Genomic DNA, 225,306 nt, shown 5'->3' on the forward strand with positions numbered 1-225,306 from the left:
ATCAACTCAAGGTGATGCTCATTGAAGCCAGTCCGCGCATCTTGCCAGCACTGCCTGATCGTATTGCGCAATCTGCCCGCGAAGAGTTACAGCGCTTGGGCGTTGAGCTGCGCGAGAACACCCGCATCACCGAAGCCACCGCACAAGGGTTTATGACCGCTGACGAGGAAGCGATCAATGCGGACCTAACGGTTTGGGCGGCTGGCGTGAAAGCGCCGCCTTTTATTCAAGCCTGTGGTGCATTTGAAACAAACCGAGCGGGGCAAATTCTCGTAGAACCTACACTACAAAGCGTTGATGATGCGGCGATCTACGTGATCGGCGACTGCTGCGGTTGCCAACAAGCGGATGGTAGTTGGGTGCCGCCAAGAGCGCAGTCTGCCCACCAGATGGCGACGTTGGTATATCGCAACATTCTGGCGCAGGAGAACAACAAGCCGTTGCAGGATTATGTCTACTCCGATTACGGATCGCTTGTTAACCTAAGCAAATACAGCACCGTGGGGAGCCTGATGGGTAACCTCACCAAAGGCTCGATGTTTGTTGAAGGTCGAGTTGCCCGCTTTGTTTATATCTCTCTTTACCGTATGCACCAGATTGCGATTCATGGCTGGTGGCGCGGTACGCTAAGCATGATTGCACGCAAGATTGGCAGTACAATCAAGCCCAAACTTAAATTGCACTAGATAAGGAATGTAGATGTTCGCGTTTTTTGAACGCTTGGTTGCTCCGTTTCCCGACCGGGAGGCAGAGCAGCCCCCCAAAGGCCTCATCGCTTTTTGCCGCCACTACACGCAAGGCTGTGAGCGTTACTTGATTATCATGTCGCTGCTCTCTGCCGCGATCGCAATAGCCGAGGTTACTCTGTTCGGCTTTCTGGGTGATTTGGTGGATTGGTTGGTCAATCAATCACCTGAAACCCTGTTTTCTGATGAATGGCCCACATTGCTGGCGATGTCGCTGGTGGTGTTGGTATTGCTACCGGGTCTTGTCTTGTTGCACGGCTTGATCGTCCATCAAACGTTGCTTGGCAACTACCCCATGGCGATCCGCTGGCTTAGCCATAAGTACCTGCTCAAACAGAGCGTGTCGTTCTACAGCGATGATTTTGCTGGGCGTATTGCCACCAAAATGATGCAGACCTCCCTCTCCATTCGTGAAGCGGTGATGAAGCTGCTTGATGTATTGGTGTTTGTTACGGTCTATTTCTTGGCGATAATCTTTGTAGTGGCACAGGCTGACTGGCGTTTGATGATTCCGATGCTGGTATGGTTTGGCGCTTATATCGGCATCCAGCTTTATTTTATTCCCAAACTAAAGCGTATCAGTACCGAGCAGGCAGATGCTCGCAGTGTGATGACGGGGCGGATTGTAGACAGCTATACCAATATCCAAACCGTTAAGCTGTTTGCGCACACTGAACGCGAGGCTGACTATGCCGAAGAGAGCATGACCGGCTTTTTAGATACCGTTTATCGCCAAATGCGCTTAGTAACCGGTTTAAACTTCTCGGTCCAGTTTATCAACTATGCATTGGCGTTCTCTGTGGCAGCACTGTCCCTTTGGTTATGGACAGAAAACGCCATCAGTGTGGGTGTTATCGCCGTAGCGGTCAGTTTGGCCTTGCGGGTAAACGGCATGGCGCAGTGGATTATGTGGGAGATCGGTTCGCTGTTTGAGCATATCGGCACGATTGTGGATGGTGTCTCGACACTATCGAAACCGCAATCAGTGGTTGACCAACCCGATGCCCGTGCGCTTGAAGTGCCACAAGGTGAAGTTGACTTCCGCAGCGTGACATTCCACTACGGTAAAGGCTCGGGCGTTATGGAAGGGCTTGATCTTGCCATTAAACCCGGTGAGAAGATCGGTGTAGTAGGCCGCTCAGGGGCAGGTAAATCGACCCTCGTGAACCTGCTGCTGCGCTTTTACGATGTTGAGTCGGGCCGTATTTTGATCGATGGGCAGGATATCAGCACCGTATCCCAAGAGAGCTTGCGTAAGCAGATTGGTATGGTGACACAAGATACCTCGCTGCTGCACCGCTCGGTGCGTGAAAACATCCTCTATGGTCGTCCTGATGCCAGCGAAGCTGAGCTATTAAGCGCAGTCACGCGGGCGCAAGCGCTAGACTTTATCAATGATCTCACCGACCCCAACGGCAATACCGGCTTTGAAGCGCAAGTGGGTGAGCGAGGTGTAAAACTCTCTGGCGGGCAGCGTCAGCGTATTGCCATTGCGCGTGTGCTGTTAAAAGATGCGCCCATTTTGATTTTGGATGAGGCCACATCGGCGCTGGATTCTGAAGTCGAAGCAGCGATTCAAGAGAGCTTGTATCAGTTGATGGAGGGCAAAACGGTTATCGCGATTGCGCACCGGCTCTCGACTATTGCGGCGATGGATCGCCTGATCGTGATGGATGGCGGCGAGATTGTCGAGCAGGGTTCCCACCAAGAGCTGGTGGCCAAAGGTGGCATCTACGCCAAGCTTTGGGCCCACCAGACTGGCGGCTTCCTTGGTTTAGATACAGAAGACTAAACCAGTGTGTAATCGGAGTGAGCGGCTTCATGCGCGAGCAGCCACTCCTTTCTTGATAACCCGCCAGCATAGCCAGTGAGCTTGCCGCTGCTGCCGATCACTCGGTGGCATGGCACCACAATGCTGAGTGGGTTTTTACCATTTGCCATGCCCACCGCACGTACGCTCTTCGGGTTGTCGATTTGGTGCGCGATATCCGCGTAGCTGCAGGTCTCGCCGTAGGGTATCGTGGTGAGTGCTCCCCACACTGACCGCTGAAACTCGGTACCTTCGCCTCCAAGCGGCAGGTCAAACTGCATCAGTTCACCCGCAAAGTATGCTGTTAATTGTGCACATGCCGCGTCCAGAATAGGCGAAGCGTCAGCAACCGCTTCTGGTGCTTCGACAAACAGAATTTCGCGCAATGCGCTATCGTCTGCGCGTAGTACTAGCGTGCCAATCGGTGAGTCTAAGTAGCGAGTAAGGTACGCCATAAGTTACTCCTGTTCCGTGTCTGGAGGTTGATGCCAAAGGTGTTGAGTTAAGTAGCTGCGCCAAGGCGCCGCGCTATCTGGCGAGATCTCTCTATCTAGCGCTTTAATGCGATTCTTTACCCCAAGATCGCCGCCAAGATAGATATCTGGATCGCTGAGTCCGCGCATCTTCGCATAATCTATCGTCCAGGGGCCAATCCCTTTAATGCTCTGCCAATGATCCGGTGACTGCATTGTTGAAGCATCTGTCGCGAATGCTTGGGCAAAAGCCCGTAGGGTTTCCCGTCTCGCATTCGGCATCTTTAAAAATGCAAGGTCGCTATTGGCTAGTGCGGTGGGGGTGGGGAATAGCTTTAATGGCTCTAACTGGTTCAGCGCCGCGCTGTTCAGTGGCTCGCCAAGTTCCGCCACGAGCTGCTCAACAAGCTTTTTAGCGGCAACCACCGAGACCTGCTGGCCTAATATCGCCCGCACGCCTGCTTCAAATAGGCTCCATGTGCCGGGCAAACGTATTCCAGCTGCGATGGGCATAAGAGCGCTAAAGTGCTGCGTGAGGTGTGCATCAATGGTGTGGCTGTCTGCGTCTAGATCAAACAGCCTACGGATATTGCTGCAAACGCTGCGCAGCTTGCTTAAATCATCTAATGCAAGCTCAAGTTTGAAGCGATGCTTTTTAGGTTCAGCACTTAAGCGAAATACACCTTTCGCACCTGCCCACTCGAAGCTGCGTGCATAGCTATTGGCTTCTACGACCTCCAGTTGTGCGATGGCACGCCGTGCTAAGAAACCTTGCAGATGTGCCCAGTTGAAGGGCGGGCGATAGCTCATATGGAGGGCTATGGCGCTGCCTTCGCTGCTGTTCTTTTCGCGGCGCATTTCGCTAGGAGACAGTTTCATAAAGCTACGGAAGCAGTCGTTGAAGCGGCGCACACTCTGAAAGCCACTTGCCAAGGCGATATCTGTAATCGGTAGCGTGGTGGTGTGCAGTAGCTGTTTGGCCATCAAGCACTGCTGGTACTGGGCATAACGCTTTGGAGCAACGCCAAGATGCTGCTGAAACAGCTGCCGTAGGTAGCGGTCTGTAATGCCTAAGCGGCTTGCCAGCTCAGGCATGCTGGTATCGGAAAGTTCACCCGCATTGATGAGGTTTAATGCACGATCCAGCGTTGTATTCACGCCACGCCACGGGTTGGATCCCGGCGCAGCATCGGGGCGACAACGTAGGCAGGGCCGGTAGCCATCCTCAGCTGCTGCAATGGCGGCTGTGTAATAGCGTACGTTCTCTTCGCGGGGCAGCTGTACAGGGCAGATGGGGCGGCAATAGATACCGGTTGTCTTCACTGCGATAAAAAATTGGCCATCAAAACGAGCATCTCTTGAGAGCCTAGCCTGTCTAAAAATTTCCTGATCCATAGTGTGCTCCAAACTTGAGTTATCAGGTTAAAGCGGCTGCCCGAAAAGCACTAGCCATTTTCGGAACTGTAGGTAATTTGATTCACATATAAACTTTGATCGAGCTTTAATAAATCATTATAATTTATTGAAATTAATAGATTTGATGTGTCAGTAAAGGATGATTGCGCATCTCGTGTTGTAAGAGATTTTCTGTGCGTCATCGTTTTATATCTTCTGTTTTCTGCGTGTCAGCATCGCTGGCACTCGCTGCTCCCAGTTTTGCTGGTGCCTCTTTTAGCCAATCCAAACGTACGCTGAGTGAGATCTATGCAGATCAAGCCACCAGCTTCTACTGCGGATGTGAATTCGTAAAAGAGGGCAAAAAATTAGTGCCCTTGCATGAGTCTTGCGGCTATGTACCCCGCAAAAATGCCAATCGTGCAAGCCGTATCGAGTGGGAGCATGTTATGCCCGCGTGGGCTTTTGGTCATCAATTGCAATGCTGGCAAGAGGGTGGACGCAAGAACTGCCGTAAAGATGAACGCTTTCGTACCATGGAAGCCGACATGCATAATCTGGTGCCCGCCATTGGTGAGGTAAACGGCGATCGCTCAAATTATAGTTTTGCGATGCTCTCAGGTGAGCCGCGTAGCTACGGTGCCTGCGATATGGAGGTGCATTTTAAGTCCCGTAAGGTCGAGCCGCCTGAGCACCGCCGTGGCGATATTGCCCGTAGCTATTTCTACATGCGTGATCAGTACGGCGTGCGCTTGAGCAAGCAGCAAACCCAGTTGTTTGAAGCTTGGGATAAACAAGATCCAGTAGATCGTTGGGAGCGCCAGCGCAACCAAGAGATCGCCCGCTTGCAGGGTAATGAGAACCCTTATATCAGCGGCGCGCATTCAACAGGTAGCAACGTGGCAGAGCAGCCTGCAGAATCTTCTTGGCTTAACCAAGTACTCGCGTTGCTTGCTGTGATCTATCAGGCACTGAACAGCTAGCAAGCGTATGGCAGCCTCTGATTGGCTGCCGTTTGCCGGTTAGTGTGCAACGGCCAGTTGGTGTGCGGCTTGTTTGCTGAGATCAACCATGGATGAGCCGATCTGCATATTGGCCGCTGAGCCATGAATCGCTTTCTCTGCATCGCTCAGTACCTTGTCGAACTCACTCGAAATACGCTGAAAGTTATCCAGCTCGTTGGCGGTACGCGCGTTGATCTCTTTGATGCTCACAAACAGCGCCTCGATCCGTTGTTGTGCATCACCGGTTAGGTTGGCCATGCCGCTTTCGGCGTCACCTGATACGGAGTTCATGGCGCTTTGCACATTACTATCGATACGCTCTAGTTGGCTTTTAAGCGATTCCTCGTGATGTTTTAGGCTCTCAAGGCTGTGATCGATGCTTTGCGCGTTGTTGCGTGAGTTCTGCGCCAATGCTTTTACCTCGTCTGCCACGACGGCGAATCCGCGGCCCGCTTCGCCTGCGCGAGCCGCTTCAATTGCTGCGTTGAGCGCTAGCAGGTTTGTCTGATCAGACGTGCTCGAAATGGCCGAAGCGAGGCGCGATATTCCCTCAAATGCGTTGAGAAACTGAGTGATCTCAACCTTTAAAGCACTGGATGTGTCGGAGAAATCACAAATCTCTTGGCTGAGTGAGCTCGTTTGGTTACAAAGCTGACCAAAGTTGGCTTGGATCTGCTGCAGATCATCTTGACTGTTCTGAAGTGTCTGCCCGATCGCCTGTAGTTCGGCCATAGAGCTGTGAATGCTGGCGGAAAGGTCTTCGAAAAAGGCTAATCTATCACGCGATGCACGGTTCACGTTGGTCGCGTTGGTTAGTACTTGTTGCGACAGCCCGCCAAGCTCCTCAATATGAGGAATCGCGGGTAATGGCCGGTGCAGATCTTCATGTGTCTGTGTGGCCGCCGCACAGGGGCGTGGGCTTAGCCAGCTACTTAGCAGCGATGCAGCAAACACTATACCATAACCGGTTAGGGCGGTGCCCCATGCCAGAGGCTGTTCGCCGATCAGCGCCCCAGTTTGGTTGATGAGATTAAGCAGTGTGCCTGCCACCAAGGTAATCACGACTGCGCGCAATAGCGCAGGCCCCAGCCAAGATTGTTCAACCATCCATATCACCCTTATGCTAGTTGAGCGAGTGTCTCCGTGACACCGTTTGTCTAATCATAGTGCAAACTTTGCCGTACACCCCAACCATGGTGTGTCTTGCTTGGGTGAAGTCTGCTTTTATTCGATAGTTGTACCTTGTGATCGGTTGATCATGATTTCCGGTTTTCTTGGTCTGCAACGCGGCGCAGCACGTAATCCAGCGCACATGAGGGTAGCAAGCGGCGCAGATAAGCAAACAAGTAGGTGGGCAGGGTAACGTAGTAGCGGTTGCGTGGTCGTTTGGCTTCTAAGGCGTGTATCAGTTTATCGATCACCGCTTCTGGGCCTAGTGTGAGAAAGTCCGTCTCTTGTGCGCTGTCTTGTTTGGCTAAACGGCTTTCGACCGCCTCATACGTGGTTTTATGAGCGCTGTTTGAGGTGTCGATATTGGCGCGGAACTTAGCGAAGGCGTTGTCACGAAACTTACTGGTGATGGGGCCCGGTTCAATCAGGCTCACATAAACACCTGAGCCATGCAGCTCTTGGCGTAGTGTATCGCTAAGGCCTTCAAGTGCGAATTTACTTGCGTTGTATGCACCGCGATATTTTAGGGTAATTAACCCGAGTACCGAGCTATTCTGGATGATGCGGCCATAGCCTTGCTGGCGCATCACAGGTAAAAGTTTATTGGTTAGCTCAAGCCAGCCAAAAAGGTTGGTTTCGAACTGTTGGCGCAACACGTCACGGGATAGGTCTTCAACTGCGCCGGGCTGGCCGTAAGCACCGTTATTGAAAAGGGCGTATAGCTCGCCGCCGGTCTCTGCAAGTACCCAGTTAACAGCGCGTTCAATCGATTGGCTATCGTCTAAATCGAGCAGGTGAGCTTGAAAGCCCTGTGATTGCAGTTGGGCAACATCTTGTTCTTGGCGCGCAGTGGCAAAAACGTGGTATCCACGCGATTTAAGTTGCTGTGCGGCAGCTAAGCCGATACCTGAAGAGCAGCCAGTGATAAGAATTGTACGGCGCTGTACCATGGTATATTCCCTTGTATATTGGTGCGCTGACGTTACCATATCGTCCTGAGATAACAAACGCTTTGCCGCAGCTTAAAGATGGCTTTGGCAGGCGTAACCTGAAACCTAATATAGTGGTTGTTTGATGCAGATACGCTCCCTAGTGCTGGCCTCGCTGTGCGGAATTTCTTTGGGCTTTAGCTCATCGGTGGTGGCAGAACGCAGTTTCGCTGGTCCCGACGATATTCCGGTGTTTCATCCGCTTTGTTTGCAGCCGCTAAAACAGCATGAGGCCGATGGTGGCGCGTTTGATATGGATGCGTGTTCTGCGGCGTTAGAGGATATCCCGGTGAAGCTCACGCCCGGTGGCTACTACGCGAAGCGGCCTGCTAATAACGCAGGCGAGCCGCAAGGGTTTGCTGTCTATCAGCCAGTGGGCGTGCTTGATGATGCGATGGAGCTGCTGCTTGTGCATGATAAGCAGGGCAGTGAGCCGTTAGTGTCAGAGATCTTTGTGGTGGGGCGTATTTCGGATATTTCACCGGGTACGCGGGATTATCTCACCAGTATTGAGGAGGCGGGGCAGCGCTGTAATGGCGGTATCAAATCTGCCAAGCTGATCTCGGAGAAGGAGTTGCTGGTTGAGCTGAACGTAAACCCCGATGCGCTCATGCGTCTGGCAGGTGATGCTTCCTACAGCCAAGAGATTTCAGATGATAGCGAAACCGCTGCACTGAGTCTGATACCGCCGGGTAAGCTTGATAATAGACCCACCACCTGCATAGGGACTGTGGTTAAGTACTACAACTTGCTTGATGATCAAGAGGGCTTGAGTGCGGTCCATCTTAACCGTGTGATGGCGGGTGGTGCAGATGATCCTTACCAAGCTTGCTTTGATAAGTTGGTTGAGAAACGTTTTGGTAAGCAGGCAGAGCTCACGCCAGAGGCGTTTGAAGCGTTCTCGCGTGAGTTTCTGCTGGAATGCAGTGCTGGTTAGTGTTAGCTAGCACGGCGCATCGCGAGGGCGGTATCTAACATCCGGTTAGAGAAACCCCACTCGTTATCGTACCAAGCGAACACTTTTACAAGCCCTTCCTCGACGCGGGTCAGCTGCGTATCGAAAATGCATGACGCTGGGTGATGATTAAAGTCTATAGAGACAAGCGGCAGGCTGTTGCACTCCAATATGCCTTTAAGCTGTGTCTCACTGGCTGCCAGCATCGCTGCGTTTATCTCCTCCACTGTTGGCGTGGTAACGGGTGTAAAGCTCAAATCCACTAAGGATACGTTGGCAGTGGGCACCCGTACTGCTAGCCCTGAGAGCTTGCCATCAAGCTCGGGGAGCACTAACCCAACGGCCTCGGCTGCACCTGTTCGGGTGGGGATCATTGATAAGGTGGCAGAGCGCGCGCGATAGATGTCGTCGGTATAAAGGTCAGTTAAGTGCTGGTCATTGGTGTAGGCATGGATAGTCGTCATGATGCCTGATTTTATCCCGACCGTATCGTGTAACACTTTGGCCAGTGGCGCTAAGCAGTTGGTTGTGCACGAAGCGTTGGAAACAATTTGATCGGACGCTTTCAACTGATGGTGGTTTACCCCGTAGACGATGGTTGCATCAACGCCCTTGGCAGGTGCAGATATTAGTACCTGCTTTGCGCCTTGGGCTAGATGAACAGACGCAGCCTCCCGTGAAGTAAAACGGCCTGTGCATTCAAACACGATATCGATATCTAGGGCGTCCCAATTGAGATGCTCTGGGTCTTTTTCGGTGAAGGTCAGGATCTCATCGGTATCAATAAAAATGCGGTCGCTTTCGGCGCGTACCTGATGAGGAAAGCGGCCATGCACAGAATCGTATTGGGTAAGATGGGCGTTGGCCTCGCTGTTACCTAAATCGTTAATAGCGATGACCTCTATATCGTGGCGGTGCTGTCCTTCATATAGCGCTCTTAGAATGTTGCGCCCTATGCGGCCGTATCCATTAATCGCGATGCGTATAGCCATAGTGTGCTCCTTTGTAGATTACAGCAGATTAAGACAGTGCTTTTTGCTGTGACCACAAAATTGCATAAAACGCTCGGTCGATACATAATTAATCGTATCAAATAATACATATTACATATTATTAGTATGAATAATCGATCATCCACACGCGAAAAAGTCTATCAGGTAGCCGATGAGCTGTTGGCTCAAGGCATTCGGCCAACCCAGCAAAATGTGCGCGATCAGCTCGGGAGTGGCAGTCTTACGACGATCAACAGCGCGCTAAATGGCTGGTGGCAATCGTTATCGGAGCGGCTAACGCGGCGCAACTCTCACCCTGAATTACCGGATGCGGTATTGGGTGCAGCAAATAAGCTTTGGGATGAGGCGCTCGCGAATGCTGAGTTTCGTTATCAACAGCGATTGAATGAGGCCAGTGATGTGGTTGCGGCCCAGCGCCAAGCGGACGCCGACGAGATTAAGCAGCTAAAGCAGCAGCTGTCAGTGCAGCAAAACCAGCATCATGAGCTGATGCAGCGGTATGATCAAGCGATAGAAGAGGGCGCTCAATATCAGCGCCAATTGCTACAAACCGAAACGGCTCTGGTAAAAGCAGATGCTAAGTGCGCAGATCTGAGCCGCCAGCTAAAGCAAGAGCAGTGGGTTCAGGCCAATCAGCAAATGCCCACATCTGACACAGATACCATGTTTGATCTTAAAGTGGATATTCAGGTTAAAGGTAATAAAATCAAATATCTAGAAGATCTTCTTGATAAAAAGTCTAAAGAAAATAGTGAGCTTGTTGCAGCGCTGAAAAGTGCTGAGCTGGATGCCATCAAGCAGCAGCACCGCCTAGAGCTGGTGATCGCGCAGCAAGATGCACGCTATGAGGATGCGCAAGCTGCGTTAGCGGATTGCAAAAAAGCCCTTTCTCTGGCAAAAAGTAAGGCTTAGAAATCATGTTCTTATCTAGCCCCCAGAGGATGCCATGGAGATAGATCTACCTGCCGACCCCAGTGCCGGAGTGATTCTAGAGGCGTTGCGCTCATGTTCCGTTGGCGATGCCCTATGTTTGCACTCAGAAACTGCATTCCAGAAGGCGAAGATTCTGGTGGTGAAGGAGCAACTCACGGGTGTTTCTATCCAACTGCTTGATGAGGATGGCTACATCAAGCGCCAAGTGGTGGGCAAGCATCGTAACGAAATAGAGGAAGGTGATTTTAACGATCGCCAAATGGCGGTGATTCGAGCGCTCGAGAAAGTGCTCTCACATTGCAAGCGCGAAGGTGTGCGGCTGGTGGGCTATAGCGATGAGCTAGTAGCTTATCCCGCAAGTTTTTCCGATCTGAGTCAGGCCTCTGTTTATGCGTTCGATATTGACACGGATGGTGTCTACACCGGCGCCGATTCCGAGCTGAAATTGGTGGATAATTGATGTCGGCTCCTTCATAATTCCGGCGTATATAAGCTCGAGTTGTTATACTGATAAATATGAGTTCTATTAAAGTTCTGCTTGTCGATGATCATGAAGTGGTGCGTGCGGGTTTCCAGCAGTTGTTGGATCGTCACCCCGAGATCGAAGTCGTCGCTGAAGCGAATAACAGCCAAGAGGCGTTTGATGTATTTAAACGCTGCGCGCCGGATGTTGTGATTATGGATCTCAATATGCCGGTCAGTGCTGAAAGCGATGAATCTGCCAGCGCGCAAGGTGGCATTGAAGCGGTGCGCCGTATTCTTAGCTTTGACGCGACTGCTAAGGTGATTGTGCTTACGGTTTGGGGCGCTGCGCCATACCCCACGAATCTGGTTAAATCGGGTGTCAAAGGCTACCTGACAAAGAACTGTGCGCCCGACGAGCTAGTTCAGGCGCTGCTTAGCGTCGCGAAAGGTGGGGAATACTTCTCTGAAAGTATCCGTCAGGTTTTGAATGATGATGGTAGTGACAGCCCACTTAAACAGTTAACTAGTCGCGAGCTGCAGATCTTCACGCTCTTGGCTGAGGGCAAAAGCGTCTCCGAGATCGCAAACGAGAAGTGCCTTAGTCCAAAAACAGTTCATGCACACCGCTCAAATATCATGCGTAAGCTAGGTGTTAAACGTAATGCCGAACTTACTCAGTTGGCCATTCGCTATGGTTTACTGGCGGGGAATGAGTCGTGATCGCTGAAGTTGAGAATCTGCTGGTGGATTCTGAATTCATCTGGCTGACTCTCAAAGAAGGCGACAAAATCTCTATTGAAGTTAATTTTGTTCAAGATGGTGTGGTGCAGCTGCTGGCGGATAAGCCGTATGAAGTTGTCGCAAAGACCGAAGCTCAGACGGGTAATCTCAGCTTCGTTGTGGAGTCAGATATTACTGGCGAACTTGTTAACGTTCACCCCTTTCTAGTTAGCGACTATATCACCATGAGTAACCCTTATCGGGTTAACTAGTTATCGTCGGCAAACCCCTTCCTTGCACTGGCGACGCGCGCGCCAGGCTGCAAACTTCTGATAGCCATACTCCAAAATAGGGGTAACCCCCGTTGTACTGATCAACTTGCCTAGCCAGCGATAGCGGGGCAGTCGGTGCCAGATTTCCACAAAGCTATAAGCACCTTTAATGATGTTGCCGTGGCTGTCGAGGATATGCAGCTCGCGCATCGCTTGTTCAAACGTAAATGGTAGTTCGCTGAATTCGGTATCAGGTGCACTGATATCCACCCATGTGATGGGTGTGTTGGGCTTTGCAATACGCTGATAGTGGTCGATCTCTTTTTTACATAAAGGACAGCTTCCATCGAAGAAGACCGTGATGTGGGTGTCAGTTGTTGCGGCTGTCATTGCATTGTCTCTTACGTTGGCTACTCTGAATATGATCTCTCTTTCTTTCAGATACGTAACAGGCACCATGAATAGATTTAATAATTTCTCATCGCAGATGAACGTGGTGGTGGTTGGTGCCACGGGAGGAATCGGTAATGCGCTTATTGAGGCATTACTCGATGAACCTCGTGTTGCTCAAATATTCGCGTTCTCACGTTGTACCGGTAATGCTCATGCCGCCCTTTGTAGTGAGCGAGTCATTCATGGCTTTGTGGACTTGGAAAAGGAAGCGAGTATCGAGCAGGTCGGTAAAACGTTACGCGATACACCGATTGACTTAGTCGTGGTGGCAAGCGGGCTGCTGCATGATGGCAACTTGCGGCCTGAAAAGGCACTCAAGCAGCTCTCGCAAGACAGTTTGCAGCGCGTTTTCCAGATTAACGCTATTGCGCCTATGCTGCTAGCGAAGGCGATTTTGCCGCATATGCGCAGCGACACGCGTTCCGTGTTTGGAGTGCTTTCTGCGCGTGTTGGTAGTATTTCTGATAACCGCTTAGGCGGGTGGCACAGTTACCGCAGCAGCAAAAGTGCGCTGAATATGTTTTTGAAAACGGCGGCTATTGGCAGCAAAATGTTGCAACCTAACTGTGTTATTGTTGGGTTGCATCCAGGTACGGTTGATACTCAGCTATCCGCGCCGTTTCAACGCAATGTAAAACCAGAAAAGTTATTTTCGCCGCAGCAGTCTGCTAACTACTTGCTAGATGTGATCTCTGATTTAATCGCGGAGGATAGTGGCAAAGTGTTTGCCTGGGATGGGGAAGAGATAGCGCCGTAGGCGCTATCAGTGAACTTCAGGTACGACTTGTTTCCACGGTAGTGCGGTTTCGAACGTGTCTTTAAAGTCTGTAGATTGTTGCCCGACCATCTCGTCATAAGTGCTGTTATCACGACGCAATACGTAACTTTCTACCTTTAGTGTTTCCATCAACTCTTTGATTTGTATCATGTTGTGAAATCTGAGGGGCTTTTCATCTTCGTACAGTAGGCGCTCTTTACCTTCTATCTCGACCGTTACTTGGTAGATCATCCAATCGATCGAATGGATGACAACACGTTTAATCGGTTGCAGGTTCGCAAGATCTGATAGCTGTAATTTCATCGTTAATCCCTAACCTAAGAATTCAGCGCGTGTACGCTCGTTAGTTTTGAACGAGCCGCCCAATGCAGTGGTTTCTGTTTTCGAGTTCACATCCATCACACCACGCGCTTTAACGCAGTAGTGGGTGGCACGGATAGAGACCGCGACGTTATCGGTTTCGAGCAGCGTTTGCAGTGCAATGAGCACCTGCTTCGTTAACCGCTCTTGCACCTGAGGGCGCTGGGCAAAGAAGCGAACCAATCGGTTGATTTTCGATAGGCCGATAATTTTCTTATTGGGAATATAAGCGACGCGTGCGGTGCCGTCGATGGTGACAAAGTGGTGCTCACACGAACTAACTAGGCTGATTTTGTCCACCTTGACCATCTCATCAACGTCCATTTTATTTTCGATCATGGCGATGGCAGGGAAGTTACTGTAATCCAGCCCTGCGAACAGCTCATGAACGTACATCTTAGCGATGCGGTGGGGTGTTTCCTGAAGGCTGTCGTCAGAAAGATCGAGGCCTAATGTCTTCATAACACCCGTCATCAGCTCTTTGATGTGCGCGTATTTCTCGTCCTGAGAAAGGTCTGTCGGAATCGTTGGTGTTTCAAGCCCACATTCGATAAGACGTGTTTTTACAGCGTTCGCTTCGGCGGAAATCATAGCCAGATCCTTTCGTAGTATTGGATGTTTTCCATATTACGAAACTGCAATGAAAACGGATGAGGCTCGCTAAGTATTTCGTTGAGTAGCCGCCTCATCCGGTTTGTGCTAGCGGGCTGCTTGTCACTGCACAAGCGTGCCGTTGCGCATATCTTGCAACGCTTGATCTATCTCTTGGGGCGTATTCATTACGAAGGGGCCCCAGTGTGAGATCGGCTCGTTAATGGGTTCTCCAGCGAGCAGTAAAAGCTTGCCGCCCGCGTTACTGCTCAGTGTTAACGTATCGCCTGCGGTTGTGGTAGCGATCTGCTGTGCCATGATGCCCTTTGTTCCATCGACCAGCGCCTCTCCCTCATACACGTAGATAAGCAGTTTTTTCTGCATCGCGACGCTGAGGGTAACCGCCGTGCCTTCTGTCAGGTGGATATCGAAAAAATCCGGTGCTGTCGATATACCTTGCACTGGGCCTGTGGCACTAATGCTTGGCTGGCCGTTTTCTAACAGTTGCAGTTGGCCTGCGATCACTTTAGCGGTTACGCCTGCCGTCGTAACGGTGGGGATCTCTTCGGGTTGAAATTCGCGGTAAGCCGGCTCGCAGAGCTTCTCTGTTGCGGGCAGGTTCACCCATAGCTGGAATCCATGTAACCGTCCCGATTCTTGCAGTGGCATCTCTGAATGGAGCACGCCTCGGCCTGCGGTCATCCACTGTACGCTGCCGCTTACCAGTTCGCCGGTATTGCCCATATGGTCGCGGTGCTGCATACGGCCCTCGAGCATGTAGGTGACGGTTTCAAAACCACGGTGGGGGTGCTCAGGGAAGCCGCCGATGTAATCGTTAGCGTCGTCAGAGACCATCTCATCTAGCAGCAAGAACGGGTCGAAGGTGTGCATATCTTTGGAGTTGGCATTGCGATTGATACGCACGCCATCGCCATCGGTGACAGCCCTTGCTGGCCAGGTTTTATCAATATGACGTGGAGTGCTCATGGTTATCTCCTAAGCGCCAAACAGCTGAGCGCGGTTATGGGCGCGGTTGTAATCCAGCTCTGGCCCGGTTGGCACGATGCGGGTTGGATTGATCATGTCATGGCTGTAGTAGTAATGGGTTTTGATATGCTCAAAGTCTACTGTTGCAGCAACGCCGGGTTGTTGGTAAAGGTCGCGCAGGTAGTGGGGCAGGTGTGTGAACTCCTCAATGCGTTTGAGGTTGCATTTGAAGTGGCCAACATACACCGCATCAAAGCGGATCAGGGTGGTAAATAAACGCCAATCGGCTTCGGTAATCTGATCACCCACTAAGTAGCGCTGCTCACCGAGCTGCTTATCTAAGGTTTCTAGTACCTCAAACAAGCGGGTCACGTGCTTTTCGTATACGTGCTGATCCGTTGCAAAACCTGCTTTGTAAACGCCGTTGTTGATGGCATCGTAGATGATGGTGTTTTGCGCATCGATCTCAGCCTGCAGTGCAACGGGATAGTAATCTGTTTTGACCTCCGTAAAGGTATCGAATGCGCTGTTCAGCATTCGGATGATCTCGGCAGACTCGTTGTTAACAATGGTTGCGGTTTTCTTATCCCAAAGCACTGGCACTGTAACGCGGCCCGAGTAGTCTGGTTTGGCTTTGCGGTAGATGTCGGCGAGCACGGCGGCATCTTCTAAGGGCCCTGCGTTGTCCGCGGGTAACTCCCAACCTTTATCGAGCATCTCAGGTTTGACCACCGTGACACCAATCACCGCTTCAAGCTGCTTTGCTGCACGGATAATCAGCGTGCGGTGTGCCCACGGGCACGCTAAAGAGACATAGAGGTGGTAACGGTCCGCTTCGGCTGGGTAGTCGCCACCTGGCCCTATCCAATTGCGAAACTGAGCATCTTGGCGGATAAACTCGCCGCCGGAAGTAGCTGTGTCATACCAGTCTGTATGCCATTCGCCGTTGATTAACAATCCCATAATACCGTCTCCGCTTATCGTATTTTGTTGGCAATGATATGCTCAGCTGCGAACTTGCCGCCGCCGTTGATCGCAAGCGCGATGCTTGCCGCCAGCAGGGTTAATGCAAACTCGTAACCATTATTGGCAATGAACAACCCGTTACCTAGGTGAACCGTCATGGCCATGAGCATGGTAAACGCGACAACAACTGCGGCTGGGCGGGTAAGTAGCCCAAGGATGAGCGCTAGCCCGCCGAAGAACTCGGCACTACCAGCAAGAAATGCCATCAAGGCGCCGGGCGCAAAACCAACCGACTCCATCCATTGGCCGGTGCCTTCGATCCCATAACCGCCAAACCAACCAAAGAGCTTTTGGGCACCATGGGCCGCTAACACAATACCCACAGGTACGCGCAGCAGTAAGTTTCCGATGCTTTGATCGCTGGTGAGTATGCGTTTTACAAAGTGATAAGAGGGTGTTTTCGTTGTTGTCAGAGTGGTCATGTTGTTCACCTTTTATTCGCTAAATTTGAAGAGTTAAAGCGCATTAAACCGGCTGCTTTATCGATGTTGTTTATTCTATGCCGCTAGTTTTTTTAAAAAATCGAAATAAAATGACTAAAATATTCAAACTATTTGAATGAAAGGTTAGCTATGCCAACACGACTCACACTGGAAGCGCTTGAAGTGCTGGATGCCATCGAGCGTAAAGGTAGCTTCGCTGCCGCAGCAGCAGCCCTCTACAAAGTGCCATCTGCCCTGACGTACAGCGTGCAAAAGATGGAAGAAGATCTAGGTATTACCTTGTTTGTGCGGGAAGGGCGCCGTTCGGTGCTAACGCCAGCGGGGCGCCTATTGGTTGAGCAAGGTCGGCAGCTGTTAGAAGCCGCAGACCGGCTGGTGGAGCAGAGCCGCCAAGTAGATAGCGGTTGGGAGTCGCGTGTGAATATCGCGGTAGACTCTGTGTATGGCGTAGAGAAGCTCTTCCCGCTGGTGGCGGGTCTCATGCTTGAGTGCCCAACCATAGAGATCAATCTGTATGAAGAGGTGCTAGGGGGGACATGGGAAGCGGTGGCAGAGGGGCGTGCGGATATCGCCTTTGGCTCCACAGCGCCGACACTCCCTTATCGGCAGCTCGAGCTTGCAGAAGTGGCGACGATCGAATGGGCATTTATGGTCGCGCCCTCTCATCCGTTAGTGCGGTGTTCGCAGCCACTTAGCGAAGAGGATATCAAGCAGCATCGTGCTGTTGTCGTGCGTGATTCATCGCAACACTTACCACCTCAGACCCGCAATTTGCTGGATCAGCAGCCGGTTTTATCCGTTGCGACCGTGCAGCAAAAAATAGCCGCACAGATAGCAGGATTGGGGTGTGGTTATTTGCCCTGTGGTTTAGTTGAAGGCGCGTTATCTAAGGGCGAATTAGTCGAGCTTGCAACAGTGGCTGGTAACCAACAGCATGCTCTTTACGCAATATGGAAGCGGGATGCTACAGGCCGCGCTGTACGGTGGCTAGCGTCGCAGTTAGGGTGTCTAGATAGTTAAGTTTTGGTTCATATAAAGCCACTAGAAATAATCGTTTTATTGACTAAACTTGGCGTTACGAGCTTGGCTTGTACTATTTTCGACGCAAAGGAGTGCCGTTGTGCAGTTTTCATCTTCTACCTACCGTGCGCAAGCAGGTTTTACCATCATTGAATTGGTTGTCGTTATTGCGCTTCTCGGTGTGTTGTCGGCGGTGGCATTACCGCGCTTTATCGATGTGACGGATGATGCACGCAAGAGTGTATTAATCGCGATGGCAGGGACGCTTAGCACAACCGCTACGCTGGTGCATGCGCAGCTTGTGATTGAGCAAAAAGCACACCTTGCCGCTTCTAACGTCATCATTGATGGTAGTAACGTTGATACCGTTTACGGCTACCCCAATGCCTTCTCGAGCATCCGCACTGCCGTCAACGCGGATATCCAGCCGTATGGACGCAACAGCAACAACAGCGAACATGACTGGGTATATCAGCTGATCCGCATTAGTGGCCGTTCTGGTATTGATGTGACTCATGGCAGCGTTGTGGGTGATGCTCCCGCACCAACGCCGCAATCCACTAACTGCTATGTCCGTTATTTTCAAGCGACAGCAACTACCCCTTACGCAGTGGAACTTGAAACCTCAGGTTGTTGATGGGTGGCTTTTTTGCACGGGCCGGTAATTCACGCGATTCAATGCGGTATGGTCCTATAGAGGGCTTCACCATGGTCGTGAAGCCCGTGCGGCTTAAACGGTCGTTTCTTAAACGATATGATCCTCTTTAGCCGTGCTCACGGTGGCTTGGCGCCACGCTGCCGGTTGTTTCCACATGCGCAGCCACTCGGCTATATCGGCCGCAGGCATTGGGCGGGCAATGGCGTAACCTTGAGCAAGCTGGCAGCCCAACTCTAGCAGAGCCGTGCCGTGCTCAACGCTCTCGATGCCCTCGGCAATCAATTTCATTTGGAAGGCATTGGCTAAACTAATCACACCGTCAAGAATCGCTCTATCATCAGCATCCACAAGAATATCTTTGACGAATCCACGGTCGATTTTAAGGTACGCAGCAGGCAGTTTTTTGAGATGGCTTAACGATGAGTACGCGGTACCAAAATCGTCTAAGGCGAACTCCAAGCCCATTTGCTGACATTCGTTCATCGTCGCCGATACGAAGCTAGTATTTTCTAACGCGCCGGTCTCTAGGATCTCTAACTGCAGTAGGTTATTGGGTAGGTTGGTATAGTAGCCAAGTTGAGTGCGTAGCTTCTCTACAAACCGGCCATGCTCAAGCTGCATATTACTGACGTTAACGCTAACACTCAGCTCCAGCCCCTGTTTGTACCAGTGATCCAGTTGCTCCAATGCTTGCGCGATCACCCAATCGCCCAGCTCTATAGACAGTGAGTGCCCCTCGATGAGTGGCAGGAAGTCTCCGGGAGGCAGTAAACCATGTTCGGGATGCAGCCAACGTACTAGCGCTTCTAAACCGATCACTTCCCCTGTCGCCATATTCACTTTCGGCTGATAGTACAGAACGAGCTCACCGGCGCGAATCGCTTTTTGGATGCGGTCTAGTCGCTGCTCACGCTGGATAATGTGCTTCTCGATCTGGGAGTCAAAGCAATGATAACGATTTTTGCCCTTAGTCTTAGCGGCATACATCGCTTGGTCAGCCTGACGCAGGAGCTGATCTGCGTCTAGGGGCTCCTCTTGCGGGTAGATGGTAATGCCGATACTTGCTGAGATCTTGAGTAGCTTTTCGCTGATGTAAAACGGTGTTGCCATGAGCTTGATAAGGCGTTTGGCAATCTCGATAGCACGTGCTTGTTCTTGAATGTCCACTAGAACAGCAACAAACTCATCACCCCCTAAACGGGCGAAGGTATCTTGCTCTCGTAATATGTGGTGGCCCGTTAGAGCGATCTCCTTGAGTAGTAGATCGCCGGTTTCATGGCCGTAGCGGTCGTTAATATCTTTAAAGCCATCAAGGTCGATATAGATAACGGCCAGCACTTCATTATTGCGATGGCACTGCAAAATGGCTTGTTGTAGCCGGTCGGAAAACAGCAGACGGTTTGGCAGCTTAGTCAACTGGTCATAATGGGCCATAAACTTGAGCTGCTCTTCATATTGCTTCTGCTCCGTAACATCGACTGATATCCCACACAGTGCAAAAACATGCCCTTGTTCGTTTTTCAAAGGGAGCTTTGTGGTGCGATAGGTGCGGGTTAAGCCGCCATCTTTGGAGGTGTTTACCTCCTCAACGCGCAGGGTTTGGCCACTCTCCAATACGGTTTTATCGTTTTGGGTAATCTCTTTGGCGGTTAGCGGCGAGAAAAAGGCGTAATCATCGCACCCCACAACATGCTCAAGTGGGACTTGAAAAACCTCCCGCACCGCTGCGTTGGCAAACACATAATGGCCATTCATATCTTTTAGGTACACGCACGCATCGAGATTATCTAAGATCGACCTTAGCGTATGTTCCTGCTCGGCTAAGGTACGCGTCAATTTGGCGCGTAGCTGATTTTGGCGGATCAGATAAGCGATGAGTATCGCCATAAGTAAGAAGATTAAGCCGACAATCGAAAGCTCTACTGCGTAGCGCTCAAACAGAGAGGAGCGCTTAAAACGAATCTGCGCTGATTCGGGCAGTGCGGCGTAATTCAGCCCAAAGCGCTGCATGGCTCGATCATCAACCACGGTGATGTTAGGGCTTTCGGTAACCACTGGAATCGTCGCAGGTGAAGTGCCAGATAAGATATAACGCGCAGCTTGAGCGGCTTTTTTACCCTGCTCAAAGTGGCTGATAATGAGCCCGCCTAAGATACCGTCGCCGAGACCGTGCTCCCACAGGTGAAAGATCGGAACGGGGGCCTTAGCCAGGATTAGTTTTAACGCATCGTCAAACGAGAGCTGTTTTTGCGTGTTATCACGATAGGCCGATAGTAATAGAATCGCATCCTGTGTGTTGATGTAGGGCAGCGCATTACTAAGCTCAGCCCAACTCATTTCAGCCAGCGACAGTACGTTAATTGTTTTATCAGGGAATTGAGAAGCGAGCTCTAACAGTGTTTGTAGATCGGCTTGGCCACTTGGTGTGCCATCGACAATAACGTGTAGATGCTCCATTTCTGGCTGTAAGGCGCCGGCCAAGTGAATGGTGCCTGCGATTGAAGCGGCTTCAACAACGCCGGTAACGTTGGGTTCGTTGTTCGCCATCAACGCGCTTTTGCGGTTATTGACCCCTAGAAACACGATGGGAACATCTGCAAACAGCTCATCCTTTACCGAGCGCACCAAATTAAACGCATTATCATCAACGGCCATCACTAGGTCATATGGTGCTCGTTGGCTGAGCTTGTAGGTTAGGCTGGCCAAAAAAAGCTTCTGGTACTCGTCGTCTACATGGCGTTTGCTATCCATAAACTCAATATCGATGCGTGGATGGTTATCTTTTGGAAAACCCGCAAGCACACCTTCGTACACACGCCGCGCGGTCGGAAAAGTAGGGTGGTAGGAATAGATCAACAGAATTCGTTGATCTTTAAATTGTGTGGTGCCTGATGTGTTGGCCGAGAGCAGCGTAGAGACAACCACCGAAAAAACTGCGATAACCGAGACGAATAAATCCATCCAGCGACGCGATACAACGCGATGCATAAGACTCTCCAAAATCCATCATGAAGAGGCTACAGCGAGAACGACCTCAGTAATACTTGTATAGCTTATATCATAGTTTACTTTTTAAGGCCTTTGCGTTTCACATAAACTAAACGCCGTAGCAAGCTGTATACATTGCAGATAGTGGTTACAGTGCAACGTTAGGGACATGCTATAAGGGATGTCGTTTAAGGCTTAATTGATTGTTTTTTAAACAACGCGAGACAGTAAGTTAGCAGCTAAGACGCTGCCAGCAGTGTGGTGATGTGGTGTTGTACCAGCAGGGGATTTAAACAAAACGCTTGAGAGCGCTGTTGCACATAAACATGGCTCTAATTGAGAGGTTTTGTTCGCCATAGAAACGTTGGATGCGGTAGTGCTGCACAGAGCTAAGTAAGATTTGTTGATTGGCAAACTGAACTGTTACCCGCTGATGATGGAAAATCGGACGTAAACTAGACGAAATGGGTAAATAATTTCGCTTAGGCTTGCTTGAAAAGTGGTTAGTAAAAACTATATTTATCAGATAATTACATAAAAAACGTAGCCTTTTATATCTTATAAGCATGATAAATATGCCACTCAAACCCAGCCAACAAAGGACTGACCATGACACAGCTCCCAGATAACAAGAAGATTACCGTTATTTTCCGCATTGAAGCTGGCTGTTTAGGGCCACAGGGAGCTAGCCATGTTGTTGATTTTAGTGGTGTCGCGCAGCAGAAATTGGCAGCGCGGTTTCCTGACTTTATCAAGTGGGATGTGAGCCCGCGCGATGATAAGAACCTTCCCGAGTTAGATTATGGTATCGGTGCACGCCTTCTAACACGGGATCAAGCGCAGCGATACTTGGCAGCACTCGACACACCGATAGACGATCTTGAACAGCAAGTCTTTGATCATCTGCCGCAATTGATCGATCAATATTTCGGCCGCTAGCCTCTTCTAAGCTTCCTCATTTAATGCGTTTCTCTATCTAAGCATTACAGGGCAGAGTGCTTCTCTGTCCTACGCATGCGGCCCTCTTATGGCGCCTGTATGTTTCTTTTTCTTCGCCTTTGCATCTTCAAGACTTACCCCGACACAGTATTTGCCCCAGTTTTGTTCGTTGAATACGCATAAGAGTGTGGCTGTGTTTATGCATGATTGACTGTCAAGTTGAGTGCAATGAAAGGTTTGACATGGATCAATAAAATGCTAAGATTTCAGAAAATACTGAAAATTCATAAATAAAAATCCAAGTGATATAGATCGCTACGCAATGAACAAGCGGCGCAGATCACCGGCTAAAGGGCTAGCTGACGATTAACACTTGGCATAGGAGCATAAACGCGAGTAGGGCGTTGAACGCTTTGCTCACCTCTCACGGAAGAGCCGATTTGAACCAAAACTGAGTAGCTGCGCTGCGAAGTAGACGGTGTAGTTAGCAACTGAGCATAAGAGATGCACGGTTTGCTGGCTCAACAGCGCTTTTTCATGAGTGCTTATGTTATGCAGGCGCTCTAGTTGTTCAGCATTAATCTTGAGGTGGATTATGTTTGAAGAAACTCTAATGCTCTCGCGGATTCAATTTGCCGCGAATGTGAGCTTTCATATCCTATTTCCCACCATAACCATCGCGTTGAGCTGGTTTCTGGTATTTTTCAAAGTGCGCTTTAATCAAACAGGCGATCCGGTGTGGCTACGGGCCTATCGCTTTTGGGTGAAAATCTTTGCGCTGACCTTTGCACTGGGTGTTGTGAGCGGCATTACGATGTCGTTTCAGTTTGGCACCAACTGGCCAGGTTTTATGGAAACGGTGGGTAACATTGCCGGGCCTTTGCTGGGTTATGAGGTATTAACCGCCTTTTTCCTTGAAGCCGGCTTCTTAGGCATCATGCTCTTTGGTATGAACCGCGTATCAAACCGTGTGCATACCGCCGCTACCGTGATTGTTGCGGTGGGTACCGCACTTTCGGCATTTTGGATACTGGCGCTTAACTCGTGGATGCAAACGCCCCAGGGTTTTGAGATGCGCGATGGGGCAGCCCACGCCACAAGCTGGTTTGAGATCGTGTTTAACCCATCGTTTCCCTATCGTCTTACTCATATGGTGATGGCATCGGCCTTGACCGCCGCCTTCTTAATTGCCGGTATTAGCGCTTATCGCTTGCTAAAAGGTGATGACAAACGCGCACCTAAGCTCACCTTGAAAGTTGCGCTTTTTGTTGCGGCCATTTTGGCACCCTTGCAAGCGCTGGTGGGTGACTTCCACGGCCTCAACACATTGGAGCACCAACCACAAAAGATCGCGGCGATGGAGGGCATATGGGAAACCGAAAGCCGTGTTCCGCTGCTGCTATTTGCGATTCCAGACGAGGACGCCCGCGAAAACCACTTTGAAATTGGTATTCCCGGTCTTGCCAGCCTGATTCTGAAACACGATATCGATGGCGAACTACAAGGCTTAAATGACTTTGAGGGTAACCACCCGCCAGTTGCGCCCGTGTTTTACGGCTTCCGTGTCATGGTGGGTATTGGCGTTCTGATGATACTAACCGCGTGGTTGGGCAGTTATCAGCTACTACGGAAAAAACGGGTTAGCCCCAATGTATTAAAGCTGGTGGTCGCCATGAGCTTTTCTGGCTGGGTAGCAACGCTTGCCGGTTGGTACGTCACTGAAATTGGCCGTCAGCCTTGGTTGGTAAGCGGCGTGTTAACAACACAGCAAGCCGCTACCGACATTGCGCCCGGCAATGTGGCGATCTCTCTGGCGATGTACTGCTCCCTGTATGTGGTGCTGTTAGGTGCCTATCTACATACGCTATTTGTGATGGCACGCCGTGCCGTTGAAATTGAAGAGATCCAACCCGAAGAGGCTGTTGATGCACGGGCTCGTATTGGCAAGGCTATCGTCGAAGAGGTAAAAAGCTATGTTTGATGCACACACACTAGCCATTATCTTTATCGGTTTAATGGGCTTATCGGTCATTTTGTATGCGGTGCTAGATGGTTACGACCTAGGCGTTGGCATCTTGCTACCGCTAGATAACGACGAACACAACGACCGCATGATCGCATCGATTGGCCCGTTTTGGGATGCCAACGAAACATGGCTTGTGCTGGCGGTGGGCTTGTTGCTGATCGCCTTTCCACCGGCGCACAGCTTGATCCTACGCGAGCTCTACATGCCAACCGCTATTCTGTTGATCAGCTTAATTCTGCGGGGTGTTGCATTCGATTTTAGAGCCAAGGCCCCGTTTGGCCACAAACCCACATGGAACCGCGTATTTAAGATCGGATCGCTACTAGCGGCACTGAGCCAAGGCTACATGCTGGGTATGTACGTCATGGGGTTTGAAAAGAGCGGGGCGGCGATCGCATTTAGCATCTTAAGTGCGCTGGGCGTTGCAGCGGCCTACAGCTTTATTGGTGCGTGCTGGCTGGTGATGAAAACCGAAGGCGATCTTCAACAACGCGCTATTAACTGGGCCAAACGCACCATCTGGCTGGGAGTGATCGGCACTATCGCGGTATCGGTGGTAAACCCATGGATCAACCCAACCGTATACGAGCGCTGGTTAAGTTGGCCGAACGTGCTTTACCTAGCGCCGCTACCGATCCTGTGTATGGCATTGTTCGCGTTCAGCTACGCGGTACTCAACAAGCTGCCAAAACCCCAAGACCGTAGCTGCTGGGTGCCCTTTGTATCAGCTGTTGCGATCTTCATGCTGTGCTTCTTTGGTTTAGCGGTCAGTTTCTTCCCATATATCGTCCCCAGCCAATTGACGATTTGGGATGCCGCCGCAGCGCCCGAGTCTCTCACCATCATTCTATGGGGCGCCATTGTGGTTGTTCCAATCATCATCTGCTACACCGCCTTCGCGTATCGTGTCTTCTGGGGCAAAGTGGATGAACTGAAATACTACTAACCCCCTCCACACACAGCGCTCTTGTTAACAGGCCGTTACAAGAGCGCTGTACTCTAACCACCGCACACCTCCCTGACATCCACAAAACCCACCCATACTGCTTGATCCAGCTTAGGTAAACCGCTTCGGCCTCATTGGCTAATTAAGGTATTTCTGATTTACTGTTGGCTTACCAGAGCGTTAACCAGCCGCGCAGCACGATTTTCGGAATTGGATGGCGCGGTGCGCCACTCTGTTTTTATTAAAAGGATGGTGAGGATAGAAAAGTTATTGCGTATCAAAAAGTTAGATGGCGGCTGGCTAGCTGCTCAAAATTAGAATGAAGTCATTTTAATAATTATTATGATGCCGACGTGGCATCATAATCGTACTGTTATTCGGCTAGGAGGGAGTAAGGAGTGAATGACAAATTATTTGCTTGGGGAAATACGACAAAAATCGGGGCTTTTGACCATACTTGGGTTACAACGTACTCAAAAGGTCAAGGTATACCGGATAAGAGTTTAGGTGATTACTGGTATTGTTGGGGAGATCCACACTTCAAAGCTACTCTGTTTGGAGAAAGTGAATCAGGAGGAGATTTTGCACGGATTGTTGCAAAACCTAATGATCCTCAAGAGAGCGTAAACATCAAGTATGGATTTGATGGGGTTTGTCATCAAATGGCCAATAGATTGTTGATGTTTACTAAGAGTAAAGCAACGGGTAAACCTATTGTAGTTTCAGGCGCATCGGGATATCAGCTATCCAAAGCAATGTATGGCGTATATGGTGGTTCTAAAAAAACTGAAGGTGCAAGAGAGCGTTTGGAAGCATGGGAATCAAAAGTTGATTCATACCTTAAAGCTAAGGGAGTAAAAAAATGAGTAGAGAAGAGCGCATTGATGAACTCATTAGCCTACATTCGGGTGTTTCCGCTACAGTTGCAGAGAAAATTTACGATCTAGAGCTACAAATGCAACTGAATAATGATCTGGTAATCGAGTTAGTAGAAAAAAATATTATTTTAGAGTCAGAGGTTACTGAGAAAATTAACCGCTGTTTCCAAGTTTTTTTGCAGGGTGTTGTCAATATATGCGGTGAAAATATTTGCAAGAGCATTTATGATTACCTTCCTGGCGAAAAAATTGGTTTTCTTAATGAATATAAACCTAATGAGATTGATGATGTTCAAACTATTGAATTAGCATCTATCGAGATTGCTAGCGCTATAGATCTGATATCGACTTCAAGGTCAACATTTGATTTGGAAAGTCGTAATAGATTTGCGGCCGTATCAAATCAATTTAGAGCTCTTAGTAGTAGTATCGTAGGAAGAATGAATAGAAGGCGAGCTGTTTTAGCTGAGATTAAAAGTGAATTGGATCGAGAAGCCAGTTTAGTAATAGCCGCTGCAAATAATGTTGGTGTTGTTAGTATTGAAGTCATCAATACTGAGATTGAAGCTATAAACATCGAACTTGAAGAAATCTCGAATCGATTTATCGAGTCAGAAGCCGAATAACAATCTGTTTAAGAGTGATTCGCAACGCTTGGAATTTTTGCTGTGAGTTGCGTTTAGTGTTTAAGGTGGTATGCGGCAGCATTGATATAGCGTTCCTCACACCTTAACAGGGCGTTAGGTGCTACTCAAACAATCACATATGAGTAATATGAAAAAAAATGAAGAAGAAATCATCTCTGTTAAAAGCGTGAAGAGCTCCAAAACAGGGAAAGAAACTAACGCAGAGAAAGACCAGAATGGAACTGTTCTCATATCAACAGTAGGAGGAGCAATTTTAGGTAATATTTTATTGCCTGGTATTGGTGGTGCTCTTCTTGGTGGGTTAATCGGCGGGGCTATAGGTGCCAATAGCGGTAAGGAAGCTGCTGATGACAATGAATGATCCTACTATAATAATTGCAATTTTAAGTGCGGCATTACTTTCAATTTATTTCTCTTGCGTTTTATATGGTGAAAGAACAAAACCAGATTTGCTTGAGGCTCTTAGCTTAATTTTAACAAGTGGTGGTGCTGTATCAGCTATACAGCTTGGCTATATTTGTATTTTCATGCCAAATGTGTTTACAGGTGTTCTTGAGTCTCAAAGAGTACCAATCATGGCAGGTGCATTTGCAATTCTGTGGGTTTCAATATCTGTTACCTATAAGTTGTTTAAAAGTCATATACAGTTACAGCAAACACCTGCAACAGAAAGCACCTAACAAGTGACTGTGGTGTTTAGTCAACTGTTTTAAGCTGTTTTCTGGCACCACAACTCTTCATTTTTACCATTGTGTTTAAGATTACGACCATCTTCCGCATGCAAGCAACGATAGCCACTTTAGGGATTTTCCCAGCAGCCTGAAGACGCTCATAGTAACTTTTGAAAACGGGGTTACATTGAACTGCTGACAGCATCGCCATAAACATCACCGTTCTAACCCGGTGCCTGCCGCCACGTATTCGTCGTTTGCCATTGAAGGAACCAATTTCTTATTCATAGGTGCTACACCGACGAGCGCCGCGATCTCTTTGCGGTTTAAGTTACCTAGCTCTGGTAGCTCACTGAGCAGGGTATAAGCTAAGACTTTACCAATGAGTGCAGTGCTGCTTCTCTATATTCGAACCGAATTAGAAGGCTGGTAAGCAGCTTGATTTGGCGGTTGTGTAGTGTTTTGAGTAAGAAGCAGCTGCACCTACTGCGAAGGTTTTAGCCGGTGCTTGATCTACAAACGTTTGCTGATACTCTAGCTATAATTTTCAGCGTTTATACCTTAAAGATGGATTTTTATGATTAAAGTTGTCGAGTTTAAATCTCGTAATTTTTGGTCGAGTGGGGTGGATGTCACAAAGCTCAATGAAAAGATCAAAGAGTACGAAGCATCCGGCTGGAACATTCAACAAATCAGCCCCTTAACTACGTTCACTGGCAAAGTATCGGCCTATGTTTTGGTGCTGGAGAAAGATTTAGGCTATCACCACCAGCCTGTTCAATAGACCTCCTAAGGGCGTGCAAAAACTATGAAGCTTTCCCTATTTCATCAGTCTGCACTTCAACCGGTAGTTGAGCTGTTCAAAAGCGTATTCTCGGCATCAGAGGGGGAGGCAGAGGGCGATGTCATTGCTGATTTCGTTGCTAACCTAATGGTCACGACTGATCCCCAAGACCTTATTGGTTGTTTGGCAGAAGAGAACGAAAAGATTATTGGGTGTATTTTCTTTAGTCGGTTTATGGTCCCGAGTGGCCAAACTGCATTTATTTTGTCGCCTGTGGCGGTTTCAACCGCAAAGCAGGGGTTGGGTGTGGGCCAGCAGCTCATCCGCTTTGGTTTAGAGTATCTTAAAACACAACAGGTTGATTTAGTCTTCACATATGGTGATCCGAGCTACTACGCGAAAACGGGTTTCACCCCCATTAACGAGACGCTAGTCAAAGCACCTTTCCCCCTGAGTCAGCCAATAGGTTGGCTAGCACAGTCTCTTGATGGTAAAGCAATTCAACCGATGTCTGGGGAGACTCAGTGCGTGCAAGCACTTTGTGATCCTAGCCTCTGGTAAACGAATATTGAGAGCCATAACCACTGTATTTGAGCTGTTAACGGAGTGCTCATTGAGCAAAGCAATAGGGGTTAATTTATGAATACCGAAGATCGCATCAAAGAGATAGACAAGAAAATCCGCATGCAAAGTTTAATGGATGCGCCAGGAAGCGCCATGGTGGGGTTGGGGCTTTACGCTAAGTTTGCGGCTGATGGTGATGCATTCCACCCACTTCTGAACGATGCAACCGTGGTTAACGCCATGTTGTCTGTTGGCGCTGCCATTATGATCTGGGGCGGTTACCGAATCTTTGCCTTACATCGCGAGAAACGGCGAATAGTAAACGAGGTCGGTTTTTAGGGCATTCTGTGTTTGGTTCAATACTGTATTCGCTGACTATTTATAGTCATTTTTCTTAGCCAAGGTCGGGTTATCATTGATGTAACGTGTGCATGCGCTGTTGTTGGTAGGCTTTGGGCAGCAGTAACTACGAGCCAGCGTACTAAATAACGAAGGTCTACCGTTCATGGAAAGAACTTTAGGAGCCGAGCAGAAGCTTGCAATACATAGTGCCGAAAAGAACGTAGTAACGCCAACGCAAGCTGAACTCGTGCGAATCGACTACCTAGATGGTTGGCGCGGTATTGCCATACTTTTCGTGCTTTTAGAGCATTTTTTTGATGTTATCGGTATACACGTTGGCAGAATGGGAGTGGACATATTCTTCGTGCTCTCTGGTATGTTGATGTCCAACATCCTTTTTGTGAAGAAAGTGCCTTTGAGGACGTTCTACAAAAGGCGTATCAGCCGAATATTTCCTGTCTTTTTTCTATTTGTCACTAGCCTTTCACTGTGTAGCTTAATATTTGAGTTATCTCATGAGCATAACAACTACCTTTATAACTTGCTGTTTTTAAGGTCATATTATCCAGAACACCCCAGTTTATGGAACACTGGGCTACCTGTAGGGCACTTTTGGTCGTTGAATGTTGAAGAGCATAGTTATGTTGTATTGAGCGTCATAGCCGTATTGGCTCTTTGGGTTAGCAGGGTTTATTTAATAGTGCTTACGCTCGGTGTGAGCTGCATCATTACCCATTTCATTTACGTTAAAAACCCCGGTTTCGCGCCTGCGAACTTCGAATTCAGAACTGAAGTTGTGGCAAGCTTCCTGCTCATATCTGCAGGGTACTTTTTGGTTAAAAATCGATTCGAGAGGTTTCTGCCTGCTTGGTCGCCGCTTGTTTCTTTCGTGCTAGCTATAGCGTGTTACAGCCCTTATGCTCCGCACTGGAGTTTTGAGTGGTCAGTAGCACCGTTTCTTTTGGCCTTTACAGTGAATCACTTAAACTTACTCCCCAGTTTCGTGAAGAGCGTACTAAGTATCCCTGCGCTCCGGTTACTGGGGATATGGTCTTTCTCCATCTACTTATGGCAGCAGCCGTTTTACTACTACGGTATCAAATTTGGTGAAGCCTTCCCGCTCGCTGGTGTTACGCTGTTTTCTTTAGCTATTTTAACCGGTGCCTTATCGTTTTATTTAATTGAAAACCCAGCAAGAAAATTCCTGAACGAGCGATGGTAAATTGTTCGTTTGTTTATCGGCTCGCGTGTCTGAATTGCTCTGGAGGCTAAGTGCTGTATTGGTCGCAGACATTCGTTAATGTTCTGCCATGCGATCCGTTCACTGTCTAGCTTCCCATCCTATTGATCTAACTTGAACAATATATTGTACGAGATATACTTGTTCGTTATATCGTACATGTTGGAGGTGAGTAATGAGAGTAGTGAACTTCTCTGAAGCGCGGAATAAATTAAAAAGTGTTTTAGATCAGGTCGTTGATGATGCTGACTATACGATTATATCTCGCAGAGATGCTGACGATGCGGTCGTGATGTCGTTGGATCAGTTCAACGGTTTGATGGAAACTGTTCATCTGCTTAAGACGCCAGCCAATGTTGCTCATCTTGAAAAGTCTATCCAGCAGTACAAGGAAGGTAAGGTTGTGCAGCGTGAGCTGAGTGATGATTGATATATTGGCATGGACTCAAGCGGCGTGGGCGGACTACGTTTATTGGCAAGGACAAGATAGAAAAACGCTAAAACGTATCAATCGGCTAATTTCTGATACTAAGCGCTGCCCGTTTGAGGGAATAGGTAAGCCCGAGCCGTTAAAGGAAAACTTGGCGGGCTTTTGGTCGCGCAGAATAGACGAGACAAATAGGCTGGTTTACGCCGTTGATGGCAACCAACTGATCATTATTTCTTGCCGGTATCATTATCAATAACAGGCTGAGCCCTGCGCCAGCGCTCTTTGTTTTGAGCGGTTATGGACGTTACCTACAAACCTGATACCTCTAATACCAAGCTTTGTAGCGTTTCGCAGCATGTCGAAAATCTTCAATACGGCGTTTTAGTTTTTGGTTAGATTCTCTAAAAACATAACGAGGATGTAACTATGGCACTACGCACTAACTATTTTGCACTTGCCCCCAAAGCGATAGAACTGTTGATGGGCCAAGAGGCCTACTTAGCTGAGCAGTTCAACGCCAGCGATACGGTCAACAGCACTACGTGGCACTTGGTCAAACTGAGGGTTTCACAGATCAACCAGTGCGCTTTTTGTGTTGATATGCATGGCCAAGAGTTGCTGAGCCACGGTGAGGCCATTGAACGCGTTGTTGGCCTAAGCGCGTGGCGCGATATACCGTTTTTCTCAGAGCACGAGCGCATCGCGTTAGATTGGGCTGAACGCCTGACTAAAGCACAGCCTATTGATGATGAGTGCTACCAAGTAGCGCTGCAAGCACTGGGCGAACAAGCTGTGGTAGATTTAACCATTGCAGTGAACGCCATAAACAGCTGGAACCGCGTTGCTAAAACGTTCAAGCCGGAGGTAGGTAGCTATAAGCCTTGATACACCATTACAGCGCGGGTTCGAGTTTCTTCTCTCAGAGCCCGACGCGCCGCTGTCTGCGTGGGTACAATCGATATGGTCAGCGTCAGTTTTACAGACTGAGCCGGTTGTAAAACCACTGTACCCTGATGCGGGTAGCGGGATTATCTTCAACTTGCGCGGCGAAGTACGTATCGGCACCGAGGTTTTGCCAGAAGGCATCATCATGCTGCCGGTAAAGCACAAGGCCGCGCATATCGCGTTAGCATCAGGCGCTGAGTTAATGGGGGTTCGCTTTCATCCGGCGATCGGGTTTGGGGTGTTGGGCCGGTTGTACGATAAACCAACGCTGTTGCCGCAAGAGGATTCACAGTACAGCCTCCACGAAACCTACACTGCGCTACAAACAACAACGGGCAGCTCATGCCGAATAGAAGTACTTTACCAGTGGGCGCATTGCCATTTGGCACTGATACTAGCGGTTCCAGATAGCTTAGAAAAAGCGCTGGAATATGTTGAGCAGGGCGATCTATCGGGTGGCCTGAGTGGCTATTCCAACCAAAGCCTGCGGCAGATTGAGCGCCAGTTTAGAACGTGGCTTGGCATAACGCCTAAGCACTATCAGCGCGTTCTGCGCATCAAAAAAACCGTTAGTTACTTGCGCCAAAACCCCGACGCCAAACTTGCCGATGTTGCTTTTCAGTTTGGGTTTAGTGATCAAGCCCACATGACAAGGGAGTTCCGCGCTATCGTTGATATCACGCCTAGGCAAGTACAACGTTAGTAACCTACTTACCGGCGTTGAAGCGCCTTACATATGTTGAAAACTAGGGGCTTGCCACCCCCCGAAAAATAACGGTGCTCAAAAGCTGTCTTTCCCTTACCGCAGAAGCGAGCATACCTCACTTAACTTAGGCGTATGAAAACCTTTGTAGGCGTTCGATATCTATTGGCGGGCAGGTGGGGCTTTTCTGGAGAGAGCAAACGCCTAGCGTATTGACGCAGGGTTTGGCGATACGATAGGCATTTGCGCTAGTTTCAATAGCAAGTCTGCTAATCGAAGATGAAGATATCTTCGATTGTTAATTTAAAGTATTTTGCAATCTTAAAAGCAAGCGGTAGGCTGGGGTCATACTTGCCATTCTCGATCGCGTTAATGGTTTGTCGCGAGACCTCTAAGGCTTTTCCCATCTCTGCTTGCGAAATTGCGTGCTTTTTTCTTAGCTCGCGAAGTCGATTTTTCATTTATAAATACTCACGACAATTGGCGTAGCTAAACCCCATGTTGCAATCATAAAAGGGTATATCCAAACATAGGGTATGTGCGGAAATCCTACCTGCTCCAAAAAGCCATAGGTAAAGGTTGTAAGGCCGACGATAGCGAAGCTAATAGCAAAGCTCATCATCTGAATGTGCTGCTGTAGCTCATCAAGCCGACGAATCGCTCGGATAACAGCAATTGTTGCCAATATGGCAGGTGGTATTGGCAATAATGAAAGCCAGATGCGCCACTCTGTGTTGGGGCTATCGGCCAAGAAAGCTGTGCTGTATACGATAGCGGCAGCATAGAGCGCCATACTGATACCAAACTCGATGTAATACTTCTTGTTGTTTAGCATAATTAAATCTCCTCTTTGTAAAGCAAGCTTTACATTTATGCTAATGAAGAATCGAGCTTTATGTCAAGTATGTTTTACATTTCAGGGTGAGGCATAGCGCATCTAAGGTTTATTAGTTTGTGTGCATCTTGCGTTTACATCATGCTTTATCAGCCAAATCGGTTGGTACAACCAATGAGCCTTGCGGCAAAGTAAGGTGAGCGGTCTCGACGCCGTAAACATCGCGAATGCGTGCCGCGGTGAGCACATCCGTTGGGCTGCCATCAGCGATGAGCTGCCCCTCTTTTAAAACGATAATGCGGTCACACCAATAGCTGGCCAAGGATAGATCATGGAGCGATGTGATCACCGTTTTACCTTGTGCAACAAGCGTTTGAAAGGTTCTCATCAAGCTAATTTGATGCGCCGGATCGAGGCCGTTAATCGGTTCATCCGCAATAATAATGTCTGGCTCTTGAGCTAGCAGCCGTGCGATGAGCAACCTCGCTTGTTCTCCGCCAGAGAGCTGATCAAAAGGGCGCTCAGCAAACGATGCCACCTCCATGGTGCGCATGGCCGCCTTAACCACCTCATGATCATGAGCCGAGGCTTTCCCAAACCCCGACTGGTGCGGCATACGCCCCAGCATGACCACATCGTAGGCGATTAGTGGCCAGTGTACGATCCGCTCTTGCGGCAAAAAAGCGAGTAGCTTGGCAAGCTCATCTGCGCGGTAATCGGTGCTTGGTCTGCCGTTAAATTGCATAGCACCAGAAAAGGGTTGCAAACCGGCGATAGCCCGCATGAGTGTGGATTTTCCCGCTCCGTTAGGCCCAATCAAGCCGATCAGCTCGGGTTTGGTGCAGGCGATCGACACATCATGAAGTACCGTTTGTTTGCCTAAAGCGGCGCTCAGCTGCGATAGCGTTAACGTCATAGTTGGGTCCTTTTCTTAACGTTATGCAACAACCAGAAGAAAAACGGTGCTCCCACCAGCGCAGTAATCACACCCAGCTTGAGGTCTTTATCGGGGAATACAAACCGCACTGCGATATCCGCCAGCAGCAAAAAGGCAGCGCCCCCTAACGCACTTGCAGGCAGCAAATGGCTTGGGCGGTTACCCACCAGCGGGCGTAATAGGTGGGGCACAACTAAACCCACAAAGCCAATCGCACCGCTGACCGCGGTGGCGGCACCCACGCTTAGGGCGGTACCAAAAATAGCCAATAGGTTAGTGCGGTTTAGGTTTACTCCCATAGAACGGGCAACATCCTGTCCAAGGCTTAGGGCATCCAGCGCCCGAGCTGTTGCGAGCAGCAGCACGCTGCCCAGCAAAATAAACGGCAATGCCATCCCCACATGCATCCAGCTGCGATCTGCCAATGACCCGAGCATCCAGAATACAATTTCTAACGCGGCAAAGGGGTTGCTCGACATATTCAGTGTGAGTGATGTTAACGCCGCAGCCAAGGAGGTCAGCGCCACACCCGAAAGAATAATGGTTAAGATGTCAGCGCTTTTGCCTGCTAACGCCCTAAGTAGCACCACCGCGACGAGCGCGCCCAACAGTGCACTGATCGGCAACGCATAAGCAAAGGCCGCGCTTAAGCCGGTATAGATCGCTAACACCGCCCCGAGTGATGCGCTGGCAGAGATACCCAACAGCCCCGGCTCTGCCAACGGATTGCGTAACAAACCTTGCAGTGTGGCGCCGGATAAGCCGAGTGCCGCGCCAATGAGCAAGCCCAGCACCGCACGGGGTAGGCGGATCTCTGTCAAAATAAGGTGATCAGCAGCAGAGATGCTCCCAGCACCAGACCAGAGTGCATCCAATGGATTGAGCCAAACGTGGCCAATCGAGATAGAGATCGAGAACAGTAGCAAAACCAGCGCTACGAGTATCGCCATCAGCCATGAATAGGGGATCTTAATCTGCATGATCTGCGTGTGATTCCATCTGAGTTTTGAGTTGGTTGATCGCCTCGACCGTAAAGGGGGTGCCGCACATCCAATACCGTGAATCCACTGCTACGCGGCGCTCCTCCGCAAACCAGCGATCCAGCGCAGGATGCAAGAGTATCTCGGTGGCTCTGCCAGTATATTGCGACCAGCTTTTCCATGTCATAAGCCGGTCGGGCGAGGCGTAAATGAGCTGCTCAAGCGGCAGTTTGGATGCCCCTTGCAGCGCAAGCTCAGTGCCAAGGTGGCGAAAGCCCGCTGCTTTGACCACCTCGCTCTCTAGAGAAGATTCCCCGGTGGTGTAGCTGTTTGCACCATACGAACCCAGCACCGGTGCCAACGTGTTTGTATGCTGGCTGGGCTCTGCGAGCGCGGTATCCAACTGAGCGATTAAAGCGTTAGCGCGTGCCTCTTGGCCCAATAGTGTGCCAATTTTTGCCAGATGAGCGCGGATATCAGCAAAACGATAGGCGGGCGCAAAGGTCTGCACGTTGACACCAAGACGGCGCAGCAGATTAACAGATGCGCGGGATGTGTATTGCCCAGCGAGGACTAAATCGGGCTGCAAGCGAATAATTTGCTCAGCCAAGCCGCGGTTTGTATGCAACTGCGCCGCTTCTTTCGCCATAAGAGAGGAGGATGCCTCTGCCGCCAGATAAGAAACAGAGATCAGCTGCCCCGGCGCAGCAACTAGCAGCGCCAACTGATCGGTGCACAGGTTCATGGATACAACCCGCTGCGGTGCTTTGAGTTGGTCGGCAATTACCCAACTTGGCAGCATGGCTAAACAGGCGCAGGCTAACAAAATGAAAGATCTAATCACGATTGGTTCTGGCTCATTTTGCGCAATGGGGCTCAGGCAGAGGTTGAGTGTTTTACAACGCAAGTAACACGTTAATGAAGTGGGAATAATTATGGCCTATAACCCTACATCGGTGCCAACCCAAGCGGCCGCAAATTGGTTATGATGGCAGAATTAATCGGTAATGAGGCCAATCAAGGAGAGAGATATGGTGACATTTGGCTATACCATCGCTTATGTGGCAGATGTTGATAAGGCGCTCAGCTTTTTCGAGCAGGCCTTTGGTATGCAGCGTAAATTCATCACCCCCGAGCAGGATTATGGCGAGTTAAGCACCGGCGCAACCACGCTCTCTTTTGCTGCCCATAGCTTGGGGCAGGCAAATCTTAAAGATGGCTACATCAGCGCGACTGACTCGGCCACGCCGCTGGGTATGGAGATTGCGCTAGTCACCACAGATGTTCATGCCACTCACAGCGCCGCAATTGAGCATGGCGCAACCGAGCTAAAAGCGCCCGAGTTAAAACCGTGGGGGCAAACCGTATCTTATGTGCGCTGCCCATCAGGTATTTTAATCGAGCTATGCACCCCTGTTGCTAGTTAAAACCCTTTGTCTGTTTGCAAGGATTAGCCATGGCGGCTCCAACGCTTTATATCTTCTCGGGTCTACCGGGGTCCGGAAAATCAGCACTCGCGAAAGCACTGGTAGGTAAAGTCGGTGCGGTTTATCTGCGCATCGATACCGTCGAGCAAGGCTTAAGAGACCTCTGCGGCATCACCGTAGAGGGCGAGGGGTATCGGCTCTGTTACCGTGTGGCCGCCGATAACCTACAGCTGGGCACCAGTGTTGTTGCCGATTCATGTAACCCCATTCAGCTATCCCGTGATGACTGGCATAGCGTTGCTGAAAAGTTAGCGGTGCGTTTTATTGATATTGAAGTGGTTTGCTCAGATGAAGCGGAGCACCGGTATCGGGTTGAAACGCGAAAGCCAGAAGTTGAAGGGCTGCAACTCCCAACGTGGGAGAAGGTGAAAAAGCGCGAATATCACCCGTGGCGCACTGAGCGTATTGTTGTGGATACTGCGGGATTCGATGTTGCTGAAACCTTACAAAACCTGTTGTCCGAGATAGAAGTGTTTTCGAAACAAAAAAATTAATTTATTTTAATTAAATCAGTAAACTATCGATATAATATAAAGTTAAATATTATTTCATTTTGTGGCTTTTGTTTCTGATTAGGTGCAGCTTTTTTGCGACCAAGCGCAGTACAAACTTAGCGTTACTAACATGACTACACAGCTCACCATCGCGAAATTTTCATTGATCTGATTTTTAAACGCCACGTAAAGGTTGCATAGCAAACAACAACAAAAGGTAACTCGCTATGCCATCCCCTAAAGTGTTTCTCAGCTCCACCAAGCTTGTAATTGGTACCGCCGTATCCGTTGGAATGTTAACCCTTGCTGGCTGCGGTGGAGGAGGCGGAGGCAAGCATGAGCCCGCTCAATCGCAGCTCCGGGTTACCCATGCATCACCCGATGCACCCATGGTGAATGTCTACGTGAATGGCAAGCTCACCCTAGAAAAAGTCGATTACAAGGTAAGCTCTGGCAATCTGATGCTCGCCCCGGGCGATTATGAGGTGGAGGTGCGCGGCATTCTCCCAGATGGTTCGGAAACCGCTGCGGTTATCGGCCCTGTAACGCTCACGACAGCCGATAACGAACGGCTAGACGTGGTCGCTACAAATGACCTTGCCGCAATCGCCCCGGTGCTGATCCGCACCAACATCGAAGAGATTACAGACGTTGCTGTATCGGTGCTGCATGCCGCGCCTGACGTAGCGGGTGTCGATATTTACGTCACTACGCCCGGTGCCGCGCTCATGACGGGCACTAAAATTGATGCAGACTTTGGCGACAGCGCTGGGCCGCTAACACTAGCTGCAGGCACTGATTACCAGATCCGCATTGTCCCGGATGGCGGCGACAGTAGCGCTGTGGTTTACGACTCCGGCACGGTGAACTTCACCAGCGGAACTGAGCTACTCCTGTTAGCAGTTGAAAACACCACCGGCATCGGCGCCAATCCGGTTAACTTGTTGGCGGTGGATAGCAGCAAAGCGAGCGAGCTATTCACGGCGGGCACCAACGCTGAAGTGCGGGCGATCCATATGTCGGCAGATACTCCAGAGGTGGATGTCTTGGTGGGTGCGCCAAGCACGAACTTGATGGCCCCTGATGACGTGGTACTGATGGATGTACCATTCAAAGCTGCCGGCAACTACGACAGCATCGCTGCACCAACCGGCACCTACAATCTAGAGGTTGAAGATGCGGCAACCAACTCGCTAACACCGATCGATGTGGACATCGACCTGATGGCAGGCACCAGTTACACCGCAATCGCCAGTGGTAGCTTAAACGCCATGCCAACCGAATCGATTGAGCCGATCCTGTTTGCCGATAATCGCCGTGCTGTCGCGACCGAAGCTAAACTGCGGGTGGTACATGCATCCTATATCGTTGCGCAGAACATTCCCGTGGATGTTTACCTAACCGCAACGAACGATATCTCAACCGCAATGCCTGCCATTACCAATCTCGCTTATGGTGAATATACCGAACAGCTTCCTGTGGCCGGTGGTGAATACTTTGTGACCGTAACCGCGGCAGGTGATCCAAACACGGTTGTATTTGGCGCACCATTGATGGGTAGCCCAACCATGCTATCGGCGGGCGGTATTTATACCGTTATTGCCAGAGACCCAGCTGCGATGGAAGATTTAGGGACGAACAGCGCAGGGAATAATGCCATCACGCTAGAGGTCTACACTGCGGGCGATTAGCTCAAGCAATAACCGTGAAAAGGGCAGTAGGAGATGACTGCCCTTTTTCGTGTGTTAGCGGACTAAACATGTAATCAAAGCCCTCTAAGTTACGTAACGAGCTAGCGTGGCGGCTTAAAGAATCTCAAAACGTTAACTAATAACGCCTTTAGTATCTATCAGGGTTTTGGGTTGGCAGGGCTAGCTTGAATGCCCGCATTGATAAAATAGAAAGCACTAAGGCTTTCTCTGTACGTGTTGTCATTCAAGCTCAGATACAGAAAGAACCGAGATGATCTTTTGGTGATGCCCACTCCAAACATACCTAAAGTGCTGGCCCTGTAGAGGAATAGTCACCGCTTTAGGCTTAAAGGCTGCCACGCATTCACCGCCATCATGGCGCACACTGCGATAAAGCAGCCCGTTGCTCTGGTTATTTCTAACGGTTTTGGCAAACGCTTGGGAGGCGTCGTAAGAATCTGGGTGATGTAGCTCGTCATACGCGCTGCTGCGCACATCATCAAGTGGCAAAGCGATCTTATTGATGTACTGCCTCATGGTGAGCTCAGTGTCGTGCTCTTGGGTTGCCGAAAGGAAGCGCTCGCGATGGTAGATGGTTTCGGCCAGCGCTGTTTTTAAATCCCGAGCGCCGTAATAAACACCATACTGGCCGTTAGTGAAGCGGCTGGCCACGCCAATGTGTGTAAAAGCCGCCATCACGGGTGTCGAACCTGGCCCAGATACCCGCTCGTCTGCTGGAATCAGAGTAAGATCGCCCACCTCATCTCTTAACCTGTCATTGGTGATTGACTCTATGGCATACACAATGTCCAGATCTTCCGGGTCAGCAACTGTTTCAAATAGGCCAATCGGCGGGAAATGGCTAGGAACCAAGCGGTGAAGCTGCTCCCAATCGGGTAATACTTTGTTCGGCGCAAAATCCATCTTAGCCCCGCATCGCATCCAGATAACGGCGTACATCCGCTAAATTAATCACACTGCCTTTAAGCATCACATTGAGAGCCGATTCCCCGCCAAAATCGCGGTTAGGCTTTTTCGGCCAAGCGTTAGCTTGCGCTTCGGTGGGGAACAGCAAACGTAACGCCTTATAAATCCCCATCACATAAGAGATCCGCTCTAGGGTATCTTTTGGAATGACAGGCCCTTCGCCGTTGCGCCATTTATAGAAGGTTGACCGGGCGGGCCTGCCCAGTAGCGTCATCTCATCCTGAGAAGAAAGCCCCCATGCCTCAGCGATATTGAAAAAGACCTTCAAGGCGGTACTGGATACACGGCTTGGGTCTTTCTGCTTGAGAAAATCTTGTGCTGCCAACATAACAGGGCCCTCATTTAGAACGTGTCATTATTTTAATCCCCATAGAGACAAATATCAAAAATAGTCCACTTGTGGTTGCTGTAAGGCGATTTAAGGTTAATTTCTGCTTTTTAACCGCAGTACGGAGCACCGCGCTAACGCTGCAAATGCTGGTTTAAAGACTACTCTGCAAGCGCTTGCAGGGGGAGGGGCTGGCAGTTGCTAGAGCGCGAATATCTAAGTGGTATTTAGCAAGATGTTCAGCATGGTTGTTAGGAGAAGAGACCAACCTAAACAAGCACCAGAGTAAACAGTTCGCTAGCTAGCGCTATTTAGTTAGTAATATGGCAAGCCAATGAGTGATCTACACCAAAAAGCGCCATCTTAAACGCCTGTGAGCGGTAGCGGTTTTCAATGCCGAGCAACGCCTTAAATGCCCCCTCGTTGATTCTGTAGTACACTGATTTCCAATTAAAAAGAGGCAGTGGACGCTTCATCTGTTACCCGCTGTTTCTGTACCTTTGTATGTAGGAATGTAAGTAAGGAACAGCAGTGTCTGATTTCAAAAAGATTGAAGAGTTAGAAAAGCGCCTGTGGTCTGCGGCAGATAGTTTACGAGCCAACACAGGGCTTACCGCACAAGAGTATTCCCGCCCAATTTTGGGGCTAATTTTCCTACGTTATGCAGAGTTTCGTTTTGAAAAGGCTAAAGCCAAGTTGGAAGGCCAATCCAGCCGTCGCCGTGGCGGTGACATCAAAAGCCGTATTCAGGCGGAAGGGGCGATGTATGTGCCTGAGGAAGCGCTGTATTCCAATCTTCTGAAACTGCCAGAAAGCACAAATATCGGCCTGAATATCAATGAGGCGATGAAGGCACTTGAGGCTGAAAATGAGGCCATCAAAGACGCGCTGCCCAAAACCTATACACGCTTCGATAATACTATCCTGAAAGACCTGCTTAAAAACTTTGCTGCCATCGATTTTGGGCTGGGTTCTGATGTGTTCGGGCGTATCTACGAATACTTCTTGAACGAGTTTGCCAAGTCTGAAGGTCAGGGCGGTGGTGAGTTCTTCACGCCTTCCTGCCTGGTACGTCTGATTACCGAAATTATCGAACCTTTCCACGGCAAAGTCTTCGATCCAGCCTGCGGTTCTGGCGGTATGTTTGTCAGCTGCGCGAACTTCGTGGAAGAGCACTCTTCATCTCAGGAGCAGCGAGATGCTTCTGATCATCTTTCTATCTTCGGTCAGGAGAAAACAGGCGACACGGTTCGCTTAAGTAAGATGAACCTGGCTGTGCATGGCTTGCAAGGTGATGTACGTGAAGGTAACTCCTATTACGAAGATATCCATAACTGTGCGGGTGAATTTGACTTTGTAATGGCCAACCCGCCGTTCAACGTCAATGAGATCCAGAAAGACCGCTTAGTGGATGACAAGGCACGTTTCCCATTCGGTATGCCTCGTACCGATAACGGCAACTATATCTGGATTCAGATGTTCTATGCGGCACTTAACGAGAAAGGCCGTGCGGGTTTTGTTATGGCCAATTCTGCCAGTGATGCCCGCGCATCGGAGCAGGAGATTCGTCAAAAGATAGTTGAAGCCAAAGCTGTGGATGTGATGATCGCTGTATCCAGTAATTTCTTCTACACCGTAACCCTCCCATGCTCACTTTGGTTCTTTGATAAAGCTAAGAAAGGTACAGATCGAGAAGACAAAGTCCTATTTATCGATGCCCGTCATATCTTCCGTCAGGTTACTCGTGCAGTTCGTGATTACACCAGTGAACAACTGAACTTTATCGCCAATATCGTGCGCCTTTATCGTGGTGAAGGTGTCGATAATATTTATCTGAACCAGCACCCTGAAGAAGCTAACAACGGTGATTGGGCTATCGATAAGCATTTCCCCGATGGCCAGTATCAGAATATTGCTGGGCTATGTAAGGTTGCGACAATTGACGAAATCAAAGAACAGGGATGGTCCCTAAACCCAGGGCGTTATGTAGGTGTTGCTGCAGGTGAAGAAGAGCATGATGAGGACTTCGCCGCTAAGCTTGAAGCGCTTCAGGAAGAGTTGGAAGTATTGAATTCTGAAGCTCATGAATTAGAAAAAACAATTGGTGTTAATTCTACTCGAATTCTGGGAGCAATAACGTGATAGGAAAACAGTGGCCAGAATATATAGTTAAAGACGTATGCGAATCTGTGATTGATTGCGTCAATAAAACTGCTCCAGTAGTAGACTATGAAACACCTTATAGGATGATTCGTACCTCCAATGTTAAGAACGGTGTAATAGATACAGAAAATGTGCGATATGTTGAAAAAGATGTTTTTGAAAAGTGGACTAGAAGGGCTGTACCTCAAGTAGGCGATGTGGTTCTTACCCGCGAAGCTCCACTTGGCGATGTTGGCATGCTCACCAAGTTCGGACAAAACATCTTTCTCGGGCAAAGGTTGATGCAATACCGCGCAGACCCAGAAAAACTGGATGGTCATTTCCTGCTTTACGCCTTGCAAGAAAGCTATATGCAAGGGCAACTAAAGGCTGCAGGTTCTGGCTCTACTGTAGAGCATGTTCGAGTTGGTGATGCCGAAAACCTCAAAATTCGCTTACCCGATTTGGATACTCAAAAAGAGCTTTCTTCAATACTTAGAACGTATGACAACCTAATCGAAAATAACAACCGCCGTATCGCTATTCTGGAAGAGATGGCCCAGTCCCTTTACCGTGAGTGGTTTGTTAAATTTCGCTTCCCAGGGCATGGCCAGTGCCAGATGGTTGAATCACCGCTTGGGCTGATTCCTGAGGGATGGGAAGTCAAGACACTTAAAGAGTCTATAGAGCTTGCTTACGGCAAGGCGCTTAAAAAAGCTGATCGGAAAGACGGTGAGGTTGCAGTATATGGAAGCGGTGGTATAGGAGGGTTTCATAATACCGCTTTAGTAAATGGACCATGCATTATCGTTGGTAGGAAGGGCAATGTAGGCAGCATTTTCTGGTGTGAACACGATTGCTGGCCAATCGATACCGTGTTTTACGTTAAGAGTGCGCATTCGAAATACTATCTGTACTTCAACTTACTCCATCAGACATTCCATAACTCAGATGCAGCAGTACCAGGGCTGAATAGAGAATCCGCATATAGTAATAAGCTAATTCTTCCTGAAACAGAAGTTGTAGCAAAATTTGATGAGATTATTGATCCAATGTTCTCTCAACTTAAAAACCTACGGGCAAAAAACAAAAACCTAAGAAAACAACGCAACCTCCTGCTCCCCAAACTTATCAGCGGTCAGATCGACCTAAGCAAGATAGAGCAAGAGTCAGCATGATTATTCACTGTACTCAGAAGCTATCAGCCAAATTAAAAAGCGCTGGCCATACGGTGAGTACAACACCGCTGACTTCTGAACAGTGTTCATACGGCACAGAGAAATCAATTGGCGCATGGCATGCCAATATCACCACCATACAGCGTCGCCAGTGCGTGGTGTTCTGCCATGATCAAACCCGCTTTGCATTGGTGATGATTGGGGCAACAGCCAAAGAGCTGAAAGCAATCGATTACTGGTTTAGCGATCTGTTAATGAACACCTTGCTTAAAGCAGGTGTTGATCCCGCCCTGATCGAAGTGGCCTGCCAACAGCTTCCTGCTCTGCAATTTGATACGGCTTGTGATCGCTCAGTGCAGGGCACGCTGAATCAGTTGATTCAGGAGCTTGAATGGACTGTACAGTATGATGGCATCTCAGTAATGGATCTACCGATCTACAGTACCTGCGTGAGATTAAGCAAGCGCCCCTGTCGTATCAAGGGCATGAAAGAAAGTGAGTGTTTCTGGCCAATAGAGGAGATGGAAACGGTATTGAGGGGAATAACGCATACTTAATCCAACCAGAGCATTAATTGCCTAATGTTTTAAAAAAGGCTACATTTGTAGCTAATTTTGCAACACCTTAGTTTTTCTAAAAAGAGCTTGTGTATGTCAGCTACGCTATCATCCATTCTGTTTAAAGATTACCGTCGTCGGGTACTCAACCTGTTACTGCTGCATCCACAGGAGCAGTTTCATGTACGCGAGGTCGCACGGTTGACCGGTACGGTTGCAGGTACAACAGGGCGTGAGCTTAAAAACCTACACGAAGCGGGCATTCTGAAACAATCCCGGCGGGGAAATCATCTGCTGTATTCGGCAAACCGGGAATGCCCAATTTTTAATGAACTGGCTGCTATTTTACGAAAAACGTCTGGCCTTGCGGATGTACTGGCTGACGCGCTTCTGCCGATTCAGGGCCAGATTAAAGCGGCGTTTGTGTTTGGCTCTATCGCCAGCGGTAAGGCGAGTGCACAGAGTGACGTGGATCTGTGCGTTGTTGGTGATGCTTCGTTTTCTGCCGTGGTAAATTGCTTGTACGATACACAAGACATACTGGGCCGAGAGATCAACCCGAAATGCTTCTCACTGGAAGAGTGGCAGCTGCAGTGTACTGACCCGTCAGTATTTATGGAGGAACTGCTGCACAAGGATGTTATCAATATCATAGGAGACAGGGATGACCTTAGAGAATCTGTTAGGGATTAGGCTGGAAGCGATAACGGCTGACCCAGTAATGATCCAAAAGCTGCTACAAGCGGCGGATTCCAGCCTTAAGGATGCATCAATTGAAGCGTTAAGTAATGAAACGCGCTTTGATGTGGCTTACAAAGCGATCATGCAGTTAGCTAATGCCGCGTTACAAGCAAATGGTTTCCGCACACTCACCAGTGTACCTGGTCATCATCAGACAATGATTCAGTCTTTACCAAAAAGCGTTGGTTTGCCCCGTGAGCGAATGATTGAGCTCGATACTTTGCGTAAACAACGAAACCTTGCTGATTATTCTGGTGCGTTAGTGACCAACAAAGAACGTGATAGCTGCATAATGTTAGCGCAAGAGCTGCATGCCCTCGTCGAACAATGGCTATTGGACAACCAGCCACAGTTATTGAATGAAAAAGCGGAATAATAAGCTGTTGGATTAATATGACTTACACGGAAGATGGATTAATTGAACAACCCGCCATAAACCTGTTCGGCCAGCTGGATTGGGAAACCGTTACCTGCTGGGAAGAAACCTTTGGCGAGAAAGGCCAGGCGGAAGGCCAAGCAATAGGCAGGGAAACGCGCTCGGATGTTATTCTCTATAGTCGTCTGCGTAGTGCTCTAAGTCATCTTAATCCTGATATTCCTGCACGTATCCAACAAGAAGCCATTGATGAGATAGCACGTGACCGTAGTGCGATGAGCCCTATTGCGGCGAATGAAGAGGTCTATACGCTGCTAAAAGATGGTTATGACTACATCAGCAATGCTGAAGACGAAGAGGACTGTACAGTTCGGTTTGTCGATTGGTCAGAGCCTTCAAATAATGACTTTCTTCTTTGTAGCCAGATGACGATCAGCGGTGAAATTGAGAACCGCCGTCCTGACCTTTTAGGCTTTGTGAATGGCTTGCCGTTGCTGTTTATCGAGCTCAAAGCCAGCCATAAAGAACTGATTAACGGCTACAAAGATAACCTTAAAGATTACCGCAATACCATCCCGCAACTCTTTGTATTTAATCAAATAATTATCATATCAAATGGCATCCAATCCCGAGTAGGCACGATCTCTAGCCAATGGGAGCACTTTGCCGAATGGAAGAAGATTGAGTCTGAATCTGAGCCTCGTAAAGTCAGTTTAGAGGTGGTTATTCGAGGTGTGTGTGAGCAGAACCGCCTGCTGGATATTGTCGAGAACTACATTCTTTATGTTCGCTCTAAAGAGACGATCAAGATTGTAGCTAAATATCACCAGTATCTTGGTGTTAACCAAGCACTCCTTGGGCTGAATTCAGTCGAGCAGAAATCCAGTAGTAGCACATTAGCCAAAGGGCAGTTAGGTGTTTTCTGGCATACCCAGGGGAGTGGCAAGAGCTTTTCAATGGTGTTCTTTACCCGCAAGGCGTTTCGTCGTTATACGGGTAACTGGACTTTTGTGCTTATCACAGACCGAACTGATCTGGATGACCAGATCTATAAGACGTTCAATTCCGCAGGCATGATTACAGAGGCCTGTCAGGCTGATTCAGGGGCTGAACTTAAACAGTTACTGGCTGAAGACCACCGTTTTGTCTTTACCTTGATCCAGAAGTTTAAAGGTGATGAGAAGGGGGATTATCCTGTTCTTTCTGAACGTGATGACATCATTGTGATTACCGATGAGGCACACCGTAGTCAGTATGATTCCCTAGCGATGAATATGCGTAAAGCGATGCCGAACGCTTCGTTTATGGCTTTTACTGGGACTCCATTGCTCTCTGGTGAGGAGAAAACGCGAGAGGTATTTGGTGATTATGTTTCTACCTATAACTTTTCTGATGCGGTTGAGGATGGGGCAACACTACCTCTCTATTATGAGAACCGCGTTCCTGAAGTTACATTGCTGGCTGATAACATTGGTGACCAGATCGCTGAGATTCTGGATGATGCTGATCTGACCGATGAGCAGGAAGCGAAATTAGAAACAGAATTCGCAAAGCAGTACCACATCATCACCCGCGAAGACCGCCTTGAAGAGATCGCTGAAGACCTAGTTAATCACTATATCAACCGAGAGCCCTTTAAAGATGGCCGATTAGGTAAGGCAATGGTGGTTTCCATTGATAAAGCCACGGCTATTCGCATGTATGACCAGGTACAAAAGGCCTGGAAGAAGAAGCTATCCAGCCTTCAGCTACAGGCAAAACACCTGTCAGGCTCTCGACTTACCAGAATTGAATATCAGATAGAACATATGCAATCTGTTGATATGGCGGTAGTAGTGTCAGGCGGCCAGAATGATGATGAAAAACTGGCTAAACGTGGTCTTGATTACAAAGCCCATCGAGAACGCTTTGTTAAAGAGAAGCTGGATGAGAAGTTCAAAGATTCCGATGATGACCTAAGAATCGTATTTGTTTGTGCTATGTGGCTAACAGGCTTTGATGCGCCTTCTGTATCGACGCTCTATATCGACAAGCCTTTAAAAAGCCACACACTGATGCAAACCATTGCCAGAGCTAACCGAGTTTATCCAGGCAAACCCGCAGGACAGATTGTTGATTACATCAATATCTTCGGAGCCCTGCAGCATGCGCTGGGGCTCTATGGTGGTGGCGTAGCTAAAGAGCAGGGGACCTACACCGTTGATACCCCTGCCAGAGATAAGTCAGAGCTGCTTTCGGCACTTAAAACAGCGATCACTGATCTGATTATCTATCTTAAAAAATGCGATATCGACCTTCAGGTAATTCTCGATGCGCCTGCAACAGACTTCACCAAGTTAACCCTGCTGGATGAAGCGAGTGAGATACTACTGAGTCCTGAATACAAAGAAGAGTTTGTTTCTTATCTGAGACAGATCAATCGCATATTTAAAGCAATCCTGCCTGATGATAGTGCCACCCAATTCACGCCACATCGCATTGCTATCAACGTGATATATAAGCAGATGCGCGAGAAATCGGGCCTGAGCATCGATGATGAGGATGTACTTGATGTTGTAAGGAATCAGGTTAACGAGCTGCTGGACGAGTCAATTGAAACCATTAATATAAACAGCAACTTACCTGAACCTATTAATATTGCAGGTATCGATTTTGATGCGTTAGCGGAGATGGTTTCTCGTATTGCCAACCCGAAACAGTCTGATGCAGAACGTCTGAAAAATATTATTGAGCGAAAGCTCCAACCAATGATTATGCGCAACCGTACGCGGCAGGACTTGCAGCAGAAGTTCCTGGATATGATTGAGGAATATAATCTTGGCGCATATAACGCTGAGGAGCTATTCAGGCGTCTTGAAGAGTTCATTCGAGAACTTAACGAAGAAGACAAGCGCACGGTTAAAGAAGGCCTTACAGAGGAAGAGCTGGCCATCTTTGATCTGCTTCTTGAAGACGTAACGTTATCTGATAAAGAACGAACACAAGTAAAAGCCATCGCCAAAGCTCTGATCGAGAAAATGCAGGACGCATTGGTAATCGATTGGAGAAAAAAGCAGCGTACCAAGGCCAAGATCAAAAATCTGATCGAAGAAATCTTAGATGAGCTTCCAGAGGCTTACGATGATGACCTATGGCCAAAGGCGTGTTCAGAAGTCTTTATGCACGTATATGAGAAATACCCAGGTCAGGGTCAAAGCGTCTACGTCCATTAATCCCAAATAAGTCAAAAGAACAGCGTGCGCTACGTTGTTCTTTTCGACACTTTACCCGCGAAAAAGTATTTTACGAAGCTCTCCGCACGATAGGAGCAAGCAGGCCGTTTGCTCGAAGATCATGTTAAAACCTTGTTAACCATAGCCAGCCACAAGATGGAGTACTACTACTGCTTTCTAATTACATAATTTAACATAATATATATTATACGAATCTTTGTTTTTTTAGTATTCGTCGATATTTAAGCCTTTAGATAACTGTGAGCGCTTAGTTCAAATCTCTAGTCTTTCGCTCGTTTGGTGTGGTTTTGAGGTGTGACCTACGATGCGTGAATGGTATTTTGCTCAAGGTGATGTGCGTCTACTGGTATGTTTTGAGCCGTATATTGTTAATGCCGACAAATGACATAGTCGGCATTAATGCACTGGTTGGCACAACGCGGTTTCAACATTCTGGACATGCGGGTTGTTTAGAACACCGCAGTATTTTTCAAATGGCAAGCTGCGCACGCGTTAATCAAGCTGAATGTATTTTCCTAACGCCTGCTTAGTCGGCCTTGTTGTCTCTAGCTTGTTGCTCTGTCAGTAGCTCAGATTTTTGCTGTGCTTTAATGTCTTTCCAAAGCTGGCCGTTTTCAATCCCGGATATTCGATCTTCATACTTCTTACAGGCACGCGCTAAAACGGCATCTGGGTCGATACCTGTCTGCTTTTCCAATGCCAGCAATATATTGAGATAATTCCACAGCAGATCACCCAGCTCATCTTCGAGAAAGCACGCCCGATGCTTGGGAACCTCTTCGACGACTTCATCGATTTCCCGCTTCATCGCTTCGAGATAAGTTTCTGGCCCCTGGTACCAAGGATTCGACTGATCAAAGATCGCTTTGCGCCGCGCTATGGCGAGTAACTCAGTAAAATGCTGCGCTGAAAGCTCGGTTTTTCGCTTATCTGTCACTCTGAGTTCTCCATTTTCAGCCCGGCTTCCTTTAGGCGTTGTTGAATGGCCTGTAATGCCCGTACATAGACATCATGCCAGTTATTATCGGGCTGCTCGCAAAGTGGATGCCAAAAGAATTCAAAGCGATGCCCGCCATCATCGCTGGTCACGTGGCTCCAGCGCTCTGGCAGCGTTTGAGTTTCACAGAGCAAAAAGTGCCACACTTGCTGTTCGTAATCAGCAGGCCAGATAGCTAGATCTTGTAGGACCTTTGCAGAGCTAATGCCGGCTTCTTCTTCCAGTTCGCGCAGTGCTGTGTCTTGCACATGTTCGCCGGGTTCAACGGTGCCTTTTACTAGCTGTATGCCAGCGAGTGGGTGGCGGAAAACCAGCACTTCTGTGCCCTGCTCGGTTTCTCTTATGACGACTGGGCAAGCTTTATATTGTCGTTGCTCTATTAGGCCTGCCCAATTAGGTATGGATTTCATCAATCACCAAGGCTTCGGTCGTGGTGGGTAGATCTGTTAACCGTTCGATCAAAAATGCTGGCTGCAAGTTATATTGCTGCAATTCAGTCAGCGGTATCCAGCGAAATATAAGACTCACCGTTTCTTCGATCCCTGCAAAGTCGGCATTGGATATGATCTCTGGAGGGTCGATTGGGCGGACTAGAAAGTAGTTGCCCATCTCGTGGTAATGCTTGGATTCAAATTCATAAAAGCTCTCCACATGCCATAGATGCTGGGTGACTTCGCATCTCATGCCGAGCTCTTCAAGCATCTCGCGTTCAATTGTTTGGCGAGATGCCTCTAAAAACTCCACGCGCCCGCCGGGAAGTGCCCAGAAATCATCCCCAACCACTTGGTGAATCAGCAGATGGTCATCGTGAATAATGACAGCTGCACTTCTAAAATTAAAACGCCCAGCTTCGAGATTAAAACTGATCATCCTGTTCCCTTTGGTAGCTGTTTCTGACAAGGCTTTTCCTGCGGTAGACGCTGGTCAGCGCCTTTCAAGTAAAAATCGGCCGCGCAGCTTACATCTGCACGTAAGCGTTTGTCTATATGTTGCTGGTTTTGAATGGATTTTCTCTTGGCAGCATAACTCTGTGCTGACGTATCTTTACTTGCAGGAGTCGTGTTTCATGCCTTGCCATGTATTAATGTGACTCAGCATTTGATCAATATCCATATGTTCAGACAGCGTGTTTGCCGCTTCTTGAATGCTCGTTTCATGAATCGCATCAATATCGATAGACTCCACCTGCTTGAGTCCCGCCCAGCTTAATAGATGAGTTAACGCCTCAGGGTGGTCGAACAGGCCGTGCAGGTAGCTGCCAGCAACCTGATTTTGAGGGTCTACCATCCCCTCCCCTTTATCAGCGAGTTGAATGAAAGGGCGATCTTCACCCTCGCTATGTGTGATACCGCAGTGGATCTCATACCCTGTCACCGGTGTTTGCGTCCCGCAAAAGCTACCCGAGACGTTAACCAGTTGCTTGTTTGGGGTTAGTACGGTGGTTGCTGTTAGAAAGCCAAGCCCAGCGATATCTGTTATCTCGGATTCAATATGTTCTGGGTCGCTAATAGTGTTGCCAAGCATTTGGTAACCGCCGCAGATGCCTAGCAGTTTGCCGCCAAAGCGTAGGTGGCGTTGTAAGTAATCCTCCCAGCCTTGCTCGCGTAGCCATGTAAGATCACGAATAACGGATTTGGAGCCCGGCAGCACCACGAGGTCGGCAGGCGGTATCGTTTGGTTGGGGCCTATAAAGCGGATATCCACTTGCGGGTGTAAGCGCAGCGCGTCGAAATCTGTATGGTTGCTAATGCGCGGATATACGGGCACAACAACGCGTAACAGTTCAGCGCTCTCGGTATGGGTGGTTTGCGTATTCACTGCGTCTTCGGCTTCTAGGTGTAAACCCTGTAGATAGGGAATCACGCCAAGCACGGGCTTGCCGGTTCTAGCTTCGAGCCAATCTACGCCGGACTGCAGCAGTGAGATATCACCACGGAAACGGTTAATCACAAAGCCAATAACGCGTGCTTGCTCGCTTTGCGACAGTAGCTCTAGCGTGCCAACCAGGTGCGCAAACACGCCACCTCGGTCGATATCTGCGATGAGAATCACGGGGCAATCGGCCGCTTCGGCAAACCCCATATTAGCGATGTCGTTTTCGCGCAGGTTGATCTCTGCAGGAGAGCCTGCGCCCTCCACAACAACCCAATCGGCTTGCTGCTCTAAGCGTTGGTGTGATTCCAGCACGGCCTGCATCGCAGTGGGTTTGTAGCTGTGGTAGCGGGTAGCCACCATATTGCCAACGGCGTGGCCATGCACGATCACTTGAGCGCCAATATCGCTATTGGGTTTGAGTAGAATCGGGTTCATATCAACGTGTGGTACGCAGCGTGCAGCTTGGGCTTGTACGGCTTGCGCGCGGCCTATTTCTCCGCCCTCTGCGGTGACGGCGCTATTCAAAGCCATATTCTGTGGCTTAAATGGCGCAACTTGAAAACCACGATCTGCCAGTACACGGCACAGTGCTGTTACTAAAAAGCTCTTTCCTGCATCGGATGTGCAGCCTTGAATCATGATCGTTTGGCTCATGTGATGTTAGATGCTCCGTTTAGCAAGTCGGTCGAGTGCGTTTTCTAAGCGTAAAAACTGCTCTGGTGAGGCTGGTAAGCCGAATCTAAGCTGGCGTTGTTCTGCAAATAACCGCACTAGGATACCCTGTTGTTCGAGCTTATCTGCGATCTCTTCGGCGTTTTGGGTGCCTGCAGTAATAAATAGATCTGTCTTTCTGGTTTCTTTAAAACCCTTTAATAACAACATATTAAAAATTTTACGTGATGTATTTTCTAGATTTTCTTTTGCCTCGTTCTGCCACTGCGTATCTATAAGCGCTTGTTGCAGAATGTAGCGTGCAGGCCCAGACAGTGCCCAAGGGCCAATAAACTGGGCAAGTTGATCAAGTAGCGTTGGCTCGGTGATGACAAAGCCTGCGCGCAGCCCCGCTAAACCAAAGAATTTACCCACCGAACGCATCACAATCAGCCCATTTAGGTGCGCCGCATAGCTAGATACACTGTGTGCAGGTTGCGTATCGATAAAAGCTTCATCCACGATGAGCCAACCACCACGATGAGCAAGATGCGTATGCCAGCGCAATAGTTGTTCAGGCGTCCAGCGCTGCGCTGTTGGGTTGTTGGGGTTGATAACAACGAGCACATCAATGTGGTCCAACCACGCAAGATCATCCAGTGGAAAGCTGGCGAAGCGTTCTACACGGTGGCCCGATAGCGCCCAACGATAACCATGTTCTTGGTAGCTGAAGTCCAAAACCGCCACGTTCGCAATACCACAGAGCTGCCTGCGTAGCTGCGGTAGCGCCTGTATCGCCATTTGGCTGCCAGCGACGGGCAGCAAAGTGTCGCATTGATAGTAGGCTTTTGCAGCGGCTTCTAAGCCGTCGTTTGGCTCGGGTAAACGATGCCACACCGCTAGCGGTATATCTGGCGGTTGCCATGGCTGGGGGTTAAGCCCTGTCGAGAGGTCTAACCAGTCGGTGATCTCTGGGTGGCGCTGCATCGCTTCAATTAAACGGCCACCATGGCTTGGTGCAGGGTTCATAGCCCGCTCTCCAGAAAACCTATGGCAAATGCTGCAGCAATCCATAGTAGCAGAGTGTGTTTCACCAGCTGTAGCGCGGCTAAAATGCTATCGGCATCGGGTGCTTTGCCCTCGCCCATCACTGGCTTTTCAACGCACTGGCCGTGGTACCATGTTGGCCCGCCTAGCTCGATCTGCAGCGCGCCCGCGCCGGCACACATCACAGGCCCGCCGTTGGGGCTTGCGCAAAGGTGCGCTTGGGTTTTCCAGCAACGGAGCGCTGACCGAGTGTTTCCAAGTAGCGCATAACTCACCGCGGTGAGGCGTGCTGGCACGTAGTTGAGCAGATCATCCAATCGGGCGGCAGCCCAGCCGATATGCAAAAACTCGGCGGTTTTATAGCCCCACATCGCATCAAGTGTGTTCACTAGGCGATACAATACTGCCCCCGGTGCGCCTGCAACTAGAAACCAGAAGATGGTGGCAAAAACCCCATCGGTGCCGTTCTCTAGGGTGGATTCGATCGCGGCTTTGGTGGGGTCCATCTTCTCGGGATCGCGGCTGACAATTCTTGAAGCCAGCGCCCTTGCTTGTTTGGTATCACCGACTTTAAGTGCGCTGGCGATGGGTAATACATGCTCACGCAAACTTTGGTGGCCGATACAACCATAGAGCAGCACAACGCTCAGTAGCTCACCAATGGCGGGCGGCTGCGTAAGTAACGCCGCTACCAAGACCCACGGTAGCACGGTGCTGGCAAGCATTGCGGCTCCAGCTAAGCGCTGCTGCTGTGGGGTTTGGCGCTGAAACCATCGAACACAACGGACCTTATCTGCCCACGCGCCGAAGATAACCAAAGGGTGGTAGCGCTGAGGTTCGCCCAGCCAACGGTCGAGCATACAAGCAAGCGCCACTGCCAGCGCGGGCCAAATTGCGAAATCCCACGGCATTAGTTGTGCTCCCAGCGGTTTTCCCACAATAGATCAGCAAGCGCGTCGGGTTCGCGCCATCCCTCTTGCTCCAGCATTGGGCGTGGATAAAACGCATCGACATGCCCAATACATAAGATAGCCACGGGCTTCGCATCTGCGGGAATCTCAAGCAGCTTTGCAACATCGGCCGGATCAAACAGCGATACCCAGCCCATACCAACGCCCTCAGCACGTGCGGCGAGCCACATATTTTGGATAGCGCAGCTCACCGAAGCCAAATCCATCTCGGGCAGTGTGCGGCGGCCAAAGATGTGTGGCTCACGTTTATCCATCAAACTCACTACCAGCACTTCCGCGCAGTGGTCCATCCCCTCCACTTTTAATGCCAAAAACGCTTTTTCCCGTTCATTCAGGGCTTTTGCCGTGGCTAAACGTTCTTTATCGACGCACTGGCGTAGCTGTTTACGCAGGGAGGATTGCGTGATGCGGATCATACGCCACGGCTGCATTAACCCAACGCTGGGGGCTGCGTGCCCTGCAGCGAGGATGCGCATCAGAACATCCTCAGCTACAGGTAACGAATTGAAGTGGCGCATATCGCGGCGTTCATCGATAGCACGATAGACCGCCGCGCGCTCACTGGCTGAAAACGCGTGCTGACTCATAGTTAGCGGTGTGCAATTGGTGTTTCATCAGGTGCTGCTTCAATACGCGCGCGTTCCTCTTCCAGAATGTCATCGGGGAACTGGCGCATAAAGCAGCAGCATACGCCTTCACCAATCATCGTACGTGGCCCCAATGGATGGCCGATATGACGATAGACACCATGGGAGTGGCCATGATCATGCTGATGGTCGTGGTCGTGGTCGTGGTCGTGGTCGTGGTCGTGGTCGTGGTCGCGATACTCCGCGTGATGGTGGTGCACATCCACCTCGCCTGCTGCAAGGCGGCGCTGGAAGGAGTCCATCAGGCTTTCATCACCCACCTGCTCGCCTCCGGCTTCCGTGATGCGATCCACAAAGGTATCGATCACGTGGGCGTGATCATTCAGGTAGCCTGCGGTAATGATCTCCACATCAGGATGCGCTGCCGCAACACGGTCGATGTAAGCGTTAATGCGCTTGATCAAACGGCCTGTAAAGAGGAAGTACGGTGCGACGACTACCCGTTTAAAGCCCAGTTTCAAAACCTGCTCTAAACCAACACCAACAGAGGGATAGGTAACGCCCGAATACACGGTACTCGCCCAACCAAAGCCCATATTCTCGTTCACGATACGGGTCAGCTTAGCGACCTCTGCGTTGGCTTCGGTATCCGATGTACCGCGGCCCACCACAACGAGCAGTGTATCGTAAAGCTCTGCTGGGCGGTTATCTTCACCGTAGCCGAGTGCTTCATAAATACGGCCTTCAAACGCGGCAATCATAGAGGTATGCAAACCTAGCTCGCGGCCATAGTACACGGTGAGGCCCGGGTGCTTTTCTGCAAAGGTTGTCAGTACCGAAGGGATATCGTTCTTGGCGTGGGTTGCTGCAAACAGCATTCCGGGGACGGCTATGATCTCATCGCAGCCCTCGGCAACGAGCTTGTCCAATCCCATGTGGATATTGGGCGCGGAGTACTCTAAAAATCCGTACTCGACAGGCGTCTCTGGGAAGCGCTCGCGCAGTGCCAATGCAACTTTGCCGAACTCTGTTTCCGCTGCTTTATCGCGGCTGCCATGGCCGCAGATCATAATGCCTTTTTTGCTCACATTAGTTCTCTTAAATCAATTGGTTATTTAATTTAGATAAATTGGTTTGTTAACTTTTTTCTTGCTGCTCATCCAGCGCTAACAAGGTACCTTTGAGTGCGGCTAAGCGCTCGTTTGAGTCGCTCCACATATTGCGCTCGTGGGCTTCGCCTAACCGTTCGATCATCTTTTCAAACGCAGGGGCGTTGCTCTGTAACATGAAATCGCGGTTGGTCTCATCTAAGAGCAGCGCATCACAGATCTGGTCGTACTGGTAATCACCCACCAAGGTGGTGGTGGCGTCATAGGCGAACAGATAATCCAGCGTGGCTGCCATCTCAAAGGCGCCTTTATAGCCATGATCGCGCATGGCCGCGTGCCATTTAGGGTTAAGCACGCGGCTACGCATAACGCGGTTTAGCTCCTCTTTTAAGGTACGGATATGAGGGCGCTCGGGATTGGCGTGGTCGCTAAAGTAAACCACCGGCTCTTGGCCGCGCAGTACCGCGGTGGCGACGGTCATGCCGCCTTGGAACTGGTAGTAATCATCTGAATCCAGCAGGTCGTGCTCGCGGTTATCTTGGTTTTGTACCACGACTTCAAGGTGGCGTAGGCGTTCGATAAACGCATCGCGCGCAACCACGCCTCCTTCAGTATTGTGTCCATAAGCGTAGCCACCCCAGTTGACGTAAGCTTCTGCAAGGTCAGCACGGCTATCCCAACATTTTTCATCAATAAGGCCTTGTAGCCCTGCACCGTAGGCGCCGGGTTTAGAGCCAAAAACACGATAGCTGGCTTGGCGCTGTGCAGTATCGGGGGCTATCCCTTGTGCAGTGAGCTCGGCGGCGCGTGCTTCGATATGTTGGCGAATCACATTACTGGTGCCCGGTTCATCAAGCTGGGCGATGGCTTGCACGGCGGTGTCGTAAAGCTTGATCACATTCGGGAAGGCATCACGGAAAAAACCGGATATACGCAGCGTAACATCCACACGTGGCCTACCCATCAACATGGCGGGGATCACCTTGATATCGACGATGCGGTTGCCCTGCTCTGCCCAAACGGGCGCCACGCCCATTAGGGCAAACGCTTGGGCAATATCATCACCGCCGGTACGCATGGTGGCCGTTCCCCAGACGGATAAGCCCAGCTGTTTTGGATAATCGCCATGCTCTTGGAGGTGGCGCATAATCAGAGCGTCGGCGGATTTTTGCCCCAACGCCCACGCCGCTTTCGTAGGAACAGCGCGATTATCTACCGAAAAGAAGTTGCGCCCCGTTGGCAGTGTATCTAAGCGCCCACGGGTAGGAGCACCGCTTGGCCCAGGTGGTACAAAGCCGCCGTTTAAACCCGTGAGTAGCGCGCTGATCTCATGTTCTGCGCTCTGCTCTAGAAGTTGTAAAACGCCAGTTTTCGCGTGCTCAAGGAGTTCAGCAGTGACGGGTAGATCGCTTAGCGTGTCAGCCGTGTTTTGCTCAAGAACAACATCGATCACAAGCTGCTGTGCCAGTTGTTCTAAGCGCTCACGGGTATCACCCATATTACGCCACACCTCTGCCGTTACCTGCGCCAAACGCTGCGGCTTTGGCCCGTGGTAAGGTGTTTGAGGTTCGCCGAATGGGTCGATATCTAGCACTAAATCGCTGGCTAATGCGTGTAAAATGCCCTGTTCGTGGATTTTTGAGCCACGTGGTAAGCGCAACAAGGCAACGAGGGTATCGGCTAGTTTCTCCTTTGAAGGAAGCTCACCCAGAATATGCAGACCATTACGGATTTGCGACTCTTTGATCTCGCAAAGGTAGGCATCTAGGCTATCGAGCAGCGCTTCGCCTTGACCACCGTTGGGAGCGATCTCTTCAAGCAGATGGCTACTTTGTAGTGTTTCTAAAATCGCTTCTTTCAGCCACTGCTCGCGCTGCGGGTCCATCCCCATGGCTTGGTAAAGCTCATCCACTAGCCCCTCTAGCTCAGCCATCTCACCATAGGTTTCCGCTCGGGTCATGGGGGGCATCAGGTGATCGATAATCACCGCTTGTGTACGGCGCTTCGCCTGCGCACCCTCGCCGGGGTCATTTACGATAAAGGGATAGAAGTTTGGCATGGGCCCCAACGCAATATCGGGCCAGCACTGCTCGGAAAGCGCGACCCCTTTGCCCGGCAGCCACTCAAGGTTGCCGTGTTTGCCCACATGGATGAAGGCATCCACTTGGTAGGTGTGGCGCAGCCAAAAATAGAAAGCCAGATAACTATGCGGCGGAATAAGGTCAGGATCGTGGTAGTTCGCCGCAAGATCAAGGTTAAAACCCCGTGCCGGCTGAATACCAACGAAGGTGTCGCCTAAGCGGATTCCGGCGATCATCAAGCGCCCGTTACGGCACTTATGATCTTGCTCGGGTGCGCCCCAACGCTCCCAAACGGCTTGCTGGCAGGCATCCGGTAGCTGTGCAAAATGCGCCATGTACTCATCAATAGCCATACTTTGCCAACATGGCAGGTAGTGCAGCGTACTGGGGTTGTTGGTGATGCTTTGTAACAGTGCTTGAATCAACGCATCGCCGCCTTCTGGAATACCATCAACCGGATAGCCTTCCGCTTGTAATGCGCGCAAAATATTGATGGTTGCTGCGGGTGTATCCAACCCCACCCCGTTGCCAATACGCCCATCATGGGTCGGATAGTTGGCTAGCACCAGCGCGACACGCTTATCGCGATTGGCTTTGTTTGCTAAGGCTGCGGTACGGGCAACAAAGCTACAGACAAACGCTGCGCGCTCTGGGTGTAGCTCAAAACGTACCACGTCGGTCTGGGCGGCTGTGCAGCGCCATGTTGAGGTTTTAAAGCAGGCGGCGCGGCTGAGAATACGGCCATCCATCTCGGGAAGGACCACCTGCATGGCGATATCACGGCTGCGCAGTCCTTGGCTGTGGTCTTGCCAGTCCTCTTGCGTGGTGCTCGCCATCACAAGTTGCACCACCGGAATTTGCGCCGCAAAGGGGGAGCTAAACACAGTTCCTGTGGAGGCAAGACCCGGCGCTGCCGCTCGGTTGCTCGAAAAACCGGTGCAGTTCAAAATCACGCTGGCACCGCTTTGCTCAATTAATAGATCAACGGCGGCCAATGCGTCTGGCTCTTTCAACGAGGAGATCGCCACCGGCAGTGGATTTAGCCCAGCATCGCGTAGACAGGCCACCAAACCATAGAACACATCGGTATTGGCGCTTTGCAAGTGGCTGCGATACAGCAACAAAACGGCAACCGACTGCTCCGTGTGCCAAGTACTCTGCCACTGGCTAAGGCTGGTTGGCGATAACGTGCTTGCATCGGGCGCTAGCAGCATACAGGCGGGCAAGGGCTGGGGTTGTTCCCATGTTGTGTGGTAGCCAAGATAGTTACCGGCAAGGAAGTGAAGCAACGCATTGGCGTTTGCTACCCCGCCGGCGCGCAGGTATTGCCATACTTGCCGCTGATCCGCTGCTGAAACGGTTGATGCGGCGGCTAGCTCAGGGTCTGGCTGGTCATCCCCCGGTACGATAATCAAGGTACGATTGGCTTGCTTGGCCCACGCCATCAAGCGCTCTAAGCCATACGCCCAATAGCTGCGCCCGCCCAACAGTGACAACACCACCACGTGTGCGTGTTCCAGCACGCGGTGCTCGTAAAGATCAAAGGCGGCGGGTTTAGCGAGCTGCAACCAGTTGGCCAAACGCACCTCTGGCAGCGGGGTATCGCAGCGGTCGATGGCGTGTGCCAGCGCCGAAATAGCGCTATCGGCGGCACTGAGGATAACAACCGGCGCAGGTGTCTGCGCAAGGTCGATAATCCCTTCGTCTTCAACATAACCGCCGGGTTGAGCTGCCAGTAGGTGCATCGTTTACGCCACTTCCGCCGTTTTCAACGCAGCCAGTAACTGCGCTTCATCAAGGTGTTTACCGATAAAAACGAGTTGGGTTTGGCGGGCCTCGTCTGCTTGCCAGAGGCGGTCAAAGTAGTGATCAAGACGTGTTCCCACCGCCTGCACGACGTGGCGCATCGGTTTGTCCGCAACAGCGGCAAAGCCTTTCACACGATAGATGGCGTTTTCTGCGAGCAGTTGATTCAGCACGGTGTGCAGCCTATCGGCATCGACTGCATTGCAGCGCAGTACCATGGAATCAAAGTGATCGTGGGCATGGTCGTGCTCAGCGCCATGTGCGTGGTGGTGATCATGATGGTTATGGATGCTATCAATGCGCGCTTCGGTTGCCGCTTCAATACCCATGACTAACTCAGGTTTAACCTCTTCAGCACTCAAATAGAGCGTTTTTACTTGGGCTGGAACTTCACGCTGGACCACCGCCTCAACGCGCTCGCGAGCAGGCGTGTCGAGCAGGTCATTCTTACTTACGATCACCAAATCTGCGGCGCTGAGCTGATCATCTAAAAGCTCACGCAGTGAAGGGTCGTGGTCGAGGCTCTCATCGGCAAGGCGCTGTGCCTGCACTTTCTCTTCATCGTGGGCAAAGCGGCCAGCGGCAACGGCTGGGCCATCTAATACGGTAATCACCGAATCCACAGTGCAGTGCTCTTTGATGCCGGGCCAGTTAAACGCCTGCACCAGCGGTTTAGGTAGCGCGAGGCCGCTGGTTTCAATAAGGATATGGTCGATCTGATCACGGCGGGCAACCAATTGCTCCATCACCGGCAGGAACTCCTCCTCAACTGTGCAGCAGATACACCCGTTGGCCAGCTCATAGATGCCCTCCTCTTGTGCGGGCGCGGTATTCTCTTCTTCGCAGTCCAGTGGGCAACTACGGAGCAGCTCTGAATCGATATCTAGCTCGCCAAACTCATTCACGATAACGGCAATGCGCTTACCTTGTGCTTGGCGTAGCAGGTTGGATAGCAACGTGGTTTTACCGCTGCCAAGAAAGCCGGTTACGATCGTGGTGGGTACTTTCTTCAGATTCATTTCTGTTCCTTATTTATCAGATGGCGCTTTTTTATGGATGGGGCGGTAAACGTGCGCCTGCGCTTTGTCGTAGAGGTAAGAGTCGGCGAAGTTATCGGTATCTAAGACGTGACCAACCAATATGAGAGCGGTCCGTGTGAAGCCTTTGGCACGCACTTTGGCGGTGATATCTGCCAGCGTACCGACTACTTTGTCTTGATCGGGCCAAGAGGTGCGATAGCACACCGCCACCGGGCAGTCGGCACCGTAGTGCGGGATCAACTCCTCAACAATCTTATGGATACGGGTGATGCCAAGGTGGATCGCTAGTGTCGCGCCACTTTGGGCCAGTGCTGGCAGCTGCTCGCGCTCGGGAAATGGGGTTTTGCCCGCATAACGCGTCATAATGATGGTTTGCGAAACACCCGATAACGTAAGTTCTTTGCCGAGCCATGCCGCCGATGCGGCCATCGCGCTGACGCCGGGGATCACCTCGTAGGGAATCTCCAATGCCTCTAGGCGGCGTATCTGCTCGCCGATCGCGCCATAGAGTGAAGGGTCGCCGCTTTGTAACCGAGCCACATCCCAGCCTTTTTCATGGGCTGTTGTGATCACGTCGGTGATCTCATCAAGGTTCATGGTGGCGGTATCGCGGATCAGCTCAGCGCTAGGTTCCACCGCTGCAATCACTTCGCGTGGAATAAGTGATCCCGCGTAAAGTACCACTTGGCAGCGCGCCAAAATGCGTTGCCCTTTCACGGTCATCAAATCTGGATCTCCGGGGCCTGCGCCAATAAAGTAGACGCTCATTGTGCGCCCTCCAGCTTAGCGGCATAGCCCCGTGGGGTGTAAGCCCATTGCTGTTGTGGCGTGGTGACACAACGGGTTTCGCGGTTCCCCACACTGACCAAAGTAAACATATCGACATCTTTAGCATCGAGCTCGCCCAGCGTGATGATACGTACGTGTTCGTCATCACGCGTGAGCTGGCGGCCAAGCACCACGGGAGTGCTGGCAGGCCGATACGTGAGCAGGATGTCGCGGGCATGGTTGAGCTGCCAATCGCGCTTTTTGGAAACGGGATTATAAAACGACACCACAAAGTCGCCTTGGCCTGCGGCGTGGATGCGCTGCTCAATGGTTTGCCACGGCGTTAACAGGTCCGAGAGCGAGATCGTACAGAAATCGTGGCCCAGCATAGCTCCCACGCGGCTGGATGCCGCCTGCATTGCAGAGATCCCGGGAATGACCTCAATCTCAACATCCAGCCAAGCGCTGTTAAAACCGGGCTCTTCGGGTTCGTTGAGTAGCTCAAACACCAGTGTGGCCATAGCGTAGATACCAATATCGCCGCTTGAAAGGAGCGCTGTGGTGTTACCGTTAGCGGCAAGGTTGAGCGCAACGCGGGCACGCTCTACCTCAGCTCCCAGTGGCAATGTGTGGTGCTGTTTGTCTGCCACCAGAGACGCTAGCATCTCGAGATACAGCCCGTAGCCGACAATATCGGTTGCCTCGCCGATGGCGTTGCGAGCATGGGGTGTGAGCCAATCGATAGCGCCGGGGCCTGTCCCGACTAAAAACAGTTTACTCATGCAGAGGGTTCCAGCATTAAGGTAGAAGATTGAGAGGCATCAGCCCCGTAGATACGCGCAATCGCGCAGGTGGCACGCTGGCTTTTCTGCTTAGGTACGAGCAACTCAGGTGTTGCACCGGGGTACGCGTGGGCGCAGCTAAACAGCGCTGAAGACTCTGCGACACCGGCCACCCCAACCGTTTTCTTCACGTAGTCCGAAGGGGTTTGCAGTAGCGGTTCCATACGGCAAAGTTGTTCTGCTGGCCAGGTTAAAAACGGAATGCCGTAATGCTTTGCCAGTTGGCACAGTGCGACTTCATCCGCTTTGATATCGATACTGCTCAGCGCTGCCACGTCTTTTAAGGTAAGGCCAGCTTGCGCCAACGTGGCGTTGAAGAGCGTGTCTATTTCGGCAAATGTGCAGTGCCGCTCGCACCCCATACCCACCACATAATAAGGCCGCAGGTAAGTGTTCGCGGTGGTGAGAACCAGCGTTGCGTTACACACTGTGCTAACTCGCAGTGCTAGCTCGTTGGCTCCGCCTTCGTGCCCTGAGAGCAGCGGAATCACAAATTGGCCAAGCTCATCCATCACCAAGACGGGAGGGTCGTCGTGCTTGCTAACGAGCACCGGCGCAAGCGTACGTATCACGATACCGGTGGCGCAGATAAATAGAAGCGGTTCACCGGCGCGAAACCAGCGCTGGACGGTCTCTGCAAACGGGATCGGTTTGTAGCACAAGGTGGCAGCTAAGGGTTTTTCCAGCCGCTCAGCCAGCGCTTTGCCTGCAGCGGTTAGTGCGATGATGCGCATGCAGCCTCCGGTTTTTGTGTGACCAGAAACATCGAAAAATAGGGCCCTGCTTCGGCGGTGAGTGTGGAGACATCGCGCACAATACGCTCATTTTCGCGGCCAATGTACTCAAGATACTGGGCATCTCGGCTACGGTTTGCAGCATTCAGTGCGGCTAGAATTTTTGGCCGCGCTTGCCCTGCTTTCAAAATCACCACCGCCGCATGTTGCGTCAGAGCGGTGGTGAGCTGCTCAAGGCTCTGCCGGCCAGATACCACAGCGAAGGACTCCGATTGGCGTGTTAGCGGGGTGGCTACTGCGGCGCACGCGCCATTGATTGATGAAATACCCGGCACCACTTCGCACGCAAAGCGCCCTGCAAGGCGCTCCAATAGATAGCTGAATGAGCCAAAGATCAGGGGGTCGCCTTCACAAAGAAACACCACTAATTGCCCATTAGTGAGTGCATCCGTTATTTGCAGTGCGGCTTCATCGTACACGGCATTGGCGGCGCTACGATCAAATTTCATCGGCATCACCAACGCGAGTTCGGCGGCATTGTCGGGCCGCTGTGCAATCGGGATACGTGCAATATGGCGCGCAGTGGAGTCCCCCGCTTCATTCGACAGGTACACCAATAGATCCGCCGCTTCGATGAGGCGTGCGGCCTTAAGCGTTAGCAGTTCTGGATCACCCGGGCCGACACCCACACCGATCAGCTTACCCATAGGACACCTCGTTTGTATCAGGAGCAAGCTTTTGGAGGCGCAGCAAGGTGACCGGTAACGCGGGTCGGTAGCATAGTTGTCCGGCTAAAGACTCGCCTCGGCTGATATTTACCTGCAACGTGTCAAAGGAGGCCGTACCGCTGCGCTGCTTGGCCTCGCAGAAGCGCCATGCGCTGTAACGGGTTGGCTCCATCACTGCGCTCACCAGCAGGTAGCCATCGACCGCAAGCCGCTGCCAACAGCTACTCAAGAGGCTTTCTAACTCCCCGCCGCTGCCGCCAATGAAAATCTTGTTAGGTGCGGGTAGCTCCGCTAGCGGTGACGTTAAGGCATCGGACGCTGTTCCTGCCACCACGCGCAAGTTGCGCTCTACACCAAACTGCAGCAGGTTTTGGCGCAGGTGATATAGCCGATCAGGGTGCTGTTCTATCGCGATGATATTCGCCTGCGCGCACCAATAGGCCAGCTCCACCGAAACGGAGCCGCATCCTGCACCGATGTCCCAAATACAGTCGCCAGCAGTTGGGCTCAGCAGCGACAAGATCTGCAAACGCACTTCACGTTTGGTGATCATCCCCTGTCCGTTGCCCTTATCGGTACTGAATAGCCGGTCGTCAAAACCCGGAAACGTGGGCCACTTCACCGGCTGATGATGGTTGCCGCTGGTTTCGACCAAGCAGACCAGCAGCGGATCAAAAACTTCGGGGTGGTTTACTAAACGGGTCACGTGGTGCTGTGTGATCCGCTCATCGCTGTAACCCAAGCGCTCCAGTACCGTTAATTTTGCATCTTTAAAGCCGATCTCTTGCAGCAACGTAGCAATCGCCAGTGGCGTGCTCTGCTGATCGGTTAACAATAAAACTTGCTGATTGGGGTGTAGCTGGCTGCGCAGTGAGTTCAGCGGCCTGCCATGTACGCTGATTGTCTTCACGGCATCCATCGCGACTCCCAGCCGATGGCAAGCCGCCTGCAAGCTGGAGATATTAGGATGAAACACCAGGTTAATGCTGGCTTCGCGCATGGCGAATTGGCTCAACCAGCGGCCAATACCAAACCAAAGAGGATCTCCTGAGGCCAGTACCGCGATCTTTTCTGTGCCCTGCTCTAATTGGCTTTTTAGCTGGGCCGAAAAGTGCTCAAGGCTGTCAAAAAGGGTTTTCGGCGTACTGCCAACATAACCCGATACCAGCTCTAGCTGACGTGGCGAGCCGATAATCATATCGCTGCCCGCCAGCGCAGAAACGGCGTTGTTGGTGAGTTGGGCGGGTTGCTCAACCCCTAAGCCGATGACATCAATCTGCATCTTAATAAAGCTCCCCACGAATACAGCGTAGTAAAGCGTTGCAACTGGCCGCTGTCACAGCGCTCCCCCCGATACGGCCCAGTAGCGTAATGCAAGGTACTCCAAGGGCTTGGTGTTGCTCCCACAGCAGTTGTTTTGACTCGGCGGCCCCGACAAAACCCACTGGCATGCCGATAATTAGCGCAGGTTTTGCTGCTCCGCCGTGCAGCATCTCAATTAAGCGAAACAGCGCCGTGGGTGCGTTGCCGATCAGTACCACAGCACCTTCAAGGTGCGGCTCCCATTGGCGTAGCGCGGCCATCGAGCGGGTCTCGCCATGTTGCGCGGCAAGCTTGGGGGTTTCGGGGTGGTTAAGAAAGCACAGCGGCGCTTCGCTAATCATGCGTTTGGTCACCCCCTCTTTGACCATCTCGGCATCGCAAACGATCGGCGCTTGCGCCGTGAGGGCTTGCATACCTGCGGCACAGGCGGTGCCACTAAAGCGCAAGTGTTGGGCAAGTTCGGGCATCCCTAGGCTATGGATCACCCGCATGGCCACCTGCTGTTCGTAACGTGACAGGTGCTCTAGCTGCGCCTCTTGGCGGATAAGCTCGAAGCTACGCGCTTCGATATGGCTCGGATCTGCAATGTACTCTTGGGGTGACGCAGCGTTCATCTACTCTCTCGTTTATCGTCGCGGGCGTTTGCCCGGCTCGTTGGGGGTGTTAAAAAAGGTGATCACTGCATCGCGACACTGGTTAAGATCGCTCAGCAGTGGCATATCGTTTAGGTGGCTCATATCGGGGCGCGCTTCTAAAAAGACACTGACACCCAGCTTGCGGGCGACATCTAATTTCGGGGCTGTCGCGTTGCCGCCACTGTTTTTAGATACCAAAGCACTCACGCCATACTTGGCAAACAGGTCGTGCTCATCTTGCTCGCTAAAGGGGCCGATCGCCTGTTCCCAATAGACGTTGTCTGGCAGCTGAGCGTCCAGCGGTACCGCTGTGCGAATCACCACCTGATCACACGCTTTGGCAAGGGCATCGATCAGTGACTGCTCCAGTTGCCCGATCGTCAGCAAGACGGAAATTTCACCCGCTAGCTGATCGGGGAGTTCCGCGCGGTCTGTAAAGGTGATCCACTCATCTTCGGCAGCGGGCTGCCACGCCGGACGCTGATAACGCCAATAGGTCACATCAGCGTTTTTACAGACGCTCCACGCTTGCTCACTAATGCGCATCGCGTATGGGTGAGTCATATCGAGTACTGCGCTAATGGGCGTTTCCGTGAGATAGCGATGAAAGCCCCCCACTGCGCGAAAACCGCCTGCGCGTGTTTCACACGGCAGCTTGGGCGCACGCACCCGCCCAGCTTCGCTGTAAATCACAGCAACACCCTGCTGGTGCAGCTGCGTTGCCATCTGTTTTGCTTCACCTGTGCCGCCTAATAGCAACAGTTTTGTCTTATTCATCATCCCCGATCTCCGTCATGCCATAACAGCGCGCAAGCAGCGCTGGCGTATCTGCATAGGATCCAACAGGGAGCCCCTTGCGGTCTACAGCCCAGACCGTAATAGTGATGGTTTTTGGGATAAATCGGCGCATCACGGCACCGGCACGCTGACAAATCGTATCTGCCAAGGGAAGCTTTTGCGTTTGGCACAAGCGCAGCGCTTCCATGCTGGTGTTACACCCTGCGATCTGTTCAGCCAGTTGCTCATCACCGCCTAGCTCACGTGCGATCTGCGCAAGTTGGTTTAGATTTATGGATGAAGCGCGACTGTGCAGATCCAAATGCCCTGCTGCTAGCTTAGTGAGCTTGCCAAAGCCCGCGCACAGCGTAAGGCGTGTCAGCTGTGTGTTGCGCCGCAGGTGCTTCAAAAACGCACCGGCGAAATCACCCATCTCAATGAGAGCCATATCGCTCAGCTGATAATGCTCACGCACCATCGCTTCGCTGGTGCTGCCGGTGCTGGCAGCGATATGTGTTAGGCCGTTGTTACAGGCCACATCCACGCCTTGACGGATCGAAGCGATATAGGCAGCGCAGCTGTAGGGGCGCACGATACCGGTGGTCCCTAAAATAGAGAGACCACCGAGAATGCCAAGCCTTGGATTCATGGTTTTCTGTGCGATCTGGGCACCGTTCTTTACCCCCACAGCCACCTCAAAACCGCCTTCGTATGCATAGAAGGCACGGTAGCGTTGTAGGTGGTCGGTAATCATCTGGCGTGGCACCGGGTTAATGGCAGGCTCGCCAATCGCAAGGCTTAGACCCGCTTTTGTCACAGTGCCAACGCCTGCGGCAGCTTTGAAGGTGATGGCCTTTTCGCGAGTACGGCGCAGCTGCACAAAGACTTCGCTACCGTGGGTGACATCGGGGTCATCACCAGCATCTTTAATCGTAGCCGCAATAGCGCTATCGGTATCTAACGCTTCAACATGGTGAATCGGTAGTTCAACTGTTTGTCCTCGGGGTAGCGTGATCGCAACCGTGCTTACACGCTTTTGCTCAAAGAGATAGCGCACCGCCGCAACCGTACAGGCCGTTGCGCAACTTCCGGTAGTTAAACCGGTGCGCAGTGGTGTTAGCTGCTCGGAGGACTCAGGCCACATTAGATCGAAACCTCAGGTGTGGCGAAATCACCCAGAAAAAGACGGCAGACCGCCTCAGGGTTAGAGGGGAAAAACAGGTGTAGATAGGTGGCCGTTAAGGCATTTTGGCGATAGATCGCCTCACCCGGCGCACTGTGACGTTGGCGCTTACCATGCGCAATCGGTGCAGGTGTCCCTTCGGTGCGCGAGCGATGATGAGCATGAGCGCGTACTTCGCCCTCGGGTAACATCGCGCTCTGCATACCTTGGCAACCGCGCTTGCCACGCATCACCCCTTCACCTTTGATCAGCCCACACATCGGCGAGCGCTGCCCCTCTAGATCGGTTAAACCCTCAAGGCAAAACAGCAGCCCGCCGCACTCGGCGAGAATAGGTAAACCGGCTTCATAGGCGCGACGTAGCGAGGCTTGCAGCGCATGGTTTTGCGCTAATGCATCGCTGTGCAATTCGGGATAGCCGCCCGGTAGCCAGATCGCGTCGGCGGCTGGGATTTCAGTGTCGCTAAGCGGCGAAAAACATGAAACCTGCGCGCCATAGTTTTTCAAAAACAATAGGTTAGCATCATAAATGAAAGTAAATGCTGCATCTTTGGCAACCGCAATGGTTAGCCCTTTTAGCGGCTGGGAAAGCTGCGCTGGAGGTGTTTCGGTGGGTATAAAACGTGTTTTTCCAACGGCATCGAAAAAGGCGTCTAAACCTGTGCCGCGTGCTAAACCGTCATCCCACCAGTGAGCACCTTTGTTGATGAGTGCATCAATGTACTCTTGCTGCTCTTCAACTTGGATAAGACCCAGATGGCGCTCTGGCAGTGTGATGCTCTCATCCGAACGCAGGCAAGCTAGCATGGGTAGATGATCGGGTAATGCGCTTTGGATTAGCTCGGCATGGCGCGCGGTGCTGCAGTGATTTGCGATCATGCCAATCACATTAAGCTTGGGCTGATAACTGGCAAGCCCTAAGGCGACCGCCGCCGCGGTTTGTGCCATCCCCTTCACATTCATGACCAGTGCGACGGGAATATCAAAGCGTAACGCGAGATCAGCACAGGAGGGCTCGCCATCAAATAACCCCATCACCCCTTCAATAAGAATAAGGTCCGCTTCGGTTGAAGCTTGATAGAGCATCGTTTGGCAGTATTCAGCGCCCGCCATCCACATATCTAGTGGTTCAACGGGGGCGCCACTGGCCAACGTGAGAACTTTGGGGTCCAGATAATCGGGCCCTGCTTTAAACACCCGCACGCGCAGGCCCTGTAGGCGAAAATAGCGCGCCATCGAAGCGGTAATTGTCGTTTTACCTTGCCCAGATGCAGGCGCTGCTAGCATCAGCGCCGGACATTCGAGAGCGGGTTTGCTGTGGACCATTAGTACTCGATCCCCGCTTGTGATGTGACGCCTAAACGAAAAGCATGGCGCTGATCTTTGATATCGCTGATCGTGTCAGCAATCTCTTCAAGTGCCTCTGGCATCACACGTCCAGTGATAATGACATGCTGGTGGCGCGGCCTCGCTTTTAGTGCAGCGATGACCGGCTCCAGTGGCAGATAGCGGTACTTAAACATATACGCCATCTCGTCTAGCACGACGATATCGCGGTTTGGATCTTGCAGTAGGCGCGCGGTAATTTCCCAAGCGTGAGCGGCGGCGGCTTCGTCCCGTTCACGGCTTTGGGTTTCCCATGTGAAGCCCTCGCCCATAACATGCCACTCGATCAACGGGTGGCTGCTGAAAAACTTGAACTCGCCGGTTTCACGGCGGCCTTTAATAAACTGCACTACAGCTGCTGGCTTTCCATGGCCCACGCAGCGTGCCATGGTACCTAATGCGGAGCTGCTTTTTCCTTTGCCGTTGCCTTTTAGCAGGATTAGTACGCCCCGCTCCTCTTTCGCGTTGGCGATCCGCTCATCCATGACCGCTTTTTTGCGCGCCATGCGCTCTTCGTGGGTCTTTTTGGGTTTCTCAAGCGTCATTGTTTGGTGCCTCAAAATAGCGGAAGGTAGTGAGCCTGCAACTGCTCGGCCAGTTGCTTGCTGTTGCCAATACGTAGCTCGCCCTGTTCAAGGTCGATCACGTGGGTTGTGCCCTTAAACGGCAGTGTTTTTGGGTGTTCACGGTAGCGGCCATCAGTGAGCACAAAGGTTTCAACTTCTATGTTTGGCTCACGGAGCTGGAGTTGCTTGATGTAGTTCTGCGCCGCTTCTAGTGCCTTTGTCAGCGGTGTTCCGCCGCCTGCGCTGAGGCCGTCAAAGAGTGATGCACAGCTTTTCGGTGGACGGCGTGTCTGCGCTAACAGCTCAACAGCATCATTACCAAAGCCGAACAGGGTCAAGCGCTGGCGCTGTAGATAGGCGTTCTGTGCTAGCTCCTCAACAAAGCCCCGCGCATAGGCCAGAACATCAGCCCCTTGTTGCACTTTGAGGGTCGAGCCGGAGGTATCCAGTAGCACTAAGTTCAACTTGCTGACACGCTCTATCTGCTCACGCTCTACCGGTGCCGTTTGTGAGCTGGCAAGCGTTGCTGGCCAATCGATCTGGTTGGTGGTTAACGTCAAGCCCGCGTTTGCCGGTTTTGCGCTGCTGCCATGCAGCTGTGCCGATTGCGTATGATTGACCTCGTCCATCGCGCCCCAATCACCCTGTTGGGGGCTATTGGGAGGCAGCTCAGCATCTTGGCGCTTACTATCCGGTGGGCGCTTTGAAGTTTGCGGTGGGCTGGTTGGCTCCTTTGGTGAGTTGCGTCGATGTGCGAGCACTAAGGCCTCGGTAGCATCAATATCACTTAGCTGCACCTCTATGCACCCTGCTAGAGCGGCGTGTGCTTTGGCTGCTCGGGACCAGACAATATCGGCACGCATACCATCCACATTGGCGGCAATGCAGCGTTTAGCGATATCGCGCAGCAGTGTTTTATTTAACGTGACATCCGGCAAGCAGGCTTGAGCGGCGTTTATTTGCGCGCACACCTGCTGCTGCGCTTCAGCAAACTGATCTAGCAACGCGTGCGGGTTGTGCTCAAATAGGCTGCGGCGCTCTGAGATAAGCACGCGGGCGTCGATATCGGTCTCGTTTTGTAACGCTACGCTTAATCCGAAACGATCCTTAAGCTGATCACGCACTTCGCCCTCATCGGGGTTCATCGTGCCAACCAACATAAAGCGGCAGGCGTGCTGATGGCTGATGCCATCACGCTCCACATGATTGACACCACTGGCTGCGGCATCTAGCAACAGGTCTACGAGGCGATCTGAAAGTAAATTGGCCTCATCAATATAGAGCAGTCCACCGTCGGCTTTACTTAGCAGGCCCGGTTTAAAGCGAACAGATTTATCACTCAGCGCTTGCTGCAGATCGAGTGTACCGCAGAGCATCTCTTCGCTGGTGCCTAGCGGCAGATTCACCAGCGCCCCTTTGGGCAGTAACTCTACCATCGCTCGCGCTAAGGTGGACTTTGCACAGCCGCGTGGGCCACTCACCAGCACGCCGCCAATTTTGGGATCAACCGCATTAAGCAGCAACGCCTGTTTAAAGGGCTCTTGGCCAACAACAGCTGTGAAGGGATAGAGGTTCATACCGCCTCCTCGCTTGTTAAGCGGCCATCGCAGAGTTGCTGGGAACGGGTCGCGACCGCTGCTACAAAATCGCTATCATGGGAGACAATAATCATCGCCTGCGGAAGCCCGCGAATAATCTCGATCAGGCGTTCGCGGGTTTTGCTATCAAGGCCGTTGGTGGGTTCATCCAACAGAAGTACTTGTGGCTGCATAGCAAGTAAGCTCGCTAACGCCACAAGGCGTTTTTCGCCGCCCGAAAGTTGATACGCGATACGGCTATCAAAGCCCTCTAAGCCCAGCTGCGAGAGTGCATCTAGTGCCAACTGTTGGGCTGCTTGAACACTTTTGCCCTGATTAAGGGGGCCAAACATCACATCTTCTAGGACAGTTGGACAAAACAGCTGGTCGTCGGAGTCTTGAAACAGTAGCCCCACTTGAAAACGCATCGCCTGAAAGGCTGATTCGTCGTGGCAGCGCACACCAAACGCTTCAACATACCCCGCTTTCGCTTTGGTTAAGCCCACTAAGATATGCAGCAAGGTGGTTTTTCCGGCACCGTTAGTGCCCTCAATGGCGAGGCGCTCACCGGCTTGCAGGCAAAGGTTTACATCCTTTAAAACGGCATCGCGTCTTGGGTAGTGGTAGTGGATACCGGCGCAGCGCAGCACACAGCTCATTGTAAGCCTCCGAAGCAAAGTGCAGCCAAAGCAAGCAACCAAACACCGAGAAAGTAGCTATCGCGTGGTTGCCATGGCGGTGTTGGCAAGAGGAAAAAACGGCCATCAAAACCACGGCACTTCATCGCTTTGTGGACTCGCTCTGCGCGGTCTAACGAGCGCACAAAGAGCATTCCAATCAGGTAGCCAGTGGCGCGCCATGTGTGCCAGTTGGTGCGTGCTACAAAGCCACGGGCACGCATCGCTCGGCGCATCTTTTTGAGTTCACGGCCAATAACATCCATATAGCGCACAGAAAAGAGCATCAGGTGGACGAGCTTCTCGGGTACTCGTAGGCCCGCTAAGCCGGTACCAAGCTGGTTTGCAGAGAGTGTGCCTAGCAAGGTAAGCCCTGCTAGCAATACCGCATTGGCTTTTAGACCAATCTGTAATGCATGCATAAGCCCTTCCTCACTGGCCGAAAACTGGCGCCACTCAAAAACCGGCTCACCCGACGTGGTGAAGGGCAAGCTCACGAGCAGGAGCAGAATAAAAAGATCAACTGCCAAGATGCGTCGCCATACCCGCTTGATATCGAGCCGAGCGAATACAGCAAGTGATACGGACATCAACAGTGCCATCACGAGCACACTTAAGGCTTGGCTGAGCACCGCGACAAAGGCGAAGCTTACGAGTGCAAGAATGCGTGCTCGCGGCTCGATACGATCTAACCGACTGCTGCCGTGGCGTAGCGCCTGCCCGCGCCATGAAAAGCCACTATGCTCAAGCGGTGCGCTCATGCGGTCTCCTTACACATTTTGCGCTCGCGTAGCAGCGCTGCTAACCCACATAACCCTAAAATGTAGCCAATCCCGCCGACGATATCGCGAAGGCCAGCGGCTTCTTTCAGTTCGCGCAGCTCACGGCGTAGCGGTTTAACTTGGCGTGCTACGGCCGCTTCAATCTGGCTATTGAGCGTTGTTGCGGGTTTGGCTGCTGCAGCTGTTACCGCAGTTGCTGCTGGGGCTTGGGTGGGCGCTAGTGCTGCGGGCAGCTCGTCTGCTGCAAGCGTAAGTGCCAGTGTGTGGCCGGCACCAAGATCGAGTGTGAAATGGTGCGTAACATAGCGGCTGGGCTTAAAGCGGAATATGCCCTCGGCATCTGTTTCGGTCTGGCCAAGGCTTGCGCCTTGCATATCCGTAACGATCACCTTGATACCTGCGGGCGCCATATCACCATTGGAGAAACCCGCCTCGCCCTCGATGGTATCGCCAATAGTGTAGACTCCGCCCACCACATTATGTGCGCCAACAAACGATGATGCGATGAGCAATAAAGCTGTAAGCAATAGCCGGTTCATGAACTTGTCCTTGCAGCGACAGCGAAGAGTTCAGGCTTCACTTGGCCGATTAATGCCACAGCCGCCGCTGTGACGGCTGCTTCAATCACCACCAAAGGCAAGCTGCTGAGAAAGGCCAGCTTAGCGGCAGGGAGAAACGCGTCGCCATTGAGGGCTAAGGTGGCCGCCACCATGAAGGCTGTTAGCGTCACGGCACCACCACCTGCCAGTGCACCTAGCATGGCAAGTTGGCGTTTTGGGGTGGTCATCGCTAATGCACGGCGCAACAGCAAACCCACTAAAACAGCTGGAATCGCAATATTGATAAGGTTCACGCCAAGCACTAAGAAGCCACCAAATCCAAAGAAAACCGCTTGCAGTAGCAAGGCTACCAGCAGTGCAGGAAAGGCAGCCCAGCCAAGCGCCAGACCGATCAAGCCATTGAGTATGAGGTGGATGCTCGAGACTCCGACCGGCAAGTGGATGTATGAGGCCACAAAGAACACCGATGCGAGCAGAGCCGTCACCGGCATCTGCTCATAGTCCATATCGCGCAAACCTTTGGCGACGCCCAGCGCACCGACTACCGTTCCTATGGCTAGGATCTCGTTGCTTAGCGCACCATCTACGATATGCATGGCGCGGCCCTATTTTGTTTTCACTTCGTGAGCTTGTACCCAGATAACCGCATCTTGGGACAGCGGCTTGCCTTGGTAGCTGGTATCCGGGCCAACACCGAGTGCGGCAAAGCCCCACTGGCCTGCAAATGGCAGCGTAAAGTTGATGATGCCGTTTTGGTCGGCGAAGATCGTTTGGGTGATAAACGCAGGCGCGGGTGGCACCACGGTGGGTTGGTCGCTAAAGCGGTTGGTGTTGAGATCTGGCTGGTAGTTAACGTATTCGATCTCTATTTCCGCATTGGGAACCGGTTTGCCTGCGCTTTTAACGACGGCGCGAAAGTTGCTGCCTGCATAAATCGCATACGGTTTTGTCAGTGGAACGATCTCTGCTTTGAGCTGAAAATCGGTGCTCCAATCGGTCGGCAGGCTGCCAACATTCACGATGCTCTTGGTAATCTGCTGAATGTACGCACCCTCTTCCTCTTCAAGGTAAGGCGCGGGCTCTAGGATAAAGACGTGATCGCCTAAACCACGCAAGGTGACATCCGCTTCGTAAGATGTGCCGGTATTCTCAGCGCTGCCCCATGTGGTTGTTTTAATGCTCTCTAAAAGATCTTGTTTGCGCCCTTTGCGGACACTGTAAAACGCCTGTGGCGCGGCCACATCCATCACATGGCCGTTTGCCGCCGGATGGGTAAATGGCATTTTCAGGGTGATGTTGCCGCCCTTATCGCGCAGTAACTCGGGCGTGTAGAGCAACTGGAAATGGGCACTGGCACTGGTTGCAACGAGCGCACAGGACAATAACACAGCAGAGGCTGTGAAGTTTTTAGCAATCAACATTAACGTTCTCCGTCAATTAAATTGAAACGGAGTTGGGAGGCATTACAACAAAGCCAGATCGTTATCAGCACTGTCGTTCGGTGAAGCCCTCCGCAACACCAGCAAACTACATTCTTCAGGCTGGTATCCGGACTCATGGGTGAACATAGCTGTTCCAAACCTCACCTTCCCATGCATTCGCACAGTGGCATACCGAGATTTGTTAACCCATTTACCGTTGCGGGGGCAGTGCTGGGATTGTTGTCGTGATAACGACGGAACGCACCAGCTTCCCATTTAACAACCGACCATAGACCTTAGTCGATTGACCTGAAAGCGCAGAGGCTACCGACATGGTGGGTGGGTGTCAATTGCAGGGTGCTCATATCAACCTGCAAAAAACTAATCTACGTTAACTTGGCGCTAAATAACTGAAAAATAGACAAGAAACAGCACTTCGGTGATCTCAATAAGTGCACCTGCGGTATCGCCTGTCATGCCGCCCAAACGGCGCAGCATGGCGCGGCGCAGCCACCAAAATGACAAGCCAATCAATACGGCAACGCTGGGGCTGATAGAAAACAGCATCACAAGTATCAGCCCACAGACGGCAGTCGCCACACGGGTGGGTAACTGGTTGGCGGTATGGGATGCGATACCCGTTGGGCTAACATAGGGTGTTGTCGCCAAGAGTAACAGCGCTGCTGTGCGGGCAACGAGTGGCGCGAGTAACAACGGCAAGAGCGCGCCAGCCTCAAGAAGATGCACAACGGCAGCAAATTTTAACAGCAGCACCAGTACCAGCGTCAGCACACCACTGGCACCGACTAGCGGGTCCTTCATCACCGCGAGTGTCTTTTCGCGCTGTCCGATGCCTGCCATCCAACCATCGGCCGAATCGGCGACCCCATCAAGGTGCAACCCCCCTGTTATCACTGCCCACAAGGTCACAACAATGGCACTGGTGAGCAGCGTGTGGGTATGCAGGTAGCTGGCGGCGGCAAACAGCATCATGCCAATCATCACGCCCACCAGTGGGTAGTACAGCGGGGCAATGCTCTGTGTAGCTGTTGCAGGGTAGGTTTTGAACCGAATAGGGATCGTGGTGAAAAATTGCACCGCGATTAAAAACGCATCAACGTGCTTGTTAAACGCAGCTCTCATGTATGAGACCAGTCGAGCCGATGGACACTGGCGTGGGGCGCTTCAATCTCAAACATTGTATGTAAACTTTGCTGGCGCAGGTGGGCAATCGCGAGTTTGATAACGCCTCCGTGGGTGAAGATCAAAACATCCTCATCACCATGGTGCTTTGCGATCTTGCTCAATGCATGGGTAACTCGCTGTTCAAAGTGTCTCAACTGCTCCGCCTGCGGCGGTGTGCCGTTGACGGGGTCTTCCCAAAAAGCGAGCAGGACATCACGGTGATCCGCATAGGCTTCGGCGCCGGATAAACCGTCTAAGATACCAAAATCATACTCCTGCAGCGCCGGTTCAAGCAGGTGGCCGCTATTCGACCACTGCTCGGCAAAGGCAGCACAGCGCTGTAACGGGGAGCTGTAGATTGCGGCAAACTGCTGGGGTGAGTAGCCTTTTAATGCGGCTGTCATCTGCTCCCAACCCACCGTTGAAAGTGGCGCATCGGTGCGCCCAATGTAGGCTTTTCCTGCAGGTGTTTCGCCGTGCCGTATCAAATATAACGCCATCTACTCCTCCTTTGTTGCGACGCCTGCTTGCGCAAAGGTTGCCATATCTTGATGTAATTGGCACGCCGAACGCAGCAACGGAATGGCAAGTGCCGCACCACTCCCCTCGCCTAAACGCAGGCCTAAATCAAACAGCGCAGGCGCGCAGAATTGAGACTCCACTATTTTAAATCCAGGCTCCGCTGAGCGATGTGATAACACGAGCCAATCCGATATAGAGGGGTTAATGCGCATCGCCACAAGGGCCGCCGCAGAGCAGATGTAACCATCGACCAATACCGTAATGCCGTGCTGGGCGGCGCGTACGTAGGCACCTACCAATGCTGCGATTTCAAATCCTCCCAAACACTGCAGCACGCTGAGGGGATCGGTAAGTTGCGGCTGGTGCAGCCTCAGCGCTTTCTCAATGTACCGCGCTTTTCGATCAATGCCGCTCTCATTAAGGCCCGCCCCGGCCCCGACCACCATCGCGACCGGCTGTTCCAACAGCACCGCAACGATCGCCGCGGCACTGGTTGTATTGCCGATACCCATTTCGCCACCGATGAAGAGGTCAGTGCTGCCCTGCTCATCGACCGCGCTTTTGCCGGCATCGATTGCGAGCTGGAGCTGGGCTCGGGTCATTGCAGGTGCTTCAGTAAAGCTTCTTGTTTGCGGCGCGATAAACGCATCGATCACGTTATCAAGGCCTTGCTCTAGCGGCGCCACCGTGCCGAGGCAGGTGATCTTCAGATCTGCATTATGCTGGCGGGCTAACACGCTGATTGCCGCTCCACCGTGCGCAAAGTTGCTCACCATTTGCGCAGTGACCGCTTGAGGATAGGGTGAAACACCGCTGGCCGCAGAGCCATGGTCGGCGGCAAATAGGTGTATTTTAATCGCCTCAAGCGTTGGGCGTTCCCGCCCTTGCAGCCCTGCTAACCGGATCGCCAGCGCTTCGAGTTGGCCAAGTGCGCCGGGCGGTTTGGTCAGTTGCATCTGACGAGCAGCGGCGGCTGTTTGCGCGCTATGGTTAATACTGTGGGCAGGTTGGTTTAGCCAATCAAAACTCATTTTAGGTTCCTGTTGCTGCGGCGTTTTTCAGGGTGAGTGGCAGGCCCGCCACAATCAATGCTGCATGATCCGCAAGCGCCGCGATCTCTTGATGCAGGATGCCAGCCTCATCGCAATAGCGACGTGTTAATGCCCCTTCTGGGACAATACCAAGCCCCGTCTCATTCGAAACAAAAATGATGGTTGCTCGGCTTGCTTGGATCGCATCAATAAGCGCTTTGCGCTCTGCAGCTATCTGCTCTGGTGTGTAGTCGGCACAGAGCATATTGGTCACCCACATGGTTAAACAATCCACCAATAGGCAGTGATTGTCATCACGAAATTGCGCCAAAACCTTAGCCAGCTCAAACGGTGTTTCATGCGTATACCAAGTTGTTGGGCGCTCAGCTTGGTGGGCTTTGGCGCGCTGCCCCATTTCGGTATCGAATACTTGCGCTGTTGCGACGTAGTGCACCTGCTTGGCGGAGTTGTGCGCTAACTGCTCTGCAAAGCGAGTTTTGCCAGAACGTCGCCCGCCGAGGATCAGGTGAATCATGAATGGCTCCAAAAAGCGTGAAATCTAATCTATTCAGACAAGTGATAGCAAGGTTATCAAAAAAAGCTAATATTCATCTTAGTGCTGTTATTATGAAGCTTTTACTTTTTAGGCAAGGATGCTTTAAATGAAGTTAATTATTGCAAAACAATTAGTTACATTCGCTTCATTATCTTTTTTGTTAGCTTTTAGCGGCTCCTGCTTGGCGGTAAATACGTGCGACATCGGGGGTGAAAAGGTTAAAACATCCCTCTCTTGCGATGACTATCTGCTCCACTTTGGTGATCGCAGCGCCGTGATGCCCAATAACCCAAAACCTTATCAACCACCCCAAGTTGAAGTTGAGCGTAAAAAAACCAACAGCAAATGGCTGGATGATTGGGAAGCCAAACAACGTGCCAAGCGCCAGCGCGCCAAAGAGCGCGGTGAGGCATCACGTAAGCAGCTAGCTGTTGAGGGCAAATTGCAGCAAATGGCCATCATGAAAGAGGTGGCGGTTGGTATGAACAAGCAGCAAGTGCGCTGGGCATGGGGTGAACCTAACGGAGTTGCATTCCGAGGTAACACCGAGGTGTGGCGTTACCACCGTTACAAAAACAATGACTACATCAGCACAGATTACGTGTATTTCAAAAACGACTTAGTGAGCGGTTTTGATTTTGATAAAAACTAGCTTAGCTGTGTTAAAAGTTCAGTTAGGTCTGCGAAAACAGCGGTGGGTTTAGTGCCCCAAGGGTCAAATACTTGGCGGCTATCGCGTTGGATCCAAGCGGTACTGAAACCCGCCTGCTCTGCCCCAATAATATCAAACGGATTGCTCGAAATAAGCCAAGTCGTCTCGGCGATACTGCCGGTTGTTTCGAGAAAGTGCTGATAGACAGTGGGATTAGGTTTAAAGGTGCTTACCTCAGCCGCGCTCACAATCCCATGAAAACAGTGCAAAACATCTGCTGATAATAGCAATTGTCGTACTGAGTGCTCGCTACCGTTAGAGAAAGCAAATAAACGATGTTCCCGCTGAGCGAGCTGCTGCAGCGCTTCACGGGTGTCAGGGAATGCTGGCAATTGTGTATAGGCGGCTAGAAGGTGCTGTTTTTGCACATGATCTATATCGACTTGATACAACCTGCAGGTGTATTCCAACGCATCCTGTGTGCAAACTGAGAAATCAGCATAAGCCCCCATCACCGCGCGACGAAATGAGTACTCAAGCTGTTTGTCACGCCATGTTGCCGAAAAATCAGACGCCTGCTCCCCGATGAGCGTATGCAACTTCTCAACCAAACCGTGGGTATTGATCAACGTACCATAGACATCAAAGGCAAGGGTTAGGGCCATCGTTAGGCACCTCAATTAGTTAGCCTATTAACTATAGCTTGGTCGCTGTAAAACAACAGCTTGCCTTTTGCCTTTTTAAGCCGTTGCTAACCTGCAACTCTGCGGAATAACCATTCAAGTGGGCCGCTGCGATAGCGCTTTAACCACAACACACTGAACAACACCCCACCCATAAAAAATATCCCCGCACTGATGAGTGAGGCCGTGATGGTTTGCCCCCCTAACATGCCGAGCTCCTCTAATACGCCCATGCCTACAACGACATGCGCAACGTAGAGTGTCAGAGCCATTTTTCCCGCTTGTCTGAGCCAATAGAGCAAACGACTGTGCGTAAAGTGATCGCAGAGGTGCAAGCACAGCACCAATACGAAGACCGCAGAACTGGCAGCAGAGATCAGATACTGAGGCATGGGTGGGATGATATCGGTAGATAATAGAAAGTTGATATCGTCTGTGCTCAAGCCCTGGATATTGGCACCTATCACTTCACGCAGCAGATAAAAAGCCAGTTCGGTTGCAACAAATATCACTATCGATGTTCGAAGCAGCATGGCGCGGATTCTCGCGCAGTTTAGGTTTAATCGCCCAAGCCACATACCCAGCAGCAAAAACGCACTCCAAGGTATAACGGGATGAAAACCATTAAAGAGAATGTGGCGCAGCATCCCTTCCACAGTCCATAGGTTTTCGTAACGAAGTGTCTCCCAATCCCAGTTGGATTCGTAGTCGATAACCAGCATCAGTGCAGGAAACAGGGTCACAATAGCAGCACCACTCCATAGAATGGCTTGGTCACTACGTGCGATAAGCCATGCTGCGATCAAGAAGTAACAGCCATAAAAGTGGAGAATGTCGGCTTCCCAGATGGGAGTAAATAGCAGCCCTACAAAGAACAGTAGCAGGCCTCGTTTTACGATGGTGCTGCGGGCTTGGCGTTGATCAGTATTGGAACCACTGAGTCGTAAGCGGTTGGTAAGGAGGGAAATACCGATGCCTGCGAGAATAACAAAAAGAGCAGACGCTCTACCTTCAAACAGCGCAGCTAAAGAGATAAGCACTTGATTGCCCTGCTCTGCGCCCATCGCCACCTTAAAGTTGACGATAACCATACCCAGAATCGCCAATGCTCTCGCAAGATCTAATCCTTTGACGCGTTGCTCCATAGTCAGCCTCTTGATTCAGAGTCAGTCGTGATGTGTGACATTCCAAACAGCCTTTGATGCTGCCCAAGGCTATTACAACCGATATGCCGCAGCCGCGCCATCAATCGGTAGTGAGTTGGAAGCGACTAATCTCTGCTTGTGTCATCCAATGAATATCCTCACTCGGCGCTGCATCTAATGTGTACCAATAGAAGGACTGCGGAATACCCATATCTTGGTAATACCTCAGGTACGGCTGATGCTCCGGGTGTGAGTCGGGTAAAGCGGCGGCATCAGCAATATCGTCACCGCCCCAAGCGTGTACTCCAATTAACGCGCCCGCCTCAATGGTGCGCTCAACGCCAGCTAAGAAAAAGTCGGTGCCGCCAGATGCGATCATGCCATCGGCTGGCACATGCGTGTCTAGATCGTATTGTCGTACGATCCGAGCCGCCTCAAGGTTGGCCTCGTCATCAATTGAGCCCTCTACATTTTGCAGCACGATGAGGTGGACATCAGGATGGGTGGCTAAAGCGGCTTCAAGCGTAGTAACAATGTTACTATCGATCACTCCTGTCATCACCAGACTGTTGCCGTTGCGCTGAAAGCTGGCAGGCTCGTAACTATCGTCAATGTCGGCGCAGCCAACAACAAGGAGAGCGAGCAGTGCAAAGGCGTGGCGGTATTTCATGAACATTCCCATTAATCGAACTTAATTAGTCACGGAGAAACACCATATTGCCACACCTAGCTGCCAGCTACTGTAAGGATTTGTAGCACTTTACGTGGGTGCGTTTAGTTGCCCAACACGGCGATAGAGCACGTAGACTATTAACGGAGCGATGAGAAAAGTCAGCTGCAAACCTACAGACTCCAAACTGGGGAAGAGCCCGAGCCAGCCGATAGTAGGAATGCCGTTGATGGCTGTTGAGGGTAACCAGCCTGATACCTGCAATTCGAGCACCGATTTACCGGCAAATATCACCGATAAACTAAACAACAATACAGCAGTGGCGGTAAAAAAGAGCTTAAGTGGCAGCTTGACCGATAGCATGAAAATCAGCACGTAAACTAACAGCAACAGTGCACATGCAATGGCAAAGCCCACCATGATCGGCTCCCACTGGAACCCAGCACCAGAGATCAGAGCTTGATAGAAGAGTATGGTTTCTGCGCCCTCGCGATAGACCGCAAAGAACGCCACTGACACGATCGCCAACAAGTTTCGATTGTCGATAGCACTGCCAAGTTTATCATGCACGAAGTTCTGCCAATGTTGCATTTCGCGGCGGGAAAACAGCCAAAAACTCACGTAACTGAGCAGCAACGCGGCGATAATCATCGTCACGCCTTCGATCACCTCACGCGTAGCACCGCTGTTTTGGATTAACGTTTGTAATCCCCATGCGGTCAGTACACTTGCAACTAATGCAGCACCTGCGCCCAGCCAAACGTAGCGAGTGCGGTCAGCGGCGCCAGCTTTACGCATGTAAGCCAATAAGGCGGCAAGCACCAATAGGGCTTCAACCCCCTCGCGAAGTAAAATTAGCAGCGATTGCACCACCAATTCCCAATAACTGCTAGTGGCGCTCTCTATCATCGGAGCAACGCTCAGCTTGGCTTTAAGGTCACGCCATTGGCTTTCAACGTCTGATTTTGGTTGCCCGCTCACCGCCGCATTAATCAGCCGACTAAAGCCAAGCTCAATTTCTATCATCGCTTGCTGATCCGCCTGCCCTACCGCAAACTCTAGCCCCTCTCCTTCAAAACCACCAAAGTAGAGATCCGAGAAGGCATTACCGTATTTGACACGCTCGTCCGGCGCATAGGCGGTAACAATACTATCGCCCCGTGCGATCACCTGTTGCATCACAGTCTTATAATCCGCTGCATCTTGCTGCGACCAACTGGGTAAAGAGAGCACCAGCAATGCTAAGGTGTAGGCAAGGCGTAATTTGAAGTTAAATATCATGACAACATCCCATACAGGCGTTTACTGTTAGTAATAAATCGAGCCTCGCGAGCCTGACGTTCAGCTGCATCGGCCGCAGGGGTATAGCGCAGGTTGATATAGTCTTGAACCACCGCCGCAATAGCGGGATACATCTGTGCGGCCGGCTCTTCAATCCGCTGGAGCCACTGGTGTGGGCACTCGTGTGGTAAGCACTCAAGACCTTTGCTCGATAATCGATGATTGAGCTTTTCAAAGTGGAATAGCACGTTATTGCGCCTACGACGCGACATAGCCAACACAGCGCCGTAAATTGTGCCCAAGAGCGCAAGCCCCAGCGCGGTGATCCCCAACAAGGATTTCCAGTCCACCACGCGCAGTCCTGACTTTTTCATCAACTCAACTTGCGTCTCTGGGTTGTAGTTCAGCACCCAAGTTTCAAGACCGCTGCTCAAGGTCCGCAACCAGCTTAGGTTGCTTTCAGGAGGGCGCTCTTGGCGCTTGGTCGGTGTTTTTGTGGCCACAGATGGAGCGCTGCTGGTATCAGTAGCGGCTTGAGCCGAGTTTTTCACTTTCGGCTTTTTGATCGGTGCCTCTGCTTGCGCTCGCTCCTCTTTTTTAGGCGGTGTGACAAAATCCAATGGCTCAACGCGTTGCCACCCGATCGCATCATCCCATGCTTCTACCCATACGTGAGCATTGGCTTGGCGCACTACAACAAAGTTAGTGAGGGCGATGAGACTACCACCGCGATAGCCCGATACCAGTCTGGTTGGCACACCTGCAGCTCGCAACGCAATAGCTGATGCACTGGCTAAGTGCTCAACCCCACCCTGTTTGCGCTCAAAAAAGAACTCATCGAGGCTATCGGGATATACGTCGATATCGGGTAATTGCGTCACCTGATATTCACCGCTTGCCAATTGAACACGCAACCGGTGTATTCGCTCATTAGTTGTTTGCGCGCCTTTTGCCATGTCGCGGCCCCAGGCCACAAGCCGACGATTGGATTTTTTCGGTAACTGAAGAAAACGTTGCCTCTCTTCTTGTGATAACGGGCGGCCTCCCGTGTATTCCAGATAAGCGCGCTGCTCGTAGTTAAACTCCTGTCTGAGTTTACGGATGCCCAGTACCTGAAACTCATCGGAGATAAAGGTCTCGGGGCTGCTACCGTAAGGGAAATCCAAGCCATACATCCAACGTTTGCCGTTGGCTGTGATGCGTGCCTCATACGCCACCAAGTCACGTTTTGAGGTGATCACACTGTCAAGATCTTGCTGCTTGCGAAACGCCTTGCGTAGCAATTGAGTGCGGTTATCCCAATTCGGGCGCATTTGCCACTCGGTGCCGGTGTAGTTCGAATAGACGGGGCCGCGCCAATAAAGGCGGCTTTTGTAGGGAACGGTTCCTGAAAACTCAGCAACGAGGATCGGCTCATCACTCTTTTTAAGCCGTGAGATCTGCCCCGCTTGCAATGACGCTGTTAAACCTTGTTCTTTTTGATCTTGGTCGATGACCAGCTCAATCGGCAGCCCCATCACAATGCCAAGATCCCATAAAGGGCCTTGAATGCGTGGCACTGTCACAAATAACAACACCATAATCGGCGTGCCTAATACCAGTATTTTGGCACTGGTTGCTACCATCTGTGTGGTGGCGGTGCCACTCAGTAAGAGGGTGACGTAGAGGTAACCGCAAACGCCCAACAACAGATAGGCCAGTGCGGTAAAACCGGAGAAACTCAAGCTACTTAACGCGAATAATACTAAGCCGATAGTGGTAACGACCATGCTCTCTGTGCGGCCCTTAGACTCAATCCACTTGAGCGTAACAACCAGATACAAGCCACTCAAAAAGGTATGGCCGCTGAGCCAATCATCCAGTAGCCAATGGACGCAGATCGCCCATATCACGAGCGACACCACGATAAGAACAGCCTTACCGTTGGCTGGCAGCCAAGCCTTAACGAGCACAATACCACTGATGAGGAACGCCAGCGGCAAGGCAAACGATGCTGGCATCACGCTTAAACCTGGCAGAGTGGCCAACAGGAAATACAGGGATATAACCCAGTGATTAGACGATGAACGCTGCATCAACCCAGAGGCTAGCATGGCACACTGTCCTCCTTGTATGGCAAAACAGCGAGTGCCGATAGGCACTGATATAACTGCTGACTCCCCCTCGCCGGTGTAATCGAATGCTGAGGAAGGCGTAATCCGAATTCACGGTTCGTTGCATAGCAATACACCACCCATTCAGTTAGGCAACTGATGCGCTCCTCATACTGAAGCGAGGCAGTATCCTCCCAACATAGCCAGCCGGAGGGCTCCCCCTCTTCCCCATCGAATTGGCGCACCACCCACTGATCATGCTTGGCTAGGGATTTCCAGTGCACGCGCCGCAAGTTATCACCTGCTTGATAGGCTTTTAATCCGGCTAACTCATCTGAAGCATCGTGCAGGTGGGCGTTGTTTCCTGCTGATCTTAACTGCACGGGTTTGTGTTCAACCGCTTGCGGGTAGATTAAAACGGTTGGGCAAAGGCAGATGTCACAAGAGAGCTCGAACAACTCCAATGGCCAACGGCTGGTAACTCGCACCGCTTGCTCAGACCGTTGGCCGCGCTCGTGCACGGTTTGGCTGACGCTGACGTACGTGCTATCACCTGAAGCTACAGACACCAACTCGGTAGCATCCGTGATATGTAACTGGGCTTTATGGTGTGCACTGCTGTTTTCGATAAGTACACGGTAAACGAGTGATTGACCAGCATGTACCGAATCAGCAGCGGTAACGCGGCCCTCGATCCCGAGGATATTACGCAGATTGAGCCAAAGGCTCACAAGAAACACGGCCAGCAGTAGGAAGCAGAAGGAGAAAATAAGGTTGTTACTGTAGTTGATCGATACTAAAAAAATCGTCACAACAGCGAGCAAGAATACCCAGCCATTTGCTGTCAGGCGCAACTTAAAGGCGCGCAGGTTGGAGGCTTTCATATCAGCGCGGAATCTCAACGTGCTCAAGAATAGCCAGTGCATTACCCATCGGATCAGATAGCCCGTCGCGGCGCTGCAGCCTATGTCCTACCACGTAGGGGAATACTGCCTGGATATGCGATGGTAGAACGAGATCGTCACCGGTTAGCCATGCCCACGCCTTCGCTGCGTGCAGTACTGCTAGTCCGCCGCGTGTGGAGATACCCGTTACAAATAGGCCTGACTCGCGGCTATATTCTAAGAGCGCATGAAGATAGATCAGCACATGTTCACTCGCCGCTATGGCGCGTGCGGCAGTTTGGTAGCCTGCTAAGTCCTGCTTAGTTAATGCAGATTGCAACGTGCTCAACATGACGCGTCGATCATCACCGGCCAAAATACTGAGCTCTGACTCTTTTGAAGGGTATCCCATCGAGATGCGTATCAAAAAACGATCAAGCTGTGATTCGGGTAAAGCGGAGGTGCCAAGCTGTTCAGCCGGGTTTTGAGTGGCAATCACAAAGAATGGCTCGGGGAGTTTACGGGTCTCGCCCTCCAGACTAACCTGACGCTCCTCCATCGCTTCAAGGAGCGCGCTTTGCGTTTTGGGTGTAGCGCGGTTGATCTCATCAGCTAATAGAAGCTCCGAAAAAACCGGGCCCTCAATAAAGCGAAAGTCGCTACTTGCTTGCTCATACACGGAGTAACCCAAGAGATCGGCAGGAAGCAGATCATTAGTAAACTGAACCCGTTTATATGCCAAACCCAACACAGCACCCAACGCATGGGACAACACGGTCTTACCCATGCCAGGTACATCCTCAAGCAGTAAATGCCCATTCGCCAGCAAGCAAGTGAGCGAGAGTTTGATTTGTAGCTCTTTACCAAGCACAACAGCATTAAGTTGCTGGCTAACATGCGCTAGTTCAGAACGGATGCCGAGCGCATCGTTCGGTTTAAACAGTGCTGTCATATATATGCCTTCATATTAGAAGCAGCTCGCACCGGAAGGGCGAGCTGCGAAGATGATCAGATTAGAGGGATTTTAGGAATTTCAGCACCGCATCGCGGTCGCTTTTAACCAGTGCAGTGAAGCGCTCTTTTGCAGGCAACGCCTCGCCACCATGCCAAAGCACCGCTTCTTCGAGATTGCGAGCACGGCCGTCGTGCAGGAAGCGAGTATGGCCATTGACCTGCTCTACCATACCGATACCCCATAAAGGTGGAGTACGCCATTCATAGCCATCGGCATCAAAGCTTGGGCGATGATCTGCGAGATCTGGCCCCATATCATGAAGTAGCAGATCCGTGTATGGGTGTATCACTTGGTTATGCAAACGACGCTGGCGCTGTTGCGTACCTGTTGTGAATTCAGCACGGTGACAAGATTCGCAACCGATAGCAGAGAAGATCTGCTCGCCCTTTTGCACCGCAGGATTATCAAGGTAGTCTCGGCCCGGAACGGCCAAGAACTCAAGATAAACCACCACTTCATCCATCTGTTGTGCTGTCATCTCGTAGGGGGCGTTGGTTGTACCAGACAGCGCTGAACCGCAGTCCGCTTGTTTTACTGTGCAGTTTTCTGCGGGGAATAAAGGGTTGGTTATGCCCATATCATTAACGGCGGCATCCATAGACTGATGGGCGAGCGTTGGCGTCTCCGCTTTCCAGCCATATTTGCCAACCTGATACTCGTTGGACTCAACACTCCACACCATATTCGGACGTCCCGATACGCCATCGCCATCTTTATCATCAGGATCCGCCCGATCCAAAATAGATTGATCCGTGATGGCATCCAGCAAGCCCATACCAATCATAAACGGCGCAATACGCGGCGAGATCATAGCGTTATCGCCAAGCGGCCCGTAGTTTTGTTCGGGGAAGCTGTAGATCGGCTTTTGCAAACGATACTGCGTGCCATCAGCGTAATAGCCAACGATCTCTTCATAGTCGATCTGGTAACTGATCTCTGGCTTGTGGCCTTCAATCGCTTTGTCGGCTAGCTGACCCCCATATATCGGATGCGGATTGGGCCCGCCGTGCGCGTCAGCACCGGGGATAGAAACACGAAACAATAACCCCTCTAGTGGCTGTTTCGGTAAGGTTGGAGGCGCTGCTCGGCCATCAGCGATATGGCAGCCTTCGCAGGATGCTTGGTTAAACAGCGGCCCTACGCCATCGGCATCATTACGAAATCCAGACGGAACAGCAGCAGAAAATGGCCGTTCAAATACGCCATCACCAGCGTCAAAAGCTGCAGAGAGCTGCCATGGTAAGTTGGCGGCCTCGGTCTCGAAGGAGATATCACCAAACATAAAATGGGTGAGATCACCGCCAGAAAGCGCGCGAGGGTCTTTAGTTTTTAACTCTTCTAACGCTGCCCAATCGTCGCCGTAGCCCGATAACGGCTTGATACGAGATTCATAAAATGTGTAGGCAAAAACGCCACCCGACACAGCGAGTGCAACCAAGCCACTTTTCAGTAGCCAGCGAGAGTTAGACGATTTAGGGTTTTCATTTGCAGAGGCCTGCTGGTTGGCAGCAGAAGCTAGGGTACTCATTCATTGCTCCAGGGGTAAAATCCATTACAGCTTCAACGAAGCTCATCTCAATAACGAATTTGCAGCGAAGCAGTTGAAAACCACGATGAACCGACTGCTTCGTTCACATCCCCCACGGACGCTGAACTTTCTGCGACAGCGTGTTGATAACACACCAATAATTATCTTAACTTTTAACGATAATGATTTGCAATATCGTCTTCTTTGATCTACCGCATTTATTCGACATCCACTTTGACGGTATAACCCTCTTCATCAATGCGCTGCGGATAGATAAAGATCTCAAGCTCAGCGATATCGTTAGCCTCGTTGGCTTGATTGCCATGGATATGAGTATCGTCATGCAGCGGACTCGGTTGGTATACAGCGGCTGTGGTTGTATCTGTTTGAGGGCTATTTGCGACACACCCTGCCAGTATTGTGTATGCAACCGCCATCAGAATTTTTATCTTTAACATCGTCACTACCTCATAAAATTAGCGCCACACTATACACAAATGAAAATCATTTTCATTATTGACTTGTTTTAAAAAAGGTCTAGAATCGCCGCTTCGAATGATTCAACTGCGACCAAACATATCTACTGCGTCCAGTAAAAATGAATCTGATGTAAACATTCGGAGATCGCTTTGATGAAAATCAAGCCAACAGTTTTGTGCATATGGCTACCGCTTCTAAGCCTTTTGATTGGCGTTAGCTCAGTTGCGAACTCAGATGACAAAAGCAACAAAAATGCGACTAATGTGCAGCTATCTCCGGGAATAGACAACATAATCCCTATCATGGATGGATACTATAAAGCGCTGAACAAGCAGCTTGATCGGCACATCAAGAATCGTGTTCGAGACCCGTTTGCCAACCCCCTTGCCCCACCCCAACCAAGCAACGAAATCCGCTTCAAACCACAAAGCACCGTTAACGCCAAGAAACAGGATGCGGTGGGTAATCTACAAAAGAAAACCTTTAGCGACCTACCGGCTATGAGTTTTCGTGGTGTTACCGAAAGTGCGGGTAAAAAGCTGGCTCTGCTCGAGATAGATGGCCTTGGTACGTTTGTGGTGCAAGAAGGTGACAAAGTTGGCTTGCAGCAGGTGGTCTCCTCAGGTGCCGTGCTCCATATCCTAGAAATCAATGATCTGAACCTAATCGTCGAAACCGGCAGTTACGGGCAGCAAATGGTAGTCCAATGATTAAGAAAATTATCTCCTGCCTCGTGATGAGCAGTCTGTTAGCTACATCGCTCCCTACAGCTGCCAAAACGCGCATTAAGCGTGTTGAGTTTAAAGAGGCCAATATCCGAGATACCGCGCGAATCCTCGCCACGCTGAGTGGCGCAAACATTGCGGTAACCAAGGAAGCCAGCGGCGCGTCGGTGGATCTTTTGTTACAGAACGTTGATGTGAAGCACGCCGTTGAGATGATTTCGCGCGTTTCTGGGCTTTGGTATCGCTACAACAAAGCCAATAACAGCTACCTGATCATGACCGAGAAACAGTATCAAGACGATATTGTGGTCTATCGGGATGACATCATTAAGTCGTTCACGCTTAAGCATCAAAATGTGACCGCTACCGCTCTCACCATTCAAAGCTTGTATGGCGATAGGGTTATTTTGAAATTGCAAAAAGATCTCGATGACTTTAGCGGTATCCCATCAAATTATCTGGAAACGATACAGGATCTGACGTCAACTTCAGGCAAAAGCAATGACAATCGCGTTACGGTAAACAACGTCAACAGCAATAACCGCGACAGCAATGCCAGCTATGCAGCGCAAAACAACGGTAGTGTAAACACACCGCAAGACCTAGAAGCCACAAAGGCCCTCATTCATCAAGAGGTAGATAATAGCCAGCTCTCTACCACACAGTTAAAGCAGATTCAGAATAATGGCAGCGAGCAGCTCGATGCTGATGCTCAAGGCCGTAAGCTCGGTATCAAGACGCCAATCTTTATTGCCACCAATAAAATCCATAATCTAATGTTTGTGCGCACGAGCGATGAGCGCGCACTCGCAGAAATTGAAGACCTTATTCAGGAGAGTGACAAGCCCACCCCACAGGTGCTTTTAGAAACGAAGATTTTGCGTATCACCGAAGGCGACGCTTACACCCAAGACTTCGATTTTAGCTACAACAGCGCGCTAAACGTACCGGGCGCTTCCTATGACGATGGCACCAAAATCACCGATATTTTGGCTGGTAATGCAACAGTTAAGCTCGAAGATATGAGCGTCAACAACGTCAACCGCGTTATTCAGCAGTACCTTGATAATTCGGTTCGGCAAGCGGGCTTTGATGCTGTCACGGGGGGCTTTTACCAGTACTACAGTAAATTTGTTAACGCAAAAATAGAGTTGCTCGAAGAAACCAACCGCGCCGAGGTGATCGCGAAGCCCATTTTGCTGGCATCCAACAACCGCCCTTCTCGATTGTTTATTGGCGAAGATCAGGTGATTGCTACCAGTTTGGATGGCGGTAGCACCACAACAACGAATACAGGCAACACCAGTACGACATCTACCACTAAAACTGAGCTTGAAACCGAAGTGCGCAAAGTTGGTAACACGCTTGCGTTACTTCCAAGCGTGAACGAAGACGGTACGGTAACAATCGATATCCTGCAATCAACATCAGAACTGAAAAAACAGGGTATGGAATTTCCTTTCTATAACGAAAGAACCAGTGAAATCGATTCAGTGCTGCTTGATACAATTGAAGAATCCACCCTAAAGACCATTGTTGTGGCTAAAGATGGCCTCACCATCGCGCTGGGTGGCATGATCAACAAAGTTGATAAAAGTGAGCGCTCTACCGTCCCTGTACTTGGTGATATTCCGATCTTGGGCCAGATGTTTCAGGGGAAAAAAGATGTCGAGTCGGATGCTCAGTACATCATGCTTATCACGCCGCATATTATTACTAACCCGCATGATGCCAAGGCTAAAACCGAAGAGATCGAAGAACTCGACTATGGCCGATTCAGCGAGAGCACACGCGCGGCAGAGCAAGCACTCATCCAACAAGAGCAAGTTCCAGAGCGGCTGGATTACATTACACAAGCCCATGCAAAACCCTCCTCTGGGCTTGCAAGTGCCCCTGTGCCTGCTTCCACCCTTATCCGTTTAAACCGCCATGCAGCACGCTTTTTAAATGGCAAATCAGCGCTAGATGAAGACATTCATCAGCGTTCGCAACGCGTGACTGACCTGTCTAGGTTGTCTAGTAATGCACTACTGTCGGTCCGTACGAATGCCCTGTTTGAGCTCGAAGGTATATACCTCACGGTTCTGGAGGTGACCAACCAATCCAGCAGCTCACAGGTGCTCCCTATCGATTTAATACAAGGTGATTGGCTTAGTGTTAGCCGAACCGAGAAAGCACTGGCTCCGTTCAAAGCAGGCTCAAAGCGTACAGGTTATCTGCTGATCGCGTCAAAAGCCCCTATTTTAACGTCTGTTTTCGAAAAATAGTTCAGAAAAAGCGAATTAAGTATTGACTGTCTTCAAATAATAACGATAATTATTCTCATTGTTATTTGAAGACCAAAAGTAACCTTAACCTTAGCGGAACATAACATGAGCATGAGTGAAGCAACCAAGAACTCCAAAGGTCGTGCCGAAGAGCACAAGGAAGTTCTGGGTAAACTCATTGACCTTTACAGTGACCTCTTCATGCACGATGGCTATGGGGATATCAGCGTTGAGATGAAGATCCTTCGCCGCGGCCAAAAAGAGATCATCATCAGCTGCGGTAAGCAATACCGCTACGTGCTGGACTGCGACCAAGCGCTTGCGAGTGAGTCGCCTATTAAACACCTTCTTAAGCGTGACCTGCTCGCTTAAAGCACAGAGTTCGTCTCTATTATCCTAGGGGGATAAAGGGACACGGTAGGTTGCAAAGGATCTGCAACTGAAATGGAAGAGCTGGCCCACGTTTCGGCCAGTAAAAACCAAAGGAAGCGTTATAAATCGGACTGGTTAAGTTGTCACAGTTCCTGTGGGAGGAATCTGCGCTTATGTCAACGGTCTCCAATTTGATTTTTAACTTATAGGTTTTAAAACAATGTTCTCTAAAGCAAAAACAGCTGACCTTCTGAAAAAATTCGCAAAAGTAGATATCAACGACATTCAAGACGCGAACCTACGCGCTAAAGCCAAAGGCTTAAAAGCTAAACAAGGCGGTTTCACGCTGCTTGAGCTTCTGGTGGTTGTTGCTATTTTGGCTGCGATCGCAGGTACAGCGACAATCGCTTTACAAGATACTGATGCGCGTGCATCCGCAGCAGCTCACGTTGCTATGATGGATGAGCTAAACAAAGGCATTCGTACTTTCCGTGTATTGAACAAAAACACACTGCCTTCCGGTTTCGACTCGATGATTCAGGATGCAACAGGTGACTTTGGCGCGACCGGTGGGCAATACATCACCGTTGGTGCTGCATCTGAGGCGCTTAGCATTCTTGATCTTCCGGTAGGCGCGGCTGAAATCATGAATGCGGGCGGCATCGAGAGCCTTCAGTACATCAACACAACGCTGACTCCGGCAGATTCTCCGGTAGACTGCTCCAATCTTGAGGATGTAATTGCTAGCCGTGCAAACGCAGTTGTTGCAGGCAATATTTTCTTAGCACCCGCTGCAAACGGCTGTGGCTACACCTGGAATAACGTAGACTCGGACGACATTCTTGATGGTTACCAACTTAACGGAGCTCCTAAAGTTGCCGTTTGGACGGGTGGTTATGAGCGCGTAATGGGTGAAGCGGGCCAGGGCTTTGATGCTGCCGGTTACGCTGACGATGACCGCCCTGCTCTTATGGCGGTTGGTCTAGGGCCATCCTCTAATCTATTCAACGCAAACGACTTAGGTGGTATGACATCGGTACCGGTTTACCGTCATGTTTCCGAAACTGAGTACAACCGCTTCATCGCTTTGTTTAACATCGGAACGCTAAACGCAGCAGGTGACGCAATTACCGCAGGCGATCAAGTAACGTTAACAGCTATCGTTGATGGCGCAGGTGATACAAAAGAAGAAGAGCTGGGTGAGTGGGACGGTACTCGTAACACTATCTAAGTTTTCTCTCGCTTAGATGTCCTCCAGCGGGCCAGCCGACAGGCTGGCCTTTTCAGTTATCTCCTTTGCTGCAGTCATCGCTATGAAAAAGTTTATAAGCTTCGTTTTCACGCTATCGTTGTTTTTCACTCATCCATCCTTTGCCGATACCAAAACGGCTAACACTACAGGACAGTTTAAACAGGTTGAGTTAGCTAGCTTTATTCAAAGAAATTACGTGTCAAAGCAGATGGCTGACAAGAAGCAGCGCGCCATGCTGCCTCCAAGCGCTGTTCAATTTAATGCCAAGCTAATGCAAGCACCAACGCCGGGTGAGTTCTCGTTGGTTTACGACGCTTTGCTGCTTTGGCCAAGCGATGCTCCACTCCCCAAAATCGACCATAGTGCTTTTTTACAAGCGAAAGATGGGCGTGTGATTTCAGTCTATGTATCCGATGCCGCAGCAGCGCAGTTGAAAGCGCTCTACCAGAGCAGCCCAGTGGATACTCATATCTATGCCATCCATATCTATAACTATGCCCAAGGACCGCGCTTAGTGGTGATTGGCGCAAGTGCCGCCTCTTAATTGTTTGAAACCAAAGCTGTAACAGAGAGCAGAGAGATGGGCATACTGTCACGATTATCAAAAAAAGCGGACACACCAAAAGATCAGTTTCCAGAGGGTTTCAGCCCGTTCGATGACGAGCCGGAGTTTGAAAACCCTTTTAACGCAACACGCACACCCAGTAACGCTAGTGCTAAGCAAGAGCAGCCTGACTCCAGTGCCGAAGATGTTCAACAGGAACACTTTGACCCCGAGCTAGCCGCAGCCAATATTAAGCTCAAGCGCAAACTCAACCTACCGAGCTTTAGTGCACTTTTTGGCGAGCACTACTCCCTCCTCGCTTTTCAAGCTGGCAGCTTTGGTCTGCGCGGTGCCTTGGTTAAAAATAGTAAAAACAAAGCGGTGATTGCCCATGTGGCGGAATCCCGCACTGTAGACTTTACCCGCGCCATTGCCGAAATCTTGATCGAGCTAAAGCGTACCTCCAAGCGGCTTCCCAAGCGCGCAATATTGTTAACGCCTTCGGTCATCTCCGCCCAGATCAACCTGCCAGTTAGTCCACTGCGCCCTCGTGAAGATGAGGAGATGCAAGACCTTATTCGTTGGGAATTGGAAGGTGCGGTCACGCAGCAAAACAAACACTGGATGATCGGTTCAATGCTGATCGAGCGTGGTTACCTAACCCCCGAGCAGCGCGATGAAGTACTCGATGAGTTGCAAATTCGACAAGCGCAAGGCGGCCCACAGTCGCTGGTACGCTTTGGTGATTTAGCAGTCCAGCTCAACTTTATTAACCGCGACCAACTTGAGGAGTGTTTTACGCTGCAAGGCAAACTGGTTGCCGTGGATGATGACCTTGTATACGGCTGGCAAGCGAGTGAGCTTGAGCGCGACGGGCCAAGTGATGAAATTCTACTCAGCCGCGAAGATGATTCAGACAGCAGCCACCCTTGGCTCGTTTGCGGTATGAGTAAAACAGTGCGTCGGCGTTGGATCGGTGCTTTTAATCTTAATGGCATCCATATCGAAGCCTTCTACTCCTCATTAGGTAGTGCCTTTGCCAACCTTTGGCACTATTGCGATCAGGAGCACCAAGCGCTGCTTGAGGTACATCAAGAGCAGTTAGCTTTTATCAGTGGTACGCCCAATACCATTAATGAAATTGCCATTGCCGAACGAGCGCCCGGCCCTGTCAGCTTAGATGCCTGCCTTGACCTGATCGGCACCGTTCCAGAGGGAGTACAACGCCTCTACCTTACCTCTAACTGCAATGCGCATCTCAAGGGCTTGATGCAGGACCTAGTGGATGCTCTTGATATCGATGTACAACTGTTTTCCGCCCCCGCAGGTGATATGCCGCTGCCCGGTGGCGTGCACAAAGATGCGCTGTTGGGTATTCAGGGCGCGGTAAATCACTATTTAAAGCACATTCCTGATGCGCGTCTCACATGGATTAACGCCCGTGAGAGCCAAGAACCTGCGTGGAAAAAGCTCACTAAACCAAAGAATATCGGTATCGCTGCCGGTGTTGTGCTGTTTTGCGCGGCATCGGGCTTTATGGGGTGGATGCATTGGAATACTGATGTGCAAACCCAGCGTCTCGCAGAGCTAGAGCGCAAATTTGATTCAGAGATGAAGGTTAAGAAACGGCTGCAATCTCTGTATCAGGAGAATTTACAGCTCAAGGCAAGCATCGCTGATATCGCCCGTGAGATAGAGCTTACACAAGCGCTCAGCGCCCGTGTACAGCGCAATCGTAGCTATCGTGTTGGTTCTACAGCGCCGCTACTCAAAGCCATTACTTTGGGCGTCACCATGGATATTGCACTGACCAATATCGAAAAGCAGGCAGACCGCTACCAAGTTAAGGCGATCGCCAGTGATAACAACGCCGCTCGTGAGTACGTAAATACGCTCGGACGTTTTATCAAGCCACTGAACTATCAAGTGGTGGACTCAGGTGAGTTTGAAGATCAAGAACACGGCTTTCAAACCATTGTGATTGATCTTGATTACCAGCCTGATCTTGCCCTTGAGCTAATCACTTCGCTCCAAAATGGAGAGCCCTAATGTTCCGCCCGCTGATTAAATGTTTTCAAAGCTTACCGGCGAAAGAGCGGAAGCAAATGGTGATCTTAGTGGTATTAACTGCATTTACCAGCTATGCCCTTGCAGGCGCGTATATGTGGGAGAAGATGTTCAATGCCGAGAAGCTCGCAAACCGCAAAGAGAACCGTATCGAAACCCGGATCGGCGACTATAAAGAGCCTGATTTTGATACCTCGATCACGCCCAAAGCATTTGGAGATTCACAACAGCAGCTTATCAGCGCAGAGATGAAGCTGATCGAGCTAACCGAGAGAATCCTGCCGCTAGATTCACCGGAACCACGTGAAGATACCAAACTGGCCATATCGCGCCTTGCCAGTGCTAACAATGTCGAGATCACCTCATTTGTCACACATCAGTCAGAGCTTCGGGCCATGCCAGAGCAGCTTTCCGGTGCAGCGTTGCGTGGCCTATTTGATAAACGACCCTATTTCCAGATCACTAGCCGCACCGATTACTACAGTTTTGTCAGCTTTATCGATGGCTTGGCGACCCTGCCCTACCAAGGTTTTGTTGACCAGCTAAAGATTGCGAAAAGCGAAGATGAGAGCGATAACCGACTTGTCATCGAATTTACGTTGCAGATGTAACCTCAAGGAGCTGTTTTGGACGCACATAACCAAATTCGAGAGCTGATGAACCAATGTGTTGAGTTAGAAGCCTCTGACCTACATGTATCGGCACATCTTCCTGCTGCCTACCGGATTCACGGCAAGATCCAGCGCGTCGGCGACATAGTTTACGCTCCGCAGCAAGTGCAGGAGATGGCAGAAAGCCTGATGAACGATCTGCACAAAAGCTACTTTGCTGAACATATGACTCTGGATATGGGCTTCTCTACCGAGAAAGGGTTTCGTTTTCGAGTGAATGTTTATCGTGAAATGGGCCACTGCGCCCTCGCGATTCGTTATCTGGATGGCGGTTTAAAAACCACCAAAGAACTGGGCCTGCCGCCCCAAATTAGCTACCTCACCGAACTGAAAAGTGGCCTTGTACTGGTATGTGGTGCCACAGGTTCTGGGAAAAGCACCACGCTGACAGCTATCTTGAATGACATCAACGAGACGCAAGACAAGCATATTCTTACCGTGGAAGACCCAGTGGAGTTTGTGCACGCCAATATCAAATCGATTGTGCACCAGCGCGAGCTTTATACCGACGTGCCCGATTTTTCCAGCGCTGTAAAAGCCGCACTTCGGGAAGACCCGGATGTCATCATGGTGGGTGAAATGCGTGATCTCGATACCATGCGAACCGCGATTACCGCCGCTGAAACGGGGCACTTGGTGTTCTCTACGCTGCACACCAACGATGCTGTTGGTGTTGTAGAGCGCTTAATTGGCAGCTTTCCCGGCAACGAACAATCGGTGGCACGCCAGCGAATTGCGCACGCGCTAAAAGCCGTTATCGCACAAAATCTCGTGCCTACTATCGATGGTAAGGGGCGCGCTGCCGTCGCCGAAATTTTGATGGTGACAACCGCTGTAGCAAACCTGATTGAAACGAGCAAATCCAAACAGATCTACTCGGTAATGGAAAGCTCCACCCGCCAAGGGATGCAAACGCTAGATCAAGCCCTAGCAAAACTCGTGCGCCAGAAGCGCGTTGGCTTAGAGGTCGCGCGAGGCATGTGTCGCGATGCAACCAGCTTTGATCGATTAGTACGCGGAGCGGGTTGATATGGCGGTACAAGAGAGCGCTCTGATCAATGCCGGGATGCATGCAGGTTTGTTTGAGCAGCAGCAGCTGCCGGAGTACAAATCGAAATCCCGACGCCAGAACATCCCACTGTTGGAGCTGATCTGCCGAGAGAACCGCTTCCCGATAACGGCGTTTTACCATGCTCTGGCTGAAAGCAAAGGCGCACCTTACGTTGAACGTAATGATGTGCAGTTTAACAGTGCGCTGATTAACGCGTTTAACAGCCAAGTACTGCTGCGCCGTTTGTTTGTACCTGCGCAGTACCAAGGCGAAACCATTGTCTTAGTGGCTGACCCTGAGGATCGCGTTGCTGTTGAAACCGTACGTAGGGCGCTGAATCAGCCGGTCACGGCTGCTGTGGCAAACCCGTTGATGATTGAGGCAGTGCTGCGGGCACACTTTCAAATCTACGAAGAAAACCTCAACGCCATCTCCATCTTTAACGACATTATGAAAGCGGCGTACCTGTTACAAGCAACCGACCTGCACTTTGAATCTCTCGAGACTGGCATGCAGCTGCGTATGCGTGTTGATGGGAAACTGCAGGTTTATGACCGCCCTATCAGCAAAACACTCGCCGACTCGTTGATGAGCCGAGTGAAAGTATTGGCGGGTATGGATATCGCGGAACAATTTATGGCTCAGGATGGCGGTTTCGCTTACAAAATTGAAGATTGGCCGGAGATAGACGAAGTTGAGATCCGTGTTGCGACCATTCCTACCAAGTTTGGTGAACGTGCCACTATGCGTATTTTGGGGCAAAGCACCGGGGATCTATCCCTTGGCCAGCTGGGTATGCCAGAGCATTTGCTCAAACCGATGCTAGAGGCCATTCACAAGCCCTACGGCATTGTCTTGGTAACCGGCCCCACCGGCAGTGGTAAAAGTACAACGCTGTATGCATCACTGCGGGAGCTAAACGCCGCTGAGGTCAATATCATGACCGCAGAGGATCCTATCGAGCAGGTGGTTGATGGCATTTCACAGGTTCAAGTGACCGAAAAAGTCAGCTTTGCCAAAGCGTTACGTTCGTTTCTTCGCCATGACCCTGATGTCATGCTTGTGGGTGAAATCCGTGACCAAGAGACCGCAGAAACCGCGGTACGTGCGGCGATGACTGGCCATATGGTGCTCTCAACGCTGCACACCAACAACGCGGTGTCAGCAATCAGCCGATTGGTGGATATAGGTTGCCCCGCTTACCTTATCGCCAGCACCTTAGTGGGTGTGCTAGCGCAGCGCCTGCTACGCCGCATCTGCCCGCAATGCAAAGAGAGTTATCAAGCAGACGACAATGAGCGTGCTTATCTTAAGCAAGATGGACCCGTTACGCTCTATCGTGGCGCGGGATGTTCGCGATGTTCAGGCACCGGCTTCAGCGGACGCGTGGGTATATATGAGACCCTATGGATCGACAAACCGCTGGAACGAATGATTCACGAAGAGTCTTCCGATGATGCGATGCACACCTACGCCAAGGATGCGGGGCTACTCGATACCCTTTGGGACGATGCCCGTAGCAAAGTGCTTGATGGCACCACCACCCTAAAAGAAGCCCTACTGCTTTACAGAGGAGAGCCTTAACGCCATAGCGGTACTGTGGCGACCTATCTGAAGAAAATTATTAATTATCGATAATCATTCGCACTATTAATTGTATTACCACAAAGGAGTTTTACCTTTATGGCAACCTTTAAGTACAAAGCGCTCGACCAGCAAGGCCGCGAGATTAAAGGCTCGATTGAAGCCGAGAGCCAAAACGAAGCCAGCGCAAAATTGCGTGGGCAATCGGTTTATGTGCTCAGCCTAAAACGCGCGGGCTTTGGGATCAATCCGTTTCGTTGGCTGCTGACCCTGCTCTCGTTGTTAAAGCCAGGCCGTTATACCAGCCCCAAAGCTGGCGATAAAGTGATCTTTTTTCGCCAGCTTGCTCTTATGCTCCGATCGGGCAATACCCTCACCCAAGGGTTGGAGATCAGCTCCGAAATGACCGAGAAACGTACCTTACAACGCGCGATTATCGATATGTTAGTGCGCATTCAATCTGGTAGTAGTTTTGCTGCTGCCGTTGAAGCACAGGGCCGCATGTTTCCACCCGTGGCCAACCGTTTAATCGCGTCTGCAGAGATGACCGGCGAGCTACAGCTCACATTGGAGCGCCTTGCCGACAACCTTGAGCGCAGTGCCGCTGTAAAACGTCAGCTTATGTCGAGCCTGGCCTACCCTATCGTGCTGGTTTTGGTGTCAGTGGGGGTGTTTTTAGGCCTAACACTTAACATCATCCCTAAGTTTGCCACCATGCTTGAGGGCAAATCTCAAGAGCTACCGGCCATTAGCCAAGCGATGCTTGATGTATCGGCATGGATGGTGGATTACGGCGCAATGACAGGTTCCATCTTCCTTGGCGTTATTTTCGTAGCGCTCGTGTTTTACACCACGCGCCCGGGTAAAGCCGTTATTGACCGGTTGCTGCTCAACGTACCGTTGATTGGATCGAGCATTCGCATTTCAGGCATGGCACAGATGGGTTGGACTATGTCGATGTTATTGGGCAGCGGCCTAACGGTTCTGGAATCCCTGCGCGTGATGAAAGCGATCACCGGCAATATGCGCTTAGCCGAATGCTACGAAAAAGCCGGTAGCGATATTCTTGCTGGCCGCAGCTTAGCCTTTGGCTTACAGCAGCGCCCTATTCCGGTGATGGTGCAACACATGACCGGTATTGGCGAGCGCAGTGGCGAGCTTGAGCATGTAATGACCGAGCTTGGCAAGTACTACCAACAACTCACCGCAACCCGCATTAAGGCGATGACAGCCGCTATCCAGCCCGTTATGACCATTGTGGTTGGCGGTATGGTGGCGTTTGTTTACATCGGATTCTTCCGCGCCATGTTTGCCGTATCAGCCGGATAAAGAGGCCAAAAAGCTTATGAAACTTGCAGTTAATGATATTAAGTTAGACGCCAACGACGTGACCTTTGCCGTCTCTGAAAATACCTTGGATACGGGCGATTCCGCCGTTGCCATTCACAACGATACGAGTGTCCCGGTTTATCTGAATAAAACGCTGCTCAACGCGATTGAAGCGGGCGCATCAGATATCCATTTCGAGCCCTATGAAGAGAGCTTTCGCGTACGCTTCCGTATTGATGGCGTGATGCAAGAGATCGCCGAGATGCCAAAAGGCTTCGGCCATTTGATATGTGCGCGCTTGAAGGTTATTGCGGGGCTTGATATTTCGGAGCAGCGCATCGCCCAAGGTGGGCGTTTCAAAATGCTGATTACTGGCACCCGTGGCATCGATTTTCGCTGCTCAGTACTACCCACCATGCACGGCGAGACCATCGTGCTACGTCTGCTTTACCTACCGGAAGAGATTCTCGACCTCAACACACTTGGGCTAGAACCTGAGCAAATTGTGCCGCTAAAAAGCGCGATAAACCAACTACAGGGCATGATTCTGATCACCGGTCCAACTGGCAGTGGCAAAACGGTGACCCTGTATACGCTGATCAAGCATATCAACCAACAGCCTCGTAATATCTACACGGTCGAAGATCCAGTAGAGATCGATTTGAGCGGTGTTAACCAGATCAGTATTGGTGAGCGCATCACCTTTGCCGAAGCTTCCCGCACCATCATGCGCCAAGACCCTGATGTCATTATGTTGGGTGAGATGCGTGATCGCGAAACCATCGACACAGCCATTAAAGCAGCACACACGGGCCATTTGGTGCTCTCCACGCTACATGCGAATACCGCACCTAAAGCGATCCCTCGCCTGCTGAACATGGGGGTGCCCAATTACGATATCGCCTCAACGGTGACGTTGGTCGTTAGCCAGCGGTTGCTGCGCCGTCTTGATCCCAACACCCGTGAACAGATTGCTGTACCAAAACGCCGTTTATTAGCGCTGGGCTTCCGTGAGGACGAAATCGACGACAACCTCGTGCTCTACCGCGCCCGCCCTGCCGGTAATCAGACCGGATACAGTGGCCGTATCGGCGTTTTCCAAGTGATGCCGGTTAATGAAACCCTCTCGCGCATGATCGCTGGCGGCGCTAGCGATGCCAGTATCGACGACTACCTAGTACAGCAAGGGACTGCGGATATGCGCCGCAGCGCGCTGAACAAGGTCAAAGCCGGTATCACTGATATCGACGAAGTAGAACGGGTGCTGGGCTTTGTTGAAAACTATCACGCTAGCCCTGGCCATGCCGAACCACACCATGAAGCTCAGCCTGTATTAGCGGAGGTGCTATAAGATGCGTAAACAACGGGGTTTCACCCTTATAGAGCTGCTTGTGGTTGTCTCTATTTTGGCGGCGATGGCTACCATTTCAGTCTCAGTGGTGGGCGGTTACGACCAAAAAGCCCGCGCGGAACTGGTTGAGGTAGAGATGAAAACGATCGCCAATGCGATCTACCGTTTCCACCGAGATACAGGATATTTCCCGAAGACGGGGTTGTTTGCGACGGCTGCATCTCCTCATGCTGCCAATATGGGCTATCTCTTTAGTTCACCATTGAATGCTTCTAACGACGAAATACTGCCTTGGAATACCGACGCAGGCCGGGGTTGGAATGGCCCCTATTTAACAACCGATTCAAAGCAGCGATGGCATATTCAGAGCGGTGGCGTAAGCGATTGTGATTTACCTGCTGTAGCGATTGTAGATAGCTTCCCTGCTATGGAAGACCCATTTCTAATTCAGCGCACTTACAGCGATTCGAATGAGTGTTTCGCGATTCATAGTGATGGAAACTGGATTCCAAAAGAGTACTCCGGACAGCCCTATCAATACTTCACCAATTTTACCAACGATAACTACCCAGATTGCCCAACGACGGGAAGCGGTTGTATTGCTCTACTGAGCTTTGGCCCTGATGGAAATTTTGATAATGGCGATAATGACGACGTCGTGCGTGTATTGAGGATGAACTAATGAAGCAACTCACTCAAAAACAATACGGCTTTACCCTGTTGGAGTTAATCGTAGTGGTCGGCCTTTTAGGGTTGATAACCTCGTTAGCGACCGATTATATGGTGAATGAAACCAATCAAACCCGATATAAAACAACCGAGAAGCGTATAGAAAAGATCAAATATGCTCTAGTTGGAGATAGCTCAAGAACTCTAAATGGTGAACCAGACCTCTCAGGGTTCGTTCATGATATGGGACGCCTACCCTTAAACCTCGACGAACTTGTTGATGAACCGGATGACTGCAACCCATCGGAAGCAGGCAATCAAACCTGTAAGCCATCGTTCCATGCCGGATTAGGACGCGTTATTGGTTGGCGCGGCCCTTATATCCAGCCCGACATTGCTCAGAGTGATGGCTGGGGGTTTACATGGCAAGGCGATATTTCAGCTGGAACGATCGAAAGCTATGGGCTAGACGGGATCGTGGATGATGTTCCCCCAGCAAACGCGGTAGTTTATGAAAACGATACTAGAGCCGTGATTCAACCGCACGACTACCTCGTTCAGCTATCAGAAGATGACTCTGCCGGTGTTGGCTTAAATGGTATTTCCATAACCTATACTCAAGACTATTTCGTTTGCTCTGATGTTCAGTACGAGACTGAGCAGGAGTGTTTAAGCAACTCAGAGTCATGGAATGTTCCAGCTGATTACTGTGCAGCGCTTGAGTTCGTAGAAAATGGAGCGGTCAAACAATACGTATCATCAACTAAAAGCTCAAAAGAGTCAGATGAGAAGCACGGAGTTGCATCCGAAGACTCTACCATCACGTTCCCCTTTTATATGGGTAATGAAGGGTCACGAGAACCGGTGCTATTTCCATTTGGGCGCGCTCAGTTAGTACTCTTTAACAAAGTAGCTGGTGAGAAGTGCGGGGATACAAGCGAGGACAGTAACCCTATGCTCAGTGCAAGGGTAACACTAGTGCCCGGAAGAGCTGTACCTCCTCTTAAAATCTGAGTTTTCAAACAATCAATACCATCGAACCAGCAGCCCTTTACCGGCTGCTGGTTTCTTGAGCCTACCCCTCTACTTCTCGATCTTAGAGATCAAATCAGGGTTCTTAACTAAGTTTCTTACGCCATGGGCGTGGTCTTCGTTAAAGACATTCCCTTTGCACCACTCGCCAACGGTTGCGATATTCACTTTCGCAACTTTAGGCCGCACGCTCCATGTTACTTGGAAAGGCGAACCCTTCTCGTTGTAACTCGGCCCTGTGGTTGAACCTGAATACTGAATCGGCTTGCCCGTATTGCTCGGAATATTCAACGCTTGCTGGAAGCCGTTCTTTTCACCGTGTTGCGTTAAAGCTTTAAAATCAAGGGCGTCAGCATCGTTAACTAAAACATACACTTGCGTTTCAACGCGCAATTGCGGGTTTTTGATTGCATCACTCAAGCACGCACCTAGTGTGGGGCCCGGTTTTATCTGTGCGGAAGAGTGCACATAGTGCACCTCAATCGTATCACCTGCATGAAGACCACCGTGCTTGCTAGGGCAAACCTCGCCCTCAAAGGGTGCGAGTTCCTGCGCCGTTAAAGCCCCAGAGTATTTGTAACCAGACTGATACCCGTGACCATCGCCATTACCGGCATAGCGGGTAAACTCCCCTCCCCTATGCTCTGCGTTTTTATGGAAATGGATATTACAAAGGTTCATCTGTGTGTAAACCGGCGCTCTACCAAAAGAGACCGTATTGGCGCCGGCAACAGCATCAATATCGCGCGGTGCTTGTGGGCCAAACCCTTTACCTTGTGTGTTTGCTGCAAGGTTAGCGCGTTGCTGTTCGATCACGGCATCTGAAACAATTTGCTCAGATGCGTGGTTATCTTTCGCATGAGCATTAAAAGAGACGGCTGTTGCAGCCGCTAGCGCGAAAAATAGTTTTGCTTCCATGTATTTACCCTTCCTAGGTATTGTTTAAATAAAATAGTAATGACTGAACTGAGGTGATGAAAATAAAATAGAAAGATCAATAAAAATCCATCCAGATTATTTTATCGCAGCAAGAAAATATAAAAACCAAAATAGAGCACGAATTATATAAAATATTGTTTATGGTTTAGATAATATATTTACAATCTTTTCTTCATTAAGGTGTTTCGAGTAACCGGCCACATAGTCAGTGACAGCTTTATCAGCCATCAGCTCTTGTGTCACGATACCCCCTAGCAAGCCAAAGGCGTCGATCAGTGCCGTAGGTTGTGCAGCAAGCGCAGCTTTCATAGCGTTTGGGCAGTCTTCAACAAATAGCCGAGTGGTGAGTTCACCTATGTATTTATCGCTGCGTTCGATATCTTGAGCGCTAATATGGGTATACGGCTGCATCTCTGGGTGAGCTGCCAATGCAAAGAAAACCCATCTTGCCAGCGCTCTGCGTTCGGGGCCATTTAAATGGTCGGCCATGCAGTGTGCAAGCTCTTGTGTAGTTGTGTTTGCCTGTACTGTGGGTGAAACCAACAGGAGTGACAGAAAAAGTACTTTTATACATTGCATAAGACATCCCTAATCATGCGCAAAGCGATAGATAGCCTAACCAGAGGCTTTGATAGCGCGGTTAGACGCAATTTAAAGTTCACGCGTGCGCATAAGCGTTACACTCATTCCTGTGTAAGTTGCCTCTGCCCGTATACCAACGCGCCCGCCTAGTATATGCTACACGCCCTTCCACTACTTCAATAGTTATCGAATCGTCTATATGCAACCAGAATCCTCCGCTGACTTCAGCAGCCTTGGGCTATCACCTGATATTGTCCGTGCCGTTTCCGAAAAAGGCTACCAAACTCCATCGCCTATTCAGGCGCAAGCGATCCCTCTTGTACTTGAGGGAACAGACCTGATGGCAGCCGCCCAAACCGGAACCGGTAAAACCGCAGGATTCACACTGCCGATTATCGAAAAACTCCTACATGGGCAAAAAGCGCATAGCAACCATGTGCGCGTACTGGTGCTGACACCCACGCGTGAGTTAGCCGCGCAGGTGGAAGCCAGCGTTAAGGATTACAGCAAGCATACCCGCGTCTCATCTGCTGTTGTTTTTGGTGGAGTAAAGATCAACCCACAGATGATGACGCTGCGCAAAGGCGTGGATATTTTAGTAGCAACGCCTGGCCGCTTATTAGATCTGTACAATCAAAATGCGATCAAATTTAGCCAGCTAGAGATGCTGGTATTGGATGAAGCAGACCGTATGCTGGATATGGGTTTTATCCATGATATCCGCAAGATTCTGGCGCTACTGCCAGCAAAACGCCAAAACCTGCTGTTTTCGGCAACCTTCTCTGACGAGATCAGAGATCTTGCCAAAGGTATTTTGCACAATCCTGCAGAGGTCTCTGTTACGCCACGTAATGCCGCCGCTAAAACAGTTGAGCAATGGGTTTATCCCGCGGATAAAAAGCAGAAAACCGCGCTCCTTACCCACCTCATCAAAGATAACAACTGGCACCAAGTGCTGGTATTTAGCCGCACTAAACACGGCGCTAACCGCCTCGTGCGTATGCTAGATGGCAAAGACATCTCGGCAGCTGCCATCCACGGTAACAAAAGCCAAGGTGCCCGCACCAAAGCGCTGGCGGACTTTAAAGCCGGCAAGATTCAAGCGCTGGTCGCAACCGACATCGCCGCGCGTGGTATCGATATCGACCAACTACCCTACGTAGTTAATTTTGATCTACCGAATGTTGCTGAGGACTACGTCCATCGTATTGGCCGTACAGGCCGCGCTGGCGCAACCGGCCAAGCAGTATCTTTGGTATGCGCGGATGAGTTTAAACAGCTTACCGCCATCGAAACCCTGATCGGCCGTATTCTAGACCGCAAAGAAGAACCGGGCTTTACACCCGTTAATGCGTTACCAGAATCCAAATACCTGAAAAAGTCAAAGAAACCCAAGAAGCCGAAAAAGCCCAAAGCAAAAGCAGAACACCAAGATGGCCAACGCTCGGGCGAGAACGCACGCGGCCATAAGCCTGCTAGCGCCAAACCAAGGCGCAAACCGGCCAACAGAGCAGCCAACGGCAATACACCACCGAGCGGTAACCCACCAAGACGCCGCCGAGCACGCCCTAGCAACTAATTTGAATAGCTTAAACTAAGTGATTTGTCCCAAATTGCTTGGTTTGGCACAGCACTGAGCTGTAAAACCAGAGCAACTGCTGCAACAGGAATATGGGTTAGAAAAAGAAAAGCGCTCGAAAGAGCGCTTTGATACGGGATGTTTGAGCAATGAAACTGATATAAAGCTAGACCAAGCCCGCCATACTTTCAAACATAAGTTTAAAATTTTGTGACTCCCCTCCTCTTAAGTGCCACACCTACAACACCGCCGTAAACCTTGAACTGATCTATATAAGCCGCTACTGTTCTACTCGAAAACGCGGCCACTGTTAGGTTGCTTGAAGGTAAGGAAACCGAACCACATGAGCGTACACACGTCTCATAAAGCTGTATGGATAAACAGTCTACTTTTCTTGCCTAATTTCGAGCAAAAAACGCTAACGCTCGCCACTCTATTTTTCATTAAGCTGCTGGGGTTAGTTTAAATCCTTTAGAAACAACGGCTTAAAAATCCAGCCGAAAAGTCAGAAAAATGGAACGAATGCATTTAAATAATTATTATGATGCCCTGTGGCGTCATAATCGGACTGTTAGCTTTAATAGAAACAAATGGAGAGTAAAATGAAATTGATTCACTCATTAGTGTTGCTTTTCTTTATTGGCTTACCTTATCCAGTGCTATCTGGTGAGACAGACATGCCTGCCCCAGATAATCCAATGCCGCTCCCACCAATGCCACCACCAGATAAGCCTGATGCAAAGCCATGGAGTTTGATGCCTCTAACTAATAATAAACCTCTATTTATAAATAAGGGTGATTTGACGGTTAATGAAATGCATAAGCTGAGAAAATTTAGCGAGCAAGAACTTCATCGTAAAATTCAATTTCAGGAAAAATGAGCTCATTAAAATGTCAATTAAAGTCCTAGGAATTGAGGTAGAACGTAAAACAGATATACTTGCTTTGGCAGCTTTTATTATTTCTATAGGCAGTATTGTTGCGCAAACAATAAACCTAATTAAAGGCCCTGAGGTGGTGCTAGAAAATCCAAAGCAAATATTGCTTAAGTCTGAAGCTTATCCCGATGGTGTTGAATATTTAAGGATTTCTGCAAATTTGGTTTATTTAAATAAAGGAAGTCCTGGATATGATGATATTACTAAACATGAAGAGGCTATTATAAAGGTTGGTGATAAAACCTTTATGTTAGTAGCCCAAGAATATGTTGATTCAACGTATGAAAAAGGGATCTTCAAAGTCAAAAAGCTATCAGACGCTGATCCAGTACAAGTTAAATCTGGTAGCGTAATATCCCACGAAACATATTTCGCGCCATGGCCAAGCGGAGCAAAAGATGAATCAAAAAACTATATTTCATTTTCTTCTTTCCTTGAGTTGCTAAAAAAACACGATCATATGTTTGTTAACATCAAGTCTGGAACTTATGAAGGAGCAAAATTAGAAACTGAGTGTAAGCTTAAGGTGTCTCAGTTTTTGCGTCATTTGGAATCAAAAAAGTGGTCAGCACCAGTATGCATAAAACAAAGCTAACAAAACCATCCAGCGGACGCGCCAAAGACGCGCTCCGCTGATGGTGGGCGTTAGCAGTCTAGCAAGGTGAAGTTATGAGTGAAAATTTAGTGTCCGGTCTGATCTCAGGCCTTGTTGTTACACTTTTTGTGGTGGTTTTTCGTGCTATTTGGCATTCAATCATTGTTCCTTGGTTTGAGGAGCGTGTTTATAAGGATGTTAGGATCGAGGGTAAGTGGTTTGGCCTGTATCCAACCTCGGTTGATTTGAGGCAGGACGTCATCGTTCTCAAGCGGCATGGTCATGCAATTACCGGAACGCTAACTTGTGTGAAAGGTAGTGATGAGGGAGATGAATACTCGTTGAGTGGCAGTTTCAGGAATCTAGTTCTTCCATTGATATACGAAAGTACAGATCGAGAAAAGACAGATAGAGGAACCATTACACTTAGAGCTATTAATAATGGTGAAAGATTATCTGGAAGAATTGCTTTTTATCATACTATAAAAGACTCCATTGACTCTGGAAATATTCTTTGGTTTAGAAAACGAGAGGAACTAGAGGCTGTGGCTGGCCGTATTAAACAGAAGAAAGAAGAGTTAGAAAAGCTAGAAGAAGAACGGTCACGTATCGAGAAAGAAGAAAGAAAAATCGAAACTGAAGAAGATATCTATGAAGGAGAGGCAGTAGACGTTCAAGATTCTGCTAACAAGTCAATGCAGCAGACCGCTGAAGCGGCAGCTGATTGAGGCGTTATATGAGCTAGGTGCTATGACTTTATGCAAAAGATAAATTACAGAAGTCTGCGAAGAAAACTATTCTGTGTTCAGACTATAAGAGTTGTTTCTCGTGCAAAGCGGATGAGACTCAAGAAAACTAAAATGAAAAATATGGTATCTGTGTCAAAACCGAAAAGTAATGTATCTAGTCTAGCTGAAATCTTACAAGATTTTATTGAGGTTGAAGACAAGAAATATAACGATTTTCAGTATAATCATAACCCCACGCTAGGTGCGATGTATGAGGCTCTAACTGAAAATGTAGTGGGTAGAATGTTACCCCCTAATCTAGGTTTGAGCATTGTGAGTGGATTTATTTATGACGATAAAGGCTATCGCTCTGGTGAAATTGATCGAATGCTTGTTATGGGAGGGGGGAAGCAATTAGGTCTTACTGACAAGTATGAATATCACATTAAAGATATTTTAGTGGTCTTCGAAGTTAAGAAGACTTTGGATAAAGCAGCATTTATTGATGCTTATCAGCATCTAGCTGGTATATCGAAAGCATATTCCCATCATTTTGAAGCATTACTAGAAAATGGCTATGAGCCTAATATAGAGTACGCGGCTAAGTCGTTTGCGCAAATAACAGGATTAGAAGAACCTAATCGTTATGCCGACATACATAAAATGAAAAAAGAAGATGCTCTTATATTTTATACGTTAGTCCAAGATACGTACGCTCCTGTAAAGATAATACACGGATATGGTGGATATAAGACAGAATCTGGTTTAAGAAATGTGTTTCTTGATTTCTTGGAAGAGAGGCAGCGTGGTCATGGGTTTGGAACCCCTAGCATGCCAAACCTCATTTCGAGTGAAAACTACTCGATTGTCAAAGCAACAGGGATGCCTTTCAAAAGTCCAAGGTTTGAAAATGGTTATTGGCCAATAATAGTCTCAAGCAGAGATAATATAGTTCATCTTATAATCGAACTAATATGGACCAAGATATCAATTTTCTGTGATGTTTCCATGCCATGGGGGGATGATATGGACGCAGAGGTCATGGTTGCCCTTTTGTCAGGGCGGTATGTTTTTGACCCCACTAGTGGTGAAGAAGGTTGGTTATATTCAGCAACAGAAATTAAGGAATCAGAGCTTAAGAGCATAGAACGTCAAGTTGACTGGGAACCCGTTATTGCTCCTATGGTAGTTAAGGAGGTCGCTCAAACAATTGGGCTATATGGAGGGGTGCAAACTGATTCGGATACATTCAATTTTTATATGGATAAATGGAACTTTACAGGAAAAGATCTTATTGATCAGTTGCTTGGAACTAATTTATTTTCAATCGGCTCATCAGGCTGGATTACATTTATTGGAAACTCATTACACCTTGTTGAAGTAGATGGCGATAAATGCGCTGTTTCTGACAACGCTCAACGCTTGAGAAAATGGTGTGAAGTCAATTCAGTTACACCAACCTTAATTAACTTTATCAATGTAGATAAGCTGTAATGAAACATAACAAACACAAGCACTCGGAGCAATTTTTCGCTACGCTCAAAATTCTCCGGTGTTGTGGCGTTATAGCTAAAGACTAGCGGATAACTAGCTTAAGCTTGCTCTTATATCGGCGATGGTGATGAAGAGTTTGTTTTCGACATCTTGAAACGCTTGAAACCCATAGCGCTCATAGAAGTGTTTTGCGCCATCTTTGGCATCAACGATAACAACAGGAAACGCGACGCTGTCACTGGCTGCCAGCAGCTTTCGTAGCGCATCAATAAGCAGCCACTCGCCAAAGCCCTTCCCTTTGTATCTCTCATCGACAGCTAAACGAGCAATGAGACCACCTGACGTTGACGATTGGTGTTTCTTTTGTAATTTGTCCGGCAATGCTGTCAAGTCAATTGGTGTCATCGTCAGTGTGTAGAAGCCGATAATATAAGCACTGTTATTATCATCTTCCAAAACAAAAGTTCTGGTGTTGTCTTTCTTGGCTTGCTGACTCGCCATTACTTTTAAGTAATTGTTTAGAGCTTCGATGCCACAATTGAAACGGTTCCTATCGTGCTTATCTTTATCGATAAGTACCGTATTCATCATTGGGCTTTACTCTCATAACGCTCTGACGCCGATTTGAGTTTCGCATTGACTACCGCTGGATTATCAAGAGCTTCCATCAGCAATACGGCATCAGCTTGATTGAGCTTTAGAGCTTGCTCACGTTCAATGATTTGTTGTGCTTTTTCGATAGCTGCATTCAAAACAAATGAGTTAATACTAGACATTCCGGCGAGAGCCGCAGCCTTAGTGAGTAAGTCTTGAGTATCGACATCAACTCTAGCGGTGATGCGGGGCAAAGGCGTTGCCATAGTTATATCTCCTGTTGTGTCAAACTGTCACATGGGCATTATGGTGTTAAAGTACGCAAGACGCAAACCTGTGCCACTTTGGCACAAAAAACCAAGAAGAACTTACCAGCGCATGGCGTTTCCAACCCCACTGAACCGCAGTGGTTACGGTTGTTGTGTTTGCGTTTAGTGGTAGTGCGTTGCCAGCCCGCTGCGCCACCATCTGTAGACCTTTCTGTAGGGATATTGGCACTTCTCGACGCTAAGAGAAGGTTTCAGGTAACTACTTATTAAATTCGTCACTTAAAACTAATGCACCGTACAGACCATATACCGATTTGAAAATCAAAAATAATCAATATATTTCAATCAGTTAGGTCTTATTTTTTACTGAAAAAACCCATTAATTCTGAACTTTCTACCCTATATAAAACAACAAGTTAACTCTGAGTTTTGGGGAAAAACCCAAGATGAATTCTGGATTGTGTTGGGAGAAAGAATATGCGGGCACTGATGATAGGCAAGCAGGCGGGACTCCCTGCCCTACTTTGCTCAGACCTGTTGATGATTAAGCCTTGATCCGGTTCATATGAGCGAGTACTGTTTTAGGAAGGTAGTAGCGAGCGTGCGCGTAGAGTTAGCGATGCTTGGCAGCAGGAAGCTGGATCATGAGAAGGATACCTCTCAAGACTGTATGGGTAGACAGCATATTTTTCCTGCCACTTTTAAATAAGTATTTTTGTAAGTCTCGTTAGGTTGGATAATACATTAATAGCAGTGTATCAATCACCTAAAGGCATTTGATCGCAGCATTTAATATCTTCTTTTTTTGACCTAGAAGAAGTTAAAGAATCTCAAAATGGGTGGTGGCGATGTAATGGGAACAAGATTCGACAAAATACAGTTGACGAAAAATAAACGATGAACTTTGGCATTACAAATATCAGGAGCGCAGCATGCTTGCATCTACTAAAAAGGGACTGGCCATAATCACCGGTATAGTTGGTTTCGTTTCAGCGGTAGTTGGACTTTGGCCGATATTTTTTCCGGCCGTACCTGATCAGGAAGTGCTTTTATTACCTAAAGATACGCGTAACATCGTATTCAATAGTAGCAATGTCGGATCGATTGAAGGATTTGTAAAAGCGAATGACATCGTTATTGACGGCGTTTCTATAATAGCAGAACCAAACTCTTTGCTCGTGGCAAATAGCGTGTCGTTAATCAATGGTGCAGAGATTGTAGGGGAGGATATTTCCGTTATTAGTACGACGATATCCGGTGGCAAAATTTCAGCAGAAGAAGCGAACACAAAGAACGGTGGTTCAATACTTATCATTAGTGCTCTTATCGATGATGTGTTAATCCGAGCAAATGGGATCACAGGCAACGATGGGTTAAATGGCTCGAATGGAGTCAATGGCAGCGACGGTGAAAATGGTCGCAATGGTGTTTGTAGCTGCTGTGGTGGTTGGCGTTCTCCTCATTCCGGTTCTCCAGGCACAGATGGTACGGCAGGAACAAATGGTGAATCTGGTGAAGACGGAGGAAATGGAGGTTCTATTACAGTTCTAACATCTTACAACCTACTGACACAGCCTATGGCAAATGGTGCTTCTGGAGGGCGGGCTGGCGTCGGTGGCAAAGGTGGCAAAGGCGGCAAAGGCGGTCGTGGCGGCAGCGGCTGCGCAGGGCTCGGAGGTATAAGTGATAAAAAGTCAGATGGGCCGGATGGAGTAGACGGTGCTGACGGCATTGACGGCAAACCCGGTAAGACTGGCGAGCAAGGCGTTGTATCTGTAAAGCTGATAAGATTCGATGAGGTAGCAGATATCATTGAAGACAATATCAATGATCAAGAAAAAATTCTTTTAGGCATTCGTGAAATTCAGCCTAGAAAAAATTAATAAGAAGTCCGTAAACTCGCGCTTATTACGCGAGAGTTAGTGCTAGTTATACGACTTGTTGCACAACAACCCTCTACAGCCAGTGAGGGTGGGTCTTCTGTTTAACCGAGAGTGGAGCGAAATTCACCACACAAACAACTTCAGCATTTAGCCCCCTCATCTCACCTTGCGTCCTTACGATACGTTCTCTCAAACAATAAAAAAGCGCTCCGAGGAGCGCCTTTCACGGGATGTTTTCGTGCTGAGACTCAGCTCAATTTAGTGCACCAATAGTCAATAATCAAACCTCAATATACGCTTTGCTCATTACTGAACTAACCGTTCGCTATGCGTACAACTTAGAGCCGAGTATCCTAGTGTGAACACTTAAAAACTGAGCCATGAAACATGACGGAAAATAAGGATATTCTAGGTGATATCGTTACCAATGGTTTTCTTGCATCTATCGTCTGTGCAGGGCTGTATGGGTTAACCGGGGAACGGTTCTTTGCCGGCTTATCAATACTCGGCATACTTCCATTTATGGCCGCAGTATTGATAGCGATTTTTTGCCCTATCGTGGTTTGGATTATAGAGCGCTTTGAGTAGCGCGCCGGTATGCCAGGTTAAACTGATCTACCACCTTCTTCATGTCTCGCTCGATTGCTTTAAGGCGACGATCTCGCTCAGCAGCAGACAGGTTCATTGCGTAGATTAGATCACGTCTCTTTCTGAGCACCTTTAGCTGCTTCTCAACTTGCTTCACTTTCGGACGCAGAGATATCAACCCTCTATTTTCCCGATAAAACGCCCCTCTTTCGCGTCCATTAAGTGCTTTAAATTCAGCATACGTTTGCCCTATTTCGTTACGTCGATCATAGAACGCTGATTGATCGGCATACGGCAATACCTGCCCGTTCACTCGACGCAGAAAGAGCGTTTTGTGCAATGGGAGGTCCACGCCATTGGCAACCCGATAGACATTATCAGGAAGCTTATCAGCCACGAAAGCACCCGCACCGCCCGTAACGAAATTTACAAAATACCGCATGACATCAGGGTTGATATCGAGTGCACCGGAGCGCCAGCGAGAACCACCGGAGACCTCGTTTAAGAACTCAGCTATAGCTTTGTAGCCCTCGGGTGTGGAACGTCGTGAAAGGTGGCTATCAGGCTTTGGTGTACCAAAAGGAAAGTTTTCGTTATAGATGGATGAGCCCATGAAGTTCTCATTTGCGACCACATCTACCAGTGGCTTGGCGATAGTGGGCGCAACGTTCTTCATGATACCAACGCTCAAGGAGTTACTATCCTGAAAACCGATTGGCGAAAAGCTACCTAGCGTCGCCAACATCAAATCTGCAGCAGCACGTGGCACACTGGTTTCACCAATAGCCGCTGCTTCAACCGATGTCCCAAACACATGGAAAATGTTGTAACCGTAAGGCAAAGGAATTTTCCAATAGGAGCCGTCTTGCTCGCCACCCAAGAGAGACTTCATGATTACTAGGTTGCGCTCTTTAACGTACTGCGGCACTTTGTCGTACCAGTTTTCGCCATCCTCATCATCACCCGCTCCCGCCCGGTTAGCCATTGCAATGGCAAATGACCCTGCCATGAGGCCAGCACTGATCTTCTGGGCAGTATGCAATCGCTGCCAAACAGGATCGCCTTTCTCCCCTCGCAAACTACCCATCGTCCGCGCAAAGTTCATGCTGCCCTGTATCGATGCGTTCGCAAACATATACAGCGCATTCAGCGTAGTACCTGCCTCGCCGCGTCGGTTAAAGTTCACTGTCATGTTCTTCGCCAAAGACGCCGCTTTCGCTTTGCTGACGCCAGCACGACGAGCATTGACATAAGCACTCAGGCGCACAGCGTTCTCTACCGATTGGTTGAGATCTTCAACCAGCTTTAAGGTAGCACCACCCCACTTTATAAAGCCTCCCTTCACGCCGCCCTTTGCGATATCAACTAGGTGCTGGATATCAGCCGCCTGACCATCGATATCCTTCATATCGAAGTAGCCAGTTTTAGCACCTGCCTCGCGAAACTCATCAAAGTATGCGGCCCACTCGTTTTTAGACACTTTACCACGCAGCGATCGATAGATCGCACGCATCGCAACAGGAACATCCTTCACAGTCTGCTTTACGATCTTCTCACCTTGGATCTTACCGTCGGCTCGAGACTGCTCTGCGGATAGATTAAGTACCGCCGTTTGAATATCACGTGCGAAGTTGCCTACAACAAATTCGGGGTTAAATGATGTATTTACCGACGATAGGAACCGGTTAACTTTTGCCAGCCCTTGTATGAAGAAGTTACTCGAATCAGGACCAATGTTCTTCATTGCCTTCATCAAGCGGGGATCTTCGAGCTTAATGTAATATGTAGTGCCGTCACGTTTAGTGCTGAAGTAACGATCAGACAGCATCGCCATGGGAATGGGCCGCTCAACGACCTCCTCGTATTTGTTGCCCGTTTCAGGATCTGTTCTTTGAACAATGCGTCGATCCATCTCTGGGGAGTCATCGGTAAACACTTGCCAATAGTCAGTGTTCGGATTCTCTTCCACCAAAGCGAGGAAAGCATTACCGACTTCGTTCTTACGCTTACGAATCAACGTTTCGGTCAGGTCTTGTATTGCATATGAGGATGGACTGGCAGCTTGGGATTTACGCCCGAGCGCACGCTTTGACTCCTTCCCACCTATCGTAAAGCCCTTACCACTGCGAGGTAGTCCTTCTTGCTGCTCATCGACAGCAAAGCCTTTGAGCGGAACATAATGCTCGTATTTGCTTTCCCACGCATCGATCAGGCCGGTATCTTCCAAACCACTCTCTCGGATTTCGTAGCGGCGAGACTCCAGCAAATCATAAACAATGGTGGCCAGCTTTTCGTAGTCCGCTTGTTTACCATCTGCTTCAACGGTACGAAGAACGTCAGCCGCTTCTGCATTAGTCATCCCAGAACCGCCATCCGGGAGATCAGGGTTAATGCTGGCAATATGCGCGTTTCGCTCTGGCGCATGCTTGGCGTACAAATACTGGTCGAGCTGCTCTTGCGTAATACCCAGCTTCACCATCTGCTTTGCTAGAGGCTCGATGTAGGTATCTCGCATAAGCCGCAGATCGTTCTCTGCCTTACCGTGGAATAGCTCCTCCGCTAGATACGCATCAGATTGTTCAGAGATACTGCCACCTGAAGACTCGATATCAGCCTGAAGCTTTTTAAGCACATGAAACTTATCTGCGATCCAAGAAATAGCTTGGCGAGATATTGTTTCCTCAGGTGCACTGAAGCCGTCAGCTAACGGAGTTTGAGTGCGAGAGAATCGCGTATCCTGATTGTACTCTTCAACAGCGTTCGCTAGACTGTAAATGACCTCTGCAGAGCGGATTGAATCCAGGTTAATGCCATCGGCTTTAGCGACTGTCTCAACCCACCAAGCTGCAGAGGTTTCGTTTAGCTCCACAGACTCAAGAGAGTAAAGAGGATTATTTTGTCCTGAACGAGCGGTTTCCTTAACCGTGAGTTTTACAATGCTCGCTTTTCCATCAACCACAAATGGCGCAAAGTAACGATGAATTGCTTTGATGCTAGCCTCACCTTTACTGTCAGCCTTTGACCAGCCCAAAACAGCCTTTTCGAACAAGTGGTCCGCGTTAGCAACCGCCATTGAATGACCGGCTGGGCTCTCTGATTTTGTAACGGCTTTACGGCTCAACATTTTGTCGAGCGTGTTGCGAGATACCACGGCCTCCATTTGGGTTTCTTCGTTAACTAGAATACTCCCCTGAAAGTCTTTCGCAGCTAACCGTGCCTCAGAGAAGTTGTGTGCCGAACGCTTTGCTTGGTAGTCGTCGAGTGACTCCCCGTGCAAGTCTCCTGCGGTGCTTGGCTTACTGTCTTCAGCAGCATTTGATGGAGTACTTGGAACTTCAGTGTCATTGGAAGCTGGCTCCCCATACATTGCATCTTCAAATGCTCTGACAAAGCGAGGGTCATGAGTCAGTGTGGTAACTCGTGCCTCACCTTTAACAACCGCTTTTCGAGCAGCAGCGACGACTCGCAGAATCTCCACGTCGGTCATGGTATCGAGCGACTCGGCAAACCGAGTGCCAGACATCACCTTGCGAAGGCCGCGGCGAATGATATGCGCGATCCGCTGAATCAAGTCTGGGGCGACTTTACCGGTCCCAGCGATATGCGCGACGAGCTCATCAGCCATCATTTGGCGACGCTCTGCTATGCTCATACCGCTGCTGTTATCCCAATAGCCTGAAAGGTCGAAACCATACTTCTGGCCTAACTGTTGAATACCAGAATAGCCGCCCACTTGTTCGAAAAGCTGATCCATATGGAATTCAAGTGCGCTACCATAGAGCTGCCGTAATCCGTAGTGACCAAGCGCTTCGTGCAGTACAATACGTTCCACGTCGGCTTCAGTCCGAATCTTGTCAGCTACGAGGTAAAACCGGCCATTATGGAATACGCCATCTATTTGGTTACGTGCGTTTTGCTCATCTATGGTGGCTTGAAGATCCGCAGGAAGCTCGCGATCCGTCGCAACGGTTATCATTTCGGGAGCATTCGCCCAGTCAGCGGTAATACGAACGGCAATCGCATCTACTTGATCACGCGAGATCGGCGTGTTTGTATTACGCGAAGCACTTGACCGTGAAAAACTCGCAGCACCAACAGGCCGATACATACTCTCGCTTATTTCGTAATCACGATTTCGGCCCTTATTCTCCACGAACCCCAACCGCTTATACCATGCTGTTAACTTCGCTTTATTACCGCCGAAATCAGATGATGGTGTGAGAACGAGAGTTTTCTGCTGCTTATCTGCGTGGCTGATAATCTGCTCCATAACTGCAGATCCAATACCTTTGGAACGTAGCTCTGGAGGCACTTCTATCTTAGAGACTTCGAGTTGAGTATCGCTCTCCGTTACGTTGAGCTTTACCTCAGGATGGAAAGACTTAATAGAGTCGATGAGAGATTGAGTCTCGGGCGTTCGACTAAACCGACTCTCGATAGTATCTCTATTGAATTTGCGTACTGTGTCGTCGCCAGCGCGTGCACCTGTATCACGCGCAGAGTAAATAACAGCATTAGGGGCTTTGCCATTGTGCATGGCCAAGCGGCGCACAGCCTCAGATAGAAAGGACTTGGTCGCAGTATTGCCGATATTGAGCTTGAGGTATTTCAGTCCCTGAGGACTGGTTTTGCCAGTGTCGCTTAAGTATTCCGTACCGGCCAGAGCTTGAGCCGCCGCGCCACCTTCAACAGGTCCAAGAACGCCAACTTCATATTCGTTGTTGCCAGTATTTTTGAGAGATACCGTTAAAATGGACGCGCTTTCAGTAGCGCCTTTCTGCATCAGCTCAGGAGGTATTACTCTAAGAGTAAACACCTCTTGGCCTGCTTTGTTTCGTGTTACTTGTCCGTCGGTGACGATTCCTCGGAACCCTGCGACTCCGTTTCCAAAGAACAGAGTCTCTCTACCTCCGCCAGGAGTTCCGGCGAGAACTCGTGGTCTGCCCCGGTCAAATCCATGTCCAGCGGTGATTCTTTCTTCCACCCAAGCTTTTTGAGCCTCTCGACTGTTTCCGGGTCCGCGTCGAAGTGCGCCATTATTGAATTCCTCCCAAAACGTTTTCTTCGCTTCAGAAGTATATTCAGGATCAATGCTGCTGTCTTGTTGGCTGGGTGCCAAGCCATTTTCAGGCACTTCAAGAGAAGCATCAGGCAATAACGCTGCGCTTTCTGGAGTAGCACCCACATCAACACTGACCTCTAGCGGCTGATCATAGGTTTCACCTACCTTGGCACCCTCTGTTTTTACAGAGCTATCAAGCTCACCACCGACAACCTCACCAGTACTCACATAAGGCGCAGGAAACTGGTTAGCTACCGCTTGAACTTGCTCGTTGGTCTCTGTCGCACTTCGAAACAGATCATCTGCCCGACGATACATAGATTCTGCAAGCCGCTCGTTACCGCCGGCCTTTGCCCTCGCAGCGCGCTGGTAAACACGCTTGGCAGTCGACAAGGTAGCCACCTCATCAGCAAAGCCCATTCGCTCCGCCGCGACGATCAAACCATCAATACCAGACATATCACGATGTGACGCCGTTGGCCGCTCTTCAAACACAGGGGCTTCTTGAATCAGCGTTGCACTGTCTTGGGCGCCAGAATCAATTTGTTCTCGTGCCTTCTGAATTTCAGCGGATGTCGCAACGGCATTTGGTAGTTCTTGGCTGGCCGTATCTGCTCTAGCAGACGCCTGATCAAGAGCATCGCCCCCAGCTGCCGCAGCCTCTTCGCCAGCGCTTTTGATATTGGAAGACGCATTATCAAGTACAGTACGGGTGGCAACTGCAACATCGATGGGCGTCGTTACAAGCTCACCCACGGCCTCTGCCGCAATCGCTCGACCATCTGTGATCTGGCCGTCAGTAACCAGCTGTGCACTGGCCTCCCCTGCAGCTCCACCCCCAATCTGAACGGCACCCTGAGTGGCCATATTAGTTAACTGCTTCGTTACACCTTTTCCGAAGCCAAGACTTTTGGAAGCCAAGCCCATTGTTAACGCATCTGCTGTGCCGATTGCAGCTGCTCTTTTTCGAGCTTTACTTACCGCACTGGTCAGCAGCTCAGGCCGCGCGCTAAGTGCCTCTCGGAAACGCGCTGCGTTCGTTAAGTCGATTCCGCTTTCGCGAAGCTCTTCGGCCACAGTGGCCGCAAACTCAACTCGTGCAGAACCAAGTCCACTGCCTAACGCGAAACCTACAGGCCCTGCTGCACTCATAAGCGCTCCAGTGCCCAGAGCCTCCAAAGACCCATACGCAGAGCTTGCTCCAATCTCCGTTACAATCGTGAACGGGTCAGCCAAGAAGTCGTCAACTATCGATGATTCATCCTCGCCACTTCCCTTCAGGAACCTTTGAGTGGTCGGAGACAGTACCGCTTTGCTCGCTTCCTTTTGGTGATACTCTGCATCATCAAGCGTGGTTTGAAGATCCTTATCCAACTCTTGGAATTGGCCGGTTGCAGCGAGCGACCTGCGCTTTAATTCATCGCCCGTCATACCCATGAAAAGACTTGTGCTAGGCTTCTGAGTCGACAAAGACGCAAAGCTTGGCTCATTGATATCGGAGGCCTTTTCCGCAGCGGTGTTGAGCTTGGTATTTCCCATCACAGAGTGATAGCTAGCCACTGCGTTGCTCAACAACCCAGTTGGTTTTGGCGTCGTCGCGAAGGTAACAAGCTCCTCATGACTTAGGCCGGCTAATGAAGGGTTAATATCAGGAAGAATGGAGATAATTTCCGCGTCAGAGTACTTCTCGACACCGGGGTTTTGTTTCTTAAAATCGTCTAGGTAACTGCTCATACGTGTCTCACGACAGGTTATTGTGGGCTGTTTACTTTGCTCCGAATTTACTTTGAAGCGCCTGCAGAGCGTTTTGCTTTAAACCAGCTTTTTGAAAGTACTCGTTCTCATAGAACTCGCGAGCTTTATCTCGATCTCCACCAAACTGACCGAAGTCGCTCTTATCCGTTGAAAGCCAACCAGCCTGCTGATTGATCTTTTCTTCTGCATACTGATGCGCGGCCGCCATATGATCGGGCGAAATAGCCCCACCCTCAGCGGCAGACGGATTAATAAATTCCCCCGTCGCAGTATCCAACACGCTCTGGCTTCCATCGTCTTGCGTAACTGGCTTATAGCGCCCAACCTTAAGTCCCGTTGTTTGCGCTGCTTTCACTGACGCCAGAATACCTCGCTGTTTACGATCCTTTTCGCCCTCACTCTCTCTGAAGGCCAGCTCCTTCGTCAGCCTCTCATTAGCACCGCGCTCGCGCTGCTGAGCTACAGCCATGCTGTTGTTGTGGCGAAGCATTTCCAGCGCACGCGCTTTCTTCTCTGCCATCTCTTCTTTACGGCGGGAGACTTGCCCCTCCGCCACACCAGCGACGCCGCCCACTAAAGCCGTTGCTAGAAGTCCACCGATACTCACATTACACCTCCGTTCGATGGCGCTTGCTGAGGCTGCTGGCCGCTAGTTTTCATCTGCTTCAGTTTCTGCATCAGTCGCTGGAAGTCCTGCCGCTCTTGTTGGGAAAATATCTCCGTCGATGTCTCCTGAGCTAACCGCACAATGGACTTATAGAATGCTTCTTCTGCAATCTTTGGCCCTTGCTCCTTTGGGATAGCACCGCTCTCTAGGTACATATCTGCGACCGCTTGAGACAGCTCCATACCTGCGCTGAATAGGATGCTCGCCTGAACCTGTACTTTTTGCGTTTTGGCGGTAATAAACATACGCTGGATTAGACGCGCAACGAGCATCCCGATGTTTTCGTGAGGCTGCCCTTGTATTTGCATACTCTGCTGCACCATTTGAACACCTGACTCTGAGTACAAATAATCAAGCATCATAGAGACCAAACCTTCGTAGACCTGGCGTGGATCCATTTCTCCTTGCTTTGGCGCAGCTTGAGGAGGTTGTTGTGTACTTTTCTGTTGAGCGCTTTGTAACAGTCCGTTCATTAAACAGTCCTCAAGGCTTGTTCGGCTTCATCAAAGCCATTAGTGAAGTTAGCTAGTCGCGTGTCAGGCGCTGCACTTTGCATTTGATAAGGATCTCGGCGAGTGTCGCTTGGCGGCTTAGATATCGCGGAACTAAGTAAACCGCTATCAGCGTTATCATTTGTGGAAATATCTTTATTGGTAACCTCGATATCGCCGTTGAAAGCGCCTTTTATCGCCCCTTTAGTGGCGCGACTTGCGAGCAAGCCGACACCTTGACCAATCACATTGTTTCCAGTGATCGAGGCGACACCTCTGCCCGCTAGACCGCCAACTAAGCCGCCAACCTTCCCCAGAGCAATGTTGGCTAGAGCATCTTTGCCGATGTCTTTTGCTAGTTGGGTGTTAGAGCGGCTTATTCCGAAGGCTTCGCGCGCCTCACGCTCTTTCATATTGTTTAGAGCAGAGTTCGCTAGTGCCCCAAATGGTCCAAGCTGATCAAGCCCAACTTGAAAGGCCTTGCCGAACATGTTCGCATTAGTTTTCCCGTATGCATCAACACCAGCACCCAAAATATCGCTTGCCTCAATCTGGGCCGATGACAACCCTTGAGCTGCGGTCGTTGCCTGCTCAAGATTGCCACTTGCTAACGCTGAGTAGGCGTCCATTTCACGGTTCATGTCGTAAGCGCTCATGGTATCCATCGAAGAGCGGCGCCCTACTTCAACCCCTCGTCTAGCTGATTCCCTTTGACTGGTTGGGCTAGGTGCCGGTGCCGGAGCACCAAGCGCAGCGGTCGCGGCATCTATACCCGCACTGTCACTCGCATCATTGCTGACACCATCGTTCTGCGTACCAAAACCCGTACCTTGTCCCGGTCCAAGGCCTGCATCGGCATCTCCCGGGCCAAATCCAAAACCATCACCATCCATAGCTACACCTTTCTAGCCCCGGCCAAGAGGCCGTTTGTGAGTGATTGGTTGTGGCTTGAATAGTTACCAATACCGTTTGTCGGTGCTTGGGCTAAAGACTGTTGATAGCGGCGTTCAGCTGCTTTCTTCTCATCCTTAGCTTGCTGGCGCTGCATCATGTATTGAAGCCCAGCACTGGTTGCACCTTTCCAAAAATCGGGGCTAGACACGTAATCGCCGACCGTTTCAAAGAAGTCGAAGCCATCCGTACTGGTAGCGTCTCCATCGAACAGATCCCAATCAGATCCACTGCCATCGGATAGCACGGGAATATCTAAATCAAAACTCATTAGCTAACTCCTGGGGCTGGCATATTTGAAAGGTTGATCCATGACAGATTCCAAGTGGGCATGCTGCTGTAGAGCTGTCGAGTAAAAGCCAAATCAGCATCACGGCGCGCAATCGTGTTCTGAATCATTACCTCTTTGTCTTCAGGCTTTATGCTTGGTGACGTTTCAATCTCGTTGATAGAGATCGTTGCCTGCTTAGTAATCTCTTCAACAGCCGCCAGATACTCTCCATGGGTGTTCGCCGTTACATCGTAAGCACTGCGCTCGATACTCAGTTGGTTGTTGTAACGAGCCAGTTCCGCCTGATTTCGGAACTGCTGATGATTAAGTGCGGCATTTTGGCGGAATGCACCATCTTGCAGCGCAAACGGAGAAGCCGCCTCGATAGCAGCACGCTCACCCGCTCCCGCAGCAATTGCAGAGTTCAGGAGCCCTCGCTCTGCGGCGGTCTCTTTCGCGTTTTGTTTTGCAGCTTGGATATAGGGATTGTCGCTCGCGGTAATGCGATTGAGGTGATCTATCGAATACTCACTTTCTGTACCCGTGCTACCTGCTTGCGAAGACGGTAGGTTCGATGAGCTATCACCCGAGGGCGAGCTGGCAGGTTGCCCAGCCTGCTGGCCACCTGTATTGGTTACAGGTCGATATGGTGTACCAGTGGGTGAAATCGTCCATCCGTTATTGTTTGTTTGGCTCGCAGGGCTGGCAGATTGAGACGATGCGATAGCAGACGCTACCTGTGACGCAAGAATACCGCCGTTGCCGTTACTTGAACCTGTGGAGCTTGCTTGAGTTTGACCGGCGACGTTACTAGGGTTAGGGGGTTTTACTCCGCCTGTTTTTCCTGTCTGGGGAGCTTGGTAACTTGTTGGGTTCCAAGGGATGCTCTCGAGTTCAGTAGGAGACACCCATTTTGTTTTATTGCCGCGCGCCTTTTTGATCGTTTCTGGATCATTTGCTCCAGTCTTCAAACCACCTAAGTGCCCTAGTCGGATCCACTCTGCATGGGTCAGAGGGCCGTCTGTGTCAGTATATTTTTTACCGGGGTTGGCTGCTTCCCACGCTTTGACATCTTCGTTTGAGATACCGCCCGTTGCGCGGAACATGTCACCGCCGCGAAGGCCTTTAGCAACGGCCTCCTCATATGTCATTGCCATGAATCTTTCTCCTCCGTTTCACAACAGTGGGTTGGTAATTAGCTGATTGCGCTGGCCTGAATAAACATTTCATCAATCTCTTGTGGCGTAAGCCCAAGCTGAGACCCGATCTCGATGATCATCGTGCTATTGCGATGAAAGCTCGCCTCTTGCCACGCCAGCTTAGTCAGAAACGGGGTATCCTGACTTTCCATATATGCTTCAACTGCGGGCAAGTGGCCTGATAAATGAAGTAACGCTTTAGCTTGAAAACGAGTTACCGTTTCAGGGACTGAAAGAGCCGACATATCCTCAGGTGGCGGGGCAAACTCACCACTCACGCTATCATATGTCCAATTGGGGCCAGCGAGTGAACTCCCTAAGGGGACAACTGCTTCATACAGTTCCTGAGCGTGAGCCAAGTAATCGGGCGGACATCGCTGTACAGAAACTACAACTCCACCATTAATCAGTGCATGCCGCATTAGCTAGCCTCCTCTAACCATGAGAGTATCGCCACACCTGCTCCCGGCTGAACGCTAGGAGATCCACCGAAACCATATCGATGAACCGGCGTGACGATCTTCTTGCCGGACTCCCCATCGATTCCGTTGGGCTCTCCACCATCGCCATCAATGCCAACCTTTGGTGAAGTAGACATGCGGACTCGGCCAGCCTTTCCACCAAAAACAGTGAATGTTTTTGCCTGTGTGGTCACCGAGGAATTAGATCCATCAACACCCGAGACATTGATATTAGAAAACCCGGGGCTTTCGGAGTTAGAAATTCCAGCATCACCCACCTGAATATCGACAACCTCACCCGGTGTGAGTGAAATGGGCAGGTCGACAATATAAGCGCCACTTCCTCCGTATGCGGCTATCCCATATTCATGTTCGTTGCGCGCCCCGCCGCCCCCTCCTGCAACTAGCGTAAGCCGAGCAGCAAACACGCGGTTAGGAACGGTCCACAAGGCTGAGGTATCAAAAACCTCAACGCGCTCTCTCATGTTGCCCCTCAGGCCAAGAGTTTCCTTTAGTGAGCTCAAATCAACCTCCATCCTTCGGTAGGCCCGAAGTATTTAAACGTGCACGCGATATTCGGGATATTAAGTAAGTAGTCGTCAGAGCCTCCCTCGATTCGCTCTGCTGTGTTGCCCGAATAGCCCAACAGGGTATCGTCAAAGCTGCCGAGACGAAGGGTGACTTCAGCACCTACAGCGGGACTTAAGGGCATGGGGTAACGCTGCCCCGCGCTTTTCACTAGAACCACATCACCCACCACCAACTGTTGACCAGCGCTCGAGCTTTTCACTGAGTTCGCAGGGGTGACGATGTTCTGAGCCGCCTGAGCATATCCTTGCGCCCGGTTGGCTTCGTGCTCGGCTCGGTCAGCTTGGGCTGATGCACGGCCAACTTCGGCCTGCGCACTAGCCACTTCCCTTCCGGCTTGGGTTACCTGCTCTTCTGCAAGGGCGACCTGAGCCGCTGCTGCATCAACTCTGCCTTGGGCTAAAGCAACTTGTTGAGACGCAAGCGCAACCTGGTCACTCGCCTGTTGTCGCTCTAGCTCGGCATCAGAAGCAGCCTGCTGGGCAAGTCCAGCAGCATGTTGAGCTTGGTTAACAAGCAATCCACACTGACTCGCTGACTGTTGAGCTGATTGCTCTAGCTGACGAATACCACTTGCAGAGGCTTGTGTAACAGGCTTCCCCTGCTCATCGAACTCAAGTATTTTGCCTTTACGCGTTAAAACGTCCGGTAACTCAAACCCATCTGTTTCAGGTACTGACACCGTTTGCTTAAAGCGCTGATCAGCCTTATCAAAGCCTGCTGCCACTTCATCAAACTTTGCATCAACATCACCACCGCGCGCTGTCTCGCCTGAAATAAAACGCTGACCGGGGTCGCTGTTGTCATAAAAAGGGTTAGCCACGTTCTAACCTCCGCGCTTCGTATTGCGTTGTATAACCAGTGATTGAGAAAGGTGCCGTGCCATTACGCAGACACGAGAACGTCAGAGCCATGTCGGTTGCCGTCCCAGCAATTGATATCCGATCTCTCGCTTGAATAGGCCCTGACCAAGCGAAGCCATCCCACTGAGCCTGCCCCCAAAAGCCGCCGGCAGCTGAACGCCCTAAAACTTGCGCCCGGTGTCTAGCAATATCAGCATCACCGCCGTTGAATTGAGGCAAGACTTTAAGGTCGATGGCTTCGGTATTGGTTAGATCAAGCGCGATCCTGCGTATACGCTTACGCACATCAGGGGATCCGAATGTGTTGAACGCGGTTGTCATCGTTGACACGATATCAAGCCCAGCAAAGCTATCTCCCTGATCAAAGCGATACACGCGACCATCATCAGAGCCAAATAGAGAGACCTCCTCCCCCGAATCAAGCTCGCCGGAGTAGGAGCATCGAACCGCATGCTCAAACTGTACGGTCGTCGCACCTACCGTTTCGGTCGCATACGTCGTCAAGTAGATACCTTGCCCCTCTTCGCTAAAGACACGGAGCTGATTGGAAGCCTTATTCACCAAAACTATCGAGGGAACAAAGCCTTGCTTGAAGAGTGGATCAACCTGATATCCAACCGTGGCAGGGGTAAAATCTCCGAAAGCTTGAACTGCCTGCAGGTTGCTAATGCCACGCTCGCTAATGAAGTAAGGGCTGACCATATCAGCAACCGTCCAAGGCTTTGCGCCTGCGTTAGCCGTGAGCCGCTTTAGCTGAAACGATTGCCGAGACTGCCCATAGAGAGCCTGAATACTATTGCGGCAAAAGGCTATCAGCACGCCGCCAGTTGTCGATGAAAATCCGGTCAGCGCGTCCGACGTACCAAACTCGCCAGCATTACCGCCTGCCCAATCTTCAGGGTTACCAACACCAGAGTGCTGAATGCTACCGACTTCAAAGCCTAGGAAAAGATGGAAATTGTGGCACTTCAACCACTGAGCACCGCTCGGGGCTGAGGTGATTTGAGAAAGGCTGTTGCCATCATATTTCCACGGTTTACCACCGCCGACCATATACAGTGCTCGGTAATAATCCGTCGCTTTGAAGGTATAGTCATCAATCGAGTAACGGCCTACTTCCATGCCGCTACCGACTAGCGTCCAGCCGCTACCCGTATTTTTATACAGTGCTGCGGTGTTTCCTGCTGATTGCTCCCGAATCGCTACATAGTGATCACGGAATGCGGCTACGCCCAAAATAGGCCCTTTACCCGGCACGGTTCCCGTGAGCTCTTCGTACCCTTTGATAGCACGATAACCACCCTCGATCGGACACTCAAAGTTCTGGCAGAACAGCAACTGACCGGGCTTTATTTGATTAGGCGGAGCTGCGAGATTCAAGCCACCCTTAAGCGGCGTATGGATAGAAGTCATACCAAAGGCCTTGCCAAAGAAATGGCTGGTCGGTAACTACGCGAAAGCTCGCTGATGTTTTCGTTGTAGCTCTGTCGTGCACGAGCCAGCACTTCAGGTGCATTCTCGTACAGAGCGTAATACTCCATCGCCTTATAGACGATCAGCATGTGAAACCGCTCTGGCATCAGTGGAGTGTCGACGCCTTCCGTTAGAATCTGAGGGGTGCGGTAGTACTCCAGCTCAGCCGAGTAAGGTTGGTCAGGTATCGCGCTAAAGTGAGCGACGTGGCCAGCATTGGTCCAAACCACGGGCAATCCGAGACCGAAGACCGTCAGCCGGTAACGCTCACGAAACTCACCATACGGCAGATGAAACAGCTCTCGCTTTTGTCCCTGATGCTCCAATACAAGCGCGATTGGTAAAGCACAGTCAGTTGGCAGGCTTATCTTTTGTGCATCGACAACTAACGCAGCGTCTTTGCGCATAAACTCCCAATCAGGCGTGCTCGCTTGGATCTCCACCCATGCCTGAGCAATCCAGTCGACAACGAGCTTGTACTCTCCATGCTGCCCGACCACAGAGGCCGGGCCTGTCCCTGACATACCGCACTCCTGACGAAGGCGTTTACAGAGTTCGAGAAAGGTCATAGTTAACCTTGATACTCACGAGACTGGAACGGATAGGCCAGCACCTCTCGAGGCTTCATATCTTTCGGGCTGTAGACTTTCTTTTTCGCATTATTCAGTACTTCAATGACGTAATCAGGCACCTTATGCCACTCGCCACGAGGCATGACAAAAGAACGGCCATTAACATGAACCTGCACTGGTTGAGTGTCTTTATCGTCTTCTGGAAACATAACCTCAACGTACTTCGTGCCTTCCGGCAGAACGGGTTTCGAAGTATCAGCATCATCACTTTCTAGCGGTTCGCCGAGGACATCTGCAATCTTCTTCAACAAACCTTTCTCAGAGATGTTGGCGCCATAGTTAATACCCAGCTCTTCAGCTTTCGCCTTTAACTGATCGATGTTCAACAATTTCAAATCTTCGATAGACATACTTACCTCACGGCCTTCACAGGCAGTTTAAATTTAGGGGAGCGCCACCATCCTTGGCAGCGAAGCCGTTACTGCATGTTGTCAGTCGCAGCGACTTCTAAGCGGACGATCCAGCCTTCGTTTAGGATCTTGGCTACAAAGTAAGACTTCCAGCCGACATAACCACGTTGACCTAGCGGGTCGCTAGAGTCAGTCTCTTCGACCGGTGTTACCTTCGGCGTAATCGCTTTTTTACCTTTGAGAGGAATACAGCCATAAGCGTCTTGTCCGAAGTAGATGACAGGGTAAACGTCAGCATTCGTGCCGCTGTCGGATACCATGTTCCCAGCAGCACCACCCGCATTAAGGAATGCGTCCAAGTCTGGGGACAGCACATAGCGAACATCTTCAACCTTACCGATTTCATATGGCAGAGGTTTGGTAGTTCCGTATTTCTCGACCGGCGTGAAGCCTGGCATATCGCGAATATCTGATTCCAGATTAGTGTGAGCTACAGCAATGTATGCTGCAGCAATCGCTTCAGTGCCGTACTTCACAGAAGAAGATGCCATCTTGGTGACTTTCTTCGCTTTATTACGTTTTAGCGCTGCAGTCACTGCGCGCTGCAGCTTCAGCTTAATTGGCTGGTTGACACCGCTGCGGGTATTGCCGTTTGCGTAATAGACGCTCGTGCCTGCGCGAATAGCACCCCAAGTGACCGCTTCAATAGTCGCACCGGCCTGCTCACCGCATAACTCGGTACCGACTTTTAGAACAGGATCTTCAGCCATGTCCTGAACGTGATCGGTGATCTCTGCAACGTCACCGTATTGCACCAACGTTGCTTCAACATCTTCAAACTGGATCTGGCGAGAAGCTGGAGTAACACCCTCTTGCAATCCTGCTGTCGCAACAGGGAAAGGAATTGCACGGCGAAACTTAACAGCGTTGGCGGTATTCGTCGGAATCGGTTTGTGCTGCCCGAACTTCGAGAGAATCATCACGGGTTCTGCGTGTTTCAGCATATCCGCCGCAGCCCATGCGGCAGTTCGTTGGCTAATGGAGCCATAGGTTGTTTGTGGCATTAGGTTTTGCTCCTAAGTGTAAGAAATAAAAAGGGTTTGATTTTCCTTTCACCGGCTTACACGGAGGAGTCATAAAAAAGCCCAGCGTCCATAGAGGCTAGGCATTTATGTTCGTCCGTTTTTTCGGTTACGGGTGTTGCGAGCAAACCAAGCGTTAAGCGTCCGTAGAGGCCATACGCTTAGTCTGCGAATTCGTCAAAAGCTGAATCGAAATCGTCTTCTGCTGCTGATCGCTGAGCATGGCCTTTAGCAGGCAGGGTCTGCGATTGTGATAGCTTTCGGTCTCGATTCGCTTTTCGATGCTGCTCTTGCTGAGTTTGCTGCAGCTTTTGATAGTCCTGATGCTGGTTGAAGCCATTGAGTAGATACGCAGCTTCAGAGGCGTCATTGCTATTCATAAGCTCTTGCACATGCGCAGGCTGGGAAGATATCCAGTCCGTGAACTCTGCTGTACTGACGGTTTGCTGCCAGCCGGGAAACTGCTGATCCAGTAATTGGACTTGCATCTGATGCTGTTGGTGCTGTGCTTGCTCCTGAATCGGTACAACCTGATTCTGCAGCTGCTGATATGACGTACTTAACTGCTGCAACTGAGCTGCCTGAGCTTGAATCGCGCGGGCTGCCTCAGGAAAGGTCTCTGCCAACGCAGACATATCTTGCTCTGATAGGACTGCTTGCTCCTGCTGCGCTGGCGCTGCAACTTGATTCGCTTGAAGCTGGCGTTGCAGCTCATTGATTTGGCGCTGTAGCGTAGGCACTCGACCCATCTCGGACTGATAGCGATGCTTCCATGGGTTGTCCTGAGAGTCCCAATCTGTCCCGCCTGCCTGCTGACCATCCGTGGCGCCGTCCGCGGCGATTGCTTCCTGCTCTTCCTGATTCCCACCTTCAGGTGCCGCTTCCTCTGAGACTGCATCCTTGTTCGTGAAGCGCCCCTGCTCGTCACGTGGCTGGCCGGGCTGATCTCCAGCTTCAGCCGCAGCCTCTTCTGCTACTACTCCTACTGCTGCAGTTGCGCTATCGCCGCCACTAGAGTCATTGGAAAACTCTTCAAACGCAGCATCAAAGCTATCCTCGCCCTGATCCAGTGTTTCTGATACTTCAGGCGTTTCTGTAGGTTGGCTTTCTTCTTGGTACATAGTTCCTCCAGCGATCTTCTCAGACGGCTCTTGGTTGCGGGTTAAAGGTAATCTTGTGAGCTGGTTGTAACAGGCTCTTTGCTTTCAGGCAGAGCAAGCAAGTCATCGATAAGCCTGATGATCCCGCGCTGCTGTTCGGAATTAACGTCGTTAATGAGCTCACCAACAGCAGTACTGCGTCGTTCATTCGCAAACTTTACAACTTCATTCCAGGTACGGGAGTGGGTATTAATTGCCATAGGTGTCAAACCCCTTACTCAGATTTTCAGCCTGCAGCTGCAGCTTGGTTTGATCCTGATTGGCCTTCACTGCAGCCATATCACGCTTGTTCTGCTCACGTTGCTGTTCAATACCAACTTTTGCCTCAAGCTGAGCAATCGTGATCTCGTTGCGTGCTGCGATCTCCGCTAAGCCTAGCTCTCGCTTCTGCTCTAGCTCCATTTGCTTGATTTGTGCTTCTTGCTGCAATGACGCCTGCTTGTACTCAGCATCGGCTTGCAGCTTTATTTGCTCTAACTGAAGCTTCGCCTGATTTAACTGCAGAGATGGGTCAGAAGGCTGATTCTCAGCCGCTTTACGAGCTTCTTCTTGTCTCTGGGTGACCTCTTCTTCCGATAACGCAATCTTGTCGATGGGAATCTCCAGCGACTTCGCTATCTGCTCATGCAGGCCTTTCCAATCCGTTCTGATATTAAACTCTGGGTTTCCAGCAGCGATATTTGCATAGACCATCAGGTTTTCTTGCTGCTTTTCCTTCACCAAGAGGGCGCCAGATCCACGAGCATCAATGGTGTAATCGCCTTTGATATCATCGTTCTCACCGTACTGCATATTCCAGTCGTAGAACCGACCAATCAGTGTACGCGTAATATCGTCATCCCAATTTTTTACAGCTCTTCTCAGCACGATATTGGCAGAGTTCATCAGCATCGACATGCCTTGCGCTGTCTGAGTGATATGACCAGCCTGCTCGCCCTGAGCAATCAGAGGTAAGTTAGTTTCCTCATCCGCTAACTGGCGACCTAAAGAGAATATATTGGCCAATTCGGCTTGATGTGACTGGGTGCTGAAGCTTTGAAAAGCGGCGCGAATATCCGTGACTGTCTTCCCTTCACGCGTTACCCAAACCTTTTTAGGTGTTAAAGCCCACTTTCCATCCGCTGGCTGTACGAGGGATTGGTTAATGACAATCTGATCAGCCACTGACTGTCCGCCATTGTCCATCATCATTCGCATAGAGGCGTTGATAATCTTCTGCGGGTTTCGCATCAGGTAAGGCACGCCAAAACCAAAGATACAGCTTTCATCCTTTTCCCAATTGAACACCGAATACGGGAACTCCTCGGTATCCATAGAGTTCAGAGATACCTTTAGCACCTTGTTGGAGGAAAAGAACACGATGCCATAAAGTTCATTATCGAGACCATCGACCTCATCTAGCGTTTTCTCATCGGCCTGCGCAATGCTAAGCGCATCGATCAGTTGCTGCTTTTTAATCGGGCCGTGATACTCCCAAACCTCATACTTATTTGATTCACCAATCGTATCAACGCCGGTTATCTCGCGAATATCATCGATATAGTTTTTAGCGATAGACGCTTCGTCTCTATCGCCCTTCGCAAACTCGTTAATATTCGAGGTAATCGTGTTAGGCAGCTTCGAGAACTCTCGCAACTGCTTTTTGGTCCAAAGATGACGTTCAAATATAAACTCAGCTTCTTCGATCGTTCGCGCGGACATATCTGGGAAAAAGTTCCAGTAATCAACGCGCTCAACCGCGGCGGCTAAGTCCTCTTTAACATCGAGCTCAAAACCATTCTCTGCCTTGCGCCAATGACGCTTAGAGCGACCAACGACCACAGGCCCCTTTAGAACTCCAGTACCGCATTGGCAAGCATCATGAATAATGTCTCGGGATTTCAGCGGGTACTTCGACTCGTTGAGCTGATCATCAATCTCGGTTTGCATGGCATCAGCCATCGCTTTAGCCTGACGATCATCGCCATGTGCTGAGCCTGCGCTACCGGTGATGACGGGGACAGGTGTTGGCTTAATACCCCAATTACGATCATCAGTCGGAAAGAGCATATCCTGACAGCGTGCTTCTGCTGCATTGGTTTTATTGCGCGTCAGGTTGGTGAAAATCTTGGACCCTTCAACTCCTTTAAGCTCTTCCGGCGAATATTCACCGTGGAACTGGCGTAGATCTTCCAACCAACGTTGCTCGATTTGAGAGCGCTTGGAAACCTGCCGGCTAGCCTTCTCGGTCAGTGAGGTAGCCAAGCTATCGAGGCTATCTTTCATATGCTCTAGGGAGCGTGGTTGCTGTTCTTGCATTCGAGTCTCACGACTGGATTTTCTATTTAATATCCGGCTACAGAATCGCCAACTGCCGGACGGCTAAATGTCGTTTCTACGGGCTTCGTTATGGCATGCTCTATACCCATGACGAGATATCGCAGCGCATCCATGAGGTGGTCGTTCTTTTTAACAATCCGCCCTTTGTCGTCACGACGATAGATACGATATTCACTCGCCGTGCTGGTTAGGGTACTGAAGATTTTCAGGCGCCCAGTAGATAAGCGCTCGTACACTTCCAGAAGACCTGCTTCAACAGCCTTATCAGCTCCCACCAAACTCAGGCCCTCGCCTTCATACAGGTCCCAGAGGTTCCGACCATCAGTTTGAGATCGTCCTCTCGCCGCAGTATCAATGATGCCGGGAATCCAATCTCCTCGCGCCTTAATCGCTGAGGCATGAACGCTAGGCTCTGCCTGCCCGCGGTAATGTTCCGAGTAGCAATAGATCACATCACTATCCCGGTCATGCGCTCCCCAGATTGCAGCAGTTTTGTTCCAGCCAACATCAAAGCCGCATGCTCGATAAAAGTGTGCTGGCAGCTGAATAGGGGTAATAAACACTTCCTCCTCAGGAACTGGATAGATCGCGCCCGAGCCCAGAGACGGAATGCCTTTACGGCGCGCGTCTGCCGTGTGTGGCGCCATACCTTTAGTCATACGCTCGATCATCTCGTCGGAAATGTGCGGTACATCGTCCCAGCCTGCTTGAATCACTGCCCTGCTCATAGCTCACCTACTGATTCCAAGAAACTCACGACCAACTCCGTCAGGCCGCTAAGTGGGGTAAACGTCAGAACTGTAAGACCGTGCGTGGTCATAGTTCGGATCAAGGCCTCTTCATACACATCAAGAGGACACTCTTCATCGAACCAAATCCAGTCTTCTTCAGTGCCCTGAAATATCTTTCGCCCCTGCTCGTACGAGCGAAGTTTAAGTGAAGAAACGCCGCCGCTGACATGGCGTACAGCCAATGACTCAAATGCTTCAGGAATGCCATGCTTCCGCGTGCACTGCTCGATGATCAGGTTGTCGCCAGGTATAAGTCCTGTGCCGAGGTCATCCCAATCGCCACACAGTTTTTTCTGGATGATGTCCCGCGTTGTAATGCCTGTGTCACCAGAAAGAAGTCCTTTAATCGGACGTTCAAATCGGTGTCCTTCCCACCACTCTGGATACAACCCCGTGGCATGACACACAGTTTCATAGCCACCGCCTGACTCTGTTTTACCAACACGGTTACCTGCCATAAAACAGCGCTCGTCATGCTCAGCACCGGCTCTAAAAAACTCCAGATGCTTTTTGTAGAGTTCTCGCCGAAGAGGCCCTTCATCTGGAAACAGATCAAAGAACTTGCGCCTTGCTTTGCGTCGGGCTCTTTCTTCCAGAAGCGCGAGATATTCAAGCCTATCCCGCCTGTTCAAGAGCCGCTATCCGGGCTTCAATTTGATCGTCGGTTAGCTCCTCATGCTGCAGCTTGCCGGAATGCTCAACCTTATCCTTAAACGCCTGTACATTGACATGCTTACCGAGCAGCTCAAGGTTTTTGAGTTTGTCAGGCCATTTGATTTTCTTGAGGATACCAATCATTTCCCGCTCGTCGCCCCGGCCTTCATGCAGTTCCGCTACATCCATACCAGAGATGAACTGACGCCAGATCGGCGGCCAATCAGCAATATGTTTGAATGAGCCGTCAGAGTGCATGATGTCGAGCACATCCATCTGATCAATCTCAACTAGCCGCTGAAGGACGTAATCGGCATCGATCTTTGTGCGCTCTATCCGCTGCTCCATAAGCTCAGCGATATACGCATTAATCTCTGGCATCTTCAGCAACTTATAAGCGGTATTGCCTGCTGATGCGGGACTATACCCAGCGGTAATCGCAGCAGATTGCCCTTGTTTCTGAATAATGTACTGACGACAGAACTCACGGCGCTGCTCTGTCCAATTGAACTCTTTGTTTCTACCCATGCGGCTTCTCTCAAGCGGCTAAATCATCGGTTTTGTTAACGCTGACCGGAAACAGCGAGATATAGACCACCTCCTTTTAGGGCTGCCTACTCATCTTTGCAATGCTCTAGCCTTCCGGCATTGACCTCTCTCGCACACCTCAGTCGCGCGTTGCACTCTTTAATGGCGCCGACATTCAGTATTCCCCAGTTCAGCAAATGCTTTCTCTGGATCCCATCAGCAAGATAAAGCTCGCAGTCTCTAAGGTATCGTTCTGGAATCGCTGCAGGCGGTTTCGATAACAAGTCCGTTAGCGCACATGACGCCACGGACAAACTCATCAGAAAGACGGCCATCAGTCGAAGTATCGGCTTCATGTCTCACCCGGGCGGTAATGGTTTGAGTGGATTTACGCTGCTCAGCTAGTTGGCTTTCAAGTACGCGGTCGACTTTAGTTTCTAGCTGCTGACTATCTTTCATCTGCTGCAACTCACTTTCGAGTACAGCCTTTTCCTGTAGCTCTGTGTAGATGAAATATACGAGCCCTATCGCTAGTGGTGCTGCCACAAAAGGCCAGTACTTAATCGGGCTTAACATAGCGCTCTCCCACGTTTCCGGCATTGTACATACCTAAGATGAGCGTTTGCGCTGCAACCCAAGTACCGCCTTCAAGCTGCCCTGAGAACAGCGCGATGTGAGAGACCAGTGCCGAAACAGCCGCTAAAGCAAATTTTCGACTCCGGTATCGGTCATCTGTCATGCTACGTTTCGCTCGGCTGGATACGATGCCCAAGGCAATTGGTAATGCGGTCCATCCTTGAGCGATGCCCAGTTGCCACCCCACTCCAATGGGATGCCCAACTCCTGAGCAGCGGCGAACATAGCCTCAGCTATTTCATAGTAAGGAGGCCAACTCCAATCGACTCGACCATCCACCCAAGCACCAAGATCAACGGCGTGGCCGGTTAAGTGACGACTACGCAAGGTCGTAGATGATCCAGCAGCCAGTAACTTGCGCTGTCGGTCAATTGAACGAACGCCTTCCAGCACAGTGAAATCAACACTCGTCTTTTGAATAGCTCGCTCTACTACGCGCACCAGATCAGGATGAACGCCTTCAAGACGCTCACGGGAACGCTTACCCAGTTTGTAGCTCATAGAAACCTCGCGCCTCACGGCTGGAGTTGGTGGGAATAGCTATGCGGCCGACGCTGTCCAGCGCACAACTTTTTCACGGATCTTCGTGCCATCTTTAAATACGGCAACCGTGAACTCATGATCACCGTATCCTTGGAAAGCCCAATGCAACGAGCCGTCATCGGAAAGCGTTAGACCTGCAGGCGTCGCTCCAACCACTTCACAATAGAAGCGAGCATTAGCGTCCGCTGGCAAACTTACGTCTTCATAAATGATGCTCGGGCCATGTTGTCCAGTAGCAGGCACATCGCTACCTAAGACGCCGCGGGGAGTTGGCTCCGGCTCGCTAGCAGATGAGGCGATTACTGTAACGAGCTGCGATACGGAAGCGCTATTTCCAGCTGCATCGGTTACCGAGAATACAACCTCATGCGGCCCGCCCGCTGTGCTCGTGTCAAAGTCATCACCCGTCACTGTGATACTCGATGTAAGATCGCCATCAATATCATCAATAGCTGTAACGGCAGGTGCCACATACGCATCGCCTACAGCGAGCTGGATAGTGGTTGGGGCGTTTAGAGAGATCGACGGAGGCGTTGTGTCAGCTGTATTTTCGATCACAACAACGAACTGCGACGCGCTTGCGCTGTTTCCGGCGGCATCCGTTACCGAAAAAATAACCTCATATGGTCCACCCGCCGCACCTGTATCAAAATCAGCACCAGACATCGTAATGGCGCCCGTTAAATCGCCGTCAGTGCCATCGCTCGCCGTAACATTGGGGGGCGTGTAAACATTCCCTGTTTCGAGATGAATATTGGTCGGAGCGTTCAGCGAGATCGATGGGGGTATTGTATCGGGCGGTTGAGTATTGTCGCCGCCACCCGATACAAACGGGGTAACGGCAACCCACTCCATCGAACCAATGTCGTTAGTCATACGCATCTCGACATTGACTGTTCCTTCTGGCAGTCCCGTTAGCACCAGCGGATTCGAGCGCGCCAACTTGGCATCTCCACCATTGACCCGATACTCGGTACGCGAGGCATCGTTAGAATCGTAGCTGTGAACAATCATTGCAGAGTCACCAGTGACGAACTGGGCGTCGCTGACAGTCAAAACCCCAGAAGGGGCTGCGGTTGGCGCGGAGCCGCTCGTCGTTATTGTGACGGGGGTACTTGGCCCTTCACCAAAATCATTCACAAACTTTAAGTGGTATGTGACCTCAGTACCCGGAACTAGATCATCAACAACGTGATACGTCAGCGTGGAGAAGTTTCGATCCGAATCGTCATCACGATCAATCACGATATAGGACGCGTCAGAAGCGGATGCTTCCCAGTTAATTTGATGAGATGTAAAGCCTTGAGTGCTGTCACTGACAAAGACTGGTGCGCTTTGTGGGGCCTGTGTTGGGAAGGTTCCGCTGTGGATACAGGTTCCCGACACCGACTGCTCAGAAGTTTCCCCATCTTGGTTGACCGCTCTGACCGATAACTTGTACGCCTCCCAGTTTCCTAGCTTTGGCGTGCTCAACGGTCGACCGGCCAGATCATCAATTGAAACAAAGTTCCAATTCCCGGCGTCGTTCATTCTCCACTCGAAACCCGTATGGTCTTGACCGTCGTAACTGACATCTGCATAGACCCGATCAAATTTCTTGAAGGATCCTTTGATCGATAAAACTCCGCTTGGCGCAGCCATTATGTAACCCTCGCTAGATATACTTTCGATGTTTCGCCGCTTCGAGACCACAGGTAGATGATAAATTTCATACCGTGCAGCTCTGTTGCGAAGCTCTTGTTTTCTGTGTAAGAACCGTGCTGGTCGGGGTATGCCCCTTTCGGTTCAACCCGCTTGAGTGTGTTGTCTGACAAGTCGAGATAGAAAAAAGAGTTGCCAACCGGCAGGCCGTCCTCCTCGACGATCGTGTCGTGCATACCCGCGTAGGTTGTCAGTACAACCCCATTAGCTCCCCATTCTTCAATGAACATTGATGGGTTAGACGCACCCTGAACTCTCACCAAATCACCATCAGTATTGATAGTAGTGAGAGCATTATTTACGGTTTGCACCGGCCCCCACGTTTCACTGATCATGTCAAACTCGGCAAATGTGCCACGGTGGTCACACCAGAAAATCATCTTCTGATCGTTCACCTTCGCGAGTCGGGTGTAGTCGGTGGCGTAAAGCCCCGCAGGCACGGTGCCAAGCTTGATCATCTGCGTCGGGTTTGCCCCTTCCAGCTTGTACATTCCAAAGCTGTCCATCACTCTGGCCATACGTCCATAGTAGGTATTCTTTTGGTCGCATCGGATCATGTACTGACAAGGCCCACCCGAGTGATACTCGCTAGTACCCTTGTAAAACATATGCTCTCTACCTGTCTCCCCAGTATCGAGCTTGTGATAGGCATATGCCTGCCTTACGGAAAAGACAGTATTGTCATCCCAAATACCAACCCCTTGGTATGTATGACTAGAAGGCGGTCGGCCATCCGGGAGAGTCATCTTGAACTCACCGTCTTCCGTGTAATACTGCTCATACTCGTAAGGTTCAAAGCCGCCACTGGCAGCAATATCGACACCACCAAATCCAATACCGGACTCGATACGACCGCTCAACGACTTGTAATCGGGGTTCCAGGGGTAGTCTGGGTGATCAGGATCAGATGGCATTGCGAAGATGTCCGCAGACATGGTGCTGTAGTTGATTCTCCACCCACCATTGAGTGTTGAATCTCCGTGCCCCCCGCTACATAACAAATAGGCAATTTTCGTTCTTTCATCGAATGCCTGCCCAATCCAGGATCGGAAGGTTGCACCTACTTTGCCGCCGGTACCGAAAGCTTTGGTGTTAACATCGAACCCGTTTGCATCCAACTCCGCTCGAATCTGCGCTACAGGATCAAAGCCCGCCACTTCGACGAAGTACAGCTCATCCAGACTCGTGACTGGGATCTTAGTCAAAGACTCTGCGGTGACGACACCCGCAGCGTCCCGCTCTGGCGTCCATACCGTCTGGGCAACAGGCGCTTCGCCTTGCCCCAAACGCAAATCAGCGTTACCAAGCGTGCTTACTCTGTTTACTGAACGGCCAAGATCTAGGTCAACTGCCCCCGTTGTCGTGAACTCCATATCTACACTGCTTGGACTGATATCGCGCCCCAAGCTGAGATCATCACTACCAACGGTCTCAATCACCAGCGCAGATCGCGCAATAGCTACGGTAACCTTGATAGAAACCGAGACATCGCCCGCCAAGTTCTCAACAGTGAAGCGGAACGCATCGGAGCCAGAGATACCCGAGTTGGGTGTATAGCTAAACTCTCCAGTTGCGGCGCTAAACGAAACGTTGCCATTGATAGGCGTGGCGGTAATGCTCACAGACGAAGCGACAATCGAGCCACTGAGCCCTGTATCAATACCTACAAGGTCAATAGCAACGGCTTCGCCTTCAGATGTGTTTGCAAAGTGAAACCGTGTTGGCTCACCTGCGCCACTACCGACACCGAACGACAGATCAAGCTCTAACATTATCCCTCCATGACCTCTACAACTTGAGGAGCTGTGAAGGTTATCTCGCTGATGTGCCTCGCAAACGTGGTCACACCACGCGGCATAGTGGCTGTATTCCCATCGAGTTGATAATCGGCATCTGCGATTAATCGAATAGCCAAAACATTACGAAGATCTAGCGTTGTCACGTTGGTGCGAATGCTTGATACCGCAAAGGCCTGAATTGGATTTCCAACAGTGGACTGTCTCACTTTTTACACCTCATTTCCGGTGGCATATGACGCCGCTCCATCTCAGAGTCGTAGGCGTTACGACAGTGGTCGTCTTGCCAGAAAAAGATTGCGTTCACTATACGCTTTGGCCAGCGAACGCCGCGATCACGATCAAGGCGATAGCTGCGGGATGAGATGGCCTCGTCGGGATACCCACCAAGCAAAGCAGCATTGATTAGTTGGTTTAGCGCGATAATGATGTTCATCAGACGCTCACCAACAGCAGAGATAAACTTACTCATCACAACCTCCGTTTAGAGGCAGGTCGATCAACTCTCCGTCGCGGAAGAAACGAGCATTGGTAATCCCCTGCTCTGCATAATGAGCTTTTAGGTCTGCAATGAAGGCGCTGAAGATACCGACGCCCTGCGTTTGTGCCCATGCAAGATGCACATCGACAGAGTTAGGCAACGTGCGCGTGATCACACAGCTAGCAGAAAATGACATGCCGTTACCGTCATAGCGCGCGAGCTCAACGAGAGGCTGAATAGATAAGCGGCTCATACCAGTACGGCCTTTAGAGCAGCTAGCCAGCCGAACTCTTGAACAATCGCATACAAGATCGCCCCGATCACGGCCCATTTAATCTGATTCAAGCTACCGACCATTTTGCTGAGAGCTTCGCTCAGCTCACCATGCCCTTTCTTGAGCTCGTCAATCTCTTTCTCGTGATAGCTGACCTGCATCTCTAAGCGATCAATCCGTGATTCACTCACCGCTTCCATCCTTAACGATCACTGGGGTGGGCTGGTTCACGATTACCGGAGCCGGTTGTTCGATCACAGTAGGCGGTGCCGTTGAGTCCACGTGACTGGAGCTGTCATTGATCAGATCGCCATCATGAGAGCTATCAACCGAATCGCTGTTATAGCTGTTGCTCGTGTTGTGCCCTGCCGCTTTGAAACCGTCAGCTGCGATCTTTGTCACTGCCGCCCAAGGAGCAATGCCGACTGACTTATTCACGACGTTGTTCGCGAAGTCCCAGCCATTTGTCTGGCGCGGGACATGCAACTTGTCGCGCGGATCCTTATATGTGATGTCACAACCAGATGGGCAATGCGCTCTCAACGTGGACTGCGCCATCTGCGATTTGATTAGCTCTAGTTGGTTTGCACTGATTGGTTCATTCGAAGCACAGCCAGCAAGGCCACACATGGCAATTACTAATAGTGCAATGAGAAAGCCCGGGCGCGGGAAATCGCTCCGGTCACCGTTTCTGCGACAGAGGTTTGTCATTTGAATCACCATGATTGATTGGATAGGTCCTACTCAGTCGAGCTTCACAGCTGGACGTTTTCGGAAGGCTGCGCTGTCTCACGACATGGCAAGAGGTCAAATTTCAGGCATAAAAAAACCCCGCCGAAGCGAGGTTTCTTTTCAGCTAGACGCAAAAACTACATCATAGCTATTTACCTGTATAAAATTACACTAATTTGCGTCAGGGTCAACCGGATCTTTAAATAGTTTTAAGGGCAACGGCAAGAATATTCTCTTAGGGTAGCTAATTTCTCCAACAGCTCTCAAGCAAAGAGCCCTGACACACACTAAATCATCCTCTGAAGAGAATCGGAATACATCCCCTATTTTGCGAAGGCCTAGACGCTGACCTACCATATTCCCCGCAATTACAATCTTTTCAGCCTCGCTTTGAAACCCGAGTTCGATCCATTGTTTTGCTGGTATGTAAAAGTAAGTATTCAAAAGTCTGGTGGTATCACTACCCGAGCAGTTGAGAACACATTCATTTGAGGAACATTTAGCCTCAAAAATATTGCTGGTTGCGCTGCGGGCGTCCTTTTTTACACCTATGAAGTCTTGATACCTAAGAGTAACGACCGCGATATACCAGCCCACCACTGCAGACTGAACAACGCTCGACTCAAACGCACTACCGAAAAGACTCAAAGCCCAGTAGAACGAATCCAGTGCGCCGGTATACCCCATGATGAAGCGAAACTCCATTAACAAAGCAGTAGAAATCAGTAATACCACTGAAGCTCTGGCTACAAAAAACCGCAGCTGGTCATTCTTGAAAATAGCGAGCACTACCCTGCCTCCTGCACAAACCCCTCTATGATCTCAAGATTATACGCTAGCCGGTCGTAACCTACATTTCGATTGTGAGTGTAAGACCGTACCGATACTTCCAACCGATCTGCCAACTCCTTGTTCGAGAACACGCGCTTATAAATTGCTTGGTGATATGCCCGAGCAAGAACTGCCGCGGCGTATTTGTCTTCGACATTGCGGAACATAGCCCGAGCCTTTCCATAGTTGTGATGTTCGCGGCGCAGGAACCTAGCCTCGCTGATCATCTTATCGTCCGCTTTGTCATTGCTCTGGTGCTCATCTGCTGATGCAAAGGCCGCGGTAAGCTGCTTTTGTCTAGTGATGCTAGGCGGCCGCTTGTTTGTGATCTGCTGAAACCACTCTAACTGAGATGGTGCGTGCCAGCCTGCAGATAAGCTGGGGCTAAGATAATAAGACACCAGTATGCCTATCAGGTCGTCGATTTGATCCTTTCTGTTCACCATAACTGCTCTTTTTGCCCCTCGATGGTAACCATGTTTACTTATTCGCCCTTAATCGCCTTTCGGGCTATCTACCCCATCGGTCTCTAACTTGCTGCTCGACCTGTTGTTTCTGCTCTGAGCTCAGATGGCGAGTCTCCCAATCAAATAGCTGTTTTCGGTCATGGCGGTGGCGTCGCTGCTTCATACGCAGGATGAGGTCCGATACCTGGTGATCGTTCATACCACACCCTCGAATTTCGATATCTCTACAAAGCACGCTCCGCCTTTCACAACAGGCCCTCGTATCACTCGAATGTCATCGACTAACTCATCGTCTGCCCATACATTCGCAGCGGTTATGGCATCAAGAACACCTTTGCTGTAGTTATCGATATCGCGCTTTCGGCGACATGGTGGGTATAGCGTTAAGCGCAACGCTAAGCGCCCTGTTTGGACTGGCCCTCGATACTGGGCATTGATCGCGGCCACCGCATCTTTTTTAAATTGCCGCCCTCTTTTGCTCGTAATTTTCCGGCCGTTCGCAACAGCCGTGATGTTGTTGACCGAGGGCGGAAATGGAATAGAGAACTCGATCATGCAGCCACCTCTATCAGTCCACGTCGCGTCAACTGCTGTAATGTCAGAACAATCGCTCGGTCCATTCTCTCTCGGCGCTCCTCTCGTGAAAGGTGATGACCATTGTCGATTTCATGGTGGCAGTCTGGGCATATTGCTGCGGTCAGGGAATCATCGACCTTTTGGCCCATCCCCTTGCCCTCGTTCCGGTGAGCTACTTGAATACCCCAAGCACCACAGAGCACGCATTGGTCTAACTGCCCAACAGCTGCCAACCACTTTCGACTTCGGTAAGGTTTTGCCTTCATGCTCACGCCGCTCTCCTATTCTGCTTTTGCATCTCGTCGTAGTACTCCTCATAGACAGCTAGCGCGGGTTCACTCCACTGCACCCCCATTTCACAACCTTGCGCATAGAGAAACTCGACAAAGTCCACCGCCTCAGATTTGCGAAACTTAGTGGTTGTTGGCCGTACGGTGATGGTTCGACGCCCATCCATACTCGTGATGAGTTGCCCCGGGTGTGTTAAGGGCTCGCCCATTGAGAGCTTTTCCTGCTCAAACTGATCAACCAGCAGTGCTTTCCATACATCTTGGCTGTATCGCTTCTTGCCAAAGAACGTGACCTGCTTGGCGATATCACCAATCATCGCGTGGTACTTCTTCTCCATCGTGCGGGTTTTGCTCTCTTCGGTGATGGATACACAGCAAGGCTTACCGGCCTTTACCATGGCGCAGGCTATTTCCCATGCGCGGGTCATTACAGGCCGCAGCTGTGACTCAGAACGAATCGTTGTCGCTTGCTTACTCATCGCTGCAGCTCCTCCAAACGCTTTCCAAAATCAGAGAACGGAACACGGAGCAGCGGCTTACTCACTCCCGGCCATAGGGTAAGTGGTGTGGCTGCGTTTCCCTTCTTGAAAACAGTCAGTTCATGCTTATCGAGAATCATGTTGATCAAGAACGTGCTGCATCCAAAGTGAGTAGCGACCTCTGTCAGCGTCTTCTTGTCACCATGAGTGCGGATGTACTCCACGATCTCGGCATGGTCGTACTTCAAACCGCTCATAACCGTCTCCGTAGTTCAGCCAGCGCAGCATTCCCCGCCTTCATCGCTTGCTGGGTTGCCACCTTCCGTCCGTTGCGATGATGCTCAAGCGCGCGCGAATTAAGCTCTGGCAGCTCCAGTACTTCGCCGTTCATGACGCGATCACACAGGGCTTCATACTCAGCCTTGAACCGTGGGCGTGTGACCTTGGAGGTTTCAGAGCGCAGTTCAAACCATCCGGTGTTCTTACCGGCGTAGTACACCGCTGGGTGGGTCCACTTGGCGTGCAAAACGCGATGCCCGTTGTTGCAAGCTTCCAAGTACGCGGCCTCGGTCGAAGGCAGTCCAAACTCCTCTGGGGTGGTCATGCAGAGCTTGCGAAACTCACCGAGGTTTGGGACAAACTGACTCTCACGTTTCAGTAGTTTGACGAAACCCTTCTTGATCATGCCCTCGGTCATATCGCGTAAACCCAAGCACCACGTTTGGAAGGACTCCCCGCCAACCTCGCCGTACTGGTTGGCAAACTGCGCGCCATAGATCTCACTCATACGAAGCCACAACTGAGTCATTGATATCTTCACTTGGTCGCTGACCATGGAGTCTCGCGAGGTAGTTGCTTGCGGCGGCGTGCTGGCGGTCGACGGTTGATAGCTTTGGGCCGGTGGCAGTAGATCGTTGAGCGAGTGGGGCTTGGCCATGGTTCACCTTCCAGTCGTTTGTGTAGTGTTCATCAGGGCCGAAGAATGAGGCCATTGTCTTAACAAATTCAGTATTCAGGATGCTCTTCGCTTCGCAGTAAGCCGCATAGCGCTTCATGCCCTCTGCGAGTTCACGCCATGTTGCACCTTGCTTGATGCGAGCATTGCAGGCTTGAAATGCCTTACGCTTGGGATCTGAGCCTTCTCGACGAGGACGCTGTTGCCAGATCCATTCGAACTCTTTGGGGTATTCATGGATAGATCGCTTGGGGGTTGGAGCGTTGACGGTCTGTGAATCTGCGGATGAGGCATAAGTATCTATCCCGTTAGGGATAGTATTATTGTGTTCTTGTGTAGTGGCCCTTTTTGTTGGCCCACCGTTGGCCCTTTCGTTGGCCTCTGTTTCAATACAGGCCCCGTCATTGCTGGGTTTTGGTTGGCCCTCTTGCTGGCCCTCAATGTTGGCCCTGTGTTGGCCCTTTTTTTCTTGATAATCACTGTAATTACATACAGTAAAAATTGAGCCGTTACGTGTTGATTGCTTTGTCAGCATCCCTTCGGCTTCAAAGAAGCTGATAATGCTACGCATCTGCTTCTCTGTGACACCAACACGCTCAGCGAGCGCCTTTCTGCCTGACGCGAACTGCCCTATTTCTAACTGAACCGGCTTCGTACCTAACATCGTCTTTCGGGGCTTATGAGAAGCCAGCATGAGTATATGGACCCATGAGGATAGGTATTCAGGACGACCAGCAAAGGCGCTCTCCTGAAGCGTGCGATACAACTTTATAAACCCCGAGTTAAGGGGTGCTTCTTCATTGTGCTCCATGCGGGGCCTTCTGAACTGGATTACCTGTGCGGTCTGTGACATCATGGTTTCCTCTGTGAAACCCTCGTTGTGGCCCGCCAGCCTTTAGCAACGGGGGTTTTCTTTTACCTGTCTAGTGCGGAGCGTTCGCCGCGTTCGCTTTGTGCTCGTAACTGAACAGTGCCCTAGCCCAGCCGATAAAGACCAAGACGCTGTTCAGTCCCCTCTCATAGAAAGGGCTACCAGTCGGCACCACCTATGGCGCCAACTGGCGTGTTGCATCCGGCAGTCCTCGCCGGATGGCTAAGCTAGATCTCCTGCCAGCTTTTTGAAGCACACTCGGAAATGCGCTTGAAAAAGGAGGCTGATTCAGGGAATCAAACAATCAGCCTCAAGGCGTACAGTGTGTTGAGATCGGTAACGGGTCAGCCGTGCAAAGTGTCTGGGCGTCGCGCCTCAGCAAAGAGACGCGAAAAGCGCGCATCGTCATGGGTATCTTGCGAACGCTCTGTGCTGAAGAAATCCATGGAAGCCATGGGATGATTAGAATCGGTGACAAGCTCGCGAGCCTGCGTCAATCTTTCCTCAGCTAAACGCTGCTCTAAACCACCGGGCTTTTTCAGCGCGACGACAAAACAGTCGTGCAAGATCTGCGACATACTTCGGTCGGTTAGCTCGCTGGCACGTTTTAATTGGTCGTTCTCTGGCTTCGTGAGGTGTATGCACTTGTTATGGTCTTTCTTCATGGGAATGAGTCCTTATGCTGCGGCTGGCTGCTTGGTTTGTTTTTTGTATGGCCTCTAAGCTGCTGATTTCGGCTTATAGAATGGGTTTTCTGGGTCATCTTCACGACGAGCTTTGAGCTTTCCACTCGTAGCTTTTTCCAACTCACACTGCTTCGTGTATGGAAGGCCGCCCTTTCGGACGTAGTAGGACATGCTCGGCCTCGACAATCCCATTGCCCCTGCGGCTTTCTCATAAGTTTTGAAATACTCGATAGCTTCTTCTGGCGTCATGAAATGTTTCAACCTTTAACCAAAATTAATGACAGAAGTTTAAACACATTAAACAGAAGCGTCAAAGTCTTTAACTAGCAATTTGCTTAAACTATTTACATGGAAAAAACTATTTCGGCTCGAATAGCACAACGAATGGAAGCTTTAGGGCTTTCTCAGGCAGCGCTTGCACGCAAGGCGGGGATTAATCGCGCTTCGGTTTCTCATTGGCTTTTAGGGAATAACAAGCCGTCAGGCGATTCTCTAATTAAGCTGGCTGCCGGCTTAGAGTGCTCGGTTGAGTGGCTGCAGACAGGTATTGGCGAAAACGACAGAGGGGCTGTAGGTCTTGGCCTAGACTCCTCACCGTTGGGGCTAGATTCGAACGGCGGCACAGTCCCAACGCCAATCTATGATGTTGAGTTCGCTGCTGGGTTTGGTGCTGATGCTGGTCTAGAGTCGGAGCCTGAGTACCTGCAAATTCCAGCGTATTACTACACAGAGTCAGGTGTATTCCCTGGCGATGGAATGATCGTGACTGTGCGCGGTGACTCGATGGAGCGCACGTTTTACAACGGCGATAAGCTCATGATCGACAAGTCCCAAACAAAGCCGATTAATGATGCGGTGTTCGCTTTTAACCTCGAAGGTGATCTAAGGGTGAAACGCTTCTTTAGGAAGCTGGATGGTACTTGGAAGATTAGCAGCGATAACAAGGATGATCCCGCTTACGAAGATGAGATCATCTCCCCCGATAGGCTCCAGTTCATCAACATCATCGGACAAGTCGTTGCGCTGGTTCATAGGCCAATAAGACGGATTTAATAAGTTAGGTTAGACATGGAAGTTATAGCTCTTATTGTTATTGGTTTTATTGTTTATAAAATCTTTGACTCAAACTCTTCGTCGAACAAAGAAGAGCTGACATTTACTGAGACTCGCAGGGTTGATAAGCATGGACGAGTCGAAGTTGAACAAACACTAAGTGGTCACGTCTCACAAGAGCATATTCGGTCTGCAATCGACCGCTCTAGAGCATCGCAAAAGCTTGATCAGCCTGTATTTGAAAGTCCTGCTCTGGAAACAACCTCACGACTTGATAGAAGCCAACAAGTCCCCTCTTCCCGAATATATGACACAAGCCACTCCTCGGTTCCTGAGCACTTAGCTATTGAGACCCCGTTCTCTAGTGGCGAGTCAAAAAAGCACCGCAAGCAACGAGACTTAAAGAGAGTCAAGAGTTGTCCGAAGTGCCAGCTCACGAAATCGACTGATGAGTACTATACAACCCAGAAGTACAGCGACGGTTTGAGTAAATGGTGCAAGTCTTGTATCGACGAAAGCAAGACTAAAAGTCACGCCAAAAAAACACGTAATGGTCGCTATAAAATCTGCTCTAAGTGCAACCAACGACGCGAGAAAAGCAGCTTCTTCAAGTCAACCAAGCAAGCAGATGGGCTAAGCAGGTGGTGTAAATTCTGTCACGCTAAGAACAGGTAATGACTAGAAGCTCGCTGTGAAGTAAGCGCCATGGCTGGCGGAAAGGTAGTTGAAAACCACTCAGGCAGAAGCAGCTCAGGCGGCAAAGGTTTCACATGTGCTTTTAGGATTGTAGGTACAGTAAACGAAGCAAAGCTGAAGCTTTAGCGCCAATTTTTTTGGGTCGCGGATACGAAACGTCCAAGAAACTTGGACTTATACAAGGATCGTAAAATGAAAAAACTCTCTTCTATGCTCATTGTTTTCTCGATGCTGCTTTTGGTTGGCTGCAATGCCACTAATGGAGTGAAGAGCAGTTACAAACCGGCTCTCGCTGAGCTTCCGCCTCCTCTCCATGATTATTTAGAAACCCCTGAGCAGTTTACTAACATACAGCCGACGCAATTTAAGAAAGCCGTTGCCTTTGTATCAGATGAAAAGCTCGGACAGACTGCATTGATAAACCTTCGAGCAGAGGATCGCGGCGCTTCTATTTTTTATAGCATCTTGATGGACATGGGGAGCGAGAACCTCAGCTTTGATGCGTTCTTGAGCAAAAGTGGTTTCGATACAGATATATCCTCCATCAAAGTTAACGATGTATATGCCACAAGCATCAAAAAACAAGGTCACGATATCAAATACCTTCAACTAGCGGTCGAACAAGTATTGTCGGTCATTGTAGATCCAGCATTACTAAATCGCCCTCTTCTTGCTGGAAACACTATTCGGAAGGATATAAGCAGCGATATACATGAAATCATGCAGTCCTTGCTTAATGATATGGACCTAAATCCTCGATCTGACGACCTGCATATAGAAGAGTCAATCTACACACTGAAGTTTGTTGGCCTGACTGAGATGAACAAAAGACGTGCCGCCGTTTTCAAAATGAGCCTCTCTGCTGCTGGCTCTCTCTCAGATATCACATTCTCTACGACAAGAGCAGGATTCACTTACATCGACTTAAGAACGGGAATAGTATTGGCGTCCATTGTTGAGTCGTATCCACACTTCAATGGCCAATCAAATGGCGTGACACGCACAAAATACGAGGTCGTCAGGCTAGTTGATTAAGCTAAACGAAGCAAAGAATTGCGGAGACATGCTTGAATTGCCAAATACTAGTACAATAGATCAAACTGCTGCGCTGGTTCGTAGCGCCAATTAGACGAGTGTAATTACGAACTAAGTGCGCTAGGTCGCATATGCTGACCATCATAAGACCATATCAAAAAGGCATTGACCTTCGTAGAGTTAATCTACCTGCAAGGAAAGCGTTATGATTTCAATTTTACTCACAACCCTACTGATATATTTGCTATCGCGTAAAGTCAAAAGGTGGTGGTTGTTTTTCCCTGCTACGGTACTTTGCGCAATCGTTGCAGCTTGCCTAGTTCCTCTTGTCCTTCACTTCCTGTCCCCTGAAGTACTAACGGACCGTCAAGCAGCGGTAGCCGCAATCCGCAATTTACTACCAAATATAGTTTCGGGCTTTATATTCGCGATAGCTATTGGCTTCAAAAAGCGTCCGAATAAGATTAAGAAATCAACTTTATAACCTTCATTGCACACGGAACTGCATATAAATGAATATTAACACCAGAATTCGGCCTGACTGTGTGAGACAAACAGTAAAAATAGAGAAGGCTTTTATTTTCTATGTGATTGGTAAAGGAGACTCGAGCAAAAAAAGAAAGCTAGATACCTATACTGCTATATCTTTTTCTACTCAAGAGTGCGATGACAACCTTATTTTAAATTTAGAAAACAAACACTCTTATACCGAAAAAAACAACAAAGTTAACTTTTCAAACAAGACATCATATTTTAAAGAAATAGACATTCTCAGACAGTTTTGGGGAAATAAATCAGAACCGATAGACAAAACAGAAAATATAGAAAACATTAAAAAGACTCGCAAACTATTAGACATAGATAACTCTGCTGATGATCTACAGATACAGAGCGACATTATATCGCTTATAAATTATTCAGCTATTGATAGAATAATTTTTGTCAATGATGAAAAGTCAAATCAAAAATTTATACTTGTGCCACTAAAGGGAAAATTAACAACCGATGGTAAAATTCAACTTTCAGTAGACAACTGGCCAGATATAAGTATAGAAAAGATCAAAAAAGCATGCTCGTTCTGCTTTTGGGTTCATACTAATGAGTTATTAGAAGCTCAAGAATCCACCGATGGAATTTCAATATTTCATAAAATAGAATTCACTCAAAAAATCAATATACCTGACTTTAAAGTCTACTATCAATTACCTGAAATGAATGAGATAAAAAATCAGCATGCCACTTGTTATCTTTATGATGAAGAGGAATTGAAGGAAGAAGTGATTCAAATTCACTCAGGCATAAAATATTTTAGAGACTGGATTAGAGGGGGCATTATAGATTCCACCTTACTGAGATTCAGAAACACTACTCACTTAGACAAACAAGCTCGCGAGGGAAATTTAAAGCTATACTCCGCTGGCATAACAACAGAAGATAAAAGTATAAAGCGAAAGCGAGAAGTAAATGCGCTTCTGCTAGGCATAGCGGCTTCATTAATACTATCACTAGGATTTGATGCGACTCGTGTTGAAACCGTTGGCTACAGAGAGCTATTTCCCCTATCTCAATCACTTAATGCTGAGTTCTTATGGTTGATAACATCTCTGGGCCTGTTCCTCAAAGCTCATACTATCCAACGAGCTACAAAAGCCTTTAAAGCAGCGATAGTCGTCTCTTTAGTCCCTATTGGGTTTTGGTTCTTTTGGTACTACTTCAGCCCGACAGGGCTAACCAAATTAAATACTGGAGTACCGTATATCAGAGACTTCTTTGAGGTATTCGATGTAAGCGTGCACTGTACTTATTCGAAAATACTACTTTCAGTTGACTTATTGACTGCTATAGTTATAGGGATTTATTTTTTATCTCAGAAATTCAAACTGATCAACTGGATTAGAGAGCGATGAGTGGTGTATTTGAAGATGGGCTTCTGATACTCAGACAGCCGGGGCCGCCGATCATATCTGTTGAGGGCATTATCTACTATCGTTACATGGATCAGCTCTACATACCTAAAGTACCGGCACTATTGGATAAAGACGAAGTTATAGCCGTATCAAACGCTCGGATCAAACATGCAGAGTCTCTTATTAACGTCCGCTACTCGCTCTGTGTAATGCGAGATCTTTACGAAAACTTGTTAAGGGTCAACGCTCACAAGAAAGTCATTGACTTTGGTTGCGGTGGGGGCCTATTGGCTCGCCTTTTCGGCCCGGGCTCAGATTTGGAACCGCCGCAGTCTGTGTTTGGTGTGGATCTTAATCCCGTAGCAGTTGATTCAGCTCTCGTAGCCTACGCACAAATTCCCAACGTGAGAGAATTTAAAACAAGTGTATTCGGAGAAGGTGACACTTTACAGCTAGAGGACAACTCGATTACAGGCATATTCTCATCATTTGTCATGCATTTTAAAGTTTTCGATTCTCAGCTAAAGGAGCTACATCGTGTTCTTGTGCCGGGTGGCACTTTTGTATGGAATGACTATCTGCATAGCCGATATCCTGGACATAGCCAAAAGCTTATTAAGAAAATGTCTGATATTGGCTTTGAGGTATCCAAAGAAAAGAAAGAGTTTAGAGCCCCACCTGAGAACGACATAAAGCACCATATGTTTTTTAGAGCAGTTAAGCTTTAACCACTTCAATGCCAGCTTAAGCAGCTGGCACTTCACCATATATTTTTATTTTTTAATTTCATCTATAAACTCAGAAAAAGATTTAACAAACCTCAGGGCAATTAAGACTGTAAAGAAAAGTAGAAACTTTACTCGTGGTTTTTCATCAGTTTCCGCATCCATTTTTCCAAGTATGCGTTTACTTTTATCTATTTTTTCTTCTATAAATTTTAACTCATTAAATGCCCCACAAAACGCTATAAATTCGTGATAATCATCTTTATTTATGTCGCTAATTTTATCACATAGGCGGCTTACATCTATATTATTATTTGAGATGGCTAACTCACAATTAAATTTTGAAAAACCATCTAATGAATAGCACTTATCTTTCACTATTTTTCTTGCAGCGTTCACTTCCTGACGTATGAACGTAAAGTCTTTTTCATATTCAGATATTTGTGACTTAGTGAAATCATAATTAAAAGCTACCATAAATATGATTACAGAGGTAAGTGATCCGACATACCACACCATGTCGATTAATCTAAACAAAACCCCTCTGGGAATAGTTAGCCCAAAGAATAACCAAAAGTCACTTTTTTTAAAAATAACAGACCAAAAAAGGAGAAAAAACGAAATCAGAGACCAAAAAAATATTATCGTAGCGAACCATGCAAGCTCATAACCAACAACAGGACTATTAATAAGGTCTTCTGACAAATTTCCATATTTCAGGGGATATAGGTATCTTGTCCCTATGTGTAACCCTGTATAAGCGAGCCAATAGAGAAGATAAATCGCAATAACACGCCTGAAGATAGATTTCAGTCTTCCTTGAAACCATTGCACCACCTACTTCTCCTTCCCTGAAATGACTTAGCCAGCTTTTTCTTCAAAAGCACTCTACCTAGATCCACTCCATCGACAAACACATCAGCTATTACCCGAAAGTACTTTCCTCGACGAATGTTTCTAAGCTCCACCCTGCTCCCTGCTCTCAGCACGCTTACACTGAACTGCTTAGCTTCTCGCGCTAGCTGCTTTTCATAGGGGCACTTCCCGCGCAGCTCTGGCGTATCGATTCCGTTGATTCTGACGGTAACTCCCTTCCCAAGTATCGCAGGCCACTCGTCGATATCCACCTTAAAAGAGTCACCATCAATCACGGTGCCAACACGATCTACAACCACATCTCCATATGTCTTTCCCGCCATCGCTGCCGGAGATAGCAACAGCAACAGCACCAAAATTCCTTTTTTCATCGAGACATTTTAACACGCTAAATGTTGAGACTCTGATTCGATTGTATAAAGAGCCGACCAATAATGGTTAAACTTTTTGACAAAAAATCTTGCATGTTTTGTTTAATTCATTATTCTTTATGTCAAGAACTTTAACCAATCGTGTAGGCGACTTACCTACCCAACTTAGACCCGCAAGGCGTAAGCCAAACCCCGTAGCGGCGAGTTGCGACCGAATCTGCATAGATGGATAGGTGTGACGGGCGTGTTAAACCACGTTTATTTCTGAGAAGGCAGCCGTAACTGTCTTGCCAGAAACAAACAGGAGAACACTATGGAACGCCAATCCCAGCGGCAACCTAGCCGCGATTACCGCGTGAGAGTGCTGCACGGATACGGCGCACCTCACACTTCCAGCGTGATAGCAAATGAGCAGCGCGTGCGAGCTTGGCTCAACCGCAAGGCTTACAAAGCCGCTATGCCAGCTATCCAATTTGAAATCCCAATCTATAAACCGGAGTAACTGCCATGGACAGCATGACCGTTTACATCGTCACAAACTGGCTCAGCCCTCACGAGCAACGGGTAACCACCATCAAGCCGGATGACCTTGATCTCAAGTCGGGCACGGTCATCTTGCAAGAGCTTGAAGTTGCGAAGGTGCAAGGTGAACAGCTAGATGCAGCTATGAAGCGCGGCTTAGCCCAGCGCGAGGTCGTTCAAAAGCTCAACCACCCAACGTCACCGGCTGATTGGGTCTACATGTAAGGATTGGAGGACAACATGGACTACATCACTCTGGAAGAAATTGCTTTAGTCCTGATATCTGGCGGCAGTTATCGCACCGGTCCCGGCACTTGGGACGTGATCGACTTCTCCGACGTAGAGGAAAAGATCACCGAAATGGACGGCGAGAACGGCGCCTGTGACGCCATGTTATATGGCGAATTAAAGCAGATAGCGGCTGAGCAAGTTGCTGCTGACACCATCGAGCGCATCGCCGCGTGGAATGACTGCATTGTGGAGGACGCAGCATGAACATGCCCGCAAATCCATTCGATTTATTAGAACAAGATCAACCGGCCATTGGGTCGGTTTTTTGTGCGCCCGGCTTCTATGAAAACCTCAGTAACGCCGACTATCACGCAGGCGAAGGCATTAGCAAAAGCGGCTTAGACCTTATCGCTCACTGCCCTTCCTCGCTTCCTTGGTCGAAAGAAGCGCCAGTTGACGACCAAAAGCTCAAAGCGATGGACTTTGGTTCCGCCCTGCACTGTCTTCTGCTGGAACCGCACAACTTCAACAGCGAGTTTATTATCGCGCCAGAGTTTAACCGGCGAACAAACGAAGGCCGAACCCAATGGGAGGCTTTCCAGCAAGAGCATGACGACAAAATCATCATGACCGCCGACGAATGGCGACAGCTGCAAATCATGCAAGGCAGCGTTATGGCACACCCAACTGCTCGCTGGATCTTCGAGCAAGCAGGTATCAATGAAGCATCGATTTACTGGACCGATGATGAAACCGGTGAGCTTTGCCGTATCCGACCAGACCGCATTCTGACCAATCACCACATCATTGTGGACGTTAAGAAGGTAGATGGCATGGATCGGCTAGAGAAGCATGTCGAAGAGTTTCGCTACCACGTGCAGGACGCTATGTATTCCGAGGGATACGAGAAGCATTTTGGAGTGCGCCCGCAGTTCCTATTCCTAGCAGTGAGTTCTAGCGTTAGTGCCGGTCGCTACATGGTTGATGTCGTGGAACTGCCTGACGACTGGAAGCAACGTGGACACGAGCTTTATCGCGAAAACCTAGAAACCTACCACCGTTGCCGCGTCGAAGACGACTGGCTTCATATTAGATCACTTGAGCGCCCCGCTTGGGCCATCCGTCAGGATGAACGGAGATTGTCATGAGTAATGTTGCAACCATTTCACAACAAACCACCCCTCAGAAAAGTCCATTCGCAGTCATGGCGAGCCGCCTGAACATCGATGAGCAGGAAACTCGCTCTTTGATGACGAATACGCTCATGAAAGCCAAGAACAATGGTCAAGTAAGCGATGGCGAACTGATTACATTTCTAGCCATTGCTAATGAGTACCGTCTGAATCCTTTAACGAAGGAGATCTATGCCTTCAATAACCGCGGCGCGATTCAGCCAATTGTGTCCATCGATGGATGGTTAAAAATCATCAACGAGCACACGCAGTTTGATGGTATGGAGTTTTCGGACTCACTAGATGCCAATGGTGCTTTATCTGCTATTACATGCCGTATCTATCGTAAGGATCGCCAACGACCGACAGAGGTGACCGAATACCTAGATGAGTGCAAAGGCACGTCGGAGCCATGGAAAAAATGGCCCGCACGGATGCTAAGGCATAAAGCCACTATTCAAGCAGCTCGTTACGCTTTCGGTTTGTCAGGCATCATCGATGAAGATGAAGCAGAGCGGTATCGACAAACCACATCCGTCAGCGAGCGCGAGGTAAACCCAGCAGTAAATCAATCATCCCTGAAAAGTCGAGTGGGCAATTCAAGCAAGGCAGAGGCCCAATCAACCTCTTTGGGCAGTCAAAAACAATCTATGCCGAGCTTTGAGCAGCCTCCCCCATTCGACCAGCTGCTAAAAGAGCTTCAGGTATGCACTACTAAAGAAGACCTAGATCAGTGGAAGGCCGCAGCTACGCAATGGCCAGAAGGCAGTGCTGAGCGCACCTCACTCATCCAATCTTATAAAGACCACTGTTCAAACTTATCTCACGCCGCACAAAATCAGGAGCAATAACCATGTCTGCAGCTGAAAAAATGGAACCTCGCCAAGCCACTGATCTGGTGGTAATCAATACAACTCCTGCTGCTATTGCCTTCAACTTTGAAGAAACCAAAGCGTGGCTAAAGAGCGAATTAAAGCAGTACGACGTTGTGGTCACCGCTGACACGCTGGCAGGCTCAAAGAAGCTTGCAACCGAGCTCAATAAGATGGCCGGTGATATCGGCAAGCGTCGCCGCGAAGCTGTCGAGAAAGTCAGCGGCCCCATTCGAACATTCGAGGAGCAGGCAAAAGCTCTTGAAAAAATGTGTAAGGACGGACGGCAGCGCCTGCTTGATCAAGTAAAGGTGTTCGAGGACGAAACGCGTGCTCTGGCCAAAGCAAAGTTAGAAGAGCGCCGTCTAAGCGAATGGGAGCTTCATGGCGTTGAGGATGAATTCCGTCATACGCAGATCGAAGACCTAATCAAAATTACCGCACTAACAAAAACAGGCAAGTTAACGGCAGGCTCGCTTAACGAAGTGCAAAAACGGGTTCAAGCCGACAAGCAACTTCAGCAGCAAACAGAGATGCGCCTGCTACAGCTCGAAAACCAATCTTATAAAGCCGGTTTAGCTGCGCCTCTCACCCGTGCTCACATCGAAACATTCCTCTTTGCTTCTGATGAGGACTACAGCCAGAGCCTTGAGGCAATGCTTCAATCAGAGCTACAGCGCCAAAAGGTCGCCGAGGAAGTGAGCCGCCGCAAGTTTGAGGAAGAACAACGCCGAAAGGAGCAGGAAGCACAGCGCGAGCCTGAGCTTAAACAGCAAACTGAAGCTCATTCACCGACTGAGCCCCAAACTGTGCATGAGCCCGTCACTATGGAGACTGAGCCAGTTCAAGCCGTTCCGGTGGCTACTGTCAGCAAGCATGCATACGGTGATCTGAGCAAAGCACACGCCGCAAACATAGTGGAATGCTCGCGAGATGAAGCAGAAAGCTTTGCCGTCCAGTTATCTAACGAAAGCTGGAATATGCCTATCGGTGTATGGGTGCCTGGTGAATTGGTCGCAATCGCATACTGCGGCGGAGTATTCCGCAAGACTGAGTAGCCAGTTATGGACACTTATTGCATTTACCTCAACGGAAGGCTGATCACTACGATTGGCCTTTCTTGTTTTCCACGCAGCAAAGGAACAGCCATCGCCACTCGGCACGCCCAGCAGCTGTTTCGCAGCGCAAAAGTTCGCGCCGTTCTGGCGCGCTAGTAATCCCTAAAAAGAGAGAAACCACAATGCAGAAGTATATCGGCACAAAAACTATCAATGCTAAACCCATGATTCGTTCGGATTACAACGCCCTCCGAGGCTGGGAGCTACCTGCTGATGAGAATGGCGACGATGAAGGTTATTTAGTTGAGTATATTGATGGCGGCCAGTCCAACCACTCGGACTATAACGGCTACATTAGCTGGTCACCAAAAGACGTCTTTGAGCGTGCTTATCGCTCTACCAACAACATGACGTTTGGCGATGCTCTGGTGATGCTTAAACAGGGCTGCCGCGTCGCGCGTTCAGGCTGGAATGGTAAGGGTATGTGGCTAATTTTGGTGCCCGGATCTCCAAGCGTTAAACCAGTGGCTGGAACGCCGTACAGTAATGCCGGTGTCACCGAGCCAACGAATATCAACCCTCACATCGATATGTATACAGCGACAGGGGAAATGCAGCCGGGATGGCTGGCTAGTCAGACCGACATGCTAGCTGAAGACTGGACTCTCCTAGATTAATCCTTCGAGCCCCTATTGCTGGGGCTTTCTATCTGCCAAAAGCTACCTAAAACAAGGTGTGTCAATCATGAGTGACAACCACATTATTTGCGCGATGCGACCGGGGCAAGAATACACCTCGGGCCTACTTGCCAAGCTATGTAATGCCAAGCGCTCCGCTGTGACTAGAGAGCTGTACGAAGCGTATCGGGGGGGGGGGTAGTCAACCGATACAAGAAAAAAGGCGTGCGCGGTTTTGTGTACGTCTCAAAGCAACTGAATCTTGAGTTTGAGTAAACGCCATGTTTTTCAAAAACCTAATCCCGTACCAACTTAAGGAAGGCTTCACCCTAACGCCTGAAGCGCTATCTGCAGCACTGAGTGAACACGTTTTCACGGGCTGTAAAAGCCAAGAACTCGGGCGCTTTGGCTGGACAAAACCGCATAGTGCCCTCAACGACGACGCGCTAGTGTTTGCAGCCCATGGTGCACTACTAATCTGTGCCCAGAAAGAAGAGAAGATCCTGCCACCAAAGGTGATAAAGAAAGCGCTCGATGAACGAATCGCCGTGATCGAGCAGAACCAAGGGCGCAAGGTATATCGAAAAGAAAAGCTGCTGCTCAAGGATGAGATCATCCTCGACCTACTGCCGCGCGCCTTCAGCAACTACACACAAACCCGCTGCCTGATCATTCCTGCCGCAGGCTTGATCATGGTCGATAGTGCCAGAAGTAAGCCGGCAGAGGAGCTGCTAAACCTACTGCGCAACAGCCTAGGATCATTGCCAGTGGCTCTGCCAGATGTGCATCACTCCCCTGCAGTTGTCATGTCCGAGTGGTTAAAGCAGGAGCGAGAAAGCCGCCCGTTCACGTGCGAAGACGCTTGCACGCTAAAAGCCGTAGGCTCTGAGCTGGGATATGTGCGCATCAAAGATCAGAGCGTATTTGATGACGAAGTAAAAGCCCATCTGGAAAGCGGGTTACTCGTGGACCGCCTATCCCTCACTTGGGATAACACCCTCAAATTTGCACTGGACGCCGACCTATCTCTCAAAGGCATCCACTTAACAGAAGAGTTGGCGCAAGCACTCAATGACGACAAAAGCGACGAAGACCCGCTAGCACGACTAGATAGCGACGTTGCCCGCATGGCACTGGAATACCAGAAGCTATGGAAAGATCTCAGCGCGGCATTTGGTGGAGTGGTGCAGGTATGAGCTCAAAAGAAAAATTCCTAAATAGCGTTGCAGATCATCAACTAGAGAGGGGTTGAGGGGTATGACATCCATGTTCCGAGTTGACCCACAAGGGGCATTCAACTTTTCAGGCTTACTCATCGACAACTTCGCGGGTGGAGGCGGTGCTTCCACAGGTATTGAAGCCGCATTAGGCCGCCCCGTTGATATCGCCGTCAACCACGATCCTGAAGCCATTCGAATGCACACGACCAATCACCCGCAAACACAGCACTACTGCGAGTCGGTATGGGAGGTGGATCCACGTACGGTCACACAGGGCAGGCCTGTTGATTTGGCATGGTTCTCCCCAGACTGTAAGCACTTCAGTAAGGCAAAAGGCGGTAAGCCAGTAGAGAAAAACATCCGTGGCCTAGCATGGGTGGCTGTGAGATATGCCGCTACCGTTAAACCGCGAATTATCATGCTGGAAAACGTTGAAGAGTTTAAAACGTGGGGGCCTGTTGTTGATGGCAAGCCCTGCCCGGTAAACAAAGGCCGCACCTTTAAATCGTTTAAACGCGCACTTGAGCGCCACGGCTATAAAGTTGAGCACCGAGAGCTTGTAGCCGCCGACTATGGCGCACCAACAACGCGCAAGCGCTTTTTTCTGGTAGCACGCAGCGACGGCCAACCCATCCAATGGCCTGAACCTACCCACGGCGACCCTAAAAGCGAAGCCGTTAAATCAGGCCGCTTGAAACCGTGGCGTACTGCTGCAGAGATTATCGACTGGACGCTACCTAGCCAGTCGATCTTTGATCGAAAACGCCCCCTAGCCGAAAAGACAATGCTCCGCATAGCTAAGGGCTTAGAAAAGTTTGTATTTAATAATCCAGAGCCTTTTCTGGTGACCTACTACGGCGAGAAAAAGCCAAGTGACTTTCGCGGTAAACAGCTATCCGAAACGTTACCTACGCAAACGACCGAGAATCGATTTGCTTTAGTCGAGCCACTGCTAGCGCCGTTTATTACAGAGCACGCAAACGCGAGTAATCAGCGCAATATGTCTGCCAATGAGCCTGTACGAACACTTTGCGCGCAAGTCAAAGGCGGTCATTTCGCGGTTGTCACTCCGATACTTGACCGCCAGTTCGGCGCATCGGCTGGCAGCTCGGTAGAAAAGCCTCTTGGAGCCGTGCTAGCGGGCGGCGGGGGTAAAACCGCATTAGTTTCGGCATTCATCGCCAAGCATTATGGCGGTGTGACCGGCCACGAGGCACAGGAACCGCTGCATACAATTACATCTCGTGGCACCCAGCTGCAAAGCTGTGAGGTAGAACTTTCGCCAGCCCCAAGCAAGGCGGAGAAGGTACGAGCGTTCTTACTGAAGTACTACGGCACCAATATCGGGGCTGACCTTAACCATCCGCTGCATACCGTGCCGACCAAGGATCGCTTTGGCTTAGTGACGATACATGGCGAGCTTTATCAAATTACCGATATTCGTATGCGGATGCTCGCACCACAGGAACTATACGCCGCACAGGGCTTTCCATCGGACTACATCATCGATCGAGACTTCACAGGCAAATCTTTAACGAAAACAAGCCAGGTGGCGCGCTGCGGTAATTCCGTGTGCCCACCTGTCGCAGAGGCACTTGTCAGAGCAAACATGATCACCATTGCTGAAGAGGTTGCAGCATGAAAGCCATACCAATGCTATTCAATGCAGAGATGGTCAACGCATTGTTAAATGGCGCAAAAACCCAGACACGACGGCCTATTAAGTTCCCTGTCCGATTTAGTGAGAATACTGGCTTCAATTTCACAAACAAAGACGGCAAAACCTATGCTTGCGGAATCGGCTTTTCATGGGAAAGCACCTGCCGCAACTTTATTGAAGGCAAATCCCCCTACCAAGTGGGTGATCTGATCTATGTAAGAGAGACTTTTCGCCTATTTAATCGATCTGACGAATGCGGGTGCTCAGAAGCGCCATGTCCTTGCCCTCCTACGGATCACCCAATCTATCGAGCCACCCATGACTGTAGCGAAGCGTTGTGGAAACCTTCGATCCACATGCCCCGCTGGGCCAGCCGCATAACCCTGCGCGTAACCAACGTGCGAGTAGAGAGGCTGACCGCCATAAGCGAAGCAGATGCCACAGCTGAAGGCTTCGACTACTCAGAAACCGAAGCAGCTATAGCTGCTGGCTGGTACGAGAAGCCTAGAAAAGCGTTTCGCCGTGCTTGGGAAAGTATGTATGGCGAAGAGAGTTGGGTTGATGACGCTTGGATATGGGTCATCGACTTTGAAGTTATACGCGAGAACATTGATGCAGTTATGGAGCGAGGAAGACAATGAGTACTGATGGCGAATATTTCGTGATGCTTACAACTCAGAGCCGTAGCTATACGCCACTAATGGATAGCAACACCGATGGCACCGATATAGCGAGATTCGATAGCGAGCAAGAAGCCAGAGCAGCAGCTGAAAACAGCCTGCTGGGTGAAATCTTTTGCTATGAAGTGTTTCAGGTAGGCATGGGTTTATAACCCCAAGCGCAGCGGCTGGGTCGCTGCTGCGGATCGTTATACAGATACTGGAGGATTTATGCAGATTAGAAACAAAGTGCTTGTGACGTTCTTTTTAGAGGAGGGGTGCAAGCAGAAAGACGGTGAAGTTTATTCAAGCTGGCAGCCGATAAACTTTGCGGTTTACAGCGGGCTGTTCCAAGAGCTTATACAGGAGGCCTCCGATGAGTGGCTTAGTGAAAACACTATCGACGTGAATTGTTCACATGAGGTTATTTTTGCGCACTGTGTAGAGCATGACGGAGCCGGTGCTGTGACTTCAGAGTATTTTGAACCTATTTGTCACGAGCACCAGAACTGGTGATGCATAACCCAACCACAACCGGCCATACAGCCCAGCAAGACGGCCTCTCTATTCACCGAAACACCCACTGGCAAAGCACGAACGGAGTCGGCATAGCCATTTTTGAAGATGAGTTCATGGCCAACATCGTACTGCCGAACGGCGCAACCGTCAGTCAGTTCATGCTCCCTCAAATTAAAGAGGCATACGAAAAAGGAAGTATGCCCAAGATGCTACCAGACCTGTGTGGTAGCGAATCCTAGAAACGCTGCTTACACCGTAATTCCATATACCCCTAAAACAAAGGAGTCATTAAAATGCTGATTACTTTGAGTGAGTGGGATAAAGCTACCTATTCCAAACCACATCATATAAATACACTTCGCACATGGGCTAAAGAGGGTCGCTTTAAACCTGCTGCCGAGAAGCATGGGCGCGAGTGGCTAGTTCAAGAAGGCGCGAAGCTGGTAACGATAGATCGCTCCCGAATTAACCTGTTAAGGAAAGCTCATGCGATGCGCGAGGAAGAGATTCCAACGGAACTAGATCCAAAAGTTTTGGAAATACTGAGTCATGGCAGCACCACGCAAAACTAAGTTCACCAATGTTCCAAACCTCTATGTGAAGCGCGACGTACGCACGGGAAAGCTGTCATGCCAGTACCGTGACATACGCCCTAATGCAATCAAAGAATGGTGGGGGCTAGGTAACGACCTACAGCTCGCTGAGCATCGGGCACGTCAGTTAAATGCGGTGATTGCTCAGCAGATCATAGACCAAGAGACGCAAGCAATCCTTCAGTTGGACCGGAGCCATTCCATTACTGTCATACAGTGGCACGCTGAGTACATCGAGATACTGAGAGATCGTGTTGCCCACAAAGAAATAAAGCAAAGTACGTTTGATCAGAAGCGCTGGGCTTTTAAGGCTGTTCTAGAAGTCCATGGTAAACAGAAACTATCCCAGCTCACCACCGTTGCTATCAGCAAGCTTATAGCGAATTTCAGCAAGGCCGGTAAGCAAACCATGGCTCAGCGCGTAAGAACGGTTCTAATCGAGTTTTTCGACGAAGCCATTGCAGCCGGTCACTTCCCTGCAGATAAACCAAACCCTGCAAAAGTAACCCGAATGCCACGCATTAAAGTTAAACGAGCACGCCTAACTACTGAGATGTTCTTAAGTGCACTTGATTGGGCGCGAGCAAATCAAAGAGCCTATTTATGGCATTCGTACCTACTAGCTGCGACAACGGCGCAACGACTAGATGATATTGGTAACGCCTCATTCAAGGACGTAGTCGCGACCGAGTCAGGGAAATGTTTGACGTTTATCCAAAGCAAAACCGGCACCAAGATAATGATTCCACTTGCGTTGAAGCTGGATATTCTCGATATCAGTGTTGGTGATGTGGTGCGAATGTGCCGCGACAACGTAGCTAGTCCATGGCTGTTCCACCACAGTAAGCCTGTAGGTAAAGCCAAGAAAGGCGACCAAATCCGAATCAAGTCTCTTAGCAACGGCTTTGCTCAAGCTATTAGAGCCGTCCAGCCAAACTGGGGAGATAACCTCCCGCCCTCCTTCCATGAGATCCGCTCGTGGTCTGAACGTGAATACAGAAAGCAAGGTATCAATACCCAAAAGCTGTTGGGCCATAAGCATCAATCAACCACCGATATCTATGCAGATACTCGTGGTCACGATTGGATTTTAGTGGATATTGGCAACCCATAGCCCCCTAGCAAATAAGCAAACCTAGACAATATTGCGGCTTTTCACCCCTCTTTTTTGGGAGGGGTTTTGGGGGAGTTTTGGGGGAGTTTTGGGGAAAGATTTTTTATTCTTTAAAATCAATAACTTAAAACTAATGTACCGTACAGACCATGCAGGGATCAAAAGACCTCACAACGTGTTGTACGGCGACAGACTGGGCGGTCTCTTCGCTATCAAGAGGAGTATTTTCCAGCGCTTGCTCTAATGCACCGGGCTGTTGGTTGGCATCGCGGGGGGAGAAGTTCCACGTGGTGGGTGCGATGATCTGGTAGTTTTTGATCATGCCGTTTTCTAACGTTACCCAGTGCCCAAGGGAGCCGCGAGCAGCTTCTAGCAGGCCTGCGCCCTCGCCCTCTTTGGGGAGTTTGGCGGTGTTGCAAAAGGGTTCGCTCGGGTCGATCGCTTTAGCCCAACGCTGCATCTGCGGGATCACAAGCGCCAGTTCAAGCAGCCTTGCCACAATGCGGCTATGCACATTGGCGCCCTGCTTGGCGATAAGGTCCATGACTAATGGGTTGCCGTTAATTGCTTGGCGGGCGATGGCTCCCACCTCCACCACTTGGTTGCCCAGCCGAGGAGCTTTGCACCAGCTGTAGGCCTCTTCGTTTTGTAGTGTGGGCACGGTGCGCCCGCGGATGGGGTGGCGCGGTGTATCGCTCTCCATCCAGCCGTGGCTGACATCTTCGGTGATGCTGCTAACAGCTAAATCTCCGGCTTGATCACCAAAGTAGGTGCCGCGTTTAAAAAACGCCGTGCCATCCAAGGGGTAGTTGCCGTAAGACATAAACTGATCAGTGGCGCGGCCTAATGTGTCTAGTGCTAGGCTTTGGCTGATATGGAGAAAACGGCGCAGATCAGAGCTTTGCCAGTCGGCCTCTTCTGACCACTGTTGTAGCTGCTCCGTACTGCTGATCTCGGCGATGCGCTCTAGGTCATCGCCAAAGAGGGTTTGCTCCAGAAAACTGCGGAATTCACCTAGTAGCGTTAATAGGCGGATACGCTCTTGTGGCTCGATCGGTTTTGCGGTGCCGCCGGGCTGAATACTTAACGAGTGCGGCCACTTCCCTGCCAGTATGCCCATCAGATTGAGAAACTTGGCACGTGCCGGCAGCACCTCTTGGTGTGCAGTGCCTTTGACCGCTTTAAAGCGTGCCTCCGCGCTTGTAAACCAAGGCTGGCCGCGGTAGCTCTCCCGCGCGAAGTCGGGCATAAAAAAGAGGTAAAAGTGAGTGAGCAGATCTGCCATGTTCTCGTTCGCAAGCACCAAGTTGGTACATAGCTGGCCGTTTTCTGGAATCTCTAGCTTGCTGATATCGGCTAATGCGCGTGCAGCTCCCACCGATTGGCTAACCGAGCATATACCGCAAATACGCGGGGTATACACCATGGCATCGTAAGGCGCTTTGCCAACTAGCATGGTCTCAAAGCCGCGATAAAGCGGCGAGTTTACCCGCGCTTCGCTCACGCGGTTATCGGCGGTTTCAAGTGTAATCTCTAGGTCGCCCTCCACGCGGTTAAAGGGCCCCACTAGTACTTTGCTCATCTCTGGGCCTCTTAGGGTTTGCGTTTATGGGTGGTGGGTGGATAGATCAGCTGCTCTGACGTTGCGTTCTGCTTGAGCCGTTCAGGCGTCGCGGCTTTGGATAGCGATGCCAGCGCCACAAACCACGCTTTCGGCATATCCGTTGGCAGTCCAACAGGGATACCTGCCACCTTGGGCGTTTCGGTGAACGGATGGCCCGGCTCTTCAAACTCTGGCGCGGTGCAGTTGATACACGCATAACCACCGCTGGTGCAAGAGCCTCCGCCATTCCAAGGGCGGGTGTTGCAATCGGCATGAGCTTGCGTGCCAAGGCAGCCCATATGCTCCATCATGCAGCCCCGCTCACCTGCGCTTGTCGCGCTGGCTTTATACTCGTAAAACTCGTTACGGCTGCAGCCGTGGTGCACCAGGTGGTCGGCATACATACGCGGGCGGCCAAAGGTATCTAGCTGGGTATCGTCATGTTCATCAAGGGCGATGCTGACCAGCATATCGGTCACCCACCCCGGATGAACCGGGCAACCAGCAATATTCACCACTTTATGGCCACTAACAGAGCGATAGTTATCGCCCAATAAACCACCGGCGATTTCGCCATCGTACTGTAGGCCGGTTGCATCGGGGGTATTAGCGCCTGCTGCGGTCATGCCACCGTATGCTGCGCAGCTACCAACCGCGATGGTATGGGCCGCTTTTGCTGCGAGCTTTTCCACCCAATGGATCATCGGGATGCCGGTACCGCCTAAAATGTGGAACTTGCCGGTGCCGTGGGGGCCTTGCAGCATCGCGCCTTCAATGCAAAGTAGATCGAGTGTGGTTTCATCGGCCAAAATACTCTCAAGGATGCTGACAACTTCGGTGCCGGTCTCTTCACTGAGCGAAGGGTGCCAAAGCAAGTTGATACCCGCGCTTTTTAAGAGCGCTAATAGATTAGGTGATTCGGCATTCAGCAACGACATCGAACAGCCCCCGCAACCGCCGGATTGCAGCCAAAGTAGGTTAAGCATGTTCGCCCTCCTCGTTAACTGCCGGAAGCGTCATATGGGCAACAGCACCGCCTTGGGGGTGGTTAGCAAGGCCAAGCTCGCCGCCATGCTGAGAAACAATGCCATAGCTGATCGATAACCCAAGCCCTGTGCCCTTACCAACGGGCTTGGTGGTAAAGAAGGGCTCAAACAAACGCGGCAACGAGCTATCGGAGATACCGGGGCCATTATCACGCAAGGTTAGATGCACGGTGGCGTCTTTCACCACCATCTCGACAGTCAAGACAGGCTGTGTGCTGTTCTGCATCGCATCAACCGCGTTATCTACCAAGTTGACCAATACTTGGTGAATCTGGCCCGCATGGCCAAGCACCCACTGCCGCTCAGGCAACGTTTGCAGTACCTGCGTATCAGTTTTGGATTCTTTGATAATCCAGTGCAGAGCGCTTTTTACCACGTGTACCAGATCAAACGGTGCTTTCTCGGTCTCTTGGGTGGAAGAGAACTGGCGCAAGTCATCGACGATCTCTTTAACCCGGTCAGCCCCCTCTTTGGTGCCATCCACCAACGAGCCAAGATCACGAATGATCTTATCAAGGCGCATCTGTTCGCGCATTTGGCGCAGCTCTTCGCGGCTATGGCCACCATTAACGGCATCGAAATAGGTAGTTAAGCGCTCGGTGTAGCGCTCTAGCGCGTGCATGTTGCCATACACAAAGCTGATGGGGTTGTTTAGCTCGTGGGCAACACCGGCCACCAAACGGCCAAGAGAGGCCATCTTCTCGGATTGTACCAGCCGCTCTTGCGCAAGCTTGAGCTCGGCGTGAGCTTCGTTTAACTCTTTGTAAGCGCGTTGGAGTTCGCCTAGCGGGCGGCCCACAAGCACCATACCTAGCAAGCGGCCGCGGTGGTCAAAGCGCGGAGAGCAGTTGATCGATAGCGGCATGTGGCCATTGGGGCTGATGAGCTCCACCTCGCAATCACGCACCGGCTCTTGCGCTAGCGTCGCGCTAAGTTGTTGGAACTTCTCGATACAGGGTTCGCCTAGAAACTCAGAGAAAGGCCGCCCAACAAGCGCCGCTTCACTAAGGCCGGTGAGCCTCTCCAGCGCGCGATTAGTGCTTTCGATAACGCCGCGTTGATCACAAGCGATTAGCACATCGTTCATCGCATCTTTAATGCTGTTCGAAAAGCTCTGTGCCTGCTCTAGCTGAGTGTTTTTCTCCTCAACTTCCACCTGTGTACGCACCAGATCCGCATAGGCTTCATCCATCTTGCGGATAACCGTTACCCACGCATCATCCGTGTTCAGCGTTTCTGGGTCGTTAAAAGATACGATGTCAGGTGTGATATCAGACATAACAGTTCTCGGCTAGATCTTGCTGCTTATCAGGTTTCCACTTTGGAACACAGCTAACCATTTTGGTGCATTTATTGGCACGATTCAATGTGTAACCGCGCAGAGCTTTCGTGCGTATTTGCCTTGCAGACGCCATATAGCGTGGTTTTCAAAATTTTCTGAAAAGTTGGCACTGCGTTTGCTAAATCTAGTTTAGATCTGCAGCGCTTTCCGTTGTGAGCATTTCCTCTACTTGGGATTACGGTCCAGATCTTGTCTCAGGTGGTGTGCTACTCCACAGTGCACTGCCCTCACCCACAGATACGCGACGGCGTATTCGAGCTTTCATCCGGGCCTTTTAGGCCCGGCTTTTTTAACAGATGCGCGGCAGTTGCTCACCAACCAGCATATCCAGAATCCGCTCACCACCAAAACCTGTTTGCACCACAACACGCCCAGCAACGCCCTCGTAAGCTTCACCAATAATAGCCGCTTCTCTACCTGCAGGGTGCGCTTGCATAGCCGCTAGCACAGCATCAGCATCTGCGGCTGGCACAACCGCCACTAGCTTGCCCTCGTTCGCGAAATAGAGTGCATCTAGGCCAAGAATTTCACACACACCACGCACTTCAGTGCGCACCGGTACCGCATTCTCGTAAAGACGAATCGCGACGGCAGAGGTCTCGGCAAACTCATTAACCACCGTTGCAACACCGCCACGGGATGCATCGCGCACGGCGTGTAGATCCGGGCAGGCTTTCAGCATCACTTGCATTAGCTCATGCAGGGGTTGGCAATCGGTGTGTAGCTCAACATCAAGGGCAAGGTCGCCACGGGCGTTTAAGATCGCTGCGCCGTGATCGCCCACCCAGCCGTTTACGATCACCTTATCGCCGGGTTTCACGCGGCTGGCTGAGATCTCAACACCCTCGGGGATCACACCAATACCGGTGGTGCTGATAAAGATTTTGTCACCTTTTCCCTTTGGTACCACCTTGGTATCGCCTGTCACGATAGCAACACCTGCGGCATCGGCTGCCGCTCGCATCGAGGCCACAATACGGCGCAGCTGAGCAACCTCTAACCCCTCTTCAAGGATCATGCTGCACGACAGGTATTTGGGAATGGCGCCAGAAACAGCAAGATCATTCACCGTTCCGTTAACCGCTAAAGTGCCGATATTACCACCTAAAAATTCAATAGGATCAACAACATAGCCGTCTGTTGTAAAGGCAATTCTATTTCCATCTCGTTGCAGCTCGGCCACATCGATACGGGCTTGATCTTCCAAAGCGTTGAGGTGGCTGTTGTCAAAGCTGCCAACAAACACGTCTTCAATAAGATCGCGCATCGCCTTGCCGCCTGCGCCGTGGGCCATGGTGATATGGGTGGCTTTCAGGGTTCGTTTTGGAGTGGTCATAGGTTTACCTTATTATCGGTCGAGCTGTTGGTGATCGATTTTGCCGTAGCTGTAATAGGCTGAGCAGGCGCCTTCAGTCGAGACCATTAGCGCCCCCAGCGGTGTTTCGGGCGTGCATTGCTTGCCAAATACTTTGCATTGCCAAGGCTTGATCACACCCTTGAGTACTTCGCCGCACTGGCAGGATTTCGGATCCGCGATATTGACGTTGGGCAGCGCAAACTCGCGCTCGGCGTCAAAGCGCGCATATGCTGCTTTAATCTGTACACCCGAATGGTCAATTGAGCCTAAGCCGCGCCACTCAAAAAATTCACGCAGCTCAAATATCTCCCCCACCGCTTTCAATGCCGCGTGGTTTCCGCCATCTGGCACAATGCGCTTGTATTGATTTTCGATCTCGGCTTTGCCATCACGTAGCTGCTCTAGCAACATCACCAACGACTGCAACACATCCAACGGCTCAAACCCCGCAATAATGAGCGGGCGCTGGTAGCTAGCCGCGATAAAACGATACGGCGCTTCGCCAATCACCATGCTCACATGGCCAGGCCCTAAGAAGCCATCGATATACATATCAGGGGAGTCGAGAATCGCTTTGATCGTGGGGATGATCGTGATGTGATTACAAAAGAGGTAGAAGTTCTCAATCCCCTCTTTCTCGGCCTGCTTGATCGTTAACGCGGTGCTCGGCATCGTGGTTTCAAACCCCAAGCCGAAAAACACCACGCGCTTATCAGGATGTTGGCGGGCGATATTTAACGCATCCATCGGCGAATAGACCATGCGTACATCACAACCCGCCGCTTTTGCGTCTTGTAGGCTCTTTTTGGAGCCGGGCACCCGCATCGCATCACCGAATGTGGTGAAGATCACGTCGGGCTGCTCAGCAATGGCGACACAATCGTCCACGCGCCCCATCGGCAACACACACACCGGACAACCGGGGCCGTGTACCAGCTCGATCTCTTTGGGCAGTAGCTCCTCAAGGCCATAGCGGAAAATTGAGTGGGTGTGACCACCGCACACCTCCATAATCTGCAACGGCTGTTGCTGCGCTTTAGGGATCTCTTTGACGAGCGCATGGATACGATCGAGGGCGTTTTTCGCCATCTCTGGATCACGAAATTCATCAACAAACTTCATCGGATTGCCCCGTTATTGTGAGGTGTTAGCAGAGGCCATACTGCCGCGGCTTTCGGCGAGTAAGGTGTGTACCAGATCCCACAGCACGTGATACGCCACGAGATGGCACTCTTGAATACGGTGCACGCTGTCGGTCTCGACAACAAGGCACTGATCAGTGAGCGTCTGTGCTTTTAGCTCTCCACCGTCCATACCGCTGAAGGCGGCAACGCTCATACCGAGTGCTTTCGCTTTACGGCACGCGGCGCTGATATTGGAGGAGTTACCGCTGGTAGAGAACACCACCAGAGTATCTTTGCTACTGCCAAGTGCCAGCAATTGGCGCACCAGCACATGCTCAAAACCCACATCATTGGCCACCGCGCTCATCAGGCCGTTATCTTGGCTTAAATTGATGGCCGGTAAGGCCGGTCGGCCAGCGGTTACAGGGTGCATAAACTCCAACGCTAAATGGCCAGCATCACAGGCCGAGCCGCCGTTGCCAGCGGTTAGCAGGCGGCCACCCTGCTGATAGCTAGTGGCGATAAGCTTTGCGATAGCGATTAGTTTGTCGCTATTGTCTGCGAAAAAGCGGGTTTTGACCGCTTGGCTTTGGCTCACCTTTTGCGCCACGGCTTCTTGCAATGCAGCGGTTTTGTCCACTGGTTTGGCCGGTGTATCGGACGCCATAAAGGGATAGAGCGCGTTTAAGAGCGCATCGTTATCTGTTTGGCTCATGGCGAAACCTGCCCAGTGTCGGTGTTGGCCATCGCTGCTAGCTCCTCTTGTAGCTCGCCCAGTTCTGCCAGTATCTCAAGGGTGCGCTGGGCCTCCTCTTCATCGATCAAGCTCATGGCAAAGCCCACATGAACGAGTGTCCAGCGGCCAACCAGCGCGTTCCAGTCGCCATCTTCTGGTGCTACGCAAGCTAAGTTAACCTCGCGCTTGACGCCCGATACATTAACGAGACCTGCTTGCTCCTGCGCATCAACAATTGCGATGATCTGGCCGGGAATTCCAAGACACATAACTCTGCCTCTTACTCTGTGTGTTCGTTTGTTTGGGTGCTCTCAGATGCGGGATCAGCCCGCTCCATACCGTAGCGCTCGAGTTTTGAACGCAGCCCTACACGGGATAGGCCCAGCTCTTTGGCGGCACGGCTTTTATTCCAGTGGTGGCGCGCCAATGTTGCCTTGAGAATACGCTGCTCCAATGCTTCGACACGCTCTTTTAGCGAGCCATCCAAACCATCGAGCAGATCGATCTCTTGCGTTTCGGTACGGGTCTCGGTTTGCTGAATAGCGGGGCTTAGGAGATCAGCGGTTAAGTATTCACCTTTAGCGAGTACCAGTACGCGGCGCACTTCGTTTTGAAGCTCCCGTACATTACCGGGCCAGTTGTATTGCTGCATGGCCGCCATCGCTTCGCCACTAAAGCCTGTCACGGGTTTATCGAAATCCCGCATGGCGTGAGCCAAGAAGTTCTCAGCCAATAGCGGGACATCCATCGGGCGCTGCGCTAATGCGGGAAGCTCTAGCGTGACCTCAGCCAAGCGGTAATACAGATCTTGGCGAAAACGCCCCGCTTTCACCTCTTCGCGCAGGTCTCGGTTGGTGGATGCCACAATCCGCACATCGACTTTACGGCGCTGATGCTCACCTAAACGGCGCACCTCCCGCTCCTGCAGTACACGCAGCAGCTTTACTTGAAATGCGGGTGTGATCTCGCCAATCTCATCAAGAAAGATAGTGCCGCCATCGGCTTGCTCAAAAAGCCCGATATGATCGCTAATCGCGCCGGTAAACGAGCCCTTCTTGTGGCCAAATAGCTCAGAGGCGAGCAACTCATCGGGCATGGCTCCGCAGTTTTCCACCACAAACGGCTTATCTTTACGCAAGCTGTTGTAGTGCAATGCTCTGGCAAATAGCTCTTTACCGGCACCCGATGGGCCAGTGACGAGCACCGAGATATCATACGGCGCGATCTGAGCGGCTTGCTCACAGATGTCATTTAACGGGCTGCTCTCTGCCCGTTTGATCTGATCCAGCTGAAAGCTTTGCTGCAAGCGAGCACGTTTTTGCTTAACGCGTGTGCTGGCCTGCACTTCGCTAAGCTTCATCTCTAGGTTGAGCTGGTCGTTCTCACTTTGAAGCTGATACATCTGGCAAGCGTTGCGCAGAATCATCAGCAGATTATCGGGATGCCAAGGTTTGGTGATGTACTGCAAGATACCGGCATCATTGAGGCCCCGGATAATATCGTCCGAATCGGTGTAACCCGATAGGATCAAGCGTGCCGGTTCTGGCCAGCGCTCCCGCACCTCGGTGAGCAGCTCTACCCCCGTTTTGCCCGGCATACGCTGATCACACAAAATCGCTTGCACAACATTGGATTCGAGCAGCGTAAGCGCCTCTTCGGCACTGCTCGCGCAGAGGACGTCGAACTCCTCATCGAGCGTGCGTTCCAGTGTTTGTAACGAGCGGACTTCGTCGTCAACGCAGAGAATTACCGGGCGAGCTGTCATTAAAGTAGGTCCCTAAAATGTGAGGTTTGTGCCTCTAGCTGCGCGATATGGGATTCGAGCATCTGGCGGCGCTTGTCAGCTAACCACTGAGTCCATTCATCCATGCCTTCACCAGAGCGGGCCGATAGCTGGATCACTTGGATCTCAGGGTTCACCTGCCGAGCGTACGCGATACACTGCCCCACATCAAAATCCAGATGCGGCAGCAGATCGGTCTTATTGAGGATCATTAGATCCGCGGCATGGAACATATCAGGGTACTTCAGCGGTTTGTCTTCGCCCTCTGTAACCGAAAGAATTGCCACTTTGTGGGCTTCACCCAAGTCAAAGGCCGCAGGACACACGAGGTTGCCCACGTTCTCGATAAACAGATAGCCACCTGCCAGCGTTTCGCTTGCTAGGTTATCCAGCGCATGGCCCACCATGTGTGCGTCTAAGTGGCAACCTTTGCCGGTATTCACCTGCACAGCGCTCACACCCGTTGCCCGAATGCGGTCCGCATCGTTGGCAGTTTGTTGGTCGCCTTCGATCACAGCGATGGGGCGTGAGCCTTTCAGCCGCTGAATGGTCTTCGTTAGGAGCGTTGTTTTGCCGGAGCCAGGGCTTGAAACTAGATTTAACGCAAACAAGCTTTCCGCTTTAAAGCGGCTGCGGTTGATCATCGCGTACTGATCGTTTTTGCCGAGAATATCCTGCTCGATCTGTACCATTCGGCTCTGGCTCAAGCCCGTGACATGGGCGTGTGCAGGCCCTTGGCCAAAATGAATATCTTGGCCATCATGGTGCACATGATCGTGGTGTTCATGGTCATGATGATGGTCGTGATCGTGGTGGTGCCCCTCGATCTTGACGTTGCCGTCACTACAGCCGCATACCGTACACATGGTTAATCAACCTCCAGCTCTTTAATTCTCATCTCATCCCCCTGCGTGACTTGCAGCTGATAGCTGCCGCAGTTAACACACGCATCATAGCGCTGCTTTATCGGGACGGTTTGGGTACATTGCATACAAAACGCGAGCCCCTGCGTTGGCAAGATCACCAGTTCGGCGCCCTCTGCTAACGTGTTTTTGGTGACTGCATCAAAGCAAAATACCAGTGATTCTGTCTCAATGGCCGCTAGCGGCCCAATCTCTAGCCACACGCGTTTTACGCGCTGATAGTTCTGCTGTGCCGCCTCATTTTCAAGAACCTGCACGATTCCCTCGGCGATCGACATCTCATGCATAATTGATCTCTATCTCGCTATGTACACATGGATCAACGCAAGCAACCACAAGCTCCACTAACGCTTGTACCTTGTCCGCTGCCACCACTACACCGCTTAGTAATTGGCTCACAACACCATGGGGATGGAAGTTCCACTCGGTGGGCGATACCACACGATACTGCACCACTTGGCCCTCATCCTGCACCAAATGGTGCAGTAACAAACCGCGGGACGCATGTGCGAGCCCCACCGCGGCCCCTTCAACAAATTGATGCCCTATTTGATTGTTGTGAGTTGGCCAGTCAATGGCTGCGTGTAACAGCGACATAATCCGCAATATTAACGGGTGAGCGCCCTGCGCTTGAAGCGCAGCAACACTACTGCTATTGCACATTTGCGGCCAGACGCCAGCTTCGCGGCATTGATGGACGAACTCAGGGGCTTGCGTAAAATTATCGTTAATTGACAACGAATTGAGTAGCTCATCATCAAGTTGCAGCAACGGACGCGGCGCATTACCTAGCGTTACCTCACCGAACTGTTTAGCTATTGTTGCGATAAATTTGCCGACAACACCGGGGCTTTCCCACGGGCACTGATCAGATGCCATCTCTATAGATAACGGTATAACTAAGTCAGTATAGTCGTTAAAGATCTGCTCTTTTTGCTCACTTGTCAGTGCGTTGTCGTGCTCAATCGCACGCCATACATGTTGCCTTGCTGTTTGCTGCCAACGCATCACCTCAGCAGGAGAGATTCCAACACCAGTAAGGGAGATAACCCTTAGTAGGCGCTCTCGGGCTGCCTCAATATCCACCAGCAACGTACGCAGCGCTTCTGTTTGGTGATCTGCAGAGGCCACCTGCGCAAGTTCAAAGGCACGAATGCTCGCCACACGGTGAGCATCACTGCATAAGGAAAACAGTGCGGGCAGCACCGCGGCCACTTCGCCAGCGCTGCGTCCAATCAGCATCTTACCGATCTGCTGCGGGCGGCTAGAACGAATACCGATCGTGCTGATCTTACCTGCCTGATGGGTAACATCGATATGTATCGCGCCCGCAAGGTTTACAAGGCTCATCGCGTAACCTGCTGCTTTGCTAGACCAGCGGTGATAAACCCACGCCGATCTAGCTTGCTCGGCTCGGCCGGTTTTACTTGCGCATCACGGGCTTGTTGCCACTCGGTGGTTTCGGTGTATTGAGTATCAAACACCGCATCCAGCGCTGCATTGGCCACCGCCATCACGTCCTGTTGGGACTCAAACTCTAATACCGGCGAGAACAGCGCACAGGTTGCAAACCCGCCCACCGACGCTTCCCAGCATTGGGTAAACTCGTAGCGGCCCGAAGGTAGCTCAACCGTTCGCTTAGCGCCCTGCTGGCGACAATGCGTATCATCGTCGCTAAAGATAACCAGATTCATAAACCATGGCGTTACCACCACGGCTAGCTCGTCATCGCCGTAGCTGCGCGCTTGCGTGGCTTCAATCTGTAAAGCGGCATTGTAGATGGGCAGATCTCGCATCCCCAGATCCGCCTGCTGATAAAATGCCGTTAACGCCACCAAGCTCTGCATATTAGCTATCTACAACCATGAATTGGTCTTTCTCGCCATCGCATTCTGGGCAACGCCAGAACTCGGGAAGCTGGCTGAAGGGCGTTCCTGCGGGAATCTGCCAAACCCCATCGCCCTGTTCAGGATGGTATTGGTACCAGCAGATCTTGCACTCTAAAACAGCATCATCGCCAATCCGGCTAGCATCGCCTAAAAAACTACCCTCAAACTGCGTGTGTTCTTGCATGGTGGTGCTCCTTAGGTCAGCACTGTGCGGATTTCATGTAGGCGCTCGGTGGAGTCTTCGACATCCTCTTGAGCGGCACATGCAACTTGCGGAATATCGGTAATCTCCAGCGTGTCCAGAATGAGCTGGTCGGTACTATTAAAGTACTGTACACGCCATAAGCCATTGATTTGAGTGGAGCTGATACGGCAGTTACCATAACCACGGGATAAGATCGTCACCGCGCCAACGCCAATGGCATCGTTAAGATACTGATGATCCTCTGGCGAGAAGGGCAACAACGAGAGATTGATCACATGGGCGCTCTCTAGCTCACCGACCTCAAATAAGCGGGACTTTTCGGCGATCTCAACCATCACCGAAGGCGCATTCAAGACACTCGCTGGGCGCTCATCAATGTTCACCGTTAAGATACGTTTGTTAAAAAATGCCAGCTTGCGCACGATATCGGGCACATCGGCCACTTCGAGTGTCTCGCGTAAGGTGTCTTCTTGGGCATTCTGGTAGCGCAAACGCCACACACCCGCCATCACCGTTTCTTGGATCATCACCTGCGTCGTGCCGCTAACCACCGCGGCCACTTCACCTTCGCCCAAAATTTGGTTGAGCATATCCAAGTCTTTATCGGGCAGCTCGCTAAGTACCATTTCGTAAGGTTTGTTACCCACTTTGTATTGGCTAAGCATCTCTTGTAAGCGCGCAAGTATCGCAACGGTTTGCGGGCACTCTGCCACCGCTTCAGCTTCGGGCAGCACCGGCATATCGTAGGTGTGCATCTCAGAAGGCATCTGCATGTAGTCCAGCACCATATCGCCCTCTTCTTGACTACCAGGGCCGAAAGGTACGTTGACGTTAAGCAGAGGAATATCTGGGTTTTGCATCGTAAACTCCTTGGTTAACTGCAGCCGCTGGTAGGCGCTTGACTCATCACAGGGATACCTAAACCGGGGTCACGGCTCGGTTCAAGTGCGAGAATTCGGTTGATCTCGGCATGGTAGACCGCCCAGTCCTGTACCTTGGTGATCGCACCTAGGTAGCGCCCTTCTTTAAGCAGCACTAATGCAGGCCAAACATGGAAGTTGTAACGCCCCTGCAGGGCTTTTTCGGCGCTCGCATCAATCACCGCAGGTGTTAACTGGGGAAAGGCCTTGATAAGTTCCGGCAGAATGACTGCGACATCGTTGCTCTCTGGAAAGCGTTGCGGCGACTCTGTGAAAAAGAGCACGCTGTATTCGTGGCTCGTAACAAATGCCTTAAAGTTGTCGGCAGTGAGTTTGGCATAGCCTAGCTCATCGGTTAGCCGCTCGATGAGCGGAAAACGTTTCGGTTCGGTGTGTTGGGTCATGGCGTCTACCTGTTGTGTCCGCTCGAAATTATTCTATTTTTTGCGCAGATGCTCGGGGAGCATTGGTTCTCTATTGGTTAGGTCCGCAAAGAGTGCATCTAATCCATCGGTGTTACCTTGGGCAACTTGTTGCATTGCATCGAGCGCTTGCGTCACTTGCTGCGCACGATCAGCGCTAATCACTTCGCGCGCTGCGCCAAGAAACACCAGCACCCAAGTACCCACAGGCTGTATGCCCACCAGTGATAGATCAACCTGCTGCTCGGTAGCATCTGCTGTGCAACGTGCAGAGAGCTCATCAACGGCTTGAATCTGCATAGGAATGCCGATGCACATGCTAGTTGTTACCCTCTTGTGTGGTCATGAAGCGCACATCACCTAAGCGACAAGCGTCTTCCTCAGATGGGCGGCCCTCTTCATAGATCTTTAATGCCAGCTCCGAGGGCGATAGCGCCTCTGGTGCCTCGTTGGCTGAGAGCGGCGCAACATCAAAGTCAGCAAGGTAATCGAGTGCAATTTGCAGCGCAGGGTCCACTTGCGCCTTGACGATATCGCGCAAACTGCCACCAAAATCTTCTAGCTCTACCGGCTGACAACCGATCAAGATCAGCTTGCTGGGGTAGCTACCCGTGAATTCGGACATCGCCAGCACCTCTTGGAAACCGGTCTGGTGCAGGCTCATCTGCTTTGCACCCATAAACTTGGGGACATCATCATCGTGAACCACTTTCAGTGTTCCGGGTTTAAGGCCATAGTCGATCGCATCGAACACTACGAGTACATCCGCTTGCTGCACATGCTGAACTAAGTAGATACCTTGCGTGCCACCATCCATGAGTTTGACGTTCTCGCCAAAACGGTAGCGTTGATTCAGGGTCTCCACACAACGCACACCAAAGCCTTCGTCGGCCCATAGCACGTTACCGATACCCAAAATTAGAACGCGTTTTTCACTCATCGCTTTACCCTTCCGTTACAACCAACCGTTGCTGTAACACCTAACGTTACAAATAACGTGCCAATCGAAAGGAACGATGCAGAAACTCTGTAACCACAAGGGTTACAGCAAAAAGACAGGTAGAATCGAGAAAAGATATCAGCGTAAAAACGGAAAGATTTCTTTCATTTATTCCGCTTTTACTGGAAACAAAATTACCACCCCTAAAAGTGCAACACGCTACGATGCAAAGCGCACCGCTAACGATTGGCACTGGTGCAGCGAAATCGCCTTCGCCCATTCAACAGACTCGTCAAGCTGCTCTCTATGCGCCGCAATAAAGGTTTGCGACCACTGTGTAGGAGCGAGTGATAAATTAAGGCTGTCAATTTCCAAGAGAATCGCAACAAACGGCATAAAATCCGGGTCATTCGTGTAAGCACCTACCTCCTCTCGTAGCATCGCTATCCGATAGGCACCCACAAGGTAGTGCAAGGAGCCCTCTAACATCTGCTGGGCGGTTTCTGCGATCTGCTCAGTGGCGGGCTGTTTAGACATCAATATCACTTCGCTTAAAAGAAAACGCCGAAGGTAACGCTAATTTTTGTGTAAAGCTAGGGGGATTAAAAATACATGCCTTAAAAAGATCGCAAATCCTATCACCTTGATGCTTTGATGATGAATAGATACTTTTACCTGTTAACTCGCCAGTTAAACAAGCAACATAAGCTCGTGCAGCATGGAAAGCATTTATAGAAGGCCCTAACAATGAGCGCAACTTTAGAAACGATTATCGACAGCCTTAAAAATGGAGAATTTGTTCTCACGATTTTAATTATCCTGATCTCTTTAATAGTTAACTATGAGAAGATCATTCTAATCATTGAGAACAGAAATAAAGCCAGAGTAAGAAAGCTTCTGGAGGCGATTGAGTGCCAATCTGCAAAAGGAGTCACTAAAGAATACTTGATTGAAGAGCTTGCCAATGAACAGTTTAAAGTTGCTACCGGCATCGGTGCGGAAAGAGAGCTCAGGGAAGCGATGATCTTATTGCATCGATCGATGGAAGGAGAGCTACCATTTAAGTACTTTAAAAGGGCGCTGCCTCACTTAAGTCTAAAAGAAGGGGAAATTGAAGTAACAATATCGAAACTCGATAGCGTTAATTTCTGGTTTAACCTGCTTGTTGGAATTCTTCTTTCTGTCGCGGGACTTGTATTAATGATACTGCCAACACAGGTTAATTTAACCTTTCCTTCAAATACCATAACGATCACTCACCTTATCGCTCTATTCTCACTGGGCGTTGCCTACATGGCGCTGTCGGTATTTCTCATTAGCCAAGTTATGCCGGTTGCAGCAGCTAAGAAATTAAAACACAGATTGAGTAGTCAGTTTCAGTAACTTAGCTTACTTAGAGAACTAGAAACGAAGCCTCTCTGTAATTTTAAATAACGCTCCTATTGTCTGTACGTTCGGTGTGCTAATAGCGTTAGCGCACACCATGTGACGCTATATACAACTCCCACAGTTGCTGCTTTTCAAGCCAGAACATTGGCGTGGTTTGAAAACGCTGTGCCAGCAGTAGTGCAGTTTGCGCACTGATTGCGCGTTGGCCGTTGACAATTTCGTTAACGCGGCGGCGGGAGATGTGCAGATCACGGGCGAGTTCTGATTGGGAGATCCCCAACGGGGTTAAGTAGCAGCGCTGCAAGAATAGCCCCGGATGCTCTGGTTTACGGCCATGATGTTGCCAGCGTAGTTGGTTCAACTCAGCCGTGAGTGTGTTCACAAAGCCTCTCCTTGATACTCATAAAAAGAGCCTGAATATCAGGCTCTTTTCGCTATACCGATCAGTCGGGGCGATCGTCTTTAAACATTCGCCAGCCACCAACCATCGTCGAGATTAACGATTGGCGCGACATAATATCTTCGCGAATCGCCACATAAACATGGGTCATCACAAAGACAATTAAGAACCACATGCCTAATCGGTGCCATGTATGTACGTCTTGGCTTTGGCCGAAGAGCGGAATCACCCAACCAAACGCGATATCTGCCCAACTCCCCTGTCCTAACCCTTCGCCATAGAGCGCAAAGCCGGTAATGATCATAAAGGTCATACCTAACACAAAGAAGAAGAACATCGCCAGCTGCGCCAAAGGGTTATGGCCGATATATTTCTTTGGTGTTTTCTCAAGGAAGAAGTACCAACGTAGCTCGTGCCCAACTTCTTGCCAAAAGCGCTTGCGAAACAGGGGCGGACAAAATAGCTCACGGGCATGGCTATTGCCCACCAGCGCCCAATAGATGCGGCCAATAAACGCGATTGCAACGATATACCCAGCGGTAAAGTGCGCAAAACGAATGTAGCCCATCAGGTAGTTGTCTATAGCTTCGCCCGGCATGGTGGGCAGCGGCACCCCGATAAAGTAGCCGGTAATGCCTAGCGTGATCACCGAAAGTACGGTCACCCAATGCCACAAGCGAACCGGTGCTTCATACACATACACTGCCGTTTGCCGGCGCGTAATCGGCTTATCGTGCTCTGCCGTTGTTTGCTCTGCAGAATCATGCATAACGATATCCTCTGAATAGCGAGGCGCACGCCTTTAACGCGCGCCCAACGGGTTAGCGAATTTTCACTTTGGTTAGCTCTTGGCCATCCTCAGACATGACGTGTGTTGAGCACGCAAGGCATGGATCGAAGCTGTGCAAAGTACGTAGAATCTCGACCGGCTCATCAGGGCGCTCCATCGGCGTATTGAGCAGCGAGGCTTCGAAGGCACCGATGTTGCCTTGGCTATCACGAGGCGAACCATTCCACGTAGTTGGCACCACCGCCTGATAGTTCTCGATCTTGCCATCTTTGATCTTGATCCAGTGGCCCAGTGCGCCACGTGGAGCTTCGTTGATGCCCACACCCTTCGCCTCTTTCGGCCAGTTCGCAGGATCCCACTTTTCGACGTTCGCTGTTGAGGTATCACCGGCTTTGATGTTACCCACCAACTGGTGCCAATCATCCAACATGGAGTCAGCGCAAAGCTCACACTCGAGTGCGCGGGCCAGTGTACGGCCCAATGTCGAGGGCAGGAACTGCTTCAGGGTCAGCTCATGACCCGTAGCTTGGTTGAAGCTCGCCAATGAACGATCAACCTGCTCTTTTACATACTCACGGCCAGATGCATACGCGATGATGTAGCGTGGCAACGGCCCCACCTCCATCGCATGTCCACGCCAGCGTGGCGCTTTAATCCAGCTGTATTTAGCAGATTCATCCAGCTCTTTGATATCGGTTTTGGTACCGACCGTGTTTGGCCCCAGCTCAAAGCTTGGCGATGTTTCACCGTCCCATGGGTGCAGGCCGGTTTTGCCCTCTTCATAGCGATACCAGGAGTGATCGACAAACTCTTGCACCTGCTCTGGGTCGCGCACATCCACTGGGTGGATCTCATCCCAGTTACCCCCAATGATTGCACCAGCGGGCAATAGGTCGGTGGACTTATCGTAAGGCACTTTAGTGTAGGTACCATAAGAGAGGAGGTTTTCAGCAGCCAAGCCACCCCCGTATAGCCAGTCTTTGTAGATGCTTGCAATGGCCATCACATCTGGCAGATAAACATTCTTAGTGAAGGCTTGCGCTTCACGGATACGCTCTAACACAAAGTTCAGCGTTACCATGTTCACCGGCGCACCAGACGCTCCCGTATCGTCAAGATTGATCGCACACGGCATACCGCCCACCATATAGTTCGGGTGCGGGTTCTTACCTCCGAAGATCGCATGGATTTTGACAATCTCTTTCTGGAAATCCAGTGCTTCCAAGTAGTGCGCTACCGCCATCAAATCCGCCGCCGGGGGCATTTTATAGGCGGGGTTATCCCAGTAGCCGTTAGCGAACAGACCCAACTGGCCAGACTCAACAAACTTCTTCAAGCGCGTTTGCACATCTTTGAAGTAGCCCGGGCTCGATTTTGGGTGGTGCGGCGAGACCATTTTTTGTAGTTCAGACGTCTCTACCGGATCCGCTTTGAGCGCATTAACCGGGTTGACCCAATCCAGCGCATGGAGGTGGTAGAAATGCACGATGTGGTCATGGATCTGCAGCGTTTTATCCATCATATGGCGAATAAGATGCGCATTCAGCGGGATCTGGATATCAAGTGCATCCTCAACCGCTCGGACCGATGTTAGTGCGTGAGTCCCTGTGCACACGCCACAGATACGCTCAACAAACGCCCAAGCATCGCGCGGGTCACGCCCCTTAAGAATCACTTCGAGGCCGCGCCACATCGTACCGGTCGAGACAGCATTGCGGATGATGTTGTTTTCATCCACATTGACCTCGCAACGCATATGCCCCTCAATACGAGTAACAGGGTCAACAACGATACGACGGCCGCTGTTATCTAGTTGGTTTGCATTTAGCTCGGTCATTACTCTTGATCTCCTTTGTACTGAGCCCGCTTAATTGCACTAACAGCCGCGTGAGCCGCAATCGCTGCACCGACACCACCGGCAACAGCTGTGCCGATCTCATCCGCATTTTTCTCAATACCAAACTGATGGATATCGGTGAGGCGGTCATAGAAAGATCCTTTATCCCAGAAGCCATCTTCTGAGCAGCCGATACAGCCGTGACCTGCTTGAATAGGGAATGATGTGCCCTCGTTCCAGCGCACTGTGGAGCAAGCGTTGTAGGTTGTAGGGCCTTTACAGCCAACTTTGTACAAGCAATAACCTTTGCGGGCACCTTCATCGTCCCATTGCTCGACAAATTGGCCCGCATCAAAGTGTGGACGGCGGTAGCACTTATCGTGAATACGCTGGCTGTAGAACATCTTCGGGCGGCCTTGGCGGTCAAGTTCTGGAAGCTTGTCAAAGGTCAGCATGTAGGTAATAACACCGGTCATCACCTCAGCGATTGGCGGGCAACCAGGCACCTTAATAATAGGCTTATCCGTGATCACTTTATGGATAGGTACCGCTTGCGTTGGGTTAGGACGCGCCGCTTGCACACAGCCCCACGATGCACATGAGCCCCAAGCGATGATCGCTGCCGCATCTTTAGCGGCGTGTTTTAGCTGATCGAGGAAAGGTTTACCGCCGACAATACAAAACATGCCATCTTCGTTAAGCGGTGGGTTGCCCTCAACGGCAAGAATATACTTACCTTTGTATTTCTGAATGGTCTCTTCGAGGATCGCTTCAGCTTGATGCCCAGCAGATGCCATCAAGGTATCGTCGTAATCAAGAGAGATCATCGACAACACTACATCTTTAACGAGCGGGTGAGCAGAACGAATAAAAGACTCGGAGCAACAGGTACACTCCAGCCCATGTAACCACAGTACAGGCGTGCGCTCTTTATTCTCCATCGCATGGGCGATTTTAGGCGCAAACGCCGGGCCAAGCCCCAAGGCTGCTGCGGTCAAACTGCAATATTTGAGGAAACTACGTCTGGTAATCCCTTGACGCCGCATCACGTCATAAAAGGTTTCAATCTGAGACATTCTGCTCTCCGTTATCTCTTGCCACTGAGCAACTGTGTTCAGATCAAAACTCGGTACGACCGGCCGCTCTCAACACAGTGTCTATTTTTGTTGTAGGTATCAGACACTGTATTAGCAAGAAGCAAGCCAAAAAATAATTTGTTATTTTTCAATAAGTTAAAAGAAATTCTAAAATCAACTTTAATACGAAAGCGTAAACTAGCATTCCAGTTTCGCCAAAAGCGCAAAGCCAGTTTCCACTCAGTTTTCCAAGTATTGGGCAGCTGCAACGAACGCTTGGCCAACCGATACACCCGCATCATTTGCAGGTAACGTTTGATGCTCTAAAACACTAAACCCTTTACGCTGTAACTGGGCGGAGAGCCTGTCAGCAAGCACACGGTTTTGCATCACGCCCCCACTCAAAGCAACTGCGCCAATGGGGTTTCGTGCGGCGACCTGCTCAACAAGCTCTATCCACGCATCAGCAAAGCTGTTATGGAATCCCAACGCGATTTGCTCTGCGGTGTAGCGCTGGTTGCAGAGGTCTAGCAATAGCGCTTCCCACATAGGTTTTGTCGATAATTGATAAAGCCCATCCTGCTCACTGAGCGCAAATGAGTATCGTGGTGCAGAATCCGCGGTCGCTCTTTGCGCGAACGCTTCTAACTCGATGGCGGCCTGCCCCTCATAACTAATGCGATCAGCGCTACATCCAAGCACCGCCGCCACCGCATCAAACAACCGCCCTGCTGAGCTGGTTAGCGGTGTATTGAGCTGTTTACTGATCATCTGCTCCAGCACGCGGAGCGGCTTGTCTTCAAAGCATGGAAGCGTTTTAAACCGCGCCAGCAGGCCCGCACTGTGAAGCTGACCTACCAGCGCCCGCCACGGTTCACGAATCGCCTGCGCACCGCCTACCAACGGAAAAGACGCCAAGGTGCCTACCCGTGACACACTCGCATATCCACCGTACAAGGCTTCCGCTCCCCATAAGGTTTCATCCGTTCCAAAACCGGTACCGTCAAAGCAGAGCCCGAGAATATCGCGTCGGGTACGAGCAATACCCGCTTCCGCCATACAGGCTGCCATATGGGCATGATGGTGCTGAACATGAGTAAGCACCGCCCCATCCGCTTTGGACTCTCCAAACTGAGTAGAAAGGTATTGCGGGTGAAGATCGATGACATAACGCTGACTTGGGTGCTGGTAAAGGTTACGATAGAGGTCATGGGTGTGCTGGTACGCATCGAACGTCTCCGCATCTTCAAGATCACCTAAGTGTTGCGACAATATCGCTTGGCCTTGCTGAATGAAGCACAGCGTGGATTTAAGTTCTGCACCAAGGGCAATTAGGTCTGGTGCCTCAGCAAACCCCTCTGGCATAGAAACCCGCAATGGCGCGTAGCCCCGCGCTAGCCGTATCGCGAATGCACGGCCATTGTGATAACGCAGCACTGAATCATCCATCCGGTTAACGATCTCTCGATCATGCATAACAAAGAAGTCTGCAATCTCAGATAGCGTAGCGCGTGCTACACCATTGGTAATCGCTTGTGGTGCTCCCGAGTGATTGCCACTTGTCATCACCAGCGGGGTCTCAAAAGCGCTTAATAGCAGGTGGTGCTGAGGGGTGTATGGCAACATAATACCAAGCTGGTTTTGCCCAGGGGCGATCGCTTCAGGGAGTGACTCACCTTGTGACGGCAACAGCACGACCGGCGCTGCAGGCGATTTAAGCAAGGCTTCTGCTTCAGGCTCTAGCGATACATAGCGTGCAGCAATATCGGTATCTCGCACCATCAGCGCAAAAGGTTTGGCAGGCCGATTTTTACGTTGGCGTAAGCTCGTAAGTGCACCGTGATGGGTGGCGTCGCACACCAGATGAAATCCACCTAGTCCTTTTAGAGCGACGATCTTTCCATCACGCAGTTGGGATGCGATAAACGCAAATAGATCGTCGGTTACGGTCTCTTCACCGCCGCTGTTTTCAACCCACATACGCGGCCCACACTCAGCACAAGCGTTAGGTTGCGCATGGAAGCGCCGATTGGTCGGCTCTTGGTACTCTGTTAAGCAGCTAGAGCACTGCTCAAACACCGACATCGATGTACTGCCCCGATCATAGGGAATCTTGCGAAGAATACTGATGCGTGGTCCGCAATGCGTGCAGTTGATAAAGGGGTAGCGAAACCGCCGGTTAGCGCTGTCAAACAACTCCTCTAGGCACGCGTCACAGGTGGCAGCGTCAGGCACACAGCCCGGTTTGACCACGCCTTTTTTTGACTCAGTGATGTGGAAGTTTGTGGGTGGCTCCATCGCCTCATGAAGCGTCTCGATGGCAACGCTTTCAATGCGAGCGAGCGGTGGCTCCTCCCGCTTTAGCTGATCGATAAACTGATCCAACGTAGCTCGATTACAGTAGGCATTGATAAACACACCCTGCGCATCGTTACCAACCTCTCCGGCGATTTTTAGCTGCTGAGCGACTTGCCAGACAAAGGGCCGAAAGCCCACGCCTTGGACCAAGCCACTGATACGAAGACGAAAATACTGAAGGTGCGACATGGGGCTCTCTAGCTAAACGATTTGCCGCAAGCTTAATACAATTAATGCAAAGAGGAGAAATTCAGCAGGGAGGTCATTGCTTGAGATAAGGGCACAGCTCGATCTTGAGCTGCACCATATAATATTTTAAATACATGATACGTATTAAAAGTATTATTTTGTTTCCACTTCAATGAAGACAAATTCGTAGTCGTTGGCGTTGATAACATTATGCTCAACACCAATAGAACGCGCATAGGACTGGCCGGTTTTTAACGGTGCAACAAAGCCGCCTTCAGCGGTTTCAATCTCTAGGTTACCGTCGGTTTGAGGCACAACAACATAATCGTGTTCATGGCGGTGCCAGCCAGTCTCACCACCGGGTGGAAAGCGCCACTCCGTTACGATAAAGCGCTCGTTTTCTAGCTGCTTAGTGCCCACCGCTTGGGGCCGCTTATCTGCCATACATCACCTCAACTCTTATTAAAATCAAAAGAGCTTCATATTAGCAATCTTGCAAGCAGCGTTAAGTATGCTTTTCTTTACGCAAACGTTAATTGACGAGCACCTAAAACCGAGCCGCCATAAAAAAGCCCCAAACGAGGGGCTCTTATATTACTTCTTCTCTTCTTCGATAGGCCGCTCAGTTGGCGGTACCTCTTCATGAGGCATACCGCCTTCTGGATGCGCACCCGGCTGGAACATGCTCCAAACCGCCATATTCTGATCGGCAAACTTATTCATCATTGTAAGCGGGTTCGCTACGCCCATCATCGTTTGCATCTGGTCACGAATGCGGTCTTGATGCTCTAGGAAGGCTGCGATGCTCTGCTCTAGGTATTGGCTCATCATCCCCTGCATACTGTCACCATAAAAGCGGATCAACTGCTGCAGAACTTGATTCGTGAGCAACGTGCCATGACCATCAGCTTCTTGTTCACTGATGATCTGCAATAGAATGTTACGCGTCAGGTCGTTACCTGTTTTGGAGTCTAGTACCTGAAAGGCTTCACCACTGAGTACCAACTGCTTAACGTCTTCTAACGTGACGTAGCAACTGCGGGAGGTGTCGTAAAGACGACGGTTGGTATATTTTCTTAAAATGCGCAAGGTAACTCTCTCTCTACTTTCAACCGCTAGTTAATCTTTTTTATCGGTTTTACTGCCTGTTGAGCCGCCATAGCCACTCATCATTGTCATTAGCATTTTTTGGAATGTTTCCATAGAACCCACACTGCTGGAGATGTATGGCTTCATTAATGTCAACGGATCGTAGCCCTCTACCCCCGCTTCCATCTGGTCACGGATCTGCTTGATCATCTCATCCTGTAGCGCTGCCACATCGGGCAAACCCAAGACTTTGCGCAGCTCTTCGGGTGTCATATCGACATCGATTCGGAAGTTCATAACGGGACCTCTCTGACCAATTAAAAGCTTGCGTTTTCCCTACACTATATCGCCTCGTGTACGGCAGTGCAAAAAATAAAATAGCCTCACGATTACGTATCTTACTGCGCTTTTTCCGGCCATATCCAGACAAATGCAAGCACTAAGCCACATAAAGCAGCCGCAGATGCAGCATAGAAAGTCAACTCAACCCCACCGGCTTCCCACAAAAAACCTGCAAACAAAGCCCCCGCTGTACCACCCAAACCAAAGCCAATACTTGAGAACAGCGCCTGCCCTCGCCCTTTCGTGTTACCGGTGAAATAAATATTTACGAGCGCAATCCCAACTGCGTGTAAGCAGCCGAATGTGGCCGCATGCATACATTGTGCGGTAACGAGCAGCACCAGCGATTCTGGACTCGCGCCAATGACCGCCCACCGCAATACACACAGCACAAGACTCATCAGCATAATTTGGCGCAGCCCAAAGCGATCTATAAGTCGATGCATCACGGCAAAGACCGCGACTTCTGCAACAACTCCAATCGACCACATCAAACCAATCGCAGTTTTACTGTAGCCAACATCTTCTAAGAGCACACTGTAGAAGGTGTAGTAAGGCCCATGTGAAAACTGCACAAAGAACGTGATGGCAAAAAAAGCAACAATATGAGGTTTGCGCAGCAGTAATAGTAACGACACCGGCGCTTGCGTGAGACGCTCGGGCCGCTCCGGCTCGGGAACAGCAAGTGAGGTTAGCCAAATCAGTCCGATCAAAGACAATAAGATCGCAGGCAGCCAGATGATGTCGATATACTCTAGCACCACGCCAATACCACCCACTGCCAGAATAAATCCAATCGAGCCCCACAGCCGGACTTGGCTGTAACGGTGTTTCTGTTCTTTAAGGTGCCCTAATGTGACCACCTCGAATTGAGGAAGCACAGCATTCCAAAAAAACGAATATCCCAGCATAACTAGTGCGATCCCCACCGCACTCTGCTGCCAAAAAATGAGCAAATAGATAACGAACGTCGCTGCGGCGCCTAGGCGAATAATACGCATCCGCTCGCCACTTCGATCGGCCACCCACCCCCATAGCGCCGGCGCAAAAATACGCGAAATATGCAGCGTTGCCATCACCAGGCCAATTGTTGCTGCATCGAATGAGAGCGACTGTAAATACAGCGACCAATAGGGAACCAGCGCCCCTAACAGCGCAAAATAGAAAAAGTAGAAACCAGAGAGCCTAATATACGGCACGCGCTCCATCATGTACCTGCGATTCGTAACAGATTAAAGCCGCCCAGTTTAAGCCATATCATGCGGGCAGGCATGCAAAACCGACGCCTCGGCTACGATAAATCCCCGCAAAAGCGCAAGAAACTGCTTGACCTAACCTCCTAATCACTATAGGGTGCCATCTCGCTAGATGCTTTTCTCAGTTATTTATGCTTTTCATTTCGGCGCTTCTTCTGAATCACTCGTCCTGTTTTCGTAAGTAAAAGTTAAAACTCCTGCATTCATCTGCCCACTCTTATAGGGCGGCCCAACTGTTTCCGAAAATAGGAAAATTATTATGTCTAATACAACAACTGGCACCGTAAAATGGTTTAACGACGAGAAAGGCTTTGGCTTTATCGAGCAACAATCAGGCCCTGACGTATTTGCGCATTTCAGCGCAATTGCAGGCGAAGGTTTCAAGAGCCTTCAAGAAGGTCAGCCAGTTGAGTTCACGGTGACTCAAGGCCAAAAAGGACCACAAGCGGAAAACATCCGCCCACTATAAGCTTTATTTAGAAGCGATATAGACTAGCGAGCGCGGAAAATCTGCGCTCTCTGTAAAACCTCTCCAAACCTTCCCTCACTCTGCCCTTGGGTAGAGGCATGCAACTAGTGTTACCTTTCGTACTGGGTTAAAACCACCCGATTTGCTCTTCACTATTTATTTCAAGGAAGCAGTTATTATAAGCAACGGAGTCATAATCAATGCTACAAAACATCAATGAACATATCTGCGTATCCCGCCATAGCGCAAACAACCATGAGCGCTGGATCTGCTACGAACCTTACGACGCAAGCTCCAACAATAAGCGCCAAACATGGAAGCGCTTAACAGGTTTACTATCGACCTCGGAGATGCAGTGCTATCTCGATAGAAGCTATTCAAGTGATGTATCTAAGTGCTTCACATCCCTTTCAGCTTAAAGGCCAACTTTCACGCCAGCTCGCAACCAGAATACCGCGCGAAACTCTTAGACCTCCTGACAGCATTAAGAAACTAGAATAGCGCTTGCTGGTTTTTCGTTGATCCCACCCAAAACCACCTACCTTGAAGCAAGCTAAGCACCTTGGGGATACATCGGTACGTATAAGATTCATAACGGCTTTGGTCCACGCCGAATACGCACGAAGAAGCGCCTGTTGCATTCACGTAAACACGGGGAGATATTGCTTGAACCTCCCAACAGAAATGCCAGCCCTCGTTGCAATCTAGATAGATAGCGCCGCCCTGATTGATCAGCGCACTACAAGACTACACATTACAGAAACAAAAAAGCGCAGTAAAAACTGCGCTTTTTAACGTAAAAGTAGTGCTTAGATCTCAGTCACGCCGCCCATGTAAGGCTGAAGCGCTTCTGGCACTTCGATGCGGCCATCTGCTTGCTGATAGTTCTCCAATACCGCCACTAGTGTACGACCAATCGCCAAACCGGAGCCGTTCAGTGTATGCAGCAGTTCAGGCTTACCTGTTTCAGGATTACGTGCACGCGCTTTCAAACGGCGCGCTTGGAAATCCGTCATGTTAGAGATTGATGATATCTCGCGGTACTTATCTTGGCCTGGCAGCCACACTTCGATGTCATAAGTTTTTGCTGAGCTGAAACCTAAGTCACCGCCGCACAGCACCACAACGCGATACGGCAGGTTTAACTTCTGCAAAATCGCTTCTGCATGACCTGTCATCTCTTCAAGTGCAGCCCACGACTGAGAGGCTTCAACCACCTGCACCATTTCAACTTTCTCAAACTGATGCTGACGAATCATACCGCGTGTATCTTTACCCGATGCACCCGCTTCTGAGCGGAAACATGGCGTGTGCGCGGTAAACTTCAGAGGTAGTTTTGCGACATCGACGATCTCGTCGCGAACAATGTTCGTCACCGGTACTTCAGCCGTTGGGATCAAGTAGTATTGACGATCACCAAAAGGAACTTTAAACAGATCTTCGCCAAACTTTGGCAGCTGCCCTGTGCCTTTCAGGCTGTCTTCATTCACCATGTAAGGTACGTAAGCTTCGGTGTAGCCATGCTCAGTAGTCTGTACGTCGAGCATAAATTGAATAAGTGCACGGTGCAGGCGCGCAATTTTACCGGTCATAACCGCAAAACGTGAGCCTGTAAGTTTTGCTGCAGTTTCAAAATCCAGCTCGCCGTGCTGTTCGCCAAGCGCAACATGATCCTGCGGCTCAAAATCGAAGCTACGTGGCGTGCCCCATTGGCGCACTTCCACGTTGTCGTCTTCGTCTTCCCCAAAAGGTACCGACTCGTCCGGGATATTCGGCACACCCAGCAGCATGTCGTCGAGTTCTGCTGAAATTTCATTCAACTGCTGCTTAGCCGCATCAAGCTTATCGCCCAGTGATGCAACTTCGGCTAGTAGTGGCTGGATATCTTCACCCGAAGCCTTTGCCTTACCGATCATTTTCGAACGAGTATTCCGTTCATTTTGCAGGTTTTCTGTCTCTACCTGCACTTCACGGCGTTTAGCTTCTAACTCGTTGAAACGCTCAACAGGGAACGCAAAGTGCTTTTTCTCCAGCTGCTGTGCAACTGCTTCCGGGTTAGCCCGTACAATTTTCGTATCTAACATGAGATTTCAAATAACCTTAATTAAATCAGGCGGGTGATCCAGATACCTGCCATCAAAGCAGAGATCGATAATAAGACGCTAAATAATACATAGATTAACGCTGACATGATATGTCCCTTCTCAAATAGCGCCGCAGTTTCAAGCGCAAATGAGGAAAAGGTTGTGAAGGCGCCTAAAAAACCCACCATCAGCAGAGGACGAAGCTCTGGAGCCAGCTTGGCTTTCTCCATGATGAGCACAAAAAGCACCCCCATGATAAAGGAGCCAAGGACATTACATATCAGCGTCCCGACAGGCAGACGGTCATGGACGCTATTAAAAAGGCCTGCTATCCAATATCTTCCTAATGCGCCCAGCGCACCTCCGGTGGCGACGGCGATAACAGTTTGCATACGTCTCTCGCTTCTATTGATATCGTTTGATCGGGCTTTGGCTGTCAAATAGTTCTAGTTGCTCAAGTTTTGCGCTGATTTTGCTCTCAAGGCCGCGCGCTGTCGGCTGATAATAACGACGCTCTTTGAGCGCCTCAGGCAGATAGACCTCGCCTGCGGCGTAAGCGTTAGGTTCATTATGAGCATAGCGATACTCAGCGCCATACCCAAGATCTTTCATGAGCGAAGTCGGCGCATTACGAAGATGCACTGGCACTTCATAATCGGGGTCATCGGCCACATCCTGTTTACACTGGTTAAACGCTTGGTAAACCGCATTACTCTTGGGCGCGCAAGCACAATAGATCGCCGCTTGTGCGATTGCACGCTCGCCTTCAGCCGCACCGACTCGCTCAAATGCATCCCATGCTGCTAGAACCACTTGCATAGCCCGCGGGTCCGCATTCCCAATATCTTCTGAGGCGATAGCAACAAGACGCCTTGCAACGTAGAGCGGGTCTGCACCACCTTGCAGCATACGACAATACCAGTAGAGCGCACCATCAGGAGATGAGCCACGCACCGACTTATGAAACGCAGAGATCATATCAAAGTAAAGATCCCCACCTTTATCAAAGCGCCGAGCTGATTGGGCCAATACCTCTGCAACACTCTCTGCGCCTATATACTCGCCACCCTCTTGTGGCTGTGCCATATCAACCGCGATTTCGAGCAAATTCAGCGCTCGGCGCGCGTCACCATCAGCTGCCTGAGCGAGCTTACTTAAAACACCGTCCGCAAACGTGAGATGGCGCTGCCCCAACCCTCTCTCGGTATCTTCAATTGCTCTAACCAAAACCGCTAACAGATCATCCACTGAAAGGCTTTTTAGCAGATAGACGCGCGCTCGAGATAGCAGCGCATTATTCAGCTCAAACGAGGGATTTTCGGTTGTAGCACCAACAAAGATAAAGGTGCCGTCCTCGATATAGGGTAAAAAGGCATCTTGCTGTGATTTATTAAAGCGATGTACTTCATCAACAAATAGAACGGTGCTAACGCCCCGCATCTGAGCAACATGCTTGGCCTCATCAACTGCTGCGCGAATCTCTTTAACACCCGACATCACCGCCGAAATCGTCACAAAGTGCGCATCGCAACTCGTTGCCAGCATCTTCGCCAAGGTTGTTTTGCCAACGCCCGGCGGCCCCCAGAAAATCATCGAGTGCAAAATACCTTGCTCAACAGCACGTCGCAGCGGTTTATCGTGGCCAAGCAGGTGTGATTGGCCTGCGTAATCGGCCAACGAGGCTGGCCGCATTCGGTCCGCTAGCGGTCGATAATGCTGTGGTGTGCTATCGAAAAGGTCTTGCATTAAGGCGTATCACTAATGATGACATCAACACCCTCTGGCGCTGCGAACTGAAATAGCGCCTCACTCAGGGCTGCGTTGACCTCGACGTTGTTGAACATCACAGTCGTTTTCTGGCCTAACAGGTCGATCAGCAGCAGCTCAGACATCACACCATCAACAAAGAACAAACGAATACTCTGAAAATTACCCTCATCCGAGCGTGGCAGCAGTTGAAAAAGCTGCTCGCTATCGTTATTGAGAATCAGCGAAATATCGTACTCTTTCGCGAGGGCGGCAACATCGCCGTTAAGTATGTGTGCAGCGCCGTTATTGCCCGCTACCGAAAATGGTTTGCGCGTTGCCTGCTCTAAATCGGGGTCATAGATCCAAACATAGGTACCGTCACTGACGATCGTTTGCGGATACGGCGTGCTTGTTATCCATCGAAACTTACCAGGGCGCGAAACACTAACCTCGCCTTGCGAAACCGCAACCGCGAGATTGTCGTTCGAGCGCGTGACTTGCTCAAACTCGGCCGAGAAATGGCTGTAATCACCGAGAAGTTTATCCAACTGATCAGCCGCCTTTCCCGCTGCCAGCGCAAATACCGGCATACAAACGAGAACACTACTGATCACTACTTGCTTGAATCTTTTCATATCAATCTCTCACTGGTGGCGGCGCGAGCACATCGCGCTGGCCGTTTGTTCCTGCCGAGCTAACCACGCCTGCCGCTTCCATCGCTTCAATCATACGTGCGGCACGGTTGTAGCCAATTTTGAGTTTACGCTGCACACTTGAAATCGAGGCTTTGCGTGTTTCCGTTACAAATGCAACGGCCTCGTCGTACAACGGATCTTGTTCATCATCAAACAAACCACCTGAACTACCACCTGAATCACCACCGCCCTCTTCGACCATAGTGTCGATATAAACGGGTGAGCCAACCGCCTTCCAAGCCTCAACAACACGGTGTACCTCATCATCACTGACAAATGCGCCGTGTACACGATTGGGCACACTGGTGCCTACAGGTAGATAAAGCATGTCACCCCAGCCGAGCAAATGCTCTGCGCCCGCTTGATCTAGAATGGTGCGCGAGTCGATTTTGGATGATACTTGGAACGCAATTCGCGTTGGAACGTTCGCTTTGATCAAACCTGTGATGACATCAACAGACGGGCGTTGGGTCGCCAAGATCAGGTGAATACCGGCCGCACGGGCTTTCTGGGCAATACGTGCGATCAGCTCCTCCACTTTCTTACCAACAATCATCATCATGTCGGCAAACTCATCGATGACAACGACGATATATGGCAATGTTTCGAGCTCAGGCGCTGGCGTCCCTTCAGGCTCACCGTGCTCTTCTGCTTTCCATAGTGGGTCTTTAAGTGGTTGGCCTTGCTGCTCAGCGGCTTTCACCTTGTCATTGAAGCCAGCAATATTACGCACGCCCATCTTTGCCATCAGACGGTAGCGGCGCTCCATCTCGCCAACACACCAACGCAGGCCACCGGCGGCCTCTTTCATATCGGTGATCACAGGAGTTAGAAGATGCGGAATACCTTCGTAGATGGAAAGTTCGAGCATCTTCGGGTCAACCATCATTAAGCGCACCTCTTCAGGTGTCGCTTTGTAGAGCAAGCTCAGCAGCATGGCATTCACACCCACGGACTTACCAGAACCAGTGGTACCTGCCACCAACAAGTGCGGCATTTTCGCCAAGTTAGCCACGACGGGGTTGCCGGCGATATCGTTACCTAGCCCCAGCGTTAGCCGTGATGCTGCCTCTTTGTAGGGCTTAGAGTTCAAAACCTCGCTTAAGCGAACGGTTTCCCGGTGCTCATTGGGTATCTCAACTCCCATCACTGATTTACCCGGAATAACTTCCACCACACGCACACTCGAAACCGCCAACGACCGAGCAAGGTCCTTAGCCAGATTCGTAATTTTGCTGGCCTTCACGCCTGGCGCAGGCTGAATCTCGAAGCGCGTGATCACAGGGCCAGGGTTAACCTCTACCACTTCAACGGTGACGCCAAAGTCCTTGAGCTTACTTTCGAGCAAGCGCGACATATCTTCCAACTGCTCATCACTGTAGCCCTGATCTGTTTTCAGCTCAGGCGGATCGAGCAGGTCAAACGATGGAATCGGATTCAGTGAGCGTACAGGACGCTTCTCTGGTTTGCTTACGTCCGAATCATCGTTTTTGATGGGGCGATGAGTCTCGGCCAACGGCACAATCTTCAGTTCTTTTTTGGCCGCAGCTCCCTGCCCTGCTGGTGCTGGTGCTGGTGCTGGTGCTGGTGCTGGTGCTGGTGCTGGTGCTGGTGCTGGTGCTGGTGCTGGTGCTGGTGCTGGTGCTGGTGCTGGTGCTGGTGCTGGTGCTGGTGCGACATCATCATCGCGGCGGGCCGAGAGGTTATCAATAGTAGTGCTCACTGGCGCTTTCTCACGAACGCGCTCATTAACAACCGGTGGCTCTACAACGGGCATCGTCGCAGCCTGGCCTTGTGGTGCGTTCGGCTTAGCCACTGAGCTCACGGAGGTAATCTCACCCGTTGTAAAGTCGATATTTTCTTGGGCTGATACAGCTCCAAACTCTGACGCACGCGCGGGCTCAGGGCGTTTATGCGAAGCCGCCTGCGTAGAGGGCTTAACATTTTCAGCTTTAGATACGATACCTTCACCGATCGCCGCGATACGTGCTTGTTGCTTAAGTACAAAATCGCCTATGGATTCAAGTAACGTCCCCCACGAGATCTCCATATAAAAGGTTGCACCAATCAGCAATGCTGCCAGCAACAAAACGGTGCTACCCAGCAGACTGAACCACTCGACCATCCAGTCAGATAACGCTTGCCCAATAATTCCTCCCGACGTAAACGGATAGGCGAGCGCTTGGTTCGATAGGTGCAGAGACGCCAACCCTGCCACGCCTATCGCGAGTACCGAGACACCGATAGTACGCAATGCCACAAACGGCAAACCGTCCAGCAAGCTTTCGCGGCGGCGCAATGCAAAACGACTAACAGGATGCAGGATAACAGGCGGCAACAACCATGCAGAGATACCCAGCATGGAGAAGGAGAAATCGGCAAGATAGGCACCTGATAGGCCCATCCAGTTCGCGACACTTGGTTGATACCCCAAATGCGACCATCCAGGGTCTTTAGGATCATAGCCAAGCATTCCTAAAAACAGATATAGGCAGAAGGTTATTACTACAACAAAGAAAAACACCTTTACTGCACGTGTAGCCAGTTCAGAAAAACTATATGGACTGGTCGAGAGCTTGTTTTTCACCCAAGATCCTTATTTAGTTCAAGCACTTATAACAACTGTATAAAATAACATATTTTACCCGATTACGCGTACTTTACTTGAAGGGTCTCATACCTTGAGCCATAGTTAAGCAAACGAATTCATGGACCTGTAGACATGAGCTTATCCAATCTGTTCCAAGACAGCTCCCGCGTACTGACGTTTACTATCGCTAACAGCCATTTCGGCGTCGATGTGAACAACATTCTGGCCTTCTCTGATGAATGCGATCAGATCCAAACCGTTGAAGACAACAACACGGGATTTATTGGCTATCTCGATTACCGTGATGTGCTGGTCAACGTTTACGACTCAGCGGCCATTCTAAATAGGCGCCGTAATCGCGACGAGCAGAACGAGTTGGTTTCAGCCATCGACACCTACAAGCAAGCCCATATCGATTGGGTTGCTGCGCTTGAGCATGCCATCACATCAGGCGAGGAGTTCACGCTTCCGCGCGACCCACGTATGTGTGCGTTTGGTCAATGGTATTACGCGTTCGAAACGCAGAATCAAGACTTAAAAGCGCTGCTAGACAAGATAGAAAAGCCACATCAAGAGATTCATGCACTGGCAGATACACTGCTTGAGCTTTGCAGCAACGGCGAAACCGCCCGCGCACAGCGGATACTATCGATCGAAAAAGGTACGACGCTACGCAAGCTGCTGCGTATTCTCGAAAGCGCACAAGACTTATTGCTACGGAACATCCACCCGGTATTACTGCACCTAACACAAGACGGCTCAACACCTTGGTACTCAATCGTACTTGATGAGGTGGACGATATTATCGACTATCGCCTCTCTGATCTCGATACGAGCGCAACGACCGCATTAAAGCAGGAACCTATTAACGGCTACCTACGTCAGAAGAATGGGGACCGTTATATGATGCTCTGTGTAAATAAGCTCTACAATCAGGTCAATAAAATAACACCTGAAGAGACTTGCAATTCATGATATAACCCCCACTTATTAAAAAACACTTTCTAAGATAGGTAAGGCATAAAGTTCATGAGTGACATTCAGCATCACAAGCTTATTATTCTTGGTTCTGGCCCAGCGGGTTACACGGCTGCCGTATACGCTGCACGCGCCAACCTTAAACCTGTTGTGATTACCGGGATGCAAGCCGGTGGTCAGCTGACAACCACAACAGATGTCGATAACTGGCCCGGTGACGTTGATGGTGTACAAGGCCCTGAACTGATGCAGCGCATGCAAGCTCATGCAGAGCGTTTTGATACGGAAGTTATTTTCGATCACATCAACGACGTAAGCGTCGCTGAACGCCCTTTCGTACTCAAAGGGGATATGGGTACTTACAGCTGTGATGCGTTAATTATCTGTACCGGTGCATCAGCGCAATATCTTGGTCTGCCATCGGAAGAGGCTTTCCAAGGTAAAGGCGTAAGCGCATGCGCAACGTGCGATGGTTTCTTCTATCGTGGCCAAAAGGTTGCTGTTGTCGGCGGTGGCAATACAGCTGTAGAGGAAGCTCTGTACCTTTCCAACATTGCCGAAGAAGTCACCCTGATCCACCGCCGCGATTCGCTGCGTGCCGAAAAGATCCTGCAAGACAAGCTGCTTGATCGCGCCGAGAACGGCAACATCAATATTCTTTGGAATCACCAGCTACAAGAAGTGCTCGGTGATGACAGTGGAGTGACTGGCCTGCAGCTAGAGAGCACAACAGACGGCAGCACCCAACAACTGGATGTTGCAGGCGTATTTATTGCGATAGGTCACAAGCCGAACACAGACATCTTCGCCGGAAAACTGGATATGAAGGATGGCTATCTGACGATTCAATCAGGCCTTGAAGGCAATGCAACACAAACTAGCGTGCCGGGCATTTTCGCAGCCGGCGACGTATGCGACCACATCTATCGTCAAGCGATTACATCTGCAGGTTTTGGCTGTATGGCGGCCTTAGACGCAGAGCGCTACCTCGACGATTTAGCGAAGTAAACAGAACTGGCTGTGAGCGCCCTGCTCACAGCTAATCCAACCCTTTTTGTTATGATTCCTTGGCTCTCACCGCACAACAACCGCTTCCCTAGCCCGCATGAGGCTCTAGATGAACCTGACGGCCTACTTGCCGCAGGTGGCGACCTTTCTATTGAGCGGCTGATATCAGCTTATCGTCATGGCATCTTTCCGTGGTTTAGCGACGAAGACCCTATTCTGTGGTGGTCACCTAACCCCCGTTGCGTTTTAAAACCAAGAGATATTCATATATCCCGCAGCATGCGCAAAGCGATACGTAAGCAGCACTACTACATCACTTTTGATCAGGCGTTTAGTGAGGTCATAGAGCTTTGCAGCAGCTCGCGAGACCGTGTGGGCAACACGTGGATTACCGACGAAATGAAGCACGCCTATACCGCGTTACATCAGCAAGGTATTGCCCACTCACTGGAGGTGTGGCGGGACGGTACGCTAGTTGGCGGCTTATACGGTTTAGCGATAGGCAAACTCTTTTTTGGTGAGTCGATGTTTAGCCTTGAGGTAAATACATCAAAAGTTGCTTACATCGCGCTCGCAAAGCAACTAGAGCACTGGCGGTACGCGCTAATTGACTGCCAAGTGCAGAATGATCACTTAAACTCTCTAGGGGCAAGCGAAATATCACGTGCAGAATTCCTCGAATATATTAAGCTGAATATAGATGAGGATCCCGGCCACGAATGGCAGTTTGAACTCAGCAACGAGCAATTGATTCAGACCGATGACTGACCTAAAAGAGCTCCATTTTTTTGCGACCCCTGAGCATGACTGCAGTTATATCGAGGGCTACAAAGCAAAAACCCTATTTGTTGACCCACAGTCCGATGTCTCTGACAGCGCATATAGCCAACTCTCTGACCTTGGCTTTCGGCGCAGCGGCAAGCATATCTACCGTCCTCATTGCGATCACTGCCAAGCATGTATCTCTGTTCGGATACCTTTAATCCACTTCAAATCGAGCAAATCACACAGAAGAATAATAAATAAAAACAAAGATTTACGAATTGAAATTAAAGATCCTTATTATTCGGACGAGCTCTTCAAACTCTACCAACGCTATATCAACGAACGCCATCATGATGGCGATATGTTCCCTCCCTCTGAAGAGCAGTTCGTTGGTTTTCTTGTTGAAAGCAACCAGACAAGTGAGTTCGTAGAGTTCTACCTTGAGGATCAATTAATTGCTGTCGCGGTGGTGGACGTTTTACAGCAAGGCCTGTCTGCCACCTATACCTTTTATGACCCATCAGAGGCGCTGAATAAACGCAGCCTTGGCAGCTACGCCATACTCTGGCAGCTACAAGCTTGCAAGTCTCGCCAACTCCCCTATCTCTATTTAGGTTACTGGGTGCAGGCTTGTCGAAAGATGAGTTACAAAGTGAATTACCGTCCACTAGAATTTCTGATCGACGGCCGCTGGATCCTCATTCGATAGAAAAAGCTACGAATATCTTTGATATACCGGGATATTTAGTGCAGAATACTGCGCTTGATTATACGGACCCCGTTCCAAAAAGAGCCCTTTCGCAGGTAGGTAATGAATGGCTAAAGAAGATAGCATTGAAATGGAAGGTACCGTGGTAGACACGTTGCCAAACACTATGTTCCGCGTTGAGCTAGAGAATGGCCACGTTGTGACAGCACACATCTCTGGTAAGATGCGCAAAAACTACATCCGTATCTTAACGGGTGACAAAGTTAAGGTGGAACTAACGCCTTACGATCTTAGCAAAGGTCGCATCGTATACCGCGCACGATAAGTCCTTTTATCGCACGCATCTCCGCTTTACGCGGCAGCACAGATGGCAGCCTAGGCTGCCACTGTTGTTTCTAGGGTGAGTTCACCCGTTTGTGCATCAATCGTGATAAGTACTTCACCACCCTCTTCCGCTAGATCACCAAACAAGATCATCTCAGCCAACGGCTTTTTGAGCTTCTCTTGAATGAGGCGCTTCATCGGGCGGGCACCCATCTTCTCGTCATAACCGTGCTCCGCAAACCATGCTCTCGCCTCATCATCGATGTTTAGCACGACGCGCTTCTCATCTAGTTGCGCTTGCAACTCGGTAAGGAACTTGTCGACAACACCGATAATGATGTCGGTGGAGAGCGGCTTAAACTGGATAACAGCATCCAAACGGTTGCGGAATTCCGGTGTAAACAAACGCTTGATCGCTTCCATTCCATCTGTTGAGTGATCTTGCGATGTAAAACCAATCGATGGACGGCTCATCGCCTCAGCACCCGCATTCGTTGTCATCACAAGGATAACGTTGCGGAAGTCTGCTTTACGGCCGTTGTTGTCGGTTAACGTGCCGTTATCCATCACTTGAAGCAGGATATTGAAGACCTCTGGGTGAGCTTTCTCAATCTCATCAAGCAGCAAGACACAGTGCGGCGACTTCGTAACCGCTTCCGTGAGCAAGCCACCTTGATCATAGCCAACATAGCCCGGTGGCGCACCAATGAGGCGCGATACTGTATGGCGCTCCATATATTCCGACATATCGAAGCGAATGAGCTCAATCCCCATAATGCGCGCAAGCTGAGTTGTTACCTCGGTTTTTCCGACACCCGTTGGGCCTGCAAAGAGGAAGTTACCAACAGGCTTGTTCGGCTCGTTGAGTCCAGCACGCGAGAGACGGATCGCGGAAGAGAGCGTATGAATCGCTTCATCCTGCCCCAACACAACCATTTTCAGGTTGCTATCAAGCTTTTTGAGCTGCTCTTTGTCGGACACAGACACCGTTTTAGGCGGAATTCGAGCAATCTTGGCGACCACCGCTTCGATCTCTGCGACGTCGATCGTTTCTTTGCGCTGCTCTTCATCCACTAAACGCTGATAAGCGCCCGCTTCATCGACCACATCGATCGCCTTATCCGGCATGTGCTTATCATTGATATAACGATCAGCCAGCTCTGAAGCTGCTTTCAATGCCTCGCTGGTGTATGTAACTTCGTGATGCTGCTCAAACTTACTGCGCAGCCCCATCAAAATCTGGAAGGTATCATCCACACCAGGTTCCAGCACATCAACTTTCTGGAAGCGTCTCGCCAGTGCACGGTCTTTCTCAAAAATGCCCCGAAACTCTTGGAACGTTGTCGAGCCAATACAGCGCAACTCACCAGAACTCAGCAGCGGCTTGAGTAGGTTTGATGCATCCATAGAGCCGCCGGAAGCGGCGCCCGCACCTATAATGGTGTGGATCTCGTCAATAAATAGGATCGCCTTTTCTTGGCGCTTAACTTCGCCAAGCAGTGCTTTGAGGCGTTTCTCAAAGTCACCGCGATACTTGGTGCCTGCCAGCAACGCACCTAAGTCAAGTGAATAGATGGTACTGCCGTTAATGATATCGGGGACTTTGTCTTCAGTAACGAGCTTAGCTAGGCCCTCAGCGATGGCTGTTTTGCCGACGCCTGCCTCACCGACGAGCAAAGGGTTATTCTTGCGGCGGCGAGAAAGTATCTGCACAACACGCTCAACTTCATGGTCACGGCCAATTAACGGATCAATTCGACCTTCGATGGCAGCTTGATTCAAGTTCACCGCATATTTAGACAGCGCGCTCGCATCGCCGCTTTGCTGGCTCTCCTCATCGGTTTCTACAGCGTCTTCACGTTGCTCTTCACCTTGGCCAATTCGCGATATGCCATGGGAGATGTAGTTCACTACATCAATACGCTCAATCCCTTGCTGCTGCAGAATGTAAACCGCTTGGCTTTCCTGCTCACTGAAGATGGCAACAATGACATTGGCGCCGGTCACTTCAGATTTACCCGATGATTGAACGTGAAAAACCGCGCGCTGCAAGACGCGTTGGAAGCCAAGTGTTGGCTGCGTTTCTAAATCAGGAACATTCTCAGGCAGTAACGGGGTTGTTTGATCGATAAAATTGATAAGTGTGCCACGCAAACCGTCAAGATTTGCACCGCACGCGGATAGCACTCGATTGGCTTCCTTGTTATCTAAGAGCGCAAGTAACAGGTGCTCTACCGTCATAAACTCATGGCGCTTATCCCGCGCAACTTTGAAGGCAGCACTGAGGGTTTCTTCCAACTCTCTGTTAAGCATTCTGGTGTCTCCCCTATTCAGCTTCTACTTCACATAACAATGGATGCTTGTTGCCTCTGGAGTATTGATTCACCTGTGCCGCTTTGGTTTCTGCTACATCACGCGAAAAAATACCACACACACCCTTTCCTTGCGTATGTACAGCCAACATGACCTGTGTTGCTTGCTCTTCTGTCATATTGAAAAACATCATCAATACATCAACAACGAACTCCATCGGGGTGTAGTCGTCATTGAGCAGCACAACACGATACATTGGCGGCTTCTTAAGCTTGGGATCTGCTTCTTGGGTTGCTAGATTCCCGTCATCAGAAAAATGATCTTCACCTTCGGAAGACATTTTAATCACGTCTTTGTTCACTACGGATAGCATTCAATATCCCTAATAAAGATTCACATATTAAGCAAAATTAGTTTGTTCTAGTCTCAATGCTATACTAAAACGTACAGGATGGGATATCCCGGTGTACCTGTGAGGTTTCATGATTACTATAACCAATTATAGCAGTTGTGAAGTTTGCTATACGGGCTTACTTTTTTGAGTGGGTCTTCAGTCAGCATACAACGGGAGTATGATGCAATGCAGACAGGGAAAGTAAAGTGGTTTAACAATGCAAAAGGCTTCGGCTTCATCATTCCTGATGAGAACCATACCGAAGACCTCTTTGTACACTATTCTGCAATTCAGGTCGAAGGCTATAAAAGTCTTAAAGCGGGCCAGTTGGTTAGCTTTGATACAACGCCCGGCCCTAAAGGGCTCCACGCCGTGAACATCGTTCCGATCGTTGAGACCTCTGAACAATAAGACAGCTTAAGCTGCGTTCGAGTTGCTTTTCAAACCACCTCTTTTGAGGTGGTTTCATCGTTATGGGCCTACGTTTTCCACAATATTTTTTACACACCCAACAACGCGAGTGTCACAGGCAGAGTCACAAATGCCAACACAGTCTGTACAGTAATGACGGCAGCCATCGCTTGCGCATCGCCACCGAGCTGGCGCGCAAGAACATAGGCTGAGGGAGCGGTTGGACTTGCTAAGCAGATCACTACGATCACTAAGCTGATTCCCTCCACACCCAAGTATCTCGCCAGCAGATAACCAAGCAGAGGTTTAAATATAAATTGCATCGCTGACGTCAGGATTATCATTAATTGATTCCCACGGGCACTCGTTACTTGGAGAGCCGCACCAACACAAAGCAGTGCCATCGGTAACGCCACTTTCCCCAACATAAACGCAAGATCGTTGATCGGCCCTACCAGCCCTACACCAGATAAGTTGAGAACAAGCCCCACCACACAACCTATAATCAGCGGATTCGTCAGCAATTGTTTAGGTAACTTTCTGAGACCGCCACTTTGGGAGCCCGCCAGTGAAAACACCGTCACGCATAGAATGTTTACCGTGATCACAACAATCACTGAAGCAAGCGCACCAACACCGAGCCCATCAGCCCCAAACAACAGCTCAGCTAATGCCAGCACAACAAAACTGTTGAAACGCACCCCGCCTTGAAAGACCGAGGTGAATTCTGGTCCACTAAAACGATGGGTACTGAGCTGGATAGCGATCAAAACCACGGCACTGAGCAGCAACACGCTGACAAGCGTGATAAACATCCCCTCCCATGGGACTTGATCTAGCGATTTATTTGCCAATGAGGAGATAAGCAAGCTCGGCGCAAACAGGTAATATGTCAGCTTTTCGATACCAACCCATACCTCGTTCCCAACACCAAACTGGCGCTTTGCAACAAAACCAATTCCGACACACAAAACAATGGGTATCAGTACACTGATAGCTAACGGCATCAACATCTCCTCTCCAGTTGCGAGCAGGATAGAGCATTAGTTGATACAAAAAAATTTATATTATTTTGGTATATACATAACTTTTTATTAACTATCTAAACAGCGTAGATAGGACTTGAGCAACACATCCACGAGCTGGCTGCGGCTATGCTCCCGTTTCTGATAACACCCAACGCGGCGGGTTAGCTGTGGCTCGCCAAACGGCACCAGCCTAAACTGTGTCTTGTACTTGTCATATAACGCCGCCCCGAGCGGCATAATAGTGATGCCTAGTCGCTGCTCAACCATAGTGGTTGCAGATTGCAATGAATCCAGTTGCATCACTTCATTCGTGACCACACCGGCACACTCCAACTCTTGGTCAATCAGAGCACCGGCAAAAGCACGTGGGTTAAAACGGATATAAGGATGCTTTTGCAACAAAGAGAGGCTGTCTGGCTCGTGCCAGCAGGTTGGTGCCACCACGTAAAATGGCTCAACATCAAGCGTTGTCCACCAGCAACCAACGCCGCACCCGCTCAAAGGCTCGGTGATCAACACGGCATCCAGCTCATTATTTTCGACCCGCGCCATCAGCTCATCAGACATGCCATGATAGACTTGGATAGATAGCTCGGGAAATGCCTCTCGCAGCTCTGCCAGCACCGCCCCAAGCGGCCCAATTTGGACGCTAAATACCGCCCCAACCCTGAGTTCGCCAACAAACTGCCCGTGACTGCCAATACCGTCCGCTAAACCATCATATGCCGCGACAATACCCGCCGCGCGGGCGAGCACAATGCGTCCATCATGATTGAGCAGCATCGTGCGGCCAACCTTCTCAAATAGCGGCGTCTTTAGCTGCGTCTCTAACTGCTTAATTTGCTGACTGATAGCAGCCTGCGTTAAACCGAGCTTGTCCGCTGCAGCTGCAAAGCTCCCCTGCTGCTCTATTGCGATAAGCGCACGCAGCGCCTTGATTGACATATCGTTAGGGCAGCCGATTTACGGCTAGCCGCGTAATGGGCAGTAGTTCGGTGCAGTCTTGCTCTGCATAGTGTTTAATGGCTTCACGCATGGCGGGCGCCCAGAACCGTTTTAGGTGGTTGGCTACCACATCAGCAGCCGCCTCATCAGAGTTGTAATGGCTATTATTGATGGCAATCTGATTGGCCATATTGACCAGTTTTTTAGCGCTATCCGCTCCCATTTAATCTACCTCATTCGTTCCGCTGTAACGGATATGCTTACCCGGCCGGGCAAAACCAATTAATGCGATATTTGCTGAACAGGCAAACTCAACCGCTAGGGATGTTGGTGCCGACACGCACACCACCGTATGGATTGCACAGCTATTGGCTTTGGCGACGATCTCATAGCTTGCGCGGCTCGACATCAGCACAAAGCCGCTACGTGTATCTCGCTGCTCAACATGCAACCAGCCAATCAGCTTATCGAGCGCATTATGCCGCCCAACATCTTCTAAAGCGCGCAGAACTTCACCATCAGCCGAGCACCACGCAGCGCAATGAACCGCTCCGGTTTCAAGCTGCAAAGGCTGATATACACTCAGAGCTTCTTGTGCATGCTGGATGGCTGCATCCGTCACGTCAAACGTCCGTTCAGTGTGCACTGGAGCAGGAACCACCGCCTCTAACGACTCAACGCCACACAAACCACACCCTGTGCGCCCGGTCATATTACGGCGTTTTTCGCGCAACAAAGCAGCTTTTTCACTGGCCAGTTCGATCAACACCTCAATACCGTGAGCCGTTTTGTTTACGTCGATACCATAGATCTCTCCCATGTGATCGACGATTCGCTCACTGATACTGAACCCAATCGCCAGTGCCTCTATGTTGCTGGGGGTACACATCAGCACCACATGCGAGATACCGTTATAAACCAGCGCGATAGGCACCTCTGCAATAACCCAGTCACGTTCATCATGCGCAGCACCCGTGCCCCAGCGCTTTATAGCAACGCTCTGGGTCGTTTTAAACTCAACGCCTTCAGACATTCGGTAGGCCATCCTTTTCAGGCAGCAAAGATTGTTGAGCTTTATCGAAGCTCGAGTAAGAGGCCTGCCAGTCAGACGGCGCCGATACCGGCACAACTTGTACCGCCGTCACCTTGTATTCAGGGCAGTTCGTCGCCCAGTCTGATGCATCCGTCGTAATGACGTTGGCACCACTCTCTGGATGGTGGAACGTTGTATATACAACTCCGGGCTGCATACGCTCGCTAATGAGCGCACGTAAAACCGTATCTCCTGCACGGCTGCTGATACCGACCCAATCGCCATCCTTAATACCCCGCACCTGTGCATCACTGGGGTGCAATTCCAAGCGATCTTCATGGTGCCAGATTTGGTTATCAGTGCGCCGTGTCTGAGCACCCACATTGTACTGCGACAAAATGCGCCCAGTCGTCAGTAACAGTGGGTAACGCCTTGTCGAGCGCTCTTCGGTTGGCACAAACGTGGTGATCGCAAAGCGAGCCTTACCGATCGGGAACTCCATTTCGTGCATAATTGGCGTGCCTTCGGGGTACTGCGCATTACAGGGCCACTGAATACTGCCAAGCTGCTCTAACTTGTTGTAACTTACGCCAGTAAAAGTTGGGGTTAACTGCGCAATCTCATCCATGATTTCCGATGGGTTGCTGTAGTTCATTGGGTAACCCATGGCATTAGCCAATGCCATGGTGACTTGCCAGTCCTCTTTACCTGCCAAAGGTGGCATGACTTTACGAACGCGGTTGATACGTCGCTCTGCATTTGTGAAGGTGCCATCTTTCTCTAGGAACGTTGAACCGGGTAGCAGCACATGAGCGAATTTCGCGGTTTCATTCAGAAAAATATCCTGAACAACCAAACAGTCCAAGGAACGTAACGCCGCTTCCACATGCTGCGTGTCAGGGTCGGATTGAGCAATATCTTCACCCTGCACATACATGCCTTTGAACTCCCCATTGATCGCCGCATCAAACATATTCGGGATACGTAACCCCGGTTCTGCATCAAGCGGAACACCCCAGAGTGCCTCAAAGCGGGTTCTCACCGCATCATCACTCACATGCTGATAACCGGGAAACTCGTGCGGGAAAGAGCCCATATCGCAAGAGCCCTGTACATTGTTTTGACCCCGTAACGGATTCACCCCAACGCCCTCACGGCCAATATTGCCGGTCGCCAACGCAAGGTTAGCAATCCCCATCACCATGGTGGAGCCTTGGCTATGTTCAGTCACCCCCAAGCCGTAATAGATCGCACCATTTGCAGCCTGAGCAAAACGACGTGCAGCCTCGCGGACCTGTTCAGGCGCAACACCTGTTACATCAGCCAACGCCTCGGGCGAGTTCGATGATTGCTTGATAAACGCCTCCCACTGCTCAAATGCAGCACTATCGCAGCGTTCTGTAATAAAGGCTCGATCTTCAAGCCCCTCAGTCATAACCACATGGGCCAGCGCATTGATCAGTGCCACGTTGGTGCCTGGGCGTAGCGGCAAGTGCACTGCCGAGCTCAGATGAGGGGTTTTTAGCAAGTCGATCTTGCGCGGATCAGCAACGATTAGATCCGCACCTTCGCGCAAACGCCGCCGTAATTGCGAGCCGAACACCGGATGCGCATCGGTTGGGTTGGCGCCAATGACCAAAATCGCATCGGCAAAGCGTACCGAATCAAATGTTTGCGTACCGGCTGATTCACCCAAGGTGGCTTTAAGCCCAAAACCTGTGGGGCTATGGCACACCCGTGCGCAGGTATCCGTATTGTTGTTGCCAAAAGCAGCTCGAATGAGCTTCTGAACTAGATAGGTTTCTTCGTTAGTACAGCGCGAGGAGGTAATACCACCAATACTGTTACGCCCGTGTTGTGCTTGAATCGCTTTAAAACGCTCGGCAGCAAACGTGATCGCCTCCTCCCAGCTCACTGTTCGCCACGGTTGATCAATCGCATCCCGAATCATCGGCGCTTTGATGCGGTCTTTGTGAGTCGCATAACCAAAGGCGAAACGGCCTTTGACACAGGCATGTCCTTGGTTGGCAGCACCGCCTTTAAAGGGCACCATCCGAATCACTTCATTGCCCTTCATCTGTGCTTCAAACGAACAGCCCACGCCGCAATACGCGCAGGTAGTCACGATGGAGCGTTCTGGTGTGCCGTGCTCTTCGACACGCTTCTCAATCAGCGTGGCTGTCGGGCACGCCTGCACACAGGCACCGCAGGAGACACAATCGGAAGAGATAAAATCCTCGGCAGAGCCCACTGAGATTTTGGCATCAAAGCCACGCTTCTCAACCGTCAGCGCAAAGGTGCCTTGCGTCTCCTCACATGCTCTGACACAACGCGAGCAGACAATACACTTACTCGCATCAAACGAAAAATAGGGATTAGAAGTGTCTTTTGGTTGCTCTAGGTGGTTCGCTCCCGCAAAGCCATAGCGCACTTCACGCAACCCGACGGCACCTGCCATATCTTGCAGTTCGCAATCGCCGTTAGCCGAGCAGGTCAAGCAGTCTAACGGATGATCAGAGATATACAGCTCCATAATATTGCGGCGCAGTTTCGCTAGCTGAGGCGTCTGCGTGGTGACAGACATGCCCTCCTCCACCGGTGTTGTGCAAGAGGCGGGAAAGCCACGACGACCCTCAATCGCAACCGCACACAGCCGACACGAACCAAACGCCTCCAATGAGTCAGTGGCACATAATTTAGGGATATCGATGCCCGCAAGACTGGCGGCGCGGAGCACAGAGGTACCCTCAGGTACGAGGATATCGCGCCCATCGATCTGCACCGAGACTTGTGTCGCACTCTCTTTTGCGGGTGTGCCCAGATCTTTTTTAGGGTCAAAGTAGCTCAACATATCAACACTCCTCAGACTCTGTTTGGCTGGCAAGATGCTGTTTCAGTGCGCTCTGTACAGGGAAAGCGGTCATCCCGCCCATGGCGCACAACGAGCCGAACGTCATGGTTTCGCATAGATCATCTAACAGCAAGAGATTGTCTTCGACCGCGTCACCCGCTGCGATGCGATCAATTACTTCAACGCCGCGGGTAGAACCGATACGACAGGGGGTGCACTTACCGCAGGACTCAACCGCACAAAACTCCATAGAGAAGCGGGCCTGCTCGAGCAGATTGACGGTATCATCAAACGCCACGACACCCCCATGTCCGAGTACAGCCCCTGCCTGTGTGTACGCCTCGTAATCTAATGGGATATCCCATTGGCTCTCATCTAGATACGCGCCGAGCGGCCCTCCAACTTGGACAGATTTAATCGGCCGCCCAGAAAAACTACCACCGCCAAAGCCATCAATGAGCTCGCGCAATGTGGTACCAAACGCCAGTTCGACCAAGCCGCCGTTTGCGATGTTACCTGCCAGTTGAAACGGCATGGTACCGCGGGAGCGGCCCACACCGTGATTTGCGTAAGCCTGTGCCCCTTGCGATAAAATTGCGGGCAGTGCTGCCAGCGTCAGTACATTGTTCACAACAGTTGGCTGCCCAAAGAGCCCCTCAATCGCGGGCAGTGGCGGTTTAGCGCGCACCTGCCCCCGTTTACCCTCTAGGCTCTCAAGTAGCGCAGTCTCTTCGCCGCAAATATAAGCTTCAGCGCCTAAACGCACCTCAAGATCAAACGCTTGGCCACTCCCGAGTATATTGTTACCCAAGTAGCCCGCCTGATAGGACGCAGTAATCGCAGCATTGAGAATTCGATCAGCATTGGGGTATTCCGAGCGCAGGTAGATATAGCCTTGCGTCGCACCTACGGCTAAACCTGCAATCACCATCCCCTCGATCAGCATGTAGGGATCAGCCTCCATCACCAAGCGATCAGCAAAGGTGCCGGAATCACCCTCATCAGCATTGCAGACGATATATTTCTGCTCAGCTTGGCAATCGAGCACCGTTTGCCACTTAATACCGGTGGGGAACGCTGCCCCACCCCGGCCTCGCAACCCCGAATCTTTTACTTCATTAACAATCACTTGCGGCGATAACTTAAGAGCAGCTTTTAGGCCAAGAAAGCCATCTTGCTGAAGGTACCCCGCCAAGGATGTTGGATCATCAACGCCAGCACGCGCAAATGTGACGCGTTGCTGCTTAGCCAAATAGGGGATCTCATCCGTTTTGCCAAGCGCTAACGGGTGGTGACACTGTCCATCAAAAACACCACTATCCACCAAGGAATCAACCTGATCCTCTTCAACAGGTCCGTACGCAAAGCGCCCTTGTGGCGTCTCTACCTCGATGAGCGGCTCTAACCAGAAAAGCCCACGCGAGCCGTTCCGTACTAACTCAAGAGTGATACCGTCGGCACTAGCACGTGCTGCTAACTTCTCTGCGATTGCATCCGCGCCTAACGAGAGGCTCGTTGTATCTTGTGGCACATAAACGCGCAGTGTACTCATGATGTTACCTCCGCCGGTGCCAGCGTGAGCCGCTCTAACAGCTGTTTTGCTTTCGCAGCTGTCACCTTGCCATACACTTGGTCATCAATACGCACAGATGGACCACAGGCACAATTACCTAAGCAATACACGGGATCTAGCGTCACCGCACCATCAGAGGTGGTCTCGTGCAGCGCAATACCGAGCCTGTCTTGTACATATTGCTCAAGCTCCCGTGCACCTCTGGCTTGGCACGCTTCGGCGCGGCATACCTGAACACGATGCTTACCCTGAGGCTTGCGCTTAAACTGGTGGTAGAAACTGATGACACCCACGATCTCTGCATCGGTTTGCTGCAGATGCTCCGCAATGATGGGTATGGCACTGTCGGGGATAAAGCCAAGCTTTGCTTTAATCGCGTGAAGAATGGGTAGCAAGGCACCCGGTTTACTCTTGAGATTGGTGACGATCTCAGCCGCCAGATCGGCTTGCTGTTGCTCAGATACATCCATGGAACCACCTGCTCTTGTCACAAATATGCATGCTCATACATATTCTGAATCTTAGTTATTATCTCTTTAGAGCAAGACTAGCACCGGAAAGTGCAATACTAAATATGATCTTGCGCACCAGCATCACTCAGCGGTGCGATTCTCAACAAAGCCACGCGCACAAAAAAGCCCCGCATAAAAGCGGGGCTTGGCAGGTTACATCACGTAACGCTTTAATTGATTGGCCTATTAGTTTGCAGGCAAAACCGTGCTCGCAACATGGCCGAAGCCGATACGGGCAGCGCCCTCTTTCACACACCAGCCTTTCATGATGATCGTGTCACCATCTTCAAGGAAGGTACGCTGCTCGCCATTCGCTAGCGTGATAGGCTGCTTGCCACCGTTGGATAGCTCCAGCAAAGAGCCCGCCTCTTTATGTTCAGGACCCGACTGTGTGCCGGAACCGAAGAAATCACCCGGTTTCATGTTACAGCCGTTAACCGTGTGGTGCGCAACCATCTGCGCAACGGTCCAGTATGAATGGCGGAAGTTCGACAACGACACAGACTGTGCAGGCGTACCTTCTGCTTTCATTTTTGGTGTTTCGATCAGCACTTCTAGCTCGATATCAAATGCACCGGCAGCGCGGTTTGCGTCTGATTCAAGATACGGCATAGGCTGTGGGTCACTCTCATCACGCGTCCACGCAGCGCGATACGGCGCTAGCGCTTCCAACGTCACAATCCATGGAGATACCGTGGATGCGAAGTTTTTCGCTAGGAATGGACCTAATGGCTGGTATTCCCATGCTTGGATATCACGTGCCGACCAGTCGTTAAATAGGCAGAAACCGAACACGTGCTCATCGGCTTGATCAAGCTCAATCGCATCGCCCATCGCATTACCTTTACCGATGTAGATGCCCATCTCTAGCTCGTAATCTAGGCGCTTACATGGGCCAAAACTTGGCTCTGCTGCGTCTGGCGCTTTCGTTTGACCTTTTGGACGACGAAACTCCTGACCAGAAACACCAATTGACGACGAACGGCCATGGTAACCAATCGGTACCCACTTATAGTTTGGCAACAATGGGTTATCTGGACGGAATAGCTTGCCAACACTGGTCGCATGGTGGATCGATGTGTAGAAGTCCGTGTAGTCGCCGATGACCGCAGGTAGATCATATTCAACTTGATCCATTGGGATCAGGCAGTTTTCAAGCGCACGGTCTGCACCTTCGCGCAACGCCATAGACAACGCCAAACGCAATGCGGATGCATACTCTTGTCCCATGGACATAAAGCGGTTTAGCGTTGGTTCTGCACACGCAGCGGCCGCTTCCCCACACTTACCGGTCAGCAGGTTTTGCTCAGCAACACGTGCCATATCGACCACTTGATCACCAATCGCAACACCACCGCGGAACGCTTCATCGCTGCCTTTACGACGGAAAACAGCGAAAGGTAGGTTCTGAATTGGGAAATCGCAGTCTGCTTCGTTTGCAGCGCTCACCCAGCTACGCAGGTTTACATCATGTGTTTCGTTTAATTGCATCATGGAAAATCTCTCTACCCTGAAAATAGCAAAGCGAAAGCTAGTGCTCTCGCTCAAATTATCTTGCTTATGTTCGCCAGCCGCTCTTACTGCTCGGCGAACTCCTCTTCATGCAACCATGCTGCATGTTTAGGTGCGCGTTTCGTTTGCGACCACTCTTCCAGCATCGCTGGCGCTACCTCTTTAAGCTTGGCAAGCTGCGCTTCGCTGCCGGTGAGGCAGGTTAACTCTAGGCGGTGACCATTGGGATCAAAGAAGTAGATCGACTTGATAATACCGTGGTTAGTTGGGCCAAGCACATCCAAACCTTTCTCTTGTAGTTCAGCTTTGGCGGCCAGCAGCGCTTCTTCGCTCTCAACTTGGAACGCAATGTGTTGCACCCACTCAGGCGTATTGCGGTCACGATCCATCTTCTCTTTTGTCGGTAGCTCAAAGAAGGCCAAAATGTTGCCATTACCTGCGTCAAGGAACAGGTGCATGTAAGGGTCTGGCTCTTTTGTTGAGGGAACGCGGTCTTCGGCAATCGCGACAAGAAAGTCCATGTTCAACATCTTTTGATAGAACTCGACCGTTTCTTTCGCATCGTTGCAGCGATAAGCAACGTGGTGAATCTGCTGAAGTTTAATCATTGTTTTTCCCTCGGCTTGTTGTTGTCTGGCCATATTAGTAACATTTGTTACAATTGTCAAAGATCAAGAAATAAACCTAACCCAATGATTTAATTAAAATAAAAATACAATCCTTCACTTATTCCAATCAGGAAATTGTATTTTTACCTGTGCTTTAGCTAGTATCACACTGATTCTGACCATTCGAGCAGCCTTATGACCACATCGATTAAGCAAACGCCGCAGGCACTTAATCTCGACAACTTCTTTCCATATCAGCTCTCGCAGTTAAACGCGATTGTTAGTGATGCCATAGCGCAACTTTACAAAGGCCGTTACCAACTGGCGCCATTCGAGTGGCGCGTTCTCGCGGTATTAGGCGAGCATAAGAAGCTCGCTGCAAAAGAGATCGGCCAGCGCACCCACCTTGAAAAGATGCAGGTTAGCCGTGCGGTAGCGGGATTAAAAACCGCGGGGCTGGTGACACAAGAGACGGACAGCGAAGATCGCCGTATCACGCGATTACAGCTGTCACCGGCTGGGGGGGATCTATATCAACAGATCGTGCCTTTGGTGCTAGCGCGAGAGGCATTTTTGTTATCATCTTTGAGTGATGAAGAGCAACAACTGATGCACAAGCTCATGGCAAAAATCGCCGACCAAGCCCAACAACTGAACGATTTAGGTTAAATATTTAGCAAGATTTCATAAAAACTTAACATCAAGCATTGGCATTTCTCTGTACCATGCGCTCGCGCAACCCAATCAGAGGAGGAAGTGTTCTATGAAGATTAAGAAGAGTGATGTAGCTAGAACGGTCCACTGGGTTGAATCCCATTTCGACAAAAACGACCATTTTCCTTTTGACGCTGGCAGCTCCAAAGCCGCTAAACGCCACTTAAAGGCGCTAAAAAGCTGGCGTCAGGTCGCAGCGAACAAAGAAGAGCTTCGAGAGTGGTGTAACACATGGTTGAGTGAAGACTACAAGCTGGAACTGACTCACCATTTAGAGAAAGCCCGTATCCTCAAGGCCAACAAATCGCTGAATCTTAACAACGAAGCGCTTGAGCTACTGCTCACCCATGCCGATGAAAAAGATATGACGCCTTCAGAGCTGATTATCTCGCTGCTTAGCTAACCCCGTTAGACGATAAGGGCACTATCACCGTGCCCTTTTTCTGCCCCAACTAGAGTGTGTAGCCAAAGAATTTTGTGTCTGGGGTGGGGTTATCAAAGTAAGGCTCGATCTCGACAAAGCCCATCTGCAGATAGAGCTTTTGTGCATGCTGTGTTGGCGGAACAGCATCCAATACAACACGCAAATAGCCCAGTGCTTTTAAACGCTCCAACAAATGCTCCATCAATACACGCCCAACCCCTAAACCTTGAAACTGCGAGCGTACGTAAAGGCGTTTTACCTCCGCCGTTTGGGTATCAATTGCCCTAAACCCAACACCACCCGCTATGCTGCCATCGACCAATGCAAACTGATACACACCGCTTGGCAAAGTAAACAGAGCATCTAGGCGCGCCATCTCGGCTGCAAAATTTTGATAAGAGAGATCAATATCCAGCCAATCTACATACTCGTAGATTAGGCGTTCAAGCTCTTGTTGGTCGCGCGGAAATTCAACATCACGTAGTTGTACAGCCATTATGGGTCGTTCGCCTCCAGCACTGAGTAGGTATCGTCTTCGATATAGCAGCAGGTGTCTGCATCGATCTTAAGCGTGTGAAACTCCGCTTCGCCTTCGTTATTGACGAAGTTCACTTCAATCCAGTGACCATCAAACTCATCGATCATCCAAACACGCCAAAGCAAGCTAGACGCGCGAACACGTTCGTATATTTGATAAGTTACATATAGCTCAGCACCGGGATCGTCCTTAAACGCTAGCAGGTCATCAGGCACCCTTGTGACATGAATAAGGTAATTGATCGATTTCATATGAACTCCGCAAAGTGGCCAACCACTTTAGAGGAGTTTCACGGATTCCCCAAGCAATTATCTATCAGCTAGGCTGAGAGACGCGAAGCGGCACGTTTACGCTTATCGTTGTACATCCGCTCATCCGCTTCAGCAAGAATCTCGCCGCAGGAGCGCTGCGTACCGATAAACAGAGAACAGCCAGCACTGGCCGCAAGCGTATATTGGGGATCAATATCGGGGAAAGGCTGGTCTAGCGCGTTGATAATTTTCTGTGCCACACGCTTTACGCTATTACGTGCCTGCGACCGGTCACAGCTCAGCCCCTCGAGCAACACAACAAACTCGTCTCCTCCAATTCGAGTCACACTGTCTAAGTCGCGCACTTCATTGCGGATACGCTGCGCCACCTCAATAAGGTAGGTATCGCCAACACCATGCCCGTAGCAATCATTGAGTTGCTTGAAACAGTCGAGGTCTAAAAAGATCACTGCACAGTGGGTCTTGCTGCGCTGGCTTCGCTTTTGCGCCATCTCGAGCCGCTCCAGCAATTGGCGGCGATTGGGCAGCCCTGTTAACGCATCTTGAGTTGCTGCGGCAATTAACAGATTTTCGAGGTGCTTTTGATGCGTGATATTCGTTGATATCCCCAACACGCCCACCACCTCATCTGGATTTTCATCAGCATAAACGGGCGATTTCAGCTCCAAATACACCTCTTTAACACCGCCTTCGCGCTCGATGACCACCTCTTCTTGAGTGGCTTTTCCATGCAGCGCTTTTTGATCGATTTGGCGCAACTTAGCAGCAGTTGCCGGCGGGAAAAACGCCGCATCATTTTTGCCGATAAGTTCAGCTTCTGAGCAGCCGAAAAAGGCGAGCATTTTCTTGTTAGCGTATAAATAACGGGACTGTGCGTCTTTCATAAAGACATAGGCTTGCACATGATCGAGTGCTAGCCTGAGTTGCTCGGCATTTACTCCAGAGCGAATATCTCGCTTGTTAGCCATCACCATTCCACCACACTGCTTTGCTGTGCAGAAAACAACAGCGCAATACACATTAACCTGAAATCAGGGAGAGCTTTTGACTTTTTGGTCAGCTTCAGACTAGCCGATATTCCCCCTCCGCACGAGTGAAAACGTCGCCAAGAGCAACCAAGATCAAAAAACTGCAGAAAATTACAGTGCAACTCTGCACACTTATGCTGAAGCATCGCCCTTAATCGTGACATGACCTGCCGCCGCATCAACCTTGAGATAAAAACAGGCAGGCCGCCCCGTGTGGCAAGCCGCGCCAATCTGTTCCACTTGGCACAAGATGACATCGCCATCGCAATCAAAAGCCATATCGATGAGCGCCTGAGTATGACCGCTGGTTGCGCCCTTCTCCCAAAAGCACTGGCGGCTGCGCGACCAATACACCATGCGCCCGCACGCTAGGGTTTTCTCTAATGCTTCACGGTTCATCCACGCCTGCATCAGCACGTTTTTTGTCGCATGATCTTGCGCAATTACCGGAATTAAACCTTGTTCATTGAAATTCAGCTGCTCGATAACATCCGTTAAAGGAAATGTCGTATTGTGTGCTGCGTGCTCGATATTCGAAAAGTAAGAACGGCTCATGATTAACCTTAGTACAAAGCAAAAAGTGCAAAGCGAAACGCTCATATGAGGAGGTAAGACAGCAACCAGAGGTAATACTGGCAGCTCTTTTTTGTTACACTATAACATATCATTAAGATAGAAACAGGTGAGCCTAATGAACGCATCGCTGCAAACGAGTTCTGCCCAAGCCAACATCCCAGCCAACCCTATTCATGTTGCGCGTGGCTCCACTGCCGAAACACTGCCCGCTATTTTTCAGGAATCGGTCAACTTAGTTATCTTCGAGCGAAGCCTAGCCCACAGCGTCACTCGCTACTGCGAAAGCCTTATGGCAGCGCGGCCAAGCTTTAACCTGCGCCGCGCTATTCCGCTGGCTGACGTTGCGCAAACACTCGCTACCGCCCTACCTGATCTTCCCCACCGCGACGCCTTTATAGAGGATTTAACGCTGCTATTAGAGATGTACGCGTGTCTATTCGATCTTGAAGAGGTGGGTACCCGCGTTCAGGTACTCGACCGTGCGATGTGTCCGCGTTTTCACACCGACAAGTTAGGCTGCCGTTTAGTATCAACCTACGTGGGTGCCGGTACAGAGTGGCTGAGTGATTCGGTTATCGACCGCTCAAAGCTCGGTAAAGGCAACGCAGGTTTAAGTGATGCCGAGTCAGGGTTAATACAACGCGGTGCCACAGTAGAGCAGGTTAACGCAGGCGATGTGGTGCTGCTGAAAGGTGATGGGTGGTTTGGTAACGACGGGCGCGGAGTAGTGCACCGCTCCCCTGCTGTCGGTGCGAATGAAAGCCGCTTGGTTGTAACGCTGGATTTTGCGTGATGCCCCTGTAACTCAACAGAGCGAGTTACAGAGAGATACACCACTATCGCCCTTGAATAAATAACCGCTAACGCCCTCTCGCTAAGAGGGCCGCCCCTCTACAAAGGTCGCTTTTACCCGCTTTGAAACGCTTAGGTAGATCATATAGGCCGGTAAAGAGATGAAAGACTTTATCAGCTGCGCTTGAGTTTCGTTGTCATAGAGAGGGTCTTCAGGGAAAGCCCAATGGGCCAGGTAACAATCACCGATTAATAGCGCGATAGCCGCGAGCAAAAAAGCGATAAAGTAGATGGGAAATTTATAATGGTGCGCAAAGAACAGATAGCAGACATACAATGATCCGAGTACCAAGGCTGCGATTATAGAGATCTCGGCGATGATCACCATAGCCGCTTCTGGAAAGTAACCTTCACTGTTCGGGTTTGCCAAATAGGCAAACGTCCCATCCATTAAAAGAGGCAAAAGAGTGCTTGTAATCTGAAGGCCAAAGGCGATCGGCAACACCATCACATTCAATGCCAGTAAAATCAGCCAACCTCTAATCCCTTTAAGATCATTACGAATCACCATATACAACTCCTTTTGTTAACTATTTAGCTCTTCCTGAGCAGGCGTCCTGCCTGCGGTTCACGTGTTCGTAAACTGAACCTCCAACAAGGGTAGTTCAAAACCCGGCATAATCACATGCCAACGCTGCCCTGCTGCCACCGGAAAAACAGCGGTGAGTGTGCCGGTTGTGACCACCTCACCTGCACGAATCGGAGCAGTTGGGTGCTCTGCCGCTAGCAGTGCCACCAAATGCTGTAGCGCCTTGAGTGGGCCGCCTAACACGTTAGCGCCGCTGCCTTGGTCTTTTAGCTCATGGTTGCAATACAGCTCAACGGAGCAATTCGCCAGCACCTGCGCAATATCCCCCTTTAACTCCTTTAGCGGGATAGGCTGGCCCACCAACAGCGCTGCATGAAGGCCTGCATCGATGATCGTATCCGCTGCAGCAAACTGCCAGTTCGGATAATGAGACTGCACAATCTCATAGCCAAATGCGCACCAGTCTATCGAGTCGATCAACTGCGCAAAGGTCGGATTCTGAGGGGGCGTTTTAGCAAAATGAAAGATGATTTCTGGCTCGATGCGCGGTTCACAAAAGCCATTCAGCGCACAGGTTATTTTATCGTCTTGCGCATAGTGCATGTTGTGCGCATAGACCGGTGCCCAAATGGGCTGGTGCACACCAAAGTGTTCCCAAAGCTGATGATTGGTAAAGCCGATCTTGCGCCCGACAGGTTGCCAACCTTGCGCAACCCGCTGCGTATTGACCAGCGCTGCAACATGGTATGCCGCATCTAGCGTTAACGTATCAAAGCGGTGGCTAAATGGCTCAAGAGATTGAGCAGAATCCTGTGCCGCCATAATTTGTGCGGCAATGGCGCTAAGCGTTTGCGATTCCATAGGGCGTACTATCCTTTGATAATCTATTAGGGCTGGCCGGTGCTGCTGGGCAGTTGCGTTTGGCTGACCTGCTTGAACGCGTTGAGATCAAACAGCGCTCGATACCCAACGCCTTTGTAACGATAAAGTACAAAGAGCTGATTGCCGTTTGTTAGCTTTTTGCCTAACAACTCGTTCATGGCTGGAATCACCTCCACATAACCGGTGCCATCGGGGCGCGACAGGGCCAGCGTTTTGATATCAGATGCGGTGAGGCGTTTATCCTTATTGGAATCTGCGTTAACCACCTGATACAGCTGAGCGATAACCGGCTCGGGCGGGTTGATGTAATCATCGTGGCTAAGGGTTTCTCGGCTAACAAATAGCGAGCGGTTATGAGGCAGCAACCAATGCTGGGCATCGCTCGTGGCATCCACAAAAAGATAGTTACGTGCGGCCTTTGCGCTCTTACTGTAATAAGACTCGTCCCGTTTTTGATCAGACACCAGCGGCATCACTAGATAATCGCTGCCAGCAATATGGGAGGCATGTTCAAGATGCCACTGCTCCGCCTTGCGAGCCTCCACATTAACAATCTGATGCACAGTGCGATCCCGAGTGAGCTCACCGTAAACCTGATACGCGCCAAACACCATCAACCCAATCGCCAACACACCTGCCAGCGCAATCATAATGGCGTTAAAGTGCCACACCCGTTCAAAAAACTGATCCTTATCCATAAATCCCCTACTAAGACTGGGCCGCTAAACACGCCATTTTAAAAGACGCGCTTAAGACTCCCATATCGGGGGAAAAATTCCAAAAAAAAGCAGGCGTTACCGAAGTAAGCCTGCCAAAAAGTTTAGTGTCGGGGGAGTAGAGAGTGCCCCTTGAAGATCACTAACGGAGATAAGAAAAACTTAGCTAGGGAAAGAGAACGATACGCCCTCGCGCACACCACTGGATGGCCAGCGTTGTGTAATCGTTTTACGCTTGGTGTAGAAACGTACCGAGTCAGGGCCGTAAGCGTGTAAATCACCAAACAAAGAGCGCTTCCAACCACCGAAGCTGTGGTAAGAAACCGGCACCGGTAGCGGTACGTTGATACCCACCATGCCCACTTGGATATGATCAGAGAAGTAACGTGCTGCTTCGCCATCGCGGGTAAAGATACAAGTACCATTGCCATACTCGTGATCATTGATCAGCTGCATCGCCTCTTCCATGCTTTCTGCACGAACCACCTGCAAAACGGGGCCAAAAATCTCTTCTTGGTAGCTGTTCATCTGCGCAGTCACACGATCAATTAATGTTGCGCCCACGAAGAAACCGTTGTCGTAGCCTTCTACCTGAGGCGCGCGGCCATCAACCACCACCTCGGCGCCATCAGCTTCAGCGCTATTGATGTAACCCACCACCTTCTCTTGGTGCGCACGAGTGATCACCGGGCCGAAATCGTTGCTCTTATCAGAGAACGCCCCTACTTTAAGCGGCTTCATCGCCTCTTTCAGTTTTGATACCAGCGTTTCAGCCGCTTGATCGCCTACAGCCACCGCAACAGATAGCGCCATGCAGCGCTCACCGGATGAGCCAAATGCCGCACCCAGCAGTTGGTTAACCGCATTGTCCATATCTGCATCTGGCATCACAATCGCGTGGTTCTTTGCGCCACCCAGTGCTTGGCAACGTTTGCCGTTGGCATTAGCGGTTTGGTAGATATATTCAGCAATCGGTGTTGAACCAACAAAGCTTACCGCTTTAACTCGTTCGTCAGTTAACAGTACATCAACTGCGGTTTTATCGCCGTTCACAACGTTCATTACACCATCTGGCAAGCCTGCCTCTTGCAGCAATTGTGCAATAAACATCGTGGATGTTGGATCACGCTCAGACGGCTTCAACACAAAGGTGTTACCGCACGCAATCGCCATAGGGTACATCCACAGTGGCACCATCGCTGGGAAGTTAAATGGCGTAATACCTGCAACAACACCCAACGGTTGGAACTCGCTCCAAGAATCGATACCCGGGCCAACGTTGCGGCTGTGCTCGCCTTTTAGCAGCTCAGGAGCACCACAAGCGTATTCTACGTTTTCGATACCGCGGATCAGCTCGCCCATCGCATCGTGATGGATCTTGCCATGCTCTTCACCGATCATTTCACAGATTTTATCGGCGTTTTGCTCTAGCAACGCTTTAAAGCGGAACATCACCTGCGCACGCTTTGCTGGCGGCGTTTCGCGCCATGCTGGGTAAGCCGCCTGCGCTGCAGCAATAGCTTCTTCAACTGTTTCAACGCTTGCAAGTGCAACCTGCTTCGTTGCTTCGCCTGTAGATGGGTTGAACACGTCTTGTGTGCGTGCAGCATCTTCGACGTTCTTACCGCCGATCATGTGACCAATGATTGTCATAACTTTTCCTCAAATTTTTATTGTGGCCCCGCTATTACGGGGCGTTACTGCTTAGTCGAGTTCGTTGATCGAGTCGCCCAGTGCGTTGATCAGACGGTCGATCTCGTCAATTTCTGATGTGAAGGGCATACCCAGTTGAATAGTGTCGCCGCCATAGCGCACATAGAAGCCCTTCTCCCAACACTTCATAGCAATCTGGTAAGGGCGCAGCGCTGGCTCACCCGGTGCAGCCTCAATCGTCAGTGCACCAGCTAGACCATAGTTACGAATGTCCGCAACGTATTTCGTACCTTTAAGGCCGTGCAGCATCTCTTCAAACTGCGGCGCTAAACCATTAACCCGCTCAATAAGGTTATCTTTCTCTAAGATATCCAATGCCGCTAAGCCCGCCGCACACGCCACCGGATGCGCCGAATAGGTATAACCATGCGGTAGCTCAAGCATATATTCAGGGCCACCTTCGGCCATGAAGGTATCGTAGATATCCTGCTTTGCAACCACTGCACCCATTGGCACAGCGCCGTTGGTCAGCTGTTTAGCAATGGTCATCAAGTCTGGCGTCACACCAAAAGCCTCGGCGCCCGTTTTACTGCCCATACGGCCAAAGGCGGTGATCACCTCATCAAAGATCAGCAGGATATTGTGCTTATCGCACAGCTCGCGTAGGCGCTTGAGATACCCCTGTGGCGGCGGAATAACACCGGCAGAGCCTGCCATCGGTTCAACAATCACAGCGGCGATATTCGATGCATCATGCACCGCTATAAGATGTTCTAGCTCATCCGCCTGTGTTGCACCGTGGGTTGGCATCCCTTTAACAAAGGTGTTTTCTGGCAACATAGTGTGCGGCAGGTGAATGGCATCTAGCCCTTGGCCATAAAGCGCACGGTTAGGGCCGATCCCCCCCACGCTGATACCGCCAAAGTTGACGCCGTGGTAACCCTTAGAGCGGCCAATTAAACGTGTTTTCGTGCCTTGGCCACGCTTACGCCAATAAGCACGGGCAATCTTAAGCGCCGTTTCGACCGATTCAGAGCCTGAACCTGTAAAGAACACACGGTTTAAACCGGCTGGCGTAAACTCGGTAATGCGGTGCGCCAACTCAAAAGCTTTTGGGTGGCCAAACTGGAAAGCCGGCGAATAGTCTAGCTCTCTGATCTGTTTGCTGACCGCCTCTGCAATCTCGGGGCGGTTGTGGCCTGCGCCACATGTCCAGAGGCCTGCTAAACCATCAAAAATTTTGCGGCCATCGACATCGGTGTAGTAGTTACCATCGGCACCAATAATAAAGCGAGGGTTTTGTTTAAAGTCACGGTTGCCGGTAAACGGCATCCAGAAGGCATCAAGCTGCTCTTGAGAGAGGCCCAACGCGGCAAGTTGTTCGTTTTTATTGTTCATAAAGCCACCTATGATGAATCTGTCTTAGTCGTAACCTTTAGATCCATTATGGTGCGTTATTGAATTCTATAAATTTCAAATTACTGAATTTAAGTTAAGCATTTACTTAACTTTCCGTTATAGCATGCCCCTGCTCTACCCTAACAGGCCACGCAGCCCAAAAAGCCCCGCACTACACTAAATTGCTATCGAAAACCTAAGAACCTCAGGGGGGCAACATCATCGCTGACGAACCTCCCAACTATGTTGTAATTCTCTTGTTGCTGAAAACGCAGGACCATATGCCTCTATGTCGATCAGCCTGTATGCGTGCCGCAAGCAGTTACTGCTGATGAATACGCGAATAAATGTAAATCAAAGCAAAACTCATATGTAAAAAAGTAATCGCTGCTATAAAAAGATGGTAAAGTGATACTGCCTATCCAACAGATAATCTTTACAGAGATATGTAACACCTGCACTTTTTACATGTGGGCTGGCACCTAGTACATAAGATTCAGGAAGATAAAATTAGTATTTTGATGGACCTAAAATGATTTATCGTTTACTGCAACCAAGTAGCATAGAGATTAAATTGATCATCTGGATTATGCTACCGGTTTTTATCGCTATTATTACTTACTTCGAGCTTGAAGAAAACAAAAGAGAACAAGAGTGCAAGCATTATTGCATTGATACTAGAGGCTATATTGATTACAAATACCGCCCCACATCCAGAAAAAATATTGGTAAGCAAGGGGTAAGTTGTAGGTGCCTTAAAAAGAAGTCACGGTCTTAGGAAATTTTAATTTTAATTTTAATTTTAATTTTAATTTTAATTTTAATTAGACATTGCCGCCATATTATTTTAACACCAAAAACTTAGCTCTAATAGTTTAAAATAACTCAAAATATCATCTAGATTTAAAATCAATTTTTTTCATTTCTAAAAAACCTCGTCTAACGGTAGTTTCCCGATTATCGCGACGTTGATCATTAAGGAAGTATCATGCAGTCTAATAGAATTCATATTATTGGTGGACCTGGTAGCGGTAAGACATATATCTCTCAAAACTTACAAAGCATAACTGATTTAACTGCATACGATCTGGATCAAGTTTTTTGGGATCAAAGTCAAAACACTTATACTCGAGCAAGTGAAGAGTCTAGGGCAGAAAAGCTAAGTTCAATTTTATCCAACGAGAAATGGATCATTGAAGGTGTTTATTATAAGTGGCTAGACGAATCGTTTCAAAACGCTGACTTAATCGTAATTCTAAACCCTCCATTGATTAAGCGACAATGGCGGATTTTCAAGAGGTTTGTATACGTAAATTTTTCTCTGGAGACTACCAGAAAGAAACTTTTATGAATTTCGTTGAATTGTGGCAATGGAACAAAAAATTTGATCAGGATAATATGGTTCGCATCATTGAATTCACATCAAAGCACGAGAAAAAAATTGCTTACTGCTCGAGCTACAAAGAGGTCAAGAATGTTCTAAATAGAAAAAAATCTCAATAAGACTATCAATATTTGCCACGAATGCTATGAAATTATATTAAGAGGCGAGGTTTTATGAAAACAAGTCTAGTAATTTACACTCCAAAGGATTGGGGTTTTGGAGGACATCTAGTATGTGATGCTCATGATAGTGAAGGCAATATTTTTCAATTAAGAATTAATAAAAAGTAACTTTTGCGCTTATATCTAATTTATCTTCAAACATTACAGAACTTCGCTTTTCGCCCAAAAACTTTCTACCTTCGTGAAGAATATATCACAGCACCAATCTAAAGCCTAATATTAATTATGTCGGGCATTAGCCCCAAAAAACAATCGTAAAACTCAAGTCAATCACAGGAAGCAGCCAAGACAGCCGTTAAATCCCCACTAATTACAGATTTTATATCACAGTTTAGGCTAACCAATTAAAATTACTTTATGATAGAATTTTAATTTAAAATTCTAGGGATTCACTTAAATAAAATAGGGATATTTAATCAAATGAAATTAACTTTCTTCGCAATTTTTACCTTTATCTCAGTAAACGCTAGTGCTAGTCTCGTTTTGCAAGATTGGGCTAGTACTGGTGATGAGTTGCTTATTCATGATACAAGCACCGGCTTCGAGTGGCTTGATCTATCAGTGACCTCTAACTTGTCTTACGATGAAATTCTGAATGATGATCAGTTTAAAGGCTTCCGCCACGCTACAAGAAGCGAAATTGAAACCTTGTTTGGAGCGCCGCTCACGGAAGGGGGCTTCGCAGCAATTCTGTCGAGTGATGCTCTGAGCCGGTTTGACTTTATCTTTGATAACATGATCACCGCCGCTTGGGCACCGACAAGCGCAACACACCCCACCCTACCAGGAATTATGGGTAGCCCGATTCCCGGCCAACCCAGAGACGTTTATCGGTACGCCTATACCTACAACAAGAATGCTAGTAGCTACAACACCCTTATCTCAGAGCTTTCAGCGTCCACAGCTACGAGAAGCACGGGTAATTACTTGTTACGAAGTAAATCTGTAAACATTCCCGAGCCACCAGTTTTATGGTTACTTCTTACGCCTTTAATTCTAGGTTGGGTAAAGAGGCACGTTGTTTAATAATTATCTTAGGTGGTGATTCTTAGTTAGAGGGGCTGTATAGCTCCTCTGGCCGCATTATATACTTGTAACAGCACTTGGAAATATGAATTGAAAACAATCTACTTAGTGTCTCACACCGAATCGGAGCATCATTTGCAAGGTTTAGTTGGTGGTTGGCATGATTCAAAGCTCACTGAAAAAGGCCTTGCAGATGCACAGGAATTAGCGCAAACGCTGAGTAATAATGAACCTTGTATTGACGCTATTTATTCATCAGATTTGCAACGAGCCAAACAAACAGCTGACTGCATAGCTAACGTTACGCTTGTTCCAGTAACAGCAACAAAAGCGCTTCGAGAGATGAGCTTTGGGCAAGCAGAAGGTAGAAAACAGTCTTGGTTAGATGAACGCATTCAGCCTGAGGACGGTCAAAATAGGTTGGACCACCGCATTGTTGCTGAGGCTGAAACTAAAAGGGAGTTTGCCGGCCGAATTTATCAGTATCTAGATAGCCTCGATCTTCCAGACTGCATTGTCATATCAACACATGCTTTTGCGGCAACTTATGTGATTTCATGGTGGATTGGTATGCCGCTAGAATCGGTTGGTTATGTCAATTTTGGCATAAGATCTGGTAAGGTCACAAAGCTGGTCGAGGACGATTTCTTTAAAAATCGAGCTATTGCTTATATCAACCGGTAGAGTGGAATGGGCCCTCTTCTTTGAGT

247 protein-coding genes, 1 pseudogene and 1 riboswitch (1 of these 249 cut by a window edge) are annotated in these 225,306 nt (G+C 50.2%); of the genes and pseudogenes, 90 read left to right on the forward strand and 158 right to left on the reverse strand.

The window, feature by feature from the left end:
- Both E4L36_RS00325 and E4L36_RS00330 read left to right on the forward strand, forming a co-directional pair.
- Positions 1-686, forward strand: the 3' portion of a protein-coding gene (locus tag E4L36_RS00325) for an NAD(P)/FAD-dependent oxidoreductase (RefSeq protein WP_136678496.1). The gene continues 604 nt to the left of window position 1, outside the view; only the last 686 of its 1,290 coding nucleotides appear in the window; the start codon falls outside the window, past its left edge; its stop codon occupies positions 684-686.
- Between the two features lie 13 nt (positions 687-699).
- On the forward strand, positions 700-2,538 hold the full coding sequence (locus E4L36_RS00330) for an ABC transporter ATP-binding protein (RefSeq protein ID WP_136678497.1): 1,839 nt from the start codon (positions 700-702) through the stop codon (positions 2,536-2,538).
- On the opposite strand, the gene E4L36_RS00335 is transcribed toward E4L36_RS00330, so the two are convergent.
- Both E4L36_RS00335 and E4L36_RS00340 read right to left on the reverse strand, forming a co-directional pair.
- The gene (locus E4L36_RS00335; protein WP_136678498.1) at positions 2,535-3,011 is read right to left on the reverse strand and encodes a methylated-DNA--[protein]-cysteine S-methyltransferase; all 477 of its coding nucleotides are present in this window, start codon (positions 3,009-3,011) and stop codon (positions 2,535-2,537) included. The genes E4L36_RS00330 and E4L36_RS00335 overlap by 4 nt on opposite strands.
- Positions 3,012-3,014: 3 nt before the next feature.
- On the reverse strand, positions 3,015-4,424 hold the full coding sequence (locus tag E4L36_RS00340) for an AlkA N-terminal domain-containing protein (protein WP_136678499.1): 1,410 nt from the start codon (positions 4,422-4,424) through the stop codon (positions 3,015-3,017).
- Positions 4,425-4,618: 194 nt separating this feature from the next.
- Here E4L36_RS00340 and E4L36_RS00345 point away from each other — a divergent pair, with 194 nt between their 5' ends.
- Complete coding sequence (locus E4L36_RS00345) at positions 4,619-5,407, forward strand: endonuclease (RefSeq protein WP_136678500.1); 789 nt, start codon at positions 4,619-4,621, stop codon at positions 5,405-5,407.
- A 39-nt stretch (positions 5,408-5,446) separates the two neighbouring features.
- Here E4L36_RS00345 and E4L36_RS18030 read toward each other — a convergent pair whose 3' ends face one another.
- Positions 5,447-6,535 (reverse strand): methyl-accepting chemotaxis protein, encoded by a 1,089-nt coding sequence (locus tag E4L36_RS18030; protein WP_136678501.1) that lies wholly within the window; start codon positions 6,533-6,535, stop codon positions 5,447-5,449.
- Between the two features lie 149 nt (positions 6,536-6,684).
- Positions 6,685-7,548: an SDR family oxidoreductase gene (locus tag E4L36_RS00355; protein ID WP_136678502.1), complete on the reverse strand. Its 864-nt coding sequence runs from the start codon at positions 7,546-7,548 to the stop codon at positions 6,685-6,687.
- Between the two features lie 124 nt (positions 7,549-7,672).
- On the opposite strand from E4L36_RS00355, the gene E4L36_RS00360 reads away from it, so the two are divergent.
- Positions 7,673-8,524, forward strand: a complete 852-nt coding sequence (locus tag E4L36_RS00360; RefSeq protein WP_136678503.1) for a hypothetical protein — start codon at positions 7,673-7,675, stop codon at positions 8,522-8,524.
- A gap of 2 nt (positions 8,525-8,526) precedes the next feature.
- On the opposite strand, the gene gap is transcribed toward E4L36_RS00360, so the two are convergent.
- On the reverse strand, positions 8,527-9,534 hold the full coding sequence (gene gap / locus E4L36_RS00365) for a type I glyceraldehyde-3-phosphate dehydrogenase (protein WP_136678504.1): 1,008 nt from the start codon (positions 9,532-9,534) through the stop codon (positions 8,527-8,529).
- A gap of 126 nt (positions 9,535-9,660) precedes the next feature.
- Between gap and E4L36_RS00370 the strand changes: the two genes are divergently transcribed.
- The 4 genes from E4L36_RS00370 to E4L36_RS00385 are packed head-to-tail and all read left to right on the forward strand — an operon-like array spanning position 9,661 to position 11,945.
- Positions 9,661-10,467 (forward strand): DNA-binding protein, encoded by an 807-nt coding sequence (locus tag E4L36_RS00370; RefSeq protein WP_136678505.1) that lies wholly within the window; start codon positions 9,661-9,663, stop codon positions 10,465-10,467.
- A 34-nt stretch (positions 10,468-10,501) separates the two neighbouring features.
- Positions 10,502-10,948, forward strand: a complete 447-nt coding sequence (locus E4L36_RS00375; protein WP_240656943.1) for a response regulator — start codon at positions 10,502-10,504, stop codon at positions 10,946-10,948.
- A gap of 56 nt (positions 10,949-11,004) precedes the next feature.
- The gene (locus tag E4L36_RS00380; RefSeq protein ID WP_127693723.1) at positions 11,005-11,673 is read left to right on the forward strand and encodes a response regulator transcription factor; all 669 of its coding nucleotides are present in this window, start codon (positions 11,005-11,007) and stop codon (positions 11,671-11,673) included.
- Positions 11,670-11,945 (forward strand): hypothetical protein, encoded by a 276-nt coding sequence (locus E4L36_RS00385; protein ID WP_127693722.1) that lies wholly within the window; start codon positions 11,670-11,672, stop codon positions 11,943-11,945. Before E4L36_RS00380 ends, E4L36_RS00385 begins: the two co-directional genes overlap by 4 nt.
- On the opposite strand, the gene E4L36_RS00390 is transcribed toward E4L36_RS00385, so the two are convergent.
- Positions 11,946-12,335, reverse strand: coding sequence for a DUF393 domain-containing protein (locus E4L36_RS00390; RefSeq protein ID WP_169051431.1), 390 nt, complete (start codon positions 12,333-12,335; stop codon positions 11,946-11,948).
- Between the two features lie 67 nt (positions 12,336-12,402).
- Here E4L36_RS00390 and E4L36_RS00395 point away from each other — a divergent pair, with 67 nt between their 5' ends.
- Positions 12,403-13,155, forward strand: a complete 753-nt coding sequence (locus tag E4L36_RS00395; RefSeq protein WP_240770650.1) for an SDR family NAD(P)-dependent oxidoreductase — start codon at positions 12,403-12,405, stop codon at positions 13,153-13,155.
- 6 nt (positions 13,156-13,161) lie between these two features.
- On the opposite strand, the gene E4L36_RS00400 is transcribed toward E4L36_RS00395, so the two are convergent.
- The 5 genes from E4L36_RS00400 to E4L36_RS00420 form a co-directional block, all read right to left on the reverse strand.
- The gene (locus tag E4L36_RS00400; protein WP_136678507.1) at positions 13,162-13,479 is read right to left on the reverse strand and encodes a DUF6482 family protein; all 318 of its coding nucleotides are present in this window, start codon (positions 13,477-13,479) and stop codon (positions 13,162-13,164) included.
- Between the two features lie 9 nt (positions 13,480-13,488).
- Positions 13,489-14,127, reverse strand: a complete 639-nt coding sequence (folE, locus tag E4L36_RS00405) for a GTP cyclohydrolase I FolE (RefSeq protein ID WP_136678508.1) — start codon at positions 14,125-14,127, stop codon at positions 13,489-13,491.
- 123 nt (positions 14,128-14,250) lie between these two features.
- Positions 14,251-15,114 (reverse strand): pirin family protein, encoded by an 864-nt coding sequence (locus E4L36_RS00410; RefSeq protein WP_136678509.1) that lies wholly within the window; start codon positions 15,112-15,114, stop codon positions 14,251-14,253.
- A gap of 9 nt (positions 15,115-15,123) precedes the next feature.
- A complete protein-coding gene (locus tag E4L36_RS00415) occupies positions 15,124-16,077 on the reverse strand; it encodes a glutathione S-transferase family protein (RefSeq protein WP_136678510.1) in 954 nt (317 codons plus the stop codon).
- 14 nt (positions 16,078-16,091) lie between these two features.
- Positions 16,092-16,562: a DoxX family protein gene (locus E4L36_RS00420; protein ID WP_136678511.1), complete on the reverse strand. Its 471-nt coding sequence runs from the start codon at positions 16,560-16,562 to the stop codon at positions 16,092-16,094.
- 150 nt (positions 16,563-16,712) lie between these two features.
- On the opposite strand from E4L36_RS00420, the gene E4L36_RS00425 reads away from it, so the two are divergent.
- Both E4L36_RS00425 and E4L36_RS18035 read left to right on the forward strand, forming a co-directional pair.
- Positions 16,713-17,603, forward strand: coding sequence for a LysR substrate-binding domain-containing protein (locus E4L36_RS00425; protein WP_136678512.1), 891 nt, complete (start codon positions 16,713-16,715; stop codon positions 17,601-17,603).
- Positions 17,604-17,703: 100 nt separating this feature from the next.
- Positions 17,704-18,240, forward strand: coding sequence for a type II secretion system protein (locus E4L36_RS18035; RefSeq protein ID WP_169051432.1), 537 nt, complete (start codon positions 17,704-17,706; stop codon positions 18,238-18,240).
- A gap of 108 nt (positions 18,241-18,348) precedes the next feature.
- On the opposite strand, the gene E4L36_RS00435 is transcribed toward E4L36_RS18035, so the two are convergent.
- Positions 18,349-21,249, reverse strand: coding sequence for an ABC transporter substrate binding protein (locus E4L36_RS00435; protein ID WP_136678514.1), 2,901 nt, complete (start codon positions 21,247-21,249; stop codon positions 18,349-18,351).
- Positions 21,250-21,858: 609 nt separating this feature from the next.
- Here E4L36_RS00435 and E4L36_RS00440 point away from each other — a divergent pair.
- The 7 genes from E4L36_RS00440 (at position 21,859) to E4L36_RS00475 (ending at position 27,365) form a co-directional block, all read left to right on the forward strand.
- Positions 21,859-22,188: a hypothetical protein gene (locus E4L36_RS00440; protein ID WP_136678515.1), complete on the forward strand. Its 330-nt coding sequence runs from the start codon at positions 21,859-21,861 to the stop codon at positions 22,186-22,188.
- A 595-nt stretch (positions 22,189-22,783) separates the two neighbouring features.
- On the forward strand, positions 22,784-24,169 hold the full coding sequence (locus E4L36_RS00445) for a cytochrome ubiquinol oxidase subunit I (protein ID WP_136678516.1): 1,386 nt from the start codon (positions 22,784-22,786) through the stop codon (positions 24,167-24,169).
- The gene (cydB, locus tag E4L36_RS00450; RefSeq protein WP_136678517.1) at positions 24,162-25,160 is read left to right on the forward strand and encodes a cytochrome d ubiquinol oxidase subunit II; all 999 of its coding nucleotides are present in this window, start codon (positions 24,162-24,164) and stop codon (positions 25,158-25,160) included. The genes E4L36_RS00445 and cydB overlap by 8 nt, the downstream gene beginning before the upstream one ends.
- 398 nt (positions 25,161-25,558) lie before the next feature.
- The gene (locus tag E4L36_RS00455; RefSeq protein ID WP_136678518.1) at positions 25,559-26,026 is read left to right on the forward strand and encodes a hypothetical protein; all 468 of its coding nucleotides are present in this window, start codon (positions 25,559-25,561) and stop codon (positions 26,024-26,026) included.
- Entirely contained in the window at positions 26,023-26,664 is a 642-nt protein-coding gene (locus E4L36_RS00460; RefSeq protein WP_136678519.1) for a hypothetical protein, read from the forward strand. The genes E4L36_RS00455 and E4L36_RS00460 overlap by 4 nt, the downstream gene beginning before the upstream one ends.
- Positions 26,665-26,803: 139 nt before the next feature.
- The gene (locus E4L36_RS00470; RefSeq protein ID WP_136678520.1) at positions 26,804-27,046 is read left to right on the forward strand and encodes a hypothetical protein; all 243 of its coding nucleotides are present in this window, start codon (positions 26,804-26,806) and stop codon (positions 27,044-27,046) included.
- Positions 27,033-27,365 (forward strand): hypothetical protein, encoded by a 333-nt coding sequence (locus tag E4L36_RS00475; protein ID WP_136678521.1) that lies wholly within the window; start codon positions 27,033-27,035, stop codon positions 27,363-27,365. The genes E4L36_RS00470 and E4L36_RS00475 overlap by 14 nt, the downstream gene beginning before the upstream one ends.
- A gap of 16 nt (positions 27,366-27,381) precedes the next feature.
- Here the strand turns inward: E4L36_RS00475 and E4L36_RS00480 are convergent.
- Positions 27,382-27,740: pseudogene (locus E4L36_RS00480) on the reverse strand (transposase); the annotation flags it as partial.
- 193 nt (positions 27,741-27,933) lie between these two features.
- On the opposite strand from E4L36_RS00480, the gene E4L36_RS00485 reads away from it, so the two are divergent.
- The 8 genes from E4L36_RS00485 to E4L36_RS00520 all read left to right on the forward strand — a co-directional run bounded on the left by E4L36_RS00485 (position 27,934) and on the right by E4L36_RS00520 (position 32,364).
- Positions 27,934-28,140 (forward strand): DUF4177 domain-containing protein, encoded by a 207-nt coding sequence (locus E4L36_RS00485; protein ID WP_136678522.1) that lies wholly within the window; start codon positions 27,934-27,936, stop codon positions 28,138-28,140.
- Positions 28,141-28,164: 24 nt separating this feature from the next.
- Positions 28,165-28,701, forward strand: coding sequence for an N-acetyltransferase (locus E4L36_RS00490; RefSeq protein ID WP_136678523.1), 537 nt, complete (start codon positions 28,165-28,167; stop codon positions 28,699-28,701).
- 78 nt (positions 28,702-28,779) lie between these two features.
- Entirely contained in the window at positions 28,780-29,043 is a 264-nt protein-coding gene (locus tag E4L36_RS00495) for a hypothetical protein (protein ID WP_136678524.1), read from the forward strand.
- A 166-nt stretch (positions 29,044-29,209) separates the two neighbouring features.
- Positions 29,210-30,268: an acyltransferase gene (locus tag E4L36_RS00500; protein WP_136678525.1), complete on the forward strand. Its 1,059-nt coding sequence runs from the start codon at positions 29,210-29,212 to the stop codon at positions 30,266-30,268.
- A 193-nt stretch (positions 30,269-30,461) separates the two neighbouring features.
- Entirely contained in the window at positions 30,462-30,716 is a 255-nt protein-coding gene (locus E4L36_RS00505) for a type II toxin-antitoxin system prevent-host-death family antitoxin (protein WP_136678526.1), read from the forward strand.
- Positions 30,706-30,972 carry a Txe/YoeB family addiction module toxin gene (locus E4L36_RS00510; protein ID WP_346763619.1) on the forward strand — a complete coding sequence of 89 codons (267 nt, stop codon included), beginning with the start codon at positions 30,706-30,708 and terminating at the stop codon, positions 30,970-30,972. Before E4L36_RS00505 ends, E4L36_RS00510 begins: the two co-directional genes overlap by 11 nt.
- Before the next feature lie 170 nt (positions 30,973-31,142).
- Positions 31,143-31,601, forward strand: coding sequence for a carboxymuconolactone decarboxylase family protein (locus E4L36_RS00515; protein ID WP_136678528.1), 459 nt, complete (start codon positions 31,143-31,145; stop codon positions 31,599-31,601).
- Entirely contained in the window at positions 31,591-32,364 is a 774-nt protein-coding gene (locus E4L36_RS00520) for a helix-turn-helix domain-containing protein (protein WP_206064494.1), read from the forward strand. Before E4L36_RS00515 ends, E4L36_RS00520 begins: the two co-directional genes overlap by 11 nt.
- Before the next feature lie 269 nt (positions 32,365-32,633).
- Here the strand turns inward: E4L36_RS00520 and E4L36_RS00525 are convergent, their stop codons facing one another.
- The 5 genes from E4L36_RS00525 to E4L36_RS00545 all read right to left on the reverse strand — a co-directional run bounded on the left by E4L36_RS00525 (position 32,634) and on the right by E4L36_RS00545 (position 35,960).
- Positions 32,634-32,825 (reverse strand): helix-turn-helix transcriptional regulator, encoded by a 192-nt coding sequence (locus E4L36_RS00525; RefSeq protein ID WP_136678530.1) that lies wholly within the window; start codon positions 32,823-32,825, stop codon positions 32,634-32,636.
- Positions 32,822-33,199 carry a hypothetical protein gene (locus E4L36_RS00530; protein ID WP_136678531.1) on the reverse strand — a complete coding sequence of 126 codons (378 nt, stop codon included), beginning with the start codon at positions 33,197-33,199 and terminating at the stop codon, positions 32,822-32,824. Before E4L36_RS00530 ends, E4L36_RS00525 begins: the two co-directional genes overlap by 4 nt.
- A 139-nt stretch (positions 33,200-33,338) precedes the next feature.
- Positions 33,339-34,115: an ABC transporter ATP-binding protein gene (locus E4L36_RS00535; RefSeq protein ID WP_136678532.1), complete on the reverse strand. Its 777-nt coding sequence runs from the start codon at positions 34,113-34,115 to the stop codon at positions 33,339-33,341.
- Positions 34,112-35,116: an iron ABC transporter permease gene (locus E4L36_RS00540; protein WP_136678533.1), complete on the reverse strand. Its 1,005-nt coding sequence runs from the start codon at positions 35,114-35,116 to the stop codon at positions 34,112-34,114. The genes E4L36_RS00535 and E4L36_RS00540 overlap by 4 nt, the downstream gene beginning before the upstream one ends.
- Positions 35,106-35,960, reverse strand: a complete 855-nt coding sequence (locus E4L36_RS00545; RefSeq protein ID WP_136678534.1) for an ABC transporter substrate-binding protein — start codon at positions 35,958-35,960, stop codon at positions 35,106-35,108. The genes E4L36_RS00540 and E4L36_RS00545 overlap by 11 nt, the downstream gene beginning before the upstream one ends.
- Before the next feature lie 187 nt (positions 35,961-36,147).
- Here E4L36_RS00545 and E4L36_RS00550 point away from each other — a divergent pair, with 187 nt between their 5' ends.
- From E4L36_RS00550 to E4L36_RS00560, 3 genes are all read left to right on the forward strand, one after another.
- Complete coding sequence (locus tag E4L36_RS00550; protein ID WP_206064468.1) at positions 36,148-36,543, forward strand: VOC family protein; 396 nt, start codon at positions 36,148-36,150, stop codon at positions 36,541-36,543.
- Positions 36,544-36,572: 29 nt separating this feature from the next.
- On the forward strand, positions 36,573-37,097 hold the full coding sequence (locus E4L36_RS00555; RefSeq protein ID WP_136678535.1) for an AAA family ATPase: 525 nt from the start codon (positions 36,573-36,575) through the stop codon (positions 37,095-37,097).
- Between the two features lie 227 nt (positions 37,098-37,324).
- Entirely contained in the window at positions 37,325-38,788 is a 1,464-nt protein-coding gene (locus E4L36_RS00560) for a DUF4397 domain-containing protein (RefSeq protein WP_136678536.1), read from the forward strand.
- 240 nt (positions 38,789-39,028) lie between these two features.
- Here E4L36_RS00560 and E4L36_RS00565 read toward each other — a convergent pair whose 3' ends face one another.
- From E4L36_RS00565 to E4L36_RS17765, 3 genes are all read right to left on the reverse strand, one after another.
- Positions 39,029-39,712, reverse strand: a complete 684-nt coding sequence (locus tag E4L36_RS00565) for an RES family NAD+ phosphorylase (protein WP_136678537.1) — start codon at positions 39,710-39,712, stop codon at positions 39,029-39,031.
- 1 nt (position 39,713) lies between these two features.
- The gene (locus E4L36_RS00570; protein WP_136678538.1) at positions 39,714-40,103 is read right to left on the reverse strand and encodes an MbcA/ParS/Xre antitoxin family protein; all 390 of its coding nucleotides are present in this window, start codon (positions 40,101-40,103) and stop codon (positions 39,714-39,716) included.
- 311 nt (positions 40,104-40,414) lie between these two features.
- Positions 40,415-40,579, reverse strand: a complete 165-nt coding sequence (locus tag E4L36_RS17765; RefSeq protein WP_169051433.1) for a hypothetical protein — start codon at positions 40,577-40,579, stop codon at positions 40,415-40,417.
- Between the two features lie 55 nt (positions 40,580-40,634).
- On the opposite strand from E4L36_RS17765, the gene E4L36_RS00575 reads away from it, so the two are divergent.
- The 6 genes from E4L36_RS00575 (at position 40,635) to E4L36_RS00600 (ending at position 48,309) form a co-directional block, all read left to right on the forward strand.
- Positions 40,635-42,245, forward strand: a complete 1,611-nt coding sequence (locus E4L36_RS00575) for a class I SAM-dependent DNA methyltransferase (RefSeq protein ID WP_136678539.1) — start codon at positions 40,635-40,637, stop codon at positions 42,243-42,245.
- Entirely contained in the window at positions 42,242-43,423 is a 1,182-nt protein-coding gene (locus tag E4L36_RS00580) for a restriction endonuclease subunit S (protein WP_136678540.1), read from the forward strand. Before E4L36_RS00575 ends, E4L36_RS00580 begins: the two co-directional genes overlap by 4 nt.
- Positions 43,420-43,980: a hypothetical protein gene (locus tag E4L36_RS00585; protein ID WP_136678541.1), complete on the forward strand. Its 561-nt coding sequence runs from the start codon at positions 43,420-43,422 to the stop codon at positions 43,978-43,980. Before E4L36_RS00580 ends, E4L36_RS00585 begins: the two co-directional genes overlap by 4 nt.
- Positions 43,981-44,073: 93 nt before the next feature.
- Complete coding sequence (locus E4L36_RS00590; protein ID WP_136678542.1) at positions 44,074-44,673, forward strand: nucleotidyltransferase domain-containing protein; 600 nt, start codon at positions 44,074-44,076, stop codon at positions 44,671-44,673.
- A complete protein-coding gene (locus E4L36_RS00595; protein ID WP_136678543.1) occupies positions 44,645-45,097 on the forward strand; it encodes a HEPN domain-containing protein in 453 nt (150 codons plus the stop codon). The genes E4L36_RS00590 and E4L36_RS00595 overlap by 29 nt, the downstream gene beginning before the upstream one ends.
- Before the next feature lie 17 nt (positions 45,098-45,114).
- The gene (locus tag E4L36_RS00600) at positions 45,115-48,309 is read left to right on the forward strand and encodes a type I restriction endonuclease subunit R (RefSeq protein ID WP_136678544.1); all 3,195 of its coding nucleotides are present in this window, start codon (positions 45,115-45,117) and stop codon (positions 48,307-48,309) included.
- 547 nt (positions 48,310-48,856) lie between these two features.
- Here E4L36_RS00600 and E4L36_RS00605 read toward each other — a convergent pair.
- The 30 genes from E4L36_RS00605 to cobU all read right to left on the reverse strand — a co-directional run bounded on the left by E4L36_RS00605 (position 48,857) and on the right by cobU (position 77,725).
- Positions 48,857-49,267: a MazG nucleotide pyrophosphohydrolase domain-containing protein gene (locus E4L36_RS00605; RefSeq protein WP_136678545.1), complete on the reverse strand. Its 411-nt coding sequence runs from the start codon at positions 49,265-49,267 to the stop codon at positions 48,857-48,859.
- Positions 49,264-49,737: an NUDIX domain-containing protein gene (locus E4L36_RS00610; protein WP_136678546.1), complete on the reverse strand. Its 474-nt coding sequence runs from the start codon at positions 49,735-49,737 to the stop codon at positions 49,264-49,266. Before E4L36_RS00610 ends, E4L36_RS00605 begins: the two co-directional genes overlap by 4 nt.
- The gene (locus E4L36_RS00615) at positions 49,721-50,197 is read right to left on the reverse strand and encodes an NUDIX hydrolase (RefSeq protein ID WP_136678547.1); all 477 of its coding nucleotides are present in this window, start codon (positions 50,195-50,197) and stop codon (positions 49,721-49,723) included. Before E4L36_RS00615 ends, E4L36_RS00610 begins: the two co-directional genes overlap by 17 nt.
- Positions 50,198-50,371: 174 nt before the next feature.
- Positions 50,372-51,856 (reverse strand): cobyric acid synthase, encoded by a 1,485-nt coding sequence (locus E4L36_RS00620; protein ID WP_136678548.1) that lies wholly within the window; start codon positions 51,854-51,856, stop codon positions 50,372-50,374.
- Positions 51,857-51,862: 6 nt separating this feature from the next.
- The gene (gene cobD, locus E4L36_RS00625) at positions 51,863-52,882 is read right to left on the reverse strand and encodes a threonine-phosphate decarboxylase CobD (RefSeq protein ID WP_136678549.1); all 1,020 of its coding nucleotides are present in this window, start codon (positions 52,880-52,882) and stop codon (positions 51,863-51,865) included.
- The gene (cbiB, locus tag E4L36_RS00630; RefSeq protein ID WP_206064469.1) at positions 52,879-53,811 is read right to left on the reverse strand and encodes an adenosylcobinamide-phosphate synthase CbiB; all 933 of its coding nucleotides are present in this window, start codon (positions 53,809-53,811) and stop codon (positions 52,879-52,881) included. Before cbiB ends, cobD begins: the two co-directional genes overlap by 4 nt.
- Positions 53,811-54,458, reverse strand: a complete 648-nt coding sequence (gene bluB / locus E4L36_RS00635) for a 5,6-dimethylbenzimidazole synthase (protein WP_136678550.1) — start codon at positions 54,456-54,458, stop codon at positions 53,811-53,813. Before bluB ends, cbiB begins: the two co-directional genes overlap by 1 nt.
- A gap of 2 nt (positions 54,459-54,460) precedes the next feature.
- Positions 54,461-55,546, reverse strand: a complete 1,086-nt coding sequence (locus E4L36_RS00640; RefSeq protein WP_240770652.1) for a sirohydrochlorin chelatase — start codon at positions 55,544-55,546, stop codon at positions 54,461-54,463.
- A 49-nt stretch (positions 55,547-55,595) separates the two neighbouring features.
- Positions 55,596-59,393, reverse strand: coding sequence for a cobaltochelatase subunit CobN (cobN, locus tag E4L36_RS00645; RefSeq protein ID WP_136678551.1), 3,798 nt, complete (start codon positions 59,391-59,393; stop codon positions 55,596-55,598).
- A 3-nt stretch (positions 59,394-59,396) separates the two neighbouring features.
- Entirely contained in the window at positions 59,397-60,473 is a 1,077-nt protein-coding gene (gene cobW, locus E4L36_RS00650; RefSeq protein ID WP_136678552.1) for a cobalamin biosynthesis protein CobW, read from the reverse strand.
- A gap of 9 nt (positions 60,474-60,482) precedes the next feature.
- Entirely contained in the window at positions 60,483-61,262 is a 780-nt protein-coding gene (gene cobM / locus E4L36_RS00655) for a precorrin-4 C(11)-methyltransferase (protein ID WP_136678553.1), read from the reverse strand.
- Positions 61,259-62,044, reverse strand: a complete 786-nt coding sequence (gene cobJ, locus E4L36_RS00660) for a precorrin-3B C(17)-methyltransferase (protein WP_136678554.1) — start codon at positions 62,042-62,044, stop codon at positions 61,259-61,261. The genes cobM and cobJ overlap by 4 nt, the downstream gene beginning before the upstream one ends.
- Positions 62,041-62,838, reverse strand: coding sequence for a cobalamin biosynthesis protein (locus E4L36_RS00665; protein ID WP_136678555.1), 798 nt, complete (start codon positions 62,836-62,838; stop codon positions 62,041-62,043). Before E4L36_RS00665 ends, cobJ begins: the two co-directional genes overlap by 4 nt.
- A complete protein-coding gene (cobI, locus tag E4L36_RS00670) occupies positions 62,820-63,545 on the reverse strand; it encodes a precorrin-2 C(20)-methyltransferase (RefSeq protein WP_136678556.1) in 726 nt (241 codons plus the stop codon). Before cobI ends, E4L36_RS00665 begins: the two co-directional genes overlap by 19 nt.
- Positions 63,538-64,848: a precorrin-6y C5,15-methyltransferase (decarboxylating) subunit CbiE gene (gene cbiE / locus E4L36_RS00675; protein WP_136678557.1), complete on the reverse strand. Its 1,311-nt coding sequence runs from the start codon at positions 64,846-64,848 to the stop codon at positions 63,538-63,540. Before cbiE ends, cobI begins: the two co-directional genes overlap by 8 nt.
- A 1-nt stretch (position 64,849) precedes the next feature.
- A complete protein-coding gene (locus tag E4L36_RS00680; RefSeq protein ID WP_136678558.1) occupies positions 64,850-65,503 on the reverse strand; it encodes a precorrin-8X methylmutase in 654 nt (217 codons plus the stop codon).
- Positions 65,504-65,515: 12 nt separating this feature from the next.
- On the reverse strand, positions 65,516-66,304 hold the full coding sequence (locus tag E4L36_RS00685) for a precorrin-6A/cobalt-precorrin-6A reductase (protein WP_136678559.1): 789 nt from the start codon (positions 66,302-66,304) through the stop codon (positions 65,516-65,518).
- Positions 66,294-67,445, reverse strand: a complete 1,152-nt coding sequence (locus tag E4L36_RS00690; protein WP_136678560.1) for a cobalt-precorrin-5B (C(1))-methyltransferase — start codon at positions 67,443-67,445, stop codon at positions 66,294-66,296. The genes E4L36_RS00685 and E4L36_RS00690 overlap by 11 nt, the downstream gene beginning before the upstream one ends.
- On the reverse strand, positions 67,445-68,809 hold the full coding sequence (locus tag E4L36_RS00695) for a cobyrinate a,c-diamide synthase (RefSeq protein WP_136678561.1): 1,365 nt from the start codon (positions 68,807-68,809) through the stop codon (positions 67,445-67,447). Before E4L36_RS00695 ends, E4L36_RS00690 begins: the two co-directional genes overlap by 1 nt.
- Complete coding sequence (cobO, locus tag E4L36_RS00700; RefSeq protein ID WP_136678562.1) at positions 68,809-69,414, reverse strand: cob(I)yrinic acid a,c-diamide adenosyltransferase; 606 nt, start codon at positions 69,412-69,414, stop codon at positions 68,809-68,811. The genes E4L36_RS00695 and cobO overlap by 1 nt, the downstream gene beginning before the upstream one ends.
- Before the next feature lie 11 nt (positions 69,415-69,425).
- A complete protein-coding gene (locus tag E4L36_RS00705) occupies positions 69,426-71,012 on the reverse strand; it encodes an ATP-binding protein (protein WP_136678563.1) in 1,587 nt (528 codons plus the stop codon).
- Positions 71,009-71,671, reverse strand: a complete 663-nt coding sequence (locus E4L36_RS00710) for an ABC transporter ATP-binding protein (RefSeq protein ID WP_136678564.1) — start codon at positions 71,669-71,671, stop codon at positions 71,009-71,011. Before E4L36_RS00710 ends, E4L36_RS00705 begins: the two co-directional genes overlap by 4 nt.
- Positions 71,668-72,450 carry a cobalt ECF transporter T component CbiQ gene (gene cbiQ, locus E4L36_RS00715; protein ID WP_136678565.1) on the reverse strand — a complete coding sequence of 261 codons (783 nt, stop codon included), beginning with the start codon at positions 72,448-72,450 and terminating at the stop codon, positions 71,668-71,670. Before cbiQ ends, E4L36_RS00710 begins: the two co-directional genes overlap by 4 nt.
- Positions 72,447-73,010 (reverse strand): cobalt ABC transporter permease, encoded by a 564-nt coding sequence (locus E4L36_RS00720; protein WP_136678566.1) that lies wholly within the window; start codon positions 73,008-73,010, stop codon positions 72,447-72,449. Before E4L36_RS00720 ends, cbiQ begins: the two co-directional genes overlap by 4 nt.
- On the reverse strand, positions 73,007-73,627 hold the full coding sequence (gene cbiM, locus E4L36_RS00725; protein ID WP_136678567.1) for a cobalt transporter CbiM: 621 nt from the start codon (positions 73,625-73,627) through the stop codon (positions 73,007-73,009). Before cbiM ends, E4L36_RS00720 begins: the two co-directional genes overlap by 4 nt.
- 9 nt (positions 73,628-73,636) lie before the next feature.
- Positions 73,637-74,452 (reverse strand): DUF4198 domain-containing protein, encoded by an 816-nt coding sequence (locus E4L36_RS00730; protein WP_136678568.1) that lies wholly within the window; start codon positions 74,450-74,452, stop codon positions 73,637-73,639.
- A gap of 100 nt (positions 74,453-74,552) precedes the next feature.
- Positions 74,553-74,780: riboswitch (cobalamin riboswitch) on the reverse strand.
- 74 nt (positions 74,781-74,854) lie between these two features.
- On the reverse strand, positions 74,855-75,595 hold the full coding sequence (cobS, locus tag E4L36_RS00735; protein ID WP_136678569.1) for an adenosylcobinamide-GDP ribazoletransferase: 741 nt from the start codon (positions 75,593-75,595) through the stop codon (positions 74,855-74,857).
- Positions 75,592-76,137 (reverse strand): histidine phosphatase family protein, encoded by a 546-nt coding sequence (locus tag E4L36_RS00740; protein ID WP_127695898.1) that lies wholly within the window; start codon positions 76,135-76,137, stop codon positions 75,592-75,594. The genes cobS and E4L36_RS00740 overlap by 4 nt, the downstream gene beginning before the upstream one ends.
- Complete coding sequence (cobT, locus tag E4L36_RS00745) at positions 76,138-77,190, reverse strand: nicotinate-nucleotide--dimethylbenzimidazole phosphoribosyltransferase (protein WP_136678570.1); 1,053 nt, start codon at positions 77,188-77,190, stop codon at positions 76,138-76,140. It lies immediately after the preceding gene.
- Position 77,191: 1 nt separating this feature from the next.
- Positions 77,192-77,725: a bifunctional adenosylcobinamide kinase/adenosylcobinamide-phosphate guanylyltransferase gene (cobU, locus tag E4L36_RS00750; protein ID WP_136678571.1), complete on the reverse strand. Its 534-nt coding sequence runs from the start codon at positions 77,723-77,725 to the stop codon at positions 77,192-77,194.
- A 127-nt stretch (positions 77,726-77,852) separates the two neighbouring features.
- Between cobU and E4L36_RS00755 the strand changes: the two genes are divergently transcribed.
- Positions 77,853-78,398 carry a hypothetical protein gene (locus E4L36_RS00755; protein WP_136678572.1) on the forward strand — a complete coding sequence of 182 codons (546 nt, stop codon included), beginning with the start codon at positions 77,853-77,855 and terminating at the stop codon, positions 78,396-78,398.
- On the opposite strand, the gene E4L36_RS00760 is transcribed toward E4L36_RS00755, so the two are convergent.
- From E4L36_RS00760 to E4L36_RS00800, 9 genes are all read right to left on the reverse strand, one after another.
- The gene (locus tag E4L36_RS00760; RefSeq protein ID WP_136678573.1) at positions 78,395-79,063 is read right to left on the reverse strand and encodes a haloacid dehalogenase type II; all 669 of its coding nucleotides are present in this window, start codon (positions 79,061-79,063) and stop codon (positions 78,395-78,397) included. The genes E4L36_RS00755 and E4L36_RS00760 overlap by 4 nt on opposite strands.
- A gap of 86 nt (positions 79,064-79,149) precedes the next feature.
- Complete coding sequence (locus tag E4L36_RS00765) at positions 79,150-80,226, reverse strand: DUF418 domain-containing protein (RefSeq protein WP_136678574.1); 1,077 nt, start codon at positions 80,224-80,226, stop codon at positions 79,150-79,152.
- Between the two features lie 100 nt (positions 80,227-80,326).
- Complete coding sequence (locus E4L36_RS00770; RefSeq protein ID WP_206064470.1) at positions 80,327-80,896, reverse strand: alpha/beta hydrolase; 570 nt, start codon at positions 80,894-80,896, stop codon at positions 80,327-80,329.
- Positions 80,897-80,986: 90 nt separating this feature from the next.
- Complete coding sequence (locus E4L36_RS00775) at positions 80,987-82,177, reverse strand: FTR1 family protein (protein ID WP_136678576.1); 1,191 nt, start codon at positions 82,175-82,177, stop codon at positions 80,987-80,989.
- Positions 82,174-84,270 (reverse strand): DUF3488 and transglutaminase-like domain-containing protein, encoded by a 2,097-nt coding sequence (locus E4L36_RS00780; protein ID WP_136678577.1) that lies wholly within the window; start codon positions 84,268-84,270, stop codon positions 82,174-82,176. Before E4L36_RS00780 ends, E4L36_RS00775 begins: the two co-directional genes overlap by 4 nt.
- Entirely contained in the window at positions 84,264-85,154 is an 891-nt protein-coding gene (locus E4L36_RS00785) for a DUF58 domain-containing protein (protein ID WP_169051434.1), read from the reverse strand. The genes E4L36_RS00780 and E4L36_RS00785 overlap by 7 nt, the downstream gene beginning before the upstream one ends.
- Position 85,155: 1 nt before the next feature.
- Entirely contained in the window at positions 85,156-86,106 is a 951-nt protein-coding gene (locus E4L36_RS00790) for an AAA family ATPase (protein ID WP_136678579.1), read from the reverse strand.
- Between the two features lie 61 nt (positions 86,107-86,167).
- Entirely contained in the window at positions 86,168-87,697 is a 1,530-nt protein-coding gene (locus tag E4L36_RS00795; RefSeq protein ID WP_136678580.1) for a di-heme oxidoredictase family protein, read from the reverse strand.
- A gap of 218 nt (positions 87,698-87,915) precedes the next feature.
- Positions 87,916-88,155: a hypothetical protein gene (locus E4L36_RS00800; RefSeq protein ID WP_136678581.1), complete on the reverse strand. Its 240-nt coding sequence runs from the start codon at positions 88,153-88,155 to the stop codon at positions 87,916-87,918.
- Positions 88,156-88,329: 174 nt separating this feature from the next.
- On the opposite strand from E4L36_RS00800, the gene E4L36_RS00805 reads away from it, so the two are divergent.
- The 13 genes from E4L36_RS00805 to E4L36_RS00865 all read left to right on the forward strand — a co-directional run bounded on the left by E4L36_RS00805 (position 88,330) and on the right by E4L36_RS00865 (position 103,073).
- A complete protein-coding gene (locus tag E4L36_RS00805) occupies positions 88,330-88,887 on the forward strand; it encodes a hypothetical protein (RefSeq protein ID WP_136678582.1) in 558 nt (185 codons plus the stop codon).
- Entirely contained in the window at positions 88,884-91,169 is a 2,286-nt protein-coding gene (locus E4L36_RS00810) for a hypothetical protein (RefSeq protein WP_136678583.1), read from the forward strand. The genes E4L36_RS00805 and E4L36_RS00810 overlap by 4 nt, the downstream gene beginning before the upstream one ends.
- Positions 91,170-91,280: 111 nt before the next feature.
- Positions 91,281-91,541 carry a hypothetical protein gene (locus E4L36_RS00815; protein ID WP_136678584.1) on the forward strand — a complete coding sequence of 87 codons (261 nt, stop codon included), beginning with the start codon at positions 91,281-91,283 and terminating at the stop codon, positions 91,539-91,541.
- Between the two features lie 220 nt (positions 91,542-91,761).
- The gene (locus E4L36_RS00820) at positions 91,762-92,772 is read left to right on the forward strand and encodes a prepilin-type N-terminal cleavage/methylation domain-containing protein (protein ID WP_136678585.1); all 1,011 of its coding nucleotides are present in this window, start codon (positions 91,762-91,764) and stop codon (positions 92,770-92,772) included.
- Between the two features lie 217 nt (positions 92,773-92,989).
- Positions 92,990-93,337: a hypothetical protein gene (locus E4L36_RS00825; protein ID WP_136678586.1), complete on the forward strand. Its 348-nt coding sequence runs from the start codon at positions 92,990-92,992 to the stop codon at positions 93,335-93,337.
- Between the two features lie 36 nt (positions 93,338-93,373).
- Positions 93,374-95,386, forward strand: a complete 2,013-nt coding sequence (locus E4L36_RS00830; protein ID WP_136678587.1) for a hypothetical protein — start codon at positions 93,374-93,376, stop codon at positions 95,384-95,386.
- Positions 95,386-96,015 (forward strand): hypothetical protein, encoded by a 630-nt coding sequence (locus E4L36_RS00835; RefSeq protein WP_136678588.1) that lies wholly within the window; start codon positions 95,386-95,388, stop codon positions 96,013-96,015. The genes E4L36_RS00830 and E4L36_RS00835 overlap by 1 nt, the downstream gene beginning before the upstream one ends.
- 15 nt (positions 96,016-96,030) lie before the next feature.
- Positions 96,031-97,104, forward strand: coding sequence for a PilT/PilU family type 4a pilus ATPase (locus E4L36_RS00840; protein WP_206064471.1), 1,074 nt, complete (start codon positions 96,031-96,033; stop codon positions 97,102-97,104).
- Between the two features lies 1 nt (position 97,105).
- Complete coding sequence (locus tag E4L36_RS00845) at positions 97,106-98,710, forward strand: type II/IV secretion system protein (protein WP_136678589.1); 1,605 nt, start codon at positions 97,106-97,108, stop codon at positions 98,708-98,710.
- A 99-nt stretch (positions 98,711-98,809) separates the two neighbouring features.
- A complete protein-coding gene (locus tag E4L36_RS00850) occupies positions 98,810-100,039 on the forward strand; it encodes a type II secretion system F family protein (RefSeq protein WP_136678590.1) in 1,230 nt (409 codons plus the stop codon).
- A 16-nt stretch (positions 100,040-100,055) separates the two neighbouring features.
- Positions 100,056-101,390: an ATPase, T2SS/T4P/T4SS family gene (locus E4L36_RS00855; protein WP_136678591.1), complete on the forward strand. Its 1,335-nt coding sequence runs from the start codon at positions 100,056-100,058 to the stop codon at positions 101,388-101,390.
- Between the two features lies 1 nt (position 101,391).
- Positions 101,392-102,072, forward strand: a complete 681-nt coding sequence (locus E4L36_RS00860) for a type II secretion system protein (protein ID WP_136678592.1) — start codon at positions 101,392-101,394, stop codon at positions 102,070-102,072.
- Positions 102,072-103,073 (forward strand): prepilin-type N-terminal cleavage/methylation domain-containing protein, encoded by a 1,002-nt coding sequence (locus tag E4L36_RS00865; RefSeq protein ID WP_136678593.1) that lies wholly within the window; start codon positions 102,072-102,074, stop codon positions 103,071-103,073. The genes E4L36_RS00860 and E4L36_RS00865 overlap by 1 nt, the downstream gene beginning before the upstream one ends.
- A 69-nt stretch (positions 103,074-103,142) precedes the next feature.
- Here E4L36_RS00865 and E4L36_RS00870 read toward each other — a convergent pair whose 3' ends face one another.
- Positions 103,143-104,009, reverse strand: a complete 867-nt coding sequence (locus tag E4L36_RS00870) for a delta-class carbonic anhydrase (RefSeq protein ID WP_136678594.1) — start codon at positions 104,007-104,009, stop codon at positions 103,143-103,145.
- A gap of 159 nt (positions 104,010-104,168) precedes the next feature.
- On the reverse strand, positions 104,169-104,609 hold the full coding sequence (locus tag E4L36_RS00875) for a hypothetical protein (protein WP_206064472.1): 441 nt from the start codon (positions 104,607-104,609) through the stop codon (positions 104,169-104,171).
- Between the two features lie 202 nt (positions 104,610-104,811).
- On the opposite strand from E4L36_RS00875, the gene E4L36_RS00880 reads away from it, so the two are divergent.
- The 5 genes from E4L36_RS00880 to E4L36_RS00900 all read left to right on the forward strand — a co-directional run bounded on the left by E4L36_RS00880 (position 104,812) and on the right by E4L36_RS00900 (position 109,946).
- A complete protein-coding gene (locus E4L36_RS00880; RefSeq protein WP_136678596.1) occupies positions 104,812-106,191 on the forward strand; it encodes a DEAD/DEAH box helicase in 1,380 nt (459 codons plus the stop codon).
- Between the two features lie 602 nt (positions 106,192-106,793).
- Entirely contained in the window at positions 106,794-107,072 is a 279-nt protein-coding gene (locus tag E4L36_RS00885) for a hypothetical protein (RefSeq protein WP_136678597.1), read from the forward strand.
- 10 nt (positions 107,073-107,082) lie between these two features.
- The gene (locus E4L36_RS00890; RefSeq protein WP_136678598.1) at positions 107,083-107,724 is read left to right on the forward strand and encodes a hypothetical protein; all 642 of its coding nucleotides are present in this window, start codon (positions 107,083-107,085) and stop codon (positions 107,722-107,724) included.
- A gap of 74 nt (positions 107,725-107,798) precedes the next feature.
- Positions 107,799-108,452 carry a hypothetical protein gene (locus E4L36_RS00895; protein WP_136678599.1) on the forward strand — a complete coding sequence of 218 codons (654 nt, stop codon included), beginning with the start codon at positions 107,799-107,801 and terminating at the stop codon, positions 108,450-108,452.
- Positions 108,453-108,584: 132 nt separating this feature from the next.
- Complete coding sequence (locus E4L36_RS00900; protein WP_136678600.1) at positions 108,585-109,946, forward strand: DUF6602 domain-containing protein; 1,362 nt, start codon at positions 108,585-108,587, stop codon at positions 109,944-109,946.
- A gap of 93 nt (positions 109,947-110,039) precedes the next feature.
- On the opposite strand, the gene E4L36_RS00905 is transcribed toward E4L36_RS00900, so the two are convergent.
- Both E4L36_RS00905 and E4L36_RS00910 read right to left on the reverse strand, forming a co-directional pair.
- Positions 110,040-110,537, reverse strand: a complete 498-nt coding sequence (locus E4L36_RS00905) for a GNAT family N-acetyltransferase (RefSeq protein ID WP_136678601.1) — start codon at positions 110,535-110,537, stop codon at positions 110,040-110,042.
- The gene (locus E4L36_RS00910; protein ID WP_136678602.1) at positions 110,534-110,806 is read right to left on the reverse strand and encodes a DUF1778 domain-containing protein; all 273 of its coding nucleotides are present in this window, start codon (positions 110,804-110,806) and stop codon (positions 110,534-110,536) included. Before E4L36_RS00910 ends, E4L36_RS00905 begins: the two co-directional genes overlap by 4 nt.
- Before the next feature lie 935 nt (positions 110,807-111,741).
- Between E4L36_RS00910 and E4L36_RS00915 the strand changes: the two genes are divergently transcribed.
- Both E4L36_RS00915 and E4L36_RS00920 read left to right on the forward strand, forming a co-directional pair.
- Complete coding sequence (locus tag E4L36_RS00915; RefSeq protein WP_136678603.1) at positions 111,742-112,692, forward strand: hypothetical protein; 951 nt, start codon at positions 111,742-111,744, stop codon at positions 112,690-112,692.
- 387 nt (positions 112,693-113,079) lie between these two features.
- A complete protein-coding gene (locus E4L36_RS00920) occupies positions 113,080-113,280 on the forward strand; it encodes a hypothetical protein (protein WP_136678604.1) in 201 nt (66 codons plus the stop codon).
- Here the strand turns inward: E4L36_RS00920 and E4L36_RS00925 are convergent.
- The 40 genes from E4L36_RS00925 to E4L36_RS01115 form a co-directional block, all read right to left on the reverse strand.
- Positions 113,261-120,076 carry an LPD38 domain-containing protein gene (locus E4L36_RS00925; RefSeq protein ID WP_136678605.1) on the reverse strand — a complete coding sequence of 2,272 codons (6,816 nt, stop codon included), beginning with the start codon at positions 120,074-120,076 and terminating at the stop codon, positions 113,261-113,263. The genes E4L36_RS00920 and E4L36_RS00925 overlap by 20 nt on opposite strands.
- A 31-nt stretch (positions 120,077-120,107) precedes the next feature.
- Positions 120,108-120,704, reverse strand: coding sequence for a hypothetical protein (locus E4L36_RS00930; RefSeq protein ID WP_136678606.1), 597 nt, complete (start codon positions 120,702-120,704; stop codon positions 120,108-120,110).
- A complete protein-coding gene (locus E4L36_RS00935) occupies positions 120,701-121,237 on the reverse strand; it encodes a hypothetical protein (protein WP_136678607.1) in 537 nt (178 codons plus the stop codon). Before E4L36_RS00935 ends, E4L36_RS00930 begins: the two co-directional genes overlap by 4 nt.
- The gene (locus E4L36_RS00940) at positions 121,237-122,148 is read right to left on the reverse strand and encodes a hypothetical protein (RefSeq protein WP_136678608.1); all 912 of its coding nucleotides are present in this window, start codon (positions 122,146-122,148) and stop codon (positions 121,237-121,239) included. Before E4L36_RS00940 ends, E4L36_RS00935 begins: the two co-directional genes overlap by 1 nt.
- Positions 122,149-122,150: 2 nt before the next feature.
- Positions 122,151-122,477 carry a hypothetical protein gene (locus tag E4L36_RS00945; RefSeq protein ID WP_136678609.1) on the reverse strand — a complete coding sequence of 109 codons (327 nt, stop codon included), beginning with the start codon at positions 122,475-122,477 and terminating at the stop codon, positions 122,151-122,153.
- On the reverse strand, positions 122,477-123,634 hold the full coding sequence (locus E4L36_RS00950; protein WP_136678610.1) for a hypothetical protein: 1,158 nt from the start codon (positions 123,632-123,634) through the stop codon (positions 122,477-122,479). Before E4L36_RS00950 ends, E4L36_RS00945 begins: the two co-directional genes overlap by 1 nt.
- Before the next feature lie 38 nt (positions 123,635-123,672).
- A complete protein-coding gene (locus E4L36_RS00955; RefSeq protein WP_127692889.1) occupies positions 123,673-124,098 on the reverse strand; it encodes a hypothetical protein in 426 nt (141 codons plus the stop codon).
- A complete protein-coding gene (locus E4L36_RS00960; protein WP_127692888.1) occupies positions 124,098-124,622 on the reverse strand; it encodes a glycine-rich domain-containing protein in 525 nt (174 codons plus the stop codon). Before E4L36_RS00960 ends, E4L36_RS00955 begins: the two co-directional genes overlap by 1 nt.
- 35 nt (positions 124,623-124,657) lie before the next feature.
- The gene (locus E4L36_RS00965) at positions 124,658-125,548 is read right to left on the reverse strand and encodes a hypothetical protein (protein ID WP_136678611.1); all 891 of its coding nucleotides are present in this window, start codon (positions 125,546-125,548) and stop codon (positions 124,658-124,660) included.
- Positions 125,541-127,001, reverse strand: a complete 1,461-nt coding sequence (locus tag E4L36_RS00970) for a hypothetical protein (protein ID WP_136678612.1) — start codon at positions 126,999-127,001, stop codon at positions 125,541-125,543. The genes E4L36_RS00965 and E4L36_RS00970 overlap by 8 nt, the downstream gene beginning before the upstream one ends.
- Positions 126,998-127,585, reverse strand: a complete 588-nt coding sequence (locus E4L36_RS00975; protein ID WP_136678613.1) for a hypothetical protein — start codon at positions 127,583-127,585, stop codon at positions 126,998-127,000. Before E4L36_RS00975 ends, E4L36_RS00970 begins: the two co-directional genes overlap by 4 nt.
- 47 nt (positions 127,586-127,632) lie before the next feature.
- On the reverse strand, positions 127,633-128,043 hold the full coding sequence (locus E4L36_RS00980; protein WP_127692884.1) for a hypothetical protein: 411 nt from the start codon (positions 128,041-128,043) through the stop codon (positions 127,633-127,635).
- Positions 128,044-128,111: 68 nt separating this feature from the next.
- Positions 128,112-129,107 (reverse strand): N4-gp56 family major capsid protein, encoded by a 996-nt coding sequence (locus E4L36_RS00985; RefSeq protein WP_136678614.1) that lies wholly within the window; start codon positions 129,105-129,107, stop codon positions 128,112-128,114.
- A gap of 179 nt (positions 129,108-129,286) precedes the next feature.
- Entirely contained in the window at positions 129,287-130,246 is a 960-nt protein-coding gene (locus E4L36_RS00990; protein ID WP_136678615.1) for a hypothetical protein, read from the reverse strand.
- Positions 130,247-130,287: 41 nt separating this feature from the next.
- The gene (locus E4L36_RS00995; RefSeq protein ID WP_136678616.1) at positions 130,288-130,485 is read right to left on the reverse strand and encodes a hypothetical protein; all 198 of its coding nucleotides are present in this window, start codon (positions 130,483-130,485) and stop codon (positions 130,288-130,290) included.
- On the reverse strand, positions 130,475-132,583 hold the full coding sequence (locus E4L36_RS01000; protein WP_136678617.1) for a cell envelope integrity protein TolA: 2,109 nt from the start codon (positions 132,581-132,583) through the stop codon (positions 130,475-130,477). The genes E4L36_RS00995 and E4L36_RS01000 overlap by 11 nt, the downstream gene beginning before the upstream one ends.
- Positions 132,584-132,609: 26 nt before the next feature.
- Entirely contained in the window at positions 132,610-133,332 is a 723-nt protein-coding gene (locus E4L36_RS01005) for a hypothetical protein (RefSeq protein ID WP_136678618.1), read from the reverse strand.
- Positions 133,329-134,027 carry a terminase family protein gene (locus E4L36_RS01010; RefSeq protein ID WP_136678619.1) on the reverse strand — a complete coding sequence of 233 codons (699 nt, stop codon included), beginning with the start codon at positions 134,025-134,027 and terminating at the stop codon, positions 133,329-133,331. Before E4L36_RS01010 ends, E4L36_RS01005 begins: the two co-directional genes overlap by 4 nt.
- Entirely contained in the window at positions 134,011-134,577 is a 567-nt protein-coding gene (locus E4L36_RS01015) for a terminase small subunit (RefSeq protein ID WP_127692877.1), read from the reverse strand. The genes E4L36_RS01010 and E4L36_RS01015 overlap by 17 nt, the downstream gene beginning before the upstream one ends.
- Positions 134,578-134,817: 240 nt before the next feature.
- Positions 134,818-135,153 (reverse strand): hypothetical protein, encoded by a 336-nt coding sequence (locus tag E4L36_RS01020; protein ID WP_136678620.1) that lies wholly within the window; start codon positions 135,151-135,153, stop codon positions 134,818-134,820.
- On the reverse strand, positions 135,137-135,316 hold the full coding sequence (locus tag E4L36_RS01025) for a hypothetical protein (protein WP_127692875.1): 180 nt from the start codon (positions 135,314-135,316) through the stop codon (positions 135,137-135,139). The genes E4L36_RS01020 and E4L36_RS01025 overlap by 17 nt, the downstream gene beginning before the upstream one ends.
- Complete coding sequence (locus tag E4L36_RS01030) at positions 135,313-135,714, reverse strand: M15 family metallopeptidase (RefSeq protein ID WP_136678621.1); 402 nt, start codon at positions 135,712-135,714, stop codon at positions 135,313-135,315. The genes E4L36_RS01025 and E4L36_RS01030 overlap by 4 nt, the downstream gene beginning before the upstream one ends.
- 39 nt (positions 135,715-135,753) lie before the next feature.
- On the reverse strand, positions 135,754-137,397 hold the full coding sequence (locus tag E4L36_RS01035) for an immunoglobulin-like domain-containing protein (RefSeq protein ID WP_136678622.1): 1,644 nt from the start codon (positions 137,395-137,397) through the stop codon (positions 135,754-135,756).
- Positions 137,397-139,229 (reverse strand): Ig-like domain-containing protein, encoded by a 1,833-nt coding sequence (locus tag E4L36_RS01040; RefSeq protein WP_136678623.1) that lies wholly within the window; start codon positions 139,227-139,229, stop codon positions 137,397-137,399. Before E4L36_RS01040 ends, E4L36_RS01035 begins: the two co-directional genes overlap by 1 nt.
- Positions 139,229-139,462, reverse strand: coding sequence for a hypothetical protein (locus E4L36_RS01045; protein WP_136678624.1), 234 nt, complete (start codon positions 139,460-139,462; stop codon positions 139,229-139,231). The genes E4L36_RS01040 and E4L36_RS01045 overlap by 1 nt, the downstream gene beginning before the upstream one ends.
- Positions 139,459-139,725, reverse strand: coding sequence for a hypothetical protein (locus E4L36_RS01050; protein ID WP_206064473.1), 267 nt, complete (start codon positions 139,723-139,725; stop codon positions 139,459-139,461). Before E4L36_RS01050 ends, E4L36_RS01045 begins: the two co-directional genes overlap by 4 nt.
- Positions 139,718-139,987 carry a hypothetical protein gene (locus E4L36_RS01055; protein ID WP_136678625.1) on the reverse strand — a complete coding sequence of 90 codons (270 nt, stop codon included), beginning with the start codon at positions 139,985-139,987 and terminating at the stop codon, positions 139,718-139,720. Before E4L36_RS01055 ends, E4L36_RS01050 begins: the two co-directional genes overlap by 8 nt.
- The gene (locus tag E4L36_RS01060; RefSeq protein WP_127692868.1) at positions 139,984-140,199 is read right to left on the reverse strand and encodes a hypothetical protein; all 216 of its coding nucleotides are present in this window, start codon (positions 140,197-140,199) and stop codon (positions 139,984-139,986) included. Before E4L36_RS01060 ends, E4L36_RS01055 begins: the two co-directional genes overlap by 4 nt.
- Positions 140,192-140,719 (reverse strand): hypothetical protein, encoded by a 528-nt coding sequence (locus E4L36_RS01065; protein WP_136678626.1) that lies wholly within the window; start codon positions 140,717-140,719, stop codon positions 140,192-140,194. The genes E4L36_RS01060 and E4L36_RS01065 overlap by 8 nt, the downstream gene beginning before the upstream one ends.
- A gap of 192 nt (positions 140,720-140,911) precedes the next feature.
- Positions 140,912-141,529 (reverse strand): hypothetical protein, encoded by a 618-nt coding sequence (locus E4L36_RS01070; protein WP_136678627.1) that lies wholly within the window; start codon positions 141,527-141,529, stop codon positions 140,912-140,914.
- Positions 141,529-142,017, reverse strand: a complete 489-nt coding sequence (locus tag E4L36_RS01075; protein WP_127692865.1) for a hypothetical protein — start codon at positions 142,015-142,017, stop codon at positions 141,529-141,531. The genes E4L36_RS01070 and E4L36_RS01075 overlap by 1 nt, the downstream gene beginning before the upstream one ends.
- Before the next feature lie 64 nt (positions 142,018-142,081).
- The gene (locus E4L36_RS17770; protein WP_169051435.1) at positions 142,082-142,237 is read right to left on the reverse strand and encodes a hypothetical protein; all 156 of its coding nucleotides are present in this window, start codon (positions 142,235-142,237) and stop codon (positions 142,082-142,084) included.
- Positions 142,234-142,593 (reverse strand): RusA family crossover junction endodeoxyribonuclease, encoded by a 360-nt coding sequence (locus E4L36_RS01080; RefSeq protein WP_136678628.1) that lies wholly within the window; start codon positions 142,591-142,593, stop codon positions 142,234-142,236. The genes E4L36_RS17770 and E4L36_RS01080 overlap by 4 nt, the downstream gene beginning before the upstream one ends.
- Positions 142,590-142,880, reverse strand: coding sequence for a hypothetical protein (locus E4L36_RS01085; protein WP_127692863.1), 291 nt, complete (start codon positions 142,878-142,880; stop codon positions 142,590-142,592). Before E4L36_RS01085 ends, E4L36_RS01080 begins: the two co-directional genes overlap by 4 nt.
- Before the next feature lie 2 nt (positions 142,881-142,882).
- Positions 142,883-143,383: a recombination protein NinB gene (locus tag E4L36_RS01090; protein WP_136678629.1), complete on the reverse strand. Its 501-nt coding sequence runs from the start codon at positions 143,381-143,383 to the stop codon at positions 142,883-142,885.
- A complete protein-coding gene (locus E4L36_RS01095) occupies positions 143,380-143,640 on the reverse strand; it encodes a hypothetical protein (protein WP_136678630.1) in 261 nt (86 codons plus the stop codon). The genes E4L36_RS01090 and E4L36_RS01095 overlap by 4 nt, the downstream gene beginning before the upstream one ends.
- Positions 143,637-144,170, reverse strand: a complete 534-nt coding sequence (locus E4L36_RS01100) for a replication protein P (protein ID WP_169051436.1) — start codon at positions 144,168-144,170, stop codon at positions 143,637-143,639. The genes E4L36_RS01095 and E4L36_RS01100 overlap by 4 nt, the downstream gene beginning before the upstream one ends.
- Positions 144,163-145,194, reverse strand: coding sequence for a hypothetical protein (locus E4L36_RS01105; protein WP_136678631.1), 1,032 nt, complete (start codon positions 145,192-145,194; stop codon positions 144,163-144,165). The genes E4L36_RS01100 and E4L36_RS01105 overlap by 8 nt, the downstream gene beginning before the upstream one ends.
- A gap of 359 nt (positions 145,195-145,553) precedes the next feature.
- The gene (locus E4L36_RS01110; RefSeq protein WP_136678632.1) at positions 145,554-145,874 is read right to left on the reverse strand and encodes a hypothetical protein; all 321 of its coding nucleotides are present in this window, start codon (positions 145,872-145,874) and stop codon (positions 145,554-145,556) included.
- 54 nt (positions 145,875-145,928) lie between these two features.
- Positions 145,929-146,144 (reverse strand): Cro/CI family transcriptional regulator, encoded by a 216-nt coding sequence (locus tag E4L36_RS01115; RefSeq protein ID WP_127692857.1) that lies wholly within the window; start codon positions 146,142-146,144, stop codon positions 145,929-145,931.
- A gap of 99 nt (positions 146,145-146,243) precedes the next feature.
- Between E4L36_RS01115 and E4L36_RS01120 the strand changes: the two genes are divergently transcribed.
- From E4L36_RS01120 to E4L36_RS01135, 4 genes are all read left to right on the forward strand, one after another.
- Positions 146,244-146,948, forward strand: coding sequence for a helix-turn-helix transcriptional regulator (locus tag E4L36_RS01120; protein WP_127692856.1), 705 nt, complete (start codon positions 146,244-146,246; stop codon positions 146,946-146,948).
- Between the two features lie 888 nt (positions 146,949-147,836).
- On the forward strand, positions 147,837-148,679 hold the full coding sequence (locus E4L36_RS01125) for a hypothetical protein (protein WP_136678633.1): 843 nt from the start codon (positions 147,837-147,839) through the stop codon (positions 148,677-148,679).
- A gap of 512 nt (positions 148,680-149,191) precedes the next feature.
- Positions 149,192-150,586 (forward strand): hypothetical protein, encoded by a 1,395-nt coding sequence (locus tag E4L36_RS01130; RefSeq protein ID WP_136678634.1) that lies wholly within the window; start codon positions 149,192-149,194, stop codon positions 150,584-150,586.
- On the forward strand, positions 150,583-151,314 hold the full coding sequence (locus E4L36_RS01135; RefSeq protein WP_136678635.1) for a class I SAM-dependent methyltransferase: 732 nt from the start codon (positions 150,583-150,585) through the stop codon (positions 151,312-151,314). The genes E4L36_RS01130 and E4L36_RS01135 overlap by 4 nt, the downstream gene beginning before the upstream one ends.
- A 45-nt stretch (positions 151,315-151,359) precedes the next feature.
- Here the strand turns inward: E4L36_RS01135 and E4L36_RS01140 are convergent, their stop codons facing one another.
- Positions 151,360-152,145 (reverse strand): hypothetical protein, encoded by a 786-nt coding sequence (locus E4L36_RS01140; protein ID WP_136678636.1) that lies wholly within the window; start codon positions 152,143-152,145, stop codon positions 151,360-151,362.
- A complete protein-coding gene (locus E4L36_RS01145) occupies positions 152,121-152,558 on the reverse strand; it encodes a thermonuclease family protein (protein WP_136678637.1) in 438 nt (145 codons plus the stop codon). Before E4L36_RS01145 ends, E4L36_RS01140 begins: the two co-directional genes overlap by 25 nt.
- A gap of 313 nt (positions 152,559-152,871) precedes the next feature.
- On the opposite strand from E4L36_RS01145, the gene E4L36_RS01150 reads away from it, so the two are divergent.
- The 15 genes from E4L36_RS01150 (at position 152,872) to E4L36_RS01220 (ending at position 162,855) form a co-directional block, all read left to right on the forward strand.
- A complete protein-coding gene (locus E4L36_RS01150) occupies positions 152,872-153,060 on the forward strand; it encodes a hypothetical protein (RefSeq protein ID WP_136678638.1) in 189 nt (62 codons plus the stop codon).
- Between the two features lie 5 nt (positions 153,061-153,065).
- Positions 153,066-153,305 carry a hypothetical protein gene (locus tag E4L36_RS01155; protein WP_136678639.1) on the forward strand — a complete coding sequence of 80 codons (240 nt, stop codon included), beginning with the start codon at positions 153,066-153,068 and terminating at the stop codon, positions 153,303-153,305.
- A gap of 15 nt (positions 153,306-153,320) precedes the next feature.
- A complete protein-coding gene (locus tag E4L36_RS01160) occupies positions 153,321-153,575 on the forward strand; it encodes a hypothetical protein (RefSeq protein WP_127692850.1) in 255 nt (84 codons plus the stop codon).
- On the forward strand, positions 153,572-154,459 hold the full coding sequence (locus tag E4L36_RS01165; RefSeq protein WP_206064474.1) for a PD-(D/E)XK nuclease-like domain-containing protein: 888 nt from the start codon (positions 153,572-153,574) through the stop codon (positions 154,457-154,459). The genes E4L36_RS01160 and E4L36_RS01165 overlap by 4 nt, the downstream gene beginning before the upstream one ends.
- Positions 154,456-155,334, forward strand: coding sequence for a RecT family recombinase (locus tag E4L36_RS01170; protein WP_206064475.1), 879 nt, complete (start codon positions 154,456-154,458; stop codon positions 155,332-155,334). The genes E4L36_RS01165 and E4L36_RS01170 overlap by 4 nt, the downstream gene beginning before the upstream one ends.
- Positions 155,335-155,336: 2 nt before the next feature.
- Positions 155,337-156,413, forward strand: a complete 1,077-nt coding sequence (locus tag E4L36_RS01175; protein ID WP_136678640.1) for a DUF1351 domain-containing protein — start codon at positions 155,337-155,339, stop codon at positions 156,411-156,413.
- A gap of 182 nt (positions 156,414-156,595) precedes the next feature.
- Positions 156,596-157,090 (forward strand): DUF2829 domain-containing protein, encoded by a 495-nt coding sequence (locus E4L36_RS01180; RefSeq protein WP_136678641.1) that lies wholly within the window; start codon positions 156,596-156,598, stop codon positions 157,088-157,090.
- A 281-nt stretch (positions 157,091-157,371) separates the two neighbouring features.
- The gene (locus tag E4L36_RS01185) at positions 157,372-158,286 is read left to right on the forward strand and encodes a recombination-associated protein RdgC (protein WP_136678642.1); all 915 of its coding nucleotides are present in this window, start codon (positions 157,372-157,374) and stop codon (positions 158,284-158,286) included.
- A gap of 61 nt (positions 158,287-158,347) precedes the next feature.
- On the forward strand, positions 158,348-159,952 hold the full coding sequence (locus tag E4L36_RS01190; protein ID WP_136678643.1) for a DNA cytosine methyltransferase: 1,605 nt from the start codon (positions 158,348-158,350) through the stop codon (positions 159,950-159,952).
- Positions 159,949-160,611, forward strand: a complete 663-nt coding sequence (locus tag E4L36_RS01195) for a hypothetical protein (protein ID WP_136678644.1) — start codon at positions 159,949-159,951, stop codon at positions 160,609-160,611. Before E4L36_RS01190 ends, E4L36_RS01195 begins: the two co-directional genes overlap by 4 nt.
- A complete protein-coding gene (locus tag E4L36_RS01200; RefSeq protein ID WP_136678645.1) occupies positions 160,608-160,802 on the forward strand; it encodes a hypothetical protein in 195 nt (64 codons plus the stop codon). Before E4L36_RS01195 ends, E4L36_RS01200 begins: the two co-directional genes overlap by 4 nt.
- A 58-nt stretch (positions 160,803-160,860) precedes the next feature.
- Positions 160,861-161,145: a hypothetical protein gene (locus E4L36_RS01205; protein ID WP_136678646.1), complete on the forward strand. Its 285-nt coding sequence runs from the start codon at positions 160,861-160,863 to the stop codon at positions 161,143-161,145.
- Positions 161,145-161,387 carry a hypothetical protein gene (locus E4L36_RS01210; RefSeq protein ID WP_136678647.1) on the forward strand — a complete coding sequence of 81 codons (243 nt, stop codon included), beginning with the start codon at positions 161,145-161,147 and terminating at the stop codon, positions 161,385-161,387. Before E4L36_RS01205 ends, E4L36_RS01210 begins: the two co-directional genes overlap by 1 nt.
- A gap of 54 nt (positions 161,388-161,441) precedes the next feature.
- Complete coding sequence (locus tag E4L36_RS01215; protein ID WP_136678648.1) at positions 161,442-161,720, forward strand: excisionase; 279 nt, start codon at positions 161,442-161,444, stop codon at positions 161,718-161,720.
- The gene (locus tag E4L36_RS01220; RefSeq protein ID WP_136678649.1) at positions 161,698-162,855 is read left to right on the forward strand and encodes a tyrosine-type recombinase/integrase; all 1,158 of its coding nucleotides are present in this window, start codon (positions 161,698-161,700) and stop codon (positions 162,853-162,855) included. The genes E4L36_RS01215 and E4L36_RS01220 overlap by 23 nt, the downstream gene beginning before the upstream one ends.
- Before the next feature lie 130 nt (positions 162,856-162,985).
- Here the strand turns inward: E4L36_RS01220 and E4L36_RS01225 are convergent, their stop codons facing one another.
- The 18 genes from E4L36_RS01225 to E4L36_RS01310 form a co-directional block, all read right to left on the reverse strand.
- Positions 162,986-164,437, reverse strand: a complete 1,452-nt coding sequence (locus E4L36_RS01225) for a nickel-dependent hydrogenase large subunit (protein ID WP_136678650.1) — start codon at positions 164,435-164,437, stop codon at positions 162,986-162,988.
- An 11-nt stretch (positions 164,438-164,448) separates the two neighbouring features.
- Positions 164,449-165,444 carry a HupU protein gene (locus tag E4L36_RS01230; RefSeq protein ID WP_127693115.1) on the reverse strand — a complete coding sequence of 332 codons (996 nt, stop codon included), beginning with the start codon at positions 165,442-165,444 and terminating at the stop codon, positions 164,449-164,451.
- A complete protein-coding gene (locus E4L36_RS01235; protein ID WP_127693114.1) occupies positions 165,437-166,783 on the reverse strand; it encodes an ATP-binding protein in 1,347 nt (448 codons plus the stop codon). The genes E4L36_RS01230 and E4L36_RS01235 overlap by 8 nt, the downstream gene beginning before the upstream one ends.
- 352 nt (positions 166,784-167,135) lie before the next feature.
- Positions 167,136-168,182, reverse strand: a complete 1,047-nt coding sequence (hypE, locus tag E4L36_RS01240; protein WP_136678651.1) for a hydrogenase expression/formation protein HypE — start codon at positions 168,180-168,182, stop codon at positions 167,136-167,138.
- Positions 168,183-168,194: 12 nt separating this feature from the next.
- The gene (hypD, locus tag E4L36_RS01245; RefSeq protein ID WP_136678652.1) at positions 168,195-169,325 is read right to left on the reverse strand and encodes a hydrogenase formation protein HypD; all 1,131 of its coding nucleotides are present in this window, start codon (positions 169,323-169,325) and stop codon (positions 168,195-168,197) included.
- A 12-nt stretch (positions 169,326-169,337) separates the two neighbouring features.
- The gene (locus E4L36_RS01250) at positions 169,338-170,042 is read right to left on the reverse strand and encodes an SIS domain-containing protein (protein WP_136678653.1); all 705 of its coding nucleotides are present in this window, start codon (positions 170,040-170,042) and stop codon (positions 169,338-169,340) included.
- Complete coding sequence (locus tag E4L36_RS01255) at positions 170,039-170,332, reverse strand: HypC/HybG/HupF family hydrogenase formation chaperone (protein WP_136678654.1); 294 nt, start codon at positions 170,330-170,332, stop codon at positions 170,039-170,041. The genes E4L36_RS01250 and E4L36_RS01255 overlap by 4 nt, the downstream gene beginning before the upstream one ends.
- An 11-nt stretch (positions 170,333-170,343) precedes the next feature.
- The gene (locus tag E4L36_RS01260; RefSeq protein ID WP_136678655.1) at positions 170,344-171,828 is read right to left on the reverse strand and encodes a sigma-54 dependent transcriptional regulator; all 1,485 of its coding nucleotides are present in this window, start codon (positions 171,826-171,828) and stop codon (positions 170,344-170,346) included.
- Positions 171,828-172,712: a hydrogenase nickel incorporation protein HypB gene (gene hypB / locus E4L36_RS01265; protein WP_136678656.1), complete on the reverse strand. Its 885-nt coding sequence runs from the start codon at positions 172,710-172,712 to the stop codon at positions 171,828-171,830. The genes E4L36_RS01260 and hypB overlap by 1 nt, the downstream gene beginning before the upstream one ends.
- 2 nt (positions 172,713-172,714) lie before the next feature.
- Positions 172,715-173,056, reverse strand: coding sequence for a hydrogenase maturation nickel metallochaperone HypA (hypA, locus tag E4L36_RS01270; protein ID WP_206052606.1), 342 nt, complete (start codon positions 173,054-173,056; stop codon positions 172,715-172,717).
- Positions 173,049-174,119 carry a nickel-dependent hydrogenase large subunit gene (locus E4L36_RS01275; RefSeq protein WP_136678657.1) on the reverse strand — a complete coding sequence of 357 codons (1,071 nt, stop codon included), beginning with the start codon at positions 174,117-174,119 and terminating at the stop codon, positions 173,049-173,051. Before E4L36_RS01275 ends, hypA begins: the two co-directional genes overlap by 8 nt.
- On the reverse strand, positions 174,116-174,616 hold the full coding sequence (gene hybE / locus E4L36_RS01280; protein ID WP_136678658.1) for a [NiFe]-hydrogenase assembly chaperone HybE: 501 nt from the start codon (positions 174,614-174,616) through the stop codon (positions 174,116-174,118). The genes E4L36_RS01275 and hybE overlap by 4 nt, the downstream gene beginning before the upstream one ends.
- Before the next feature lies 1 nt (position 174,617).
- Positions 174,618-174,842: a rubredoxin gene (locus E4L36_RS01285; protein WP_127693105.1), complete on the reverse strand. Its 225-nt coding sequence runs from the start codon at positions 174,840-174,842 to the stop codon at positions 174,618-174,620.
- Positions 174,843-174,853: 11 nt separating this feature from the next.
- On the reverse strand, positions 174,854-175,723 hold the full coding sequence (locus E4L36_RS01290; RefSeq protein ID WP_136678659.1) for a hydrogenase expression/formation protein: 870 nt from the start codon (positions 175,721-175,723) through the stop codon (positions 174,854-174,856).
- A gap of 14 nt (positions 175,724-175,737) precedes the next feature.
- On the reverse strand, positions 175,738-176,187 hold the full coding sequence (locus E4L36_RS01295; protein ID WP_136678660.1) for a hypothetical protein: 450 nt from the start codon (positions 176,185-176,187) through the stop codon (positions 175,738-175,740).
- Between the two features lie 33 nt (positions 176,188-176,220).
- Positions 176,221-176,523 (reverse strand): HypC/HybG/HupF family hydrogenase formation chaperone, encoded by a 303-nt coding sequence (hypC, locus tag E4L36_RS01300; RefSeq protein ID WP_136678661.1) that lies wholly within the window; start codon positions 176,521-176,523, stop codon positions 176,221-176,223.
- A 1-nt stretch (position 176,524) separates the two neighbouring features.
- A complete protein-coding gene (locus E4L36_RS01305) occupies positions 176,525-177,145 on the reverse strand; it encodes a HyaD/HybD family hydrogenase maturation endopeptidase (protein ID WP_136678662.1) in 621 nt (206 codons plus the stop codon).
- Positions 177,146-177,364: 219 nt separating this feature from the next.
- Entirely contained in the window at positions 177,365-177,682 is a 318-nt protein-coding gene (locus E4L36_RS01310) for a DUF2489 domain-containing protein (RefSeq protein WP_136678663.1), read from the reverse strand.
- A gap of 210 nt (positions 177,683-177,892) precedes the next feature.
- Here E4L36_RS01310 and E4L36_RS01315 point away from each other — a divergent pair, with 210 nt between their 5' ends.
- Entirely contained in the window at positions 177,893-178,528 is a 636-nt protein-coding gene (locus tag E4L36_RS01315; RefSeq protein WP_136678664.1) for a hypothetical protein, read from the forward strand.
- 88 nt (positions 178,529-178,616) lie between these two features.
- Here the strand turns inward: E4L36_RS01315 and E4L36_RS01320 are convergent, their stop codons facing one another.
- From E4L36_RS01320 to E4L36_RS01360, 9 genes are all read right to left on the reverse strand, one after another.
- Positions 178,617-178,916, reverse strand: coding sequence for a HigA family addiction module antitoxin (locus tag E4L36_RS01320; RefSeq protein WP_206064476.1), 300 nt, complete (start codon positions 178,914-178,916; stop codon positions 178,617-178,619).
- 61 nt (positions 178,917-178,977) lie between these two features.
- On the reverse strand, positions 178,978-179,703 hold the full coding sequence (gene cybH, locus E4L36_RS01325) for a Ni/Fe-hydrogenase, b-type cytochrome subunit (RefSeq protein WP_136678665.1): 726 nt from the start codon (positions 179,701-179,703) through the stop codon (positions 178,978-178,980).
- A 52-nt stretch (positions 179,704-179,755) separates the two neighbouring features.
- Complete coding sequence (locus E4L36_RS01330; protein WP_136678666.1) at positions 179,756-181,561, reverse strand: nickel-dependent hydrogenase large subunit; 1,806 nt, start codon at positions 181,559-181,561, stop codon at positions 179,756-179,758.
- The gene (locus E4L36_RS01335) at positions 181,561-182,637 is read right to left on the reverse strand and encodes a hydrogenase small subunit (protein WP_136678667.1); all 1,077 of its coding nucleotides are present in this window, start codon (positions 182,635-182,637) and stop codon (positions 181,561-181,563) included. Before E4L36_RS01335 ends, E4L36_RS01330 begins: the two co-directional genes overlap by 1 nt.
- A gap of 240 nt (positions 182,638-182,877) precedes the next feature.
- Complete coding sequence (gene hypF / locus E4L36_RS01340) at positions 182,878-185,184, reverse strand: carbamoyltransferase HypF (protein WP_136678668.1); 2,307 nt, start codon at positions 185,182-185,184, stop codon at positions 182,878-182,880.
- Between the two features lie 153 nt (positions 185,185-185,337).
- Positions 185,338-185,628 (reverse strand): cupin domain-containing protein, encoded by a 291-nt coding sequence (locus E4L36_RS01345; RefSeq protein WP_127693095.1) that lies wholly within the window; start codon positions 185,626-185,628, stop codon positions 185,338-185,340.
- A gap of 150 nt (positions 185,629-185,778) precedes the next feature.
- The gene (gene phaR, locus E4L36_RS01350) at positions 185,779-186,273 is read right to left on the reverse strand and encodes a polyhydroxyalkanoate synthesis repressor PhaR (protein ID WP_240770653.1); all 495 of its coding nucleotides are present in this window, start codon (positions 186,271-186,273) and stop codon (positions 185,779-185,781) included.
- Positions 186,274-186,303: 30 nt separating this feature from the next.
- Positions 186,304-186,570 carry a DUF6489 family protein gene (locus E4L36_RS01355; protein WP_127693094.1) on the reverse strand — a complete coding sequence of 89 codons (267 nt, stop codon included), beginning with the start codon at positions 186,568-186,570 and terminating at the stop codon, positions 186,304-186,306.
- 101 nt (positions 186,571-186,671) lie between these two features.
- Positions 186,672-187,823, reverse strand: a complete 1,152-nt coding sequence (locus E4L36_RS01360; protein ID WP_240770666.1) for an MFS transporter — start codon at positions 187,821-187,823, stop codon at positions 186,672-186,674.
- A gap of 307 nt (positions 187,824-188,130) precedes the next feature.
- Here E4L36_RS01360 and E4L36_RS01365 point away from each other — a divergent pair, with 307 nt between their 5' ends.
- Both E4L36_RS01365 and E4L36_RS01370 read left to right on the forward strand, forming a co-directional pair.
- Positions 188,131-188,340 (forward strand): cold-shock protein, encoded by a 210-nt coding sequence (locus E4L36_RS01365; protein ID WP_127693092.1) that lies wholly within the window; start codon positions 188,131-188,133, stop codon positions 188,338-188,340.
- Positions 188,341-188,540: 200 nt separating this feature from the next.
- Positions 188,541-188,759, forward strand: a complete 219-nt coding sequence (locus E4L36_RS01370) for a hypothetical protein (RefSeq protein WP_136678670.1) — start codon at positions 188,541-188,543, stop codon at positions 188,757-188,759.
- Between the two features lie 390 nt (positions 188,760-189,149).
- On the opposite strand, the gene serS is transcribed toward E4L36_RS01370, so the two are convergent.
- The 5 genes from serS to E4L36_RS18115 are packed head-to-tail and all read right to left on the reverse strand — an operon-like array spanning position 189,150 to position 195,455.
- Entirely contained in the window at positions 189,150-190,424 is a 1,275-nt protein-coding gene (serS, locus tag E4L36_RS01375) for a serine--tRNA ligase (protein ID WP_136678671.1), read from the reverse strand.
- Positions 190,425-190,444: 20 nt separating this feature from the next.
- A complete protein-coding gene (gene crcB / locus E4L36_RS01380) occupies positions 190,445-190,816 on the reverse strand; it encodes a fluoride efflux transporter CrcB (protein ID WP_136678672.1) in 372 nt (123 codons plus the stop codon).
- A 13-nt stretch (positions 190,817-190,829) separates the two neighbouring features.
- Positions 190,830-192,170: a replication-associated recombination protein A gene (locus E4L36_RS01385; protein ID WP_136678673.1), complete on the reverse strand. Its 1,341-nt coding sequence runs from the start codon at positions 192,168-192,170 to the stop codon at positions 190,830-190,832.
- A complete protein-coding gene (gene lolA, locus E4L36_RS01390) occupies positions 192,170-192,808 on the reverse strand; it encodes an outer membrane lipoprotein chaperone LolA (protein WP_136678674.1) in 639 nt (212 codons plus the stop codon). The genes E4L36_RS01385 and lolA overlap by 1 nt, the downstream gene beginning before the upstream one ends.
- 1 nt (position 192,809) lies before the next feature.
- On the reverse strand, positions 192,810-195,455 hold the full coding sequence (locus E4L36_RS18115; protein WP_136678675.1) for a DNA translocase FtsK: 2,646 nt from the start codon (positions 195,453-195,455) through the stop codon (positions 192,810-192,812).
- A 135-nt stretch (positions 195,456-195,590) separates the two neighbouring features.
- On the opposite strand from E4L36_RS18115, the gene E4L36_RS01400 reads away from it, so the two are divergent.
- From E4L36_RS01400 to infA, 5 genes are all read left to right on the forward strand, one after another.
- Entirely contained in the window at positions 195,591-196,433 is an 843-nt protein-coding gene (locus E4L36_RS01400) for a CZB domain-containing protein (protein ID WP_136678676.1), read from the forward strand.
- Positions 196,434-196,487: 54 nt separating this feature from the next.
- On the forward strand, positions 196,488-197,444 hold the full coding sequence (gene trxB / locus E4L36_RS01405) for a thioredoxin-disulfide reductase (RefSeq protein WP_127693086.1): 957 nt from the start codon (positions 196,488-196,490) through the stop codon (positions 197,442-197,444).
- A gap of 12 nt (positions 197,445-197,456) precedes the next feature.
- Positions 197,457-198,212 carry a leucyl/phenylalanyl-tRNA--protein transferase gene (aat, locus tag E4L36_RS01410; protein WP_346763620.1) on the forward strand — a complete coding sequence of 252 codons (756 nt, stop codon included), beginning with the start codon at positions 197,457-197,459 and terminating at the stop codon, positions 198,210-198,212.
- Positions 198,205-198,918, forward strand: a complete 714-nt coding sequence (locus tag E4L36_RS01415) for an arginyltransferase (protein ID WP_136678677.1) — start codon at positions 198,205-198,207, stop codon at positions 198,916-198,918. Before aat ends, E4L36_RS01415 begins: the two co-directional genes overlap by 8 nt.
- A 106-nt stretch (positions 198,919-199,024) precedes the next feature.
- Positions 199,025-199,243, forward strand: coding sequence for a translation initiation factor IF-1 (gene infA, locus E4L36_RS01420; RefSeq protein ID WP_027853708.1), 219 nt, complete (start codon positions 199,025-199,027; stop codon positions 199,241-199,243).
- A 50-nt stretch (positions 199,244-199,293) separates the two neighbouring features.
- On the opposite strand, the gene clpA is transcribed toward infA, so the two are convergent.
- Both clpA and clpS read right to left on the reverse strand, forming a co-directional pair.
- Positions 199,294-201,555 (reverse strand): ATP-dependent Clp protease ATP-binding subunit ClpA, encoded by a 2,262-nt coding sequence (gene clpA / locus E4L36_RS01425; RefSeq protein ID WP_136678678.1) that lies wholly within the window; start codon positions 201,553-201,555, stop codon positions 199,294-199,296.
- 13 nt (positions 201,556-201,568) lie between these two features.
- Positions 201,569-201,895: an ATP-dependent Clp protease adapter ClpS gene (gene clpS, locus E4L36_RS01430; protein ID WP_127693158.1), complete on the reverse strand. Its 327-nt coding sequence runs from the start codon at positions 201,893-201,895 to the stop codon at positions 201,569-201,571.
- A gap of 240 nt (positions 201,896-202,135) precedes the next feature.
- Here clpS and E4L36_RS01435 point away from each other — a divergent pair, with 240 nt between their 5' ends.
- Positions 202,136-202,360 carry a cold-shock protein gene (locus tag E4L36_RS01435; protein ID WP_127693083.1) on the forward strand — a complete coding sequence of 75 codons (225 nt, stop codon included), beginning with the start codon at positions 202,136-202,138 and terminating at the stop codon, positions 202,358-202,360.
- Between the two features lie 89 nt (positions 202,361-202,449).
- On the opposite strand, the gene E4L36_RS01440 is transcribed toward E4L36_RS01435, so the two are convergent.
- From E4L36_RS01440 to E4L36_RS01480, 9 genes are all read right to left on the reverse strand, one after another.
- Positions 202,450-203,367, reverse strand: coding sequence for an AEC family transporter (locus tag E4L36_RS01440; RefSeq protein ID WP_169051438.1), 918 nt, complete (start codon positions 203,365-203,367; stop codon positions 202,450-202,452).
- A gap of 87 nt (positions 203,368-203,454) precedes the next feature.
- Positions 203,455-204,333 (reverse strand): LysR family transcriptional regulator, encoded by an 879-nt coding sequence (locus E4L36_RS01445; protein ID WP_136678680.1) that lies wholly within the window; start codon positions 204,331-204,333, stop codon positions 203,455-203,457.
- Between the two features lie 4 nt (positions 204,334-204,337).
- On the reverse strand, positions 204,338-204,556 hold the full coding sequence (locus E4L36_RS01450) for a formate dehydrogenase subunit delta (protein WP_136678681.1): 219 nt from the start codon (positions 204,554-204,556) through the stop codon (positions 204,338-204,340).
- On the reverse strand, positions 204,557-205,366 hold the full coding sequence (gene fdhD / locus E4L36_RS01455) for a formate dehydrogenase accessory sulfurtransferase FdhD (protein ID WP_136678682.1): 810 nt from the start codon (positions 205,364-205,366) through the stop codon (positions 204,557-204,559).
- The gene (gene fdhF, locus E4L36_RS01460; protein WP_136678683.1) at positions 205,359-208,217 is read right to left on the reverse strand and encodes a formate dehydrogenase subunit alpha; all 2,859 of its coding nucleotides are present in this window, start codon (positions 208,215-208,217) and stop codon (positions 205,359-205,361) included. Before fdhF ends, fdhD begins: the two co-directional genes overlap by 8 nt.
- A 1-nt stretch (position 208,218) precedes the next feature.
- Entirely contained in the window at positions 208,219-209,769 is a 1,551-nt protein-coding gene (locus E4L36_RS01465) for a formate dehydrogenase beta subunit (RefSeq protein WP_136678684.1), read from the reverse strand.
- Positions 209,766-210,260: a formate dehydrogenase subunit gamma gene (locus E4L36_RS01470; protein ID WP_136678685.1), complete on the reverse strand. Its 495-nt coding sequence runs from the start codon at positions 210,258-210,260 to the stop codon at positions 209,766-209,768. Before E4L36_RS01470 ends, E4L36_RS01465 begins: the two co-directional genes overlap by 4 nt.
- Before the next feature lie 228 nt (positions 210,261-210,488).
- Entirely contained in the window at positions 210,489-211,796 is a 1,308-nt protein-coding gene (fahA, locus tag E4L36_RS01475) for a fumarylacetoacetase (RefSeq protein WP_136678686.1), read from the reverse strand.
- An 83-nt stretch (positions 211,797-211,879) separates the two neighbouring features.
- On the reverse strand, positions 211,880-212,422 hold the full coding sequence (locus E4L36_RS01480; protein ID WP_136678687.1) for a VOC family protein: 543 nt from the start codon (positions 212,420-212,422) through the stop codon (positions 211,880-211,882).
- A 195-nt stretch (positions 212,423-212,617) separates the two neighbouring features.
- On the opposite strand from E4L36_RS01480, the gene E4L36_RS01485 reads away from it, so the two are divergent.
- Positions 212,618-213,091 carry a MarR family transcriptional regulator gene (locus tag E4L36_RS01485; protein ID WP_136678688.1) on the forward strand — a complete coding sequence of 158 codons (474 nt, stop codon included), beginning with the start codon at positions 212,618-212,620 and terminating at the stop codon, positions 213,089-213,091.
- Positions 213,092-213,185: 94 nt separating this feature from the next.
- Complete coding sequence (locus E4L36_RS01490; protein ID WP_136678689.1) at positions 213,186-213,539, forward strand: hypothetical protein; 354 nt, start codon at positions 213,186-213,188, stop codon at positions 213,537-213,539.
- 49 nt (positions 213,540-213,588) lie between these two features.
- Here the strand turns inward: E4L36_RS01490 and E4L36_RS01495 are convergent, their stop codons facing one another.
- The 4 genes from E4L36_RS01495 to hisI form a co-directional block, all read right to left on the reverse strand.
- Positions 213,589-214,056, reverse strand: coding sequence for a GNAT family N-acetyltransferase (locus E4L36_RS01495; RefSeq protein WP_136678690.1), 468 nt, complete (start codon positions 214,054-214,056; stop codon positions 213,589-213,591).
- Positions 214,056-214,349, reverse strand: a complete 294-nt coding sequence (locus E4L36_RS01500) for a hypothetical protein (RefSeq protein ID WP_206064477.1) — start codon at positions 214,347-214,349, stop codon at positions 214,056-214,058. Before E4L36_RS01500 ends, E4L36_RS01495 begins: the two co-directional genes overlap by 1 nt.
- Positions 214,350-214,417: 68 nt before the next feature.
- Positions 214,418-215,338 carry a GGDEF domain-containing protein gene (locus E4L36_RS01505; protein ID WP_169051439.1) on the reverse strand — a complete coding sequence of 307 codons (921 nt, stop codon included), beginning with the start codon at positions 215,336-215,338 and terminating at the stop codon, positions 214,418-214,420.
- Between the two features lie 192 nt (positions 215,339-215,530).
- Complete coding sequence (gene hisI / locus E4L36_RS01510) at positions 215,531-215,953, reverse strand: phosphoribosyl-AMP cyclohydrolase (protein WP_136678692.1); 423 nt, start codon at positions 215,951-215,953, stop codon at positions 215,531-215,533.
- A gap of 136 nt (positions 215,954-216,089) precedes the next feature.
- Here hisI and E4L36_RS01515 point away from each other — a divergent pair, with 136 nt between their 5' ends.
- Entirely contained in the window at positions 216,090-216,767 is a 678-nt protein-coding gene (locus E4L36_RS01515) for a DUF1826 domain-containing protein (RefSeq protein WP_136678693.1), read from the forward strand.
- A gap of 81 nt (positions 216,768-216,848) precedes the next feature.
- On the opposite strand, the gene E4L36_RS01520 is transcribed toward E4L36_RS01515, so the two are convergent.
- The 5 genes from E4L36_RS01520 to E4L36_RS01540 form a co-directional block, all read right to left on the reverse strand.
- The gene (locus tag E4L36_RS01520; RefSeq protein WP_136678694.1) at positions 216,849-217,337 is read right to left on the reverse strand and encodes a DUF2569 family protein; all 489 of its coding nucleotides are present in this window, start codon (positions 217,335-217,337) and stop codon (positions 216,849-216,851) included.
- Between the two features lie 57 nt (positions 217,338-217,394).
- Positions 217,395-218,216: a fumarylacetoacetate hydrolase family protein gene (locus tag E4L36_RS01525; RefSeq protein ID WP_136678695.1), complete on the reverse strand. Its 822-nt coding sequence runs from the start codon at positions 218,214-218,216 to the stop codon at positions 217,395-217,397.
- Between the two features lie 26 nt (positions 218,217-218,242).
- Positions 218,243-218,935, reverse strand: coding sequence for a hypothetical protein (locus E4L36_RS01530; RefSeq protein ID WP_136678696.1), 693 nt, complete (start codon positions 218,933-218,935; stop codon positions 218,243-218,245).
- A 180-nt stretch (positions 218,936-219,115) separates the two neighbouring features.
- Positions 219,116-220,606, reverse strand: coding sequence for a CoA-acylating methylmalonate-semialdehyde dehydrogenase (locus E4L36_RS01535; protein WP_127693064.1), 1,491 nt, complete (start codon positions 220,604-220,606; stop codon positions 219,116-219,118).
- A gap of 51 nt (positions 220,607-220,657) precedes the next feature.
- On the reverse strand, positions 220,658-222,004 hold the full coding sequence (locus E4L36_RS01540; RefSeq protein WP_136678697.1) for an aspartate aminotransferase family protein: 1,347 nt from the start codon (positions 222,002-222,004) through the stop codon (positions 220,658-220,660).
- Between the two features lie 988 nt (positions 222,005-222,992).
- Here E4L36_RS01540 and E4L36_RS01545 point away from each other — a divergent pair.
- The 3 genes from E4L36_RS01545 to E4L36_RS01555 all read left to right on the forward strand — a co-directional run bounded on the left by E4L36_RS01545 (position 222,993) and on the right by E4L36_RS01555 (position 225,280).
- Complete coding sequence (locus E4L36_RS01545) at positions 222,993-223,355, forward strand: hypothetical protein (RefSeq protein WP_206064478.1); 363 nt, start codon at positions 222,993-222,995, stop codon at positions 223,353-223,355.
- Positions 223,356-223,990: 635 nt separating this feature from the next.
- Positions 223,991-224,596, forward strand: a complete 606-nt coding sequence (locus E4L36_RS01550) for a hypothetical protein (RefSeq protein WP_136678698.1) — start codon at positions 223,991-223,993, stop codon at positions 224,594-224,596.
- A gap of 90 nt (positions 224,597-224,686) precedes the next feature.
- On the forward strand, positions 224,687-225,280 hold the full coding sequence (locus E4L36_RS01555) for a histidine phosphatase family protein (protein ID WP_136678699.1): 594 nt from the start codon (positions 224,687-224,689) through the stop codon (positions 225,278-225,280).
- Positions 225,281-225,306: the final 26 nt, after the last annotated feature.

This window comes from Neptunomonas sp. XY-337 (genome assembly GCF_004959845.1).
Classification (GTDB): domain Bacteria; phylum Pseudomonadota; class Gammaproteobacteria; order Pseudomonadales; family Balneatricaceae; genus Neptunomonas; species Neptunomonas marina.

Coding starts and splice junctions, on each gene's coding strand:
- E4L36_RS00330 (WP_136678497.1), top strand. CDS start 700: ATGTTCGCGTTTTTTGAACGCTTGGTTGCTCCGTTTCCCGACCGGGAG.
- E4L36_RS00335 (WP_136678498.1), bottom strand. CDS start 3,011: ATGGCGTACCTTACTCGCTACTTAGACTCACCGATTGGCACGCTAGTA.
- E4L36_RS00340 (WP_136678499.1), bottom strand. CDS start 4,424: ATGGATCAGGAAATTTTTAGACAGGCTAGGCTCTCAAGAGATGCTCGT.
- E4L36_RS18030 (WP_136678501.1), bottom strand. CDS start 6,535: ATGGTTGAACAATCTTGGCTGGGGCCTGCGCTATTGCGCGCAGTCGTG.
- E4L36_RS00355 (WP_136678502.1), bottom strand. CDS start 7,548: ATGGTACAGCGCCGTACAATTCTTATCACTGGCTGCTCTTCAGGTATC.
- E4L36_RS00360 (WP_136678503.1), top strand. CDS start 7,673: ATGCAGATACGCTCCCTAGTGCTGGCCTCGCTGTGCGGAATTTCTTTG.
- gap (WP_136678504.1), bottom strand. CDS start 9,534: ATGGCTATACGCATCGCGATTAATGGATACGGCCGCATAGGGCGCAAC.
- E4L36_RS00370 (WP_136678505.1), top strand. CDS start 9,661: ATGAATAATCGATCATCCACACGCGAAAAAGTCTATCAGGTAGCCGAT.
- E4L36_RS00375 (WP_240656943.1), top strand. CDS start 10,502: ATGGAGATAGATCTACCTGCCGACCCCAGTGCCGGAGTGATTCTAGAG.
- E4L36_RS00380 (WP_127693723.1), top strand. CDS start 11,005: ATGAGTTCTATTAAAGTTCTGCTTGTCGATGATCATGAAGTGGTGCGT.
- E4L36_RS00390 (WP_169051431.1), bottom strand. CDS start 12,335: ATGACAGCCGCAACAACTGACACCCACATCACGGTCTTCTTCGATGGA.
- E4L36_RS00395 (WP_240770650.1), top strand. CDS start 12,403: ATGAATAGATTTAATAATTTCTCATCGCAGATGAACGTGGTGGTGGTT.
- E4L36_RS00400 (WP_136678507.1), bottom strand. CDS start 13,479: ATGAAATTACAGCTATCAGATCTTGCGAACCTGCAACCGATTAAACGT.
- folE (WP_136678508.1), bottom strand. CDS start 14,127: ATGATTTCCGCCGAAGCGAACGCTGTAAAAACACGTCTTATCGAATGT.
- E4L36_RS00410 (WP_136678509.1), bottom strand. CDS start 15,114: ATGAGCACTCCACGTCATATTGATAAAACCTGGCCAGCAAGGGCTGTC.
- E4L36_RS00415 (WP_136678510.1), bottom strand. CDS start 16,077: ATGGGATTGTTAATCAACGGCGAATGGCATACAGACTGGTATGACACA.
- E4L36_RS00420 (WP_136678511.1), bottom strand. CDS start 16,562: ATGACCACTCTGACAACAACGAAAACACCCTCTTATCACTTTGTAAAA.
- E4L36_RS00425 (WP_136678512.1), top strand. CDS start 16,713: ATGCCAACACGACTCACACTGGAAGCGCTTGAAGTGCTGGATGCCATC.
- E4L36_RS00435 (WP_136678514.1), bottom strand. CDS start 21,249: ATGCATCGCGTTGTATCGCGTCGCTGGATGGATTTATTCGTCTCGGTT.
- E4L36_RS00440 (WP_136678515.1), top strand. CDS start 21,859: ATGACACAGCTCCCAGATAACAAGAAGATTACCGTTATTTTCCGCATT.
- E4L36_RS00445 (WP_136678516.1), top strand. CDS start 22,784: ATGTTTGAAGAAACTCTAATGCTCTCGCGGATTCAATTTGCCGCGAAT.
- cydB (WP_136678517.1), top strand. CDS start 24,162: ATGTTTGATGCACACACACTAGCCATTATCTTTATCGGTTTAATGGGC.
- E4L36_RS00460 (WP_136678519.1), top strand. CDS start 26,023: ATGAGTAGAGAAGAGCGCATTGATGAACTCATTAGCCTACATTCGGGT.
- E4L36_RS00470 (WP_136678520.1), top strand. CDS start 26,804: ATGAGTAATATGAAAAAAAATGAAGAAGAAATCATCTCTGTTAAAAGC.
- E4L36_RS00475 (WP_136678521.1), top strand. CDS start 27,033: ATGACAATGAATGATCCTACTATAATAATTGCAATTTTAAGTGCGGCA.
- E4L36_RS00485 (WP_136678522.1), top strand. CDS start 27,934: ATGATTAAAGTTGTCGAGTTTAAATCTCGTAATTTTTGGTCGAGTGGG.
- E4L36_RS00490 (WP_136678523.1), top strand. CDS start 28,165: ATGAAGCTTTCCCTATTTCATCAGTCTGCACTTCAACCGGTAGTTGAG.
- E4L36_RS00495 (WP_136678524.1), top strand. CDS start 28,780: ATGAATACCGAAGATCGCATCAAAGAGATAGACAAGAAAATCCGCATG.
- E4L36_RS00500 (WP_136678525.1), top strand. CDS start 29,210: ATGGAAAGAACTTTAGGAGCCGAGCAGAAGCTTGCAATACATAGTGCC.
- E4L36_RS00505 (WP_136678526.1), top strand. CDS start 30,462: ATGAGAGTAGTGAACTTCTCTGAAGCGCGGAATAAATTAAAAAGTGTT.
- E4L36_RS00515 (WP_136678528.1), top strand. CDS start 31,143: ATGGCACTACGCACTAACTATTTTGCACTTGCCCCCAAAGCGATAGAA.
- E4L36_RS00525 (WP_136678530.1), bottom strand. CDS start 32,825: ATGAAAAATCGACTTCGCGAGCTAAGAAAAAAGCACGCAATTTCGCAA.
- E4L36_RS00530 (WP_136678531.1), bottom strand. CDS start 33,199: ATGCTAAACAACAAGAAGTATTACATCGAGTTTGGTATCAGTATGGCG.
- E4L36_RS00535 (WP_136678532.1), bottom strand. CDS start 34,115: ATGACGTTAACGCTATCGCAGCTGAGCGCCGCTTTAGGCAAACAAACG.
- E4L36_RS00540 (WP_136678533.1), bottom strand. CDS start 35,116: ATGCAGATTAAGATCCCCTATTCATGGCTGATGGCGATACTCGTAGCG.
- E4L36_RS00550 (WP_206064468.1), top strand. CDS start 36,148: ATGGTGACATTTGGCTATACCATCGCTTATGTGGCAGATGTTGATAAG.
- E4L36_RS00555 (WP_136678535.1), top strand. CDS start 36,573: ATGGCGGCTCCAACGCTTTATATCTTCTCGGGTCTACCGGGGTCCGGA.
- E4L36_RS00560 (WP_136678536.1), top strand. CDS start 37,325: ATGCCATCCCCTAAAGTGTTTCTCAGCTCCACCAAGCTTGTAATTGGT.
- E4L36_RS00565 (WP_136678537.1), bottom strand. CDS start 39,712: ATGGATTTTGCGCCGAACAAAGTATTACCCGATTGGGAGCAGCTTCAC.
- E4L36_RS00570 (WP_136678538.1), bottom strand. CDS start 40,103: ATGTTGGCAGCACAAGATTTTCTCAAGCAGAAAGACCCAAGCCGTGTA.
- E4L36_RS17765 (WP_169051433.1), bottom strand. CDS start 40,579: ATGAAGCGTCCACTGCCTCTTTTTAATTGGAAATCAGTGTACTACAGA.
- E4L36_RS00585 (WP_136678541.1), top strand. CDS start 43,420: ATGATTATTCACTGTACTCAGAAGCTATCAGCCAAATTAAAAAGCGCT.
- E4L36_RS00590 (WP_136678542.1), top strand. CDS start 44,074: ATGTCAGCTACGCTATCATCCATTCTGTTTAAAGATTACCGTCGTCGG.
- E4L36_RS00595 (WP_136678543.1), top strand. CDS start 44,645: ATGACCTTAGAGAATCTGTTAGGGATTAGGCTGGAAGCGATAACGGCT.
- E4L36_RS00600 (WP_136678544.1), top strand. CDS start 45,115: ATGACTTACACGGAAGATGGATTAATTGAACAACCCGCCATAAACCTG.
- E4L36_RS00610 (WP_136678546.1), bottom strand. CDS start 49,737: ATGAAATCCATACCTAATTGGGCAGGCCTAATAGAGCAACGACAATAT.
- E4L36_RS00615 (WP_136678547.1), bottom strand. CDS start 50,197: ATGATCAGTTTTAATCTCGAAGCTGGGCGTTTTAATTTTAGAAGTGCA.
- E4L36_RS00620 (WP_136678548.1), bottom strand. CDS start 51,856: ATGAGCCAAACGATCATGATTCAAGGCTGCACATCCGATGCAGGAAAG.
- cobD (WP_136678549.1), bottom strand. CDS start 52,882: ATGAACCCTGCACCAAGCCATGGTGGCCGTTTAATTGAAGCGATGCAG.
- cbiB (WP_206064469.1), bottom strand. CDS start 53,811: ATGCCGTGGGATTTCGCAATTTGGCCCGCGCTGGCAGTGGCGCTTGCT.
- bluB (WP_136678550.1), bottom strand. CDS start 54,458: ATGAGTCAGCACGCGTTTTCAGCCAGTGAGCGCGCGGCGGTCTATCGT.
- cobN (WP_136678551.1), bottom strand. CDS start 59,393: ATGCACCTACTGGCAGCTCAACCCGGCGGTTATGTTGAAGACGAAGGG.
- cobW (WP_136678552.1), bottom strand. CDS start 60,473: ATGAATCTGAAGAAAGTACCCACCACGATCGTAACCGGCTTTCTTGGC.
- cobM (WP_136678553.1), bottom strand. CDS start 61,262: ATGAGCGTCTACTTTATTGGCGCAGGCCCCGGAGATCCAGATTTGATG.
- cobJ (WP_136678554.1), bottom strand. CDS start 62,044: ATGAGTAAACTGTTTTTAGTCGGGACAGGCCCCGGCGCTATCGATTGG.
- E4L36_RS00665 (WP_136678555.1), bottom strand. CDS start 62,838: ATGCGCATCATCGCACTAACCGCTGCAGGCAAAGCGCTGGCTGAGCGG.
- cobI (WP_136678556.1), bottom strand. CDS start 63,545: ATGGGTAAGCTGATCGGTGTGGGTGTCGGCCCGGGTGATCCAGAACTG.
- cbiE (WP_136678557.1), bottom strand. CDS start 64,848: ATGCAGATTGATGTCATCGGCTTAGGGGTTGAGCAACCCGCCCAACTC.
- E4L36_RS00680 (WP_136678558.1), bottom strand. CDS start 65,503: ATGAACGCTGCGTCACCCCAAGAGTACATTGCAGATCCGAGCCATATC.
- E4L36_RS00685 (WP_136678559.1), bottom strand. CDS start 66,304: ATGATGAATAAGACAAAACTGTTGCTATTAGGCGGCACAGGTGAAGCA.
- E4L36_RS00690 (WP_136678560.1), bottom strand. CDS start 67,445: ATGTGGCCTGAGTCCTCCGAGCAGCTAACACCACTGCGCACCGGTTTA.
- E4L36_RS00695 (WP_136678561.1), bottom strand. CDS start 68,809: ATGGTCCACAGCAAACCCGCTCTCGAATGTCCGGCGCTGATGCTAGCA.
- cobO (WP_136678562.1), bottom strand. CDS start 69,414: ATGACGCTTGAGAAACCCAAAAAGACCCACGAAGAGCGCATGGCGCGC.
- E4L36_RS00705 (WP_136678563.1), bottom strand. CDS start 71,012: ATGAACCTCTATCCCTTCACAGCTGTTGTTGGCCAAGAGCCCTTTAAA.
- E4L36_RS00710 (WP_136678564.1), bottom strand. CDS start 71,671: ATGAGCTGTGTGCTGCGCTGCGCCGGTATCCACTACCACTACCCAAGA.
- cbiQ (WP_136678565.1), bottom strand. CDS start 72,450: ATGAGCGCACCGCTTGAGCATAGTGGCTTTTCATGGCGCGGGCAGGCG.
- E4L36_RS00720 (WP_136678566.1), bottom strand. CDS start 73,010: ATGAACCGGCTATTGCTTACAGCTTTATTGCTCATCGCATCATCGTTT.
- cbiM (WP_136678567.1), bottom strand. CDS start 73,627: ATGCATATCGTAGATGGTGCGCTAAGCAACGAGATCCTAGCCATAGGA.
- E4L36_RS00730 (WP_136678568.1), bottom strand. CDS start 74,452: ATGTTGATTGCTAAAAACTTCACAGCCTCTGCTGTGTTATTGTCCTGT.
- cobS (WP_136678569.1), bottom strand. CDS start 75,595: ATGAGAGCTGCGTTTAACAAGCACGTTGATGCGTTTTTAATCGCGGTG.
- E4L36_RS00740 (WP_127695898.1), bottom strand. CDS start 76,137: ATGGCGTTATATTTGATACGGCACGGCGAAACACCTGCAGGAAAAGCC.
- cobT (WP_136678570.1), bottom strand. CDS start 77,190: ATGAGTTTTGATTGGCTAAACCAACCTGCCCACAGTATTAACCATAGC.
- cobU (WP_136678571.1), bottom strand. CDS start 77,725: ATGATTCACCTGATCCTCGGCGGGCGACGTTCTGGCAAAACTCGCTTT.
- E4L36_RS00755 (WP_136678572.1), top strand. CDS start 77,853: ATGAAGTTAATTATTGCAAAACAATTAGTTACATTCGCTTCATTATCT.
- E4L36_RS00760 (WP_136678573.1), bottom strand. CDS start 79,063: ATGGCCCTAACCCTTGCCTTTGATGTCTATGGTACGTTGATCAATACC.
- E4L36_RS00765 (WP_136678574.1), bottom strand. CDS start 80,226: ATGGAGCAACGCGTCAAAGGATTAGATCTTGCGAGAGCATTGGCGATT.
- E4L36_RS00770 (WP_206064470.1), bottom strand. CDS start 80,896: ATGAAATACCGCCACGCCTTTGCACTGCTCGCTCTCCTTGTTGTTGGC.
- E4L36_RS00775 (WP_136678576.1), bottom strand. CDS start 82,177: ATGATATTTAACTTCAAATTACGCCTTGCCTACACCTTAGCATTGCTG.
- E4L36_RS00780 (WP_136678577.1), bottom strand. CDS start 84,270: ATGCTAGCCTCTGGGTTGATGCAGCGTTCATCGTCTAATCACTGGGTT.
- E4L36_RS00785 (WP_169051434.1), bottom strand. CDS start 85,154: ATGAAAGCCTCCAACCTGCGCGCCTTTAAGTTGCGCCTGACAGCAAAT.
- E4L36_RS00790 (WP_136678579.1), bottom strand. CDS start 86,106: ATGACAGCACTGTTTAAACCGAACGATGCGCTCGGCATCCGTTCTGAA.
- E4L36_RS00795 (WP_136678580.1), bottom strand. CDS start 87,697: ATGAGTACCCTAGCTTCTGCTGCCAACCAGCAGGCCTCTGCAAATGAA.
- E4L36_RS00800 (WP_136678581.1), bottom strand. CDS start 88,155: ATGTTAAAGATAAAAATTCTGATGGCGGTTGCATACACAATACTGGCA.
- E4L36_RS00805 (WP_136678582.1), top strand. CDS start 88,330: ATGAAAATCAAGCCAACAGTTTTGTGCATATGGCTACCGCTTCTAAGC.
- E4L36_RS00810 (WP_136678583.1), top strand. CDS start 88,884: ATGATTAAGAAAATTATCTCCTGCCTCGTGATGAGCAGTCTGTTAGCT.
- E4L36_RS00815 (WP_136678584.1), top strand. CDS start 91,281: ATGAGTGAAGCAACCAAGAACTCCAAAGGTCGTGCCGAAGAGCACAAG.
- E4L36_RS00820 (WP_136678585.1), top strand. CDS start 91,762: ATGTTCTCTAAAGCAAAAACAGCTGACCTTCTGAAAAAATTCGCAAAA.
- E4L36_RS00830 (WP_136678587.1), top strand. CDS start 93,374: ATGGGCATACTGTCACGATTATCAAAAAAAGCGGACACACCAAAAGAT.
- E4L36_RS00835 (WP_136678588.1), top strand. CDS start 95,386: ATGTTCCGCCCGCTGATTAAATGTTTTCAAAGCTTACCGGCGAAAGAG.
- E4L36_RS00845 (WP_136678589.1), top strand. CDS start 97,106: ATGGCGGTACAAGAGAGCGCTCTGATCAATGCCGGGATGCATGCAGGT.
- E4L36_RS00850 (WP_136678590.1), top strand. CDS start 98,810: ATGGCAACCTTTAAGTACAAAGCGCTCGACCAGCAAGGCCGCGAGATT.
- E4L36_RS00855 (WP_136678591.1), top strand. CDS start 100,056: ATGAAACTTGCAGTTAATGATATTAAGTTAGACGCCAACGACGTGACC.
- E4L36_RS00860 (WP_136678592.1), top strand. CDS start 101,392: ATGCGTAAACAACGGGGTTTCACCCTTATAGAGCTGCTTGTGGTTGTC.
- E4L36_RS00865 (WP_136678593.1), top strand. CDS start 102,072: ATGAAGCAACTCACTCAAAAACAATACGGCTTTACCCTGTTGGAGTTA.
- E4L36_RS00870 (WP_136678594.1), bottom strand. CDS start 104,009: ATGGAAGCAAAACTATTTTTCGCGCTAGCGGCTGCAACAGCCGTCTCT.
- E4L36_RS00875 (WP_206064472.1), bottom strand. CDS start 104,609: ATGCAATGTATAAAAGTACTTTTTCTGTCACTCCTGTTGGTTTCACCC.
- E4L36_RS00880 (WP_136678596.1), top strand. CDS start 104,812: ATGCAACCAGAATCCTCCGCTGACTTCAGCAGCCTTGGGCTATCACCT.
- E4L36_RS00885 (WP_136678597.1), top strand. CDS start 106,794: ATGAAATTGATTCACTCATTAGTGTTGCTTTTCTTTATTGGCTTACCT.
- E4L36_RS00890 (WP_136678598.1), top strand. CDS start 107,083: ATGTCAATTAAAGTCCTAGGAATTGAGGTAGAACGTAAAACAGATATA.
- E4L36_RS00895 (WP_136678599.1), top strand. CDS start 107,799: ATGAGTGAAAATTTAGTGTCCGGTCTGATCTCAGGCCTTGTTGTTACA.
- E4L36_RS00900 (WP_136678600.1), top strand. CDS start 108,585: ATGAAAAATATGGTATCTGTGTCAAAACCGAAAAGTAATGTATCTAGT.
- E4L36_RS00905 (WP_136678601.1), bottom strand. CDS start 110,537: ATGATGAATACGGTACTTATCGATAAAGATAAGCACGATAGGAACCGT.
- E4L36_RS00910 (WP_136678602.1), bottom strand. CDS start 110,806: ATGGCAACGCCTTTGCCCCGCATCACCGCTAGAGTTGATGTCGATACT.
- E4L36_RS00915 (WP_136678603.1), top strand. CDS start 111,742: ATGCTTGCATCTACTAAAAAGGGACTGGCCATAATCACCGGTATAGTT.
- E4L36_RS00920 (WP_136678604.1), top strand. CDS start 113,080: ATGACGGAAAATAAGGATATTCTAGGTGATATCGTTACCAATGGTTTT.
- E4L36_RS00925 (WP_136678605.1), bottom strand. CDS start 120,076: ATGAGCAGTTACCTAGACGATTTTAAGAAACAAAACCCCGGTGTCGAG.
- E4L36_RS00935 (WP_136678607.1), bottom strand. CDS start 121,237: ATGAACGGACTGTTACAAAGCGCTCAACAGAAAAGTACACAACAACCT.
- E4L36_RS00940 (WP_136678608.1), bottom strand. CDS start 122,148: ATGGATGGTGATGGTTTTGGATTTGGCCCGGGAGATGCCGATGCAGGC.
- E4L36_RS00945 (WP_136678609.1), bottom strand. CDS start 122,477: ATGAGTTTTGATTTAGATATTCCCGTGCTATCCGATGGCAGTGGATCT.
- E4L36_RS00950 (WP_136678610.1), bottom strand. CDS start 123,634: ATGGCAATGACATATGAGGAGGCCGTTGCTAAAGGCCTTCGCGGCGGT.
- E4L36_RS00955 (WP_127692889.1), bottom strand. CDS start 124,098: ATGCGGCATGCACTGATTAATGGTGGAGTTGTAGTTTCTGTACAGCGA.
- E4L36_RS00960 (WP_127692888.1), bottom strand. CDS start 124,622: ATGAGAGAGCGCGTTGAGGTTTTTGATACCTCAGCCTTGTGGACCGTT.
- E4L36_RS00970 (WP_136678612.1), bottom strand. CDS start 127,001: ATGACTTCTATCCATACGCCGCTTAAGGGTGGCTTGAATCTCGCAGCT.
- E4L36_RS00975 (WP_136678613.1), bottom strand. CDS start 127,585: ATGTCAGGGACAGGCCCGGCCTCTGTGGTCGGGCAGCATGGAGAGTAC.
- E4L36_RS00980 (WP_127692884.1), bottom strand. CDS start 128,043: ATGTCTATCGAAGATTTGAAATTGTTGAACATCGATCAGTTAAAGGCG.
- E4L36_RS00985 (WP_136678614.1), bottom strand. CDS start 129,107: ATGCCACAAACAACCTATGGCTCCATTAGCCAACGAACTGCCGCATGG.
- E4L36_RS00990 (WP_136678615.1), bottom strand. CDS start 130,246: ATGTACCAAGAAGAAAGCCAACCTACAGAAACGCCTGAAGTATCAGAA.
- E4L36_RS00995 (WP_136678616.1), bottom strand. CDS start 130,485: ATGGCAATTAATACCCACTCCCGTACCTGGAATGAAGTTGTAAAGTTT.
- E4L36_RS01000 (WP_136678617.1), bottom strand. CDS start 132,583: ATGCAAGAACAGCAACCACGCTCCCTAGAGCATATGAAAGATAGCCTC.
- E4L36_RS01005 (WP_136678618.1), bottom strand. CDS start 133,332: ATGAGCAGGGCAGTGATTCAAGCAGGCTGGGACGATGTACCGCACATT.
- E4L36_RS01015 (WP_127692877.1), bottom strand. CDS start 134,577: ATGGGTAGAAACAAAGAGTTCAATTGGACAGAGCAGCGCCGTGAGTTC.
- E4L36_RS01020 (WP_136678620.1), bottom strand. CDS start 135,153: ATGTTAAGCCCGATTAAGTACTGGCCTTTTGTGGCAGCACCACTAGCG.
- E4L36_RS01025 (WP_127692875.1), bottom strand. CDS start 135,316: ATGACAGATGACCGATACCGGAGTCGAAAATTTGCTTTAGCGGCTGTT.
- E4L36_RS01030 (WP_136678621.1), bottom strand. CDS start 135,714: ATGAGCTACAAACTGGGTAAGCGTTCCCGTGAGCGTCTTGAAGGCGTT.
- E4L36_RS01035 (WP_136678622.1), bottom strand. CDS start 137,397: ATGGCTGCGCCAAGCGGAGTTTTATCGATCAAAGGATCCTTCAAGAAA.
- E4L36_RS01040 (WP_136678623.1), bottom strand. CDS start 139,229: ATGTTAGAGCTTGATCTGTCGTTCGGTGTCGGTAGTGGCGCAGGTGAG.
- E4L36_RS01050 (WP_206064473.1), bottom strand. CDS start 139,725: ATGAGTAAGTTTATCTCTGCTGTTGGTGAGCGTCTGATGAACATCATT.
- E4L36_RS01055 (WP_136678625.1), bottom strand. CDS start 139,987: ATGAGCCGCTTATCTATTCAGCCTCTCGTTGAGCTCGCGCGCTATGAC.
- E4L36_RS01065 (WP_136678626.1), bottom strand. CDS start 140,719: ATGACAAACCTCTGTCGCAGAAACGGTGACCGGAGCGATTTCCCGCGC.
- E4L36_RS01075 (WP_127692865.1), bottom strand. CDS start 142,017: ATGGTGAACAGAAAGGATCAAATCGACGACCTGATAGGCATACTGGTG.
- E4L36_RS17770 (WP_169051435.1), bottom strand. CDS start 142,237: ATGAACGATCACCAGGTATCGGACCTCATCCTGCGTATGAAGCAGCGA.
- E4L36_RS01080 (WP_136678628.1), bottom strand. CDS start 142,593: ATGATCGAGTTCTCTATTCCATTTCCGCCCTCGGTCAACAACATCACG.
- E4L36_RS01085 (WP_127692863.1), bottom strand. CDS start 142,880: ATGAAGGCAAAACCTTACCGAAGTCGAAAGTGGTTGGCAGCTGTTGGG.
- E4L36_RS01090 (WP_136678629.1), bottom strand. CDS start 143,383: ATGAGTAAGCAAGCGACAACGATTCGTTCTGAGTCACAGCTGCGGCCT.
- E4L36_RS01095 (WP_136678630.1), bottom strand. CDS start 143,640: ATGAGCGGTTTGAAGTACGACCATGCCGAGATCGTGGAGTACATCCGC.
- E4L36_RS01100 (WP_169051436.1), bottom strand. CDS start 144,170: ATGAGTGAGATCTATGGCGCGCAGTTTGCCAACCAGTACGGCGAGGTT.
- E4L36_RS01105 (WP_136678631.1), bottom strand. CDS start 145,194: ATGATGTCACAGACCGCACAGGTAATCCAGTTCAGAAGGCCCCGCATG.
- E4L36_RS01110 (WP_136678632.1), bottom strand. CDS start 145,874: ATGAAGAAAGACCATAACAAGTGCATACACCTCACGAAGCCAGAGAAC.
- E4L36_RS01115 (WP_127692857.1), bottom strand. CDS start 146,144: ATGACGCCAGAAGAAGCTATCGAGTATTTCAAAACTTATGAGAAAGCC.
- E4L36_RS01120 (WP_127692856.1), top strand. CDS start 146,244: ATGGAAAAAACTATTTCGGCTCGAATAGCACAACGAATGGAAGCTTTA.
- E4L36_RS01125 (WP_136678633.1), top strand. CDS start 147,837: ATGAAAAAACTCTCTTCTATGCTCATTGTTTTCTCGATGCTGCTTTTG.
- E4L36_RS01130 (WP_136678634.1), top strand. CDS start 149,192: ATGAATATTAACACCAGAATTCGGCCTGACTGTGTGAGACAAACAGTA.
- E4L36_RS01135 (WP_136678635.1), top strand. CDS start 150,583: ATGAGTGGTGTATTTGAAGATGGGCTTCTGATACTCAGACAGCCGGGG.
- E4L36_RS01145 (WP_136678637.1), bottom strand. CDS start 152,558: ATGAAAAAAGGAATTTTGGTGCTGTTGCTGTTGCTATCTCCGGCAGCG.
- E4L36_RS01150 (WP_136678638.1), top strand. CDS start 152,872: ATGGAACGCCAATCCCAGCGGCAACCTAGCCGCGATTACCGCGTGAGA.
- E4L36_RS01155 (WP_136678639.1), top strand. CDS start 153,066: ATGGACAGCATGACCGTTTACATCGTCACAAACTGGCTCAGCCCTCAC.
- E4L36_RS01160 (WP_127692850.1), top strand. CDS start 153,321: ATGGACTACATCACTCTGGAAGAAATTGCTTTAGTCCTGATATCTGGC.
- E4L36_RS01165 (WP_206064474.1), top strand. CDS start 153,572: ATGAACATGCCCGCAAATCCATTCGATTTATTAGAACAAGATCAACCG.
- E4L36_RS01170 (WP_206064475.1), top strand. CDS start 154,456: ATGAGTAATGTTGCAACCATTTCACAACAAACCACCCCTCAGAAAAGT.
- E4L36_RS01175 (WP_136678640.1), top strand. CDS start 155,337: ATGTCTGCAGCTGAAAAAATGGAACCTCGCCAAGCCACTGATCTGGTG.
- E4L36_RS01180 (WP_136678641.1), top strand. CDS start 156,596: ATGCAGAAGTATATCGGCACAAAAACTATCAATGCTAAACCCATGATT.
- E4L36_RS01185 (WP_136678642.1), top strand. CDS start 157,372: ATGTTTTTCAAAAACCTAATCCCGTACCAACTTAAGGAAGGCTTCACC.
- E4L36_RS01190 (WP_136678643.1), top strand. CDS start 158,348: ATGACATCCATGTTCCGAGTTGACCCACAAGGGGCATTCAACTTTTCA.
- E4L36_RS01195 (WP_136678644.1), top strand. CDS start 159,949: ATGAAAGCCATACCAATGCTATTCAATGCAGAGATGGTCAACGCATTG.
- E4L36_RS01200 (WP_136678645.1), top strand. CDS start 160,608: ATGAGTACTGATGGCGAATATTTCGTGATGCTTACAACTCAGAGCCGT.
- E4L36_RS01205 (WP_136678646.1), top strand. CDS start 160,861: ATGCAGATTAGAAACAAAGTGCTTGTGACGTTCTTTTTAGAGGAGGGG.
- E4L36_RS01210 (WP_136678647.1), top strand. CDS start 161,145: ATGCATAACCCAACCACAACCGGCCATACAGCCCAGCAAGACGGCCTC.
- E4L36_RS01215 (WP_136678648.1), top strand. CDS start 161,442: ATGCTGATTACTTTGAGTGAGTGGGATAAAGCTACCTATTCCAAACCA.
- E4L36_RS01220 (WP_136678649.1), top strand. CDS start 161,698: ATGGCAGCACCACGCAAAACTAAGTTCACCAATGTTCCAAACCTCTAT.
- E4L36_RS01225 (WP_136678650.1), bottom strand. CDS start 164,437: ATGAGCAAAGTACTAGTGGGGCCCTTTAACCGCGTGGAGGGCGACCTA.
- E4L36_RS01230 (WP_127693115.1), bottom strand. CDS start 165,444: ATGCTTAACCTACTTTGGCTGCAATCCGGCGGTTGCGGGGGCTGTTCG.
- E4L36_RS01235 (WP_127693114.1), bottom strand. CDS start 166,783: ATGTCTGATATCACACCTGACATCGTATCTTTTAACGACCCAGAAACG.
- hypE (WP_136678651.1), bottom strand. CDS start 168,182: ATGACCACTCCAAAACGAACCCTGAAAGCCACCCATATCACCATGGCC.
- hypD (WP_136678652.1), bottom strand. CDS start 169,325: ATGAAGTTTGTTGATGAATTTCGTGATCCAGAGATGGCGAAAAACGCC.
- E4L36_RS01250 (WP_136678653.1), bottom strand. CDS start 170,042: ATGAGCCAAACAGATAACGATGCGCTCTTAAACGCGCTCTATCCCTTT.
- E4L36_RS01255 (WP_136678654.1), bottom strand. CDS start 170,332: ATGTGTCTTGGAATTCCCGGCCAGATCATCGCAATTGTTGATGCGCAG.
- E4L36_RS01260 (WP_136678655.1), bottom strand. CDS start 171,828: ATGACAGCTCGCCCGGTAATTCTCTGCGTTGACGACGAAGTCCGCTCG.
- hypB (WP_136678656.1), bottom strand. CDS start 172,712: ATGTGTACGGTATGCGGCTGTAGTGACGGCAACGTCAAGATCGAGGGG.
- hypA (WP_206052606.1), bottom strand. CDS start 173,056: ATGCATGAGATGTCGATCGCCGAGGGAATCGTGCAGGTTCTTGAAAAT.
- E4L36_RS01275 (WP_136678657.1), bottom strand. CDS start 174,119: ATGAGCCTTGTAAACCTTGCGGGCGCGATACATATCGATGTTACCCAT.
- hybE (WP_136678658.1), bottom strand. CDS start 174,616: ATGCAGAGCTTGGTGGCGTTAACGGCATTTTATCAGCAGGCGGATCTG.
- E4L36_RS01285 (WP_127693105.1), bottom strand. CDS start 174,842: ATGCAAGAACACACGCAGTTTGAGGGTAGTTTTTTAGGCGATGCTAGC.
- E4L36_RS01290 (WP_136678659.1), bottom strand. CDS start 175,723: ATGCAAAACCCAGATATTCCTCTGCTTAACGTCAACGTACCTTTCGGC.
- E4L36_RS01295 (WP_136678660.1), bottom strand. CDS start 176,187: ATGACCCAACACACCGAACCGAAACGTTTTCCGCTCATCGAGCGGCTA.
- hypC (WP_136678661.1), bottom strand. CDS start 176,523: ATGTGCATCGGCATTCCTATGCAGATTCAAGCCGTTGATGAGCTCTCT.
- E4L36_RS01305 (WP_136678662.1), bottom strand. CDS start 177,145: ATGAGTGAAAAACGCGTTCTAATTTTGGGTATCGGTAACGTGCTATGG.
- E4L36_RS01310 (WP_136678663.1), bottom strand. CDS start 177,682: ATGTCTAAACAGCCCGCCACTGAGCAGATCGCAGAAACCGCCCAGCAG.
- E4L36_RS01315 (WP_136678664.1), top strand. CDS start 177,893: ATGAGCGCAACTTTAGAAACGATTATCGACAGCCTTAAAAATGGAGAA.
- cybH (WP_136678665.1), bottom strand. CDS start 179,703: ATGCATGATTCTGCAGAGCAAACAACGGCAGAGCACGATAAGCCGATT.
- E4L36_RS01330 (WP_136678666.1), bottom strand. CDS start 181,561: ATGACCGAGCTAAATGCAAACCAACTAGATAACAGCGGCCGTCGTATC.
- E4L36_RS01335 (WP_136678667.1), bottom strand. CDS start 182,637: ATGTCTCAGATTGAAACCTTTTATGACGTGATGCGGCGTCAAGGGATT.
- hypF (WP_136678668.1), bottom strand. CDS start 185,184: ATGTCGCACCTTCAGTATTTTCGTCTTCGTATCAGTGGCTTGGTCCAA.
- E4L36_RS01345 (WP_127693095.1), bottom strand. CDS start 185,628: ATGGCAGATAAGCGGCCCCAAGCGGTGGGCACTAAGCAGCTAGAAAAC.
- E4L36_RS01355 (WP_127693094.1), bottom strand. CDS start 186,570: ATGAACTTCCGAATCGATGTCGATATGACACCCGAAGAGCTGCGCAAA.
- E4L36_RS01360 (WP_240770666.1), bottom strand. CDS start 187,823: ATGGAGCGCGTGCCGTATATTAGGCTCTCTGGTTTCTACTTTTTCTAT.
- E4L36_RS01365 (WP_127693092.1), top strand. CDS start 188,131: ATGTCTAATACAACAACTGGCACCGTAAAATGGTTTAACGACGAGAAA.
- E4L36_RS01370 (WP_136678670.1), top strand. CDS start 188,541: ATGCTACAAAACATCAATGAACATATCTGCGTATCCCGCCATAGCGCA.
- serS (WP_136678671.1), bottom strand. CDS start 190,424: ATGTTAGATACGAAAATTGTACGGGCTAACCCGGAAGCAGTTGCACAG.
- crcB (WP_136678672.1), bottom strand. CDS start 190,816: ATGCAAACTGTTATCGCCGTCGCCACCGGAGGTGCGCTGGGCGCATTA.
- E4L36_RS01385 (WP_136678673.1), bottom strand. CDS start 192,170: ATGCAAGACCTTTTCGATAGCACACCACAGCATTATCGACCGCTAGCG.
- lolA (WP_136678674.1), bottom strand. CDS start 192,808: ATGAAAAGATTCAAGCAAGTAGTGATCAGTAGTGTTCTCGTTTGTATG.
- E4L36_RS01400 (WP_136678676.1), top strand. CDS start 195,591: ATGAGCTTATCCAATCTGTTCCAAGACAGCTCCCGCGTACTGACGTTT.
- trxB (WP_127693086.1), top strand. CDS start 196,488: ATGAGTGACATTCAGCATCACAAGCTTATTATTCTTGGTTCTGGCCCA.
- E4L36_RS01415 (WP_136678677.1), top strand. CDS start 198,205: ATGACTGACCTAAAAGAGCTCCATTTTTTTGCGACCCCTGAGCATGAC.
- infA (WP_027853708.1), top strand. CDS start 199,025: ATGGCTAAAGAAGATAGCATTGAAATGGAAGGTACCGTGGTAGACACG.
- clpA (WP_136678678.1), bottom strand. CDS start 201,555: ATGCTTAACAGAGAGTTGGAAGAAACCCTCAGTGCTGCCTTCAAAGTT.
- clpS (WP_127693158.1), bottom strand. CDS start 201,895: ATGTCTTCCGAAGGTGAAGATCATTTTTCTGATGACGGGAATCTAGCA.
- E4L36_RS01435 (WP_127693083.1), top strand. CDS start 202,136: ATGCAGACAGGGAAAGTAAAGTGGTTTAACAATGCAAAAGGCTTCGGC.
- E4L36_RS01440 (WP_169051438.1), bottom strand. CDS start 203,367: ATGCCGTTAGCTATCAGTGTACTGATACCCATTGTTTTGTGTGTCGGA.
- E4L36_RS01445 (WP_136678680.1), bottom strand. CDS start 204,333: ATGTCAATCAAGGCGCTGCGTGCGCTTATCGCAATAGAGCAGCAGGGG.
- E4L36_RS01450 (WP_136678681.1), bottom strand. CDS start 204,556: ATGGGAGCGGATAGCGCTAAAAAACTGGTCAATATGGCCAATCAGATT.
- fdhD (WP_136678682.1), bottom strand. CDS start 205,366: ATGTCTGAAGGCGTTGAGTTTAAAACGACCCAGAGCGTTGCTATAAAG.
- fdhF (WP_136678683.1), bottom strand. CDS start 208,217: ATGTTGAGCTACTTTGACCCTAAAAAAGATCTGGGCACACCCGCAAAA.
- E4L36_RS01465 (WP_136678684.1), bottom strand. CDS start 209,769: ATGAGTACACTGCGCGTTTATGTGCCACAAGATACAACGAGCCTCTCG.
- E4L36_RS01470 (WP_136678685.1), bottom strand. CDS start 210,260: ATGGATGTATCTGAGCAACAGCAAGCCGATCTGGCGGCTGAGATCGTC.
- fahA (WP_136678686.1), bottom strand. CDS start 211,796: ATGATGCAATTAAACGAAACACATGATGTAAACCTGCGTAGCTGGGTG.
- E4L36_RS01480 (WP_136678687.1), bottom strand. CDS start 212,422: ATGATTAAACTTCAGCAGATTCACCACGTTGCTTATCGCTGCAACGAT.
- E4L36_RS01485 (WP_136678688.1), top strand. CDS start 212,618: ATGACCACATCGATTAAGCAAACGCCGCAGGCACTTAATCTCGACAAC.
- E4L36_RS01490 (WP_136678689.1), top strand. CDS start 213,186: ATGAAGATTAAGAAGAGTGATGTAGCTAGAACGGTCCACTGGGTTGAA.
- E4L36_RS01495 (WP_136678690.1), bottom strand. CDS start 214,056: ATGGCTGTACAACTACGTGATGTTGAATTTCCGCGCGACCAACAAGAG.
- E4L36_RS01500 (WP_206064477.1), bottom strand. CDS start 214,349: ATGAAATCGATCAATTACCTTATTCATGTCACAAGGGTGCCTGATGAC.
- E4L36_RS01505 (WP_169051439.1), bottom strand. CDS start 215,338: ATGGCTAACAAGCGAGATATTCGCTCTGGAGTAAATGCCGAGCAACTC.
- hisI (WP_136678692.1), bottom strand. CDS start 215,953: ATGAGCCGTTCTTACTTTTCGAATATCGAGCACGCAGCACACAATACG.
- E4L36_RS01515 (WP_136678693.1), top strand. CDS start 216,090: ATGAACGCATCGCTGCAAACGAGTTCTGCCCAAGCCAACATCCCAGCC.
- E4L36_RS01520 (WP_136678694.1), bottom strand. CDS start 217,337: ATGGTGATTCGTAATGATCTTAAAGGGATTAGAGGTTGGCTGATTTTA.
- E4L36_RS01525 (WP_136678695.1), bottom strand. CDS start 218,216: ATGGAATCGCAAACGCTTAGCGCCATTGCCGCACAAATTATGGCGGCA.
- E4L36_RS01530 (WP_136678696.1), bottom strand. CDS start 218,935: ATGGATAAGGATCAGTTTTTTGAACGGGTGTGGCACTTTAACGCCATT.
- E4L36_RS01535 (WP_127693064.1), bottom strand. CDS start 220,606: ATGACAATCATTGGTCACATGATCGGCGGTAAGAACGTCGAAGATGCT.
- E4L36_RS01540 (WP_136678697.1), bottom strand. CDS start 222,004: ATGAACAATAAAAACGAACAACTTGCCGCGTTGGGCCTCTCTCAAGAG.
- E4L36_RS01545 (WP_206064478.1), top strand. CDS start 222,993: ATGCAGTCTAATAGAATTCATATTATTGGTGGACCTGGTAGCGGTAAG.
- E4L36_RS01550 (WP_136678698.1), top strand. CDS start 223,991: ATGAAATTAACTTTCTTCGCAATTTTTACCTTTATCTCAGTAAACGCT.